Genomic DNA, 226510 nt, shown 5'->3' with positions numbered 1-226510 from the left:
GGGTTTGTGAAGGTCAACTGCAACCGCACTGCTCACTTCCCGCTCGATGCGCTGATCTGCTCCGGAGCCAGCCCGCCTGACGCTGCTTCTCGCGCCAGGTCGTCTGTGACTCCGTCCACTCTCACCTGAATCTACAAAATCAGGTGTCTCGCTCACCAGACCGATGACGGCCTCGCGAGCGCTCGTGGCTGCCTGCCGTCCCGTCAAGGACACCAAGCACGTCACTGCGACTACCGAGTGCGTCTGTCACCTCTGGAACCACCTCACTTTCATCTGGAATCACAAATTGCAGGCCGTTGTCAGTACGTCCCAGGCCGGATCGGCGACGCGGTTGAGGACACCTTCTCATCGTGGACACGAGCCTCGACGTCCTGCGTCCGCCCGCAGTCGGGACAGCGGTACACTGTCTCGTTCACCTTGATGGTGAACGAACAGCTCCCGGTGCAGGGATGACTGCTGGTACTCGAAGTCGGCGATGCCTCTGCGTGCTGCTGGTGCGAGCTCATTCGTCGAAACACCTCACCTCATTCTGGGTTTATAAATAGGGGACGACGCTCACGGACACAGCGAGGCGCGTACACACCAGACACCAGGGAGTGGCCCTCCGGCGCACGCCGAGGAGCGCAGCATCGCGAGCACCGCAGGAGGGGAGGAGGGGCGGGTGGCGGCAGCCATCCCGTCCCTCCGGGCGTCGGGGGAGGGCCGCAACACATGAATCACCCACCCGGCGGGCGGCGTCACCACCCGCGGCGGCGTCACCGCCACGGCAAGAGCCGTGCGAGGAGACGCCGCGAGTTGCGGGATTCGTCTGTGGTGCCGGGCGACGACGTATCAGTGTCGCACCCTTCGGGGTAGCCGCGATCGGGCCGAGGATGTAGGTAGTGTTGGGAGCATTCGCGGCAGTACCACACTCCCGGTGCAGTGGTCTCGAACACCGCCTGATAGTTGTCGTCCTGCGACCAGCAGCCGTCGTGCTCGTGAGACTCATGGCTCTCGACCGGGTACTCAGCCCACGACTCTGGGCCGCTTACAGCGGAGTGAAAGTCGGCTCGTTCCCGGGCGGTCCAATAGCGGAGTCCAACTGGCATAGTGGGGGAGGCACTGACGTGGTGTGGGTCCGAGGCTACTCTTCGACGGCTTCTGTCTCGAGGTACGGGATGTGTCGGCCGGTGATGGTGAGGTCATCAGCGGCGATGTCGTCGCCAGCGACAGCGGCCGCCCTGACCCGTGCCGGACTCACGCTCGTCGCGAGTGCCGTGTAGATGCCGCCGTCGGACGTCCTGAACGTGAACAGCTCCGGGGCCGCCATCTCCAGCTGTGCCACCAGTGCTGCGCCTGCTGGACTGTCGTTCGTGATCGGGACGCCATCTGGCGGTGACTCCAGGTTCGTGGGGATGGGTGACCACGCACCGATGGTGAGTTCGCCCGCTGGGATGACCGTCTCGTCTGTCTGGCGGCCAGCCACCAACTCTGTGTGGACCGCTGCGACCACCTCCTTGAGACGCCCCCGAGTGAGCGGCTCCGTTGTCAACATCGCGAGGAGATCCGGATACTCGTCAAGCGAGAGCGACACTGTCGTCTCTCCACCATCGAGTGAGAACCCCTCGACGGTCACGACGAGTTCCTCTGCCGAGATCGGTACGTCCGCGGTTTCGACTACACGCTTCAGACGCCCGCCAGCCAGGACATCACCGTACGAGTAGGTGGCCTGCTGGGTGTCGTGTGAGGCCGCCTGCGGCTGGGGTGGCGTCTGCGTCGATGCACCTGTCGTGGAAAGCTCCGTCTCGTCACTGGACATAGTCCACCCGCCTCTGCCGGTACAAATTGGGGTGCGACATCTGGTGAGACAAGACGGGATGCGTCTCGTCTCACGGCTGTGATCAGTGGCGACGGGTTGACGCAGAAATCACCAAGATACCGGTGACTACGAACACTCCGAATCCGATTGCGAGGGTTGCGAGGTGGTACTGAGGAGACAGGAGCGCGAGTTTGGCATCACTGGTCCCTGCCATAGCGGCTCTCGTCATGACCCCTCCGAGCCAGAGCGCAGCGATGAGTTTGGCGAGGTCTCGGGTGACGAACTGTGCCAGGCTTCCCTGGATGTTACCTGTCAGCTTCATCTATGTTGAACTGAGTACTGCGGTGTTCTTTATACTAACGGGGTTGCGCTCTAGGATGGTGAAAACTGGATCACACGGGCGAGAGTGGGTCCCGTCGCGCAGAGAGTGCGAGGGCCGCACAGAGGGCAGTCGTCCCGAGCCCGGTTGCGATCGCTTGGGCGTGAAGCCTGATGGAGAGGATGTTGATCACATCAGCTGCCGCGAACTGCAGCAACATCCCGAGAGCCCACCAGAACACGGTGAGTGCGATGATGATGGCGATGCGCCCAGATGTCACTCGTGGAAGGATGCGTTGTGTCATGGTACTGTCAGTGTGAGAGTGTCACCACTCTCGAATGGTGGTCACGCCGCCCTGTGCAGTAATCTCTAGAGTTTCTCCAGCCCGTACCCGAGACCGCCCAGCACTACGAGTGTCACTGCTCCGGTCACGACACCCACCAGGTGTGTGACCGGGTCAGTGAACGGGACCGGGATCACGAACGACAGCAACGTTACGCCTACCGCCCAGAGGACAAGGACCCAGCTGAGCCCGTTCAGCACGTCAGTCCGGGTCACGTCATGCGGGTCCAGTTGAAGCACAGTTGCACCTCTGTCCGGCAGTGGGTATCAGTGCTGGGTCTACAACCCAGACGGTCTAGCCGTCCGAGAGATCCGGGCCGAACTCCTCACGGTATCTCTCACCGAGCTCTCGCTCAGAGAGATGATCCGGCTGCTCTGCTGCCCACGACCAGAAATCAGGCGTGAACCCTGCCGGATCTTCATTCGGACTGAACACCTCGGACCACTCACAGGGCTCACTGCCATCTTGCTCGCACATAGCTCACTCTCCCCTGCTAGAAAAAACGGGGGACGACTCGCGCCGCCACAGATCACGGCCCGCTGTCACTCGGAAAAGGGTGGGGCGGCCTCTGGATCAATGACTGCCTCGTCATGGTCGTACCGGACAACGTGGACATCGACATCGGGTGCCTGCTGACACCGCTCGATCATATCTTGTGTGCCTGCGGAAGAGCCGTCCCAGAAGGCGAGGAGGACATCTGCAGCCGCCGCCATCTCGGCGTTCCGCTTCGGACCAGCCGCTTTCCCGTGTGCGTCCCAGTCGGGTTCAAACCGGTTACCGGGCACGTCATGTGCGACCGCCCACACCCGTCCACAGCGGTCGCCGCCGGCCGCGCCACCATCAAGGACGCAGGCCACGTCAGAAGCGTTGATCCCTTCCTCGGCGAGTGCAGCGTCGACGGTTGTCACACGGTTCGTGTCGGTGAATGGTCCTTCGAGAAACGACCGGGTTCCGGCGACGCACAAGTTCACTGGCATAGGGCTACTGTCCCCTGTCCGTAGAGAGGGGGAAGCGAAGAAGGCCTCGGACCCTACGCCGGTGGAAGGTATTGCTCCAGGAGGTCGCTGTAGTCATCCGAGCGGATCGATACCGCGTCAGGATGGTCTGCCGTTGGCCCAGGGCCGACGGTGTGGTCGAGGAGATTGACCGTCCGCTCATCGCTTTCGATGTACTCGATAATCTCCTCGTGACTGCGCTCGTACGGGTATTTGACGCTGTTACAGTCATATCCAAAGCGAGACCCTTCTTCCTCGTCGTACAGGACAGTGAACCGTTTGACCACTGGGTTCATCCTCCGCAGTGACAGGCCACCGTTCGTGAGGTCCACAAGCCTGACGAAGGTGTGGGGGTCGAGTTTGCTTGGCGCGACATCACCCTGGAGGACCCCTCGGAGTTGCCGAAATGGCGTCTCCAACTCATGCGACGTATCCGTGAATTCGAGGAAGAACAGGGCCTCCCACTGTGACATGTCGACACCTGCTTCCTCTTCAAGTCGGGCAAGTCGCTCGTCGAGTTGGTCCTCGTCGATGTCGATGTCGATGTCGTCAGACATGGGTCACTGTCTTCTGCGCGTCTAAATTGGTGTGGCCTCGCCAGGGATAAGAGATGTGCCGGTCATGCCACGATCGTGTTGCCCGCCATCATCTGGTACTCGAACCACTCATCATCCGGCACCCGGTCCTCGTTCCCGTGGATGTCCCGTGCGATGGCACGCAACCGATCAACCGAGACGATACACGTGTCCTGGCGGTCTCCCCAGTGCTCAACAGCTACCTCCAGATCCCGTGCGTACCCGCCGACGATCGGGTACCCATCACCCGACACACCGCTGATCTCCATGTAGCCGTCTGCGCGGTACAGGTACGCTGGGAGGTCGGTCACAGCCGACCAGCCCCCTCCGGAGTCCGTGTCCAACCACGTTGCCAACTCTGCCGGGAACTCATCATCGTCGAGGCGCTCGAGCTGCTGCGTCCGTCCGTATGCAGACATGGTTCACCCTCCCCTGTCGATAGAAATGGCGTCGCAAACGCTCACCCCCACACAGAGACTCCACCCTCCGGCGCACGCCGAGGAGCGCAGCGCTAGCGAGCACCGCAGGAGGGGGAGGCCACGCCAGTGGCCTCCGGCTTCGGCGGGAGGCAGATCACCCCACGCTGTGCGGTGCGGTCGCCGAAGGCCGTCGCCCACGGGGACGGTCACTGCCTCACTCCGCGAACCGCTCTGGATCAACGTCCGCCCACCACTCGACATCGAGATCGCCTGCGAGATACGCGAGGACCACGTGTCCGTGACAGAGCTTCGGCACACACCAACACGCCAGCGTCTCCTCCGCAAGCTGGTCCACTGCGCCGCGGAAGATCTCATCCACCTGGAGTCGGTGGGCGAAATTCGCTGCGTACGCCTTCACACACCCCTCCCGTGTGTACGCGCCGCCGTCGGTCTCCATCGTGAACGGGTTGCCAAACTGCGTCGACCGGTCAATCTTCGTCACGCCCTCACCGCTGTGTGAGCGGAGACTCACCAGCCTCGTGCTGGCATACTCGTGGACATCCGCCTGCTCTTGGGCGGCAAGGACGTCCACGATCGTCGCGAAGTGGTCGTCGACGGTCATGCTACCTATCTCTGCACGAAGAAACTAGCGCTGTGGCCGGCCGGTGTAGTCTCACTCTTCCGTCTGTGGGCTCTTCGAGATGGCAGTGTCCTCAGCCGGTGGGCAGCGGATCTCCGCGAGCTTGCTCGCGGAGATGGACCGCGCCGCGAACGCGGCGCAGCGCCCCGCCGCCGACGAGCGGTCTCCCACTGTCCACACTGTGCCCCGCCACTATCTACCGGTGCGCCTCTCACGCCATCCCTGCTGGAGCGTTCGCGAGCGGCGACCCCCCGCGTATTCGCTGTCACACCTCGGGAGACTGGTCCCTGCCCATAAAAAAGACCCCCACCGCCCTGACGCTGTCTGCGAGCGCCAGGACGGTGGGGTGATGACCTGCCCCACGTGGGGCGTTAGTCTGCGCCTCCCGTCGGCTGCCCCGGCTCGGTGTCCAGCGCGTTCACCCACGCGTGGGTGTCGGCGTCACGACTGTGCGGGGGCTCCTCCACCGGGTGCGCGACACCCGGGCACGGGTCGTACTTCACCTCACCGTCTCCCTGCTCCACGACGATAATGTCCGTGTCGCCCGTGATAGCGAGCGACAGGCCGCCCTCGTAGGAATTCGCGACGGCGCCCTCGAGGCGCACCGTCATCCCCTCCACCAGCGGCCGCATATGCTGCAGGGTGGCCTCCTCGCGTCCCACGGCTTTCCGCGAGGAGTGCCAGAAGACCACCTTGGCACGCCCGGTGTCGTCTTCGACGTATCCGGCTTGGTACTGGTTCCGCGCGGGGTCCTCGAAGAGGTGCGTGACCTTGACCTTCACCGTCACGCGGTGGTCGTAGTACGGGTCAACGTGCGTGAGCTTTTCGCGGACCCCCGGAATGTTTCCGAGATCGTCCCGGATTTGCTCTTGCGCCGCGAGGGGGCGTGCCCCATCTGCGAGTTTCGCCGCAGCCTGCGTGGTGAGTTGCTCCTCGTCGAGGGCAGTGTCCGAACCGAAGTAGGCGGCCAGGCTGGCGCCGATTTTCTCGGCGACCGCCACGTCGTCCTCATCGAGCAGGTCACGGGGGTCGTCTGCCGAGTGCCCCGTGTGCGCGGACGTGTCAGGAGCCGAGCCGTCGTCGAGATGCTCGTCATCCCACGCGCAGTCGTATGCCGGCGGGGCCTCGGGTGCGCTGTCGTCGCGCTCGGCGCTGCCGACGATGTCCTCCTTGCAGGCCTGCTCGCGATTGATAGTCGCACGCTGCGGCTCGTCGTCGTCCTGACTGTCATCGTCGTCGTCGATGGCTGCACGGAACTCCTCTTCGTACGCGCCAGCGTACGGCGTATCGACGATGTCGGCGAGGCGCCGAGCTTCTTCGAGGTTGTCCGGCAGGTCACGGTCCGAGTACAGCGTGTCTTCGTCGGCGGTTGACATCGCTTTCCTCCGCTGCCGCTCGCGCTCGGCACGCTCGCCTTCGACCTTCTCTTGCGTCACGAGGGTCTTCCGCTCCTCGATGTTGTCGATGGAGGTCCGAGCACGGCGCCGGTTGGGGGTCTGCTCTGCGAGCTGGCGCGGGATGTCGGTCCCGAAGAACGGTTCGTCCAACTGCTCTGCGCGAACGTCGGACAGGATAGCGCCCGCGTCCACCTTCGCTCCCAGGGGGACGGAGTCGCCCCGGTTCGGCGTCCGGTACAGCCCGCTGTCCTTTGCAGCCTGCGACTCTTCGGTGGTCATCTCCTGTGCGCCCGTCTGCTCTGGGTGAATTCCAGACATACGTTGTCTCCGCCTCCCACGACGGCGCCGGAACGACCGTTGCACCGCCCGGCCGAACCGACCCGTGTGGGGGCACCCTACGATATGATTTCAGACCCCGGCAGCCGCTGGAAGGATTCCGTGACGAGCGGCTGGCAGGCGGCCGATTCGCGGCGATGGGACCCGCACGCGAGCACGCTACGGCGCGCAGCCTGCGGGTGAATCGCCGTCGAATCGAGGTCCGACTGCCAGTCACAACCGGAAGGGATCGGGCGGGCTGGCCCGGACGAAACCCGCCGCCAGCGGCCGGAAGGGACCCGCCAACGGCGGGTAGGGTCCGGGCGGTGGCGGTGGGTGCCGGGCCAGCGCGGCCGATCATACCGGGCAACTGTGTCCGCTCGGGACGGAATTCTCCGGCAAGTGTCGGGGCCGGTTCCCGGATAAGCGGCCGGTCTGGCCAGTCCGAGGACGGCTGAGGCCGGCGAGAATCGACGGAGGGGACCCGCTCGAAGAGCGGGGAGGTATCCGTCGAATTCTCGGTGGGCTCAGTCGCCACAGGAGGCCAGACCAGCGGGCGGAGGGGCTGAAGCCCCCCGGAGCCCGCTGGGTCCCTCCGGCGGGCGACGGCGGTGGTGTCGCCCGCCGGTGGCAACTCGCAGCCGCTTATCCGGGAAGAAATTGGTGGCGGCTCCGCCGCGCCGGGGGGCTCTGCCCCCACCCCACGGCCACGGGCCCGGCTGGTGCTGGTGGCCGACTCGCTCAGTCGTCTCCGCACCCCGCTGACGGCGGGCAATCCACAACGCGAGCCCGCGCCGCAGGGTCGATGCCGGTGGAAGGGACCCGCCTTCGGCGGGTAGGGTCCGCCGGGATCGGCGCTGCGGGGTGGGTCGAGCGCAGATGGATTGGCCGTCCAAAAGCGGGGTGACCAAGCGCGCCGTCGCGTGGCAATCCGCGCGGGGCCGGGGTGTCCAGCGGTGCTGAGGCGGCCGATTCGCGCTGGCGCGAATCGTGGCCCGGCTCAGTGCCGCTGGCCCCCGGCGCCGGGTGGAGCGACCGACGACGGCGAGTGCGCGGCGCCGTGGCGGTCGATTTCGGGAGAAGGGACCCGCGAACAGCGTGAGCGGGTAGTGTCTGCCGAAATCGGGACCCGGCCCGGCACGGCGCCGCGGACGACGCGCCGGGAGCCGAGCGGAGCGAGGAACGGAGACGACAAGCGAGACGGCCGTCCAGCGCCAGCCCGGACCGTGCTTCGACCCGGCGGGAGGCCCGGTGAGCCGCCCGCAGCCGCGAGAAGGGACCCGTCCCGGAGGGGACGGGTAGTGTCTGGTGGCTGCGGGTGTGGTCACCGGTGCCCTCGCGGCGGGTGCGCGGCGTGGCGCGGATGCGCCGCGCCAGCGCAAGAAGGCGACGGAGGTGAGGAAACCTCGTCGGAACCCGACCCGTATCACCCCCAAGGCCCTCGATCTCGGCCGGCGAGAGGTGTGGCGAGGCGCCGACAGCCGCGTGGGAGGGCCCCGCGCTTGCGCGGGAGGGACCCGCGTGGCTGTCGGTGCGTCGGCACCTCGGAGCGGCCGGGATCGTGAGGGGTGCCGCGGGGTGATCGGCCTCCAGCACGCAGGTGCTGAGGCGGTCGATAGCGCGGAAAGCTACGCGATTCCGCGCTATCGTGATCCGGCTCAGTGCCTGCGTGGTGTGTGGGAGGTCCCGGAAATCGGCCGACGTAACGATGTGCGGGGGGCTTCCCGGCGGCGGTCCGCACACCGTGCTATCGCCTGCGATGGCTGCTGGCCCGGGCCACCGCTCGCTCTCTGTCTGAGGCGGCGGGGGCAGTGCGTGCCATCACCACCGCTGTGGGCTCTTCGGTGAGATGACAGGGGAGGTGGGGAGCCGGTGAGACCGACATCCTCGTGTCTGGTGGGAGCGCGTGTAACGATGCGCCGGTTGGAGACCCCACCGGCGAGCCACACCGGACTTCCGGAGTTCAGCAGGAGGGTGGGGGCCACCTCCCGGCGCACGCCGACGCAACCACGTCCGTCGGAGGGGGAGGGCTCATCTCCGATGTGCCCTCCGGCTTCGGCGGGAGGGGTGGTGTGGGGCAGTGCGGTTCGCCGCCGCCCGAGCGGGGGCGTCGCCGCTCGTCTCGGCGACCCCTCTCCGGCGCAACCACGTCCGGCGGAGATGTCGCCGAGCGACGGCGAGGCACCCGTCTCGGACGGCAAGTGTTCTCGGTGTCGCTGTCGAGTGAGCCGATCTGACTAGAAATTCCAGGAGTGGCACTGGAAGCCACGCGGGTGGAGGTGTGTCGACTTGCTCGCACCTGGTTCGATGTCGTGGTGTCGTGGCCGGTGGCGTGGCTTCCAATCGGTGTACCGGGGCTCACCAGTATAATTCTACCGACCCCGATGGCCCTCCGGCGCATGCCGACGCAACTACGTCCGTCGGAGGGGCGGAGGGGCGGGTGGCGGCAGCCACCCCGTCCCTCCGGGCGCCGGGGGAGGGCCTGCTGTGCGGTGAGTCTCCACCAGACAGTGGAGTTACTCGATGCAGGGCGAGACAGGGGCGTTGCACTTGACGCAGCGTCGGTCGGGCTCGCATCCATCGCCAATAGTGTACGAGCTGTTCAAGTGGCGGTTGGAACATTCCCACATCATTCTCGGAGTCCAGTCTCCTCTGTGAGAAGAAACTGAGTGGGCTGGCTAGGCCACTGGTGATGGTGGCAACGACAGCTCACCAGTGAATGGAGTCGCCACCCTGGGAGTCACCTCCCGGCGCACGCCGAGGAGCGCAGCTTCGCGAGCACCGCAGGAGGGGGAGGTCACGTGAGTGACCTCCGGCTTCGGCGGGAGGGGCGGCCCGCGGTGCGGAGAACGCTCCCTGCCGCGCGTGACCCCGACGCGCGCGGCGGGTAGGTTCGCGGGGCGGTGCGGGAACACCCGTCGAGCGGGAGCGTCGCCGTTCGCCTCGGCGACCCCTCTCCGGCGCAACGACGTCCGGCGGAGATGTCGCCGAGCGGCGGCGAGGCGAGCGCTCGCTCGGGCGGTGCTGGCACCCACGAGAGCCGGCGAGAGCGGTGTCTGGAAGGAGAGTCCCGTCGCACTCGATGTGAGGGGGAGAGAATGTGCCGGTGGGTGGCCGGCACAGGGAGACACGACACGGGAACTGGGATGGCGTACCAGGGAATCGACGGTGTCTACCGACCGACGAGGTGTGTCGTGTCTGCTAGTCCATCACGCTGAGACAGACAAAAGGCCCTCGATTCGCGCTGTCGGCCCCACCCACTGGCCGAGCCCTCCGGCGCACGCCGACGCAACCACGTCCGTCGGAGGGGCGGAGGGGCGGGTGGCGGCAGCCACCCCGTCCCTCCGGGCGTCGGGGGAGGGCTTGACACCAAGTGGGGCGGGGACCGCGATGCGCGATGCCGCCGTGATCTCGACAGCGACGGCGAGGAGAGCGGGCGAGAGTGCGAGGGTGGGCGGTGGTGTTAGGCGGTGATGTCGTCGAGTTTGGTGTCGTCGTCCCACCCGAGGGTGATGGCGGTGCCGTCGCGATCGGCCCACTCGGGGCGGTCACACTCCCGCGAGTGGAGTGCGACGTTCGGCTCCGGGGAGTCCATCATCTTGGTGGGACTCGGGCCGTCGCCACGCTCCTGGACGGTGATGGTGCTCTCGGGGAGGATGGCGAAACTGAGGTCACCCTTGAAGATGTCCACGCCGACGTTCTCAAGGCGAACGGTGTCGCCTTCGCGGAGGGCGGGCATCGGGTCGTTGGTGACGCCGCGGCCGGAGAGGCGGGACTTCTGCCAGAAGGCGAAGCGGGCGAAGCCGCCGTCGGTGCCTTCGAGGAACCCGGCTTGGAAAGCGTTGCCTGCCGGGAGGTCGTGAAGGTGGGTAACTTCCACCTCGACAGTCTGGCGCCACTCACCGTAGGGGTTGATGTCGGAGATGTCGGTGACGGTGAAGCCCTCCCGCGACTGGATCGTGTTGATGACGGACTCCATCGCAGTGAGGAGGGTGGAGCCGGTGGCGACTTCGCGGGCGAGGGCGGTGTTGATCCACGACCGGGAGAGAGCGTCGGAGCGGCCACCGAAGCGGTCGTGGAGGTCGGTGGTGAGGTCATTGACCTTCGCGAGGGTGTCGGGGGCGAGGTCACGCTGGGGGTCGGTGTCCGCGTAGGGGTCGTGACGTGCCTCGCGGGGGCTACACTCGGGGTCGTGTTCGGGGAGGGTGTGGCCGTCGGGACCGTGGTCGTAGTCGGGGTGGGCGGGCGTGGTGCCGGCGTCGTCGGAGCCGGCGAGGGCGGCCCGCGAGCGCCGAGCGCGGCGGATTGGGGCGGTGTCGGTGTCGGTGTCGCCCGAGCTGTCGGTGTCGTCGGAGGTGTAGGGGGTGGTGGCGTCGGGGTCGGTGGCGGCGCCGTCCCACGCGCCCGCGAACGGAGAGTCGGCGTCGGGCGTGGTGTCGGTGTCGTCGTCTGCCTCGTCGTGCAGGGAGTCGGTGGCGAGGCGATTGAGGAGCCGGATGGCGGCGGCTGTCCGGGTGTGCCGGCGTTGCTCGGCGATCTCGCCGAAGATCTCGTCAACCGTCTCGCCCGTCTGCTTGGAGAAGTCCCGCGTGCCGGGCGTAGTGCGCCGGATGACGTGGGGTTCGCCGTTCTCCGAGCGGCGGTGATGGCCGACGGCCCGCTGACGGCGGAACAGGTCTTCAACGGCACCGGCGGGGTCGGCGGCGACTTCGGCGTCGGTACGGACGAGTGCCTCACCGGGGCCGTGGTGGCGACCGGCGTCGTCGGGGAGAGTGGCGGCCCGCTCGTCGTACGTGTGGGTGCCGTCGCCCGTGATGGTGGGGGTGTCGTGGTGGGCTTCGCGGTTGGCGTCGGCATCGGCCTTCCAGTGAGAGAGGTCGTCCCCGTCTGCCTGGGCTTGTTCGATCAGGGCGTCGGGGTTGCCGACGGCATCCGCGACGGTGGCGACGGCGAGACCGTCGTCGGGGGACCGCATCGTGAGGTCGTGCCCCTGGTCGTTGGGGCCGGAGCGACCGGCGGCTTCGGTGGCGTGGTCGTTGCTCGGTGCGTCGCCGTGGGCGGAGTCACCGTCCATCATGGCGTGTCTCTTCCTAACGGTGCCACGCACTTAACACCTTTGGACTAGTCCAAACCCGTATAGGGAATGGGGTTCTAGGTGTCTCGTTTATACCAGACAAGAGGGGGTACGTGGGCTTCGACTGCTGGAGAGAAAGCCCGCCCGGCAGTGCCCGGCAGGAACTTGGAGGTGGGCGGGGCACCCGCGGGAGCGATAGCGACCGCGCGGTGCTTCTGGAGGGTTAGGGAGGATGGTATGCGGAGCCGGAGGCTCGACGGAGGCTCCGTCACGACCTGCGGGGCGGTGGCTGCTACGCAATCCCCACGACCGCCCAGAACCCGGGTGGTGTGTGCGGTGCCACGGACCACCGGGGCGGTCCAACGCGGCGAGCGGGAGGGTCGGTGTGGCCCGGCCCCCGCAAGCACCGACTGGAGCGCAGCGGCGGGCCTGGCCACCCGAGCCGACCGCCTCGCCGCGGAGGCGGTCCCTGCTACGCAATCCCCACGCATTGCCACACCCTTATCACCTGCACGCTGGTACCTACGAGTATGCCCATCACCACTGACGATGTCCTCGCAACATTCACGCCTGGTGTCCCACAGATGGCCGGCGAAATCGCCGATGAACTTGGCGTGACTCACGAAACTGTCCGCAAGCGCCTCCACGAACTCGCTGAGAACGACCGCGTCGTCGCCCACGACCACGGCCGGCCAACATCCTACCGCATCCCGCTGCCGGGCGACCCCGAAGCCGGCGACGTCCCCACCCAGACCCCCGACGGCGACGAGCCTGACACCCCCACCGCTGAGTAACACCCTGCTTCTTCCGTCGCGAGCATTCCCGCCACAGACGCACTGCCCTCCGGCGCACGCCGAGGAGCGCAGCGAAGCGAGCACCGCAGGAGGGGCGGAGGGGCGGGTGGCGGAGCCATCCCGTCCCCTCCGGGCGCCGGGGGAGGGCAGTTGTCCAGATCACCGCACTCGCTGCTGTGCGGTGGAGCCACGAGACGCCGCGTGCACACGTGCTGGCGACGCTGTCGCCACACCGGTGACGGAAGGTGCGTGCCCTCTGCCCACACACCGATCAACCCCCCCGAGCGTGATCAGGTGTGGTGGAGTGTGCACGGCCCCGGGCCGTGCGAGAGGCCACGCTGTGCCAGCAGTGTGTGGGCGGCGGAGGTGGGACGACTCTGGTCTTTCGGGACAGAGGCGCTCCCCAGCTCTGTGCTGGTCCATGCCACCGGACACCACCTCTGTGGCACCGGTCCCACGCCACTGTGTACGCGGTAGCGAGCAAAAGCCGCTCGGTTCGTTACGGTGTGAGCGGGCGATCGTGAATCACCGGGGCGTCCTCCGGGAGGCCCGGCGTGTCCCACGCGGCGGCGACCGCGGCCGCGATCTCGCGGGTGTCCAGCCGGCGGCGTGACTCGACGAGTGTCTCCCACTCGCCAGAGCCGCCCTGCCGGACTTCGACCACCCACACGCGGTAGCCAGGGCTGTCTGGGGTCTCGTCGCGAACGCGAACGCCCGTCCGGATCTCCCGGGCGGGCTCTGCGATGTCGTGCTCGATGCGGTGCTTGACCATAGCACCGTCACTCGGGTAGAACCGGACTGTCCAGTCTGTCGGGAACGCGTCGTCGTCGACGATCATCGCTCACTCTCTCCTGTCGGTTCAAATGGGGGACGACATCGAGGCGAGGTGAGGTGCCGCGGCCGGCGTCACGATGGTCAACGGGTGTCGAACGTCACCTCGCCGTTTGAGCTGAAGATCTCCACCCGGTGTGGACGGAAGGGGATGTCGCTGTCGTCGGCGGTGGCGAGTTCGCGACACTCGGCGGCGAGTGCGTCGATGCTGGAGTAGCCGGTGCCGAGGATGCTGGTGTGGGTGCGGGAGCCGCGGGGTCTGTCCTGTTGGAAGACGGCGATGTAGCACTCGCCGTCGACGATCTCCGCGGCGGCGTCGTGCGTGTCTGCAGCGGTGACGGTGAGTTCAGTGTCGGTGGTCTGCGACATTGTCCACCCACGCCTGCCGGGAGAAACCGGGTGCGACACACCGGACGACTTGCAGTGCCCCGGCTCACTCGATCAAGGCGAGGGGAGCGGTGACCTCCTCGCCGTGGGCGACCGTGTGCCAGTGGCGGATGATGAACGTGATCAGCTCCGCCGGGTTGAACCACTCCTCGCGAACAGCGACGGGCCGCCACTCGCTGTCGGTGCCGGTGCGGAGTTCGAAGCGGTACTCGGTGTCTGTGGCGTCGGTCGACTCGACGTTACCCTCCGGGTAGCACGCGGCCGTGGTGCCGTACCGGAGTTCGCGGGGCGGGTCGACGGCGGTGTTCTCCAACCGGAACAGGTCACTGTCACCCTCGTAGTACGCCTCGACGACATCCCACCCACCGACAGCCGGGCAGAGCGTTTCGAGACTGTCAGTAGTGCGGACGGAGTTCGTGTCGGACATAGTTCACTCTCTCCTGTCGGGAGAAACTGGGAAGCATCACTCGTCGGAGGTGTCCGAGACGAGTGTGCGGGGCTGATCAGGGACTTCGGCGCTGTCCCAGTTCTCGGTGATGGCGGTGACGGCGCGTGTCGTCGCACTGTGGGAGGAGAGGCCGGTGGCGACGGTGTGCCAGGCGCCGGTGGTGCCGGTGCGGATGGAGACGGTGGTCTTGCTGACCGGGCGCTTCCGACAATCGCCGGGGACAATCGTCTCGACGATCACGCTGATCTGGCGGGGTGTGTCGAGCGCGGTGTTGGTGAAGATGTGCCGTGTGTTGGGGTGGGTTGGGACGTCGGGGACGGTGATGTCCCAGGCGTCGTCGAGCGCAGAGAGGGTGACGGCATTCGGGGAGCCGGGACCAGCTGGGTGTGCGGCGCTGGCGACGCGGCCGGGGACCGCGCTCGGCGGGCCGTCACTGTCCCAGTGCCGGGCGACGTACTCGACAGCGGCGTCGAAGTCGATGTCGGCGGTGGTTTCGAGGAGGGTGTTCCAGTCGTTCCGGTGGCCGCCTGAGCGGACGTCGACGGTGCGGCGACGGCTGACCGCGAGCGGGTCTGCCGGGTCCTCGATGTCGGTGAACACGCAGGTGCGGATCTCGCGATCGGGGCCGGGGTGTCGGTCGAAGAGGTAGTGGTCCACGACCGGGTTCTCCGGATCGATCTGACCGAGGCGGTTCTTCCAGCCGGTGAGTGCAACGGTGTCAGCGTCGTCGGACATGACTCACCCTCCTCTGTCGGGAGAAACTGGAAAGCGCCCACCGAGGGGTGGCTACTGCGTGGCGGCGTGGAACTCGTCTTCCCAGTTGGTGGCGAGCCGGGTGATGTGCTCACCGATGTCGAACGGAGTGGCAGAGACGGTGACGGCCTCCCAGTAGTTCCCGTCACCGCCCTCGCGAGCCTCCACGTAGTACTCGGTGTGGAAGTGTCCCTCACCCCGCTCTGGCGTGCCCCGGAGGCGGACCCCGTACCGGATCTCCCGGCGGGTACCGTCGACCTCAGACACGTACCGCTGATCCGTCGGTGTGTCTGGGTCCTGAACCGGAGGGACTCCGTTCCAGTCATCGAGATGCTCGATGCTGTCCATCTGTTCCAGCCCCCCTGTGTCCGGTCGACCGAGGGCGTTCCAGACCCTGTCCCAGGTTGCCGGGTTCGGGAGGTGGCCGTCACTGAGTCGGTGGGCGGTGAGTGCCGCTGCACCACGGGTGTCGAACCAGCTCTGGCTCCGAAGCAAGATCTCCCACTCATCGTCGGTGTACACGTGGACGAGGAACATCGGAGCCTCGTTGACTGGTTCCCACCCTGCAGCCACCTTTGCGTCGTGATCGTCTCGGGTGTCGGCCCACACGTCGTACTGCGTCGACGAGAGTGCGCCGTCCTCGACGCGTTCCCAGGTGTCGGGGAACGTCGGGTCGATTTCCTCGAAGTCGCTGTAGGCGTCTGCCTGTGCCTCGGTGCTCATCTCGGCGTCGTTGTCACGGGACATGACTCACTCTCCTCTGTCGGTAGAAATTGGGGAGCGTCACTCGGCGGGGCTGTCCGAGACGAGCGTCTCTGGGTGATCTGGGACCTCGTCGCTGGTCCAGTTTTCGATGAGAGTGGTGACGGTGTCGGTGATGGTCTCGTCGGGATCTGAGTCGACTTCGAAGGACGCCGCTGTGTCCCACTGTCCGGTCGTCCCTGTCCGGATGCGGACGCTGGCCCCTGTTCGCGCGCCCGTCTGGTGGATGCCCGGCAGGAGTGTTTCCGCTGAGACCGTGATCTGACGCGGGGCGTCAGAGCTCGTGTCGGTGAGGATGTGCGTGACGCAGGGGTCGGGGCCGTCGTCGGTTTCGATGTCCCACGTGTCGGGGACGGCCTCGAGGTCGAACGCTTCAGGCATGGGCCACCTCCGTCGCCGTCCCGGTGATGTCGGCGGGGATCTCACTCGGCGGGCCCGCACTGTCCCAGTGGCGGGCGACGTAGGCGGCGGCCGCGTGGAGGTCGACGTCGTCGGTGGTCTCGAAGATGGGTTCCCACTCGCCGCCGACCCAGCTCGTGCAGACTTCGATGGTGCGGCGGGGAGCGGTGGTGTCGGTGGACGCGCAGATGCGGAGTCGGCGACAGGGGCCGTCGTGGGGGTGGGTACGGTACTCGTCGACGACGTGGGTGTCGGGGTCGTCCTGATCGATACGAGTGGTCCAGCCGTCGACTGCAGCGGGATCGTCGGTGTCGAACATTACTCACTCACCTCTGCGGGGAGAAATGGGGCTGTGACGTGCCGGCCGGGTTAGGCGGACGGGATCTGGCTGAGTGGCGTCGGGCCAGCGGGACGGACATCAGCAGGGAGGTCTGCGTCGGTCCAGTCGGTGGTGAGCGCGTCGAGGATGTCCGAGACGTCGAGTGCGGGTGAGCGGAGACGCGAGCCCAGATCAACGGTGGTGTCGGCGCGAGCGACAGTGAGTGGGGGTGTGTTCGGGTCGGGGGTGATGGCAACGCGAGTCGTAGCTGTCGGAGTTGCCTCACCTGCCGGATCAACCACGACGGTCTTGCTGACGACGATCCTGCGGTGTGGGTCATCAGCGCGTGAGAGGACGTGTGTGGTGGCGTCCAGTGGATTGTGGTTGGGCTGGAGTGTCCAGTCTTCGGTGATCACTGCTGGGTCAACACGGACTGAGCCGAGGTCCGCGGTGTTGTCTACTGTAGCATCCGGGATGGTGCTCGGCAGGGTCTCGTCCCAGCGGGTGAGTGCTGCAACGACAGCACGACGGGGTGCGATGTGGGTCGGCGAGCCGGCGTAGACATCCGTCCAGCCGAAGCGGCTGTAGCGCTGTTGTGGTGTCAGACTGTCATCGCCACCGCCGTGAGCGGCGTCGCGAGTAGCTGGTGTGGCGATCTCGACGGCGTACGACGGGCCACTGGCGTTCGGGTCCATGTGGTCACCATCCGCCCAATAGTCGCCGAGATCCGGCCGCCGGACACGGACACTGCCAGTAGTGCTGTTCGAGGGGAGACTCGAGTAGTACACCGGTGTGGACCGTGTCCTGTCGTCTGTGCTCTGGCTGGTTCGATGCCAGCCGGTGATCCTGAGGAGTCCGAGTGCGTCACGCATAGCTCACTGACGCCTGCGAGTACAAACACAGAGTATCAAAAAAGACTCGGCGTCACCGCCGAATGGCGAGGACCTCCCGGAGGGGCTCGTCGTGCGGCGGGTGTTCCTGCGGGTCACTGTCGTCCTCGTCGACGTCGGCGTCCGCGCCGTCGCGACCGGCGTCGGTGTCGGACATGGCTCACTCACCGCTGGCGGGAGAAACGCCCTGCGGCGGTGGCCGTGCTCTCCCTCTCACCTGTGGGGTCTTCGCGAAGAGCGGGACCGACTGCGGGCCAGCCACCACGGCGGGAGCGTCGCTGTTCGTCTCGGCGACCCCTCTCCGGCGCAACCACGTCCGGCGGAGATGTCGCCGAGCGGCGGCGAGGCGACCGCCCTGGTGGCAGGTGGCTGTGTGGATGTGGGTCTAGTCGGCAAGGGAATCAGATGATGCGTAAAAGTTCAGTGAGGCGTCACCCGCCATGTCATCGTGCTCCGCGATCAGAGTGCTGTACGCTGGGCGAAGCCCGAGGAAACACGACTGGAAGTGCTTGTCCTGGGGCGTGATGTCGTCCGGCAGACTGTACGGGTTGTCTAGGCGAAAGATGTCCTCCCAGTCGCTTGCGACCCGTCTGATCAGGGCCGGGGGATCAATCACGACACGCGAGGCGAACCGCCATCGTGGACTGAGATCGTAGTGCTGGCGTGCGAGGACGAAGTACCCCGTCGTCTTGCTGCGTCCCTCGGAGTTGTCCTCGTCCTTGTCCACCTGGGCACTCCCGAACTCGATCTCTCGGGTGCCGGCGTCGACTTCCTGCGTGAGTGTGACCGCGGTTGCCGGGTGGTCCGGTGTCGGTGTCACCGTCCACTCCTCTGTCGGAAGGTCGGCTGAGGAAAACGTCAGGGCGGCCCCGTGGTCTGCCTGTTTGACAGCCCGAAGTTCAGTGGCATCACTGGATGTGGTGGGCATCGGCCTGTCTTCTGTGTGTGTGCTGAAAGGAGTACTGGCCCGTCTCGGCGATGTCGGTGACTGCCTCGGACTTGCTCGCCCGGCAGCACACGTACTGGGCTGGTGTGGTGCACCCAGCGGCGTGTGCGGCCGAGTCGAGGTCCGGCTGGTGGTCCGACTCGTTCCAGGGTGACGAGTCCTGCTGTCGGTGTCGCGGCCGACAGTCCTCCGATGTCGTCACCACCAGCGTGTGCCGAATTCCACGGCGACGTGATGACTACGAGTATGTGTATGAGTGTGAGCCGTCGTGTGGTGCGGACGTGCCCGGTGTGTGCCGGGCAGTGATCCGCGAGTGTGTCAGGTCGTGGTGATCGGGTGTCTGTAGCGCACGTCTGAGGGAACGTATGTCTGGAAAGCTACTATGGCGGAGTGGGAGCCGACGTCCCCGTGATGGGGACTGTCGGGTGTCCGATCCCGAGGATCCGTGACGCGTGGCGTCCGTCCCCGTTGGCCCCTAGTTCCAATGCTGACGGACGCCACTCACTCCTGTCCGAACAAACCGACGCCCGTGTGTGGGATCGTCGGTGTCGGAGGAGTGGTGACTGTCCGAACAGGCCGACGCCCGTGTATGGGATCGTCGGCGCCGGACAAGCACGGAAGGGTGTCGACGCGGTGTGTGGTGTCGAGACGGGCGTGGGCCACGCCGCTGTGTCCCCCCAGCGACGTGACCGTGTCCGCGGCCGTCGGCTCCGCCACTCGGGCAAGCCACCGAACCGCGGCATCCACCCCTGCGTGTACAAACTCCTGAGCGTGGGTGTGCTCGTCTCTGAGTGCGTGGTGATCTGACTAGGAGCGTCGGCGTCGCGACGAGCGTGTGGTGAGCTGGTGCGCTCGTCGACGACGCCAGTCGTGATCGACCGTAGTCTCCTCAGACGACCGCGTCGTGAGCGACGGGGCTTCGTCGGAGGCGATCTCGTCGGAGGTGGACCCACTGTGGTGAGCGACGTCTTCGTCGACGACGCCAGTCGTGATTATCCGGTTCCCCTCGTCGGAGGGTGTCCCGCTAGGGTGGCGTCGCGATCAGCGTGTGTCGACGGTGAGTGGGCCACCGTGGTGAGCGCTCCCCTCGTCGGAGGTGTCCTCGTGGAAGACCGTCTGGTCAGTGTGGCGTCGCGATCAGCGTGCGTCGGTGGTCAGTGTCGGCTGTGGTGAGCAGTGCTCCCTCGTCGGAGAGTGGTCCACTGTGGTGAGCAGCGTCCTCGTCGGAGGCTGTCTCGTCAGAGGTGGGCCTCTGTGGTGAGCGTCGTTCGCCTCTCGTGGTGTGTGGTGAGCGGTGGCTTCGTCGGTGGTGTGCTGGCCCCGGTGTGGTGTGCCTCGTCGGAGGTGGTCTCGCCTCGCTCTGATGTGCCTCGCCGGAGGCGCCAGTCCCACCCGCTCCTCGATCCACTATCAGCTCCGCTACATGTCTGTGGGGGCCCGGTTGCCCCCCGTTACGCAGATTCAGAATACCATATACCAGACGACCACCCCGAAATCCAGGGGTGAAGCGAACCCCTGCAAGAAAGTAGAAAATTCGAGTGTTTATATCAGAGTGTATTTCTCGGTTTCTCAGGGAATAGAGACTCTACATCGGTTATCGGGTTAGCCACCAGGGGTGCAACATTCGGGGTGCAACATAGGGTGCAACATAGGGTGCAACACGCCTTTGTCTGGTTATTTTCGGCTCCATCAGAAAAACTATCAGGGGGCTTAGACTTTAGGGCGTAATAAACATGGATGTATGTCCAAGGGTGCAACACAGTTAGGTGCCAGAGAACCGCTATACCAAGAAATTACAAAGAAAGTGGAGAGCATTCAACCAGGGTGCAACATAGGGTGCAACATAGGGTGCAACACGCCTCTGTCTGGTAATTTTCAGGTTTCAAATTCACCCCCCGTTAACATTGGGTCGAGGGTAGTTGCCGCAGGGTGCAGCCGACTGTGAATCTCTGAAATGGACTGAGACACCCAAGTTTATTCCATAGTTATATAGGCAGCACCAGGCCCTTTCCACATTTAGCTAGGCCAAAATGAGAGTTAGGTTGCAGGGTTGTTACGAAGTTTCCACAACCTGAGCTGGGGATATGCCTTTTGCAGTGGTGTCACCAAAGCGGAAATCAGACTTTTCTACATAGTCTGGCACTATAGACATAAGGTATGAATTGGTTGCGAATTTACTTCTAGAAAGAGTCTCATATCCGTTTTCTTCAGCCCACTCGTTGTACATCTCTCGGAGTTCACTGCTTCTTATCCGCCACTCAGAGGCGTTATGATCTGGGTTCTCTGGGTCACCAAACTCTACGAATTTATCCAGGAACAGTTCGAGACTTTTGTAGGTTGAGAGATCTCCTGATGCTGAATCAGCCTCTCCATCCTCTGAGAAAGACTCTGGTGTAGCGTGTTCGCTAGTAGAATCAGCATCTGACTTAGCATTGGACTGCCCTTCGTCGCTAGCCATTTTCCCTTCAAATTGGCCGTTAGTGTTGTCGTCTTGGTAGTCGCTGCGGGGAGTCAACACCGGATCGATCGACTGGTTCTCGCGGAAGTGTGTGATCGCTCGGTTGTACGCTTCATCTGAGAGGCCGACGAAGGTGCTTGTCTCTCCGTCCTCACGCTGGTACTCCTTCTCTTTGAGATCGCTCGGGCCGTCGATGATCCCGTGGCGCTTGGCGTAGGCGGTGAGCGCTCGCGTGGGAATCTTCCCGTTCTCCCCGTCGTCTGGGATGAGCCCTTTGTCTTTCGCGTACGCCCAGATCTGCAGGATTTCATCGTCACTGGTGTCCGTGTCCAAGGTGCTGGACGATGGTCGGCGAGCGCCGGACGCGACCAGCAGCGCGGTCAACCAGTTGTACCCCGTCTTCGACTTGTGGTCGTAGCCACCGACTGTGCCTTCGTGACGCAGTACCACGAAGTAGTCTGAGGAGTCGCCGTAGTCGCCCCACGGGTTCGGCCCACGGTACCCGACGGACTTCCGGCACACGTCCCTGAACGTGAGGTCGTAGAGGTCGCTTTGCTGGCTCACTCCCGAGAGGTCTGCCGTGTCTGTCAGCTGATCAGGCACACTGACGCCGGGGACTGCTGCGACGTCTGGCGACGCGGCGGGGTGATACTTCGCGTCGATCGCCGGCACCATCCCGAACCAGTCTGCGACCGGAAGGGTTCTGGGAACCTCATCGGTTGGATCACGAGTTGGCGTCCAGGTGCCGGCTTCCTCCCCCGGCGAGAGGACATCAAAGTGTTTCTCCATCCACTCGCGTTCTCGACCCTTCGTAGCGGGATCGTCGTTGTCGTAGCCGATCCGGCTATAGGGATCGTCGCGAGCGGCGTGATTCGACCCCGCCGAGGCGGGGATGTGCGGCTTGTCGATCCACCTGATTGCCGGCGGGAGGTCTTCCCGGCTGTCGATAGAACCGTCTGTCGGCACCTCCGGTGTGGGATCTTCGAACGGGGGGTGGTCCCTGTCTGGCGTGCTCGAGGCTTCCCGTCTGTTCTGTGGCATGGCCGCGGCGGTCTGTCCGACGTCGTTGGCGCGAGAGCTGATCTGCATGTCCCCGTTGCACGCGAGGTGTGTGATCCACGAGTCGTCAGGATCGGGGTCGTACTGGGTGATGTCGGCGGTCCCGACTTCGCTGTAGACGTGGAACACCCACGGGAGAGGCGGGATGAGTTCGAGCCAGCCGCCTTGGAGGTAGTCGTCGAGGTCGACACCCTCGGGGCCGAACGCTGGGAGGTGCAGCATCCGGATGTCAACATCGGAGCCTCTCTCTAGCTTCTCGACGAGTGTCACCGCGCTCTTTACTCCTGCACCAGAGTGTTTGACGGTGAGCCTGTCACCGATGGGGCCTCGTTGGCCGAGACTGATGTTTCGACCTGCGTTGTGGAGTGACAGTGCTCCGTCGATCTCTTCGCTCCCTGATCCGGTCGGGACGGGATAGTTAAGCTTCACCCGGTGAGACCCGGAGACGAGTGCTGACGGGACAGCGATGTCTGTGGTCGGCTGGCCTCCTTGGTGAGTCTCCGCCTCGTCAACAGATAGTAGCTGGTCGGCAAATTCGGGATCGGGGTTTGACCCCGTCTCTTCGATGGTCAGGTTCTCTTGTGTGAGTGGGCGGGCTGCGATTCGCTGTGCCTGCTCGTTCCGCTTGTAGTCGGTGTCCGTTTCTGGGACAGTTTGTCCAAGGCCTGTTGCGTCCTGGAGGTTACTGGGATCGGTCCTGAGCGTGACTTTCTCGGTGTCGTCTGCCTCGGCGGCCACAGTGGCAGTGGGGATGTCGGTATCGTTGATGATGTAGACGGTCGGAATATCGTATTCATCAATAAGCCGGTTCACCGGATCGACGTGTTTGTCCTTGAATTGGGTCGTCACCGGTGAGATTGCTGGAATACCGAAGTCGTGGCAGGTGATCGCGTCTGCCATTCCCTCCGTGATCACGAGCGGGTCGCCTTCGTTGATCGACGGAATCCCGTAGATCGGTTCCTCGACGAACGTGTGGTCTGCGCTCTGTGAGAGTTTCTGGTATTTCGGCCCGTTGTCTGAGTGCGGTGGCCGCCGTGTAATGAAGTAGACCGGGTCGTTTTGGCTGTTAAAGTACGGGAAGACGAAGCGGTCTTTGAGCGTCTGGGGGAGCTTCAGATCGTAGTACTCGGCCAGGGAGCCATCGTGATCGTCAGGATTGTCATCGACCGGGTACGCAGATTCCTCTTCTGTTGTGGGGATTGAGGATGGGTCTGACGGGATGTAGCCGAGTTCTTGTGCCTTCTCGGGCGCTCCAAGTTCGGTGAGGTCGGCGCGAGGCCTGAAGAGGGAGGCAGCGAGCATCTGTTCGCGAGTAATTCCTTTCTGTAGCAGGCGGTCGAGCAGTGCCTCTGAGTCGTTGGGGGCATAGCCGAGGTACTTTTCGTCGGCGATGTCCTCGCTCCACCCGCGAGAGGTGACAGCGTACAGCCGCCCTTTGAGGTCGTGCTTGCGGCTGTCTGGGAGTCTGTCTGGGGCGTGGCGAGTGAGACTGACGGTCCCGTTGTCGACTGTCAGCTCGTAGAGCGCGTCGGTGAAGTAGTCCTCCGGGTGGATCGGTGGGAGACTCCCTTCGTCGGTCGGGGGACTGAGGGCGGCGATCTCCTCGACTGTCCAGTCGCCGGGGAGCGTGTCTGGATCGTACGGGAGGGTTTGTTCCCACCGGTGGGCCCCCTCCTCGTAGCCGTGTTCACCATTGTGGCGTCGAGCCGCTTCGAGAACCTTCCAGTGAGGGAGTTCTCCGTCGTTCTCGTCAACGATTGATTGGACATCATCGAGCCACGTCTCCACGCTGTGCGTCGTTGCGGTGAGGAATGGACTCAAGATTTTCGCCTGTTCCAGTGTCTGCGGGGCGAGCGCAGCCGCGCGGAAGGCCTCTGCCGCAGCGGTGAGTGCCTCCTGGACCGGGGGGGCTGGTTTGCTGTCCGCCTCTCCAAGGTCGGGTGTGTTGATGTCGGGATCGGCCATGATTGATTCGAGTTTGTCGCTGGTGGGAGTCTCGTCTTCAGTGTCAGTACTGTCGGGAGCAGTCTCTTGCTCCTCGTCAAGCCCGTGTAGCACCTCTGTGCCAGCATCTGCCCCGTTGGTGTCTGCTTCGGTCGTGGAGCTGTCAGGGGTGTTCGTCTGTTCGTCATCGGTGCCAGCGATGTCCGTCATGGACGTCTCGGCACTGTGGTCACTGCTGCTCCCGGTGCTAGTGGGAGGACCATCACTTGGTGGGTTGCCTACAGGGCCGTGGTCGTCGTTATCATCATCGTCGTCGTGCTCTGAGTGCGTGCCTGTGTGGCCTGGTTCGGTCCCGTTGCCGATCGGGACGGCTCTGTACTGGCCATTGGTTTCCTCGATTGCCCCCGCGTCGACGAGGCGGTTGACCTCTGCTTTTGCTTGTTCAAAGCCAGCAGACGATGTTTGCATGGCGCTATCGAGGAGCACGTCCCACGGGAGCGTGTCTTCCCCGATTGTGGATCGGCTGTATTCCCAGATGTCAACGACACGCTGATCGTATCGTGTTCTGATGCGCTCGTACAGGTGCTGATCAGTGTTGTCCTCCGTATCGCTTGCTGGACGGGTTTCGACGTGTTGGATGTGAGTATTGATCACCCCAAGCTGGATGAGAGATTTTGTGACGACTTCTGTCGGGAGCCCCCTAGTGACGTTCTCATCCTTTCGGTTGAGTGTGACTCTGATGACTTGCGTGAGTGCACGTTCTTCTCTCGCCGCTTGTGAGTCTCCTGCGCCTTCGAAGATGTCTTCCCAATCAGCTGCTGTGAACCGGTGTTCTGGTGGGATGAGTTCTCCGGGGCGAGTTTTTGGTGTAACTATCGCGAATAACTGCGTGTCTGCCTCAACGTTGGGGAGTTGTTTGATCCCGCTTTCCCACGCGTCGCCACCAATCTGGCGCAAGTAGTCCTCAGCTGTCGTTGTGATGAGCCAGCCGGCTTCAACCCCGATCTCTATTGCGTCGTCCGCAGGGCCGTCGACGGCGATACTCGTGTTTTGAATGATCATCCCACGGAGTTGGTCTCGCGTAACCACCTCACCGTCTGCGAGTTTGGTTTCCGGGACGGTCTGGTCAACCAGTATGTCTTCGGGTCCTGTGAGGTCTGGGTCAACCAGTTCCAGCCAGAAGTCGTAGGTACTGGCCTGTTCGGCAGTTCTTGCTGCGTCGTGGACGACATCGGCCTCTGTAGGATCGAAGCGAGTGTAGGTGCTTCTCTCTGTGGGTGTGTATCGATCGAGGTTTCTCATGGGTCGAGAGGGAGTGTCGTCAGCGGTGGTTGCTGATTCCTCAGATCCGGCGTTCCCACCGAATTGTTCTCCGTCTCGTTCGGCGGGTTGGTCATGTGGGTGATACGTGACCGGCTCGAGTGCTGTGTCCGGACTCGTAAGCGTTTCTGTCCGGTGGACACCTTCACGGTACTCTGCTAGCAGATTGATGTGCTGCTTGCTTGCCTCTGGATTCCCAGTGATGTCGTCGACGATCTGCTTGTCGTCCCACTCGTCAGGGGAGAAGAGCCACTCGTAATCACCGTCATTGTACACCAGCGGGAGCTTGGATGCCCGAACCCATACCTCGTCGGTGGGGCCTGCATCCACGGGATATTGTGGTGGTGTATAGTGTGTGAGTGGGCCACCGTAACCCGCCTCTTCCTCCTCCCCCTCCTCCTCTGTGGGGTCTTCGTCAGTACTGGAGTCATTCGGTGCGCTTGAAGCGGCACCGTCTGACCCCGTTACTGCAGGGGCTCTGTGGAGGACTTGGTAGTCGAACTGGGTCGGATCGTCAATGTTGAATTCGACTCGCGGAACGAGCGGTTGCGGGACGATCAAGTACTCGGCTTCGAGCGCAGTCTTATTATCTACGGTCTTCTCTTTGTTGGCATAGTGAACCGTGTAGCTTCCATCAGCCTTCTCGACCGCATAGGCTTTGAAATCAGTCGGGTCAGCGTCGAAGACTGTTTCGGGTCTGAGACTGGCCCACTCTGTGGCATCATCACCTCTCCCGTCGTATAGTCGGATCATTGGGTCGTCTGGGCGTGACACCCACCATGCTTGGTCACGGCCACTCCCTGAGCGCTCAATCAGCGGGTACAGGGTGGTGTCAGTCTGGACATCGAGTGGGACTGGGTTCCGCTTGTTGTAGAGGATGTAGGCTTCCTCTTTGAGAGGGTCTGCTTCGGATGTCTTGGGAGGGGTGAGTGTACTTTCTTTCCGAAGTGGAGGGTCAGTGAAGGCGTCCGCGAGCGCGCTTGGCGCGTATCCTCTGTCCCGATCTCTGTCATCGTCAAGGTCGTCTACGTGTGGTGTGACGTACAGGGGGACTTGCCCATCGTCGTCTGCCCGCGACGCTTTCGCGAGCGTCATAGCTGGCTTTTTGAATGTGTTCGATTCAGACTCGATCCGGAGTGGTCGGCCACCTGAGAGCCGAGAGACGACCTCGTTGTTTTCGATGAACTCGTTCACCCGCTCGGTAAGCACTGAGAGCGGGGCGTCGTCCGTGTCAATCGGGATGTCCCCTTCGCCGTCAGGTGCTTTCTCTTGTGCTCGTTGCTGCTTGACTGTTGGGACGTATCCCGTTTTGGCGAGTGTCACGAACGTCTCTCTGAGACCATGCCGGTGGGAGGCCTTCTGACGATCTGTCAAGTCACCACTATCCAGCACGTGCTGTTTCCCTGTTTCGGTGATACTCACCTCAATCGATGGGTGGGCGAGGTGCTCGAGTGTGACCTCTCCGCCTTCGTGCTGTTCTGTCGCTGGTTCCGTGGCCCGTTCTGCGTCTTGTGGGTACTCACAGTCGACATACGACGTCGGGATGTAGACGCCGTCTGTGAGGTCCTCGAAGTCGGTGCTGTACCGCTGGTTGAACTGTGGAATCACCTCCTTGAGTGGGAGCCGTCCCGTCCCGGTATCACTCCGGATTTCGCTTTCCCAGATTGCTTCGAGCATACAGTGCCGGGCGAGGTCGTCCCGTTCGGCACGATCGAGGATGAGCTCGAGTTCTGAGAGAGCATTTTCGTTTGGCTCTTTTCCGGTTTCGTCTAGTCGTTTTCGGAGGCGTTCGGTCACTTCGTTGTGTGTCCAGCGCGGCGGTGTCGGCGGGAGTGATTTTACCGTCGTAGCCTTTCCGGGGACGATCCCAGCGTCAAGGTCGTCGTCGATCAGTGGCTTGTGCTTGAACTGATACTGTGGCAGGCCACTGAGGTCCCCCCCTTCGACCGTCTCGTCGAACTGTTTGGCGACCCGTTCGGCGTCTTCGTCGTTTTCCAGCTGGAACGCTGCTTGGTACTTTGTGTTCCCGAAGATCTGTTTGATGATGTCTTCCTCGATCTGTTCGGGATTCTGTGAGGCGACGTACAACCCGAGGTTGGCTGACCGCGCCAAAGCGAGGATCTCAGGCAGCCGGAAATTCTCGTTGATGATCTCGTGTAGTTCGTCGATGAACGCGAAGAATGGTGGGAGGTCCTTCCCCTCCTCTTGCCGTGATCGCACTGCAGACCAGATCCGGCGAATCACTGCTACCGCGATGAGCCGCTTCGAGGATTTCTTCTGGACAGACGGCGAGACGACGATGATTTTCCCCTCATCAACGGCTTGGTCGAAGTCAACTGTCGACTCGCGGTTGGCGATGATACTCCGTGTGATGGGGTTTTCAGCCCAATCCTTGATCCGGCGAATCAATGGCTCGATCAGATCGTGGTCCATCTGCCGGATTGTCTCGGCGAATTCAGCCTCCATCTCGAGACCCTCGTCTTTCACCGAGTCGACGAACGTATCCAGTGCCTCGGGGTCATTGAGAATCTTGAACATATCCACGAGGGTGTAGTTACGCCGGGAGCGGATCATCGCGTTCGCCATCGTTTGCGCGATGCCGTCCATCCGCTTTCCGAACACGTCGTCTCCTTTCAGCGCCCCGATGAGGTCTTCAATCTGCGATTCAATGGCGGTGTTCTTCTCGATATCAGACGGCTTTGTCGGCTCTTCGAGGAAGTTGAGAGCAACCGATTTAGAGAACCGTTTGTCTGCTGGGTCGACGTAAATCACGTCCTCCCAGCGATCTTCGGGAATACGGCGCAGTACGTCGGTGGCGAAGTCGCCCTTCGGATCGATCAAGAGCGTCCCGTGACCTTTCTCGATCACCTGATGCGCTTTGTTGACGAACGATGTCGTCTTCCCGGCTCCGGAGGACCCGAACTCCCAGCCGTGAATGTTCCATGCCGCCTCGGGAATCCCGACTTCGCGAACGCCGGCATTTCGCCCCTGGGCAAGTCCCATGAAGATGGGCTGATCTGGATGTTCGCTTTGGCTCTGAATGAGTAGTTCGTCGAGATCTCGACCGAGGAGCGGACCCTCTTCTTCGGTATGAACGACGGTCTCGATTTCGCCTCGCCAGCCGGACTTTGGTGACGTATACAATTCGCGTTCGGTATCTGTGATAGTGAGGTCAAGCGGTGTATCGTAGGATGCTCCACTGGGGGCTTCAACAGGACCCGGATCAGAGGGTCTGAGTTCGACATCGTCTTCACTGCTGTCGGTGCTAGTCGTATCGGTTGAGCCTGGGGCCGAGTCGTCAGCGGTAGACGCCGGTTCGGGGAGGTTCTCTGACTGGCTTGCTGCAGATGTAGTTGTGGTGGTGTCAGTGGGACTGCTGGGTGTCGGTTCAGTAGTTGACTCTGTCTGCGTCTCTGTGGGTTGCGTGTCCTCAGTTGCTGGTTTGCCGCCATCCGCTGATCGACGAGCGGATACGTTGGCGTTCGGCGTGGAGTTGTCGGGTGAGGGTGCGTGTTGCTGGGTTTGGTCGGCAGGCGACGCCTTGGCTTCCTCGGACACCGTCTCTCCCGCTGCTGTGGGCTCTTCAGTATCTATGTCTCCTTCGGCCGCTGGTTGCGCGCTGGCAGAGTCCTCTGCGTGGGCTGTGACGAGACAGCCCGGGCGTCTCCCTTCATCGTATAGTGCGGTATCAAGATCGTCGGGTTTTTCAATCTCGTTTCGAATCGCCCACGTGACCTTGTCTCCGTGATTCGTGTACACGCTTGCGATCGCGTCGATGCTGAGTCCAGCGTTGTGGTATTTCTCGTAGTGCGTGTCGTATCCGCTTGTTGTGAGGATGTTCCGAAGCAGCTCTACTTCGTCGTCATCAAGTTGGCGCATCGAGTCGAAGTCCGACGGATCATCGAATCCGTGAGTATCGTGGAGGATTTCCCCGTCACCCGCTCCTGTAGCCTCCGACGACAGGTGTGTTTGCGCGACCCCGCTGGCGGACTGGGCGAGGCGGGTGACACTTTTGAGTGGCTGCGTGATCAAAGCCTTCGTCTGAGCGATTGGGTGACGGTTCCACGTCTGTTTGTAACGGTGGTAGCGCCAGCGGAGACTCCGGTTGTCTTCATCTGGCTTGACGTGTCTGCCCTGGAATTCATCTGGGATTGGTGGGGCCGTGGTGGTGATCGAGGTGTCGATGGTGATTTTCTCAGTGATGTCGGTCTCGCCGGTGGCTTCAGTGAACGATTCTTCGCCAGCGTGATCGCCTTCTGTACGACCGATCCCACCACCACCGCTGTTCGTCCAAGAGATAGCTGGTGAGACAGCAGTTTTGTTTGGCGGGTGGACGATCCCAGCGAGTTCTGAGGCGGTGAGCGTGACCTCACGGTCGACGAGATCACGGCGCCCGGTTCGGGTGAGCGCCTCTTCCATATTCACCGCGTGGATGGGAAGTGCTTTGAAGCGCTGTTTGTACTCGGGCGTCTGGAACCGTCGTTCAAACGTCTGGCCGATGTCGCTGGCTGTTCTTGAAGCCGACTGTGCGCGTGGGGAGAAGACAAAGTATCGGATGTTGACGTCGAAGGCCGTTTGCTCATCTAGCCCCTTCAGGTAGTTAGAGTAGTCCTGTTCCCACTCTTTTGGATCGCGGTTGCGGTAGGAGAATGGACCGGTCTTCTCAAACTGTTGCATGTCATAGTATTTTCCGATGGTTTCGGCCGGCTCCTCGTAGAATCGGCCTTCGGTCCAATTGTCTGCGGCAGGCCGCATCACGACTTGGACAAGAACTTTCTCGTCTGTTCGGGCGGCCATTGAGCCTGTGAGCGACTTCAGTGGATCAGGGTCGCGGTCCGGTTCGTAGTTTTCCTCTTCGTCGATCTCGTATGTCTCGATCGGGCGGTATCGGGGATGCTTGAGCTCGAGCGTGCCACCACTGACATAGTAGTGGCCGTCGATACGGGGCCAAGCGCGCTCCTGTGTCGTGAGTTCTGCGTCTGGATAGTAGTCAAGAACGTGTTCGTTCAACACTCCGTAGTACTGGTCGTCGGGGACGACATAGTTCAGATTGAGGTAGTCGCCATCCCACCAGAATTCATATGAGAGAGGCTGTGGAGCGTCTTGCACTCGCCCTCTAATAAGGTGCTGGAGAGCAGAGTAGTCCCACATATGCGTGTGGAGTTCAGAGACGAACTCCTCGCCGACAAGGAGGCCATCACCTTCGCGATAGGGACGAAGGCGCAGAACAGCCGAGTCTGTGTGGGCTCTCAGTGCCGATTGGAGGGACTCGCGAAGCCCTGACGTAAGGTGGACTGGCTCGTATGGGACGGTAAGTTTGTACCGCTGAATGACGCTATCAATCGCATCTTTGATTGTACCGGTGATACCTGCTTGTTCGGTGGAGTCTGGGTTGCTCATGTGTATGACCGTGTTACCAAAAGCCGCTACATTGACTGAGCTGCTGTCCGACGAGACTTCCGAATAGCAGCCAGAATGCTATACTACTAACCCCGAAAGCGACCGCCATATATGTGCTATACTTCCGAGCGAATGTGATCCGGCGTACCCACTTTGGGCTCCGGATCAACGCCTGTGCTGGCGTGGCTCCGATGGCAAAAGAGCCGAGAACAGTCGCGCCAAGCAGCGCAAGTGTCACGATCCATTTCGGATATACTAGATACCCTGGTGTGCATGGCATTGGCTACTCACGGACATCTCGTCCGGTGTGACTTTGAGAACGTCCCCAGCCCTGAAAAACTCTGGTGTCTGTCCCGGTGAAGCCCCCGGCACACGTTTAAGTAAAGTACGGCGGTAGGTGTCTGTGTATGACGTACAGAGAGTTTTCCTTCGGCCGGATCAACGACAGTTCGTCGCGAATCCATAGTTGTCCGGTTGAAGTGGGGAGTACGCCTGGAAACCTCCCCCACCTGAAGAAGACTGTCGCAGTGAGAGGCGGCCGCATGTGTCTGCGATGTGGTGCGACGGTTGCCGAGCGTGGTATCTACGTCGTTCCCCTCCCGCACGTACGGGAACTAGAATACGCAACGAAACGCGACTTCACTCTCCGGTGTTCTGCGTGTGCCCCACGACATACTTCTGAGGTGTGGCGGATCAAACGGAATGGCAGTAGCACGGTGGGCACACAACCGCACGGCAGTAGACACAATCGTGAAGTCCACACCTACTCGGTCACTGCGATCGCGTCTGCTGATCCGTGGGCTGTAGGTCCACTGCGGCCACCAGCTGACGAGGTTCTCCCTCCACAGCAACTCACACTCGCGACCTTGCCACACCAACCTATGCTCCATATCCCTGAAAGTACGAGTCGAGAGGAGCTTGAAACGTGGGAAGTTGAGTTGGGACAGAGTTCGACGGCCGGTGGGCTCTACGGGCTACCAAGTCAGGACGAGGAGGTTGATGGTGTGATGGAAACAGGGAACGAACCACCCGGGACGCCTCCAGAGAGCGTCGAGTTAGATATACTCGTGTCCGAGGGGGTGGGCTTCGCTGAGCAGTTGTCAGACCCGACTGATGCAACCACGACGCAGGCTGTCTCCCAGATGAAAGATGTCGTTGCAGCGAGCTATAATCACAAGTGTTCGCACTGTCGGGGCCGAAGTGAGGAGACTGAGTTGTACCTTCGCATAATCCCAAATGGTGATCCCGGGCGGCTCACTACGAGCGATGCGTTAGTGCTGTGCAGCGAGTGTGACCCTAGTGACGAAGATCTGCCTGAGTCGTTGGAGATTGCGCCACCGACGCCACAGGCAGAGGCTCGTCGCACGGTCACAGATTTCGATCCAACGTTGCTCACAGACTTCGAGTCGCTGCCCCCGATCCAAGTCCAGCCAGACAATACGTATGAAGGCCCCAGCCCAGTCCCAAACAGCCGGGATGTCGTGCGCGTGGCTACAGGTGGCTCCGTTCCAGACCATCTGCGCGATGACCCGCCGTTCTTCGGAGGAGATAATGTGAAGGCAGGACGGAAACACCTTCTCCGTCGATCAGCGCCGCCTATCCGACCGGAGGCTGTCGGTGCCTTTGCATATCCACTCGGGGGCATAGCGGCGATCCGTGACCAGCCAGCCACGTATGGCCGTCCCTACGAGCGGTGGGATACCACCTCCGTGTATAGCGGAAACGAAATCCCCCGCTTGTTTCCGGACAAATTTGAGGATGTCTTGCCATACCAGTTCCCGAAGCGACCGCCGCACTCCTACGCTGAGAAGGCGAAGCAGGAGCATCAGGCCGCGGTTGAGACTGTCCGGCAAAAGCGCGAGAGTGGGGATTCCGTTCACCATCCAGATGAGAAGCCGGACGACATCACACTCGAGCTCAAGGTGGCCGACGGGAGTCTGTGGCCCGCTGATGGGCTGGTGCATGAGGAGTTCGAGACAGATCCGTCAATGAGCCCAGCTGAGGTACTCGCGGTGACGATTGAGACGGCAGAAAACGCTGATTTGGATTCGGTATCAGGGCCTCGGCCATCACTTGATGTCCGCGACAAGATTGATCACCCGATCTGACTCCTCTCGCTGTGGGGTCTTCTTCAGAGGGTGTGTCACTCGGCTGATTGTGCTTTATCTTTCCGTGAGTTGATCGCGTTAGCTGCCTTTTGTGGGTTGCGTAGGATTCCGGTCACAACCTCGGGTCCCTTGTCGCCTGACGTTGAGATTTTCACTTTCCCGAGGTTCAGGAGCCTGAGTCCAATCCGTTCTCCGTGTTCGACGTTTCTGATGTCGCTGAAGCCGGTAGTGAATGGTGAGGGATTAATATAGCCCTTAGTGTAGATCACTTTCTTATCAGTGACGACGAGCCACTGATACCGTCGGTTGATGAAGTCGATGATTGCGAGAAGACCTGTGAACACGAGGATGAGCGCTGGGACCGCAGCGAAAATGTTCGGGACTTCTGCCCACATTGTGTTAGTTTGTGCCACAAGAGGTGTATTTGTCCCAGCAACGACCAGCCTGATAAAGTTGGCGCAGAGAGGGATCACGAATGCAGCGGCGACGTAGAAGTACAACGAGTTCACAACGCTTGGATAGCCCGCGTATACGATGTCGCTATCGATCTGGCCTGCTGGCCAGCCAAGGGATTCGATTGGTCCTCTGGCTGAGTTTTTCGACTCTGTAGACGAGTCCTCCGGTGTCCCTGAGTCGGATGATGAATCGAACTCAGTGGGTGACGCGACAGCAAAGTCGCTTCCACCCTGTGTTGTACCGTCTGACGTCTCACCGAAGTCAACAGTGTCTGTTCCATCAGTCTCGTCAAAGCCACGATCGCCGTCTGGGATGCGCTCTCCTGATCGTGAGTACCCAGTGTCTTCTGTTGGATCGCGCCCTTCGGTGAACTCCGGAGAGTCACCGGTGTCGTCAGGGACGGCAGATTCTGGCTGATCAGCGGTGCCTTGATCTGGAATCCGAGGGGAGTCGCGTTCGTCACTCATCGTTGGCTTGCGCTTTGAGGATTTCAATAACCATCTCTTCTTTCGTCTCGATGCTGTTGCCTGTCGCAGTTCCTCCTTCACCACTGAGCATGGTTTTCAGTGTCTGCTTGTTCTGGTCAAGCAGGTACTCAATATCGTCGCGTGAGAACTCCTCGGCAACCGGATGGTCGTACGGTGATTGTGGTGTGGTCGATCGGTCGGTGTTAACTTGCGGGTCAGCGTCGTCCGCTTCGGCTGGGGCCTGTGTGTCCTCAATCGCTTCTGCCGTGTCTGACTCGGGTGCGGTGGACTCCTCATCGTCTTGTAGTTCCTTTGAGATGAGATTTCTAATTGCCATTGTACCTGTCTCAGTGTCTTCAGTGTCGGATGACTGATCAACTGGTTTCGATGACGCGGCACGAACCTCCTCGACCTGTTGCTTGAGGGCAGCCGCAACGGATGTCGACCGCGACGGAGAATTGTCCGAGCCCGGTTGATCGTCACTGGGGGGTGTGGGTGATCGATCGGACGCACCGTTTGTCGCGACCGCTTCTGCTGACGGCGTGTCAACTGCTGCGGTGGGCGGTGACTGCGAGTTGTCAGTGCTCTCCTGGTCGGAGTCAGGGAGAGCATCAACCAAGTCACCGACTGTGATATCCTCAAGCAATTCGAGGAGAACATCGGGATCAGCCTCTGCGAGGACACTCGCCTCGTTCCGTGCGCGGGAGACGATCTGGTCTCGGAGCTGGTCGTCAAGCTCGTCGAAGTCCTCCACCTGCGGCGCCGTCGACTGATTGTACTGATCAAGAAGACGACGGATTCGGATGGACTCCGGTTCTGTCACATCGTCTTCGGTCCAGTCTGTCCCTTGGTTCCAATCAAGCACCGCCAGTTCGTCTTTCGTCGGGGTGTGCCGTATCCGGTGGACACCTTTGTCTTGTACCTGGAGGAGGTACTCAGCGTAGTTTGTCGCCGACTCTCCACGTTCGAGTTGACGGATGACCTCGACTTGTTCGCTGGTGAGGTTGAAGTGTTCGCGAGCGACGTCCTCGTCAGGGTTGTCCATCGGATGGAAACACTTCACCCCACATTGCTTCTGGATCACCTCGGGTGCCGACATCTCGTCTGCACTGGAGTCGTACTGGATGAACTCCTCGAACGTCTGCGTGATGAACTGCAGAGAGATGTCGAAGTGCCGCCCGTGCCGTGTGAGTTCTTCGAAGAACGCGGCCGCTTCGACGTTGTCGAACAGCTTGTGCACTTCGTCGACGGTGATTCGGACCCAGTTGTTGGTGGCTTTTGCCTCCTCGTAGATCTGTGACAGCGTCAGGTGCAACATCAGTCCCATCTCTGTTGAGCCGGCCTCTAGGTGTCGGAGATCAAGATACACTCCTTCTGAGAGATCTACTTCCATCTCCGACCGCCCGTACAGGTTCTTGTACCGGGACTCAAACGGCATCATCGCGACGCTGAGGTCTCGTGCGAGTTCTCGTACCTTATCCACCTCGACATCAATAGCTGTCTCGGCGTAGTCCTCCGGGTTTTCGATGATATCTTGGATGACCTCTTCCCGGTGGAACTGTACGGTCGGGCTCTCGTTTCCGTGGGTCCGGGGGTCTTTTGTGATCCCTTTTCGGTTGTAGGCTTCTCGGACAGTGTAGGTCAAGAGCCCGTAGTGGAGTTCGTTGAGCGTTGTCTCGGAGCCGCCGATGAGCTGGAACGCACGCTTGTAGAAAGTAACAACGTCGGTGAGCTTCTTCTCGAATGGGGCGATGACATCCTCGGTTGCCTCGATGATGTGATCGGGGAGTTTGGTGATACGGAAGGGATTGAATTTCTCATCGCCCATGATTGTGATGTGCTCGCCACCGAGTGCGGCGTTCACGCCGTCAAACTCGCCGAGTGGATCGATCACTGCGATGTCGAAATTGTCGTAGTTGATGGCAGTCCGGAGATCGAGGACGCCTGCGCCGACGGACTTCCCTGCGCCGATGTCGCCTGCTCGAAGGATGTGGCCCCCCTTATTCCGATTTTGTATGTCAAGGAAGATCGGTGTGTCGTACGTTGCGTTGGTGCCCATCAACACTCCTTCCTCTTCGAAGATGGAATCATTCATGAACGGGAACAGCGACGCAGCGGCGTTCGATCCCATCGGTTGCGTCCGCTGGTTCGTCCGGTGAATTGTTTCTTCAAACCCCAGTGGAGCAGAGTCGCGTAGGCCTGCCAGTTGCGTGCCTGGTGGCCCCTCAAGTGTCATCCCTGCCTGATCTTCAAGATGAGTTCGGAGGCGGTCTTCAGCGGTATCGAGTTCGCTGTGAGAGTCGGCGTACAGTGTGATGACGATCGCGACGTCGTACAGAGTCTGTGTGCCGCCGTGTCCCACTTGTTGCTTGAGATGTTGGATGGCTTCTTGTTCGCGACGGTCTGCCTCGGGATTGTCGTTGGCACCCGACAAAGCGCCATTCACTCTGTCGTCGAACTGTGATTCCTTTCGAGCTAGGTAGGTTTCGGCATCGGATGTGCTGTACGGACGGAGTTTGATCGTCGCGTCAAAATCGAGACTGGAATCAGTGATTGCCCCGTTCAGTGAGAATTTTGGCGGATTCCGCTGGTAGCCGGTTACGATGAGAGTTCTGGTGACGGTGTCATCAGCGATCTCGACTGTCTTGGTTCCGGGGGCGAGACTATCTGGCGCGAGGAAGGCATCACCAGCTGTTTGACCTGTGAAATCGTAGCCAGCGCTGTCAGTGAGCGATCCGTCTCCCCCTCGCCAGTGGTTCCATTTCTCACGGAGCCCTGCAAACCCACTGGAGAAATCTGGTCGTTGGTACCTGTCGGCGGACGGGTCCTCTCCAAGTGGTGGCGCACTTTCCGAGTTGGTAGATTGATCCGTCGAGTCCCGAGAGAACCGGGAGCGGAGGCGAGACAGAAGCGACGATGACTCATCATCGGAAGTGGTGTCGGAAGCAGTGTCAGCGGGTTTGGGCTCACCCGCAGGTGGCGGTGAGTCTGCAGGTTGGTCTGACTCGACTGTGGAAGGTGTTGAATCGGAACTGGTCTCACCGGATGTGGGCTCTTGTTCGGGGTGTTCTTGTTGAGACATTGGATCAGTTGGTCGTGTCCTCACCGGTCGGCTCCTGGTCCAACACGCCGGTGCTCACAGCGTTGCCGTCTGGTACGGTGACGGTTGTGTTCGTCCTAGTTGCGTCTCGCCGGAGGTGTCGACGGATGACAGTTGCGAATTCGTCTTCTGAAATCGCACGTGCTTCGATGTCGTTCACGCGCGTGGCTTTCGCTACCACCGACTTGATTTGTGTATTGAGTTCTGTCATCGCGTCAGAGAATGTCTGTTCTTCTGTTTTTCTGCGCGCGTCCTTCCCGATGATCCGGCCAATCGTGGAGTCGGGATCAATCGAGCTAAACATTCCTGTCTGGTCAACCTCTTCATTTCCGATCTCCTCGAGATCGACCCATGCAACGACGTAGAATCGCCGGTCAATGAAGCCGTCCTCGCCAAACTTCTCGGAGATGTGTGATTTCAGACCGGCTGTGAGTTCTTGGAGGATCGGCCGGTTTGCGATGTCTGTATCTGATTCTCTTTCACTAAGTCGGGAGATTTGATCTTGTGGGTTGAACTTCTCCCCTGTCACCAGGATGTCGAAGTCGTCGTCGTTCGTTGCGAGAGCGCGAGCGAACTGTTTCAACACGAGGTTCTTGTCTGAGGAAATTGCACTGTCTCGCCCAGTCACGCGAACGTATCCAACAAGTCGATTGTCGTCAGTGATAGCGACTTTCTTTTTTGGGAAGAGCCGCTTGACTCCTGTGAGTTCAGGTGTCGTTTGCTGGTCTCGGTACGGGAGCACATCGAAGACTCCACTGTCCGTTGTTGTGCCGCCGTCCGGCCGGAGGTCAGCATCTCGATCGGCCTTCCGAACCTCTCCGATTGGTCGGTCCGGTGATTCAGTATCGGCGTCGCTTTTCGGGATGTAGTTCGGTGTGCGGATGAGTTTGAGAAGCTCGACTGCTCGAGCTACGAAGTTTGCTCCCCGCGGGACACGCCAGAAGATGAGTCCATCGATAAGGAGGATACTCACCCATAGTCCGAGCATCTCGAAAAGGCCGAATACTCCGAATATAGCAAGAAACGATACTCCAAGCATTGGGATGAGCAGGAATACGACGATCTCTTCAAGTGTTCGGCCGAGCACGATATACTCAGCCCGATCAATACGTGTGAGTATCTGGGTCCTGCGGCTCTCTGCCTCCGCCATTACTACGTTGACGGAAACAGGCTGTGTAGTTCAATGTTTGGGGTTCGAGAAGACTTGTTGGTCTGAGTGACCTGCTCACGAGAGGTCGTCTAGTTACCTAGGGTGAGGTGCTAGGGGGATCAGACTTCGTCGGCCAGTTTAATGTCGTCAACAATGTCTGAGTGGTCATTGAGCCGCTCTAGGGCGATGTCATCAATGACGAGGTCAGATACGAACTCTGTATCGGTGTCAATATCGAGATCGGTGTCGTTGTCGGTGTACTGTTTGGCTGCTTCCCCGGGATGTGCAGCTAACAGTGTTGGGTCTACATCATCAGGAAGCTGCTCGAGATTGACATTGTAAGAAATTTTATCGGTATCTGTATGGGCCCGGGATAACCCACTAATATTGGTCTTGTTGAGGATCTCGCCGTACACACTAACAGCCTGTTTCGACTGAGGTGTTATTTGCACTGTACCCTCCTCGCTGTTTGGCATCGTGTGGACCGTATTTGTCTTTGACGGGTGGGTTGTTGTGTCGGACGTGTAGTCAGTCGGATTCGTGAGCCTGTTTCCAGACACGTCTAGAGCCATTCCTACTGCGTCGTTTGACACGTACGTCCTCTCGTTAACAACTTCTTCTCCGTCTGTCCCTGTGATCGAGACAAATCCTGACACCCCTGATGGGACGTCCATTTCGACCTGCCCGTTGTCCGAAGCCTTACGGAGGTCTTTCCAGCTGCTGATCTGCCCTCCCGCGATGTCGCTCTGGAATTCTGCAACTGCCTCATACGGGAGCGTGTGCTTGTCGGGGTCTATCGTCCACTTCTTACCTCCCCCAGATCCTTCCACCTCTCCGTACGCAGAAGGATATGTGTTCTGGCTGACTCGTACCCATCTGTCATTCGTCACGTCATGAACGCCGATATCAGTGTCTCTGAAGACAACTTCATCTGGATTCCCGCCAATGGCCTCGATGTGGTCTTTGTACTGTTGGCGCAGTTCACCCGTATTGGCCTCTGTGTTGCCGGCATAGTTCATCGAGATCCGTTCGTAGTCCTTTGGGTCTGCGTGAACGCGTTCCCCGTCTTTATTGACTCGTAGCTTTCCTTGAGACCAAGTGGATGCGTCATCAGCGGCAAGGATAACGCCATTTTGTCCAAGGATCACTTCTGTCCCATCATCAGTCGTTGTTTCGATGGTGCCCCTCCCATCGTGACCCTGACTGGCAAAGTGCTGAGCCATCTCCTTGTCAGCATCAGTTTCGACCTGGTCAAGTGGGAGATTTTGCTCCATATGCCCGAATGTGGCTTCAGGATCGGGTTTATCTGCCATTGTTGTGTATCCCCCCTGAGTCGTGTCCTTACCGTCGCCGATGTTGTCATCTACTGCGGTGGGTGTTGGTCTGTCTCCCACGCTAGTTGTGTGCTGGTCAGGTCTCGTACGGTCTTGACCTGTGCCTTTTTCGTCACCCACTGGGGGCTCCTCCTCTTGCTCGGGTTCCCTTGCTCCTGTCTTTTTCTGTCGGGGTTCTCTCTGTAGTGAATCATCTTGCGGCTGTTCTCCCTGGGGAGGATCCTCGGGTGTATGCTCACGACCTCCTAATCCCCACCCGATCATTCCTTTATCAATACCGTCTTTATAATCCGGATCGTTCAGTAGTTCATGGGGGTCTTCGTCCTCTGGAGGGTCCGGATAGGCTGGGTGTTTTTGCATCTTTTTTCTGAGTTCATCATCGTCTAACCCCGCTGCGGAGATCGGCTCTTCTGGATCGATTTCAACGCCACTCCCACCAGTGATGTCAGAGAGCGTGTCTCGAATCGAATCGACAATGCTTCTCGAGTCGTCTTCAGGACGACCAGGTGAGCGGTCCGTATCCGTTGTCCGTGGGTCGATTTGGTCTTCAGGGGTATCCTCTTCGAAGTCACTGGTCAGTCCGTTGAGGTCGTTGAAGTCGCCTGTGAGATCGTCGTCGCGGTCTGCTGCTTCATCTGTGGGGTCTTCATCACCCGGGAGACCTTCATCTTCATCGGTCAGTAGCCCTGCCATATCGTTCGCAGTTTCCGGCTCATTATCGTCTTCTTGGAATACTCCTTCATCGTCTTCGAACAGTGCTCCTGCGAGACCCTCCCTCTGTCTCCGACCCTCGTCAGCGCCAGCTAAAACGCCAGCTGTAGATCCATATCGGGAGCCCATTGAAAGGCCCCGGACGGCCCCTCCTGCCCCACCGAGCGCGAATCCTGCCCCGGCGGTCAGTGCGACAGTGCCGGCTGCCTTCATGCCTTTGAGTACGATCTTGCCTGCCATGCTGGCTTTGAGACCAGCGTACGTTCCTGCACAGAGGGCGATCGTGCCGACGATGTCGGCGAGGGCGGGTTTGATCACCCCAGTGTTAAACACCCCTCCACCCACGCTCACTTGAAGCGATATGGTAAAGCCGACTGCGAGAGCTGGGAATAGCGGGTAGTACAGGAACGGGACGAGACGTTCTGTTCCGCTCAAGAACGAGTCTACCACTGGGATGTTACCCGGTGCTATCCACTTGACGATGAGGAGCGGCCAGAGGTAGTATAGGAAGATCATTCCAACGAATCGAATGACATTCGCTAGGAAAGCGAAGAACAGCAAAATGAGCAGGACAGACTTCAATATGAATATTGGAAGGAACGCGGCGTTGATGAGAGGGTTCAGTGAGGATACACCGATGACGCTTCCGAGTTGATTCACTTGAGAGCCCGTCGACGGGAGGAAGGCGCCTACGAGAGAACTGACCAGCCCGACAGCGAGGTCCCACGTGATGTCGGGGTTTTTAACAAAGATCATCGCGAGGCCTGTTTTGATCGCAACCAGTGGGAGTTCTGATGCGGCTCCGCGGATCCACAGGCGGGTGATCTCAAACATCGAGTAGATCGATACTAGCGATAAGCCCAGAATGATGAATAGTTGGTGTGCGCCTAAGTCGACACCACCGAAGTTGACTAGTGTGCTGCAGTAGGGGTTTGAGGGAAGTTCCGAGGTAAATGGCTGAGTATCGGCGTAATTCGGGGTGGTGAGCCCGACACACACTAGTGCTGTGTACAATTGATTTTTGAGTGTTGCACCTCCACTCGTAACAAGCCCGAGGATACCGGCCTGAAAGCCCTGTGCGAGATTGATGCTGACTTTTGGTTGGTTATCGAGAAACTTTCCGAGGCCGGATAAGAACCCACCTCCTGTCGAATTTTGGGTAGTATTCGTTGCGGTGCCTGTGGGAGTTGGTGTGTCTCGTTGGTTTGGCCGTGTCTCTTCCCAACCACTGGCTGCTCCAGGGTCCGGAGCAAGTGAGTGTTGACCGGTGGTGCTTGTGATCCCTGGTGCTGGTTGGACGGCCGCGGCGTGCGCTGGGGCCAGAGCAAGGAGGATGACGATGATTCCGGTGAAGGTGGTTTGGGTGGAGAGACGTGTCTCTCTCGGCATGGCGTATTGCTACCCCGTTGTCAGTGTACCATCATATGATTTTCCCCTTTCGCTAGCAGTCGTTCCACGGCCAGTAACCCGGCCGCTAACGTCTTACCAATCAGTTTGAAGCCGCCGCCGTGTGTGATTGGTAAGACGCTCGTCGAGTCCTCTACTGCCTAATCAGCCAGTCCAGACGTTCTAAGTGCTTGTTCTAGGACCATATCGGCCAGTATAGAGGGCTGCAACCGATAGGGGTAGAATCACAGAGAACTCAGGACAGGCGTCGGACAAGGATCAGTTCACGATGTCAAGTATTGCGGTCACGACGGTTGTGAACGGGTTGAGTGGTGTCATAAGTTCAATGAGGACGAGCATGAAGCCTGCTGTTGCTGCTGCTGGGCCAAATCCTGACCAAATGAGCTCGGCGAGTGTCAGGACGCGGGCGGTGAAGACTCCCCACGTCTGAGTTGCTGGCACGAAGACCTGTTTAGTTGTAGTGGTGTAGCGGACTCCTTCGTGTCCGAACCGACTCGGTGCTGCGAGTGCTTGCGGTGATGGGACCCCGTCTCCGTCAAGCTTGACTGTCATCGGTTCGCCGCCGTATCGGGACTGGTTGACGTAGAACGTGAACGGCTCGCCACCTCGAGTGTTCCCGGTGGTGTACGTTGTCCCGTTGATACGAACCTCAATCTCAAGGATTCGGTCGTAGGTGGTGATCAGATCTCCTCCCTGTGTCCGAGGATAGACGGTGAACTTCACCTGATCTGAGTTCTGTTGTTCGGTTGTGTTGACGCTGACGACGGGATCTCTCACCTGCCCGGCTCGGTCGACGGAGGTGTTGATCAGGCCGAACGGTGTCCTGTACTGCAAGCCCTGCGTCAGTATGATCTCTGTGATTCCTGGGGGGATTCGGACGACATACGAGTCTGCAGTTGTCGGCTCGGAGTAGGGCGCCCACTGCGGAAAGTACCCCCGTGCGGGCGAGAGTGTCTCTTCATCACCGGTGCCAATCACTTGTGGAGAGACGACGCCGCTTTGGGAGACTCCGGTTTTCAATGTCAAGATTGCTTCATCCTGTTTCGGATACAGGTGACGGTCAACTGGAGTCGGTGGCTCCTGTGGATTCCGAATTTCCCCGCTGGGGGTATGAAGAACGGTTCGCGCGTTGATAGCGTCCCGTGTTCGAACGACCCCATACGGGAGATCGAGAATCCGCTGGTCTGCCGTTTCGATCGCAGTTGCGCCGTCTGGTGGGTCTACGAGGAGGTATGCCTGCGGTTGGTTCTGATAGCTGATGATTGCTGCGCGAGGGCGTTCTGGACTGTACGACCTGAAGGTCAGAGTATCAGATGTGTCCTGAGTAAAGCTGAACTTGGAGGAGTTCGTTGTCTCCCAGCCATACTCGATACACCTCGGCGGTCCAGATGGCTCATCTACTGTTTCTGTCGGGGCGGGTGACGCTGTTGAGTCCGGGGTCGGAGTGGCAGTGCTACTGCTGTTTTCACTAGTTCCGTTTGATGGGGTACCTGGCTGTGGATCAGGCTCTGGATCGGCCCGTTGTACGCAGGTGTACTGTTGGGTAGTAACGGTAACTGTAGCCGAGATATTATGTATGAATCGAACAGTGTTATCGCTTCCAAACGCAGTCACAGGGACGCTGAAAGTTGGATCTGGGTTTACGCGTGTATCTATCGTGTTCCCGTTGAGCCTGATTTCAGTTCTTGCCGTCACCTCGGTGACATCCTCGATAGTACGTTCAGCCCCTGGAGTCGGGTTTTCAGGAGTGTCGGTCGTGGGTTCTTCAACCCGATAGTCGGCCATCACACGAACCTGTGGGTTCTTGCGGACATCGACAACACGTTTGACTCCGCTCTCTGTGTGGTATAGAACCCCTGAATCAAATCCGTCGATCCAAGCGTATTGTCGCTTAATGTAGACCCCATTTATATACTCTGCTCCAAGTGGCCTTACGCTCGTGGATCTTGACGTGTTCTCTGTGTTGGCGTATGTGTAACTATTGTATGCCGCTGATCCCTGTCCAATCGGGCTGAAGAAGGGGAGAAAGTCAAGCGTTTGAGAGTTTCCACCGGTTGTCGTGAGTTGCGGCCCGTAGGGGAGTAGCTGAGGATCTGCTACCGCAGTGAGCCCCCAGAGCAGTTGATACACTGTTCGGTCGATGGGAAGCTCCGTGAGATCTGCCCGTGGTGGTTGGAACTGATCGTCTACCGGTGTATCAGCAGGAGCGATTGTCGCGGTCGTCGTCGCGGTAAGGAGAAGGACGACAATTACTACTCCACAGAGGGCGAGCCGTCGTGGAACCACTGCCCTAGAGGAACGTGGTGACGACCGTGATCAGTTCCTCGTTGACCGGCATGATCGCGCCGCTAGCGTTGTTCAACGCGACCGATTGCTCGATCCGGTCGGAGATGGTCGGCCACTTTGAAATCACCGCGGCGAGAAGAATGCCGAAGGTGAGTTTCCCCATTGCCTGGATGGGGTCTTGCCCGCCCTCAGACGAGAGCATAATCGACACGAGGTCTTTGCCGCCACTCACGAGTGAGCCGAACGTCAACAGACTGGCCAGGAGGATAGAGGCCCACGACTCCCAGGTGTTGAGGGTTTGTCGAAGGTTCTCGATGAATCCTGCAGCTGCGAGTGCCGGGTCAATCGCGATGAGCACGCCGGCTGCGATCACTAGGGTTTGAGCCCACGTTGTGACAGCACGTGGGGAGACTGCGTGTTTCATCCTGCGGACGATGGGGTGTGTATCGTGTGACATGGGTGTCTCTCGGGGTGGGGGTCCCCCGTCTTGTAGGTGTCTCATCACCCACGTTATTCTCTGTGAAAAAGAAACTTCTGGTGTCAGTCCATACACCCGGGTAGGATGCTTGGAATTGGCCATCAGTCGCTGTCGACAGGGATTGGTATCTTGATCGCGTCAGTTATGATCGTCGCTGGAGTGCCATTACTCGGATTGGCTGCAGGATTCGTCATCGTGAGCGCGGCCCGGATTCCAGACGCTGATCGGAATCTCCCGTTCGCGACGCATCGCGGCCGACTGCACTCGCTCGGCGGCGCTGTTGCGTTTGGCCTCTGCTATGGGGTGTTCTACAGTGTCGTTGGACTGCTCTTGAGTGACATCATTCCTGCCACGTGGAATCCTGTCGGGGAGTTCTTCATCCCGGTTCTCGCGATTACTGGGTTTCTGGCGGGGACCGTTGGTGTGGCGATCCACCTCGCCGCCGATGTCGTCTCAAAACAGGGGATTCCGGTCTTGTGGCCGCTTCGGAGTGAGACGTATGCACTTGAGTGGACGACGGCAGCGAGTAATCGCCTGAACACGCTTGGGATGCTGATTGGTGGGGCTGCTGGCCTTAGCGGTGTCGGGCTTGTGCTGATGACGCTGTGAGGTGGTGTTCTCAGATCAGTGCGTTTGCCAGAACGACGCGACCTGATCATCAACTGCGTCAGGCGAAACAGGGACTCCGTTCTCGCAGACCGACTGGGGGATATAGGCCTGATACGTCGGGTCGGAATACCGGCTGTCGATGAAGGCCCTGATCCCGACATCGTCGTCTTTCCGGATGACACGTCCGATCGCTTGTCGGGCCATCCGCACCGCTGGTGGGATGAACGCAAGGTTGAATCCAGCGTCGAACTCCTCCTCATACACCGCTTGGATAGCTTTGTTCAGTTCATCGGACGGATTGTCGACGGGTATCCCAATCACGGCCGCCGCTGCGAGCTTGTCGCCTTCGTAGTTGACGCCCGTCGTGAGTGTGCCTCGCATCGATGTGGTCAGTACTTTCGGGCCGCCGGTGAAGAACCGCTCTTTGAGTTGTTCTGTTTCGGCTTGGGATGATGACTCGTCAACGAGGACTGGCTTGGTGATGGCTCCACTCCGCTCGAGGTACGTTCCGAGCCAGTCAGCTTCCCCGTACGACGGCAGGGCTAGGAGGACGTTCCCTGGGGTATTGGAGACAAGGCCACGGGCTGCCTCGACGACATCAGCTCGCGCTTGTGGTAGTGTCGTCGATGGATGTGGGTCGTACTCGGTGTGGCTGCCTCGATTCTCGTACGTGAACGCTTCCGAGCCGACGAACAGTGTGGACCGGTTTTCAGGTGGGAACGGCAGCGTGTACTGTGAGGTTTCGATCGGGCGGTCGATGATTGACTTCCCGATCTCGCTTTCGAAGACCCAGAATGGAGAGAGGGTTGCCGACATCAGCACACCGCCGCCGAACTCTTCGAGTTGGGAGAGGACGCGAGAGCGTGGGAGCGTGTTGTTGATCTCGAGTGCGGCCCGGTGCGTTCGCTGCCATTCAAACGATGGATTCTGTGGCGGATTCGATCGCGGCGTGAGAGTCACTGTTCGGTGGTAGTTCATGTTCCCGCCGTTGGCCCACAGCTCGAATAGCTGGCCGACCTCTGATGTGGCGAACGGTGGGTTAATATCAGCGTATTCCGTGAGGAAGCGGTCGATTGTCTCGCCATAGTATCGTCCGTCGCCCCACGCGACCGTATCCATCTGGTTTTCCGCTAGCCACTCAGATACAAGATCCGTCTCCGCTTCTGTGGGGTCTTGAAGAGAGAGTGTTCTGTGTTCATTAGGCGTTAGTTCATCTTCCTCGGGGTGGTTCAGTCTCGACTGAACCCAGTCTCCTAACTCACTTGGGAGAAGCGTACCTGATTTTGCGAAAGTCCTGAAGCCGCCTGGATGTGCTCGGCTTCTTCCAAGGCTGTTTAATAGGGGGTCTCCGAAAGTGCCGTTCACCCTGGTTTCTATTTCGTTGACCAGTGCGTCGGTCTGTTCTCCGGCCTTTCTGAGTTTCCAGAACGGAACTTTCCGGCTTGCCATATCCCTGAGCGAGGGGATGAGCTCGTGTGCTTCGTCGACGATCAGAAGCGTTGTTGACTCGATGACCTTGTCAGTCAACCCATTTATGACGTCGGGGTTGAACGCATGAGCGTAGTTTCCGATCACGATGTCGTTGCCTCGGACGCTCTGTTTCAGTCCCTCATGTGGGCACGTTCCTTGCTCGACCGACTCGTTCACGATGTCTTGAGGTCTCGTGACCGGACGACTCGACCCGCCGGGTGGCGGGCTCTCTCCTGATTTGTAGCCGGCGTAGTAGGCACAGTACTTCGTATCGTCGTGTTCATCTGGCATTCCCCCGAACCGCATTGCCTCCCTGGTTGCAGCGTGGTCGTCTGGCCGGTCAGCTGGCCATGAGGGCGTGTCTTCAGAGATGGCGTCCTCTTGAAGTTTGGTTGCGACCATCTGCCGTTCGACGCCACTGTAGGCCTCACTGATGAGTTGGTTCGTGTTCGCCTGGAGGGTTGAACAGTCGTCGTAGATCGATTGCGGTGACGACGCCCCACTCGCAACGAGGGGACAGAGATCTGCTTTTCCGACGGCTGTAATACTCTGCACTGGCCGGAGTTGTTTCTCGTGCGCTGGAAGTGGGGATGTATCGCGGGCATCTGCCAGACTGTCGTTGATCGCTTCGATATCGGATTCGAACGCTCTGATCTGCTGTTTCATGTTGGTGACCACGAGCGTTCGTTGGATCGGGGTCTGCTTCGACCGCATCAGTGCGACCGCAGCTGTCAGTGCGAGGAGTGTCTTCCCGGTGCCACATGCACCTTCGATCAAATGGTAGCCCCTGTCTCCCACCACGTCGAGTGTTGTCGAGATTCCCGACTGTTGTGCCGGATACGGATTGGCATATGGAAACGCGAGAGAGACGAGTTCGGACTGAGAGGCCCACGGCTGTGATTGTGAGGAGTTCGGGCTCGCCATGTGCTACGTCTGGGTAACCGGAGTAGGATGAAAACCGTTGCCCATCGCGGAGAGGTGTGCTGGACCGCTTGCGACGTGGTGGCTGCCGGACGAGGGGGAGTCTGCTACTCGGGGGATACAGGAACTGACTCGATAGTGGTGTCCGGGGCTGCTGGTTGGAATGCGAGATACGTTCCAGCGACGCCATCGAGCGACCGGTTGATCACGACAGGGTTCGCTGTGATCACTTCTTGACGAGCTGAGGTGACTGGCCGGATATTGAACGTCTCGTCTTCGTGCGAGACGACGGAATCAGCACCCTCTAACCAGTCTTTGAACCGGCGGACAGTGGCATCGATGTCGTTGTTCTCTGGAGAGAGGAAGTCTCGCAGTGGTGCAGGAGTGAGCATCAAGTCGCGGTGTGGGCGGTACTTGGTGCGGTCAACCTCGTTTGCAGTTGGTGGTCCATCATCGTCAGCCTGCGGCTCGGTTGGACTTGGATGGGTGGATTCGTCAACTGATCTGATCCCAGAATCGAACGTCCCCGAGGCGCTGTCCCGTGCATTCACGGCTGGGTGGGGGCGGTCTTCCGGAACTTCTGGCAGATAGATTCGAGAGACATCAGGGTCCTCGGTGTGGACAACAGCTGGCAGGTAGGCGCGAGATGTCGGGGCCCCGTAGATCCCGTTCGGGAGTTGGTTCCGTGGAGGTTGAGCTTCTGTTGCTTCCTCACGGCCCGGCGGGGTCGTGCGTTCCCAAGCCTGTTCGAACACTCGCCGTGGGTCGGGTTGCGTCGAGAGGACGATCCCCAGCGTCGGGAGCCTGATCAAGTGTGCGTCGTGGAGGAAGAAGGTTCCATCTCCGCGTGGGCCAAAGAGCGGGCCTTGCCACTCAGGGTCGCCATCAAGCAACTCTGAGGGGGTTGGTGTTTCGACACCAAATTCCCAGTTGAAGATATCAGACCAGTGTGAGCCGCGAATTTCGGCTGGCTGGAGATTGTAGAGGTCGGCGAACGTTTCTCGGACCGCTTTGAACGAATTGTCGCTGTCAAGGATCGCGAGTGAGCGCGACAGTTGATCGAGAACTGCCTCCGTGTGGATCGAGGACTCAATCACTTGTGCGTCCTTTAGGACTCCTGTGAGCGCAGCCACCACGCGGTTCTGTGTTGATGGTTGAAGCGGGGTCTCCTGGATCACTGTCGTGTTCGGACGAGCTCGGATCTCGTCGACGGCTGCCGGCTCTAGATCTGGAGCGCAGACAATCACCCCCATCGTAGCGTCACGGTCTCGCAGATTCTCGATGAACGTGGCAGCGTCCGCTTGTGACAGCGTGTGTGTGGTTATCAGCGCCTGTGGGCTGTTTTTGACCACATACGAATCGACAGACGATAGATCAGTGAGTGTCCTCGTTGAGACGCCTGGATGTGCATCGCGAACTGCGTCTGACAGTTGACTCGCCACGCGTAAGTCACTTCCAGCAATCACCACTTCCGCATCCGACGCCCGAACAAACGGGAGCCAGCTTGTTTCCCCCCTCCGCCTGTCTGACATATATCCAACCATTCGTCACAGCAGTATAAATGCCGTGTTTTCGGTTATCGTGGTTGATAGCTCCACATGGGGAGTTGGTGTCGGGTCAGGGATGGCCTGTACTAATAGTCCAGAAGGGCGGTTTGTCTGGGCCTTTGGGCGGTCCTATTGGACAATGAGGTCGTACTCGTTGATATGGACGTAGGTTCCGTCTCCAGTTGTGATACTGATACGGGCGACCTGTTGATCTGGGAAGACGAGGATGTTCGCGTTCGGCGCTGACGCGCGGAAGTATTCGGCCCACTCCGCATAGAATGGTGATTGGATCGAGAGGGAGAAGAACGTGTTTGCGTAGACGCTGTCTGTCTCGTCTGGCGGACTCGTTCGCCGGACTGTCACTGTCCCGCCAATCGGCCCCTGTGTCTCAAGAGTATAGAGTGGGACGGTGACTGACGGTCGGTTGTTCGTTGTGTTCACAAACGCCATCCGCGGGGGATCAACCATCTCAACTGAGCCGTCAGGTGTCCTCGCGAACACGGCGCCCATCTCGTAGACGACGACGCCCCCGTTCGGGCTCTCGCCGATCACCCGTCCGGTCGTGGTGTTGAACGCGACGTTACCGTCGATCGTTACAGAGGCTGCTGAGACCTGTTGGATGGTGAACGCTCCCTGCCCTGCCTCTGCCCCACGTGCGATCTCGACTCGGCTCCCGCCGGCTTCAGACGCTGCTGCTTCGTGAACTGCTCCCTCAAACTGTTCCATATCGTTTTCCATCGTCTCAGTGCTGACAGCGGCGGTGTCCTTGTTGAACTCTGTAACGGCCGATCCGCCTGCTGCGACGAGGAACGTTGTGATAAGAAGGAGGATGAGCGCTGCGACGACGTTCGACACAGCCCGATCTGTTTGAGAGAGGTGAGAAACCGGGTTCATTGGGTCGTGGTATGCGTGTGGCCGTGTTATGTTCTTCGTCTACCTGCCGAGAGCCGCCACATGGGCGCTCTCGGGGGTTGGAATCTGGCGAGGAACTCTCCCGGTGAACTAACCTGTGCGGTGGTCACAGCCGTGCATCGAGTTCGACTCCGATTTGCGCGAAGCGGATGAACAGCCGCGTTGATTCGAAGTGCGCGCGGACTTCCGGTGTCCCATCGCCGTCCCAGTCTTCGACGTATTCAGCGGTTGTATCGGCATCTGGCCCGTCTTTGGCTGTGAACTGGGGGCTCGATTTGAAGTAGCGGACCCAGGCGTTCTGTCGCGGCGTCTCGTCGACAGTGATGTTCCCGCTCATCACCGTTGTCGAGCCGTCATCTGTCGTCGCGAGCTGGCTCACAGTTCCCGCGTTCCGGCGGGAGAGCGTGATTGGGACCTGAGAGACCTGTGTGAAGCCGATGGACGCAGACGCGTCGGTGATACGACGGTACTGGGGGAGGATCAAAACGGTGCGTCTGTTTCCAGTCTGCATGACAGGTTGCGTCTGGACGAGCGCGTTCTCGCTGTTCTCGAACTGTTTGGTCCGGAGCCCGAACCCAGTCCGGTAGATGGCTTCGTCGGCTTGTTGCGGGTCGAACCGGTACTCGACGAGTCGGGTGGTGAAATTGGCGGTAGCTGCCTGTGTGATGTTCACATCGCCACCCGATGCGCGCACTTCGAGTTCCTCGGTGCCTCCAAACCGGAGTTCGCCGTCGACGCCCTCGAAGTTCACACGGCGGTAGGGAGCGCCCTGGACGATGTCGATCCCGTCGCCCCGTACGAGGTTGATGTTGGTCTCGATCTTCGTGGTCTTCGTCTGGCGCTCACCAGCTGTCAGTTGCTCGGCTGTGGCGACGAGACCGAGACTCGATCCACCGAGAACAATCAAGATCAGGAGACTGTAGCCGACGATGTTCTGGACACCGCGCTCGTCAGTGTGGAGGCGTGTCAGCCGTGATGGGAGGTCTAGCATTGGTGAATCACCCGTTGGTGAGCTCAATCGGTTGGCTGGCATCCGCGGGCCGTGTGATGATGATATCTCCGCCGGTCAGTGTTGTTGTCTGGACGTCAGTTCCTGGTGCGACTTGGTAGTAGGTCTTGATTTTGACATCGGTCGACGCTTCCGTGCCCTGATAGACAATGATACAGCCGACTGTCGATGCTGTCGCGGCCCCTTCACACCGAGAGTCAGATGTCGCGTCGCTCGGCGAGAGGACTTCGATCGTATAGCCGTTGTCTCCGACCCGATCTGGTGTGACGACACGCTGCCGGATCACACCAGTGTTCGCGCTCTCGCGAGCGAGCCGGTCGACGAACTGAATCTGCGACGAGATGTCCTGTCCGACTTCTTGCAGTGTGTTCTCTTTTTGAACCTCTGTTTGGAAATTCGCACCAGCTCCGGCAGCAGTCACAAACCCACCAAGGAGAAACACGATCAGCGAGAGTTGGATCGCGTAACTCGAAATCTCGCTCACCGCCCGATCTGTGTCGGAGAACCACGTTGACGGGCGAGTCGGCTGTCTGGCTGCCGGGTTCTCCTCCCTCTTCTCCTCCCGTGAGGTCTTCGCGGTGCTCTTTGTCATGTTTCCCAAATCGTGATCTGGACCCGAATCGCGTTGTAGACGGAGGAATTCGGGCTTGCATCTGGTGCATAGAACGCTTTATCGGTGCAGCCGTTCGTGCCAGTGCCGGTGCTTCCTCCCATCTCGCCGAGTGTGCAGGCGTCGCCATCGCTCGAGGTTCCACCGAGCGTCGGAGTCACGTCGTCGGACAGTAGGATGTTGCGCGATTCCCGGACTGCGTTCTGGCCGGGTGGGCCTTGATACAGGACTCGGGTGCGATTCAGCGTTCCGTCACCTGTCTGGTACCGGACGTGGATGTTGACTCCGACGGCCTCTGGTCCGAGCGTCTTCTGCAGCACAGGACGGAGGGGATTATTGGGGGAATTTTCAAGCGTCGTGTAGTAGTCGTCTCCCGGATCATCGATATGGCTATTGATGAACCTGATTTCGCGTGCGTTCCAGTACAGGACGAAGCCGGGGGAGCCGCCTTCTGTCGCTAACCGGTTCGTGGCGTCAAGAATGGTAATGATGTCTTCGGCTTGGCGACTCAACTTCTCTTGCTCTAGTTCCTCGGCTTGGGACGACCGCTGTGTGATCTCCCCGCTCGCGACGAGGAAGACTGCCCCAATGATGATCCCCGCTGCGAGAATTGCACGTGGAATCCATAACGCGCCGCGGTCTTCCCGAGTGAGCCACCACGACTGTCTATCGTCACTCATTGTCCGTAGTCCCTCCAGACAGTAACGTGGATCTCGACGACGTCGGGATCATCTTGTGGAAGCACATCGTCGCCGAACACGGTTTTTCGAACGCCGATCGAGACACGGTCTGGACGTGCGGGTTCAGGTCCAAGCGCAAACCGTGTGGGCGTCCCGTCGTCGTCCAGGTCAGTTTCGACGACTGAGCCATCAGCCCGCAGCGTTACGTTTGCGTTGTACTGTGGCGCTACGCCGAGTGTACTCCGGACGAAGTCGTGTGGTGAGCTGTCGAGCGCTTGGTCGAAGCCACATCGGCCTGCTTGCCCAGTATCTGTCTCGCTGCTGAAGTACGCGTCGGCACACTCGTGATCGATGCCTGGCTCGTTTGCTGTCGGCACGAGGAGGTCGTCACTGAGAGCGTCAGCACCTCGAAAGCCTATTTGCTGTGGGGCGGTATCGTCGTTGGCTGTGGAAGCGCCGTTTGTAGCGAGGACAGTCACCGCGAGCAACATCGCTCCTGAGAGGATAACGACGGCCATCGCAAACTCGAGCATTGAGGCGATCCCCCTCTCTTCGGAAGGGTGCTCTCTTCGGTCGAAAAGTGAGTTGCCGCGAGTCATTCAGATCACCTGGTACACCCCTGCCCAGAGGAGGACGGTGATGATCAGATAGGCGATCGTGTAGGGTGTTCCCTCCTTCAGCGATTCGTACCTTAGCCAGCCGCACAGCGCCCCGGTTCCTACCGCGTTCGAGACCGAGCCAGCGTAGAACCAGAACGCGTACAGCTTGATGTCTGTCGGCCCCTGCGAGAAGCCCGAGACTCCAAACGAGAACGCCCCCAGAATCTGTGGGAGGAAGAACATCGTCGTGAACGCAAGAATCGCAGTCACGACAACAGTGACGATTGAGATCACGATCACTTGCGACTGCAGTTTCGACACCCGCTGGTTTCGGAGCCGGTCCTGTGTCTCAGACACAGACGCGAGTGTGTTCAGGACATCTGTGATGCGGTCGCTCGCGTCCATAGCTTCTCGCATCAGTTCGATCCGGCGCGCGATTGAGGCATCGTCGTATTTGTTCGCGAACTCAATGAGCGCCCGGCCAAGCGTCCGGTTGAACCGGCTCTTGTTGTACACTTCTTGCAGGTCCTTCGCGAACTGGCCGGTCCCCTGTTGGGCCGTGTGTTTGATTGCCTCCGGTACAGACTGGCCAGCGTCGTTGAACGTCGCTATCATCCGGAGGTGCTCGGTCATGTTCGTTTTCACGTCGTACTCTTTCCGCTTCTTGAGTTTCGTGAACACGAGCAGCGGGGCCGTGAGAACGATGTAGGGGACAACCAGAAGGCCCGTGACCCATGCGAAGCCGTTCCCCGACGGAACACCGATATTGAACAGGCCGATGCTGTTCCCGGTGATGAAGTACGGGATAAGGAGCGCGAGCATCGGGATGACTGAGAGCGTCGGATAGTCGGTGAAGAAGGCTTTCGGCTCACGGAGGACTCGCGTTACTCTGTAGCGGCGTTCAGACTTCTCGATCCGCGAGAACAGGTCGTCGATTGTCCCAGACGCGTCACTGTAGGACCCGACGATCCCGGTCGTCTGGACGTCCCCCGGAGCATCACCACGGGGCGTCACCCCGTCGATGTCAGTCTCCTTCAGCGAGTCAGGAATCTCGATCTGACTGTTCGCGTTCGCATCGGGCCGGATCACGTCGATGATCAAGATGAAGAACACCGAGACGATCAGCGGGAGCATGAAGATCACAAAGAACACCGGCACAGGGAGTGTTCCGGTGCTGATCAACAGTCCGATCATCACGGCACCGATCCCCGGTGCGATTGAGGCGGCCGAGAACGCCACGCCGATCTGCTCAATCTGTTCAAGTTGCTGTTCCTGCTGTTGAGCTGTCCGCTCCAGCATCTTGTCCTTCTGCTGTTCCAGGAAGTTCTCGATCGAGCCACCACTGTTGATCCGCGTGAGGAAGTCGGACAGGAACTGTCCGAACCGGGGGTGCGGTGTTTGTTTGGAAATTGTCTTCAGGCCCTCAGTATACGGCTCGTTCATGTACTCTGCGTCGGCGAGGATACGCTGGAACTCGACAGCGATCTCGCCGAAGATGTCCTCAGATGTCGCCATCGACCTGAACAGACGGACGGTGTCTTCCCCTTGAACCGAGAGCGAATACATATACGCGACCGCGTACGGCATCAGGCGGTCAATCTCCTGTTCGCGAGTCTCAGCAACAGACGCCGGATGACGGTACGCGTACAACAGACCGAGGACGCCTCCGGTGAGGCCACCGAACAGAGCAACGAGGAGTACCACAACTGCCCCCTTCGCGACGAGGATCGCAGAGAGGATGCCGCCTGATGACCCTGCCGTCACTGTGGGAAGCCACGTCCAGCCAGTTGCTGAGACACTCAGTCCGCCGCTCGTTGCCATGAACACTGCTGACCCGAGGCCACTGAGTAGTCCAAGGACGATCCCGATGATCGCTCCCGTCCCGAGGTTGCGGGAAATGTACAACTCGACTGGTTCAGAAATGTTGGCCTGTTGAAGACCGGTTCGACAGCTCTCGATCTGTTGTTGCTGGAATGGCTCGAGAAGCGTGTAGAGCGGATAAAACACGCGGCCAGTGAAGTCGAGGAAGGCACTCGCGACGCCAGTCGTACCGGCTGTCCGCGCCTCGTCTTTCGAGACTGGCTGGAGTTCTGCACCGACGGTGTTTGAGTCATCAGTTGCCATTGGGATCAGGTCTATCAGCGTCAGCGTTCTCAGTTGCCTCCTCGCTGTTCGCCTCAACGATTTCTTCTGTATCAGCCGTCGTGTCCGACTCGTGCCCGTTGTTAGCCGCGCTCGATGACTGTGCCCCGTTGGTACCCGCGCCGGCCACTGCCTCGGTGGCGCCGTTGGTATCGGACGAGGTGTCAGCCGATGCATGACCATTTTCGCGCTGGGTGGCGGTCGTTGCCTCGTCGTCGGCTTCCGCTACTATTTGATCATCAAGCCGGCCTGTTGGTTCTGGGCGGTGGTCGGCTTCGAGCTGGCCGGGATCGTCGGCCGGCTGTGTCCCCCCATCATCGCTCTCCGCTGTGGGCTCTTCTTGATGTGGTGTCTTTCTGGTGGCGTGGCGAGCGCGAAGGTCCTCGCGCATCCGACCAGTGACCTCGTCGACGACAGGATCGAACCCGTCGCCGGCTACACTGGCAGCTGCGGACAGCATCTCTTCGTTCTCGTTGAGGACAGTCTTCGCAGTTTGTTTGATCTCGTCGTCTTCTGGCCGCTCTGTCTTCGCTTCTTTGCTCTCCGGGATGTCAATATCGATATACTGCAAGTTGTGGAGCATGTCGACCGAGTCAGCGAATGTCCCAGCGCCGATCTCCCCGAGCAAGCTCTCTTGTGCGAATGTGTAGCCTTGGAGTGCCGCGGCCACGTCCTGATACGAGCGAATGTCGTTGTCGATCAGGTACGCGAGGACTGCCTTTCTGGTTTCGAGTTCTTTCTCCAGCCCCTCTTGCGTCCAGCCTCGATGTTCGCGGACCTCTGCCATCAGGTCTGTGTCAAGGTCGTTGGGAACGTGCCCCTCAGTTGGAGTCCAGTAGAACGGCTCATCGCCTTTGAGCGTTTTCTGATCGCCTTCAGTCGACACCTGAGACACCTCTTGAATGCGCTCTGCGCGCCGAACGCTCTGCCCGTCCATCGTCACCTCAGACTGGATGATAAGGAGGTCGAGCGTCGGCACCTGCGAGGGGGCGACGTTGTAATTGTCGATAAATCGGTTGACCAGTGTCTGGGCACTGTCAGCGTGGAACGTCGTCAACCCTCGGTGGCCAGTACTCATTGCTTCGAATAGGTGGTCCGTCGCCTCCTCGTCACGCACTTCGCCGAGGATGATGTTGTTTGGGCGTTCGCGGAGTGCGCCTTTGACGAGATCGCCGTGGCCGATTGTGTCTGTGCTTGCGCTCGCACTCCCTTCGCGAGTGACGTACTTTGTCCAGTGGACGTGTGGAATCTCGATCTCCCGCGTGTCTTCGATTGAGAGCACCTTTTCGCGAGCGTCGACGAACAGCGACAGTGCGTTGAGCGTCGTCGTCTTCCCACTGGCAGTTCCCCCAGCGACGATGATGTTCGCGCCCTGTTCGACCATGAGCCAGAGATACGCCATCTCGTCAAGCGAGAAGGTGTCCCAACAGACGAGGTCCACCGGCGTGTGGGGGACTTCCGAGAACTTCCGGATCGTGAAGTTTGAGCCACCGTCGGTGATCTCCTCGCCCAAGGTCAGTTTCACGCGAGAGCCATCAGAGAGTTCCGCGTCAACTGTGGGGTCTTGACGTGAGATTCCCTTTCCTGCTGCCTCGGCGTTCGTTTGAATCCACGAGTCGAGATCTGCCTGCCCGAATTCCACGTTTGTGATCACGTCGCCCTCGTATTGGCGGCCAAGCGACACGAGTACATTCGAGTTATAGCCGGACACGTGGATGTCTTCAACTAGCTCGTCTTGGAAGATCGCTTCAAGCTTGCCGAATCCGATGTTGTCCCGAATCAGGTAGTGCATGATCCGAGACACATCTGTCCGGTTGAACTGGACGACTGAGCCGTCGTCGTGTGTCGGGTACGCAACGTCGTCGATGTCGCTTGATGGACCGATCGCTGACGAGGCTTGCCGTTCGAGTGTATGGATGAGTGCTTCTTTCGTGGTCTGAGACAGTGTCGGGTTGCCGCCGTCAAGGAGGTGCCCCGCGATAGTCTGGAGCCGTGTTGAGAAGCTCGCCGAGTCATCACGATAAATCTGGAGGAGGTCCTCGAAGTCCTGCACCCCGGAACTCTTGTTCCAGTTAGCCCGGTCAATCATCTGATACCGGCGCAGTAGCTGGAGGACCTGCGTGCGGAGCGCGCGGGCACGCTCCTTCGGCGAGGCGTCCATATCGAGTTCGTCAGTCTCGAGTGCCGACCGCGCTTTCGATGAGAGGAAGTCTTTTGCTTGGCGCTGGGTCTCGGTCAGCGCCGGTTCAATGACGAAGTACCGGAATTCTTCTGTGATCCGGTCCTCACAGATCACGACGAAAGCGTAGGGTTTGTTCACCCAGTACCGCTCCCGCTCTCTGAGTCGAGGTTTATCCTCGTCAGGAATCGCGTGTTCGAGGTCTTCTTGGGTGGTGAGTGTTTGTTCGCCGATATCGAAGTTTTCGAACTGGTCTGCTTCATCGGCGGTGATTGTAAAGAAGTGATCACTGACATCTTCGGGGATTCCGTATATCACTCCATTGTAGTGAATCCCGTGTGCCGTCCCGTGGACTGCCCGCTGTTCCTGTCGAGACGTGTCTCGTCGCTGGGTGGCGTTGCCTCTCGAATCCGATGACATCTTGCTTCCGTATGTGTGCTAGGAGCGTATAAATCGGCTGGTTGGTGTCTGTGACTTCAGTCTCCGTCTGATCGTGTGATCCGCAGTAGCGGTGCCGCAGATGTGAGTTCCTGAGGGGAGTAACGGTCTCAGAGATTCGCGATGTCTCGGTTGGTAGTGAGCCGATAGGCCTCTTCATCGATCTCGAAGGCTGTGATGCTGTCTCCTTGGATCGCATACTGCGGGCCGTATCCTTGAATCAGGAGTTCAGCCGGGGCTTGTGAGTCGTGGTGTGGGATCACGCGCAACGTGAGCGACGCCTGGCCGTCGAGTACCTTCTTCGCAACCCCACTATCGTCCAGTTCGTGCATTAGCACGACCGAGCCTGTAGCCTCAGCGACGCGGTGAAGTCGCTGGGCGAGTCGTGCGATGTTCTGTTTTGACAGATCGAGAAGATCAAGCGGTGAGATTGCGATGACACTCTCGGACGTCACTGTCTGTTCTGCGATGCTGGAGATGGTCTCGACTGGATCAGCTTCTTCAAGGACTGAGTGGACCGACAGGGACGTCAGTGAGTCGACGATTGCACTGTGCCGTGTCGTCACTTGATGTTCGGTGGCGCCGGCAGAGAAGTACAGCATCGACCCGTCTTCAGGGACAAACCTGTGTAGGAGGTCTCCCGCTGGGTCATCACCAGAGATGAACACAATCGACCCCGGCTCTAGCCCGCCCCGTTTGAACGTGTTGTTGAGTTGGTTGAGGCTCGTCTGAAAGGCGTCTTGTGTTGGCTCCTCGGCAGGCCGCATCGCGGTTGTCGTGTCACCACTAGGCTGCGCCAGTTCTGGCTCCCGCGTGGCATCGTCAACCTCCAGCTCCCCTCCACCGTCTGTTGTTGTAGGTAGCGTCTCCGAGACATTGAACGACGGGGGCAGATGCTGTTCTGCCTCGTGCTTCAAAACGGACTCCCGCTGTTGGCTGGGTCCTGTGCTGCTTTCTGTCGGTGCAGGCGGGCTGGCTGGACCTTCGGTATCTGTTGTATCGATGACCGTCTGATCACGGTCAGATGTCCGCGCAGGCGCCTGTGTCGGTGTCTCCTGTGCTGCGGGATTCGTTTCGTCGTCCTGTGGGACTGGTAGGTTGTCCGGGGTAACTTCGGGGAGATCGGCGAAAACCTGGACTGGCAAGAGCGATGGTGACTGTGGATGTGGATCTACGGACATTTCTCTGGATGCTACTGGATCTGTCGTAGTGAGTCGTTGTGTATCAGGGTGGAAACGTCTTGCGGGCCCGCAGTGGGAATTCCGTGATTTACCTGTGGGTGCACAGAAAGCGCTCTGCCTAGTTCCGCCATCTGTCACCAGTAGTGTGCCAGTTGGTGTCACCACGTGTGACGGACGGCCTGGTGTCGCTGTAACGGCTGGTGTGTCCATGTCACTGGGGATCACTAGAGCTTTGCTCTGCCCCGAGGGGCCTGTGGACCGAGCTGGTGGTGAGTCAGAGACAAGATACCGCGAGTGATCGCCCTGGTGTGAAGCAGCAACGTGGCTTGAGGTCTGTGTCGACGACTTCGGCTGAGTCGCAGCGCTTGTCACGGTGGCTGACGTGAGCGACCGCCACGGCTTATCGGTGAGGTCTGGTGAAAACCGGTCTGGCTCTGACGCAGATTCGCCGTCGGCCGGGACAACGAATGGACTGACGTGTGTCCCAGCGCCGCCTTGGATGAGACTTGTCGATTGATTATCCCCTGCCATCCTGACCACTTAGTTAACCAGAGTCACTGCGTCGTGCCACATAAAAAGTCCGGAATCGATACTAGCGAGACGAGAGGCCGCCCAAATGTGTCCCCTTGGATCAGGGCTCTTCTTTGAGTTGATCGAGGACTGCGTTGAGAACACTCGCTTCTGCCTTTCCAACATCCTGCAGGCGCTCATCACTCATCCCTTGCTTGTCCTCCGCCATCGTCAGGAGGCGCTCAGCTGTCTCGATTGCATCCTGAAGCCGGTCGTCGCCCGATCTGACGGGGTCTTCCTTCGTCTGGGCGGCACTGTCTTGCTGGCCTGTCGCCGATGTCTCTGTGTTGGTGGTTGATTCGGTCGACTGGGCGTGTCCCGCAGCGGTTGCAGTGGGTTGCGTATCAGAGTCCGTGTCAACCACGGTCTGGGCTGCCGCACCGCCTGCCGCCTCCGTTGTCTCTGACTCCTTTCGGTTGACATCGCGGATCTCTCCAAGTTTGTGTTTGAGGGAGTCGAACGAGTCAATCCCATCCGGGAGTGACTCCATCGGGGGCGCAGTTGATTCGATCGGTGAGCTGTTGGCGGTCACATCTGCGATCTCTTCCCGCAGGTCCGCCACCAACTCTGGATCGAAGTGATCGTCGAGTGCATCACCCGTGAGCTCTTGATGTTTCGTCTCGACGAACACCTCTGGGAGATCGGCGGCCTCAGCGGCAGTCGCCAGTGTGGGTGCGTTCGGACCGGTGAACCCGTCGTGTACCATCAGGCTGTCGCGAGCGAGTAGCGCGTTTGCCGCGACGTGTTCATCTGTTCGGTCAGGCTCTCCCGTGGTGCTGCCGGGCGCATCCGTAGCATGTGCGCCCTCTGTCCCGTCAGTTGACTCCGCGACGTCGTCGAGTGTCTCTTGCCCGCCCTCATCTGTGGGGTCTTCGTCGGGAGTGGTTTCTTCGCTGTCTGGGTCGGGAGTGGTGTCATCTCGACGTGAGAGTGTGATGAACTCGGTGCGGGGATGCCTGTCGACGGTGTCGCGGCCTGGATAGGGGGTCGCAGACGGCGCGATTTCGGCATCTGTATTGATCTCTGCCGTGATGGTGTCGGCGTCCCACCTGAGTACTGGCCGCGCCCCTGCCTCTGCTCGGAACGGGTTTGGCAGCGCCGCACCCCCAAGTCCGTCCTCATCACTATACCCTTGCAGTGTGCGAACGTGGGGGTTGACATCGTGATCGCCGGATCGCATGATGTGCGTGATCAGCGGATGGTACTCTCGTCGGTCACCACAGGTCGGACACTCAAACGTCTGTTCCGAATCCTGTGTGGTTGTGAACTCACCGTTCTCATATGCCTTGTACTGCGGTGGCGCCGTGAGAGCGCTCCCTTCTGGGTGAGCTTCCGGTGGGTGAGCCTCCCAATTGAAGTCGCCGCGGCCGAGATCGGCCATATCGGCTGGCTCTTGGAGTGGGTTTGCTAGCGTGACGAGGACCTGGAGACTACCGTCTGCGTCGTAGCCTGTAAACGCCGCTTCGGGGGTATTCGGGAGTGTTACTCGGTGGACTCCGCCGAACACTTCTTCGGAGAACTCAAGCTCTCCAGAGGTGGCTGTGACATCAGTGTGGTCACGTCGGAGCGCCTTCTTGAGATGGCGGCCAAGTGAGACTGGATCTGCCGTCACGGACTGCTCGCAGAACGGGCACAACAGGGTCTCACACTCGTACCCCCAGTGGTTCAACTCGTCTGTGTCGGCGCTGGTATTAGTCTCATCTGCGGGTGTCTCGCCGGTGGTGTTGTCGGTCGATGAATCGGACATGTCTGGGTCCTCTGCCTCTTGTGAGGATGAAGTGGATTCGGTTGCCATGTGTTGAGATGCTGCTGCGTCACCTGCGCCTGCCTCGGGAGCGGCGTCTGTGTTGTCCGCACTAGTGTCTGGACCGGGTCCTGTGTCCGTAGTATCAGTGAGCGTCCCTGCGGTCGCCTCGGTCTCTGTTCCTTTCTCGGATTCAATCGCAGGAATCGCGTCCTTGTCTATGTCGGCGTACTCGCGAAGTGGCTGATCATTCTCAAGGCGATTCCGACCGGCGTCAAGGAGGTCAGCAAGTGTGCGAGCTGTGTCTGTACTCGGTGAGAGTTGTGTCGCTGTCAGGAGCGCACTCATCCCCTCAAGTGCGTCATCCAACTTTGCTGCGACATGTGTCTCGATGTAGTCAGCCTGCGCTGGGACCGCTGCAGAGAACGGGTTCGTCTCAGTCGGCGGGAACGGGGATAGCGTCCGGTGGAGGAACTCCCCATACAGAACGACCGGGTCGTCTCGGTCCTTATGATTGACTGCTGGGAGGAGGACCGGCGTCGGCAGACGGTCAGGTGGGACGAGGACGGCCACGACGACGTCATCCTTGAGCCCCCTCAGTGGAGCGTTGAACATCGCTTCAGACTCATGGGGGTGATCGTCGTCGTTAGCGGCGAAATGGCCGAGAATATCGTCGACTGAGGATGCCGTCTCTCCACACGCCGGACATGACCACACGTTGATGCCGAGTGCCTCCGCTTGGTCTGTCGGAGTGCTGTACGTCAACGCCGCCTGGACGCTCTCGCCGAGAGGGTATTCGCTATCGGTGAGCGCGGCGACGACGGCAGCGAGTTTATCCACTGCCGATGCTGGAGTGGCCGATGAATCTTGAGAAGTCACGGACTGAGGCTGATCGCTATCGCTATCGCAGTTGTCCTCGGGATCTGAGTGGCGTGGACTCTTTGCCATGTGTTAGGGCTTGGAAAGGCCTCACTGGGGGGAACAGTGGGCTTTGCATGGTGTCTGATGTGTGCGTATATACGAATGACGGTGATGTCTGATAGTTCTTGTGGGTGGGTGGCAGATGTGTGATAACCAGGCGGAGAATCTAGTGGTTGGGAGGGGTCGATCAAAACCATACAGATCGTTTGCAGTTCGTGCCGGCAGTAGAACGGGACTGCGTGACTGAGGGTGAGTGAACCCTCACAGTTTCAGTTGTCAACGAGGTTTTGAGCATCCGATGTGATCTCTCACGACGCGATTGAGTGGGCTAGGACTCGACGGTACGGGCCGCAGTGAGCACTACAGCAACGAGGAGAGTGCTGAGAACACTCACGATCGCCCCAGTCGTGAGCGGGCCAGTCATACCGACCAGAGACCGGGCAATCCGCGGTGAAGGCTGGATACCAGTCCAGACCGGCGCAATCACATAACTCGCAACCACGGCAACAGCAGCTGCCCCAGACGCAAGAAAGCCCTCAGTGATCCACGGATAGCGAATCACTCGGAGTGGTGTTGGGCCCCCGACTGGATCGACCGGGGAGTACTGTTGCCACACCTGCATCGCTGGATAGTGTATCGTCAGGACTCCAGCCGGCACTGCCAAGAGCGTGAGCAGTGCCCCGCCAAAGTTGAGCGCCGCTGTCACACTGGGCATCCCGAGTGTCCCCTGGGTGAGGAACGGCGTACCGACGTTTTGACTCGGCGCGACCAATTCCATCACTGCCCATGTCCACGGATGTGCCCGAACTGTCACCAGCGGTAGGAGATTTGCGAGGCCGACACCACCGACCGCAAACAGCCCGAGTTGTGGCTGCGAGACAAGTCGGTCGCTATCCGTCGCTGTCCAGTGGAGTTCGATTACTGATCGATCCTGCAACCGACGATAGCGGAGGGCGAATACCACCGCGCCAAAAACGAGGAGAACCCCAGTGACCGCTGTCGTCGGGAGGATACGGATGGCCTCGAGAATCGACAAGACTGCACCGAGTAGTGCACCGCCCCCGGCTGAGTAGATGAGGCGGCGACGGATTAGTTTCGCAAGTGAGAGGCCAGAGACGCCCTGTGCCGTCGGATCAATCTCGGACGGAGTTTGGTAGATCGCGCCATTTGTCAGTTGCTCTTGATCATCGTCGATCGCTCGTTCGTCCTCCTTCGGCGAGAGCAACGGCTTACGTGATGTCGTCACTGGCGTTCCGAATGGATGGGCTGTACTGGCCGCTTGGCGGGCTGCCGCCTGAGCTGTCACGCTCCCTGGGTTTGGTGAGGCGCTTCCCTGTGGTGTCCCGACTGAATCTCGTCGTGTGGTTGATGACTGCCCCTGGGAGGTAGTTGTGGACCGACCAGCGCCCGTTGCAGCCGTCCCGTGTGGTGTGCGCTGAACCGACGACGTATCGTCCTGTTGCGACTCAGGTGGTGCCTCTCGTCCACCAAGCGTCTGGGCTGGCGACGATCTCGTGTCCGGTCCAGTATCATCAGATGCCGATACTCGGGACGATTCCCCACCAGTATCCGACCGAGACCGAGACTGTTGTGTGTCTCCCTCCGCCTCGCGCATCGCCGCGTGCTGGACAGTTGACGGGTCCGTGTCGTCCGAAGGACTGGCACTGCCGTCACCCTGAGACGGAGATGGAGTTTCCTCGTCGGGTGTGGAACCGCCGGAATCAGGTTCTTGAGTTTCACCGGGCTCTGCTTGTCTCTGTGCGGTCGTGTCTGCTGGTGAGGACTGAGTTGCGGTCGACTGTGTGTCCGCCTGTCCACTGGGCTGCGGCGTGTCGTCAGCCCGCTGTTCACTCTCTGCTGTGGGGTATTCAGTAGACTCTGTGCCGTCCTTCACCTCCTGAGCTCCTTCTAGCAATGGGTGTGATGCGAGAGTCCGCGACGTATCAACTGGTGTATACTCGACATCATACCCGATCTCGATGTTGATCGACGATTCAAGCAAATACCGATAGTGTCCGAGTGTGTCGTATGCCTCACGTGACGAGGTCCCTTGCGGGGGATCTACTTCGTCTGTCAGAATGTCGCGCCCTGTCTGTAACTGATCGAAGATGTCCCGAGCGTACTCGAAGTCCGATCTCCGTGGGTGGAAGATTAAAACCGCTTCCCGAAACGCTGTATTGATCTCGTCAGCAGTGGCTGACGGGGCAACCCCGAGGAGGTCATAGTAGTCGCGAAAGCCGTACTCCGTGATATCACGGGGGTTATCGATCACGTCCGGGAGAGACGAATACACGATATCTCGGCCTCGGTCAGTAAGAGTATCGCCATCAACCAGTTGCTGATGCTCTGCCATACTCGTACATGTCCATCAGAGTCCAGTCTCAAAACAGTGTCTATACTGTGGTCGGCTCAACGTGTGTGTTTCTGCCTGCGTGCCTTCGATAGTAAATGTGAAGGGTTTAACAGCGGTGTAGTGTGTGGGACTAATATGCGCTGGAGCATCATCACAGTCGCAGCTATCGTCCTCCTCGCCGGGTGCGGAGCTGGCGGACCTGCACCGGGACCGTCGTCGCCATCTTCAACACCTACAACAGATTCACCTTCACAGACATCTTCACTAGCAAGTGAGACTGCTCTTTCATCATCGACTGAGACACGAGAATCCACTGATATCCCTGAGCCGGGTAATCGACAAACACCGACGATGACGGCGCTTCCTGATGTTGGTGTAGCTCAGTCTACTCTGGTCCGTCAAAATAAGCGTGCACTACATTCCCGCAAAACGTTCAAAATGCAGGTGGGTCTTCAGGCTGCTGTTGGTGATGACCCGTACTCTCGGTCATACATATCTAACGTCAACCTTTCTAACAATACTATTCGTGGAGTCTACCGGTCTTCATCGCTTCGCGATGAAGGTGGTGTAGAGTCGATCCACTCGTGGGTTGTTGGAAATCGTGGTGTTTCTGCTGTGTACCAATCAGATGGGTCTCGACAGGTTGGCGAAGTGTCCCCAGTCGCGATGCCTGGCTACACTACTCCGCAATCTGTGGTTGAGGGACCGATGAAATATCTACGGGGGGCAACCTTTGCTCAGCAGGGAACGTCTTCCGTTGGTGGGGTCAGTGTGACAGTGTATGGTCTTCAGGAGCCATCATTAAAGAGCGCATATCGGCCTAGCCACCCATTGGCTTCGCTTCTTGATCAGGACATCGGGTTCACTAGAAACGCGACTACTGACCTTGCTGCGGCAGAAGCTACGGTCTCTGTCGACTCCAGAGGTGTCATCCGTAAATTAGAGATATCGATCACCGCTGTTCGGGGTGACCAAGTCGCAGAAGTCAGGATAACGCAGATGATCTCTGAATTGGGGACAGTGACTGTCACTCCGCCAAGATGGGCTCGCTAGTGTCGTCTATGGATTAGTATCATAACGACAACTGCTGCAGCTCCTGTGACCATTGTGAAGCCGGGCCCTCGTGTTGCTGTTTGTTCTGTGTCTGTCACTGTCGGTTGTTTTTCGTACCCTTCTCCGAGGCCGTCTGGGGTCCCATCATCATCTGAGTCCTTCTCTAGTGGGTCTGTGTTGCTGGTCACTTCCTTCCCGTCTGGAATCCCATCTCCGTCTGTATCTTTTAGCGTTGGGTCGGTTCCATACTTATCTACCTCTTCACCGTCGGTAAGACCATCATTGTCGGTGTCAACAGCAGTTGGGTTTGTTCCCAGTTTCACCTCGCGTCCGTCTTCAAGACCATCATCATCTGTATCCGGAAGTGTGGCGTTTGTTGAGAGATTCAATTCTCGGGGGTCACTAAGCCCATCGCCATCGGTGTCGGTTTTGTTAGGGAGGAGGCCGAGCTCGATCTCGCGGGTGTCGTTGATCCCATCGTTGTCTAGATCGTAGCCAGCTGGGTCACGTCCGGCTTTGATCTCCGCCAGATCGTTCATTCCGTCATTGTCCGTATCAACCGCTGTTGGGTCCGTCCGGACGCCAGTGATTGGTGTGAGACCATCACCCTCGGTCTCGCGTCCATCCTTGATACCGTCACCGTCGGAATCAGGATCTTTCGGGTCCGTACTGAGGGTGATTTCCTTCCCGTCTTCAAGAGAGTCACTGTCCGAGTCGGGGTTGGTTGGCGACGTGTTGTACTGTTTTACTTCTTCCCCGTCTGTGAGTCCATCACTGTCACTGTCAGGGATGATGGGTGAAACTCCGCCTGATTCGTTGAGCCGCAGCTCTTTGCCGTCGCTCAACCCGTCATTATCGGTGTCGTTTGAGGCCGGATCAAGTGTGAATCCGTGCTTTTGCTCCATCCCGATGGCTTCGAATCGATCGTCAAGACCGTCGCCATCAGTGTCGGCCTGGGTAAGCGAGGTGTTGTACTTTCGGAGTTCGTCGTCGTCGTCGAGACCGTCATTGTCGGTGTCCTCTCTTGTCCAGTCCGAGCCGAGTTCGTGCTCAGTTCGGAACGGGACCCCGTCGCCGTCAATGTCGAATTTGTTTGTATAGAATGCCTTGGGGAGAGCGTACGTAGTAGTATTCCCTTTCGGGTCCGGCATTCCTTGACCGTTCATCCACCGTCTGAACTGAGCCCCGAGTACAACACCTGTCTCAGCCTTTATCGCCTTCTTTAATGACTGGTAGTTCACTCTCCGCTTCGTGTTCAGTCGTCTGAATACGTCAGTGATGCCTTTTTTGCCGTTTGTCTTTTTGTGAATTCGGTAGTGGATGTGTCCCAGAAGCACCCGTCCTTTGGTATAGTCAGCAAACCTCGACCGAGATTGACTAGTGAGATCGGCTGACTCGTAGTAGTGTGTATTATCATCCAAAGAATCGGGGTTATAGTGGTAACTGCCATTATCGGAAGCGTAGTAGCCGTCGATTATGTTTCTGTAATACCCGTCCCAAGCTTCAGTGAGCCATCTGACCTTCGGGGTATAGTAGTGGTCTGTAGCTATGTGTGTGTTCTCTGCTATGATTGAATTAAACTGACCATTCTCTCCAGTGAAAATGAATGATGACTTTTTTCTATCCAGTCTTCGGTTGACCACCGAGGTTTTAAATCCTCTGTTTGGAACTACGAATATATCTATTTCGGTGACATTCGACATGTACCATGCAAATGCAGCGCCGAGTCCTCTCATCCGTTTAGTTCCATAGTTGAGAGATTCATTTTCTGCCTTTGAACTTTTTACTACCGTGATATTAACACCCCCTTCGTTGAATGACTTAGTTTCATAATTTCCGATAAACGCTGAGCCAGAGCTCATGTAGTAGTTGTCCACTCCAGAGAGGCTATACTCTTCTGTTACAGTTAGGTTGCTTCGGTCCTTGAGAGGTTCAACGACCGGGGTTGGCACTACCTTTGGTTCAGAGTCTATATTGTTTCCACTCGAGAAAACCTTCACCGGGACTACCGCTGTATGGTTAGTTGTTTTACCCTTCTTTCCATCTATGGATATAACCGTACTTAGTGGTCCCCGTGTGACGGTCTTGATGTTCTCTCCGGGCGTCTTTATTGGGTCTTCCCAATTAGCGACTCGCAGATTAATTTCTCCCTGGCCCTTGGGCACGGTTATTGTTAACCTATACACTATCTCATTCTCACTTCCTGTAGTCGATCCTGTTCCGGAGACAGTGACATTCACTTCGCTGGATGTTCCGGGAGGGGCTGCCTGTGCAACCTGGCCAAGTGAAGCGATCAGGAAGATGCACAGTCCAATTCCTATGGCTACGTTTGTGAGTCGAACCATGTTACTGCCAGTTGTATCTGCAGGTACAAACTCCTCCTACATATACAGTTTCCTTTTTATTGCTGTAGGCGGAACGGCTACCTATGAGTCGGCTGCAAGCCGTACTAGTCGCATCACTTATTGTTTTGAGTGCCGGGTGTGGGGGTCTAGTCGGCGACGACAGTTCTACGCCAGGGACTGTCACAACTGAATCGGGAACATCGGAAACTCCGGGGGAGACTGAAGCGGAAAGATCTGCTAAGCAGCCCGAGACGCAAACACCGGTGTCAAGTTCAACTGAAGCTACGGCTACTGCTGACCTTTCGTTTGTATTCCCGGTTGGCGCTTCCGCTGATGGTGTCGATAGCCGTGTAGGCGCGTCGACGATCAACCACCTGATGTCTGGTAATTACACGTACCGGTTCATTTCTGACGGGAAGCCAGTGACGTCGCGCAGTATTACTGCATCAGTCGGAGAGGGTGGCCTTTCTGCTCGATCCCAATCTCCTGCCGGTCTTCTTCAGTACCGACTTTCAAACGGGCAGGGTATTGCTCAGTTCGCTCCGTCTTCGCAGTCGAGTGACCGGCTTTGGCGTCACTCAGCTGATCAGCGTGAGTTTGTTCGATTGGTCCTTCGGTCTGAGGTGTTTGTTGACGCTAGCCGACTGGGTGGATGGGAGTTTAGTAGGGTCGGCCTTCGTGATGGGGAACGCGTTGCAGTGTATCGTCTACAGGACTTTCAAGTAGCACCGGGCGATCTCCGTGTGGGACTCCAGAGTAGCACCGATGTGAATGGAACACTTGTAATCAACCAAGAAGGAGTGATTCGGCAGGTATCACTCACAGGGACTGTTGACGGGTCAACATTCGCTGTCTCATCTGGTGTACGACAGGCTGTTGAGGGAGCTGTTCGTACTGGTCCCCTTACTGGCGATCCTGTCACTGTATCCTATCGAGTTGCCGACAGAGGCGGGGGAATGGCTGTTTCCATTTCAGGGAGGGCTCCCCAGGGGAGCCAGCTTGCGATCATCAATCAGACTCAATTCACGTCTGTACGTGGAGAGTTCTCTAACGAAACTGTTTTTGTAGGAATCGTAGATGGAGAGGTGCGGATCAGCAGTTCACCGCTGTCAACTGAGGCCCGAGTTCCTGCAGGGGAGATCCGAGTTGTTGGAACAGCTCGAGGGGCACTCTGGTTCCGGGATCAAGTGAATACGAGTGTGGTTCTAGATCAGTGACCAAAGCTACTTTTTGAGTGCCTGAAGCACTACGTAGCCGCCGTCTTTGTGGAGATTGTCGTTTCCAGTGCGACAATGAGGATGATGGATACAGGTCGGACACCCAGTCGTACACGAACAGGTCTCGATGCGTGTGAGACTCTGATCAAGAATTGCTTTGATATCCTCAAACGCCTGGTCACAGAGGCCGGCTCCACCCGGATGCGTGTCGTGGATGAACAGTGTTGCAGTTCCTGTGTCCGGATGGTGATGACTCGTGATCCCACTGATGTCACGTCGGTCACACAGGTAGTTGACCGGGAACTGGCTGGTCAGTGTATGTTGGGCTGCGTGGAGCCCGGCACCGAGGAGGTCCGGATCGCCCAGCTTCTCTTCGATGGATGCAGTCGCTTTCTCGGAGAGAGACAGTGAGAGAGCCGTCGTATTATACGTGTATGAGGGGATGTGTGTTTCTAGATCGTCAATACCTATACGGTCAGGGTCAGGGTCGTTTTGGTACGCGTACTCGAGATACCCGTTGAACTCACGGGCGACGGAGACATCGGCGAGTGTGATCTCTGTGTCGAACACCCCGCCGATGTGGATGGTCTCGCGAGTTGCCTGGATGGAGATGGAGTGTTCTGTCAAGCTGGCTGTGTAGGACTCTGTGTCGTCGAGTGGGACGGCGAGTACCTGTTCATTATCATAGTCGGCGTCGGTGATGCGGTACTTCTGGCCGTTTGAGTAGTAAATCGCACCGGGGTGGGTGTCGCGGATTGCCTCGTTCCGACTTATTGTGGTGATGACTCCGTCGCTATCAGCGTCAAGTTCGGTGTCGGGGTCGTCAATCTGTGTCCTGTCCGCGACGATAATGTTGTCATCTGCGATTGACCTGATAGAGAAGTCGTAGTGTGGTGTCGTATCTACTTCATCTGGCCACCGGTAGTCAGTTCGTGTTTTGGTATCAACACGAGTGAGTGGCGAGGTATCTGTGAGTTCATCAAGCTGGCCAGCAAGGGAGTCACCGAACCACGTAGCGTCACTCTCTGTCAGGGGGACCTCGGCAGCAGCAGACTGGAGGTGATCGGGCTGGATGGCACTGTTCTCGTTGTTGACGGCCGCCTTTTCGGCATCCCCTTGGAAGAGGCTCGTCGGGTTCTCCATGATGTACTCGTCGAGCGGGTCGTCAGAGCCGACTAGGACCACAGCGCTGTCATCTGTCCCGCGGCCTGCCCGCCCCCCACGCTGAAATGTCTCCATCTTGGTTCCTGGATACCCGTCGAGGATGACGATGTCGAGCGATCCAATGTCAACACCGACTTCGAGGGCGCTGGTTGTCCACGCGCCGACGACTTCCCCGTTTCGAAGTTGGTGTTCGATTGTTGTCCGAGTCTCGTCTGGGAGGTGGGAGTGATAACTGGCGATTGCGTCCTCTGCCGGGAGTCCCGGTGCATTGGCAGCGCGTTGACGGGCTTGATCGACGTACTGCTCTGCTGTCTGCCGGGCATTCGTGAACACGAGTGTCTGATAACCTCGGCCGAGAAACTCTAGGAAGAGGTCGAGTGATGCTTGATGATTTGAGACGCGGGTGTTCGTGTCGGTAGCGTCATCACCGCGGTCTTTCAACGGTGGCTGCCACAACACCCAGTCTTGGCGACCTGATTCACTCGTATCGGTGTTGATGAGCGTAAACTCGTCCGGACAGCACCCCGTGACGGCGCTCGCATGTTCGACTGGATTCCCGATCGTCGCTGAGGCACAGATGAACTGTGGATCGGTGTCCAGAGTGCCTGTGTCACACAGGCGCTGTAGCCGGCGGAAGATGTTGGAAACGTGTGATCCGAACACGCCACGGAATTGGTGGACTTCGTCGACGACAACATAGGCGAGGTCTGCTAGCAGGTCACTCCACGGGCCGTCAATCGAGTACGGTAGAAGTGAGTTGTGTAGCATATCCGGCGTCGTGAGGAGGATATCCGGCGGCGACTGTCGGATCTCTCGACGCCGGTCCGTCGGTGTCGATCCAGTGTACTCACCCACAGTGATTGTTCGATTGGGATCGAGATCCTCGGCGTAGTTGCGGAAGGTAGCTGCCTGGTCGTTGATGAGGGCGCGCGTGGGCGCGATGTACAGCGTTGAACTGTCGTGTTCAAGCGCCGCTTCGAGCGCTGGGATCACATACGTGAGGCTCTTCCCAGAGGCTGTCGGCGTCGCGACGACAGTGCTCGTCCCGTCCCTGATGGCTCGGATGGCATCTGCCTGGTGCTGATACAGGCCGGAGAACCCACGTTCGTCGAGTCGCTGTGCGATGAGGGGGTGGAGTCTGATGGATGTGAGGGTGGCGGATGTCTCCGGGAAGACTTCGTGATGAACGATCTGGTCAGTCGTGTTCTTCCACGATGGGAGCCAGCTGACGGTCGGGGGGAGGTTTGCACTCATATGTCTGGGTGAGAGCGTGTGTCAGTGTATTTCTGGTGGGGATTTAGCTTTCCTGCTTGGTCAGTGCGGTAGCATCTTCGAGGACGGTTTCGACGTGTTCACGGCCGTACGTTGTGAGGCAGTGCTCGACAAGCTGGCCCTGCTGAAACTCGCCCCGTGCGAGGTCGAGTCTCGCGATCAACAGCGTGCAGACGAGACACACGGAGCGTGTACTGATGCTCGTGATGGTGCGTGCACATCCGGTGCACGGTGTCTCGTGGGGCTGCGTGTCGGTTGACGTGGTCGGTACAGAGTCCGACGGCTGGATGCGATCATCATGAACTCGTTCGGGTGCGTCACTGTGTGAGGTGAATGATTCGTCGAGTCGGAGTTGTGTACGTGGTGAGTCGGTCATCGGTCGTGAAGGATGGGAAGTGGTGGTGACGAACTAGGTATGGGAATCACAGACTGGCGAACTCTGATGCCAGTCCCGGTGTCTTGAGCGCGAACGCGGTTGCGATCACTGCCTGACAGAGCGCTGTGATTGGGAAGATCAGCGTCCCAATGAATCCGATCACTGGAATGTAGCCAACTGCGTTCAGGCCGAACACCGCCAGCTGGAGCGGTGCAGCGGCGACCCACGTCAGGAAGTACGATCGGCTCCGGATCGCTGTGAGCGTGTCGCGTCCAACTGCCTCTGCCATCGACCCGGTTCTGATTTGGCGAACGAGGATCGCTGGTGTGACGTAGGCAGTGACGAGCACGGCCCCGCCGAATACAACGAAGCCCCCGAGCGTGGACACGGTACCAACCAGTCCGGCGGCGACGAAGCCGATGAACCCGGCGACGATGAGCCAGCCAGCAGTCTTCATGAGGAATGAAGCGCCGGCTTTGAGCATCACGAAAGGGCTATCGAGGGGACTCGCTGGTCGGCGGCGGACAGCAGCACCCTTGATGCTGAGTGCGAGGAAGCCCCAGTACAGGACGCGTGGAAGCATGAGAAACGACGTCGCAAGTGACGCCGCAAGGATGACGAGTATTTTGAGGATTCGCGCGCGGCTGGCAACGACACTGACCAGATCAGCCACCGATAACCCAGCTGCCCATCCTGGGACAGCCACAGGAGACTCTGGTGACGAGTTCGAAGCCGGGTCCGTGCTGGTTGAGGCCGTTGACGAGGCGGTGCCAGCCGAGAGAGCACCCTCATACGACTCCCGCCCCCTCCGGCTCTGCTGTGAGTTCTTCTGATCAGCAACTCGGTCGAGCGTCTCTGGGGCGGTGTCGACGAGCGTGCGCGTATCATACTCAAACTCGTCGTCGGTCCGCTGCATATACTCTCTATCGGGGAGGCCTGTCATTTTGCACCCCTCGTACTTGCGCTCCGCACTTAAACTTCCGCGTGGCTGACCCACACACCACCATCATGTGAGAGAACACTGCAGTTGCGACGGTAAGTCGCTAGGCTTTTGAGGAATCGGATAGCACACGTATGTAACCCGGAGAATCCCTCACAGGGGAGCGCCTCGGTGCCACGGCTGGCACCGTTATCCCCATGTGTGGAACCGAAGGATTGTCCAATCAATCCTTCGATGTCTCCGGGATTCACAGAGAGCTATGAGCGTTCGCACACACCTCCACGACCGGTGGACCGAGCTTACAAGTTGTATCGATACCGACAGGGCTGTCTCGAACGTTGTCGGTGTGATCGTGTTCATCATCATCGTTGTTGCTGCCGGCGGCACGATCGGTGCCTTCGTGTTCGGCCTTGGCGGTGGCATCACGTCGAGTGCTCCACAAGCATCGTTGGCTGTCGCGGATGGGCCCGATGGTCAGACAGGTGACAGCGGTCAGAGCCTGATCCAGATCGACCACACCGGCGGTGCCGATCTCGCAATGGACGAGGTCATCATCGAGATCCGCCGACCCGAGTCCAACGCACTTGTGGCACAGTTCTCCGGACAGAGCGGTGACATCGACACGAACACCGGAGAAGGCAGTGCCTTCAGTTCAGGCGGTTTATCCATCGTCCTGAATGGACAGTCTTACGACACCCAGGCGCAGTTCACGTCTGGTGATCGAATGATGATCCAGGAGGGCAGTTCCGACGCCAGCTCGACAATGGCTAGTGGGTCACAATTCCGTGTGACGATTAAGCACATCGAGTCAGGTGAGGTCATCGGGGAACAGACTATCACTGTCCAGTAACGGTACTGCTATTCGTCGGGATTGCTGATGTGGCTTTCGAGGCTAGACTTCTTTGGTAGGCTGGGGGTCAGAGTGTGTGTGTGCGTTTGTCTAGATGGAAGCTTTGATATTGGTCCCCGTTATAGGCGGGTTTAATGATGTCAGAGCGACGCGGCAACGCGACAGCGGCTGGCGTGGTGTTGGTTGCGTTGCTCGTGGTTGCCTCCGCAACTGTGATTCCACATGCGGGGCTATCCTCGCCAACCCAACGCGTCAGCCCAAGTGGTTCAAGCGATCAAATCAAGTCGTCGCTTAAGGAGTCGATCGAAGGGTCAGAGGCACTTTCTGAGACTACTGGATCTTCCGAGCCCGTTGATGGTGAACTCGAGGAGGATGCCAGGGAGAGGCAAAACGCGCGAGGTGCGCGGCTCTTTGCCGGCCGCGGGCTTGCGGATGAGGTATCCGGCCTTCGTGAGTTCTTGAACGAAGGGGAAGCGACCGGTGACAGAGAAGGGCGTCGGTTCGGGCCAAACGGTGTCGGTAACCGCTCGGCTGTGCGAAAGCTGTTAAAACGTGCTGACGGCGAATCAGCTGCGCCTCTTCGAAAGAGTGAGACATTCAATTCTCTGGACAACGAGACTCGACGTGAGGTTCTCGCTGTTATCGAATCTATCTCTGAGCAGCAGGACCGCGCTGGGCAGGCGACGAGCGTCGTGCCAGTTACTGAGGACACGTCACCTGCAACCGTAGTGAGTCTCACCGGCGATAAAGACGATTATAACACACTCAATCTTACCCAAAAGAAGACAGTAGAAGTAACCGTGGAGAAGACAAGAAAGGTTGAGGAAACGTATGATGCCACCGTCAACTACACTACAACAGAGTGGCAGACGTGGCAAGAGCAGAAGCAGGTTCGGGAGGTGACTAAGACCGATAAATATCTTGGTTGGCAAACTCGGAAGTATAGTTACGACTATCCCGCTGGCTGGAATAACTGGAAGGGGCCATCTATCGATGAACGGGACGCGAGGAACCTTCGCGATTGGGCTGGCCTATCAAAGGATTTGCGAGTTGGGTACCCATATGGTTGGTTCAGCATATCCGACCTCACTACAACGTGGGATGAAGGCAACTCGAATAGAAAAACTGAGGTGAACTATTACAGAAGAGACTGCGATGAGTGGCAGACTATCCTCCACAATGACTGTGAGGAGCAAAGCCGGAGTGTTGAAATTCTGAAATATCAGGAGGAGTACGTCACAAAGACTGTCAATAAGTCCGGCTACAGAGAGGTCACTAAGACGAAGGTGGTTCAAAAAACCCGGATGGTCAATGAGACGTACACCGAGAAGGTGGATCGAGTACGGACGTTCAACAACAACCTGACTACAACTGCGGCTGACATGCCGACTGGCGGGAGTGATAGTGCTATCACTCTGACGAAGCGAGGGGAGCTCTCAGAGTTTGTCTTGACTGTGGGGACTCACTCGCTCCCCTTGGCAAAGAACGACCGACCTCTGCGTATTGTCTTTGACACTCGCAGCGGGCCTGAGTGGATCTCTCTTGAGGAGGACAAAACCCAGGGGTCGATCGTCATTCGAGATGATGAGGGGAACAGCGTCACCCGGCCTGTCGAACAGGGGCTGAAGTTCAACTTTGTTGAAGGAACAATCGTTGGCAAAGACAGTCCACTTGATGTTGGACTGGGGACTGGAGAGGGGAAGGTTGTCCTTGAGAACACTGAAGGCGTCGTCGGGTCGTTCGTTGTAGTCACAAACGGGACCGATATGGCTTCAGCTGAAGCGAGGTCTACAGACGCAATCAACACCAGCGGTGGTGTTGCATCTGCGAAATTCAAGGTTACCTATCAGTCTTCTGGGACCACCGTCTCGGAAACCATCACCGCGAATCCAAGTTACGGTGATATCGTCGACGATGAGTATGAGGGGGTTGAAAATCTAGCTCCCGTCCCCCGTGTGAGTGTGCGGAAGACGGTGGTACTCGGTCCGGATGGAACCGCGTCGACGACAGCAGTCGCCACGGGTTCGAATGATCCTGACGGATCCGTGAGTTCCTATCAGTGGCAGCTGATCAGCGGGCCGAGTTCAGCGACGATCGCCACTCCGAATGAAGGCGTTACTCCCCTGATCTTCTCTGATCCAGGTGAGTACACCTTCAAGTTGATAGTCACTGACAATGAGGGGAAGGCCGCATCGAAGACAGTGACGATCAAAGTTGTCGAGTCGACGAACCAGGTTCCGACAGTGTCAATTACGGGTGATACCCGGACACCTGAGTTGGACAGTGGGAGTGTGTCAACCACACTGACAGCCCAAGCCAGCGACCCTGATGGTTCAATCGTTGATTACAGCTGGTCGGTGGTTAGCGGCGACGCGTCGGCTGTCAGCATTGCGTCTCCTGGGTCTCCGCAAACGAGTATTGAGTTCACCTCGCCGGGGACTTACAAGTTCAGAGTGACTGTCAAGGACAGTGGGAACCCGCAGAAGAGTGCGTCTGCAACTACGGTCGTGTCGGTACCCGATGGTTCGGGGACGGTTCCTGATCCCGGTGATGGTCCTGGTGACGGTGGCGGTGACGGCCCTGGTGGCGGGACAGGAGGTGGCAGTATAGCAGCACAACTGAGGGGGCCTAGCACCGTACTGGCGTCTGCGACCACCCCGCCACAGTTCACTGTGGTGAATACGAACCTTGCGCTGGACTATACAGACGATATCGTCGACTGGAGCTACGAACGTGAGGGTGGTGGCTTCTACTCTGTTGGAGGGAGCACAGCTCCAACGCAGACACTGCCAATGCCGACTCCTGGAACGTGGACTGTCAGTGTCACTATTGATGGACCGGATGGTCGAACGACGTTAGAAAAGGACGTAGAAGTCCTAGCCCGGCCCTCTGCGTCAGTATCGTTCTCTGATGATCCAGCAAGTGCGTACGTCACAACGCAGGTACGGATCAGCGGCGATTCCTCGGAGTGGGGTAGCGTTGAGTTCCAAAACGTGGCCCGGCAGACAGGAAACACGGGGATCATCGACCCTGATCCGAGTTCGGTCTCTGCGCGGCCCCGAACGGTGACCGCGACACTTACTGATGTCAAGAACACGGGTGATGCGATGATCATCCGTGGACAGGTGGACATCTCGAAAGACCTTGACATCGACAATGACGGACTCAAAGACGTACGCGAGTATAATGGCCCGACGGAAGTCGACGTCGCAGACACTGACGGAGACGGGCTACTGGACGGTCGAGAGGTGGAGCTCATGCCGACGTCTGCTACTGATCCGGACACAGACGATGACGGTGTAAACGATCAGGCAGACGTGGCCCCGGTCACTCCTGAAGACGAAGACTCGTTCGAGCCCAACCCCGTTTCCCCCGACGGGAAGCCAGAGACGGACTGGGACAGTGACGGGATCCCCGATAGAGACGACAAGTGTCCGACACAGGCAGAGACAGATAACGGGTTCAACGATCTGGACGGGTGTCCTGACGAGGTGAAGAAGAAGCAGGTTGATGATCCGTATGACGGGATCTCTGACGGGATCGATGGTGGGGATGGAGGCGTTGACGACACGACGGACTACAGTGGTCCAGACGGTGGGAAGGATGTCGCTGACCTGGCAGACGTGATCGACCAGGTCACGTCACCGCTGTCGGATGGGTCAGACGGAACAGGGTCCGGTGACGGGGCGTCTGACACCACGTCAGGGTCTGATGATGGGTCAGACATGGGGCCGCCGACTGCGCCAGGGATTCCGACTGGTGCCCAACCGTTCTAGGCTTGGGGGCCTCACCGTTCATTCGGAAATCCATCAACCAGCCTGAACTGGACTGCTGCGGGTAGTAACTGGTTGTTTCTGTATTCCCGGAAACCCGGAAAGACCCCGATCAGGACTTTCTGATGTCGGGTCGAACCTCTGCTTATGCCAGAGGGGAAGCCGGAGGTCGAACGGAAATGCTGACTGCCGACTGGAGTCGAGATGGTCCTGTAGCATGGGCTGTGGACGGAGACAAATATACTGGCGGTGCTTCAGCAACTGTTCGAGAGAACTGTGACCCTGTGGTGTATGCGGTGAGCCGTAGGGGGGTAGAGCAAAGGAATCCAGACATGTCGGCGGTCGTTGGTGATCTTCACGACCTTTCACAGGCAGCAGAAGCCCATCCAGCTGTGAGAGAATCAACTATTGTTTGGCGCCAGCCGGGGTATCGCTGTGTTGACCAGCCAGTACTGCGATTGGCAGTAGATTGTGAGCATCGTACAGAGGGGGTTGGGGAGTGGATTGAGTCCCACGGACCACCAGGGCAGCGGCCGTACCGGCCGTTCAATATCGACTTGAGCCCGCAGTTCCGCGTGGCACTCGAGACAGAGGTATCCGTGACGCCGTCGCGACCGCTTCGCGTTGTCGCGCTCGGCGTCGACGAGACAGCACTTGGTGATCGCGAGACGGGGATCACGCTCAGTATGTCGCCTGCCGTGACGGGGAGTGATGCAATCGCGACGGCGTGTGCTCGACAGACGACTATCTCGGGGAGCGTCGAGGAAGTGCTTGGCCGCGTGGCATCGATCCTTCGCGACGGCGACCCGGACGTGCTAGTCGTGGACGGTGGGGCGGTGTTGCGGGAGCTTGAGGCGGTGGCAGCAGAGGCCGGTGTGACGCTCCCTCTGGGGCGTCAGGATGGCGTGCCGACGGATGGTGACGGCGTACGAGAGGTTGCTGCGGCGTCGACGTATTCGTCGTACGGGCAGCGCGAGTACAGTCCAGCGCGGTTCACAGTCCCCGGCCGTGTCGTCATTGATCGGTCGAACTCGTTCCTGCTAGAGGAGACGAACCTCGCGGGGTGTCTCGATCTCGTTGAGCGAACGGGGAAACCGCTGGAGGAACTCGCGTGGGCGTCGGCGGGCGCGGTGTTCACAGCCTTGCAGATCCGGGAGGCGGTGGAGCGTGATGTCCTTGTGCAGTGGCGTGCGTGGCGGCCAGAGGGGTTCAAATCGGCGCGGACGCTCCAGGCGGCCGACCGCGGCGGGCTCACATTGTCGCCGTCTGTGGGGGTCCACGAGGACGTCCACGAGCTCGACTTCGGGTCGATGTTCCCGAATCTGATTGTCCGGGAGAACCTCTCGCCAGAAACGGTGCGATGTCAGTGCCACGGTGGCCGTGATGTGCCTGAGCTGGGGTACACTTTGTGTCCAGACGATGGCGTCCTGCCCGATGTGCTCGAACCGCTGATCGACGAACGCGACCAGCTGAAGGACCGGCTTGATAGTGAGGAGGTGTCGGCAGGCGAGCGATCGCGGCTTGAGGGACGCGCGAGTGCGCTGAAGTGGGTCTTGGTGACGGCGTACGGGTACCAGGCGTTCTCTCACGCGAAGTTCGGCCGGATTGAGGTCCACGAAGCGATCAACGCCTACGCTCGCGACGTACTTCTGGAGGCGAAGACGGCGCTTGAGGATGGTGGGTGGCGCGTGCTCCACGGGATCATCGACTCGATCTGGGTGACGCCGCGGCCTGACACTGAACAGCGGCCGCTGCCGGAGATCGCCCAGGAGGTGTCGATCGCGACTGAGATCCCGCTGGAGTACGAGGGCGGATTCGACTGGGTGGCGTTCTGCACGACGCGAGACGGAGAGGCTGGGGCGCTGACTCGGTACTACGGGAAGCGAGCTGGGGAAGACGAGTACAAGATCCGGGGGGTAGAGTGTCGGCAGCGCTCAACGTGTGCGTGGATTGATGAGGTGCAACGTGAGTGTATCGGGATGATGGAGGCGGACGCGGCCGTCGACGAGGTGCTCCGGCGGGTCGCGACGGCGCTAGAGCGGCTCGAGGCCGGCGACGTGCCGGCCGAGGAGCTGGTGATCACTGAGCGGGTATCGAAGCCGTTCGAAGCGTACTCACATGCCACGCCGACGGTGCTGGCGCTCCAGCGCGCTCACGACCGCGGGCGCGATGTCCACCCAGGGCAGGACATCGCGTACGTGATCAGCGACCACGAGAGGCAGACTGTCGACGCGGTTAGACTGCTGGGTGAGCTGGGTGGATCGGCCCCGATTGATCGCGACGAGTACCGACGGCGGCTGGTGCGTGCTGTAGCGAGCGTTCTGTCAGCGGTCGGGATCACCGTAGAGGACATTGAAGATCGGCTAGCAGACGGGCATGATGTGCAACTGGCGAGCTACTGAGGCCCCGCACACGAACTTGTGGACCGGAGGGCTCGACGTTCGCACTTCACCGCAGGCGGGACGCCCGGTTAGCAGGATGTTCACCCCTGCTGCGGCGTCTTAGCGATGGGGTGTCAATCTGCGAGCGTATGCACACACACCTTTTTCGAAATGAAAATGAGACTGACGTGGTGCGGGGGACCCACACACCTTTTTCGAAATGAAATTGGTGGAGTACGAGTGTGAAACACTCGAGAAGTGGTCATCCTGTCTTCAAAATGGCTTCTCTCCCGGTGGACGGGGCCGAGTGCCTTGGGGACGGACCACAAGCCGGTCACCCGTACCCTGGAGCTTCGTTCTCAACGTATCGGCAGGCGAGGCAGACGCAGTCGTCAGTATGGTCACGCGCTGTCTCAACGATCTCTGTAAAGCTGAACGACGCTAAGGCGTTCGCCGGGTCGGGAGTATGCAAGATAGCCCAGCGATCACACCCTGTACACGTGATCTGTGCTGTGGCTGATTGGAACTCGATGTCTGCACCGCACCGCGGGCAGGAGGCTCGTTCAGCGGGGAGTGTCGTCCGCGTCATCGTCTGTGGGCTCTTAGTGGTGGGAGCGTCAAATGTAGTCGGGCGTCTCCTAGTGACGGACGTGCCTACCACCGTTTCGAGTGTTTCGAGTGTTTCGAGTGTTGCCGGTTTCCGGGATTAGTTAAAAACACCCCCACACCCCACTTTGCGAGTGTTAGTCTCGTCGAAGAGGGGTGGGGGGTTGACCCTGCCACCTGTATATCGGGGTGAAAGACGATAATGGCGTGTAGAAGACCTGTACCAGTTGCTGGTGTGGATGAAGTATCATCGCGAAGGGGGAGGGAACTGCTGTAGTTACCGCCCTTCTACAACACGTTATTATAAATGTTGTTATTGTTGTTGTTGTTGCCGGTAGTGGCACTGCTGTATCCACAGTAGAGTGCTCCTTATCCGTAATCTGATGTTTCACGGTTGGGGTTCATCCTGTCTTTATCTACTATGTGTTGCGGTGGGTTCCCCCCACCCCACCGTTCTCACCGCTAACACTCGCAAAGTGGGGTGTGGGGGTGTTTATAAAGAAACCGTGATTACGGGAACACTCGAAACACACGAAATGGGGTGGGTTTTCGAAAGGCGTGTCGGTAGAGTTAACCCGCTCTAGATATTCGGTGCTGGCATGGAGCCCTTCAGCCGGGATAGCGATATCTTTCGGTCCGAGCACGTCCTCCGCGACTCTTATACCCCAGACGAGCTCATGGAGCGTGAGGAGGAACGACAAGATTACATCCAGGCGCTTCAGCCGATCGCAAATGCGTCGGTTCCTCAGAATATCTTCGTGTATGGCGATACGGGGGTTGGCAAAACTGACGCGACCCAGATCGTCTTGGGAGAATTAAAAGACGCTACCGAGGAGTATGATGATGTTGATCTCGAGACCATTTGGGTGAACTGCCGTGACCGGTCGTCGTATGACGTTGTCACACAGCTTGTCAACACGTTCCGGTCATCGTCTGAGGAGATCTCGTCGACTGGGCATTCGACGAGCCGAGTATATGAGTTCCTATGGGAAGAAATCGAGAGTTGTGAGGCAACGCACGTGGTGGTTGTGCTGGACGAAATCGACTCGTTGGGCGAAGATGATTCGCTGCTGTATCAGATCCCGCGGGCGGAGTCAATTGGGAATCTGGAGGAAACACACGTGGGGTTGATCGGGATCTGTAACGACTTCAGGTATCGCGACGGCCTGTCCCCTCGTGTGACGTCGACACTGTGTGAGTTCGAGATTCGGTTCGGGCCATACGATGCGGACGAGCTAGGAGCAATCTTGGAACAACGTGCAGACGAGGCGTTCTACCCGGGAGCGATTGATGATGGAGTGATTGAGTTGGCAGGCGCGCTTGCGGGTCAAGACACTGGGTCTGCGCGCCACGCGATCGATATCCTACATAAGGCAGGGACGCTAGCCCGTCGACAGGGAGCGTCTGAGGTGACTGACGACCATGTGAGAGAAGCACAGCGGTTGGTTGAGGAGTCTGTGATCGAGCAGGAACTTCGTGATCTCCCGACACAGAGCCACATTGTGTTATATGCAGTTACTGCTCTGGAAAAGGCTGACCGAGCACCAGCACGCCGGCAGGAGATTTACGGGATTTATGAAAAAGTGTGCGGGCAGGTGGATGCGACGGTCAAGTCAGAGCGGACTGTTCTCAACCGACTGAACAAGCTGGCGATGAAGAGCTTTATCGAAACAACCGATGATAATCAGGGGAAGGCAGGTGGCCGCCGGTATGAATATAGCCTGAACATCGATATTGATTTGGTGGTCAATGCGTTGCGGGCCGACGATCGCCTCCGCGATGCCACTGCTGGGCCATCACTTGCTGAAGAGTAGCCGATTGTCCCTGTTTGGATTTCTGGCTCTCATCCTTCACAGGTGGATCGGACTGTGTGTCCCCGAGTTCGGATTAATCGCTGTACTGCGGAGGCCTAACACTCGCAAAGTGGTGTGTGGGGGGCGCACTGGGGTCGTCTGATGGGAGAGATAGTTCGCGTCAGAACACTGGCTATGCGGTGGGTGGGCGAAACACTGGCCACGGGGGTGGTAGGTGATTGTACTGGTGCTCAAATCACTACGAGCAAGAACACTGGCCACGAGGGGTGTGTTCAGAACACCGGGCACGGGGTAGACCACCCAGTTGGTGAGTGGTGTCACCGGGGGCGGGGTGAGTGTGGGCAGCGGTAGCAGACGTAGGAGTCTTCCTTTTCGGAACGTGAAGACGGGTATGGCTGCTCCAACAGAAGCGACTGCAGCAGACCTCGTGTCGGGTTCTGAGGCAGATGGAATGGATTGGCGGCGCTCGTTCGAGCTGCTTGTGTCACAGTTTCCTGAGCCTGCGTTCGTCGTTGATGGCTCAGGTATCATCACACTCTGGAACGACGCTGCGAGTGACCTGATGGGAGTGCCGGGTGAGAAGGCCGAAGGGATGGGTGCATACGAGTTGTTCGGCACCGAGGGGGAAGACGAGACGCTCGTTGAGACCGTGCTACGGACTGGGGAGCCGATCCGAGAGGAAACAGTTCGGTCGGCAGAGACGCCTAAGGGGACGACTGAGCACGCTCGTGCATTGGCGGTTCCGATCACGGCTCCGGATGGAACGGTTGTCGGGGGAGTGGAGGTGCTTAACCAGGTGACATCGTTCGTTGAGCAACGTCAGGAAATCGAGACGCTCCAAGAGCGGATGGCTGAGGACGTGGAAGGGTCCGTTGAAGCTTTCCGGACTGCCGCGTCGACGGCAGCTGAACAATCAGAGACAGCCGCTGAGACGGCCGCTGTTCAGTCCGAGAGCATCCAGGATGTCCAACAGGAAGTCGCGACATTCTCAGCGACTGTCGAAGAGATCGCCTCAACGGCTGATGCTGTCTCGAGTCAGGCTGAGACGGCCGAACAATTGACCGCGGAGAGCGCGCAGTCAGCACGTGAGACGGCAGAGTCGGTTGAAGATGTCGCGGTACAGGCTGAGGATGTGGCTGCCGATACTCGCCGGCTTGGTGAACGCGTCGACGAGATCAGCGAGGTGGTGACAGTGATCGACGACATCGCAGATCAGACGAACATGCTGGCGTTGAACGCGAACATCGAAGCGGCACGTGTGGATCGGGGTGGTGACGGGTTCGCTGTTGTCGCAGACGAGGTGAAGAACCTCGCTGAAGAGAGCAAGGAGCGGGCCGAAGAGATCGAAGACATCGTCGAGGAGGTTCGCGAAACGGCTGTGACAACTGTGGATCGCGTCGAGGCCTCGAACGAAGCAGTGAGTGAGATTGCGAGTGAGATTGAGGATGTGGAGAGTAACCAAGCAGAAATCGAAGCCGCCATCACTGAGGTGAGCGACGGGCTTTCAGAGATCGCGAACGCGACTGGCGACCAAGCTGCCAGCGCCGAAGAGGTCGCCAGCATGGTTGATACTGTTGCTGAACAAAGTGATGACCTCGTGGCAGCCGTTGAGCAGACGGCTACGGCGACTGACAAACAGCGGGAGATGGCAGATGAGATCAGCGAGACTGTCAGGGCGCTCGAAGAAGACATGGCAGATGTCTCTGATCAAACGTCCTAGCCCATCGGTGATCTGACCTGGCCACACCGGCCTGCAAGTGTTCTCACGGGTGTGAGCGGTCAACTGCCGTCGAGACATCTACCCAGTTCGGGACCAACTCATTGACGCGCTCGAAGTCCTCGGCCATTTGCTGGATGACGGCCTCCCGCGTAGGCTGTGGGTATTTCGTGCAGTGTTCGTAGGCCCACTCGCGGATAGCTCGTCGTTCACTGCCGTACATCACGTTGCAGGTGATAGTCTCATTCTCGACGACAGCAGCTGCCCACACGCGCTTGTGGCCGTCGAGGAGCTCGAACCGTGGGGGATCAGTGCTTTGCGGGAAGAGAAGCGGTGGCTTGTTGGGATCTCCACCAGGCTCGATGCTGTCGATCAGGTCCTTTTGATCGGAAACGGAGTATTGCTGCCTGTGATAGCGGTTCGGCAGGATTGTGGACGTCGGGATCGGTACCGGCCGCAACACACCGACCCGTTTGAGCCGAGAGACTGGAACAGCGGAGAAGCGCGGCAGGAGACTGCTCGCGTCAGTCGGTGTGATGTAGGTGCTGCCAGTGTAGTATGGAATCGTCTCTATGAACGTGGTCTCGTCGACGACGAGTGCGATGTCCTCGTCCGGGTCGTACGATGGATGTCTGGACGCGACTGAGTGATCGTCTTGAGCAAGTGTCCACTCGGCGATCGAGAATTGTGGCGGCGTCGAAATGCAGATCCAGCGCTTCGATAGGGACGATTCAGTGTCGACAACAACGGTTCCGTGTGAGATGAGCTTGCCGTCTGCTCCTCGGGTGCCAGTCATGAGTTGATCGGGAGGCCGTCAGATATTCATCGTCCACGGGTGGTTAAACATCTATCTGACTCGCTTGGATTGGGGAGCGATTCGGAGTGACGCGATTGAGTGAGCTAACCAACACTCTCTGTTTCGTGGGGGGGTGCGTTGGTTAGCTCGGCGCAGCCAGGAGATGACTGTTAAGTGTGTTTGAGAGGAAACGACGGTATGGAGCGCGCGACCAGTCAACCGAACAGACTATCGCGACGGCAGGTACTCGCGACTACTGGGACAGTTGTTGGAGGATTGAGTGCGAGCGCCGGATGTCTCGGCCAAGGAGGGAGTTCCTACGACTGCGAGAGCGCTCCTGAGTCGAGTGTATCGTCGGCTCCGACACCGGCACTCGGGCCCTCGCAGACAGACGCGAACGTCGTGATCCAGGTGTGGGAGGACTTTTCGTGTCCCCACTGTGCGACGTTTTCACTCGAGGTGTTGCCCCGGATCATCGACGAGTACCTTCCTCTGGGGACCATCCGGTATGAACACCATGACTTCCCGATCCCTGTCCGAGACTGGGCGTGGAAGGCAGCCAGTGCTGGCCGTTCAGTGGCGACAACGGGCGGAGGGAAGGCGTTCTTCCTGTACGCTGACAAGGTGTATCAGAACCAGGAGAGCTTTTCGCTGGACACGGTAGGAGCTGGAGCCGAACAAGCCGACACCGAGCCGTGCGAGGCGATCCAGGCCGCAAAAGGAGACGTGTATCGTCCAGTGGTTAGACGCGATAAAGAGGCTGGCCAGCAAGCTGGCGTCGACGGCACTCCAGCGATCTTTGTGAACGGAAGCCGTGTCACAGGCAGAAGTTTCGACGCTGTGTCATCAGCGATCGACCGATTCCGGTAACCTACTGTGGGCTATTCAGAGTGATCGGGCTTCCTGTTGCTATCTGCTAGCGTACTCGGGTTGGCGGTACTCTAGTCCATGCCTTTTAGTCCGATAAACAGATAATATGATTTACCGATCTAGAACATTTGATATCAGAGATATCTGTCAATGAGGTTGGGGCACACGACAGTTGTAAGTACCGTAACCACTGTAGATGTTCGTGTATGCCAGAAGAAGTAACAGCCGAAAGTAGAGACGATCTGTTGAGAACCATGTTCGATCAGGTCAGTGGGGAGACCTACCTCACTAATCCGTCCCCTGAACTTCTGGAGTCCTTATCCACACTCGACGCTGGGGAACTCCCTGAGACACTGCATGTTGTGGCCACTGATGAGAGTCTGAAGGAAGTTCGGAGCAACTTCCTTCCCTCGTCGTACCTGGCTGAGCACGTGGAGGCCGGGATAGTCTCACTGTACGTTGCTGACCCCACAGTCCGGACTGCAGGAGTGGTTAGTGATGATGCCCTTTTCGGGGTCGTAGATGAGACAGGTGGACCGTTCGCTGCACTTCCTGCCTCCGACTCTGAGATTGTCCAAACATTTGCTGATACGTGCAGTGATTCCTTCGGCGTGCGTGACGAGTTTTCTCTTCGAACTCCAGCACTGAGTCGGGCTCTTGCTGGTATCGAAGAGCAAGTCGGTGAGGAGGTCCGTTCAGACTTTGAAACCGTGCTGGGCCACATGGATGTCGTCGGTGACGACACTGTCACCGAGGTCGAGCTGTTGCTGTTGCTCACTGCACGTAACGAGGGACTTCTGTACGACATCTCAAAAGCCGGTGAGGATGTTGGTATCTCGTCGAAAGCAACCTTCTCGCGGTCGAAGACGAATCTTGAGGATCTCGGATTCATCGGGACCGACAAGGTTCCGATTGACGTCGGACGGCCTCGGCTTCGGCTGCTCCTCGAGGATGACGAGCTAGCCACAGTGGATATCGAGGAGTTCGGGGCCGTTGCTCAAGAGCGGTTGGCTGATCGGTAGGGCAACAGGCAGACTCCCCTCGTGAGTTCTTCTCGTGGTGATGTAACCGGTTCAGGTACCTGGGATGGTCAACACTGACCTTTTCCTTTCTGTCTTCGTTAGGCTAGGGGGCTGTCCTTAACGGCCATCTCGAATAGGATTTGTCTGAGGTAAGACTGGTAGGCCTCAGGGTTGTGTTTTCTGCTCCCATTTTCTATTGAGCTTATATAGCCTGACGCAGTATCACGTGAGATAGTGCGTCTCTGGGGCCTGTGTTCATTGTTTTCATACCTTTCCTTGAACCCATTTAAGAATGCTTCTCGATCTGGCTGTACTTTTTCTCTTACTGACTTGAGGTGGTTGTCAATTACACCAGCCTGACCCCTTTCGAAGGTTCTACTGCTACAGTGTTCTTTAGTTGCCTGTGAAGAAACGGCGTTCACTAAGTAGATCAGGCTGCCGACTGGTAGCCCCTCTCCGAAGTTCTCTTGTTCTTCTTGTGCCGGTTCATACTCGTACCCGAGGCACTCTGGGTCGGCGTCCCAAAGTCCATCAGCATACGGGTTCATCGACAGAAGCTTGTCCACATCTGCTCCTGACAGCCGACTTGATGGTGTCGTCTCGACTGTGTACTTGGACAGCTCTACCTCAGCATCGGTGAACAAGATACTGAGATCCCCTGGGAATAGATTTCTACTGTTCGTAACTGTTGGGAGATCCAGAGTGTGCGGAATGTCAGACATTGGGGTTGGGTAGACGAATCTACTCTTACTCCCCTCTCGGGCCTGGATGAGCCCCGCTTCTACTAGATCATCAAGGGCGTTTTTGACACCCCCTTTTGATCGGTCCAACAATCGGGAGAGTTCGTTTGCTGTTGTCGCAGACGGGAGACGATGGATAGCTGTCAGAATCGCATCAGCGTCGATGACGTTGTGCCTGATCTCGGATTTATCGATTTCCTCAGGAGTGTCTCCGACGCGATCTGGAGTAGTCGGTAATTCATACGGGAGGTCACTGACCGCTGGGAGATCGGTAAGGGAGTTAACTGCCGTTTCGCCGTACTCACAGGCAGGCGTACCTTCCCAGAATCGAGGTACACGATCAAGCATCACACCCTTGTGCTTTTCCTCTGCCTCCCCTTCGAGATTATCCAGTTGATTCTGGATCTCGGTTACCATCTGCTCGAACGGGGTATCGAAGAGGTCAGTGCGCCCGAGGAATTCGGCTAGGAGTTCAAGATGGTACCTGCTAGGTGCGTCGCTTGGTGTTGCCGCTGTTACCCACTGTCTGATGTCTCTGTCGAGCTTTTTCAGCCCTTTAGCTAGGTCTCCCCCTTGCGTCAGGAAAACCTCACTCTCGGGTGAGAGGAGGGGGTCGTGTCCCTCATACTGCTGGTTAGCATACTTGAGAGCTGGGTCATACCAGATAGTCGACGATCGGGCCATCTCCCGTTTCGCGACTGCCCCTACTTCTGTGAGTCTGTTCAGTGCCCGACCCACTACGCGTCTGCTGAAGTCGAAGTACCTACTCGCTATTCTTGCCGTCACCCCTTCTGGGTGTCGTTGGACGATCTTCATCAGCCTCTTGTGGCTGAGGTCTCCACTGTAGTCTACTTCTGAGGCAGTTCCTCTCTTACTGCCTACGGTGGACCCATTTACCGTGTACAGTTCACTCTCGGTCCACGCCTCCGATTGACCAAGTGCTGATCGGAGCTCAGCTGCCCGCGTCCACCGCATCGGTGCGAGCTTGGACTTCAACTGCTTCCGGTAATCTCGTGGGAGCGTACTGTATGCCTCCGGATAAGCAGGCCCTAGGGCCACTGCTGAGGGGGTTCTATCCTCAGGTGTTTGTTCCTCTAGCCTGTTAAGGAAACCCTCTCCAACAGCACCGAGGGGTGACGCCTTCGGGTCATTCTTGAACATCTTTGTGATGTTGGTGTCCTCCTTCCCTGATAACCCAACAAGCGTGATGTCTGGTAGTGGGTCCGATGTATATTCTGATGTGTCGTAAGCCACAACTAGGTTAGACCAAGACCCGGTCCCTCGGCGTCTAGTCGATTCTCCATCGCCTCCATCGTTCTTATCTGAAAGCGTCATGTGTAGGTCCCGGTTGCGTGTATCTCGGTTCATTTTTCAAGCGTAGCTTCCGCGGCCCGGATGTTGTCACTCACTGTCGGTTGGGAAACCCGCCGTTCATCAGCCCACTCTGCTTGCGTGACGTCGTGGGGACTGTCCGATCTGGCTATGAGATAGTCAACAGCTTCGCTCGGGCTACATCCAGCTTGAATCAGCGATCGAATCCGATAGTCGTCCGGGAGTCCTTCACTGATGATGGACGGACGGACCTCTGGATAGACTGACACCACATCCTCTTTGATGAGGATCTCTTGAACGGCTTTGCGGGTCTCTCTCGTGCCATCTAGGACCTCTAGCAGAACTTCCTCGAGTGACTCTGTCCACCCTACCCTCCAGTTGTCGAACGTCCATCCATCCATCATTCTCCCTGGTCCGAGGCAGTCAAAGAGCCCCTCCTTTGCATGGGGAGTTACAGCGGCGTCGTACTCTTGCTCAACGCGATAGCTCAGTTTCTTGAGTTGCTCTATGCTGTCGACGACCGGGCTGTGGGCTCCGTGTATCTCGCGAGCGGTCTCAACGGCTGCTTTTGTGTTCTCCCAGTGCCAGGAACCGACCCACTCAACCTTCAACTCGCCGACCGTCTTGACCTGAACCCACGCGTCGGCCGGATGGACGTTGTCGGTCTTCAGGATCTTCACATCAACGCCCGACTTGGGGATGTGGTAGAGGTCCCACGCTCTGCTGTCAGCGCCCCGGATCGTAAGCTGGTGCTCCCAGTTGTCCGGGATGGTCCACATTTTCTCACCTGGGAAGACGTGGGTTCGCTGGGCGGGGTAGGCCCGTGTCCAGTCTTGTCCCGGCTCGGTGCCCATGAGTCGAACGACGTGCTGATCATCTTCACGCCACGCACACACGAACTCCCCTGGTGCGGCGCGGTAGATCCTCACAGCGTCCTCAGTACCGTTGAGGTCGCCTGGGGTTCCCTTTTCGAACTGGTCAGCAGGTTCGGTACAGTCATCGGCTCGATACTTGTCGGTTTCGTCTGACTCACTGGTGTTCTTCGCCATCTTATTGACCTAGGTATCGATTATACCTATATCCACTTATAGCCTGTGTCTATAACTGGTGGCAGGGTGATCAAGAGTCTACGTTCTTGATCAGTTGTCTACTCAACACTGGTTCTCTACGTGTTGGGGGAACGAACTGGTGGTCTTGGAAGGTCGAGGAGGGCTTCAGGACGCGGTGCCTCGGGGATCGTCAGTACTTGAGTATCGACGTGATGTCCCCCGGGGCCCTCTGCTGTGATCTCGCCGGCAACGCTCGTTTCGGCGTCGATCTTTTCGGGTTCAATTGGGCCGTAGTACACCCGTCGGTCGGCGGTGGTAGAGCCTTCTGTTGACACGAGTTCCTCAACGAAGTCGTCAGAGGCGACCCGCCAGTACACGTTGTCGTCGTCGACGTCCCTGTCGATGCGGACTGGCGAGACACCACCCTTTGAGTTCAGGTCGGTAACAGCTGATACACATTCGGCCAGGCAGACCTTGTGTACGCTAGGGGCATCGCGTGTGTCAACCCAGATGTCCCCATCACGAGCGTAACGGGGCCACACCGTATCTATGATTGCTGTCGCGGCATACTCGGAGTCGATGGGGTTCTGATTTGTCGCAAGGCAGGCTTCACTGAGCTGTGTCAGGTACATCGCGATCCGGGTTTCTCTTGGCGTCGGAACAGTGTCCCAAGCGATTGCGTCTGCTGGCCTTGACCCTCGCGATGTCACTCTGAGCCCTCTTCTGTAGGTCGTGTACTCTGCGCTCGGATGGCCCTCTATGCGGTCAGCCACGTCGACGTGATTCGTATCGTACAGCACTGGGGCGCATCCTGTGTCGTCCACTCCGTCGTGTGGACTTGGAGTTCCAGTTGAGTAGGTGCGGATTTCCTTCCCGATTCGGCTGGTGATCGGCTTATCGGATGTACCGACGACGCCCATACTGGTGAGGACAGCGTCACGGTACTCATTAGCCAGTGCTCTGATCTCGGTCTGACCAAGCTGTCCCGAGTCGGTGACGGTAACACCACCGTCGGTTGCGATCGGTGCAGGTGAGTCGGCCGGTTGTCGTGCAGGTGTATCCATAGTCCACCCAGACCCTGCTGGTATAAATAGTTTGAGGCATGGAAAGATGGCGTCAGGATCTCTGGAGACCAGACACGGACTGGGATCCGATCACTGGGACTCAGGGGGAAAACCGATTACGTCCTCCCAGTTGCTGTAACGGTGTCGGTGGATGGGGTCCATCCTACGTTGTCGATGGTCCCAACGACGAGACGCTCTTAGAGCGGTGGAATATACAGCGTCTCTAAACTCTCGATTTGACCTGCGTATTTTGAGTGTCGTAGTACCCGACAGCGAGGGTGTGCGAGTCAAAGGCGATTCCGTCTAAATCATTAGCTATGATGTGGGTGATTGAAAGTCAAAGATATGGGTTGCACCCTAGCCGCCGAGGCCGTTTTCCCGCTGGCGTACTGACCTGAGCATGTGCCTAACCCAGACCCCGAGGTACTCCGGGAGGTTGAACGGTTCGTTGAGGCTCACCCTGCTGACCCGAGTGACGTAGAACCGAGCGGGTTGGGTCGATCGTGGGGGCACCACGAGAGGAGATTGCGGCCGCGCTCGACGAGCTGGCTGCGCGTCAGAACGGAGCAGGTCTGTAGACCTTGACGTTTCGTCGGAGCCTGAAACCAGCTCCGTGATATCCTCTCTACTTCTGGTGGTGTTGTAGGTTCGGTGCTGTCCGCTACTGCGGGGCTTTGGTATCGATATCTGCCGGTTTGAGGTCATCGTTCTCGATCATCTCCTCAAGCCTAGCCGCTGAGATAATAAACTCCCCTACGCCGCCGGTCAACGGGGTGATCGTACGAATCAGGTAGCCAGGAGCGCCTCCGTCGCGGTGGTGCCCCCGTTGTTCGATGATCCACACGAGTTCATCTGGTCCGGTTGTCTGCTTCCAAGGGCCAGGGTCGGTTGTGGCGAGGTCGTCTCCGAGCTGATGACGCACCGTATCATCAATAGTGTGGACGCTTGGTCGGTAGTCAGAGGCACGGATGCTGTCGACGGTCTCCCGCTCGTCTTCCGATCTGACCGGGGCTGTCCGCTTACTCCGGCAATCTGAGCAGGTTGGGGATTCTGCGTCGCCTGAGTACCCCCAGATGTTTCCACATTCCGCACACTCAAATAGTGGAACGATTTTGCTGACGAGTCGGGCGTTGCACTCGCGGCAGAGCTCTGGCTTGGCGTCAGCGGCGTCTGTTTCGTCTGATTCTGAGCGAACGTGACCGTTCGCGCACTTGTAGGCGATCATTGTGGGCCCACCCTCTACTAGTAGAGAAAGACATATAAAGGCCGGTGCTAGTAGAAAGGCTACCAACGGCGTGTTCTCTACGTCGAGAATCTGCTGTCCCCAAGGGCGGCGACCCGGCGGTGAGCACTGTGTCTTTTCAAAAAAACCCATAGTGTTACTGCGTGTCTCTGAGGTGCCGATTTCCCCCGATTCAGATGGTCAGTGGGTGTTTCTGGCAACTGCTAAACTCTATTCTGCTATATCAAATCCTGCACCCCACTCTCCTCTTCGTGAGTTCTTCAAACGGCAGGAATTCGGCTGTACCGGCTGATTATCTACATCTGACTACTCTAGGTTGGAGTGTCAGGCGCTCTTGCCCCATCGAGAACTGACCACTGCCGGCATTGAGGGTGATGCCAAGTCAGAGCGAGACAGAGACGGAACTACTAGACGTCTCACTTGGGCTCGGAGTGAGAGTGGGTTCTCGCTGGTCGTCTGGTGCTCATTGCACACGGGGCCCAGGTGCCGATCGTTGTGATACCGCGACTGGAAGTGTAGGTGAGGCATGATGAACGGAGGCTTCGTCGGAGTTGTGAGGTGGTGAGTGGTCGGGTTCTTTGGCGTGAGAGTCAATCAGAGGTCGATGACGTCTTGTTGCGACGATCTGCCGACAGGCCGTCTCACGTCCACCTATGATAACCCGTTGACGCTGGCACGCCGCCGGCTCAAGTACCGATATTGGACCACATCTGACTACTTACGCTGAGTTGGAGTACCTCCTACAGCATCGGCGGAGAACTTCTCTTCACACCTATCGTCGGCGGGACCGTTCACAGTCTCCGCTTTTCCGTTGCTTCCCTCGAGTTCGCCGAGCGATCCCTCGCGGATGGTGGCACTCTCGTGCTTGTCGCGTCGCGCGACGTACTCTTCCGGTGAGGCTTCGCCGCACTGGGTACATTCGTAGGTCTGGCCGTATGACCTCGTTGAGAGGACGAAACTGAAGAGAACGAGATCCTCGGCGTAGCAGTGAACCTTGCCGTCGTTGCTGTCGTCGTCTAGTCCACAGTGGACACAGCGTGCGTTGTCATCTACGCGATCGTCCTCGGTCCAGGTTCGTCGTCCGACACCAACCTTTTTGAAGGGATACTCATGCTTGTCAGCAAGACCCCTAACAACGGCTGTGAGTAGAGTGGCAACGAGGACGATACTGAGAAGCCCCAACAGAGCACCAATAGCGGCTGTCATCGCATCCCACGCCACCTGAAGAGTACTCTGAAGGGTGATATCAGGCGGCCCTTGTTGCCAGACTCGGTAGCTAAACAGGAGGCTAAGCGAATATACTACCATCCTGACAATAAACCTATTCCAGGCTTTCAACATTTCCCAGTCCATTACTAGTCACCTCTGTCGGTCTTGATTATAGTCTCGTCGCATTAGTCGTTTCGGGTCTATATCACCGAGGACATTTGACGGATTAGCGACTCTGCAATCTCGTCGCTCAGGCTGTCGCGCAGGGTTGAGCAGGACATCACACGTGCGTATGATGTCTCTGGGTGAGCCCGGCGACGCTGGGACGTCGACGGGCCGTCTACCTCACCGCATGAAGAGAGAGTACGCGCCCCGGTTTAAGATAACCGGTGGCACGAGCGACAGCTGTATCGTCGAACCGCCCGTGACGGCGGACACTCTCGGGGGGATCGCCCGTGCGTGAGCGGTCCCCGGGTGGCGCACCCCCACCGGAGGCACGCCAGGTGCTCGCCGACGGCTTCGAGATCGAGGACGGCATCCCTCTGCCGTTCATCCAAAGGCACTGGAGTAGCCGACGTGACGCCTCTACTGCTCGGGGTGACATCCGGCAGTACGCCCGTCTCGGTCGGGTCGGTAGCCAGCCGTACGTAGCGGAGGTGGCCACCGTCACTCGCGACCACGACCGATTCGGCGGCGCCACGACGCACTCGCCCGCGACGACGGCACTGGGAACTGTCATCGCCGGAGTACCGGGGAGAGAGACATATGATTCGGCCGCGATAATGTCGGGTGGTGGGAATCGGGGGCTCGTGCTCATGACCTGTCCTGTCTGCGAGGAAGACCTCGGGGGACACAAATGGAAAGCCGAACACATCGCCAGCCACTCAGCGGCCGACTTCAGCCTCCCCTGCGAGAGGATCGACCTCTCGCTGCCCGGTGACGGCGTGTTCTCCTCCTCCGGCGACTAACGAGGGTGTGCCCGTTACCGACACTGGCCCGACCGGTCTTGACGGGTTCGAACCACACGGGTCTTCGGGGGACCCTCTCGCGAAGTGGGACGAATCCGCGAGGAGAAGAAACGACTCCACGTTGAACTGTTACGAGGGAGGAGGATGTAGCCGACGCGAGTGAGACCAGGGACGACCTGTACTGCGGGACCACGGGCTTGAGTAGCCGGTGGATGGCGGCGAGCCCGACACCGAGTAGCGAGATTCGACGAGTCTCCTGCAGCCGGAGACGAGGCTTGGGCGACTCCTGCGCCTCTCCGGTGGTCGGCTAATCTCGCGGACACGAGCCGTCGGTTGTCGGTACGTGAATGATACAGGCATACTCAAGCCCAGTTGATAACCAAATATTCTTTAAACTAGCTGCGTACTGAAGTGTGCCTCCAACATTACACACTCAGGCATAACTGGGCGGGGTGTTAGGGCTTCCCACAGCCCCCTTTTGCTTATTTACTCAGGGAGGAATCTCTGATGTATGGCGTTAGATCAGTACCCAGTTGATCATCCGGCTGTCGTGACGTGTGGGCTCCCGTATGCGAACGGCCCCCTTCATATCGGTCACCTTCGGACCTACGTCGGTGGAGATGTGTTGAGTCGTTCTTTGCGTTCAGTTGGGCAACAAACTGCGTTCATATGTGGGTCTGACATGCACGGTGCTGCGGTTGTCTCTGAGGCGTACTCTCAGGGGGAGGCTCCTGAGACATTTGCTACTCGCCATCACCAGGACTTCCGATCCACATTCCAGGAGTTTGGTGTCCGGTTCGACAACTACGGATCGACAGATGATGCGATCAACCATACCACCACACGAGCGTTCGTCCGTGAGCTCGAGGAGCAAGGGTTGATCTATCGACGTGAGGTGCCTGTCGCGTACGACCCTCAGGCGGATCAGTCCATCCCAGATCGGTTCGTTGAGGGGAGCTGTCCGTACTGTGGTGAGGACGCACGTGGTGATGAGTGTGATGAGGGGTGCGGCCGGCATCTTGAACCCGGAGAAGTCCAAAACCCTGTTTCGACTGTTACTGGGACACAGGCAGAGTATCGCGATGAGGTACATCGGTTTTTCCGGGTGACGGAATTCCAAGAGTACCTGTCGGCGTTCCTCGATCGTCTGGAAGGGACAGACAACGCCCAGAACCAGCCTCGTGAGTGGGTCGAAGGGGAACTTCGCGACTGGTGTATCACACGGAATCTGGACTGGGGTGTTGACTATCCTGCGGACGACGGCGAGGCGGACGATCTGGTTCTGTACGTCTGGGTCGACGCACCGATCGAGTACGTCTCGTCGACGCGCCAGTACACGGAGCGCGTTGGAGCTGACACGTTTGACTGGGCTGAGGCATGGGGCGCTCCAAGCGACGGATCTGTTGTCAGCGGTGAGAACCGTGCTGGCGATCCCACCGACAACATCAGTGTTCCCAACCGGGGTGGCGAGGTTATTCACGTGATCGGTCGCGACATCATCCAACACCACACGGTGTTCTGGCCGGCTCTTCTACGTGCTGTCGGGTACACAGAGCCGCGAGCAATCCTTGCTAGCGGATTCCTCACTCTGGATGGGAAAGCCTTCTCGACGTCGCGTGACCACGCAGTGTGGGCCAGCGAGTACCTCGAAGAGGGGTTCCACCCGGACCTGTTACGCTACTACCTCGCGACGAACGGGGCGTTCCAGCGCGACGTGGACTTCTCGTGGGAGAAGTTCCGCGAGCGCGTGAACACGGAGTTGGTAGGCACGGTCGGCAACTTCCTCTACCGCTCGCTGTTGTTCGCCCACCGGAATTTCGAGACGGCTCCGGAGGTCGAGCCGTCCGACGAGGTCCGCGAGGCGATCGCGGACGCGATCGAGGCGTTCGAGGGCGGGGTGAACGACTACAGTATCCGCGCCGTCGGGGAGGCGACGACCGACCTCGCGCGGTTCGGCAACGAGTACATCCAGCGCGAGGAGCCGTGGAACCTCGTCGACGACGACGAGACCCGCGCCCGGCAGGTGATCGGCGACTGCGTCCAGCTCGCGAAGGCGATCGCGGTGCTGTTCGAGCCGGTGTGTCCGGACAAGAGCGAGACGCTGTGGAGCCAACTCGGCGAGGCGGGATCCGTCCACGACGTCGAGACCGACGCCGCCCTAGAGCCACCGGCCGGCGACCTCGCGGAGCCGACGGAGCTGTTCGAGAAGATCGAGGCAGAGCGCGTTGAGAACCTTAGCGGATGACAGGCGGTAATTGAGGTGGAAAACCTGGGCTATCTCCCGGAGTGTGGGCTCTTGGTGGAGGTTTCTGTGACTGATTGAGCGGATGTCCGGCAGCGGTGCAACGCCACCGGACTGTCTATCTCACTCCATGAGACCCTGGCGACGTAGTAGCGTCGACAGGCCGTCTCGCTTACACCCATGATAACCCGTTGACGCTGGCACGTCGCCGGGTCAACTACCGATATTGGACCACACAGTAAAAGTCTGGTTGATATATGCCCCGCGAGACGAGCCTGTCACGAGAGCTGACCTACGGCGTGCCTCACGCGGTGGAACCCTTGCAGGATGCGGAATGAAACTGCTTAGGCCTGTCTCGGTGCTGTCAGCGCTTCTTTAGTGCAGCCTTCGCGCCGTCTGGCCACTCACAGTCTGAACAGAGTCGCTTCCCGTCACCCGGGACAGTGTGGAGGTCTGTGCGGACGTCGGTCGGCGCTGACGAGCAGGGATCAGCCTCGTTGTGAACGACGCCGCTGCCCTCGGGCCAGATGCGCTGGCTCATGGTTACACCGTGGGCAAGTGGGAGGCTGTCTGTCTGATCGCTGTCGGCTGAGTGAGTCATGCTCGGTGCTCCTCTGGGACGTGTCCACACTCTGAGCAACTGGCGGTGTCATCGAGACCCAGGATGTCACCACAGCCCGGACACTGATTCTTTCCGAATGGTGCTGAGTCTGGGATCAGTCCGTCGTGCTTGTCGACGTAGTGCAGTGCTGCGTCTACCTTCGCAGCTTGCTCTCCGGAAAACTTGGAGTACCATTGACTGGTCCACCCGCAGTCTGGACAGTTGATTCGGTAGGATTCGGAGTCAGGTGACTCGGTTACGCTCATGCTGGTTCACCCTCTTTACGCTTGTCTATCTCCTCCTGTGCTTCTTCGGCGTGTTGTCCAACCCCCAGTAGCGCTTTACCGAGCTTCTTCGCCTCAAAGGGGCGGAGTGTCCGTTCAGTTGTTCCCTTGTCGGTTTCTAGCCGAAGCTTCACTGCTGTCCCTCCGCTTGCTGCTACTCCGTCTTTGATAGCCGTCTGTGGTGGCATCTCGTCAACTGGATCGGTAATGTCGAGGACAACTAGGGTTGTCTCGGAGAGGGCGCTGGTGAGTAACTCTTTATCTTCCACTTCACCATCGGTCAGAACTGGCTCGAACTTCTCTTCCCCTCTGTCTGCGTAGAGGTCAGGGACTGACTGACTGTCTGTCATGGTAAGCTCTACTCACTCCTTTTTTCACACTTTTTAATAAAGTCTTCTGCTTCTCCGATGGCTTCACTGAGTCCTTCGACGTTTTTGATGATCGGATGCTCCTTGACACCCTCACAGGCAGTGACGATGGCTACCAGTTGTTCACTAAGCCGTCTGCTGCCCCTAACGTCAGAGAGGACTGCTGTTGCTCCCTCTACGCGGAAGGAGACAGTTTCAGTCACTTTGTCAGCATACCCTTTACTCGGATAGTACTCGATTTCTACTTCGATGCTACGGGGAGTGTCGAACCCAGAGCTCTCTGTCTCAACGGTTTTGACCTCGGGGGAGGGGGGGTAGTTCATCCTTGGGGGTTCTTCTTCACTGGCTGTCTCGGTATCGCTGTCGTTTGAGCTAGACATTGTCTGGTTCTGGTGTCTGTGATGTGTCTGTGTGACGGGCCGGCTGACCTTTCTCTAGATGCAGTATGTGAACTCACTGGTTGCGTACCACCGCTGTATACCACCTCAGCCGTCCCCCTGGGCGTATAAACTCATTGAGCGGGTCTACTCTGAGACGAACTCTGTGAGTTTTCGGCTGAGTTCCCCTCGACTCGGTGTCTGATCCCGATTCTCGTTTTCGCGAGCTGTTTTCTCGCTGTGGCACTCGGAGCAGAGAGTCTGTAGGTTTCCGGGATCGTACGGGTGACCGCCGTCGGCGATCGGAGTGATGTGATCAACGTGGAGTGTGCGACTCTGTTCATCCGGATCACCGTACCGGGTGATGGCGTTTTCTCGACGGTCTCGCCAGGCCTGCATCTTCTTGCTGTGTGTATTCCAGTCGAAGTTCTCGTGATCGCCGTCAAGATCAGGAGATTCGGGTCGTGGGCCGGCTGCTTCGTCAATCAGAGTGCGGATGTGGTCACGCGCTGTCTGCTCTCTCCGCCGGTCCCAGCCGCACCCTTGGCAGGTTGCGTCGTCGCGGTCGATCATCCGTCGTCTGATCGACGACCAGTTGAGCATCCCCATCACCGCGGTCAACAGGTTGTCGCAGAAATCTGAACACGTCTTCCGCCGTCCGTCGTCGACGTCGCGACCGCAGATCCGGCACTCTGTTCCCGGTTCGACGTCGCCGAAGACCTGCTTGCGGGTTGTTGTGAGGTTTCGGTTCGTCATGGATCAGTTCGGTCTGCGGTCATTGCAGTGAGGGTTCAGTCTCGTGTGATGTCACTGTGGACATCGGCTTCTACGCCGTTGGGGGTTCGTTCGACCGTGATGCTCTGTCGGCGCTCTCCTGGCTCGAAGTACCGGAGTTGCACCTCGTGTAGATCCCGCTGCTGCATGATCGACTCTGCGAGGGCTGTGATCGACTGGGTGCTGTGACTGCACGGCTTGACAGGGTCGGTCGGTGATGTCATTACCTCTTCGAGCGTGTGCGCGCGGAGGTGCCGAATCGGCGTGTCTGCCCAACTCGGAGCTGATGGCTCGCTCTGGTGGAGCCGTGGACAGTGCTTATCGGCGTGAAACACGGTGCTGTCGTCGTTAATCGAGAAGACGGTTGTCACGTCGCCGTGATCACACCCGTGCGTGGCCATGACCTCGACTCTGGTACCGTCGTGAGTGAATCCTGCTGGCTTATACCAGTCTGGCTGGTTGCTCATGGGTTTCTCGTGATGACAGCCACTGCTGGCGCTCCATCGGGACTGCCTCATCTCCAAGTCAGTAAGGGAGAGAAATAGTCCTTGGGGCGGGATCTGTCTCAGTTGGATGTGATCTTCTCCGAGAGAGCACTAACCACCCCTGACTCGTCTTCTTTCTCTTCGATCCCCAGGAGTTCCCAGGTTGTCCAGTCGTCAAGGCTGGCGGCAGCGGTTTCAGCTGCAAGACGAAGGGCAACTCCTGCGGCCACTTCTTGGGGAAGCACCGCCTCTGCATCGACTGTAGACTGAGCGTTCCCCCACTCTCCATTTCCGCTGACATCATGATCCAGGGAGATCGCCGCTACGCTGTCTTTGCTCTCGGGGTGCTCGATATTGAGGGTCATTTCTCCGTCGGTAATAAATGAATCAGGGTTGGACGTGACGCCTGGAATATCAAGACCGACCTCGAGACTGTACAGCTCCGACGGGGGTGCCTCTTCAACGCTGTCGGAAGACTCTGTGTCTGCATTTTCCAGAAGCGATTCAACCAGAGAGGCTACCGACTTTGTACTACTATCGGCTGGCCGGGGTTCTGAAGCGAGCGCAGCAAGGCCTTCTGCAACAGTCGCAGCCCCTTTCTCCGTAAACGAAACGCGGAGAGATACTGTTTCTCCCTCATCCCGTGCCCACTCTCGATTAGGGTTGAAACTCAGCCAAAGCTGTGCGATCCCAGAGGCGGAGGTTGTACTATCGGTTATGCCCAGGACCGCATCTGACTGTGGGGTCTTTAGTTCTGGTATTGAGAGAATGCCATTCGCAGTGGACAGTTTCATTGAGGCGTCCATACCAGTCTGGGCTGATCCGTCATGCCAGTTGTCTGGTCCCTGACTTGTTGTCCACGAGGATATGGAGTGATAAAACGATGGGTCGGTCGCATTCGGGAGTACTTTTCTGATGTCAACAGATGGCTGGCCAGTTGCCATATAGTCGGATTGTCAGCCAAGGCAAAAAGAGTGGTTGAATGTTAGTAAATATGTATACTGCAATCTTGATGGTAGATGGTTATGGTCTGTTTCGGTGTAGAGGAGCGAATAAACCGGTCTAAACCCTCAGAGATGGCAGTTCTCAGAAGATGGGATTGTTGGCGTTTCCGGCTGGGGCGGTGTTCGCTGCAGCGAACTCTGACTTCGCTGCAGTGAATATCTGATTCGGTGGAGCGAAATTCTCGGGCCGACGTGCAGTGTTCACATTGATAGCGTTGTATAGTAAAACAGCCTGAACAGTAGATACCATCTTTGTGCATTCCGGCCGTGGGGATCAGTGATGTCACGTGATGTGACTTATCGCGAGACAGCACAGGTTCCCGACCTCGAAGTGGTGAACACGTTGATGTCGGAAGCCCCGATGGGGATGACGCCTCATCAGGTGGCTTCTACGTGTGGGACGGTTGATTCAGAGCAGGAAGCGTACCAGCGGCTTGAAGAATTAGCGAAGCTGAACGACAGCATTTCGACGAACCCTGCCTTCGAGGACGAGGAGATTGAGGTCTTCGTGTACGCGGGGGAGCGGTCGTCGCCGTATCCATCTCTTGAGAGTGGAGCGGATACCACCTTAGGAGGGGAACACGGTGATTGGTGGACTGGGGGCACTCTGAGCTTGTGGGGCCGGGTCTGCATTCTCGGGTCGCTAGTTACTCTCCTCTATAGTGACCAGTTTGGTGTCGGCACTCGAGTACCTGTAGCGATCGCCGTGGCGCTCGGGGGTCGGTGGGGTCCTTGCGATCGCCATGTCGGCCTGGCGGCAGCAGAGCGCCCTCCCGGCAGGTTCTTATTGTTTGAACATCTTCACTCACACAGGGATGGCCAATCCGACGATAAGTCGACTGGATAATGCGATCGCTCGAATCCTCATCATTGGTGGAATTTCTGTTGTTTCTATCTCTATTGTTCAGTATCTGTTCTCCTCTACGAACTTGATAATCGGGCCAGAGTTCAGTGCCCTGGTTGGTGCCATTTGGGTTGGCCTGGGCCTCTATCACCGGTTTACTCCCGGACTTCACTCGCGATGTGAGCAAGAAAGCACTACCAACCGCGTGACAACACTTCGACGATACTCACAGGGGGGAGTATTGTTCCTCACCGGATGTGGGCTCTTCTTCCCGGCTCTGTACTACTTCAGTTGGGGGTCTGGGTCGTTTCTTTTGCCACCTAGTAGAGGCCTCTTCCTCGGTGGAGTCTTCATAGCCCTCGGGACGTGGGATATCTGGATGACGCGGCGGATTCATACTCAGTACAGAGAGAGTATCAAACAGATTCGTGAGCTGGAAATTGCTTCCCAGGTGGCAGAGGATGAGCGGTCTGAGTATAGAGACTAGGTCTCTTCCTCGACGACTCGGTCTGGTTTGACGGTTGTACCGCCTGTGTTGTAGGGGATCTCGTTGGTATTGGCTCGGAGACTGTACTCTACGTCGTCTGCGGCGGCGCACTTGTCACACTCGACGATTCGTCCTTCCTCGAGAGTCAGTAGAGGGAAGCCTGCTACTACAAGCTCTTTGCTGTAGCGGTGCTCAACTCCTGAAACGTAATCACCTGATGCGTTGCAGTTAATACACCAGTCCTCTGGGGGGAGGCGGTCAAAGTCGTTAGTTGTTGTTCGAGTGGCTTGCCCAAACTTGGTTGCCGGATATCGGTGCGCGTTCGCGAGGAGCCTGAGGGTAAGCGCCAGCCCGCCAAGCGGTCTGCGGCCAGGTACTCTGAGTAATAGACCGCCAATCATGGCGCCAACCACAAGCCCAGCAGCACTGGTTAGAAAAAGCCTAAACTCACTCTGAGAGATGGACGCAAAGATAGAAAATACGCCCTTTAAAAGTCTGGACAGGAGTAAAGAAGCATATGCCATGAAGGGCAGTACGAACATGACAGCGATCTGGGCACCCTCCGAGTCATCGGTGGTGTTTGTTGTCACTGGTTCCAGCCACCTCCCCCGAAGTTGTTGCTTGGGGTGATGTAGAACATGGCCAAGATCAGGAGCAGCGGAGGTGTGAACAGTGCTAACCACTTAAAAAAGATGGTTATGTCCCCACCCACGAACGCTCCAATAGCGAACAATGCTAAACAGAAAAATACTGTAGTCAGGATCAGTTCTATATGAAAAGAATCCACGTCTTCTAGATTGAGTTCTATCATTCTTGTTGTAGTTAGTGTTAGTCTGTAGTGCTGTTACTGCCTTGAGTGTGCGCTGCCTTTTCGGCTTCTTCGGATGTCCACTCGATCACGAGGCCGTCTTCAGTATTCTCGATCACGTACCCGACAACTCCAGGCGACACTGCCTCTTCATCAAATTTGCCGATCAGGTTCCCGAGATCAGCGTGGGCTTCCCGTTCGCGGTCGGTCATGGATCGCATTCCCTTGTCTGCGTCGATGTCGGCGTATGCGAGGAGATGGCCCTTTCTGGTGTCCTTTATTTCGAGACGAATCTCTGCGTTTTCTGGTGGTGAATCGTCGGGTGACATATCTTCTCCTGGGTACGCGGCAGGTACCCGCTGCGTGTACAAATTTTCTGTGCTGTTGGGCAACGATTTGAAGTGAGGGCTGTCCCCCTTGTGTGGATTCGGTGCAACCTGGGACACAGCAAAGTAACCGGGTTGCACGCACTCGGTGATTTTATGGGTGTGAGGCGTTCACACGGCGGTTTCATACCATTACTACTATACTCGTGAGGAGATTGATACTGTCTGAGTATGGTTGTTCGCACCGCGATCAAGACACTCAGGCAAAGCTATGCTCTGAAACTCGGGCTCGCGTTCGTGCTCGTGATCGGTGTTGTGAGCGGGTATGCAGTCATCTCGACAGCTGAGACGACGGATGCTGTCCGGGAGTCTGCCACCGACACGCTCCGGACGGACGCGACACAGACTGGCGAGGCAGTTGGCACGTGGTTTAGCAAGGTAGAGGCACAAACGCGGAGCGTGGCTGCCTCAACGGCTGCATCCTCCGGAAGTGCAAGTGAAGTTCGGCAACGACTACGCGAGTTGGAGGCAGGCGGGCTTGGCGATGGAGTTGTCGCTGTTCAGTACGTCCGATTGAGTGACACACCCGAATCCGTTGCTGCTGTTGGTGCCGGTCAGACGGTCGGAGACGCTGGACCTGCGATTCAACAGACTGCAGGAGCCACGCCGACTGGCGAGGTTGGTCACTCGGAGCTCGTGGGTGTTCCGTTTGTGGACCGTGACGTTCTGGCTCTCGTTGCACCAGTGGATGGCGCAGACGCCGCAGTTGTGACGTATGTACGTCCTTCGAAGTTCATTGGCGACCTCACCGGGAGTTCGACCGATGGGAACATCGTTCTCGTGGATTCGTCGCGAGAGATCGTTGGTGCGTCAATGACCGACCGGGTTGGCTCGACCCACGGGAAAATGGGCGGTACGATCCCGGCCGTCGCGAGCGGTGAGCAATCGGGTGGTGTGATGACGATGACGATGTCCCACCACGGGGAGCAAGAGGAGATGTTCATGGCGTTCGCGACGGTTCCCGACGCTGAGTACACTGTGATGGTGCACGAGCCGCGAGCGGCTGCACTTGGCATCGCCCAGAACGTCCAGGCGACGATCCTCGGTGGTATCCTGCTCGGCCTGACTGGCCTCGCGATTGTCGGTGGCACTGTGGGTTCCTCGACGGTCATCCGACTCCGCCAGTTGCGCGCACAGGCTGAAGAGATGGCTGGTGGTAACCTGGACGTGGATCTCTCCAGCCGTCGGACAGACGAGTTTGGTGACCTGTACGCGTCGCTGGATACGATGCGGACGAGCCTCCAAGATCGAATCAGCGAGGTGGAGACGGCTCGTGCAGAGGCTGAAGAGGCACAACAGGAGGCCGAGGAACTGACGACAGACCTCCGACAGACAGCTGCCGAGTACGCAATCGTTCTTGATGATGTCAGTGAAGGCAACCTGACTCGTCGACTCGAGACGGAGGGCCGTCGGAAGGTGATGCAAGATGTCGCGACAGAGGTAAATGAGGTCCTCACCGAATTCGAAGAGTCCATCCAAGCGCTTGACGAGTTCGCAGCGAACGTCTCGGAGAGTGCAGAGGTCGTCACGACGGAGGCTGCGGAGGCGTCTGAGGCCGCTGAAAGTGTCTCGACCGCGATTGCGGAGATCTCCGATGACGTCGACGAGCAAACCACCCAGCTCCAAGACCTCGGGGCAGAAATCGAGAGCCTGTCTGCGACGGCCGAAGAGATCGCCGCCTCCAGTAACGACGTGTCGGCGACGTCGTCAGAGGCAGCCTCGGCGGCCGCGGCCGGCGCGGAGTCAGCCGGCGAGGCGATCGAGCAGATCGACCGCGTCGTTGAGGTGATCTCCGAGACAGCTGAGACGATTGAGCAACTTGACGAGGATATGGAGGAGATTGGAGAAGTGGCGGACCTGATCGGGGACATCGCAGATGAGACGAACCTGTTGGCGCTGAATGCCTCCATCGAGGCAGCCCGTGCTGGTGGCGACGGCGGTGCCGGGGATGCCGGTCAGGGCTTTGCTGTCGTCGCAGACGAGGTGAAAGACCTCGCCGAGGAGACGAAGCAGTCTGCTGACGAAATCGAGGCGCAGATCGATGCTGTGCAAGCTCAGACGGACGCTGCAGTCACAGAGGTCCTCGACGCCCAAGACGAGGTGACGGCGGCGTCTGCGACCGTTGAGGACACGCTCTCGGAACTCGAGACGATCGCCACTCGGATCGAAGAGACGGACCAGAGTGTAACGGAGATCAGTAGTGCGACAGAGGATCAGGCTCAGTCAACACAGACGGCGTCCGCGACTGTCGACGAAGTCCGAACACTCGGAGAAGCAACTGCGGAAGAAGCAGAGAGTGTTACGTCCGCGACGGTCCAACAGTCTGAAGCTGTGTCGTCGGTCACCGAACGCGCTCGGCAGCTCCGAGATGAGGCACAGACACTGCAAGACTCGCTCGCTCAGTTCTCCGTGCGTGGCGACGACCGTGGGGCGGGGGACGCCCATACACTCGCAGACAACCAGGTGGCGGCCACAGACGACGACTGACAGAGGTGATCAGACATGAGTATCCTTGGACTCACGCTAACGCGACCGCTGGTGTACGGGCTGGGAACAGTACTGATGACGCTCGGGCTGGCGACAACCCTCGTTGGGTGGCGATTCGGGCGTGGCGATGACGCGCCGTTCGACGCCCGTGGGTACGGGATGTTGGCGGGGCTCGTCGGTGTCGCGGCTGTCGCCTACTTCGTGATGACACTCGGGGTCGGTGACTTCACCCAGAACGGTACCTACGTCGAGTCGATCCGGTACCTCGACTGGGCGCTGTCGACACCGTTGATCATCGGGTTCATTGCGTACGCTGGCGGGGCGTCTCAGCGAGAGGTTGTCGGCGCAATCCTCGCGGATCTGCTGATGATCCTGATCGGGTTTGGAGCGCTGCTGGTGACGGGCATCTTCGTGTGGGTCGGGTTCGTGCTGTCGACGGCCGCGTATCTCGGGTTGGTGTACTACCTGTTCGGCCCACTGACGGAGTCTGCCAAGAGCCGCACGCGCGACCAGTACGCGCTGTTCGCGAAACTGCGGAACCTGATCGGTGTGTTGTGGTTCGTGTATCCGATCGTCTGGGCGGTGAGTCCGGCTGCGCTCGGATTGACGGACATCGTCACGACAGCTGTGATCATCACATACCTTGACGTCACTGCGAAGGTCGGAATGATCGCCATCGTGGTGAACACGGCTGGTGTCGTAGACCGGTTCGTAGCGAGTGACGGAGACGCATCTGCTACGCAGTGACGCTCTCCGGATGGGGTCCCATCACCTGAGACTTCCGTCTTTCACTCTCTTCGAGTGATCAACCGGTTTGTACACGACTGAGGCAGTACAGGAACACTCGTTGGTACATTCGGGGCACTCTGGACGATCGTCGTAGAATTCTGACACGGTTGCTACGGTATCGAACCCGGCCTGCTTACACAGCGATCGTGCATCGCGGCCGGGGTGGTGCCAGAGGGTCGCAGCAATGCCGGTTGCTCCGGCCGATTCCGCTACGTTGATGGCGTGAGCCAGGAGGCGACGGCCAATCCCCTGTCGTTCGGACTGTTCCGCAACAGCCAGCATATGGACGGTGAGGTACGTATCGGCCTCCGTAAGCGACAGGTGATTGCTACAGTAGTCTTCGGTCCACGTACCGTCCGTCAGGTCAAGACAGATGAAGCCCTCCACTCCTGTAGATGGACTCCGTCCGACAAAGATGCCGGCAGTGTTGTTGGGATCGACGGCAGCAGAGAGCCACGTGGGGGATGTCTCTGGATCGAACCCGAATCGGTCGTCCCAGAGTTGTTGAACGGCGTCCCGATCGCTTGGCCGCATCCTCGTGATCACTGTCTCAATCGCAGGTGACAGGTCACCTGCTGCCGGGCTTTGTTGGTGGTGGCCTCCATCAGTTGCGACTGTCTGTGGCGAGACTGCTTGCGGACTCAAGCCTGTCGGAGCCTGATCGTGGTTCACACGATCAAAAATGGATCTGATGCTGATAACCATTTTGCCGGGGGAGAGTGTGCTTGTGAGAATCTCTCTGGTGTGGGTTTCTTTGTTGGCGTGCTTCAGGGGGTATCCCCCATTGAATATGCCTGCGAGTCATATGAGGCATCAACACCCATCTTCTATATTCCGCTACACAAACTAGAATATATTACTTGATGGCTTTCCCATCCCAGTTTGAGGTGTTATATGAGTGGATGTTCTACGGTGTGGTATGGGCCAGTTCCAATCTGGATTCGAGGTCGAAGAAGGTGGAGTCGTCGTGCGCGAAGATCCTCGTGCCGTCGTTGACCTACCCACGGATGGTGATATTGAGGCCATAGACCCTCTCAAAGACACTCCGGCTTCAGCAGTAATCACTCACACTCAGTCAGAGGGGGCGGTGTTCTCAGAGTTCTTCCCACCTGAAGCAGCAGACAAACAGGAGTGTCTGGTTGCTTGGCGGGACGCAATCGTTGTTGGCCACGGCTGGAGACGAACTCAGAGCTCTTCAAGCCCGCTCGATGGATGGCGCGTTATTACCCTCTCACAACCCGTCCAGGGGACAGGCTGTGAAGATCTGATACTCGGGGACGATCTGACGACGGATCGAGGTAGGGCTCCGGTTGTCGTCTACTCGCGAGATCAGGTGGAACCCAACAAGCATTCGATCACATCGTTCTCGGATCTGGTGTCGGTGCTCGTCGAGCCTCCAATCACGGCTTCCGACAACTGGATCGGTAGTCAGCGTGATGTTCGCCGTACGATCGGTTCCGAGAGTTGGATAGAGCACCTACGCGAGGGTGGGGAAACGGACCAGTCTATCGACGATCTCGTTATCGGTGGGAAACCCCGCGTCCAAGGCACTCGTATCCCAGTCGCGCAGGCAATCGGGTACGTGTACCCGTTTCTTGGAGTACCTGCTTCTGAGCACAATCGTGTTGGCATCGATGGGGGGTCGTTGAGCCAGGCCGCTAGCAGACTCCCTGGGCTCACCGAGAGTGCAGTTCTGGCGAGTATCTGCTGGGGAATTGCGAATCTAGAGGTCTGTACCGCTCTACGTGGTTTCGATCTTACACCGCGGAAGTGAAGTTGGTGGGCTTCCTACGGGTGAGGCTGTTGGTACCGGGCCAGGGCAAACTCCCGTGAGCAGCTGGACCGGGTTCCCGCTAACCAACAACCCCCTCCTCGCCTGCGATGTGTTGGTTAGTAGTGAGGGTCGGTGGGGAACGATTTTCCGACCAGAAACGTAGCCTCGAATATGATCCGACGTGTACGTGCGGTGGCCCTCTATGGCGGTGTATTGGGAGTCGGGTCCACCAGTCTTGTTGTGTTTCTGCCTGGTCGGCTCCAGCTGTTTGGGTTGCTCAACCTCGTGGTCGGAGGCATCGCATCACTCGGGTATGGGGTTTATTCGGCGAAGGCGACGGAAGATGATCGCAGCAGTGGGAATCCGCTGCTCATCGGCAATGTATCTCGTGAACAAGCTGCTATCCTGTACGGATCTGGGCTGTTGATCGCATCGCTCTGCGGGCTAGGTGTTCTGGGACTGGGAGTTGTCGCCTGATTCGGGTGGTGGTCACGCTTTGAGACACGTGGGCTCCTATGCAGAAGGACCAAGACGGAGCCCACCAGACCTTGAAACATGATGGATCTTGAAGACGACTCTGACTCGCCTGCGATTGAATCACGAACCCAAGACGACGAAGATACTGTCCAGATCGACTCAATGTCAGTTAGTGACGGGACTGAGGCTGTGTCAGCATCGCTTGAGGGACGCGAAGCCGATGCCGACGATTACCCGACGCCGCACCAGACTGAGGAGGGGATCGCGGTGACAACGCTTGAATTGCGAAGCCTGATCCGAGCCGCGAAACGGGCACTCGGACTTAATAACAAGAAGTGAAAGACGGTCTCCACACGATCTCTCCAGCGGTGGCTGGCACGGCGACATCGAGTCCTAGTCTGTATCGTGCTACAGCGGCTACTCTTCTTGTGAGGGGGCCGGATTGAGTCGGAGCTGGTCCACCGCGTACTCGAAGGATGTTATGCCTTCTTTTTCGGCGGCTTCGGCCCAGACATCAGGGACATTCAGATCGGAACTGTCGTCTCGCATCAGTCCCCGACAGGGAGTCGATACAGATAGCAGTTCTGATCAGGTCTGGTGGTATGTCTCGTTGTTCACCGTTCATACGACGTGCGATACCCAGTAGACGGTCGGGATCAGTTTTCGGCGATGAACGTGTCGCCTGCTCGTCGCGTGAGTTCTTCGAGCGTGGAAATGTCGATCTCATCAGATTCGGCGTAGGCTTCTCTTCCTTGGTGGAAAGCTTCAAGACCGCTCTCATGGTCCGGATCTGCCCACCCTGCTGTGATGTCGTCTACCTCAACGGCTTGTCCCCCATGATCGTGTTCGCGGTCGGCGTACAGCTCGTTTGGTTGCCCGTACATGCTAATATAGTGCAGAATCAGGGTACCAGCGAGTTCCCATTCATTCCCAGTTGCACTGATCAGCAGGACTCCGGGCTGTCTTGTCGTCTGTTCTCCGATTGACCTCTCACTAATCCGGACAGAGCCCTGAGTTCGCTCAATCGCGCCGCCAATCTGTGTGGTATCGGCCTCAGAGTACACAGCGTTATTTCGGAACTGAGCAAGTATGTCGGCCACATCAGTTGGTGGTTTATATTCTGTTGTGTCAAAGTCGAGGGGGTCGTCGTCCATGCCCAGGTCAACGGGAGCGTCGACAGTAATGCTTTGGTTCGGTTGTTGTCAGGCGACTTTGAATACTGAAACCGGGGCGTTTCTATGGTGAAACAGCGGGTTTCAGTCGTGAAAGCTTTAAGTGGGTGTGGAACTGCCTTTGGAGTATGGCTGAAGTTGATGACGAGGTCGCTTCCCTCGTCCTGTCGCGAGCATCAGAGTGCGGGCAGTGTGGTGCTTCTCCCGTCACTGACGATTTCGAGGTGATGAACGATCCCAGCGCCGATGGGGGGCTAAAACCTATAGCTGTATGTGGTTCATGCTACGCGCAGGCGGGGCGGACGATCAGTGAGACTGACCTTCTGCAGCGGCTTGAGGCAGTCCCACGCCCCTACCTGACTGTCAAAGGTGTGGCAGACTATTTTGATGTTTCACGCCCGACTGCCCGCGAGGCACTTAATGAGTGCGACGAGTTAGCCCGTGATCAGCCCGGCAATCTGAATTTGTATTTCCCGAGTGACTACCGTGCTCAGTCGGAGGTCGCAACAGCACTCTCGAACCATCTTGAGTTATCGTCGTTTGACCAGGAGGATGTTGAGGGATTCGCCTCGAAGCCGTACTATTTCGCGCCGCCTCAGAGCCCTGACGGGGACTACCGTCTGATCGTCCCACGGTTTCTGGACCTTGCAGTCGGGCACCTCCACCACAAGGGGCCAGCTTATCGCGAGTACCGTGTCGACGAGTTGATCGGACTGTTCGACGATCTCCCGCAGGAACTCCGCGAGCGGATTGACTTACAACCCGACTACGAGGATGTCCGTATTGATGGGGACCTGCTTCAGTTCCAATCTGAGGCTGATGCTGATCGCGCGCAGTCATCGTTTGAGGATGAAGCTGAAGAGCGGGTCGACGAGACGACAATTCGTGTCTCTGATGACTCCACGTTCGATGTCATCGCGGAGTTGATCGACGGCGGAAACCTTCCGTTCTCGCCTGAGCAAATCGATCCCGAGGACATCAGAGGGGCATCGGGTGGGGTTGACCTCCGGCCCTACCAGCAAGAGGCCTGGGATCAGTGGCAGGAGTGGGGCCAGGTGACGCTTCCCTGGCCGATGGGCGCTGGGAAGACGTTCACTGGCTTGGTCATGGGCGATCGCATCATCGGCGAGAAGTTGGTGGTCGTCCCGAATCGGACACTGAAACAACAGTGGGAGACGGACATTGAAGAGATGGTTACCGACCCCGAGGAGTGGACCGTCGAGACCTATCAATATCTCTGCCGGAGTGATAACATCTCTGAGTTCCGCGGTGACGACGCTCCAAAGGTGGTCATCTTCGACGAAGCTCACCACATCGCGGCGGACAAGTTCAGCGAACTGGCGTTGCTTGATACGGACTATCGGCTCGGCTTGACGGCCTCGCCGTGTCGGGAGGATGGCCGTGAGAGCTACATCTTCGCGCTCACAGGCGTCCCCGTGTCGGTGGACTGGCTGGAACTCGTCGAGGAGGGCTGGATCACGATGCCAGATATTCTAGTCTATCGGTACCGGACCCAGAAGCAGAAGTTCGACGATGTGGTCCGTCTGGCAGACCGGAAGCCGGGGAAAGGGATCGTCTTCGCCGAGACCTTGGAGGATGGCCAGCGACTCGCTGATCGGCTCGATGTCCCGTTCGTGAGTGGGGAGACGCCGGACGACGAGCGGAGCGAGTTGATCGAAAACAATCCAGTTGCCGTCGTGTCTCGCGTTGCCGACGAAGGACTGTCGATTCCTGATCTCGACTGGGCTATCGAAGCTCAGTGTCAGGGGTCGTCACGGCGCCAAGAGACCCAGCGTGTTGGCCGGCTGATGCACGGGACCGGGACCGACGCCTTTGATACCGACTCTGGGACTCACATCCTGTGCCTGACCGACGACGAAGCTGCCGATTTCTCTGATCGACTGATCGAGATCCGCGACAACGGCTTTGAGATTCAGTACGAACGCCGGGACAGTTCTGCTTCGGCCGGAGGTGCGATAGCAGACTGAGGCGGCGAGCCGGTTCAGATAGGTGCCGTTAACTGCCCACGCTAGCGCACCACGGTGCAATTCCGTGGGTGGGTGTCCCGAGAGGGAGTGCTGGCAATGAGACGGAACGCAAGCCCAAGCGAGAGCGGAGACACAGGATCAAACGACTCTGCCGACAGCCGGGACATTTGTCCTGAGTGCGGCTGTATCGGGGAGTTCGTCGGCGAGTACAGGTTTGGTGGGCCTAGTGTCGGAGTTGGAGCTCCCACTTACGTTGAACAGTACCGGTGCCGTGCTGAAACCTGCGATAATGAGTGGACAGCATGACTAACAAGTCCCCTGACCTAGGTTCGATTTCCACCCGGCTTGGTGAGTCCTCTGCCCCTACTGCAGGCGGGGACGAAGCCCAAAACTTCCCCCTGTCTGTCGATGGGCATTCTGTGTATCGAGTGACTCATCACCAGTTATTACCTCTGGAACTTCACAGGTTCGGCGGGGGTCCTCCTCAGGCCACATATGGATTCATCTGCGTTCACTGTAGGCATTCGTTTAGAGCACTCGAGAACGATGTCCCCGATGTAGAGTTTGCTACGAACGTCTTCAGCTGTATCCGGTGTGTGAATCGTGTCAACCCACGATAGCGCACTGTGGTGCAACTCCACGGGTGGGCTTCCCCGAGAGGGGAGTGATCAGTGATGCCAGAGTACGTCACAGAGGACGGCGCACAGTTGACCCGTGATGAGCTAGAAATAATCGCGCGAGCGGTCGAGACCGAGGACCCCGATGCAGTGAAGCAGGCGAAGCAGATCGCGAACGCTGCGCTCGCCGGGTAGGTTCCGGACTAGCGCAGCTGGGTCTTCGTAGAGTTGGCTGCAACAGACGCGAGCCGTGAGTCTGCGATCTCGCCGACGGCATCGAGCACGTCCATCGCGTCGTCTTTTGCGTGCGCGGTCCCGTGAACGCCGGCTTCAGTCTTCGCGGTCGACACGAGTTCGCTCGCTTTGTCCTCGCCGAGTGACCCGGCAAGGCCCTCGACGAGGTCGTCGTCGGTGATCTGTGTTGTTTCGGGCATGGTTAGGGGAGCAGTAGGACGGACGTCGTCGCGTTGTGGTATCCTGACGTGTCGTCTCTGTTCATCGAGACCTCGCCGTAGGTTTCGAGCCCGGCGAGGGGGACACCTGCTTCCTGGCTGACGGCATCGACTGCGTCGACGAAGTCGTCGCCAAGCATGAGTTGTCGGCAGAAGCACTCGAACACGAGTGCGCCACCGGGATCTGTCTCAAGTGTGTCTGCCGCCGCTGCGGTGGCCTCACGTGCAGCCGGGACTTGTTCGTCGAGCGGGCTGTAGCACACACGCACGGTGGTACCCTCTGGAATACTTGTCGCGAACTGGATGCTTCCGTCGGGAGTCTCGGTCAGCCCCGGCCAGCGGATCTTCAGGTCACCGTCAGTCGTCGGGACGCCGAATTCGAACCGAGTCAACAGGTCGTTGAACTCCTCGGAGCCTGCGGTCAGGTCGTTGACGTTGATCTCGTGCCAATCCATCGCGAGATCCTGCACCTCCTCGCGATACACGTCGAAGGCCGGTTCGCCGTTGAGTTCATGTACAGTGTTCCCGTCGGCGCTCGTGACCTCGAGTTCGTCGGAGATCGGCTCGTGACCGTGGTTACTCGCCACACCGAACGGCTGTGGGCTATTCAGAAGGGCGACGGCGAGTCCGGTTGACGAGACCGTGTCTCCGGTGAAGACGGTTGTTTCACTCAACTGAAGGCCATCGCCAGCGCTTCCGCCGGCCATCGGCACGTTGCCGAGTTGTTGTGAGAGGGCGAGGGTGATCTGCTCCCCAGCACCCGACAGGCCGTCGTGCAGGTTGATGGCGACTGTGTGCTCGTGCGGGAGGTCTTCAGCTGCCGGGAGTTCATCGGCGATCGCGGCTGTTGTCCCGATCACATCGTCTCCGACATCTTCGATCAACGCTGTCGCGACCTCAAGATCGTCCGAGTGAATGAGTGCGACAACTATGCCACCCTCTTCGACAGTGCCATCGATGAACTCTCCAGCGGTCGTCGCGCCGATGAGTGGCGTCACGGCAGGGAGGTTCTCTGTGAGCGTCTTCTGGACGACACTGACATCGTAGCCGGCGTCGACAAATGCTAGTGCTAGCGTTGGTGGAGCGTCTGGTGCGCCGTCTGTAGCCGCTGTGAGTGCGGCTTCGGTGGTGGTCTGTGCGTCTTCGTCACTTGCGAGTCCGCGAGCTAACTGAGTCGTTGTCATTGCTTTTTTGCCGCCCCTATTGCGGCTGTGTGCGGGGTCGGTACAGAGAATGACACTTCGTTCCACCGGTTAAAACCACCGATATTGGGGCGGTAATCCCTAGTGAGTGCCATTGAACAGGGTTTACAGCGATGGCGTGGGGCCTCAGCGCCAAATCGGCTCAAAACTCCGTGAGAGATGTGGATCGATGGGGAGAGGTAGGAAGAGCAGGTGGCTCAGTGTCGGGTGATGGCCGGTCAGCAAAGTCTTCTGGCGATTGTCGGGCCTTCCACGTGGCGAGCCACTCCTGCGTGTTACCGTCGTCGAGATACGACAGAAGTTGATCGTCGGGCCATAGGTGCACATCAATATCAAGTTCTGCTGCTAGTGACTGGACCGCTCGGAAGTGGTCAACCGCGTACTCGACCCATTGACTCCGATCCTCCAACTGCTTCAGTTCTGACGCGAGGGTCTCCAGGCCGGCGTCAGCAGCTGCCTGGACAGTAAGGTCGAAATTTCCGGCTCGTGGATTAATTGGTTCGTGGAAGACGACGTCTGGGTCCACGGTCTGAATTGCCTCCAAGACCTCTCTGAGGTCGGCTTTCGTGTGGGTTGGGTATGTCGGTGACATCGAAACGAACGTGGTCACCCCGAGATCGTTCCACTTCTGGAGGCCTCGGAGACGCTGCTGCGGGGCTGGCGCGCTGGGCTCAATGGCCTGTGAGAGTTCAGCGTCTAGGGTTGGAATCGACGAGCCGATCGTCACGTATTCCTCTGCGTCGACGATCACGTCTTGATCTTGTAGTGCGAGGATCGGGTTTCGCGTGAGAATTCGGGTGTACAGCCCCCGGCTGGTGAGTGCTTCAACGACGTTTCGAGTGATCTTGCCAGCTCTCCCGTCCATGTAGCAATCAGTGCTGAAGCTGACCCCGACGATTCCTTGCCCACCAGTTGTTTCTCTCCAGGTTCGCTTCCGGTCCAGATGGTCGGCAAGTCTCTCTCCGAGGCCGTCGCGATATAGGACGTACTCTCCCCACTCGCCTTGAGGGTTCTCGACGCCTGCTTTCTCTGACAGCATCTCTGGCCGGGCTCGGATGTTCGGAGTTGCTGGTACGTAGCAGAACTTACAGCCGTGACGACAACCCGTAGCGACGTTCACCACGTAGTCACACAGGTCCTTGTCGTTGAGACTCGACTCACTGAGAAGTGTCTTCGTTGGATCTGTTCCTGTCGTGGGGGCGGTTGGGTCGGACATGGGTGTCGTGGACTGGGCTATCAGTCACCTGATCCTGCTGGGACAAACGTTCTGGCGAACTACCCTTCGTGCGCGGCAAGATCCGGGGCACACGTCTTACACCAGTTGTAGTCTGTGTCGTCGAGATCAGTCTCGTGGAGGGGCCGTGTCTCTGTCTCGTGAGCCATTGACACACTTGAGCAATTGGCGTCGATATGACGGGTAGAGCCGTTCACAACGACGTGTGAACGCTTGTGTGTCGGGCCTGGACGCTCGGGGAGATCCCACGGGCCTTCTGTGTTTGATTCAGTTCCGGTTCGCTTGCTGCTCATGACTATATACTCGGTTCAGAGTTGGCCGTAGGTTGATTTGAACGAGCGACAACACCCTCCGCAGAACTGGTCATCGAGATTGTCAACCTCTGGAGGGTTGGTCAACGGATGGAGTGATCCTGGTTGCGGGGGACCACACATTGTCATCGCTGTTCCCGCTCGTGATGTCCCATCTGGCCCGTGTTCCGGCGCATAGGTGAACGACCGCATATACACTATATGGAGCGTGTTGCGGTTCGCGTGGTCAATCAGTGCGAGGTCGTGACAGTCGACTGGAATCCTCACGGGGAGGGGCGTGCTAGGAGTCTGATCGCGAGAGAAACCCCTTTCTTTGGTGTCTTGCTTACTCACGTCTGGAAGCGTGTTTCCCCGTCCAAATATGGGTTTTGGACGGGGTGAGTGATGGGTTCCTCTTGGCTATGCCCTGTCCGTGATGGCCACCTGACGTCTTTCACGGCGTCGTGGTCACGACTGGTGGCGAGTGCGGTCACTCGGTGTGTGCCTCCACCGGAATTAAACCCGTGGACCGGTGACTACGTACTGTGAACCTAGCTTGTCAGTATCTGGTGTTCGATGGTCTGCTGTCAGCTGTTGGCACCGCTATCCGGACACCCATTTTCATTGATCTGGCGAGGAGGCACGGATGAATGGATATTGAGTTCCAACCTCTCAACCCTGGCGAGGGGAATCAATCGTTCCGGCTTTGCATCAGTGTGCTTGATGAGGAGACGGAGTTCCTCGTTGACCCAGGGTTCGGATTCGAGACAGAGCGCGTCCCCCAGCGGTCGGTTGACGGCATCCTGCTCACCCACGCTCACGCCGATCACTACTATAGCATCGGTGATGTTGCTGGTCCCGACACTCGGGTGTTTACGAGTCCGACTACTGCTGATCTGCTCCCGATCGCGTATGATCGCTCGAGTCACGGCGAGTTGCGATCCGAGTGGATTGTTGGACTCCGCGACTGGGTGCACTTCGGGAATCACGTTGCGATTGCACCTGTGCCGAGTGGTCACGCTCCTGGTGCAGTTGGGTTCTTGATCCGGGTCACTGGCGTCCAAGACGCGACGACGATCTTGGTTGTTGGCGACTGGACACCGACGCCACTCGGTGGGCAACCACCACTGCCAGTATCCGAACTGGAGAAGTTGGAGATCGATATTCTGTTCGCGAGCGTCGCGACGGGTGACTGTGATATCCAGCGGTCGGCTGGGAGCACGGTCGGACAGATGCTGGCGGCAGCCGCAGACGGGAATCGCGTTGTCGTCCCGGTTCCCGGGCCGTTGGGGGCACAAGTGGGGTCGCAGATCGCGCGCGTGTCTGAGGAGCTTGCGATAGATGTCTCGACGACGGCCGTCGGCCGCGTCGGGAAGTTACTCGGCGCGACAGAGAGAATCGGCGCGGGTGTTGAAACGGTTCCTGTGTTCGGTGACCCCGAGGACGTTGTTGATGAGGGCCAGATCACCCTTGCGGCGCCTGCGGACGGTCGGGGCGGCTCTGCAAATGCTGTGTTGAACTACGTCGACACGCCGGACAGGCGTGACGGTAGTGTCGTCTATCAGTTCCCCGACTACAGTTCGCGCGTAGCAGATGTCGTGGGGACGCCAGTTACCGATGCCCGGATTGCGACGCATCCGACGACGGAGGCGATTGGCGAGCTAATCGATACCCTGCAACCAGTCCATACTGTCGGGACACACCTCCGGCGCGGTGGGAGTGAGTTCGAACGGTTCGACTCGATCTTCTGGAGCGCTCACGATGCAGAGGTCTATACACTCGTCGAGAACGGGCAGTGGCAGTACCCGCGGTGGATGGGAAAAGGGCTGCACTCGCGCACACACGACACTGACACGACAGTCGACCCGACTGACCGCGTGGCTCCCGAAGACTGGCGGGATCGAGATGTCTCCGTGTGGGACGAGATCAGCGAGCGCGAGACGCGACGTGTCCTTCCCGTCGGGGAAGCGCAGCGTGACCAGACACATACAGAGTTCGCGACAGACCAGCCGATGACTACTGATGAGCAAAACAACCGCGACGGAGAACAGCCCAGAAACGTGAGCCGGTTGGATGTCGGTATCCAAGCCGACTCTGACGATGTTGACCCGTACATCCGCAAACTGGCAGCTGGGACTGATCGCAGTATCGACGAGTTGGTCGACCAAATCGAGGCTGCTCGCGACCAGCTCAGTGAGGACGACCAGTCGGTGAGTGACGAGCCATCCGCAGATCCCGAAGCCGAGTCTCCAGCAGCGAGCGGTGGGGAAGCCGAAGCTGCCAGCGACGGTGGGACAGCGGTCACAGACGATGCGGGCGGCGATCCGGCACCTGAGGTTGATACACCAAGCGAGCCTGCTGAAGGGTCCTCAGCGGCCGCGACGGACTCCGCGTCGACGGTAGGGAGCGGGGAACCTGCCGACACCGACAAGCATCCAAATCCACCTACACATTCAGACGAGGGAGATGCACCACCCGAATTAACTTCACAGTTGGATCTCGTCGGGCCGTTGTTCCTCGCCAGGCGTGAGCCCTCATCTGTGGCTGATGCGTGCGAGGAGGCTCTGCGGGAGTACCTTGGTGGTGTGGTCCGTGGAACGGTCGATCCCGAGGCTCGCGAGACTCCTGTCGAGGTGACGGTCTCACCACCCTTGGCATCTGCCTTGGCCAATCTCGGCGGAGAGACAGACGATATTGCTGTCCTTGCCCCTCTCATCCGGAGCGTTGTCGATGATCAGGTGATCAGGCAGTGGACGGAGTTCACAGATCGGGAGGACGCAAACGTGCTTGAGTATCCACAGTTCGAGCCGTACGCTACGCAGGTAGCGGGGATCGTCGAGCGGAGTGACGAGACACCGACTGATGCTGAAGCGGTGTTGGTGGACGCTCTTCTGTGGGTTCTTACCGAAAACGAATGTTCACTGTAGCCACGAACATCCTCGATCTCCTCTGCTCTTGTTATCGAAGGTTTTCTGGGCGCTATGAGGACGATTGAAACGGTCCCCCAGTATAAAACCCCTCCCGCTAGCCACATATAAAGAGAACACGAGGGTTCGACCGAGAAATCCAATAATTCCGTCTTTCAGGCAGTTAGAACGCCTAATCCGATTCTCCCGCTAAGCTGACTTGTTACGTGTAATCATTGACTCTAATCACCGTGGTACACTGTTTAGCCGGTCTACAGCAACGGGGTATTCTAGCAGGTGAATAATATTGTTAGTCTTGAGGAACCAGTGGGTGTAAGCCGCGTACTAGTTGCACTACTTACAGTGTTGAGGTCTACAACTGTCTCCAGTCTTTGATGTACTTCTGTCTGATCAGGGAGTTGATTAGTGTCTTACGAGGGTTTAAGATGGTGGTTCACGTCGGCCAAACCAGGATGGGAACAGCCAAGATGTGGCCGTATCACACAGCAGTGTGTGATAGTGCCGGACTTCTTGGGTGTTCCTACCTGAGGTGAACCAATGCTGACATACTCCATCCCGACGGAGGCTGGCGGTACTGGCAAAACAACAACTGCTATCAATCTGGCTCGTGCTCACGCCGATGCTGGCCATGATGTACTTCTTGTCGATCTGGACTCACAGAATGTGAGTGCTACCTGGTTCCTTGGGGACGTTGAGTGGGCCAAGGACCAACAGCATCCATGTCTCTCGAAGATCATTATGGGACTGGGCTCTGATGCCTCTCTCACTGATATCGTCGTAGCGCAGGAAGAGGAGGGATTCGACCTCCTCCCTCGGCACGTGAATGATAGCAATTTTGAAAGCTACTATCGAAAGGCCGAAAGTATGGCGCAGATGGAGGGAAGGGAGTTTGAACCTTGTGTGCAGCTCCGCGATCAGATTGCACGGGAGAGGCTTCACACCGAGTATGATGTGATCATCTACGACGTTGATGGCTCAGCTAACCTGAAGCTCAACCAGGCTCTTGCTGCTTCTCAGAACGTTGTAGTCCCATTTACCGTGTCTGAGAAGGGACAGTCCTCCGTTGGAGGGATTCGCGAGAGCCTGAACGGCATTGAGTCCGACTTGGGGATCTCTATGACTGTGTCTGCACTTGTCCCAAATATGGTCGACTATTCTTCGGTTCAAGAGTGTAAGATTGCGGCTCGGATCATCGACAGTGACGAGTACACGACCCCCATCGCTATTGGTGACCGGGCGACTCTTGAGAAGATGGCTAACGGGGGCGGGTCCCTTCGAAGTGTGATCGCCGATGGCCACGGTGGTGAGAAGCACGAACGGACTGCAGACCGGTATGACATCCTCGCTGCGTACCTCGAGCGCAAGGCCAACCTGTCTGACCGTGAGGTAGACACTGAGACTCCACCTTACTATGATCGGATTCAAAAATACCTGGGATCTGAGGTGGTCGCATGAGTGGTAATGACCAGGAAGCGCAGGGGACTGATGATGATGATGAGAGCCCATCCGACCCCTTCGCTCCGATGGAGCCTGATGGCGAGAAGCCGTCTAGTCCCTCTACGGTGAGTTCTGGCGGTGAGGAGGCACCGTCTCCCAGAGAACCAGACGTGGCGTCCGGGACTGGCACTGGGAGTCAATCTCCTGCGAGTAGCACTGATGGGGCTGCTGAGTTCGGTGAGTCGGTAGATGAGCAGTTTGATAGCCTAGATGTCGCCCCATCAGATCTGGCTCAGGAGGCCGTTCCCAGCGCGGTTGATGATGAGGATGGTGAGCTCTCCTACTTTCTCGCACGGAAGGGAGTCCAACAGGGGCGGTCCGGAAAGACGATCAGCACTTCAGACAATCTCGACGAGCTGCTTGACCGTGGGCAGCGACACTTTGAGTCTCGTGTAGGCAAGAGTGTCTCCCCGTCTGACTGGTACGCTGCTCTTCTTATCGCTGGCCTCGCGAATCTGGACGATGTCAATCAGGTGTTCCAAACCTGGGACCTCAGTAGATACTAACTGACGCTGGCGGGAGTTAATCGTGACAGCGTTGGTTTCCTATTTCAACGCCCGTCTGAGGTGAACAGTACTTCAAGTGGCGGGTGATCTGGAACGCTGTTCTCGCTAACTGCACGCTGGAACGGACTGGTTGCTGTTCCACGCCAATCGTCGGCGGGACCAGTACGGTGTACGGCCACCGCGGGATTCGTGCCGCGTCGACGCCACGTGATACCGTGATCGTGATACAGACGAAGACGCTCGCAGCCGTAGCCACGACGTTCCACGCGAGAACGTGTGGGGCCTGTCGGACGAGTCCTACGCACGCCGCTCGCGCTGAGACGGTCGCTGACGGATCACATACAGCGGTGACGTACGTGTCGCTCGCGATCTGCGTCGTCACGCGTGTGGAAAACGCTCATTGGTAGAGTATTTTGGTGGCGTCATAGCGCAGGGTCGAGGATGGTTTTGAGCGGTTCTTCGCCGGGTTTGCGCCGGACGCGCTTGCGTAGCTGGAGCGCTCTGAGGTAGGGTGTGAGTCTGTCTTAGGAGACGCCTCAATGTGGCAAGAGCCACTGGTCGCTGGCGTGACGGTGGTTCTCCCGGGTGTTGATGTACAGGTATCCATCAGCGTATTCACCCCGCTACGGAAGAGCGAAAATCTTATATTGGCCTCACATCTATCGGATATTATGGGAGTCCCACTATGCGGCGGATGTAGGTCGCGGCTTATGCAAGCGGATCCGAGCGTGAGTGAATCAGATTTCAAAAGTCATGAGGGCGATAAAGACTGTATGGGTGCCGCCTACAATGGTCGCTGGCCCGACGAAGGGCATGACACGGCAGAGTTTATTTATAAGGGTTGACGTGTCGCTGGTGTGACGGTGGCTCTCGTCGCATCAGGGGTGTCTCCAAAGGTAGGCTCACACCCTACTTCAGGGAGTTTCAGCTTGGGCAACGTGTCTGCCGGAAATCCGGCAAAAAAGAAGCGCTCAAATCATCCTTGAAACCACTCTATGACTTCACCCGACAATTACTCACCTAACAGTGTATGGGAAAGTTGGTGGGCGGCACGGGACTTTCAACCTCATTCTCATCGTGATAAGCCTCGTTGTTTCAGGGGTGTGAAGTTCGACCGGGGGTCTTATCCGGGCGAGGCAATAAACAACACTGTATGGAGATATACAAACTTATGCTGTTGTCTGCGTCTTCGGGGGCTGTCAGTAGTTGGGTGCTGGGGGTATTGTTCAACCTTGAGACATCGGCCACTGTGTTGTTGGGCGCAGCCGTCGGGGGGGCTGTAGTCATGGGGATATCTCTCGTTTGGACTGAGGTGCTCGGTACCTTCCAAAAGATTGGTAGGAAAAGTCCGAAAGATGACTGAGATCTAACCGATGATCAGGTGTATCTCATGGCGGAGCAAGGCGGAAACCTCCCTTTCAGGGGTGGGCTAGTCTACTCTAGGGCGACGAAGTAGGGGTCTGCAGGGTCGGGGATATCTTCGAGGCGCGATGTGACGTAGTTGCGGGCACCAGGGTGCTGGTTGTAGACGGCTTCAATGATGGAGGTCCACTGTTCGTCTGAGACAGTGGCGAGTGAGTCAATGGCGTTGCCTGTCTTCCCGCTGAGGACGTCACAAAGCTGGTCAAGTGTATCCCATACTTCTCCATCTGTTGCTTCTTCTAAGAGCCGGAGTTCGATGCCTTCGGCGAGGCCCTTGAGGAGCCTGCCTTGCGCTCGCACCAGTATGTCGGTGTAGGTTTCGATCGTTCCTGGGAAGTCGTTAGCGATCTCGAGGATTGCTACGATTGTTTCTGCGGGGATGGGGTTGTCGGCGCTAATCGTCTCGAGGTCGGTCAGGAGTGACCCGGTATCAGAGGTATTGGTGACCGTGTACCCCTCGGCCTCAAGCGTCGCTTCGACCTCCAGCGGAAGGACTGTTAGGTCGTCTGGTGGCTGGTAGTGAAGGTGGGTACGTCTGGTCTTGGTGTCCGGTGACGTGATGCTGAACCAGTAATTTTCACCGTTCCCGTTTTGCCGGTGGTGCGAGACGACAAGTTCGCTGTCGAACCGCTTGAGGACGAGATGCGGCCCCTCTGTGTCGAGATGATCAACGATCTGATCAGCGATCTCAACCACACGGGTCTCTTGGGGTCTTTTCATATGAATTCAGTGTAGTGTTTGTCCTCGTTCATGACGTGGGCGAGGATTCCGATATCGTCTCGATTCACCATCTCTATGATCGTGTCTTCCGGTACTGGGTCGTGGTTATAATCAGTTGTAGCGAGTGCACTATCGGGGGTGTCAGCGTTGGTGTGGATGTATGCTAGCAACCCAGCTGCGTACACGTTGGGTGCGAGTGACCGTAGTCCAGACCAGCCGTCCGGGTGTTCGTCAGCAAGTCGCTGCTGGAACGCAGTGTTGATCGTATCGATATCTCCAGTACAACTCCACTCGATGGCGTGGAGTATCTCAGCGGTGGTGCGTGCGCTGTCGAACACGATTTCTGCCCGGTCGATATGACGGGAGTCTACATCGGTGATGTGACTCATCGCGAGGCTCAGTTGTGTCAAGGCTACACGCCTGTGATGCGCGCGCCCTGTGATCCCTGAGAAATCGCTTGCTTCGTACGTGTAGCCTGCGACCGAGAGTGCGTCAGTAACACAGTCTGGGATACCTTCTGGGTCGGTGGTTGGGTTCACGGTGGCCGTCTCGGGATCGGCAACTGCGAACGTCCAGCTGTGTCTATCGTCGATTGATTCGGCTGAGATCGTTGCAGTGACCCGACTCGTCCCCGAGTCGTACTCGTGTGATTTGATCGTGAGGTCACACCCGTGGTGGGGGCACGATTCTGAACAGGTCTGATCGAACGGCGGGAGTGAAATCGTTGTGGTTGACATGTGTCGGCTGGTCGTGACCAGATGTCTCTGGAAGGTGGCCTACTCAGCGGAGAGCAGGTCGTCAATGGATGTGTCTTCCTGCTCGCTGAGGAGTTCCTCGAATTTTTCGACCGCAGCTTCTTCGCCGGGGCGGATGTCGTCGCCTAGTTCATCACGCATTTGGCCGGCTGTTGCTGCGAGAGCGAGAAAGAGCTCACGACCGGCATACTCTGCTTGCGTTTCGCCGACATCAGTGAACTTCGGAATGGTATCCTCTGGGACGGTCACTGTTGTCTCCGTATTGTCTGGCGCTTCGATTCTGAAGTCGACGGTATCAAGCTCCGTCATACCGGGGTATACCGCGGCTCTCCTGATAAGCCACGGGGTCTGGTGTTCTGGTGAAAGATGGGGGGTGCGTGAGGTATTCGTTGGTGTTTTAATCCATGCGTCACTGTATATCAGTGTCAGAGAGCTATGCCAGAGCGTGATGCCCCCTCTAGCCCGATTGATACACCGATTGAGGTGATGGGTGTGCCTCCTGATCGCGCTCGCAGCCCGGAAATCCCAGTAGCACTTGAGTTCGAACTTCTCAATAACGCTGCGGAGGGGCCGCCTGAGCCTGTGGTGTTGTGGGCTATTCGATGGGAGCGATTCATCGATAATAGTCTTGAACTGCCGTCTCTCCCGCCGGAGTATGAGGGGCCAGATGAGCCTCTCAGTGGCATAACCAATGCTAGGGTGATTGAGTCGCAGCGTGGGATCTGTCTACCTGTTGCGATCGATTCACCGATCGGAGAAATCCAGCGGGTGGAGTTGCCAGAGATTCTGTTCGATCGGTCTCCCTCGCTCTTCGAGGCACACGCCCGCCACGCGTTTCAGACGTGGCACCCACTGATCGCTGAGTAGCCAGTCAGGTACCTGCTAGCGGTATGTTTAACAGTTGACGGGGGTTTATGGTGGGTATGAGCACGACTGTTGGCGTAGATCTGGGTACGACAAACACCTTGCTGGCGGTGTATGATTCATCGCAGCAGGCAGATATCGTCCGCAATCGTGAAGGGGAGGAACAGACTCCCTCTGTCGTTCATTACGCCGGTGAGGATGTCACGGTCGGTAATGCAGCTCTTTCGCAGCAGAACAGCGATCCCGAGAACACTGTCGCTGAGATTAAGCGGCAGATGGGTGACGACATCCGTGTTGAGGCAGGCGGGAACGAGTTGCGGCCTGAACAGGTGTCTGCTGACATCTTGAAGACGGTGATGAGTGAGTGTGGTGAGACCCACAACGAAGAGTTTGAGCAGGCAGTGATCACGGTCCCAGCGTACTGGAGCGACAATCAAAAGAAGGCAACCAAGGACGCTGCCGAAATCGCCGGGATTGACGTCCAGCGGCTGCTGCCCGAGCCGACCGCTGCGGCTCTTAGTTACGGGTATGACCGTGACTCGAACGAATCGAAGAATCTGCTTGTGTTCGACCTTGGTGGGGGGACGTTTGACCTCTCGATGGTGAAGGCTGGCGGTGGTGTCTTCGAGGTTACGGCGACAACGGGGAACAAGGATCTTGGTGGCGAAGACTGGACTGACGAGTTCAAAAAGTACATCAGAGAGAGGATCGAGGAAAAGTACGGTGATCCGCCGAGGGACAGACAATATCTTAGGGAACACGATCTCCTCAAAGAGAGCGATGACGATGCTGGGCTCGGGACTGAACAGCAACTCCGCAAAGCAGTGAAAGAGACGAAGCATCAACTCGCGTCAAATAAGAAGGCGACAGTATCAGTTCCATTCATTAGGTTGGCGGGTGAGGAGAATAATGTCAAGACTGTCGAGATTGATGTCACCCGTGAAGAATTCCAGACCGTCACCTCGCATCTCCTTGAGGAAACCCGTGACCCGATCCAGAAAGCGATTCGAACCGGTGTAAACGGTAACACCGACGATGTCGATGATGTCTTGCTCGTCGGAGGGGCGTCGCGGATGCCGCAAGTACAGGACCTGATCGAAGATGTCATCGGGACCGAGCCACAGCTTGAGGACCCAGAACGCGCTGTTGCCAAAGGTGCCGCTATCCACGGCGGAACGTTGGACGACAAGACTGAAGATATCGTACTTGTCGACAACCTCGCGCTCAGTATCGGTGTTGCCGAGGAAGGCGGTGTGTTCAAACCGATCATTGAATCTGGGAAGTCATATCCTACTGAGCGGACGCGAGTGTTCACGACGGCTTCGGACAACCAGACAAGTGTCTCGATTCAGGTGTATCAGGGCGAAGCTGAAATGGTCGACAACAACGAGTTGCTCGCCCAGTTCCGGCTCACCGGGATTGAACCACAGCCTGCGGGTGACCCCAGAATCGAGGTCACGATGCGGATCGATCACGACGGCCTGTTGAACGTCACTGCTACTGACCGTGCGACGAGCAACAGCTCCTCTGTCGACGTTGAGGGTCGGACGGGGCTGTCACAGGAGAAGATCGAGGAATTGAAGCGACAGGCAGAGATCCACGCTGAGGAGGACGCGCGCGAGAAGCGGTTGATCAAGCTGCGTGGGGAGGCTCGTGACTTGATCGCTGATGCTGAGGAGTCTCTGTCTGAGTACTCCGACGAGGTCGCAGACCAGACACTTGAGACAGTCAAGCAGGAGATGGACGCACTGAAATCACTCCTCTCAGAGAGCGATCCTGAGCCAGAGAGGCTGGAGGACAACGTCGAGAGTCTCCGTGACGCGGTGTCGTCTGTTGGTGAGGACGTATACTCGTCGTCGTCGACTGGGAGTCTCGGCGAGTCTTAAGTTGTTCGACGCCGAAACTGTCAGGGGCTGTTCTGCTGTTTCGGGGCGTATACGCCTCTTATTCCGACGAACACGTGAGGTGGTATCCACACGTTTTTGTGCGGTACCGCGGTATCGATGTGTGTCCATGCGAACCACTGTTCAAGCTCTTGCGCTCGCGGCCTGTGTCCTTCTGGCAGGCTGTGGGCTCGGTGGCCCTGCAGGTGGGCCGGCCGAGACCAGTACGAGTACTGCCCCGGCACAATCACAGACTCCTGCTAGTACAGCAGCGTCAGCTACGACCACGTCATCGTCGTCATCGAGCACCGGGAGTGCCGGTGGAACGGCCACGGCTACTTCGACGTCAACAGCGACGCCGTCAAGTGCAGACACGAGTAGCGGTCCATTCGCCGATGTGTCGTTCCCGGCCGGCGCGAGTAAAGACGGCGTGACGCGGAATCTCTTCGCGACACACAACCAGCGTATTCAGAACGCAGACAACTTCACGCGACATGCCACGCGGGAGGACATCACTGGAGACGGGCCGTACGAGTACAATTTCACCCACCAGGTCGCACTGGAGGAAGGTGAGGTCGTGGTCGACGGCGAAAAGCAGTTGCTCGGTGACGCTGATTTCCGGGGCTACGCGCCGAACCGCCGGACAGTTGGTGTCCGCGATGTCTTGAATGATGGATCGCTCACCGAAGAGTGGGCGTACCCGTATAGAGTCGTCTACCCGCATGAGGCCTACCCCCGGGCTGAGGAGATGTATGCGCTTGCCCAGCATGTGGATCTGACGGCCCAGACTACACGGACGTTCGACGGTGAGACTGTGATCGTGTACAGTGGCGTCGCGAACAGGAGCCTCCCGAAGCTGAGTGGAGAGTTGACCGGCGTTGATCGACTCAATCTCTCGCAGTTGGTGATCGAGATGTACGTGACCGAAGACGGCGTCATCAAGCAGTTCGAATACGCTGCCGGGTTCGCAAACGTGGCAGGGGAGACCATCTATCAGCAGAAGGGGGTAACGACCTTCCGCGATATCAACGAGACGACGGTCTCTGAGCCCAACTGGTACGAGAGTGCCGAGGCTCGGAGTTCGAGCTTCGAGACGCAACTCCGGAACGGCCAGATCGAAGCGACGCTCCGTGGGAACAACACTATCCCGGCAGGCGCCGAGATCACGTTCGCTGTCGAGAGTATCCAGAAGACGGTGACGATTGACCAAGCGATCGAACCCGGTGAGCGCATCTACATCGCAGTCACTGATGAGGAGCTCAACCCACGCTTGTCCGTGGGGAGTCCCGTGACTGGTGATCTGTTCGTGATCCAGACCTTGTCGGTCGAGATCCGGGTCTCCATCGACGACAAAGTGGTGCTGGTGACGGACCAGATCAACTAGCGACGACGCTTTTCTATTAATCCACGGGTAGCCACGGGCCACCGCGCCCGTGGTAGTTCACTGGCTGTCCTGGGGACCGACGACTGGTGAGAACCGGGCGTCGAAGGCACGCTGGAGTTCGTTGAGGAACTCCTGCGTGAGCACTTCTGTGACGGAAAACAGGAACTCGGAGCCGGTGCCGAGTTCGTGCCCACTGAGGACGGTCACGGCCCGGTCCCGGAGTTGTTCGCGAGCAACTGCAGCCACTTCAGGGAGCATCGGTACCGAGGCCAGCTCAAGGAAGGCCTGTTCGAAGGCAACAGGCGCTGCCTGGATGATCTCGACTGACAGCCGCGTGGGGTCCGAGAGCCGCGTGGCGAGTTCCTCGGCGACCCGTGCTGCCAGCGCCCGCGCGGTAGGAATCTCCCACTGTGCGAGGAGGTCGTCTCGAAAGAACTGGTCGAAATCCGCCTGTGCAGGAACCGAGACAGACTCTGCAGCCGGCGATCGCTGTGTCGAAGAGCTTGGAGGGACCATATCTATCTCCACCAGCAACTACTGGTGTGGCCCACTTAAACGACAGGGAGGTGAGGGCGGTGGCTTTATCCCGTGGGCGATGAATTCCTCTGGTGCCGGCAACCCGACATCACTCAGCTGAGGTACGCCGCGAGAGGGCTCGTCTCCAGCAGGGGGAACTGGTGGACACCGCCCTCCTCGTCGGTCGTATTGGCACCGCACTCCTCCATCGTGGGCTCTTCGATCAAAGAGACTGTCGTTCAGTCGTCCGCGTAGAGGTTCTGAATGTACACGTTACCAGCGTCTTTGTCGATACAGAGCCTGCATTGGCCGCACTCAACTTCACCGTCAGATAGGTCTTCGGGGCATCGAATTCCATCCTCCGGGATGGATTCGACGTCGTCGACGACGACGAACCGACGGTCTGCGCTGTCGATGTTCGGATTGGAAGCGTTCACAGTTAGCGTGTCTGTCTCGTCGAATGGGAGCCAGCTGGAAGCTGTGTAGGTGTACACGTCGTACTGTGGAGCGAGGATGTTGGCGATCGCTTCCGCCTTCAGCACATCGTGTCTGTTCCGGAAGTCGCCGGACTGCGAGAGCCGCAAGATGGATACGTCTGTCCGCTTTCGGCGTGCTACACGGTCGAAGGCGTCAGCGAACGTGGCCGGGTCAAGATGATCCCACACGATTTCTTGTCGGCGACGGTACGATAGCGCGTTAGGAAACCGCTCGTTGTTCTTCGCGTAACAGTCCCCTTCTGAGACTTGGCAGCGGTCGGTCCCGAGATTCAGACAGTCTGTCGCCGAGTTGAAGTTGAAGACACCGATTTGGTCCGAGAGCTTGCCGTTGTTGCCGAAATTCAGGTGGTCATTGAGGATTTCCGTCCACTCAGTGAGGGGATTTACTGCTGCTTCTGCGTCGCGGATGCGAGCACGAAGTTCGTGGATGCCATTGACTTCCTCCACAGGCCACGGATACAGCCAGTCTGGAGCGATCGTCTTCGACAGTTCACTGTCATCAGGCGGATCGTATTCGTGTCCAGACGAGGGCAGTGTCCCGTCTTGAGAGAATTGGGTAAACGATGTCTGGGAGCTAGGCTCTGCAGGCATGACTACTCACCCTCAACTGTGAGTACAAACCCCTCTACACACTCTGTGGGATCTTCGTGCATGGAACCGTGCACACAAGCACGAACCCTACTTCTTCCTCTGATAGACGGTAGTGGTCTTGTGATACCAGTATGTATTCTTCAGTGATACCTATCGTCTCGAAGTTCCCAATGGATTGGCCTACTTGTCGGGTGTCTAGGTCTAATTCGTCCTTTTTGATAGTCGACTCTCTCTGACGTGATGGGGGAGAGTGGATCTGGGCTCTACTCAACCAAGACCTGTTCTTCGGTTTCTCCCAGCTTAAGCCGCGTCAACGTCCCGTCTGGCGACAAGGTGAGCACCTCGGCTCCTGGTTTCCAGCGGAATTTGGTGTGTGCCACAGTCCTGATCTTGAGAGGCGTATTGATGTGGGGTGTCACCTTCTCGGTGAACTCCTTCCAGTCTGGATCTGCGTACGGGTCTCTGTGCTCAGCCTCGGTAGTCGGGTGATGGACTGGTCGAAGATACCCATTTCCGGCCACGTGCAGTTTCCCACGCTTCACTTGGATGTTGGTGTCTGAGGCATGTGGGCCGACGAGCAGTGTGAACTCGTCGAGGGCCGTCTCTAGCTCATCTGGATTCGATACTTCTGGCGTGTTGCCTGCCGTGGCAATGTGTTCAGTGGTCATATTTGTAATGTCGATTAACTTGCTCGATACCTATCCAGGGGTGCGGCCACCCCAACCATTCTCTGGGAAAACAAACACTTTGACGTGGTCTAGATCTTCTTTGTGTAGATATCACCTGCATCGGAGTCGAGACAGAGTTGACACTGCCCACACCAGATGTCGTCGGTCAGGTCTTTCGGACACTGAATGCCGTTCTGGGGGATGTCTTCGGTGTCCTCGACGACGATGAATCGTCGATCGGCGCCGGCTGCATGTTCGTTTGAAGCGTTGACCGTGAGTGCATCGGCTTCGCTCAGGTCCAGCCACGTCGACGCGGTGTAGGTGTACACTTTGTACTGCGGTTGCAGAATCCGCGCGATTTCTTCGGCTTTCAGTAGGTCGTGCTGGTGGCGAAAGTCGCCGCTCTGGGGGATTCGTAGGGCATCAACCCGGTTTCGCTTCCGCCGGACGATCCGTTTGAACGCAGTGGCGAACGTGCTTGCGTCGATGTGGTCCCATATGATCTCTTGGCGTCGGCGGTAGTGGATCGGATGCACCTGACGGTGTTCGGCACGAACGGCGTAGCACTCATCGGGTCCCACCTGGCAGTAGTCGGTGCCTCGATTGACGCAGTCGTGTGCAGTATTCAGATTGTAAATACCGACGGTCTTGCCGACCTTTCCAGAATTGCCGAACGTGATGTGGTCTTTGATCAGTTCGGTCCAGGCTTTGAGCCCATTCAGCGCTTCTTCGGCGTCGCGAATCCGGCGTCTGAGTTCGTGAATCCCCTCGATGTCGTTGACGTCGTACGGGTACATCCAGTCGGGGGCGATAACGTGTTCGAGTTCGTCGTCGTCCGGCGACTCGAACGTGTTGCCGGTTGTAGGCGTTCGGTTGCCTTTGTAGCTGGTTAGTGGCGCCTGCGCTTGGTTTGGCGTCGCTTCTGACATCTCACAAAAACCTGGAGGTACAAACGCTGCTGGCGTATGTGCCCTCCTTCTGTGAGCTCTTGTTGGAAACTGTATATTGCTATACTGGATCTGGGGTCCGACTTTCGGAAGGGAGTGTCAGCTGACTTGAGTCTGTGGGGAAGCGCCCCAATCAAACGTTTAAACCACTATTTGGGACACTCTGAGTCCACTTTTGCAGCAATGTAAAATGGGGAGATGAGTAAAGATGCCAGTGAGAACAGTGAAATGCCAGAGCTGAGAAGTGGCGATTGTACTACTCCGAAGGAGACTGCCCACAGCAGGTAGACGTTGATAATACCGATTACTCCAACTGCGATACCTCCTACCAAGCGGATTCTTGTGGTTGGGGTCATTCGTCAGTTGTGGTTCGTTTCTTGATCGGTGTTTTTAGACTTGTCTGGAGTTACTTCTTGATCAGGGTTGTCAGTTGGGGGTCTCACCTGGTCCTGATTCCACGGCTCGTTGCTATCAGCTCGGGAAATATACGTTGCGAGATCTGCTTCATGACACTTTTGGCATTCAGTTGTCCATCCAGAAGCATCTGAGTCTCGCCAGATTGGCACCCCGCTGATCACAAATTCCCGTGCGTAGTGGTTCTCAACGCCGTGGTATGTATAATTTCCACAATTGAGACATTTGTCATGGTAGTTCTTCCCACTACCACTTTTGTCAATGGTCCATGTTCGCTTCTGGAACCCGAAGGCAGTCGGCGGGTACTCTCGTTCAATCCACCCCGATGAAGAGTTGTTAGCCTCTTTGTCTGGCAGGGGAGTTGGAAGAGATGGAAGCCACCAACCAAGATTACTAGTTGCCGCAGATTCGACTGCAGAGGGGACTCTTTCTAGGAATCTCCTTGTGAGTGGATTCGTAATCAAAAAGATCCCGAACAGGAGAACGGGCATGATTCTGGTCATAATGCGGGCAGCCCCTGCTATTAGAATAACTGGAAAAGTGAAACCGGGTGCTGTATTGATGATGTAGGTAAGCTCTGGCAGAATCACTGATCTAGCATAGACCATAAAAAGAACACTAGAAATCAGAAAGATCAATGACACGCCGAAGTTTACTGTTGTGTTGGAATCTTGAGTCGGATCAGAGTTAGTCATTGCTGGATGTCCCGGAATTGGTTTGCCGGTAGAGGTCCACTACCTTGATTGTTAGGCGAGTCTAGCATTTGTATGCCACCTTTTATATCTGGTCTTCAGCAGAACCTCTTGAAGCTTACTTGTTCGGATTGGATTGACTCATCTTTGGCATGTTCGTTCGCTGCAGCGACCGCAGTCCGAAGTGCGTTGATCGGCTCTGGGATCACGTACGGTGGCCGGTTGTAAATCGGTTGTTCTGCGTCGTTCTGTTTCACTTCGTCAGGGAGTGTGTGGACCGTTGAGCGTGCAGTGCGTGCTATGAGCTCTGCATGGCTTTCGGTGGGGACGACGTCGCACTGATTGATGTCTGGGTGGGTTGGGTTTGGCGCTGTCAGATACTGTGGTTCAGTGTCTGTGTCCGGCTGCGCTGCGAGAACGCGTTGGCCGAGAAACAGCGGGTCTTCCCAGCCCGCTGGCCGGTGGTCGTACGGGTCAACTCTAATGAATGCATCTGTGTCGGGGTTGGTGACGGTCGTTGCTACCAGCGGCGCAGGAAAGTTCGCGAGTGGGCGCCGATCGCGTTCGATATGTGAGTTGTCTCGAAATTCGATTTCGCCGACTTCCCACGGATCGGCGAGCGCGGCGATCAGTTGTGAATGCACTACGTCTGGATCTTCGGTTTTCAACGCCTTTGGCAGCGTCTTGAACGTGTGGTGAGGCTGGGAAGCCATACAAATGTCCTGCCCGGAATCGAACCGAGCCATACCGGCCACGAGGACCAGAATTGAATTCGCGTACAGACGAGTTCGTCAGTCGTTTTCACCGATGCTCGCGCGGTTCCAGATCTACTCCTGTCGGATCAAGTTCAGCCTCCCTCACCTTGGTGAAGCATTCGGGATGTGCTTCGCCACTGCCTACTGCGTCTGCGATGTCCCGGATCAGTTGAGTTTCCTCGGGGCGCCTGACTTCGTCTGCTCCGGTGAGGTTTTTCGGCTCGATTTTCTGTGTGCGGCGTTCGTCTGCCAGCCCACCGCACAAGACGCACGTGACGCTGTGAGTTTGCTTCCACTCTGTTGACATTGTGAATCAATAAGTAGGTGTGCGGGGAGCGTCAGGCGTCGTCCGGATCGATTCGCGGTGCTACCATGTAGAGAGCGTTGATGGCGTCCGTGTCCACGGAGATCTTGGTCGGGAAGTCGTCGCCCGTCCGAATGGTCAGGTCGCCGCTCGGGAGGCCACTCTCGACTTCCTTGAGGTACTCCAGCGCGAACAGCGCTTCCGTCTCGTCGAGGTCCAGCGCTTCGGCGCGATCTGCGTCGATTTCGAACCGCATGTCGTCGGTGTCGCCAGACGCGGAGACCACGAACGTGTTCTCGTCAGGGTCGCCGGCCAGCGAGACGTAGTCGCTGGTGAGGTCTGCGGCGCTCAGTCCACGGCTGAACACGCTCTTGTCCACGGTAGCGGTTGTCGGCAACTCCAGCTCCGGGATCTCAGGAATCTCTTGAAGCGACTCCGGCTGGATGGTCCCCATCGAGAAGTGCATCCCACCGGCGTTGATCTCCAGCTTCCGCGTGTCGCTGTCGTAGTGAAGATCGACGAGGTCGTTGCTGTCTGCAGTCTTCAGGTAGCTCTGGAGTCGATCGAGGTCGACTGCGATCGTTCCGACGGACGGCGAGAAGTTCTCAAGGCTGGACCGCCGGAGTGTGGCGTCTGCCATTGCGACGCTCGCGGGATCGACGAGTTTGATGTGGATGCCGTCCTCTCGGACGAGGAGGCGTGTTTCGTCGTCGATTGCCGACGCGACACCCAGGAAGTCGCGAAGAAGCGATGCGTCGGCCACGACATGCACGTCGTCGGACGGGACGGCGTTCGTGTCGATCCCATCCTCCTCGTCATCCTCAGTGTCGCCACCGGCGTTCTCCGCGGCCTCACTTCCTTCCTCGGCGTCTGCTGCGTCGGCGACGTCCTCGGTACCGGCATCACTGTCGGCGCCACTGGCCTCGACATCGGAGCTGGCACTCGTGTCGGCATCGACATCTGCGGCGTCTGCGTCCGCATCTGCCGCTTCGTCGACTGCTTCGTTGGCCTCCGCATTGGCGCTGGATTCGGCATCGGCACCATCGGAAGCGGCTTCGTTGGCTTCGGTCTGGTTCTCAGCGTCGTCACTACTCTCACCGTGGATCGTCATCGTCGGGCCACCGCTGTCGGCGTCGGTGTCGGCATTGTTGGTCTCGGCGTCGGTGCTGTCGGAGTTGGCGTTTGCGGACATGGAAAATCGAACATCGCCTGTGAGCCTGCACAGGCACAGTGGTTTTCGGGGTTGCCCCGACGGTCGGTCCATCCACCTCTGCACGCACAAACTCGTGTGAGCGCTAGAGGGACATCGGCTTGGAGCGCGGGGTGTGGTGCGGCGGCGGCATGCCTGTCAGTCTGTCCATCGGCTCACCTTCATCTGGTCGTACAAACGTTCCGGTGCTAGGGAGTATCATCTTCTGGGGGGTCGCTCGTGTCGAGTTCAGACGCGCGAGCAGGGAACTCGCAACCTGTGCACACGTACAGTGAGTGGCTGGCCGATGCCTGATAAAGATACGAGCGCATACCCCCGTCTTCAGGCGGGGGTCAAGCGGACACCTGGCTCGTTTGTCAATGGGTTTATGACTGTGGCCCCGTTAATTCGGTTGCTACGGACTCGGTGAGAGGCCGTCCCCGAACCACAAGGGGTGGCGAACCGGCGGTGGTTCGCACGGCGATGACACGGAGTCCGATGGGGCCTCATTGGCCGGGCCACAGCCCTACGAGGGAGACAAACGAGAGTTCCTCCGGTGTGTCGCCGGTTCCCTCCGAGTGCGGGTTGGAACCTCGAACGCCTCACTTGGCGGAAATCTGAAGGTCGGATTCCACGTCCTGAAGGACGTGGAGGAGGTCAAGGCCTGTTGGTCCTCTTCCGAGGCGTAGGTCGGTCTCACCACACTGTGGACAGGCGGTGGTGTCGTCGACGAGTGGCGTGAGCCGGACTGCTTCGGGAGAGATATTGCCACGCACGTGCAGATCGGTAGCGAGGTTGATCGCGGCCCGATCGCGAAAGTCCTCGATGTCCGGACAGTGTTCAACGCCAGGGGAGAGGACCGTCCCAGCCGCGACGGCCTCGGCGTGAGAGGCGTGGACTGTCGCGACCGCGGCGAAGCTTGCGGACGGTGTGCCGTGTTGATGCCGGTCGGTATCTGCACGAAGGAACACCTCGTCGATCGTCACGCAGCGATGCGTCGGCAGGAACCACGCGTTCAACATGAGCGTTCCACCGGGCTTGGTGACTCGGACGAGCTCGTCGACGAGCGCCTGCTCCTCTTCCGCTGTGAGGTCTTTCCACGGCGGATCGGCGACGGTCCCTGAAAATGCGTCATCGGCGAGTGGGAGGGCCGGCTTGAAGATATCTGCGCGGATGGTCGGTGCCGTGTCGAGCGCTTCCTTGGCCCCGCAGTCGTGTGGCGTCTCTGCGTCCAGAAGCTGTCTGACCGGATCGGTCAGCGGTGCGTCGGGCGCGATCACGTCGGCTGCGACCTCGCGAACATCGTGGTCGGTGACGCGGTCGTCGTCATCGAGCGAGTTGATGATCTCGGCTGGTGTCTGCAGGTCAACACGAACGTCGCCCACCGGCGAGAGGCCTGCGGCGACGTTGAGCGTTTTCCCCTCTGGGAGATTCTCTCGAACCCATGTTTCGAAGCTTGTCGGCCATCGCCATGAGTTGGTGAACGCGTGGGAGGCAGCGGAGTGGTGCTGTGTTGCCATACGAGCTTCAGCCGTCGGTGGCAGCAGAAAACTCAGCAAGCGTGGTAGAGCCTTCCTGTGCAGAGGTGTCTAGAGTCGCCACTCGGTATCGTGTGCGGACGTAGCGGTCCTCGGACTCGTAGCCTGCGACCACCTGATCGACGGGTGTGGCAGCTTTCGATTCAGGGGTGAAGTTGGGCGCAGAGTGGATCACGGTCCCGCCGTCACGTGTCGCCTCTGTCGCCCGATACAGCGGTTGGTGGCGCTGGAAGACCCCGCGTTTCTCGAGCAAGAGGACCGTCGTCGCGACTGGCTCAGTGCTTGACTGGTTGAGGTACTCGTTGATACACCAGGTTGTGATCTCTGGTGCGACCGAGTCTGGGAATGGCCGCACTGCTGCGAGGCGATCTGGAGTACTGACCACTGCGATTGGTGCGTCTAGGTCGGTCCACCAGTCGGCGTCGGCCTGTTCCACGGTGTCGGCAGCGAGAGAGGCTTCGCGGAGCATCGTCAGAGGCCGGTCAGACTGGCCGCAAATCGGTCGAGCGTGTCGACGAGGTTGTCCCCCGATGGAAGGCACGTGTGTTCGACGAACGCCTCTGCAAGGCGGTCATCGGCTGCTTCGGCACCAATGCGGATGCCGGCGACCGGGAGCCGTGCGGATTTGATGACATCGATGCAGTCGCTGTTGCTTGCTGGCGCTCCGTCGGTCACGGAGACGACGAGTGGTTCTTTCTGCTGGCTTCGTGTGTGCGCGACTGCGAGTTCGAGCGCGTCCGAGAGCGGCGTTCCACCACTTGTCTCGTCGGTGAGAAGGCGGTCGTGAACGTACTCGAGATCGGTCGCGACAGGCTTGATGAGCCGGGCCTCCTCGTCGTAGAAGTCGATGATCGCGACGTCCATCGCGAGTTCCTCTGCGGCGGCTGCGAAGAGCCCGACAGCGCGCACTGCCGTGCCGATCAGGCTGTTGGTTCTGCCCCCCATTGAGCCACTGCGGTCAAGAACCAGCGTGAGGACGTACTCTTTGTCCTCGCCCGGCATATCTCTCGCGAAGATGCCGGTTTGTCCGGTGCCGACTTTGTGGACTGCCGTCGTGTCGAGTGTTCCTGTCGATACGCCGCGACGAGTGTCGTCTGGTTGTGAGAGTCGGAGCGCGTTGGCGAGCCGGTCGGCGACGCGATCCTTCTCTTGCTGGATCTCGTCCCAGGAGGGGACTGTGCCAGTGGTACGCGGTGGCTCCGGGAGGACTGAAATCTCCTCAATGTCGCCGTAGCCGCCTTGCCCGTTCGAGAGGTCGGCGTGTTCGTCGCGGTCCAGTTCAGCGTCGAGCCGGCTGATCTCGTCTTCCACGCGGCTCAGTGCCGGTGCCGCTCGATCCTGTTCGCGGTCGACAGCGTCGGCGTCGTGTGAGAGGTCCACGTCGCTCGGCGTCGCGTCGTGTGCTGGAGTCGTGTCTTGAGCCGACTCGGAGTCCGCTGCGCTCGACTCGTTGGGCGCTTTCTCGTCGGACGTGTGGTCGTCGTCACCTGCGTCGGGGGCTTCACTTGTCGCCTCTGTGTCGGGCTGTGGTGACGACTCTCTTGCCTGATCCGCGGACGCCGACCCAGACTCATCGCTGTCGGCGTCGCCATCTTGGTGATCAGGTGTGTCAGACTGGCTGTCCGACTCACTGCCTGCTTCACTGGTGGACGCACTGTCAGCACTCTCCTGGTTGTCGCGGGTGTCGGCATCGGAGTCACTGGCGTCAGCGTTGAACGCCGTGAGCGACGCCTGCTGGCTTCCAGACTCACTTTGGGAGTCCTGGTCGGGTGACGCGTCGGTCGGGTCTGTGCCGCTATCAGCAGGTGTCTGTGCCGTTTCGCTCTTGCTGTCGCCGCGGTCGGCCTCCTGTTCACTCGACCGGTCGCCACTGGGGTCGCTACCGTCGCCTTCTGTGGTGTCGCGTGCCTGTGCTGCACCGTCGCTACCTGCCGCAGACTGGTCGGACTGGTCGGACGCGATGGACGCGCTCGCGTCGCCGTCGCGACCGCTCTCTGCCGCAGACGTGTCGGTCGCCACGTCTTCCGAATCAGCACTCTCCTGATCATCGGCGTCGCTTTCGTCAGTCTCGGCGGTGTCGGATGTGTCCGGCTCGATCACGGTCGGCCGGTCGGTTGCCTGCTGTGTCACCGACTCGTGCGCGTCCTGGTGTGACTGTGGCGATTGTGTCTGTTGTTGGTGACTTTCTGAGTCAGTGGTGTCGCTGAGGTCTTCGAGCCGTGGCTTGATGGTGCCTTGGAAGAAGTCGATCACGGCCTGTGCGCGGTCAATCGACGCCGTCTTGTCGTGGTCGTGGACGCCGTCCCCGACGGACCGGTAGGTACGGACCTCTCGTGCGAAGCTGGCGAGTTCCTTCGAGATGGCGAGAAACGCCGTTCGAACGTCCGCGTTCTGGAACTGAACGCGGTCGTCGCTCGGGTTCATCAGTGCCCGGAATTTCCCCCTATTGAACAGGAGCATATCGAGGAGTGCCTCGTCGATGGCGCGACGGAACCCGAGCGTGATCGGATCATCTGGATTGACAGTGTCGACAGACTCCCGGAGAATCGACTGTGTAAGCGTAAGGCGATTGCCGGCGGTTTCGGTGAAGTCGTCGATCTCGCGGGCTTCGTATTCGATGGCGCTGTCCTCGATCAGGTTTAGCAGGCGGTTGACGTATGGTTGGTGCTGGTCGGCTACCTGATCGTCGACGAGTTCGGCTTGGCGGCCGCTCGCGGTTTTGAGGATGTGGAGGACTTCGTGGAGTGCAGCGCCGAACTGGAACGCACGGTCGACGGTGGCCTGATCGTCGAAAGGCGTATTCTCGAGTGGAATCTCACGAGCGGTGATGATGATCTTGAAATCGGCGTCGGTGTCCGTGTCGAGTTGGCGGGCGGCCTCCTCTGGGAGCCCGTTTTCAGCATGGGTGACGGCGTCGTCGCTCGTTGGGACGACCGCGGCCGTCGGGATTTGCTCGTGGAGTTCAACGTCGACGTTGGCCCTCACGTCGGCCGGGAGCAGTCCCTCAACGTAGGTCTGCAGCTTGCGGCGACGCTCGCTGCCTGACCGGAGCTCCGTCGGGGACGGCTGGAGTTTCTCCGTCGCTCGCGACGGCTGGAGGTTGGTACTCATCTCGGTCACCTCTGGAGGTACAAACATTCAGACGACGGAGTGGGGTGGCTCTCGCTCTGTGGACTCTTCGGGAAAAGAAAGCCTACTGCTCAGAAACTCGCGAGACCGGTTTGCTCGCTGGACTCAGTCTCACTACCACCATCGCCGTCGCCGCAGGCGTCAGCGGATGTTGCGCTGGCTTCTGTTGTCCCGGAGTCCCCACTCGACTGGACGGCTTGTTGGAGTTCGTCGTCGAGATCCGTGATGAACGGGCCTACCTCAATGCCGAGGTCATCACAGAGATCGGCGAGCGGGCCGCGAACGAGTGTTGCTGTCCGGATGTCCATCAGTAGTTCAGCAAGCGCAACGGCTGTCTGTGCGGTCTCTTCGAATGTCGGACAGTCCATCTCGCTCGGTGAGATGCGATGCCCCCCGGTTCCCCTGAGATTTGTGAGCGCAGTCTCGATGGAGATCGGTTTGACCTCTGGCGGGAGGGTGGGTGTCCCATCGTTGCGCGTTGGAATTGACCGTGGTTCACCGTTGACGTCTCCGAGGTAGCCCCAGTTGACTTCCGAGTCTGAAGGCTCGTGAGGCCGAGTGGTGGCTGCTTCCGGCGAGAGCTTCGCGCTGCGGCCGATCATGTCTGTCAGTTCCGGTGTCAGCGGTGCATCTATCGTGAGGAGACTCCGGCTGAGGAGGGAAACTGTGGCCTGTGAAACGATTGGAGCAGTTGTCAGTGTGGCTGTCGAGAGCGTGTATACCAGCTCGGTGAGTGTGACACGGCTCGGAAGCGGTTCGTGCCACTTCTCTTGTGGCTTCGTTGCGCGGCTGGTCCGCGCTTCGAGGATCGGCTTGATCTTGATCGTCCCGCTGACCTTGTCTGGGTCTGGGGGAGCAACATCTCCTTGCGGTGGGAGGCTAGTCACGATGGGATCGACACATCGTGCTTCGCGCAACTGGGCGAGTTCGTCGGATGTGAGTTCAGACTCGAGGTAGTCGTGGAGGCCGTGAGACTCGTGGGATGACAGTTGTCCATCAACACCTGTGAGTGTTGCCTGCGACATGCCAATCACTTCTGGTGGTACAAACCCTCTCAGGCCCAGTGAGCAAGAGAAGGGCTAGGGGAAGTCCCTGTATCTGGGGTGAACGATGTTAATAGCACATCTGAGCGTTGGGCTGAAGATCCAGAAGTATTCTCAGTCTGGCCGAGAGAGAACCGGGTCCATTTATTTTCCAACTGTGGCGTGTCCCGATCAAGTGTTAGGAGGATGTCCACGTTAGTTCGTGTAGCGAGTGCATCGAGTTTCGAAAAGAGTGTGGTGTGGTCGATGTCAGAGGCTGTGCGGCCGTCAGCGGTCTGGATCGTGTAGTGGTCGGCTGTGCCTCGATACGGTGGATCGACAAACACCACGGTGTGGCCCTCGTCTGGGACCGCAGCCAGCGTCGCTCGCCAGTCTTGAGCCCGTAGCGTCGTGTTCTGGAGGCGGGCACTGATCGGGTGGAGTCGATCGAGCGAGTTCCAGTACTGCCGGGCTGCGTTCCGGCGGCCGTCTGCAGTGGCACGGAAGCCAGCATCTTCCCCGTCAGCTCCGGCGAAGGCAGCGCGCCGGTGGAAGTAGTACAGGGCAGCGCGGTCTATCCCACGGCTGGATGGTGTCGTCTCGAAGATCACTTCCTGAGCGCGCCGATACGTCTCGCGAGCGTACGGATACTGCTTGAGACGGCTGATCAGTTCGTCGGGATGATCCCGGATGGTCTTGAGACAGTGAATCAAGTCTGCGTCCGCGTCGGCAAGATAGGTGATGCCTGGAGGGCGCGGAAGTGCCAGCGGGACTCCCCCTGCCCCGACGAATGGATCGACGAAGTGTGTATGTTGTGGAACCTTCTCGACGATCTCGTCGGTGTAGGCCGACTTGGAGCCTGGATACGGGAATGGTGGCGGTGTCTCAGGCATGGGAGGACAGGGATTGTTGGCTGGACGTTTGTTGCTCTCGGAAGTTCGTCGTGAGGATGAGTCCGTGTTCGTTCAGGTGTTCTTGGTGGTGGAAATCGAGCGCGTCGTTCTCAAACGGTGTGAGCATCGCCAAAGACGGATCGGCTTCGTCACCGTTGAACCAGAAGCACACGTTGTCCCAGAACCCGGTGTCGTACTCGTCTGGAAGCGGATGTCCGAACGAGGGGCCGTGGAACGGTGGGACGAGGAAAAACAGCGATTCTGAGCCAGCGTATCGGTTGAACAGAGCGGTCGTCGAACACGACTCGACGATGATCGAATCAGAGTGAATCTGCCGTGTGAGGTCCGTGACTGCTCTGTCGGCCATTTTCTTGGTGATGGTGTCGGCGGTCCAGAGCGCTGGGGAGACGAGATACGTGAAGGCTGCTGCTCTGTCGGTTTGATCGGCCGGACGACGGCGTTGCTGGTAGGCAGACCAGAGGCGACGATAGGAGAGTTTGGAAAACTCCGTGAGTGCCGCTATGACCCCGTCCCGGTTGGCACGGATGGCCCGAAACAGCTGGGGGATGTCGCCTTGAATGTCGTTCACGACCGTGTTGCGTGCGGGTTCTTTCGCGAACGCGAGCGTCCCGAATTCGAAGAACGGCTCGACGTACGTCTCGTGGTCGGGGAGCCGCTGGCGCACCGCGTGGCTATACTGCCGAGGGGGGATGTCGATGGGGACCGACGCTGATCGGTCGTCTACCTGTGTCGCGTGCTCGCTCGCTCTTGGGAGTCTGAAGCCGTCGAGTGCCATCTGTGGTGCGTGGTGGCTAGACCGTACTCTCGACGGCCTCGAAGTGCTCCTCGGGGTTCTGGCGGGGACCAGCGACAGCCCGCAACTGGTTCTTCACCGCGGCCTGCGGTGTCACCCCGTCGATCACGTTTTCGAGGAGAACCGTCAGCGACCGCGTTGAGAGCGTTGGCATTCGGTCGTTCGTCCGCGTTCGGTGGGCGAACTCGACGATGTTCTCGATCGTGTCGCGGTCCACGCGCCGCGCGCCGACTGGCAACTGTCGTTCGAGCACGTCTGCCTCGCGCTGTACGTCCTGCAGGTAAGGGACGTGCGCGGTTGCGAACCGGTCTCGCGTTGCTGCGTTCATCTCTTCGGACCCCTGGTACTCCCGCGTCGGCGGGTTCATCGTGATGGCGATTCGTGCTTCTCTGTGCGGCTCCACCAGGTCACCGTGCGACTTGATCAGCAGTTGGCCTTCGTTCAGGAGCCGGTGGAGCGCGATTGCAGCACCACTCTGCATCACGGGGAACTCGTTGATGACGACGAGGTCGCCGTTCAGGAGGCCTCGCTTCACTGGGCCGTCGCGAGAGACAACGACACCGTCTTCGTCGAGTGATCGCGGGCCGAACAGGTCGTCCGGCACCGTGGCTTTGTCGACGTCGATACTTCGATAGCCACGATTCGTCTGGAAGGCGATCCACTTCAGCAGGTAGTTCTTCCCCGCTCCGTGTGGGCCGACTAGGCGGATAGGCGTGTCGCGGCCGAGTTTGTTCGCGACGAACTCGTCCACCGGCACACCGAGTTCCGGATCGGTCGGGACCGCCGGTGGAACCGGGTCGCCGTCGTCGTCAACGGGAATCTCCGGCTGGCCGCGACTGGCCTTCGGCGCTGGCGCCGGAATGCGGTCGTAGTCTTTGTCCTCGAGTACAGTGAGGTTCGTTCGACGTTCCCCTTCGGTCCGGTCTGTGCCGACGGTGGTGTACACGGCCTCGGGCATGTCCGCACGCACCGAGGTGTCTGTGGAGGCCTTCGGAAGGCCGACTGAACTGCTCTCTTCCTCGATGTCGGTGACTGTGGCGGCGGCCCTTCTGTGCGGGTCGTCTGCGTTGTCGAGTGGTTCGATTGTGTCGGCAACAACATCCGGGACTGACGGCCGTCGTTTCTCGGCGGCTTGCTTCAGGTCGGCTACGTGGGACATGTCGAACTGTGCGTCCGTGTCGATACTGTTCTGGAGTTTCTTTGCTTTCGACGTGGTCAGCGTCGGCGACAGGTCGGCGATGTCCGCGTGGTCGGTATGGACGACGCGAAGTGCAGAGTCGAATTCGTCTGCCTCTTCAAGGTCTTCCTGTTCTGCTTCGGTGAGGAAGTCGAAGTCGTAGGAGGGATCGCTGGCGAGGTCGTCGACGCGGCTGAGAATCGTCTCGAATAGGACGGCATCCGACTCCTGTGCGATCTCCTCGTACGAGTTGAAACTGTCGAGCGTGCCGGCCGGAAGCTGTGCATCGTCGGGGATCAGCTGCTCGGTGTCGAGGGTGTTGACACTCTCGCCGAGGTACTCACGGACGATTTGAGGCGTCTGGCCCACCACGGAAACGGAGATGATGTTGCCGTCTCGCACGGTGATGCGATTGTCCTTCTCGATGAGCTTGCGGATGTTTTCCGGCGAGCGTTCAATCACGGCCACTGCATCGGCCGTCACTTCACCAAGTGGCAAGGCTCCTTCAGCCTGCTGCAGACGGATCTTGGCGAAGTGTTCGATCACACGGCTCAGAGTCGGCTCAATGCCGCTGCTGGCGGTTGTACTCGACATGGGTCACGCTCTCCTGCTGGTACAAATTCTGCGCGAGGGAGTGACACTCTCTCTGTGGGATCTTCGGTGAGAAGATGGCCGGTCTTCTCAGGCAGAGTCACCGTTGCCGAATGCCGCGAGTTCCTCCTGGACGTTCTGCTCGACGGCGCCTGCGGTCGTGAGATCGATGTCGACCTCGGTGAGGTCGTTGAGGTCCGTCGTATCGACTCCTGCATCGGTCTGCTGATCAGGGGCGGCGGTGTCCTCCGTCGCGTAGTTGTGCTCTTCAGCGATAAGCTTGAACTGCGAGGCCGGGTTTCGGAGCATCTTCCCGGCGACCTGTTGATATCGCTTGAACGCCTGCCCACTCCGGTTGCCGGAGAACTCCTTGAGGAGCGCGACCTTCAGGCTCACCTGCAGGGTCCACAGGGATGGCTTGGATTCTGGCTCGGCAGTGCCACGAGCTGTGGTTGTCGCCCGTTCGATCACCTTCTCCGAGGAAATGCCCGCGTACCGGTAGAAGTCTCGGATCTGGAAGGGGAGTTCAGTGAAGTCCAAGGTCAAGAGACGAGCGCGGACGATCTCGCCGTTGATAGTGCCGGTGAGGCTCTCCAGTCGATCCAAGATGGACTCGTGCCACTCCAGTGGCGACTTCCGGTCGTTCGACCGCTCGTGGTCTCTGTCCATGAAGTTCCCCTGGTGACGACGCGAGAAGGATGGCTGTGGCAGGGGGATGGTAGTCCCCGTGGCAGGCACGTAAATGATCGGCTGGGCGTTGATCGTCTGTGCTCCGCGATAGTCATGCGTCATCACGTCGCCGTACAGGACACTGATTTCATCGTCGTCGCCGACATCTGCGATGGACAGAGCGCGACTGAATGCCCCCTTCTCCTGTGGCGTCGCGGCGGGGGCGACGGCTGAGGGATTGATGTCTTGCTCTCCGATCGTGATAGAGAACTGCAGCGACGGGTAGACAGTCGTCATCGAAACTGCCCCTCCCCAGTCATGGTAGTCGATCCGTCCCCACGCATCGTTGAAGCCACGACCCTGGAGCGCGCGGAGCTTCCGGAGATAGAAGCGCTCCATGTCGCCGGGTTCGTAGCTATCGGAGGCGATCTGCCAGCGGAACTTGACGTCTGCTCCGAGGGCGGCGAGAAGTTGGCGACGGGGGTCGACAACGTCGGCGTGGCCGTCGACTTCTGGCCACGCGGCAGCGTCTTCTCCGGCGGCGGCCTGTGCAACGGTCGTCCCGAGGACGTCCTCGAGTGCGTCGACGTCGAGACCCGCCATCTCCTCAGCGACCTTCCGAGACGGCTCCTGGGGCGCGTCGGCGTCCGCGTAGGGATTGTGTGCGCGCAGATCAGACTTCTCGGCGCGTGGCAAGAGGCTGACAGCCTCTTTGAATGAACGGATCTCATCATCGGCTGGCGGCTGGTCGCTCGCCATCCGTTCCTTCGCCGGGCCTGGAATGGTCGTCTTCGCCTGTGAGAGACCAGAGAAGAAGATCTCTCCTGCTTCACTCAGTAGATGCTCCAACTCAGTGGTAGTGGCTGGAGAGGCTGTGCGTGGAGTCTCGGTCGTGTCGTTGTCTGCTTGCATGGGTGTTCACCGCGTTGCTCCATCCGTCACTGAGGATACAAACGGCTCTTTGGGCTGGGTGGAGTGCGTTCAGCGAGGGCGTACAACAGGATCTGACTAAGAGGTTTGGGTCACGCCCGCTCACGCTGCTTCGTTCGGTTTGATATCCTCGTGGTACAGGTCGCGAAGCTTCCTGCGGAGCATCACGTTTCGACTGGTCCGATCGATCGCATCTTCAATCGGCTCTGTGTCGATGTCCGTGTCGCCGAAGAGCAGGTATGCCAGTTCGTGAGCCGACGAGAGGGAGTAGTCCTCGTAGCGTGGCGCTTCTCGAACGATTGTCCGCATGGTGTTTTCGCCAATACCGTCCAGATCGGTGAGGCTCTGTGTCCGGAACTTCGATGGGAGCGGCGACTCTTCACGGTCGGTATCTACTGGGACGTAGGTGGGATACTCATCACCAGTCGTGACAGCAACGGGGTCGAAGTCTGCGAAGGTGTGGTCTGCGGTGAATGGGGAGTTCGGAGCTGGCTTCGTATTTTGTGACCGCGAGAGGTAGCACGTTGGATGGGTGTACGGCCCTGGACGGCGCCAGCCAAACTGGTAGTAGCCACCGCGAGGGTTTGTCACGGTCACAGTTGTTACCCGGTGAACCCGCTCTCCTCGTGCGGTTGTGACTCTGATGTCGGTCTGCGTCGTGTCTGAGATGACGATGAGGTCGGTTTCGTATGCGTCTGTGGACAGCCTGTCACCTGGCGATAGGTCGGATAGAGTTGCTTCGTACTTGTCGCCACCGCGCATCGCCCGGACGTCGTTTGCTGTCAGGGTGGGGATGCGCTCTGATTGAAGATCGCGGATCGCACGGCTGAGACACGCGGCGTCCCACAGTGTTGTCGGGATGAACAACTTGTAGGAGCCGAGCTTGCGGGTTTTGTCTTCGATGCTGTCTAGGCCGGGTGTGCTGCTACTGTGTTTGACTTGTGTGAAACTGATCTGTAGACGGTTGTCGGTGATGGAGGCATCAGAGAGGACACCGACACGCAGGTCGTCGTCCATTCGACTGAGCTGCCCACCGCCTTCGATGATCACCGGGATGCCCTTGAGGCGCGAGAGGAGTGGGTGGAGGGCCTCGGGATCTTGCTCGATGTCACGTACACCGAATCCGCCCTGTCCGGCAACTTTCCGGATGGTGATGTCTGTGAATCCGGTCGGGGTTGGGAGTGGCACGTCGACGATAACCGGGTCTGAATCGTCGAGGAGTGCGTTGAGCGCGGTGCCAGGTGATGTTCCATCGTCCCCGAAGTAGGTACAGACCTGGTCGTCTCTCGTGACATTCCGATACGGGTCCCTGTCCGGTGATGGGTTATTCTCCGTATCGTCACTGTTCTGTTCTGGCGTCGGGTCTGTGGGGTCTGTCGTATAGGAGTTGAGCTTTGATTGTCGTTTCGACATGCTTCACCCGTGGCTGGCGGCAAAAACACTTGATCTCGGAAGGCGGACCCCCGTTAGACGAACTGCTGGAGAGCGAGCGTGTAATAGTACGCGGCCTGGTTGCCGTCTGTGTCGGTCGCGACGCGGGTGAGGTTGTGATTGTCGACGATTTCAACGATCTCTGGGGTCGGTCCGTGGAGGTCTGATGACTGGATGCGGACGAGGTGGTCGACTGGATGGTACTTCGCGGCAGTGACTCCTTCACACAGTGAAAGCAGATCCTTGCAGTAGTGGAGTGCTGCGACGCTGTTGAGGCCGTCAGCCGGGATGTAGATGCCGACATCGGTCAGGTCAGACAGGGTGAGGACCAGCCGGTGATCGCGCCCTGCTTCGCTGGTGTGTGTGAGCCGGAGTTGCGCGTCGTCCGTGTAGTTCACTTGATCGGGCCGCCAGACGGCAGTGGTGGTGTGTTTGGCGGTCGTCTGTTCGGCAGGGGTGGGCTTGTCTGGGAGTTGGTCGATGTCGACACCACGTGTGACGACGACCGGCGTGTCGGGGCAGTCGTCCTCGAGTGCGTGCCCGTGAGCGAGTTGTTCGGCACGTGATGGTGAGTCGGTGCCTGGCGTCATCGTTGCTCGGGGTTCAGGTTCAGCGCTCATGTGTCGTGTGGTATCGTGCGGTCTCGGATGTGGGGTAATTGCCCTCTTCGACGAGATCACGGTCGCAATTTTCGCATCGGTACGTCTTGTCGGAGATGGCGCCACAGCTTGAGCAGCCGCAGACGTGAGACGGGTTTACGCGGTCGACAGCCGCGAAAGTGGTTGTGAGTGTGTGACCGTCTGGCTGCGAGACGATCAGGTACACGCGGTCTGAGTCTTCAAGCTGATTGCCGTGGATGCGGGCCTCGGTGACTTTTCCGCCCTGCTTGGCTGGCCCCTCGGTAACAACTGTGGCTCCGACAGGCCAGTCGTCGGTGACTATGTAGTCTGGGTCGGCCTGGTTGTTGGTGGCCACCTCGTAGGCGGTAATGGGTCCGGTATCACCGCTCGGCGACTTTCTCAGTGGAAGGTCCTTGTCGATCGGTGTGGGCTGTGTCGTCTCGTGCGATTGGGCTGGCTGTGTGTTGGAGTGCGTGGACATGATGACTGGTGTAGCGGGTGGGTTTCAGTGGTGCTACACGACGGGCTGTGAGGTCCTGTCGTTCACTCACACACAGGGGGCCCACTCACTTAGCTTTGTGCATATTTCGGGTTTGTGAGGTGTCTCACGTCGGTATCTGGGTATGGGGTGAGAGACGAGCCTGTATGCGGTGTGGCACCGTGATCAGAAGGAATCATCTGGGGTGGCGGATGACTGGTGCTACTCAGACGGCGAACTAATCCCGAGACGGTCCTGATCCTCGGGGAAGACCACTTCATCGGGATCGGTGTCTAGGTCGTCGAGAAGGACCAGCGCCTCTTCGATTACGTCCCTCGGGTCGGTGTGTAACTCGTCGGGGGCGTATCCGAGGGTGCGGTCACGTTCTAGCGCGACTAACTCGGACACGACGGTGATGACGGCTTCGCGGTCGATACTATCGGTGGAGTCGGAGGTGTCGGTCATGATGCGCTCCAGATGTACCTGGCAGTAGAAACTACCATTCGGTGGGGAGAGGCGTGTTGCTGTGGGTGTTAGCTAAGCCGCGAGAGGTGCCCACGGACTCGTTGAGCCGCGACTGCGGCTGGTGTGTCGGTGTCTGCTTTACCAAGCTCGTCTTCAAGGGCTGCTACAAGGGACTCGACGTTGTCGTCCGGGCATTCGACAGTGACGAAGTCGTCGGCGTTCTCGGGCCGTGACGCTGAGGCTCCGTCGACGGTGGCGACAGCGTTAGTCACGAGCGTCAGCGGTCGGTCGTCGATCCGGGCGTGTGTTACTCGGGTAGGCGGTTGGTGTGTGGACATCGGTGTGTCGGACGGTGGTTTCTGTGTGTGTAGTCACTCAACGAACTGTGCGTTGGTCTCTGGGTGTACAAACGCTTGGAGCTAGACGGGGGATTCAGCGGAGACTGTCGCCCAGCGGTCTGGTGAGAGGTGGTTGACGTCGGGGACTGTCTCGCCGAGGTCTTCTGTCTCTGGTGTGCCGGTGATGAATGCGTAAGTGGCGTGGTCTGCGAGGTAGTCGGCGAGCGCGTGCAGATGGTGTCCGGAGAGTTCGCCGACGTCGTCGACGACGATCACGTCAGCGTAGTCTGCAACGTCGTAGGCACGGCGGCCGGCGAGACAGACCATGATGGCGAGGAGTGTGCGTTCGCTCTCAGAGAGGTCAGTTGGCGAGAGTGTCGTCCCGTTGCGGGTGACAACGAGGTTGAGGCCAGTGATTTCGGCGTCTTGATCGCCATCTGCGTGCTGGGTGTGGAACTGTGCGTTCTCGAAGTTGGGCTCGAAGATGGTCTGGAGCTCGGTGATCGCGTCGCTGAACTCTTCACAGAAGCTGTTGATGATCTGTGTTCGCCTGTTCTGGAGCTGCTGGAGACGCGTTTGGGCGTTGTCGAGGTCAGCTTCGAGCGTCTCGAGTTGACTGACTTTGTCGTCGACATCTTGTTTCTCTTCTTCAAGATCGGCAAGTGTCGATTCGAGCTTGGTGATCTTCGCTGCGGTATCTGCGATGTCTGAGTCGCTGTGACTGGCGACCTTGTCTTCGAGTTCTTCGATTTCCGCGTTGAGATCAGCGAGGTCGTCTTCTGCTTCAGTGAGGGCCCCCTGATCCTGTTCAAGTTCTCGTTCGGATTCTTCGATGCTGGCCGTGAGAGTGCTGTGTCGCTCTTGTGCGTTTTCGTAGGCCTCTTGGGCAGTCTTGTAGTCATCAAGTGCCGTTTCAAGATCAGCGATCTGGTCGTCAAGTGCATTGACCGCCGTGGACAGGCCAGTCGTGTCGGGCAACAGTGGTGCGTCATCATCTCCACACAAGAGGCAGCCTGAGTGGCTGTCGGGGAGGTGTTCAGCAAGCTCATTATCGGCGTCAGACCGCAGGCCGGTGATAGCCTCTTGAACCCCCGTGAGGTCTTCGCGTTTGGCTCGAAGACTATCAATCGTGGTCTGGATGGCGTCGGGATCGAACTCTGGATCTGGTTCGTCTGGAACAGTATGGTCGGCCAACTTGTCTCGGAGGTCAGCGAGTTTCTGTTCCCGTTGGTCGATTCGTGCTTCGATTTCAGCAATGCGTGATTCCTTTGTGTCGCGCCGGTCGGTGAGACGTGATAGTTCCTGCTTGATATCAGCGATGTTCAGGTCTGTCTGCTGGTCTTGCTGGTCACGGAGTGCCTCTAGTTCGGACTTGGTTGCGGCAATCTCGGATTCGAGTGGAGCGAGTCGTTCGTTTGCTTCGCGGGCTTCAGCGACTTGTTGTTCAAGTGTTTCGATCCGGTCTTCGGTGGTAGCGATCTGTTCGTCAAGGTCCTGGATGTCGAGCGGATTCAGCAAGTATTCGAGGAGGTCAGTGTCTCCAGCAGCGACAGCAGCACGGAGGGGATTATCCCGAGAGATCATCGCGAACAGTCGGATCATCTCTTGGCCAGCCTCATCGGACACCCGGTGGTTGCCGACTCCGTCAACTGTCCCGTCTCGCTGATAGAGTTTGACCGCCGCGTCGCCGAATTGGACTGTCCCCTCTGCCTTCCCGTTTGTGAGAAACGACGATAGCTCGTCAGGCTCGTAGCCGCCGTAGATGACGCGGAGAGCTTTCACGAATGATGATTTCCCTGACCAGTTTGGGGCTTGGAGTGCATTCAGCCCAGGTGTGACGCCAGTAGACGCAGACTCGATCCCGGCGATATTTTGCACTTGTAACTGCTCAGTGGGCATACTGGTTCGGTACGCGCTAGGCCAATCAAAAGGTTGCGGTCTGCGATGTGGGAAACCGGCACCGTTACATCTGTCGGTCGGGATGCGCCTACTGTGAAGATCAGTAACGCCACTGCTGGTTGCTGCAAAGTCGACCGTGTGGTGTCAGCGGTCGAGGGTCTCCCATCTCTGGAGGCTGTTAATCGAGATCTGCAGCAGCGATTCACCGGGGTTCATCCCGATCGCGATGATGGGATGGGGGTTCGGCGTATCGCTGAGTATCTGAATAAGTGGACGCTGAAGACCCTGGTGGGTAGTACTGGGGGAGACGTACACCAACCTGATATTGAGACACTGTACACGGATCTCACCACGCAGAGGGAGCCGGTTTCTCCAGAGTCTGCTGGGCTCCTCAACCGAGCTGGACTCTCGGCGGAACGAGCCAGAGAATACCTCGTATCACATACGACTGTGCACAAGCATCTTCGAGACCATATTGAGGTTGACACGCGGTCTGCGAACCGGGCGGCGCCTCGTGAACGCACGAACGAGTTGAAAGACGAGATGGCACAGAAGATTGCCTATCATATCAATGGCGGCACCGATCTCGGACCGCCTGACGAGGAAATTGAGGTGAACGTTTCCGTGAGCCTCGAGTGTCCCGCCTGTGGCACATCAACGAACGCAGATCGCGTGTTTGCCCGTGGATCGTTGTGCGACTGTGAGGAGTGACTCTCTCGTGGGTTCTTCGTGTCGGGAAGGCGCCGCCCCCCGGGCAGACTGACTACCCAAGCGTGACTTGGTGGTGGTCTGGTGAGTGATCAAGAGCGTCTGCCACAGGGAGCGTCTGATCTCCTGCCTCTAGAGCGGCGTTCAGGTAGCTCATCTGGTCCCCGATGCCTTCGAAGCTCCCGTGTCTGAACGGTGTTACCAGTTTGATTTCCCCAGGTCCGGTGTCGGCCCGGGCGAGCGCATCTATCAGAGCAGTCAGGTAGTCCTCTCCAGTGAGTACTATAAGTCGGGTTGGGTCTCTGTCGTCGTCTGTGAGGGACGCCATGTCGTCTGCGACTGTGCTGAGAAATGCCTGCCGGTCAAAGTCGTTGCCACCGACGCGAGTGTCGTACGGCTCAATCTCGGTGGCTGGATCAACGACGCCGTGTTCCGCCGAGAGAATCCAATACTGCGGAACAAGCTTCTCGGCAAACGCGCGCTTCTTTTGGAAATACTGAGACGTGTATAGTTCAGCTGCTGGCCGTGCTTCGTCAGCTTTTGCGTCACCGCAGCCGACAAGACAGCCGTGGATGGTACTACTCTCTGGAACGAGCCCTGGGGGTGTCGCGACCGTCACTATGCCAGCACCTCGGCTTGGGATGCGTCTGTCCCCGTGTACTCCTCATCAACGTAGGCGATAGCGTGTCGGATCGTCATCTCGCCGTAGGTACAACCGTTCCGGTAGTGGACTTCGTCCCACTTGCGACGCATCAACCCGGAATTCCGGAAGAGCCGGTCCATCTGTGCTGCGTCACCACCTGTATAGAAGGCGAGGATGTTCGCGAGCGCGATGTCGGCTTCGCTCTGCGAGGGATACGACTTTCCTGGCACACTTCGCCAATCACCCGCCCAGAGCGCTCGGAACACGTCACCGTTGGAGGCGTTCAACGCCTGGTTTCGAATGCTCTTGTCGGCTGGAGTCATCTCGGTGGAAGGATTATCGCTGAGCGTCACCTTCGGGAGGAGCCGGTCAGCAGTTTCCTGAAGGGTCAGTTGGCCACTGACACCGGAGGTGTCGATCCGGAGGTTTGCCGACCCTGCCGAGTCCACGGTTGGACTGTCCGAGGTTGTAGTGCCGATGTGTTCCTCGTGGACCGCCTCGAGTGCTTGCTGCCGCTGGGCGACTGGCGCTGCGAAGTCGACCGGCTCACCATCGAGATTGACAGTCTCTCCAGTCACGGTGAAGTACCGGTCACGCGAGTAGATCTCGAGGCCGTCATTCCGGTTGTCCCACGTGTCGGGGAGTTCGCCTTTGATCAACACGTGGAGGCCGGTCCCACTCGGACTCACTTCTGTGTACGAGCGGAGATCGTTGATCACTGCGAGGGCCCACTCGTCGATCTCGCCAGTTTCGGGATCACGGCACTTGTCGAGGTCGACACCGGTGAACGGATCATCATCAGTGAAGACGAATCCGAGTCCACTCAGGTCTGAGTCAGTGTTGAGTGCGGTGAGGATGCCGTCGTAGGTGCTGTGGGACTCAGGATCACTGACAGAGGCGAAGCTTCCATCAGGCTGAGCAGGGACCTTCTGGCGGTGCTTCGTCTCGCCACCCTTCGTCCATTCAACTTCCTCGTACCATGCGACCCACTGGTCGAAGTCTGTGAGTTCGGAGGGAATCGTGTCTGTTCGCGGCATAGTTCTGAGAAGTGCTTCAGCCCCGGCTGGTTATATAAACACTCGCACTCACAAGTGCAGGTGAGTATGGGTGTGTGACACCCATGACCGGCCTGCACGCGGTGAGATGACATTGGAAGTGGACCGATGATCCGCTGCTGCCAGTCACTAAGGCAGCACCAGAAACGAAGACGGGGTGCTTCAAAAAGCCACTGATCGATCTGGTGGTGCGGTGGCCGAACCACGCGCCTGCGGCACCGGGACACCTGATCGGTGAGTGAGTCTCAACGGGCGACCTCTCCCGCACCGTTAAGAGGGACGCGACTGTACTGTCGGATGAGGATATCAATGGCTACGTCTGAGTCCCTCCCCGATCACGACCTTGAGACAGATCTCCCGGAGCCGACAGAGTTGCGTCCAGCTGACCGCGTCTTTGGGCCGGGGCACCGTGATGCGTTCGACGAGTTGTTGATTCGTGCGGTCACTGCAGATGACAATGTTGGTGAATGCCGCGCGTCGCACGTGTTCGAGGCCCGACGGACACCAGGTGTCGTCGAGACGATCGGCATCCGTGGGTACCCGGGGCAGCTCGGGTCCTACATGCTTGAGCTGGAAGTTGAGCATCTTGAGACTGGGATCTGCGAAGTGGCTGTCCCGGTTGGTCACGAGTGTGACGATCACCTAACATCGTCACACCCGGATGCCGTGATGTCGCTCCACGCCTACACGGCTGACCAGGATACACACATGATCCGTGAGGAGAGCGGGCGGCCTGATGAAGAGGTTGTCAGCGTCTACGACGGGCTCGTTCGCGATATCTTCGATCGAACGATGACGCTGCTCGATGTCCCGGAAGACGGGAGCAAGGCCGGGATGATCCGGAACCAGTCATTCACCGTGGAGGAGTGCGTTTCCGGGACGATGGTGTTTCGATTTAAGGAGCTCCCGAGTAGTCGGCTCCGACAGCTCGGGCGACGGGTTGAGGAGGGCCCGCTCACGGAGCAACTCCGGAACGTCTGCCCGTACTGAGGGGTGATCAGAAGGCGGACAACGTTGATTGCGTGGTTGTTTCGGGATTTGGCTGTGACTGAGTGTCGGGAGCAGAATCGTCTTCGGTAGGTGAAAGAGACGTGTCTGGCTGAGGAGACTCGGCATCGGTGTGCAGGTCCGGGACGACCGAGTCGTGTGGAAACTCAACGGTCCGTTCGTCAACGGTGATGACCTCGGCGGCTTCCCGGATGCCGGCTTCCACTGATGGGATCATCGATACCTCTGGCTGATCTGCGGCGTACGAGAGGGCACACTCGAACTCCGCAAACGCTGATTTCGATGGTGCAGTCCAGATTTCGACAGTGAAGAACGACCCCCCGTGGGCGGCCTTGTGCTTACGGACGATGATGAAGCCGTAGTCACGCCGATGGCGGAACGAGGCGACGACGAGGTCTTCTTGGCCGATACCTGGGATGATATCGGTTTCTTTGAAGTACGGCGGAGGCGAGTACTCAGACATAGGTCGGTGGATGGTATGCTACACTGCTCAGTTACCCCTGGCAGCACAAACACCTTCGGGTGGGTGAAGAGAGCGGTAGGTGCCCAATACAACGGCTTTAACTGGGTGATCAGTGTAAGTGAGAGGTAGAGATGCGACGGGAGCAACTATCCCGCGCTAGTATCATCACCGTCGCTGTGCTCACACTGACCGCTGCAGTCCTCGGCGGGAGTGGGGTGGTCGGTGCTGATGCTAGTAGCTCGGGTGGAGACAGTGGAATTGGGGCGCAACCACAGATTTCTGACCACCGGCCACACATCCCGTACAACCTCACCCGTGTGACGGAGGGCAACGTCGCGAATATCACGGTTGATCTTGGCGACTCAGATAACGCAACCGTGGAGATCGGGCGGCCGAAGAAGTCACTGCACGCGTACGTCTCGGTTGCTGATGGAGCTGACAACGACTCAACGGTCACGCTCCAAGTCAACACCTACGCGACGAATGAGCGAGACGAGGCGATCTCAGTGGTCCAGAATACGTCACGACCAGTTGACGAGCGTGATCGGATTGTCGGTCCGTCGTTCGGGGATATGGAAGTCGAGGCCGGCTCTCTGGGCATCCTTGACCGGAGTGGCTACCGGATCCAGTTGCGTGAAGGTGTTGGCCAAGACGGTACCATACTTGACGACGCTTCGCTTGTCGTCCGCCACCGATCGTACAGTGGCCTGCGTGTGTATCAGGCACCATCATCTCTTGTGGACGATGATCGAGTCCCGATGCAACGATATGTTCGTCAAGGGCGGGTCCGAGCTGGTGGGCCAATTTCATCTGGCAGTCTAGCCGCCATTCGGATGGAAGCGACAGGGATGGTCGGTCTCGTTCAACACGAAGGGAACGGCGGAAATCAAACTGACCGCTTCCTGTCGCTGCTTCAGGGAGGAAACTCTGAGTTTAGATGGGAAACGCGGCGGCCCGGTGCGGGAGAGTTCGGGTTTGCAGAGATTCGCACATCAGCCCGTTCCTCGTCAGCAACTGATGTCGTGTACGATCCGGTGTCTGACCACTATTGGTTGCTCGTAGAGCCAAATGCGTTTAACCCTAACCTGTCTGCGAACCCGAATGGGACGGTTACGGAGGTGAAAATCGATGAGAACGCCGGGGCGCTTCATGAGGACTTCCCTACGGGAGGTGAGGGGAGTATCGAGTTCCGGATCGTGCCCCAGCGGTTGTCGGTGACACCGCGGGTCTCAGAGGCCTCAGTGGGGTACACTGTTGAGTCCAACTATGCCCCGACTGAGACGCTCTCTGTTGAGCTGCAACAGGGGAACGAGACACTCGTCAAAGAACAGGTCCAAGTCAACCAGACCGGGGGAGTCAGTGGAACGCTCTCATCATCTCTCCCTCCTGGTGAGTACTTACTCGTCGTTCGTGGGGGCGTGGATAATCAATCTGCCACCAGGTCAGTGACAGTTGAATCTCTCGAAACATCGACACCGACACCGACACCGACACCAACTGAGGCCGATCCGTTCACTCCGACACCGACTGCAACACCTGAGCCGAATGCGACGGCTTCGGAAACGGCGAGGGACACTCAGACGGCAACAAACACCCTGTCACCGGTCTCACCCAATCAGACTGAGACTCCTGCACCGTCAGTGACGGCGAGCACACCCTCCTCCACTGTGGGCTCTTCGTCAAGTGGAAACGGACTTCCACTGGCCGCAATTGGTGGTACTCTCGGTGGTCTCTGTGTTCTGCTGTTCGCAGTAGGGTTCATCTACTCGCGGACGGGTCTTCTGGGCGGTGGTTCAATTGACCAGGAACGGCTTGAGACGGCTCAAGAGCTTGCCGCTGAGGGATTCCAGGCACTCGAACGTGGGGACCGTGAGGCTGGCCGCCAGCAGCTCCAGCAAGCCGCAGCGCACTACAAGCAACTCCGTGATGATATGTCGAAAGAACACGACCAGTGGAACGCAGTCAACAAATCACTCGCGAACATCAGGGATGCTCTCAAGCAGTTGTAGCACTCCCGACGCTGTAGATGACGGTTGGCGGTTCCCTATATGTCGGTGGGGATAGGCGCTGGGTCTGAGAATAACCGATTGAGACCAGTTGCTTGCGTGACCACTGTTGCGGGTGCAGCATCTTGGTCGTACCACTCATCGTGGAGTGCTCTTGTGCTCGCGTCCTCCCACGGTGTGAGATTCAGGTTGAGGTAGGTGGGATCGATAAGCCGGAGTTTTCGGGGATGGAGGCCGCCAGGATTTGGGAGTATTCCGTTCTCGCCTGCTTTGAGTGCTGCGACGACCTCGTGCTTGCAGATTACGGATGCTGGACTCTGCGCCTTCCGTGGGCAGCCACAGGTGAGCCCGCCGGAGACAGGAATCAGCGGGTAATGTGTTTTGGTGCCGTCAGACGTGTAGGAGAACGTGGCCACGTCAAGTGGGAGTTCGTATCCGTACTCTCTCGGGTCTTGCCACTCGGCATGATCATATCGCCCTGGAGTGTCGATGCAGACCCCTGTGACCGACGACGAGGCTGTTGTGATAGTGGCGGTACTGATCTCACCGTCTTGAAGCGGGTAGATCTTGTCTTCAGCGAACTCAACTGAGAGTGTTCCTGCAAGTTGCTGGCCATACCACTCAAGCCGTCGCGTAATGATGTCGCGGCGTTCTCCGGTATCTTTTGCTCGCCTTGCACCGGGGAACTCTTCAAGTGGATCGTCGGGCATGAGCCGATATACCTCTCGTTCGAGGAACTGGGACGTTGGGATCTCGGTTGGCCTCGTCGTCGGAAAAGCAAACGCGAACGCGTCGCGAGCGGCGAAGAAGCTCAACAGTGAGTCCAGAGCTGGATGCGTGTCTTCCGGTACTCCAGTGCTGGCTCGTGGAGTTCCGAATCTGCCGATGTATGCTTTCAATGTGTGTTCGACTGGCTCGATTGCTGGCGGATGGTCTTCGACTGAGTGATCGTGGAGGGCGCTGGTTTGACTGTGGGCTGGCTCGGGAAACCCGGTTGCGGTCTCTGTCTGCGCGAAGGAATTGCTGGTCATGGGTGTGTCTTTGGAGTGCAGGCGTTGATGTCTGCCGGCAGAAACGCTCAGGCGTACGAGGCGAGTGTGGTCCGCTCGGATGACCCAGGTGTCTCGCCGGTATCGGTGTCGGTGAACTCGTCCTCCCACTCGATGTCGTGGCGCGACCGGACATCGGTGTCTGTGACCATCTCCTGAACGGTCTTGAGGTCGCTCTCCTCGTAGTCCTGTTCGAGTGTCTCAGTGTTCACATCTGGGCCGACGAGGTAGTTGAGCATCAGGAGAATTGAGCTGGCGAACTGGCCACGGATGGCAGAGACTCCGTCACCGTTCGGGAGATCGAACGGCTGTTGCTTGCCACGCCGGTCGACGACGCCACCGTTGAACACAGCCTTCTCGGCGGTGGCACAGTCCAGGGAGTCTACGAAGGGATCTCGGTTCCGAATCGCCCGAATCAGCTTGAGTGAGGTGCCGACACCGAACGCGTGCAGGTGTTTGTGTGGGCCGATGACATCACGGACATCGTTGATAATGGCGACCTGCTCTTCTGGCGTGAACCCGTGAAGCCCCCCGAGTGCAAGATGGGAGAACTGGTCGTAGAAGCCCTTGTGGGCCTTCAGGTGACGAGCGTGGTCCGGCTGGATCACCGGCACGACCTTCCCGTGCACATCGGTGTGTGACTCGTATTGGCTCAAGAAGTTCTCTAGCGACGCAAGCGTTTCCTCTGGCTTGCCGGCGTAGTCCTTCGGGAAGATGTAGTCAGCGTGGTATTTGGCGGCGTCGGCGAGGATGTCGTCGTTCGTCACACTGGGATCGCTCACGTCGCTGTCGATCATTAGTTCGTAGCACGACTCTCGCAGCTTCGGGAACACCTTTCCGACGTGGGCGAGGCGGTAGGGATACCCGTAGTGGCTCCATGAGGAGACACTGAAGATGGTGACGCGAGTGTTTTTCGCGATGACCTTCTGCTTCTCGAGGGCGTCGCGCTCGAACATCAGACGGTCACCTCCGTTGGTTCGGTAGTGGTGCGACGAAGGTCGTTGATCACCGTCGACTTGTCTAGTGCCCACATCTGATCGTGAGGGGTGAGTTGGCTGGTATCGGCCCCTGCGCTCGTCAGAACTCCAGCGTGCCACAGAATCGACTTCAGGTGTGAGACAGTCTGCGACTGATACACATCGACGTCCAGCAGGCGCGTGTCGGTCCCCGCGGCGTCGAGGTCGGTGGGAGCTACTGCGATCTCTGTGAGGTCGGTAGCGGCTGATCGGTCGTCAGCGAGGAGACAGGCATCGACGAGTGCAGGCGCGGTGGCTGCAAGCACCTGCGTCAGTCGGGGCAGAGAAAGAGGCGTGTCACAGTGTGGGAGGACTGTCAGGAGTTCACCGACGAGCGGATGCGTTGCGAGCGCTCGCTGGAGTGGAGCCGTCCACGGTTGTGCGACGTCGACGAACCGCTTGCGAGACCCCTGCAGGGTACTCAGTTCCTCAAGTGCTGCGTCGACGCTGCCGTAGGCTGCCTCCCCCGCAGCGGTCACTTGGACTGCCTCAGGAGTCAGGTCACGATCGGGGGTGAGGAGGCCGAGACTGATCGCAGAGAGCTTGGCTTTTCCGGCTGCTCGAACGAGATGTGCCTGGATCAGTGGACCTGTCGCCCCATCTGCGAGCATCGCGAGCGGCACTCCCACCATGTTCTTCGGGTGCGACAGCGTCGGCTGGAAGTTCGCCACCTCGGAGATTGGCCGTGTGTACTGGGTCGACGGTGGCTGGCGAGGCTGTGCTGCTTGCGTCTGTGTGTTCTGAACTGCTGCCATCTCAGTCCAAGCTGGATGTACAAACTCCTTGCGTGGACTGGCTACGCTGGGATCACGGAGTGTGAGAGGGCCTCCTCAACAGCGTCGTCCGCGACTAGCGACCCACTCAGGAAGGCCACATCGGCTGCGAGTTGTGTCGCAGGCGAGGAGTCGGTTGCGAGCGCACTGTCGTACTCCTCAGCCACGGTCTGCGCTGTCGCTGGAGCCCTCACGTCCGCCTGTGGGTTCGGTGGGAGGATGATCCCGTCAACGAGACTCGGCGGCTCTCGAAGCCGTCTGACGAGTTCTGTGGTGATTGTGGGGAACCGGAGGATGATGTTCGTCGCAACAGGGAGTTGTTCGGCGACCGTGAGTACATCGTCCCAGACTTCTGTCCCTGACTGGTGGGCGTCTGGATCGAACTGGATCGTGATGACCGCGGGACGGGACCGTTCACCGATCGGCTCTGCCTGCGTATTGGCGCCGAGTTGGTTCGCAGCCGTCGCCGCGACGTACTCCACTGGTTGTGGGATGGGAAGCGCGAGACGCGGCGCTGACGGCTGTGTGAAGGCGTCTACCATGTCGACCGGATAGGCCGCGGCGTCGCGACCGCCAGAGAATCTCCCGTTGGGGACTGTCAGTGACGGCTTGTAGGTTTGTGCTGTCTCCAAGAGTTCGTCAGGGAGACTATACCCTGGTGGGCGCGTGTCGACGAGGAACCACCGGAGCGATTGCTTGGCTGTCCGGGTAACCGTCTGTGGGTGATCGATGGCGGTGCGGAGCGACAACGCTCGGTACGGCCACCAGTCGCCGGTACGCTCGAACTGGTACGTGGTGTCTGGACCGCTCGACACGGCCACCGTGAGTTGCGACCGGGAGGCGATCATCCGCCGGTTCGCGACCGACTTCGTTGGAAGCGGGTTCGCACTCGCGGTGTCGCCTGGCGTATCCGGGGAAATCTCTGGTGAGAGGTTAGTTTGTGTGCTCATCTGTCTGCCCTCTCCTGCAGGCACAAACCACCTGATGTAGTGGTCAAAATGAACTGAGTTGCTCTGCTGATGGGTGGTCAGTCCCGTCGTCCGGCCTGGTGATTGCAGGCGGCGGCGATGTGGTGTCTGCTTCGCCGGTGATGGTGTGAGTGTCGTCGTCTGCTGTCGCGTTGATCGGCTCGTTCAGATTCCGGGGGTCAGTGAGCGACGGGGCGAGAGCCCGTGCGATCCCCACGAGTTCTGCCGTTCCAACTGCACCAATCTCGATTGAAGACGCGGTGTTCTGCGGTTGGCCAAAGTTGACTTGATCACGGACTGAGCCGGCGAATTTCCCGTTGCGAGCGTTCTGTTGTGGCGTTGAAATGTCGACAGAGTCGAGCAGCCGCGGCGTCGTTCGCAGCGCGTCGACCACTTCGCGTCCAGCGCCGAAGCCAAGCCCGTGGAGATACGCCTCGTAGCCGACCAGCTCACGCAGGCGCTGCACTGCCGTGATCTGCGCTTCGGGTGCAGCCCCCTTCAGCCCGCCGACACAGAAGTGCGTGTGCTGAGCCTGCCGCGGGAAGTGCGAACAGAGGTATCGGTAGTGGTGATCGTGGGGCGGCTGCAACGGGATCAGAATCGTCCCGTCAAAATCCCGGCGCGCGGCTTCATCGAGGAACCGAGCAGTCTCGTCAGCTGTCGTGTGGATCGCGTCTTTGTCAAGATCCTTCTCCCGGTCGGCAAGTTGGTCGTCCGGGATCACGTAGTCAGCGTCGCGGCGCTCCGCTTCGTCGAGAATCTCTGCCGGGGCAGTCCCGTGGCCCATGCCCGAGTCGAGGATATACTCTACTGCCGTCTGGCGAGTTGATTCTCGGGCCTCCTCGACGGTTTCGAGTCGGTAAGGCCACTCTATCCGGGCATTCGAGGCTGAGACGTAGACATCCACGACTGCCTTCTGAGCCACGTGGAATCGGTACTCGTCATGTCCAGGCATCTCGTGTCCTCCCTGGAAGTACAAACACCTGATCCCCGGTTGTGGGTTCTTCGCGAAACGCGGTGAGTGTGTCCTCAGACTGAGTACGGCGACATCTCATCGAATTCGTACGTCACTTCGACAGTCCGCTCGCACCACTGGCACTCGCCGACGATGGTGATCTGATCCTTCGGCTCGTGGTGAAGCACATCTTCAACTGCCGGTTCGCACACCCAGAATTCACTCGTGTCCATGTCTTCGACGGCCTCCCAGTGTTCGATTGCGAGGACCGGGCACGCAGGTGCCTCGTTCGGATCGTCAACCGGGGCGTACCGTGCGTAGGCGGTTGCCTCGCAGTAGTGGTGTTGGCGCCGTTCGTAGTCGCACCGCCAGACTTCGTGGAGGCGCTGTTCTTCGACCTCCACTTCTTCAGGAACAGGATGGCCGTAGTCGCTGTGATAGTGAGATGGTTCCGGCGGGTTGGTCGGCGGCGTCGGCGTTCCGCGTCTCACCGGACATCACTCCCAGCACAGGGCGGGATTGCGAACAGCGCGTAGCCGACGAGGAGCGCAGCCAGTGCGGCGCTCGCGATGGTTGCGGTCTCCAGTGATGCGCCTGCTAGTAGTGGGAGGCCTGCGATCCCACCGATCAGCGTTCCTGGGACTGCCGTCAAGACGGCGTCGTACTGATTAACCATGCTCACCCGCCTCTGGCAGTACAAACACTGCTGGAGGGCCCTAGGGGACCAGTGTGAGGAAGAGGTCGAACGTTCGATCCTTGACCACGATGGTGTCCGGGCCTGCCGCGACGGGGGCGAGGTCGTACTCGATGTTGACGTTCGCGAGCGCGTCGATGAGTTCTGCGGTTCCCTCGGACACTGTTTGGAGATACGGCGACTCCTTCACGAGTGTCTTCACGTTGTCAGCGGCGTGGAGATCCTGCTCACTCAGTTGCCAGTCTGCTTCGCTGAACAGCGCCAGCTTCCCATCAGCGGTCTCGACTGCGTCGACGACATCACAGATGTCGGCGTCGCGAAGCGTGACCAAGGGATCAAGGTACTGTTGGTCTGTTCCAACCGTCGGAGATGGGGTGTCGTCGTCCGTGCGTGCCTCGACGACTCGTGAATGGATGTCTGCGAGGACCTGTGGATCGTCTTTCGAGACAATCCAACTGATCTCGTCATCGTCTTCGGCGTTGTGCACGACGAGGCTCGCATCGTCGGTGTCCGGATTCGGCTCGAGGTACGCACCACGCGTGTAGCCGAGCGGCTCGGCGAACCGATTTCGGAGCGTGTCTCGGTGAACCGAGGCGTAGAAGCGGAGGCCCAAGTCCTGCATGTCGTCGACATCGCGCTTGCGGCGCAGTGCGCCCCGAAGCTGCCGGATGGCAGTTCGACGGTAGGAACTACTGACATCGCTGAAGTCGGCGAGGAAGGAGTCTGGGAGATCGCCGATGTTCAGCAACTCTTGGTCCTGTTGTCCGACAATTCTGTCAGGGGCGTCACTCGGGTCGTGAGCCTCAACGGCCTCTCGGTACTCGTCTGACCACTCTTCTCGTGGAACCTCTTCGACATCGATCACTTCGGACTCACGCATCTCGTCGAGCGAGAGCGTCGAGTTGTGGATCGGTCCCGCGTAGCCAGACATCGTGTGGGCAGTTGCCGTCCCGACACCAGTCAGTTCGGTCACGTCCTGCATCGGGTGTGGGGCGTCGACGACACCGAGCGTGTCCGGGCTGAAGTCATCGCCCGGAAGCAGATCCGTCGCTGCAGTTGGTGCTGACTTGTGAGGGAGCAGGCGGTCGTCGTCGGTGAGCGATTGGATGTCGTCAAGGTCGAAGCCAAGCCACTCCCACGGGACACGGAGCGAGGGAATCGCGTGCTGCGTTGGATACAGCCCATCATCGCCCACGACCCACTCGCCGTGTGAGATCCCGGTGTCGTCGGCGACAACGGTGTCGGGATTCGAGCCGACACCGCTTCCGAAGTACCGCGAATCAGCGACTGCTGACTTCGTAGGGTCCCAGTCAACTGGCAGAAAGCCGTTGGGGCGTGGATTTCGCCGCGTGGATACGTCTGTCGGCTCTAGGCGGGCGCCGTCGAGTTGATAGTCCGTCAAGAGCACCGTCCAGGCGGTTTGCGTGACGCCGACGGAATCGAAGTGATCAGACTTGAGGACGAGACTGTTGTGGGCGGCTGTGATTTGTCCCTCGTCAATTGGGGACGGGGCTGCCCCACGCTCGACATCGAAACTCGTGATTGTTACTCCTCGGCCACGATACCCGTCCTGGTCGACATCGTCGATGTACGAGCTGATGTCTGTGGGGTTGCGCTTGAGTTCTATGTGATCGGGGCCTGCAATCGGAGTGTCGACCTGAACCGGTGTGCCGTTAAGGACGCTGTCGTCGGTGTCGTCTGCGACAACGGTCCCACGGATGGTGCCGTTGATGACGACGGTGTCGCCCGGCAGCAAGTAGCCCGGTTGGTCGAAGTCCTGCTCTGCCGTCCCCAACGGCGTATCCGCATCGCCGACGAACCCGGTTGCTTCGGAGACAGCGTCCGAGGTCGTGTCTGGAGCGCTGGCCTCGCTGTGTGGTTGATCTGAGGCGGGACTCTGCGCTGTCGAATCTGTGTTCGTCGTTGACATGATTTCCGTGGACACCGAAGTCCACTGTCACCTGCCAGCACAAACGCTGTTCGCGCCTACTCCGTGTCGCCGATCTCAGTATGTCGGAACAGAAGTCCTCCACAGCGGAGACTGATGTCGACGGCGATCGCGACGAGGAGGAGTGGAGCGAGAACGAGAGCGATGAGATAGAACGGCTCTGTCGGGAGGTTGAGCCACACGGAGGTATACCACACGCCGATGAGGAGAGCAGTCCCACCGAACAGGAGTTTCACTGGAGTTGGAGTGCGGAGTGGCGAACTCGTTTTGAGATAGTAGTGCTCAGCAAGGTCAGGTGGGGATTCACCCGGGAGACCGCGTGCAACGCCAGTGAGGAGTGTCGATTGTGTTGCCACCTGCTGTTGATCAACGGTGTCGCTGCCGGTGTCTGTTCCACCGGCGGTGTCTTGCTTCCCCCCCGCTTCTGTGAGCTCTTCTGAAACGGCGGCCCTCATCTTCTCCACGACGGACTGGGAGCGGTCAGGCATACACCTGAATGGTCGTCTGTTCTCTGTCTAGTTTTGCCTGTCGTCCTGTGCTGGCCAGAAGCTTCCGGTACCAGTTCCGAACCGTCGTGGCGGAGCAATCCATGCTGGTGGCGACTTCCCTCTGAGTGAGTGTTTCTGTCGGTGATGCAAGACGGCTGGCGAGGTACACTGCTCCGGCCACGATAGATCGCGGGGAGCCTGTCATTTTTGCAGCGGGAAACTCTGCGATGAGCGACTCTGCGTACTGTCGAGTCTCGATCCCGAACCCGACCATCTCCTGCGCCTGGCCGAGTAGTTGCTGTGGGTTGACTGGGGGGATTCCGACTGAGAGCGTTTCTGAGAGATCCCGATACGCTCGCATCCAGCGTTGTTCTGAGATTCGGGCGACGCGGTTGAGCCGCGACTTCACAAGCGGTTCGTCGTGAATGCGTGTTGCGGCCCATACCGTTGCAGTTGCGAAGGCTTCGATGGATCGTCCTTTGAGGTTACTCTGGTCTCGAAATTGGCTGAAAAGCTTGGCTGCCGTCTCGGTGACGACATCAGACGACCCGACTGCCGTGCTGATACGAATGATCTCGCCGTTCCCAAACTTCTCTTCTGTCTCGTTCTCCTTGTTGAGCCGTTTGAACAACTGCTCGTGGCCGGATGGCCGGTCGCCGCCGATCTTTTCACTATCACCACCGATCTTCGTTGAGAATCCGTTGTCGTGGTACGTATGCGTGACTGGCGGGCCGGTTCGTGATCGGGACTGGCCTTTTTCGTAGGAAAACGCCCTCCATTCAGGACCGTGGTCGATCTGCGTGTCGGTTATAAGGAGGCCACACTCCTCACACAGGAGGTCGCCGTCCTGTTGCACGATGGTGCCGCCACACTCGTCGCACGTGTCTGCTTGGGCTGCGTCGAGCCCTGCGGCCGGTGAGTCCTGTCGGGAGAGACTGTGCATCGGGGGGAGTGGTCACTCAGAGATGTCGAGGGAGTTTCGATAGTCGTCTTCTTGCTTTGCGACTGGCCCACTGACGGCAATTACTTTGACGCCAGTCACGACGTACTCAGCTCCGGCTTCGGCGCCGACTTCCATCTGCGCGTCGAGTGCTTCGTGGACCCGATGAAGCGCTTGCGCCTGCGAGCGGGCGACAGTCTGTTTGGTCAGTTCTACCTGTGGAGTCGACGACTCGTCAACGTCGACTTCCCAGTTAGGCAATTCTTCGTGCATTGCTTCTAGGGCGGTTTCAGCGGCAGCCACGGCGAGCGTGACCCTGAAGATCGATTCTCGACAGTTCAGTGCGGTCGGGCGGGAGCCGGTTAGCGTACTCATGGGTGGTGGATCGGAGTGTTTGGATGGCTCAGTATGCTGCTAGCTGGACACTCTGTCCTACTGGGTCGGGTTGGTTGCTGTCACGATGTGTGAGTTGCCAGTTTCGACTTCGGCGTCAAGAACCGATACATCGATCCAGTCGAAGCCAGGTGCGTCCGCTAGGTGGTCCAGTACGCTTTCTGGATCACCTGCAGAGTGGGGAGCGTTGGCTGCGAGGTTTACGATGATGTGTGCCTGTTCACTTGGGGGATGGGATTCTTCTGGAAGTGAGACGGCAAGTCCCTCGTCGGTTTCTTCAGCCGTGAAGCCGAGTGCGTCTAGCGTCTGGCGCAGGGTGGCGGCTGTCTCACGTCCGTCGGGACTGTCGGTACACTCGATGGTTGCTACTGGATTGCCTTCAGTCATTCCACTCTCATCTGCAGATACAAACACTGAGAGAGTGTGTGGGAGTCAGAACTCACTGGGGTGGTCTCGGAGGTACCGGACGAGACCTCGGACCGTCTCTTGTGCCGGGATGTGGCAGTCGGCTGGGACTTCACTGAGCGGGCTGTCGGCAGACGCGGCGACGTCTTGGTTCACGATGACGAGGCGATCATGCTCTGCGGCAAGGATTGCGAAGACCTCCTCATCACGATACACCCCGCGATATGCGACCGTGACTGCTGGGTCCTCGGTGTTGTACCACTCCCATCCTTCGACTTCTTTTGGTGGGTCCTGTCTGAGGCGGTCTCGTTCGATGTCAGCTTTCGCTTCAGCAACTGCTTTCTCCCACCGGTCTCGCATCGCCTCAAACTGGTTTTGTTCGGTCTCTTTGAGGACAGTCTGTTCGATACTTTCGGCAGCCCATGCGAGGACCGTTTCGGCCTTCGCGATGATGTCGTCGAGATCTCCCTTCAACGTCGCTATCCGGATTTCAGCTGGCCGGAAAGCGGTTTCAGGAGATTCGAGCCAGGAGGGAGCCGATGGTAGGAACGTGCCGTTGTCGTCATGATACCAGTTACAGATTGAGCGGGTGACGCTGGTGTGGTGGCTGTAACCGGTTACAGCTCCGCCACGACCGAGGATTCGCTCTGCGAGATCAATGCGGCGCGCTTGGAGCGGATCGCACGGGAGCGTGGTGCCGATCGCATCGTCTGGCGGTGTCACCTCGATGCCGGTGGACAGTCCGACATCAGTCTTGAGCCTCTCGAGTTCGTTTGAAGCGAACGGGACTTCGTTGGCGTAAATAGGACTGATCTGTGTCGGCGCTGTAAAAAGCGGCCCTGTCTCCTCGTCGTTTTGAGTCGTCTCTTCTGGGCTGGGTGTGGTTGTGAGAGCGGTCTTGACCGCGTGGGGGTCGAGTTCCGTTGGCGGGCGGGTCACTCGATCAGTCGCTCCAGTGTGAATCCCGCAGACGCCGTTGAGGCCAGCGCCATTCGGGCATCGTTCACCGTCTGTCTGACGAGCGGCACACTGGACGGCACTAGTTCGCCGAAGGAGGAAGTTGACGAGCGAGAGCCCCTCGTCGTTGATCGTGTGCTCTGGGTTGTCGTGTTCGTGGCAGGTCTCAGTTCCCGTTGGTGCATCGTTCTTGCATCGCCTGAGCGACTGGCTATCGATGCGTACGGCGATACACCGAGTCTGGTCTGAGATGATTTCGTCGGCCTCGCTGGTTGAGTCGGTGAAGGCTGCGAGTGGTGCTTGTCCAGACATCTCACTCTCCACTGTGGGTACAAACGCTGCAGTTCATCAGCCCATCCCCGGGTACTTGATGGTGGACAGGGAACTCGGGTCCGTGACTGGGTGGGGGTCGTTGAACGAGACCGAGGCGACTTCCAGCTTGAACGGGTTTGTTGTTCGGATATTCAGTTCGGGGCGGCTTCCTCTGGTGGATACGTACCACGAGACGTGAGCGTACCGGACGGTTGCTTCGACCCACGTTGGCGGGTCTGTGTCCCGAGTCGTCTGGCGATCCACGTTGATTTTGTATCCGACGTTGAATCTCGGTTCCCCGTTGCGCGCATCGTGGTCAGGGATGTCGATGGGTCGCTCCAGCGTGTCAGGAGCGACCGAATAGGTTAGTTCTGGGCAGCCCCGGTGCTTTGGGATCGTCTGTTCACCGACAAGAGCCTCGGGGTCGGTCTCGGCTGCTTCGATGTCGCTGAGGTCATACGCCGTCACCACAAGTGGTTCCTCGTACCGGTCGGTGTGGAGCTGGAGATCGTTCTCTACTCGGGTGACCCTGTCAGTTTGGATACCGAACGCGTCTCGGAGCCCACCGATCACCTGTGCGAGCCCTGTAAGCGTGTCTTCGTGAGTTTCGTCCTCGACGGATGTGTCTTCGACCGTTGTCGTCGTCACCGGCGTGGTGTCTGCTGGTTCACTGAGTCCTTCTGGAGCACAGACGAGCGTTGTCCCGTGGTACGACGCGAACAGACCGAATTCGTCGTTATACCATAACGATAGATCGGCCGGTCGGTACTGCTTGTTGTCAGGGACGAGGGTTTTGACGAGTTCTCGCTGGAGTGTCGGGCTGTAGCCATAGGCGTACGGACCCCTCCGATTCCGCCCTGCCGACACTTCGTGGTAGACAGTGTTGAGTGAGCCTGCGTCTGTGAGCGACGAAGGGGGAAGGAGGCTGGTGTCACACGTGATCTCTTTGAGTTCGCGGGGAGTCGCGGTTGAAACCACGTAGCCGATTCCTGGCGGGTGGAGTGTGTCTCCTGAGAAGTCCTCGCTGTCGGTTGAGCAACCGTGTAGAACGCCGAAGGTGTCAGTAAGCTGGTCCGGGCCCCAGCGCCACGTCACCCCACGAATGTTGGGCGGTGTGATCTCGTCTTCCGGTGGGATTTGGGCCTCGTCACTCGGATCAGGCTCGTGTTTGTCATCGCTCTGTGCTGTATCCTCGCCGATGAAGTCGTCGAGTGTCGCGCTCATCCACTCTCCTCTGATGGCACAAATCCCTTCTCTGCTAGGTTGAGAGTTCGTCACCTGGCTCCACATCAGTTCCTCCGAGTCGGGACTCTGGGTGTCTCCGGTGGTGACCGAGGCCGTCTTCTGAGAACTCTGTGAGTGGGCGCTGTTTGAGCGGGGGGACCGGGAACGGAACGGAGGGACAATGGCCGAGGAGCCACCCGACAAACTCCTGAGGGACAGCTTCGCGGACGGATTGCTTTCCCCACGACTGCGGGACGCCTTTTGCTTCGGCGAGGTTACTGATCGATTGATCGTCTCGCGTGTCGATCGTGACGGAAGCAGAGCCGTCCACGTACGCATCGGGAACCTCAAACGTCGTCTCGAAGTGGCGCTCAAGGTCATAGGGTTCCCCGAAGAACAGGCCATTACAGCGGCAGTTCGCATCTAGGTCGCCGTGCCGTGTGGCACCGGGAACGTTCTCGATCACGTAGTGAGCGGCGTGGTCCAGCAACCACTCACGAAAAGCATCAGTGATCCGTGGGTTCTCTTCGAGTGCGGCTTCAGCACTCCCGTAGTGTGTCGCGGACAACGATGAGTAGGCCGTGCAGGGCCACGACACCCAGATCAGATCTGCGACGACTCCATCGAACGGTGGACTACCGTCTGCGAGCAAGTCAGCCTGGATGAACTGGCCTGGATATTCGTCGCCATACGGTTCGATGTCCACCCCGAAATACTGATTCCGTGGAAACCACTGGCTTAACGTCTGACCGACGCCGCCACGGCCACAGAAGAAGTCGGCAACCTGTGGTCGCCACTTCTCTGTCCACGTTTGTGGCCAGTGCGACCTGTCGAACCGGGGCGAGGTCCGAATCTGCGTCATGAAACCCCCGCTGAAGAATCGAACTTCAGACTAGCGCCAGCTTCGAGGGTCAACCGCCTGGGACCGCTGTTACTTTGTGTGGGCGTGATTGGGTACGTAGGAGATACCCGGTTTGGGGGAGTTACCGGTATCGGTCAGGCGGTAGCCGATGTGCTGGTTGCCGTCGCGAGGAGTGGGAGAACAGCCATTTGTGAGACGATGCCGGCTGGCCCTTGAGTGCGTGCGATCGTCGGGCCGTCCGGAGACCCGATAGCAGCGTCGGGGTTGAACGCCTCACTAGACAGGGCTGTCGGTAGGAGCTGTTCTTCGTGTTCCTCGAACCTGTCAAGAAGAATCCCCATCTGCGGGAGTGAGCCGGCTTCACCGGTACACCGGAGTGTTGGGTTGTCCGTGACAGGTGCATACTTCTCGTCACCCCGTCGATACTCGAGGATGTGCTGGTAGACGGCGTAGAAGTCATCAACAGCGACATCGTCTCTGAAAGCGAGTGTTCCGAGTTCGAGGATGGTTTCTTCGATCTCTCCGTCACTGGGGGCGACCGAACCGTGGACCGATAGGACCTCACCGTACCGGGTGGTGAGTTCAGCGTGGGCGTTGGTGAGGTACTGTGAGTCCCCTTCTCGTGCGTCCGCGAGTGCTTCGTAGCAGGTGACAGTCAGCACTTGAGTAGCGAGTCTGTCAGTGAGATCATCCAGCGATTGCGGTGCTGTGATCTCATCGAATTCGTGGAGATTGTACTTCCCCGGCGTGAAGTCGCTGAACACAGCCACAGCGAACAGCCGCTGGGCGTGGTTCCACTTGTTGATGGAGCGGTCGTCCACGACTCGGTGTGCTTTCTCGATCAGGTCAGGACTCTTGTTTGCCTGCTTGACGTCGTCCATCGCCTTTTTGGTGGTCGTGATGAACTGGTGGCACTCGCTGAGGAAGGCGTCGTCACTGATCTTGTCGGTAGTGGTCGTGTTGAGTGTCATCGTCGGAAGTAGGCCCCGGCTCGGCTGTCGGTCAGTACGTATCCGGTTGCGGATTCGAAGTAGCGGACGAGTTCTCGCTCCGCTTCTCGGGGAATGGGCCCGTCCTCGGCGTGGATGTCAACGCCTGTGATTCGGAGCGGTTGGTCCGCGGTGGTCGCGAAGCATCCACTGATCGTGACGGTGAGGTCTGCATCGTCGTAGTCCCGCTTGATGTCGAGCGCGAAGTTGCGGATGACCAGTGGTGAGAAGGTGTCCAGTGCTGGGGTCTCTCCAGGAATGATGCCTTGTTCGATTAGTGAGTCGAGTGCGACGGCGTTCGCGCCTTTGCTCTCTGGTTGGCCGAACTGGAGTTCGGGCCGTTCGAGGAGTTCGTTTTTCCAGTCGTCGCCAAGAAGGATCTGTGCGATTTCTCTGCCGTGCTCGCTGAGGAGGTCGGTTTCGTGTTGTGGCATGTGAGTGTGTGGCCGGTGAGTCACTGATTCAGGCGCTACTTTGATCGGAATCTTCCTCGGTTGCGGAGGTCTGAGGTGCCTGCAGTGCGTTGCCGAGTGGTAGCTCGTCCTGGTGGTGGGGGAACGTGAGCAGTTCCCCGCGACCGCCGTCGGCGTCACTGCCGACGAGCGTGCGGTCGAACTCTGAGTCGCTGAGGACCTCTGCAACGTGGACATCCTCCGTCACCCCGACCAGTGTTTCTCCGACGGTGGAGCGTCGATGGGAGGCGATACGCGATGCGGTGCCGGGCCGATGAGGCCCTGCGCGACTCCACATCGACAGGCCGTCGCTTGCACCGAGTTCGGTGTAGTCGATGTCGCCGGCCGGAGTGATCCTCACCTGCGTGGTGAGCATCGGGTTGTGGCCGTCCAGACCGGACACGGACTGGATCTTGATGTCGCTCTGGAGGTGTTCGGCCAGCGTTGTTGCGAAGTCTTCGAGCTGGGCATCGTCGTCTCTGTCTTCAGGCCCCTCGTCGGTTCGGATCGGATCGAACACGTCTGGGGCAGCGAAGTACAGTTCTGGCCGGTCACCGTCGGTGATGAGAACGGCTGCATCGGCCAAGTTGAAGCCAGATGCAGTCAGTTCCCAGGTTTTGAGCTTGTTGAACAGCGTGTCGTGAGTACCATCCGTGACCGTTGCGACACTGCTGCGAAATTGCTTGACGTCCTGTACATCGAACGGCAGGTCAGTCTTGTCGGGCATGTAGTGGTGGGGCTGTAGTGTGGGTGGGCGTTTGCCCACGTCGTCCAGTGGTTCTACTGTTCGAGAACAGCGGACATCGTGGGGTGTTGTGGTCTACTCAGTGAGTGCCGAGGCCCCGTGGAACGTGATGGTTCCATCGACTTCGTTGATGGTCACTCCATCAATGGGGGCGTCGTCGGTGAGCTCGTAGTACCGTCCGTTGTTGTCGTGACCGGTGAAGTCGATCGGGTGCGTGCTCATTTCTGTGTACCTCCACCCACCTCTGTGCGTACAAATACTGGTTTCAGAGGGTGTCTGCCGGTGGTGTGGTCACGAAGTGTTGTCCGGCTGTAAGTCTTGTTCGAACGTTACCTCAACCGTCTCGTACTCGTACTCTTCGCCGTCGAAGATGGAGGTTTTCGTTACTTGGGAGGCTCCGAGGACAGTCGTGGTGTCGTAGTGGGCGTCGGTACAGGCCATAGCAGCGAGGAGATGTCGCTTGACGAGCAGTTCTCTCGTAGGGGTTTGGTCAGCGATGTTGACGAGCGCGCCGCCTAGCGACTGTTGAAGTGCCATCGATGGATTGTCTTCGGGGGTCTCCTCAAGGACCTCGTCGGCGCTGTAGCGGTCTGCTAGCCGTTCGACCGTTGGAGCGATGAGATCGTTGAGCTCTCCAAGGGGGTTGTAGTTGCCGGGGGCTGGCTTCTCGATCCCGTGTTGTTCCAGTGAACGTGACTCGTCACCTTCGAGTTCCCGGTCAACTATCTGGAGGGCAGCGAGTAGATGCTTGTACAGATACCACTGCGCGTTATCGTCGAAAATGTCGGTGCCGGTGACCTTCAGGATCTGGAGGACGTGATGTTGCAGTTCGTGGAGGTCAGTCTCGAAGTCGTCAGGTCGTACTTGATCAGTGCTGTACTCGTGGGCCAGTACGTTGACGGTTTGTTTGTCGCCGGTCTTGAGGTTCTGGATGATGTCCATGTTGGGAAGTGGGTTAGGTATCGGAGTTCAGTTCGCCAGTGTGGAGACTGGGAATCGACTCTGGCAGGGCCTGTGGTGTCGGTTGAAGTGGAGCTGAGGGTACACCTCAATCGATTCTGCGGGTACAAACACCTCGCTCACGACGTTCCTGTCCAGGGGGAAAGAGCGGTATGGAACGGATCAGGAGGTTCTCCCGCAGATACTGCAGACGTAACACTGTGGGGCGTCTCCCCAGTGCTGGATGGAGTGGCTGCAGAGTGAGTGGACCGCTTGAGCGATCCGCTCCCCTCGGAAGTCACAGTCACGCGTTCGGCAGATGTGGGTGAGGCCTGCATCTTCACAGTCGCCTGTCGGGTACACACGGTCACATTGCTTTCCGCAGCTCGGACAGGAGATGGTCACGCGCTCGTCGGTTGCTGGATCGTTGATCTCTTCGAAGTCCGACGGGGCCGGCGATGTTGGCGTCGGTAGGGACTCTCTCGTCGGATCGTAGCCGTTTGAGATAGCACTGGGTGCAGCAACCTTGCAGTTCGCCCGATCGCGACGGACACGCGGACCGTCGCCGACGACGAAGTCTAGGTCATGCACAGCAACCTGCCGTTGTGATCCGGTGAGGTGGTCCCAGGCGTCGGCATCTGGACGGAAGGTGAACCACGCTGCCAGTGTGCCACTGAGCCGGTCTGAGCGGATGCTCGTACACTCAGCACGAAGACGTCGATCAACGTTCGTTGGCTTCACCCAGTAGGCCTCGCCGACGGTGACCTCAGTGCCGAGATCTGTTGTGTACGTTTCTCTGGGTTCAGGATCAACGCCGGGTGCGTACTCGGTCACTCGAGATCACCCGTCACTGGAGTTGGCAGGTCACAGTCTGCGAGTTCGGCAGCGGCTCTGACGAGTGCCTGTCGAACCCCTTCCGGCGTAACGGGATCGTCTGCGGTGAGGGAGTTGGAGCGATGGCACTTGGTACTGATCTGGCTGATGACATCGCTTCCGTCCAGTGGATGGCGGAACAGCGCGTGCATCACTTTGGGCGTCTGGAGGAAGTCGGGACGGACGAGTGGGGCCGTAGCGTTACCGGTGGACACCTCGTTATCGGTGAAGGTTGCCACTTCGTTGATGGCCTCGATCCAGTCACCGTAGTCAGTTCGGAGGCGAGGATTGGCCTCAGATGGGTCGTGGTCGTATGTCGTGAGAGCGTCTCGAAGCGCCCATACAGCAGCGTCGAGTCCGGCACATGGATTGCGGTCCTCGGTGATGGTGACGCTGTCTACGCCGACCACGGGGCTGTCGCGAGCCGCCTCTGGCGTCTGCCCCTGTGCGAGTGCGACGTACCTGTCTTCGTCGATCGCCCCATCATTCTGGGTGTAGTCGCTGTCGAGTTCGAGAAAGCCGCGGTACGCCGTCGTCTCGATGTCGTACAGATGGTGTGATGCGCGACCGTCTGTCGGGCTACCGAGGACGTACGGGCCTGTCCCGTTGATCGTGAGAACGGTCTCCCAACTGGAGCAGGTGGCCACCCGGTCTGCGAGAGGTTCCGACGTGGGAGCTGAGAGGTCGGTTGCGCGTGAGGGTTGGTACTCGTCGAGGGAGGTTGAGTTGCTACCCATGTCCACTGTACTCTGCAGGTACAAACCCGATGTCACACCGGCTAGAGTGCACTCTCGACTGCGAGTGCGACTTGAAGGAGTGTGAGCCCAAGCCCGAGCCCGACAGCGGTGAGTACAGATGCAGTCACGAAGATGACCACGACGGCACCGGGGATGAGATCGAACACAGTAGCGACACCAAGAGCGAGAGAGAGGACGGTGAGGACTCCGAGTGTTGATGAAATGATCGGATACTCCGGGAACGGAGAGGAATCGGCAAACGGGGGACTACCGATGGATGGCATGTATGGGTGAGTGTCCGGGCAGGCGAACTCAAGAGCGTTGTGTTTCGCCTAGGAGTGATCAGAGAGGCACGCGCCACGGAGATGATAGCTGATCCCGTCGACGAGTCGGGAAGTGTGGACGCGGGCCGGTGTGGTGAACCCACTGCACCGCGTGTCGTGGGCAGCGCCGCACGTACTGCAGGGGGCCGATAGCGCCGGATGGACTGGAACGCCGACACCACAGCGAGGACAGCGCCAGCCGGTGTGGAACGACTGTGAGCCAGCTTGCTCTCGTGAGTGCGTGTGGATTGGTCGCGACGCGAGGCCGGGCGCTGTCGGCCCGAGGTTGTAGCCCGCTGTCGAGATTCCCCGATGGTTTGTTTTGTCGGAGGTGATGAACTGCGCTTGGCGATCGGGAGCAGCGAGGAGAGAGACCTGCTGTCGGACGTAGGGGTACCGGTGAGAGTTCATGACGGTTGCTGTTTGGCTGATCTCCGTCACGCGGCCTCCCGGGCGGATGCTATCGGCGATGTGGTCTTTGATCAGCGCGTGAACGTGGGTCTTGGTCGAATCCGTCGGGGAGTCCACCGGGACTGTTCGCTGATGAGCGCTCGCTGGCAGGTCGAGGATTGCCTGATCGAACACGCTGTCGCCGAGATAGTCGCTGAGACGCCACACCGGAAGTGTCACGCGAGCAGCGACTCCGTCAGTCGGCTGGATCTGGACAGCCGCGTAGTCTTCAGCATTGACGGTTGCCACTGTGTCCGGCGGTGAGTTGGTGCTGACTGGTGCATCTTGAGACAGCCGAACATCGATTTCGAACATGTCCGCACTGAGAGCGGCGGGCCGGACGTGTTCGAACCCGTCGAGGGTGACGAGCGCTGCCGCGTTCGTCGTCTCAGTGGCTTGTGACGTGAGATGATCGTTGACGAGCTGTGTGACTGCGTGGTTCCACTTTTGACCTCCCTCGTCCGCAAGGAGCTGGTACGTGATGTCGATGGCAGTTCCGTTGTTTCCCCCGACAGAGGGGGAGCCTCCTGTACTGGGAGGAGCGAACGGATTTGGTTCACACGATCCCGACAGCCGGCGTCGGGTGGCCGTGTCTGTCGGTGCATCGTACGTTGCCGTGACTCCGAGGTAGTCGTTTTGCGCCCCCAGCTTGTTGAACACCGCTACATCTGTCGGGGTGTAGTTCGGATGGCCAGCAGTGTGCGGTTCGTAGCCAAACTGGATCAGACGGCCGCCACTAGTCAGAACGCGAGCGAACTCGTCGTAGATGTGTCGGTCGAAGTAGTCGAATTCTGCGTCGGTCAGATCAAGGTCGTACTTCTGACGGGCTTGGTGCGGTGTGTAGGGCGGATCATAGACGATCACGTCGTAGGTGTCTGCTGGGAGTGTAGGGACGATCTCGCGGAAGTCTCCCTGGTAGTCGATTGATGGGAGGTCTTTCACATCAATCCGGTCAACTGGTGCAGCCGTACGAAGCTCAGTCGGGCCGGCACACGGATTAAGGACGCGGTCGTCCGCATCGATCTGGAGCGTGACCCAGTGGTGGAGTTGCTCAGAGCCGAACGTGGTCGCTTCCTGATCGCCGGTCCAGTACGTGACTGTTGGTGTGTCCGAAGCGACTGCCGAAGCAAGTGGGCAGTCCTTATGTGGCAGTGATGACCGTGCGGAGGCAGTCTGGTGGAGTGTCTGTCGATTCTCTGGCATCTCGCTCAACTCTGCCAGAAGAAATCCCTGCCACACTCCGTTGTGGGTTCTTCACGCTGGAGATGTACCTCGTAGGATTCTCAAAAACTTGCTGCGACTGACCGCCTCTAGGGGTTTTCAAGACCTCTGTGAGGTGGGGGAATCCAGCCTCACGTAACAATCGCTGTAGAATTGAATGACTACTGGGCTACTCTCCCCAAGCGGCTCTCACTATCTCTCTGTTGGTGATGATCCTGTACTGATCGTACAGGAAGCCGATGATTTTCAGGATCTCAACGTACGTTTTCAGCAGAGTGTAGATCCACGTTATTAATGTGATCACAGTGATGAGTGCGAAATTGCCTGTGGAACTGCGGCCTGTGACTGGTTCTACTTCAGTGGCGTAGCCCAGTGTGTCCATCAGCCACAAGAACGGCGACGTGCGAACTGACTCAACTGTGAACGCTGGGCCTCCAAGGAAGAGAATTCCGATACCGACCATGAACGTGCCGAACACTGCGGCTCTCAACATTAGGATGCTCACCACTCTCGGTATACTGGTGGTTTCACCACTGCTGAGGTTTGGCATCATACAGACGCCAATGGGTGAGCGTTCAAAAGAAGATTACGGATGGTGAGGCGACTACGAGGGATGAAGAGAGAATCAGTTTGACTTGCTGGTGGTGTTTTCTTCGTCTGTGTCGTCGTCTTCACCGTCGTCGCCGTCAGTGTTGGATGGGAGCCAGCCGACTGCAGCAGCGCGATCAGCGCTATCCCAGGTTCCCGTTGGTGTGAAGGCCCGATCGGTGGTGTTTTCGCTACTCATGTGTCTCCTGAGAGCGTGTGCGATACCGGTAGATGTCGATGCCTCGTTGGATGTGCCCAGCTGCTCGGACCCAGTGATTGATGCCGCTGCCCGCTAGGTTGTCAGGAAGAGGTGAGGTATTGATTACTGCCTCTGGGGCGTAGCGGTCGAGAACGTACGGTTCCCCGTTATACCGAATGGCATCACCCGGGATGTTTTCCGCTGGTGCCTTAACAGCGATGCGAGCGATGTGCTTCGGGGGGGAGTCGTCACGTTCGCGGGCTGCTGCGGACAGGTGGGCGATGACCTGCCAAAACCCATCGTTGAACCGGGGCTCTTCGCCGAGCGGGGCAGGCTTGATGTCCCGTGCGTCTTCGGGGATGTCGAACTCAGTCATCCTTACTCAGGGGTCTCGACATTGGTGATGCCCACGCCGGGGCCTTCGAACGTCTGTGTGCTGTCGTCGAGATATGTTACAGTGACCGTGTTCTCCGACCCGTAGTCCGTATCAACGTCTTTCACGCCAGTTTCAGTGTGCTCTTCGTCCCTGGCCGGGTCAAGAATGGTCACTTTGAGTCCAGCGTTCATCTCGAACGAAGAGTCCCTGTCTGCTAGGTCTTGCGGGGCCCTTGGAACGCCGACAGTTGTTCCAGTGTGTTCGAGGTCTTCAGTGACGACTGTGCCATCAGGCATGATACGGACCTGTCCAGCGCTCGGTCGGTGTCGAAGCTTCTCGTATACGACGGTACGGACCACGAGCGGTTCAACGAGGTACGGAGCGATGGCCTCTGCGAACTGGGGGAGATCTGGGACACATGCCTCCCCAGAATCGGGTCCCGATGGTGTGGTCGGTCGAAAGTCTGCGTACCCGAAGATACGCAACTGAGGCGGTGATTCGAGAATCTCGAAAGATGTCGTGTCAGCCGGTCCAGTTCCGAGGTCCCACTCCGCTAGGAGTGAACGGAGTTCGTCAAGGTCTGCCGATTGATCGAGTTGTGCGTCGTTCGACACGGTGGCGAGGTTGACTGTAGCCATGCCACTCAGCCCTGCGAGTACAAACTGTCAGAGGAACCAAGTGGTCTTCGGCTCAGTCATGGAGAGACTCCGTTGCGAGGTTGTTGATCACCTCGATGTCGTCGCTGTCGTACTCGTCGAACTCTGCCACAGGCTTGCCTGTGAGTCCACGTGTGACAGTCGAAACAGGTGTGGACTGGAATTCGTCTGCGTCTGGGTCGTAGGTGACGGCGGTAGCACTGTTGTCAGTCTGGGTGGCGAAAATCAACTTGTCGGTGCCGGTGACCCTGAACAGCGTGACATCGGTGAGACGACTGGCAGGGAGGTGACTGAGTGCTCGTGTGATTGGGATCGACGGTGCTGTTGCGGGCGTCTTGTCTTCTGCGTGCGTGTCTGGCATAGTGGGTGGTGTGCGGTGGTTAGGCGTTCTGGTGGCGGTCATGCAGGTCGAACGTGATACGGCCGCGAGGGACTGTGATGGTTCGGGTGTCGTGTTCGTCGTGATCGAAGGTGATCTGTGTCTTCGTCGGGACGAACACGGTATCGAGTCCGGTTCTCGGCGTGGCGAGGCGCCGTGAGGTGACGCCATTCCCGATTACCACGAGGTGGTTGTCGATCTGGCGATACATCGTCCCCGCCTCCGCAAGCTCGGATTCGACTTGAGTCCGTGCCTGCTCTCTGAATGGGTCAGTATCGACGTCGTCAGTGTGTGATTTGACTTCCTGTTTCATCAGGCGTTTCAGGATACCCTCTCGCCGGTTTGCGGTGAGGCGGTCCCAGTCGTCTTTCATCGCATCTCGGACTTCCTCTTCGGTGAAGCCGAGTTCTTCCTGGAGGTTCTTCAGTGAGTCAGTGTCAGTCGGGCGGATGCGGAGCTTGAGACGGCTGAAGCCACGATTGACCTTGATGCCATCGACGTCGCCGTACAACGACTTTGCGACGTCTGCGCGCTGATTCCGTTGTGCCTCTCGCTTGTCCTGCGTGGTGGCCGAGGAGACGTAATCGGTGATGAGCGGGTCTAGCTCATCAACTTGGATGACGATGTCTCCGACGACGTGATATCGGATGCCGTACTCAACAGACTCATCAGGGGCGAGATACGCGTCGAAGCCGAGATGGGATTGGACTCGGTCACGTGTCCACGGCTCGTCGCTCTCGAAGGAGCTGTCCCATTCAAACCGATGGACCCAGAACCGCTGATCGGGGATGTCAGTGGCTTCGCCAACGACCCAGACGGCCGTGTACCAGCCGTCATCATCTTCGTCTCCGGTGTCAGCCTTCCGCGCGGAGTACATCTTAGACTCAACGACGATCAAGTCGCTTGGAGCGGAGCTGCCGTCGATGTAGGTCACCGTCGGGGGAGTCGTTTCTGAGTCACCGCCCGGTTTGAGGGCGCGGTACCACTTGTCGATGGTTTCCTCGATGTCCTCTCCCCCGCCGAACGCTGTGATGAGCGTCGCTTCGTGGCCACGGGTGATGGCCTTGTGGAGTTCTGAGAGCCCATCAGGGATGGCGTCGGGGTCGTGGGTGGTGACACGGACATCGTCTGACGGACCTGTCCGACCGAGTTGGCTATTGAGCGCGGCACGACTGTCGAGAACCGGGCTCGTCTTTTCGAGGAACGCAGTCACTAGATCCTCAGTCATCGTCTTCTCCGGCTATCTCAGTGATCTGATCAAGGAGGTCAAGATCAGATGCAGTCTCTTCTCGGTTCTTGATGACGCGGACGGCCTTCTGAATGAACGCGGCGATGTCCTTCTGGTTGGCAACGACGGTGTCTAGTCCTGGATCGTGATCCCCGTACAGGTAGGTTCCACCTCTCCCACCATACCGGAGGTAGCTGGGGGCCCCGTTCTCGATGGAGAGCTCCCAGAGTGTCTCATCATCCCCGATCTTCAGTTTGAGCGACGGGTAGCGATCGTCGCTAATCTGTTGCCATGCTTCAGCGATGGGGGTGAGTGCGCTCTCTAGGGTATCGACGTAGTCGTCGCGAGCAGCGAGTGCGCGCTCGGAGGCCTCTTCGAGACTGGTGGTGTCGATCTCGGCGAGAGTTTCGCGCGCCGTCTCAGCCGTCTCGGCTTTGGCGGTGAGGAGGTCTTCGACGGCCGTCAAGAACTCTTCCCAGTCATCGACGGCGCGGGCAACCTTTCGAGGGTCTTCCTCAGGTCCATCACGGGACGAGATCAGGTAAATGTCGTCCTCGTCACCGGGTTCGAACCGGAGCCACTGTGGGTCCCCGGACTCGGCTTTGATGGTGTATTTTCCAGTCGGGGTCTGGACTGTCCGCGTGAAGTACTTACCGCTGTGGACAGTGGCGAGTGCTGTCGCGAGTGGGTCGGCCTGGTCGGCTACTGCTTCAAGGACGGCCTCGCGGTGTGTTTCGAGGGGGTCTGATGGTTCGGATTCTGCCATTGTGGGCTCCTGTGTGGGGTGTGTGGGTGGGCTGTATTCAGAATGCTGGCCGTGACGGGCCTGTTCCAACTACGTCAGACTCAGGCGTCCGATGTTCGTGGGATCGAGAACGTGAAGGCGCTCCCGTCTCGATCCCGCAAGTCTTCGATTTCAGCGTCAGTGACCCATGTTTCATTGACAACGGCGTTGTCACTGTCGTACACACTTACGGAGATGCCCTCATCAACGATACGTCCGTCAACAGTGTACTCTTCGCCGTCGTACAGCGGACGGGATCTGCCTTCGCGCTCAGGGTGGAGTTCGACGACGGTGTGGAGTGAGTTGTCTCGGAGGTGGACATATTCAGCGTCTCTGGCATCGAGTGTCTGGATGACCACTTGAGTGAGCCCGACTTCGCGGACGTACTCGTTGATGTCCTCTTCAGTCAGATCAGCGATGGAATCCGGAGACCGGTCTGACAATTCGGTTGCCATCTTGAGTATCATTTCCTGATCGTCTTCGGGGGCAGCTGACGCGATCTCCTGATGATCGACATCGAGGTGGTTCATGAACTCATCGGTGCGTTCGAATCTGTAGCGGTCGCCAAGGCGGACTGTCATAGTGTGTGGGTGAGTGGTGTGTGATGGTCGTCAGCCGGTGCTGTCGGCGCGGGTGGTCTGTGCTACCTTGAGTCCACTGTCCCCTGTGGGGACAAACGTACTGACGTGAGGGATAGCGGCTATCTGAGCCTATTCAGGTTCGGGATCATGGTTGAGTGTTCCAGCGATCACTGATAGAGCGATTACGGTGACTCCTGTGGTTCGCAGTCCGGTGATGATCGTAGGTGGGATGCCTATGATGGCGCCGATAGGGTCACCGGTGAGAAAGTGTGGTGAGGGGATTGTTGGGGCGACTATCAACAGTCCGATGGCGAAGCCGGCAGTAGCGATGTTCTGGAGTCGGTTACTCATTCGTCTGTGCGTGTTAACTGTACAGAGATTGTTTAGCTTGTGGTTTGACGGGAGTAGGATTCTACTGGGCGGTTACAGTGGTAGCAAGGAGAAAGCCCACCCCTTTAGGGGTGGGAGGATGTCAAGGAGACTCCCTCCAGTGTACTACCAGTGCACTCTTGAGTGCCCAAGACACAGTAGGGTACCGAAGACCAACGTCGGGTCTTTTGTCGTCTACCATCGTCTTGATCTTCCGTTCCATGAACTTCGGAGGGGTATCGAATTCCAGTGGATCAACAGCTGCTATCAGTTCGTTCGAGGTGAGGTCTTCGTCATGGGCGTACTGGATCAGGGCTCTGTTTGTTTCTAGGGTGTTTGCCCAATCTCTCCAGTCGGTTGCTGTATAGCCTGCGAACTTCTCGACAGGGGGGCTATCTCCAGACAGACTGAATACAGTGGTACAGTCGGCACGAGAGAGGTCATCACGGGGGTCACCACTCAAATCAGGAAGATCGGTGAGTGGAGCTCGCTCTGCTTTGCGACTCTGGACCTCAGTGGCAAGCTGAAGTAGCGTAGTAATGAAGCTCTCTGATAGGGTCTGGCTAAACGGGACAGCGAACATCTCGTCGACCAGTGTATCGGCGACCATACTGGCGCGAGTCCCTACGGGGAGTGGACCGCTCGGTTCATTTATCGCCCTGTCTAACTGCGGGGTGACTATCTCTGCTGTACCTTCTTCTACAGAAGTGGGGTAGAAGAGAGTCGCTTTTGGTCCTTCTGACCTACACTGGAGAAGCCCAAGCTCAACGAGGTGATTCAGCGCCTTGTTGGCGTCCCGTCTGGGGACAGAAAGCCGGGTCTCCACATGTGGGGCAGTGAGAGCGTGGGGCTCTAGATGGGCCAGTTCTAGTATCTCACGGAGCTGCGCCTGGGTTGATAGGGAAGCAGAGAGAGATGAGCCGCTGATCTGTGGGATTTCAGGAATCTGGTATGGGAGGTCTTCCTTGTCCGGGAGTGGAGGTGTGTCTCCTGTCTCTCGATGCACTGTGTACTCACACGCTGATAGAGACCACCAGTACTGAAACTCAGATGGAATACGGGCTGTCCATGATGGATTCTCTGAGAAGAACCCGTGCTCTAGAGCAAACCTTCGATAGAACTCCATGAGAGCACTGGCGTAGGCATCGGTTGGTGAGGCTTCGTGTGGGTCAACGTCTTCTTCAGTCACGTAATTCTCTTCAGGTGGACGTTCGAACTTGTTTTCAACTCTAGATGATGTGGACACCGGTGAAGGGTCTGGAGTTGATCTCGGTTCGACCTCGTTGAGGATCTTGTCTGTTGCGACAGGGCCAGGGATAGAGGGCGATTCTCCGTTTTCCAAGAACAACTCTGTTATCTGGTCTTCGGAGAGACCGAGCCAGAGCCGGATCTGTTGAAGCTGAAGTCTTGTTACTGAGGATGAGGAAGAAGTTGATAGAGCACTGAGTGGTGTGTCTCGTTCTGATGCCTGTTGTTCTAGTTGACTGGCGAGCGTCCTCACTGACACGCTAAATGGGTCTTCTACACCTGCGCGAGCAGCCAAGAGTTCTAAATCAAGACGTGACGGAAGTTCGCTCACCTTCATCTCCCAGAAATCCTCCAGTAGTGGTATCTCGGTGATGTTGTTGAGAATTACCGATGGGGGGTTGTCCGCTTCTCCGGTCAACAGATACTGCCGCTCAGATTGTGAAAGGATAGAAGTCCCCCCAATGTACTCTTGGTCAGCGTACTTCCCCGCGGGATCGTAGTACAGAGTGACCATGTGACTTAGTTTCGTTTTCGCGATCACACCTTGACTCACTAGTCGATCGAGAGCGTCTCGTGCTGTACTCTTCGCTATGTCGAGTTGCTCAGCGAGTACTGTTGATCGGATACCTTCGGGATTCTGACGGACGTACCCCAGGATACGGTTATGATCGACACTGTATGATGACGGGTCTTCTATTGAGAGAGCTGGTCTGGCTGGGAGCGATGGGTTCTCGGATCTATTCTTCTTGGTGCTGTGTCGTCTGTCAGCGTTTTGGGACATAGTGTAGTGCTTCCACTCGGAGTGTTGGCCTCTGGGGTGGTAAAGGGGGTAGTAGATGGCCTTACGCGCCGAAACGAGTAAGCGCACTGAGGAGCAAGTTGCACTGCTCAAGTGCTGGCAGCGGTTTGTCAGATGCTAGGTTGTTCGTCATGTGCTTGCAGTATCTATTGGGTGGATCACGCAGAGATCCGGTTTTAAAACTGTGTCAGGTCAAGTTGCGGCGTATGTGTGGTGAGTGTGTCGCGCGCTGAGGCGGCCGTCTCTGCGTTCAGTTCAATGCCACTCCAGTCCACCTGTTGTTTGTTTGCGGCGAGCCCTGTGGTCCCACTGCCGATGAACGGGTCGAACACCAGGCCTGGCTGCGTTCTCCACGTCTGGCAGTCACATGTCCGAGAGGTGTGAGCATGGTTCTTCAGTGGGGCGGTGAATTCACGGGCATAGCTACCGAGTGTCTCCCGTGCCGTAGCGGCCCGTTGTTCTGTCTCGGTCGCGTTTTGTCCGGCACCATCTTGGACGCGACTGCCTTGCCCGGTTGCTGAGAGGCCGACCGCACGGAGAGCGCGGAGGTCGGCGTCGCTCAAGTCTTCCTCATCAGCGATCTCGAGTGCGCGACGGGCTTGTGGGCGTGACGTGTCGAGGTCGCGGATGTCGGTCACTGCGTACTCGGGCTGCAGTGGCGCTCCACACTCACCACACACGCGGTCGGGAACGGACCACTTGATCAGTCGTTCCGGGAGTTCGACTGGGAAGACCGCGTCGTGGTCGCGGCCGGACTGGCCAGGTGTCGCGTCAAACGTGTCGTCGGTGGTGTCGGCACACTCCTTCGTGAAGTACCGCTCGGCAGGTTGTATATCACTATCCGCGATACCGATGACGGTCTCGTGCGTGTGAGATGGCCGGTTTGGAGCGGGATCGGGCATTGTTGATTCTTTCACCCACGGGCCGCTGGCGAAGATGTCGTACCCCAGTCGTGTGAGTTCGACTTGGAGCCGCTGGGGGATCGTCTTCCGAGCCCCGTTGGTGAACGTGTCGTCGATGACGAGCCACCCCATCCCCGTCGGCTTGGTGACCCGCATCAACTGCTGGATCACGGAGAGGAGTTCGGTGAGATAGTCCTCTGCTGTGTCCTCTCGGCCCAGTTGATCTCGGTGGTCGTAGTCACGCTGGTCGTAGTACGGCGGCGACGTGACCCAGGCGTCGACGCTGTTCGTTGCGATCTGTGGAAGGACATCGCGGACGTCACCGGTGATGATCTCGTTGCGAAGGTCGTCGGCTTCGTACGCCGGGGTGTCAGGGACTGGTGGATCGGGCGTTAGATCACTGCGTGTCTGGCGGTCGGACTTGGTCGTGACCGAGTCTTTACCGTCCCGCTTGTACCGATACATCTCGTTGAACGACGGCCACGTGATCCCAGTTGTCGGCGTGACGGCCTCTTCGTGGACGATGAGGGTATGCTCGCCAGTCGTCAACAGGGGGGCGTTGATCTCGAGCGAGTGGGCGTCAGAGGCGTGACCCCGGTGTGCCGAAAGATCGAGGGTGCGAAAGTCGTTGAGCCGGTTGGAGAACGTGAGAAGGAGCCCGTCTGTCTCGGCGACAGTGCCGAGCCGAACCCCATCAGGGGCTGGAAGAACCGACTGGACGAGCAACAGTTCTTTGCGGTGGTCAGCGATGTACTCGAGAACATCACCAGGCCGGACAGTGATTTCCCCGGCGTCAGGGCCCGCTGAAACACTCACTGAGTGAAGATCGCGTTGGCGCTGCGAAACCGGAACCGGCCACACGGTTTCAGCAACGAGGTCCGGTGATGGATCGCGGACGAGCTCCTGTGGGACGCCACGGTCTGGTTTTGGCTCGTACGCTGGGTGATCTGTGTCGGCCGCGGACGTGGGCCGGGCAGGATTATCGGCGGATTGATCTGGCATTACGGGTCACCCCATCATGCGAGTATAAAGGCCCTGGGCGAGAACGAAGCGTGATCAGTCTGTCTTGATGATAGACTTTGGTGACGCCGACAGGAGGGTGCGGGCTGCTTCTGTGGCTGCTGCTGGTGTTGGGAATCGGTATTCCCCCTCGGATACGGTCGTGCAGATGTCATCCAGGGGATCAGGAAGAGCAGTGACCGACTGATATGAGCGGCTGATGACATCGGTTGCCGGTGAGTGGGTGAAGAGCGTCAGTGTGTCGTCTCTCAAAATCAGACGGAGCTGGTCCCCTGGAATGGACTCGGGAGCAGCAGCGCTCCACCAGCCCGTATTTGCTGTGAGTCTGGCGCAGGTCCAGTTGTCGGGATCTTGTGGGAGGCTCTGGCTGAGTGCGCCCGGATGGTGATGAAGATACAGGATGAATGCTGTCATCGGATTCGCGTCTTCTGGTTCGAAGGGTTCAGCGGCGTGAGTCACCGAGAAGTCGCCAGGATTCTCTTTGGGATCGTGACCGCGGACTGTTCCAGAGAGAGGGCCTGAGACGGTCTGGTTGCGAACAGTGTCTGGGTTTTCGAAGCCGACGATACAGGTGGTCCGTCGGTGGTACTCGTCACCCTGCCGGTACAATTTGATTGTGAGAATACTCCCTCCGTGGCCGTTGTCAGGTTCGTACGCCGGGCCGGTAGTCTGGTATTGGAGGTGGTCCTCACTGTGCGTCGCAAGGGTGAATGGGCCAACGGTGGATGGTGCGACTGAGACACAGTCTGGCACAGCGTTCGTTCGCCCTGTCTGAGTCGTGGGTGCTAGCGACGTCACGTCGGGGAGGTCAGCGAGACTACTCGGGAGCTGTGACTCAGCGAGCGAGGCGACATCGTTGTACAGTCCCGAGAGTTCGTCTGCGAGAGGACTGGAAGACGATGCCAGTGCATCCGTGGACGATGAGGTGGAACTGGTGGGCGTCGACGATGCTGGTTGTGCTGAGTCGAATCCCGAGAGATTCGTCTGGGAACTTGTGTCGTCTGTCATTCGTGAGTTCTTGGTGGACAGAGAATCAACTGCCGGTTCTTTGACCCGGGTTTCTGCTCTGTTGGCTTCTCAGGCGAGCGACCATTGCACTAGTCCTGTGAAGTGCTGTCACTGTCTTCGCGAGCTGCATCCCAGCCGTCTCGGAATGCGACTACATGTTCTGGCGGCCCTTCGAATTCACCTGGAGTGAACTGCCAGAACCCGGGCAACACGTCGCCATTGCGTCTGACTGCGAAGTTCACTCTCGAGTCTCCGGTGAACACTTCGGCTTTCGTCTCGTCAAGGGTTTCGTACCACCCTTCGCGTCTCTGCTTGAGGGCTTGAATTCGCTCGATAGCAGCATCGGACTTGACCCAGCCTTCTGCACTCTTGAAGAGCCACCCGTTTTCGAATACTAGGAGTCCGACATCTTCGACGTAGGCACCTTCTGCAAGTGTTCCATCTTCTATTTGCCAGCCGTGAGTGCCTGTTGTCTGATTGAACACGATCTTCCACTCCTCTCGTTTTGCGGTGTCGAATCGTCCCCCGTCGGGGGTGATCGGGTGGACCTCGTGAGTCTCGAAGGCGATATGGGCACGTTCGATCATCTGGCCGGTAATCTCGTTGATCGTGCGCTCGGCCATCCGTGTGTTCAATTCTGGCACACTAGGATCGCTGAGGGTGTCTCCAACTGGCTTTTCGGAGTTGCCTGCGTCGGGCATGGGCTTATCCGTCTCGTCTGTGTGTGAGCTATCGTCTGACATCCTTGTGAGTTCTTCTTTCTGGGAGAGGTGATTAAAGGTCGGGGCTGGTGATGGTTGCTGTCTCTGAGGGCTATCCACGTTTCCTGCAAAGGCTGTGCAGGGATGTCTGGCTCGTGTGTCCTACTCGTCTCCAAAGGTGGTGGCTTCGATCTCGAGGTCCTCCAAGAGACGGCCTTTCAGTTCTTCTGGTGGGATGTCTTCGATGGCGTTGGCCAGTACTTCAACCTCTTCTTCTCGTCCTGGGTACGCACTGGGATTATCCGTCTGTGGAGAACTTTCTTCGTCGACGGGAACGGTGGTCGTCGTGGACCGACTACAGACACAGAGCCCCATCCTGAGATTGTCACCTCCACCTCGGTCGTCTCTTTGTGTTGCTCGCTACTCATTGGAGTCCCCCCACACGACTTCGCCGTCTTCGATGAATACTTCGGCGCACTCGGCGCACTCTAGGGCGATGAAGCCGACGGTTTCACTGGTACCAGTTGTCTCGGCGTACTCTAGCCGATCCCCTGTTGCAGTGAAGTGGTCCTGAGCGAGGTTGCTGGTAGACGCTTTGAACGCGGTAGAGTCGCACTCTGGGCAGCCTTCGTTGAGCTCTGTTGGGGGAGCCGTACTGACGAGAGATTCCTGATCAGAACCGATGTGGAGGAATCGGCCGTCCTCGCTGACCTCGACTGTGGCGTCAGGGAATTGGTCTGCTAACTGGGCACGGACTGCGGATTCGGTGAGCCCCGATTCTGGGAGCTCAAGTCGTACTTCTGGCATGGATCAGTCTTCGGTGGCAGTTGGAATTCGATACTGGTGCGGGAAACACCGCAAGGTGTCCACTCTCACCTGCACGTACAAATGCTCTACCCGGTGTGAGCTAGACCGTTGCCGGGATGGGAGTAGTCTCCTCCGAAGGACTGTCGGCTGTGTCTGTTGTGTGGGGAATGCTCGCTTGCTTTGCTGCCTCGTGAGTGATCGATGACTGGGAGGTGAGTCGACGCGGTGAGTCGTCTGGATCGATCGCTGGGGCGCTGAGTGTCGGCTGTGCCTCTGGTGCGCCAAGGAGTTGCGCCCAGTCTCTGATCCGCGCGAAGAGCCACGAGCCGAGGTTTGCAGCGTGGTCAACACTCGGATGGGTGACGAGCCCGTCGATCGTCACACGACGGTCACAGCGCCAGAGTGGGCGAGTGACCGGCGCCAGTGCGATGGGCGTCCCGGTAGGCGCGTGGACAGCGCCGAAGAGAGCGTGATGGTCGGCGGGGTTCTCGGTGCCACTTGCTGACTCGACTGTCTTCTGGATCTCCTCTGTGTGGGATGTGTTCGGTGGTGTCTTGGCGGCGTCGATAGCTGTGTCTAGGAGATCTGAGACAGCGTCAGGTGCACGATCGTATCGTGCCAACGCCCACGTTGATGCCGGCGCTCCATCAGTGATGTCTGGGGTGAAATCGGCGAGTGTGGTCTCAGGGGAGTAGGTTTCTGTAGGACGTACTGGCTGACGGCCGTTGACAGTCGGCTCGTACGTCCACCGCTGGCGCTCGAAATTGTCGACGACGGTGCGTCCGTCTCGGTTTCCCCAGTCAGTTGAGCGCTCCGTGATTGGACCCGGTTCGAACTCGGCGGCCTTGTAGATCGTTCCGTCGTTCGCACCGACGCCGGAGTGTGTGACAAGCTTTCGAAAGCCTGCGAGCGCTGCCCACTGCTTGACCACCCCGAGGAGCCGTGATGCAGTGTTCTTCGGCGTCGTCGGAAGGACAGCGAGGCGACTCAACTGAGCGCTGGTGCCGTCGTCGGCAGCGGGATTCGTCCGGTTCTCGACGGTCGCGAGCGCGACGATGTCGCCGTTGATCCCACCATCGCGCAACACCAGATACGCGATCGCACAGTGCTGAGATCCCAGCGGGTGGCCGACATACGGCGATGCGAGGAACTCGTTGGCGACGGTCTGTGATCGAATTCGATCGGCGACGAAGTGATCGACTGGCCCGTAAGTGGACAGTGGCGGACGGTCTTCTGGAGCCGTTTCTGTTTCGTGCGCGACAGCAGCTGCCTGCTGTTCAGAGTTGATGTTACGGGCGACGATTGCTGCACGGCCCCGTTCGACGAGGACGTCGAGTGTTTGGATGTCAGGGCGGCGAGAACACTCTGGCGCCTGAACGATGATGACGCCGGCTGATGATTGCAGCCAGATGAAACGCGAGGTGTGGGGATTGGGCCTCCATCGAACGAGATCGCCGCCCCGGAGGTGTACTGGGTCAGCCGATGAGTCGCGCTGGTTGGTGGTTGCCGGATCAGAGACGGCGCGGCCTGCTCTCATCCCGGCGGCCGGAGAAATCGTTGGCAGGTGAGAAAGCTCGTCTCTGTCTGCGGACATGGTTACTGATCTGCGGTTTCCCACGTGTCTGGCCACCGGACATCATCAGCGTTCAAATCGTGCGCTCGCACTCTCTGAGTTCGAATGTCTTCGAGTGTGTCGTCGAAGTCACCGTCTGCGAGACGAGCGAAGACCTCGTCAACGAATTCATCGGTGATATCGTTCTTCACGAGCCGGCGGTGTTGCTCGTCGGTGAGGACGGCAACCTGCTCAGGTGTGAGGATGTGGATTGGTTCGTCAGAGACACGACGTGCGATGCCGACCGGCAGTAGGGACTCACACTGCTCGGTGAGCGATCTCCCTTGGATTGTCTGGGCTGGTGAGGGGACGCCATCTGGGAGCCGTTCCACGAACATCTGCACTTCCATGTCCACGTTGGCGGTTGCTGCTGCGTGAGTGATCGCTGAACACTCGGCGTCCCACATAACGTCATCGTAGTAGTTGCAGAGGGCCACATCGATCGCTTGGTCCACCAGATGGTCGGCCAACTCTCGTGTGTCAGACTGTGAGAGTGTGCTGTCAGTGAGTGCGTCCTCGTACCACTCGTCGAGATTGAGTCGCTGCTGTGGTGCGTTACTCATCGTTATCGTCCACTTTCCACTGCGAATAGAAACTGGTCCAGGATGGAGAGTGGCCAGTACTCTAGTTTATCTGGTGAGCTGACTAAGGTGGTATGGGCTCAACTGGATGATTAGAACTGTGACGGAAAGTACCGCCAGAACAGAAGCGTGGCAGCAAGGAGTAGTACGAAGACTCCTACGTCAGCACGCGCTGCTCCGACAGTAACGGCTGTAATCAGCAAGGTAGCGACATCTGTGAGCAAAGCTCCCATTGCAGCGAGGACCACGCCTCCTTTACCCAGGGTCTTCCACCCGATGGAGACCGATGCGACGAATCCCCCAACTGTGAGGACCTGCGATAGGGCTGTGGTCAGAGCCTCAAACAGTGCAAGGGCCGTGCCAGCATCCATCTCAACGCCACTGTCAGCACCTGCAGTTGAGTTACCCCACACCTCAGCGGCATCACCAAGGACCTCAACTGAGGGTGTGACCAAGAGGATAACCCCTAGTGCTAGCAAACTTGGTAGACCGACACCTTGAACGAACACGAAGACTTGTCGTTGCATTGCATTGGAAAGTAGGTGATAGTAGATAATAAAGGCTCTGATTATTCTTAGTGAGGTAATCAGTGCAGGTGGGATATTGTCTCTACTCTTCTTTTACAGGGGCAGGGATGTCCCCCGTGGCAACGGTGAACTCGTAGGTTGCGCCAACTGGAGTCGTGACCAGAAGTAGGTCTCGGTCGTTCCCACTGCGTGATATGCTCTCAACTTCTACTGGTTCCCACTCGTCTTCACCTACAGTGTAGCCAGCTCGGTCGTCAGTGAGTGTCGTCAGAAGCTGGTCTGCGGTTTGCTGGGGGGCCGGCGTGATCTTGAACTCCGTCCCATCAGGATCAGACTGCTGGCGGAGTCGGAATTTTAGCGTTTCCTCGCGGTACAGTACTTTTAGTTCCCACTCATCCGTGTGAGAGTCAGGTGCAGGAGGCTTCCCCGCTCGGAGGGCGTTCTTGACTGCCGCTTTACGATCTGGCTCTGGGCTGTCCCGTTCGTCTACGAGCGTATCGAGCACGTGGAGTGCCCGAAGGAGTGCACGACCGTGTCCGTTGACGATCTGCTCGTCGAAGACTTTCCCCTCGTCTCCTTCGTAGCTTCCGGCGACGATGTAGTCACCAGAGGCGTGTCCGTGTGCGTCAGCTGGCTCAACGGTGACCCTGTCACGACCGGATCTGAACTCCGTGATGTCGTTGCTTACTTCGACAGAGGCATTGTCGTACCCGTTGAGGGAGAGTTCTTCGGCTGATCCATCGAGAAGCAGGCTTACGACTCGAACGTCGGTGAACGTGGCGTCTTCCTCGAAGGCGATCTTCCCGATCTTGGGGGCGTACATCGCTTGGACGCCGCCGGTATCGGGAGTTTCAGCGGCAAAGACATCGTCAGCGGAAACCTCGGGTGAGCCGGTAATCGCGTCGTGAATGCGTTCAACTGAGGGAACGGTGCGAGTCGAGTCGGTGCTTACATCGTGTACCATCATGGTTTGTCGTAGTGGGACTGTAGGATGTCCACTGATCACTGCGAGCACAAACAACCGCGTGTGAAGCAGCGACGCTACCTCAGGCGAACAGAGCCAGTGACGATCTGTTCTTTCGGCTCAGCCTTTTCAAGCGCTGGGCGTGCCTTGAGGTCCGCCGGAGGACTTCTTCGCGTTTCACTGAGGCCGCAGTTGGTGAACTCTCTTCTGCCGTCGAATGCGTTTTCTTTTACAGTGTCCGATTTGATGCCGATCATGTGCCCCCAGGTCGGATAGTCGTGGGACACCTGGAGCCCGCGACGCGTTCGGGTCTTTCCCTTGGCGTTCATATGCGGTTTAGTAGCGGTGTAGTCGCGTGCTACGGGGCGCGAATCGAGTTGATCAGTGTACGCGTACTGGACGAGCCGGTAGAAGTAGGCAGTGATCTGTGGGAAGTCGGCCGGAGAGAACATGTCCACCTTGCCGACCTCGTGTTGAGTGTCTGTATGGACGAGGTCCGTATGGTCAACTAGAACCTCAGTGAACGAGCCTTCGGACACGTACAGCGCAGTCCCGATTGTCACCTCACCACCACAGTCCGCCCGGGCGCGAACAGCGTAGCTGTTGGATTCCTCCCGACGTGCGTCATCGATAACGGTAACGTCCCACCAGCCGGGAACGGCGTCGAGAATCCTCTTCAGTAACGTCCCTTTCACTGGGAAGATACCTTCTGCCTCTGAGTCATGCAGTTCGACGTCTCCGTTCCCAGGCTTGAATACTGGATGCTCTTTCACGTCGAAGGTTTCTGACACTGGTGTTGCACCTTTCGAGAACCCGTACAGGTCTGTGAGGTACCTTTGTAGTCCCTTGGTGGCCCGGTCGAAAACGACAGGGTCGAAGTTCAAGTCGTTGGTGTCTGCCGGTTCGCCGTATCCGGTTATGTGGTCGTAGACGAGTTTGTCGGTCATGGTGGAAGTGTCGGGGTGACTCGTGTTAAATCTACTCGGTCGGGTGATGCTGGTCAGCTACTCAGCCTCTGCTTCGGAAGACTCGAAGGACAGTTCGTAGTTCCAGACGAAGGGAAGCACTCGAGCAGCCTGGCGCGCAGCTTCGGTTTCCGCTGAAACGGTTCGGAACGATCCGCTTCGAGATGGAGATGTTCGGATGCGGTACCGCCACCCATCTGTCTCTGCATGTTCCGGAGTGAATCGAGTCCACTCAAGCTGGAGGGCGACCCGTGCCTCATCGCCAGTGGAGAAGCTCTCTCCGTTGGTGCTTGCTGGTGCCGCAGCTTCAGCGATCTGTTTTGCGGCTTCCTCGTCGACGAGAACACTCTTGGTGTCGGTATCGCCAACAGGGTCGATGTTTACCACCCACCCCTGGGTAGTATCCCACTCGACAGATACATCGGCTGAGACCGTTTCTGATCGAGCGACCACGAGATATGGAACGTCTCGTGGTCCGTTCTCTGGGAGTTTCTTTGCGTCAAGTTGATGTCTCTGTTGTTCGCGATTTGTGGCTTGAGACATGGGCCGTCTGTATCTGCCGGTACAAATTGTGGTGGTCAGTGGTCGGTGACGTGCGCGATTGATCGCTAGACTCAGAGCCCCCAGTTGAGGACAGTGATGTCGACGCCTGGTTCTGCATCGAACGTCCGCTGGAGAAGCGCGCGCTCTGCGTCGTCTGCACGAACACACAGTTCGTCGACGTCCTCGAGCGGGACGGAGAGCTGGGCCGCAAGACGACTCGCGAGCGTCGGCGCCGTGTCAGTTCGACCCGGGCCGGTCACGGAGACATCGTCGAAGAAGTCTCTGGGGAGCGTCGCTGCGACCGAATGTGCGTCGATGGACGGCTTCCGTGAGGCTGGCTGAGTGCTAGGCTGTGCTCCAGGCTCGGTGTGAGTTCTTCGAGAGCTCATGGGTGTTTGGGGCTCGGAACCCCTCACCTACTTCTGTGGATACAAACCGCTCTGAGGTGGTGGGTTAGTGTCTTCTCGCAGCCTGCGTTCGTGGTCAGTCTGAGACTTCTGCGAGGACTTCGTCGTACGCGGGGACAGCAACCTCATCGGGATCATGATCCGGTATCCCACCACCGTACGACCGGAGGTTGGGTGCCGACTCCGTGAGTGCGTGCCTGAGAAGTGCCTTCGCAAGAGGAACTGGAACCGCGTTCCCGATCTGCGTCGTCTGCTCAGACTTCGTGCCTTGAATTGGGTACTCGCTTGGGAAGCCCTGCGCTTGTTTCAGTTCAGCCGGTTGGAGCATCCGGTATTTGATGTCGAGGCCGTAGCGGTGGAGGCTTGGGACGACGAGTGAGTGTGTCTCTGTTGTCGTCTGCGTGTGCAGTGGCTCGCGGATGCCGCTCGGTGCAGCTTGTGCGTCGTCGATGAACGGAGTGAGGACGGGCGAGGCGAGCATCGACGGCGCCGGCTTCGAGGCCGTGACCGTCATCAGCGGGCGATCGATACTCCGCGTCCGTGGCGGCTGGTCCCCGGTGCTGTTGTAGAGGGGGCACAGGTACGTCGGCAGACGATCACCGTCGGACGTAGAGGGGCTGTCGTGCTCACGACTGGTGGCAGCGTCGGTCACAGAGGCGGGGAGCATCAGCGACAGCGAGGTGCTGTCGGAATCCTCTGAGTTGACGGAGGCAGTGTCGACGAGGAATGGCTCGTCTCGGCGGTGCACAGCGGCCGGGTTCTCGGAGAGGGGAACGATGTCTTCTCGTAGCGTTTTGATCCGGTCTCGATCAAGGCCGGCGAGCGCGTCAGCGAACGGCGTGAGTGCTGGTGGGCCGAACTCACGTAGCCCCTGAGCGATCCGATCCATCGTTGAGTCAGCCGGCGGCGAATGCACTCGGGATTCTGTGAGGTCTCGCGTCCAGATGGATGTGCCGAGGTCCGACCAGTCGATGATGTCAGCGGCCGTCCGATAGCTAGTATCGTCCGAACTGTCAGGACCGTGTGTCGGGCTGGGGAACGTTGGTCGGCCGTCGCGACGTGCGTGCAGGAAGAACCGACTCCGCCTCTGTGGAGCCCCGTAGTCGGCTGCGTTCAACTCCGCGACATCCAGCGCGTACCCGTAGGACGCGAACGCATCAGTCCAAATCTCGAAGAGGTCACCGTTACGGGTCGGTTCGCCGTCGACGACAGGCCCCCACGTCTGGATCTCTGGTGTGTTCTCGATCAAGATGGTGTCGGGCGCGAGTGCGCCGACCCACTCCAAGACGTGCCACGCCGGCATTCGCTTCTGTTCGCGAACAGGTTTGCCGCCGCGAGCACGTGAGAAGTGCGTGCACTCGGGCCCCGCGATGAGGAGATCCACCGACACGTCGGCCTGATGAACATCGTCGACGGGTTCCTCGACGAGGTCGTCAATCACATTCGGCGGATGCAGTTGTTGTGCCTTCGAGTGGTACTGGACTGCCTCGGGATGGGCCTGCTCGTGCGTTGCGATGGCGGTTTCATCGTGGTTGATCGCAGCGAGCTGGAGGTCGTAGCCGAGGTCGCTACAGACCTGCGTGAGCGCTTCGGAGAACCCGCCAGCCCCAGCAAAGAGGTCGACGGCTACCACGCGGTCAGAGTGATCGTCAGTCATGGTTGCGTCTCCGTGTCCGCGTTCGTGTTCTGGGGCGTGTGTGAGGTGATTGCGGCCGCCAAGTTCTCCACCCATTCAGGCCCACTGTACCGACACTCCTCCCAGCCAACGGTGTCGTCAATTTCCTCTACAAATTCGAGCGTGCGGTCCCGCTGGGAGTGTGGATCGGACTTGACCGCTTCCATATCGACAATCTCGCCGTCCGGGCCGGTGAGCTTCCAGATTACCGCGACGCCGTCTGGCCCGAGGTGCGGCGATAGGTGATAGACTGCGCCGTCAAGCGTGCGCCCGAGGTAGGTGTAGTCTGTTGTCTTCGCTCTGAGTTCGCTACGACTCAGTTCAATCCGTGTCTGGTTGTCCGAGTCGCCAGGCGCGTCGTGTGGCATCTCACCCTGCCCTGGACGTACAAACAGTCCGGGCGAATCGACAGACCCGCGTGAGGTCACTCGGCAGCTTGGTCACGGAGGTAGGCGAGCGCGCCGTCGATGCGTTGGCGGCCGCGCTCCGTGTACACCCGGTTGTTCCGGCACTGCTCAAGCACGTCGTCGACGACTGGCACGAGGTCTGCCGGGAGTTCAGGAGGATCAGAGTTTCCTGGGTCGAGAGCCGTCATCGCTTGCTGAATGGCTGTCTTTTCGCTCGTGAGGGCAGTCGTCTCACGAGCTTTCGCGAGGCATTGGACAACCACGCGCAGGTCTTCGCTGTCTGGCTGAAACGCTACACTGCCGAGGTCGGTGGGGGTGTCGTCTGACATAGTGAGGAGAACGGATTGGGGTAGTTAGTCTTCTGCGGTGACGCTCGTAGTAGCCTCAACGAGCGGAGTCGTCAGTTGGCGAGCGAGGGGGATGGGAACCGCATTCCCGATCAGGGTCTCTGTGTCCCCCTTCGTACTCGGGGTGAAGACGTACTCCTCAGGGAAGCCCTGGGCTGCGGCTGCTTCACGGGGTTGTAGAAGCCGGTAGCGGACTTCGAGGCCGACGTCGGTAGTCGGGGTGGTGAGAACGCCGGTCGTCTCGCCTGCTGGCGGGAGGTACGGGTCTGAATCGGGATTGGCCAGTGGGAAGAGCCGCGTTCCTGCGGGCGTCGACGCGATCTCGTAGAGGTTCATGAACGCGACGTGGACCGCTCCGGACGCGGTCACTGTCGGGACCGGGTCAGTCACCGGATGGGGGATTCCGCCGCTGCCACCGGCCATCGTGAGCGGTGGGAGGTCGCGGCCTGTGGCATCAGGAGCCTGTGTCGGTGCTACCGTTCCGTAGGCGACGCGGAGGTCGCCACCATCGGGGACGGCTTCACCACAGTCGAACGTGTCCAGTGAGCGGTGCGTGAGCTGTCTGTGCGTCCCTGGAGTGACGGCGTCGAGCGCGTCCGCGAGCGGACGGCAGGCTGCGTGGTCGCCATACTCACGCGGGTACCGTGCAAGTCGGGACGTCGTTCCGGCCGCGAGCGGATCGCGTTCCCACAGACAGGTGCCGATGTTGCTCTTGTCGAGGATCGTCGCCGCGGCCGGGTGGCTGGTCGGCGTCGACGGCTCGGGCCACCTGGGCTCGCCGTCGCGACGGCCTTGGAGGAAGAACCGTTTGCGAGTCTGGGGGACGCCGTACGTCTCCGCGTTGATCACTGCCGTATCGAGGTCATACCCGAGAAGTTCGAACGACCGTTCCCAGTGGCGGAACATCTCACCCGTGTCGGTGTCGTCGATCTCGGCGCCCCACCGCTGGATGCCCTCGACGTTTTCCAGTAGGAACGCATCAGGCTGGAGGTGCGACACCCAGTCAGTGACGGCACGTGGGGAGGCGCGGAGTTGATCGCTCGCGTTGCCGTCCTGTTGGTGCGACCACGGAACGCACGACGGGCCGCCAATGAGGATGTCGACATCAACATCGCCGACAGCACTCGGTGGATGTAGTGACTGGACACGCGAGTTGTGGATCGTCCCGTACTCGCCGTGGTTAGCACGAAGCGTCGCGACGGCGTCCGAGTCGTGGTTGACTGCGACGTAGCTCAGGTGTTCTGCGAGCCAGTCTTCGACTGCGGGATGCGTCCACTGAACAGTTGGCTCTGGGATGTCCTGAGCTGCCGCGATCTGTGACCGGTGTGTCTGGACGAGACTCTGGATCAGGCCGGTGGAGAACCCCCCGCCACCCGCGAACAGGTCCACGATTGCGATGTCTGGGGGGACGGAGTCCTCGCTGTGTGAGTTCTTCGCCATAGGTCTCGCCCCTCTCTGGAAGTACAAACGCTAGTGCCGGGTGAGAGGTCAGACCTTGGTCGTCATGATCGGGAGGATCGCTGTCTGGGTTTGAAGCTCCGGGGTAAGCACACAGATTTCGAGCCCAAAGCCGACTGCATATGTCGTATTCCGAGCGACTCTTTCAGATGACCGCCAGATGGTGTCGTAGCCGACGACGACCCCTCTAAGCGGAAATGGGTTTGCAGTGAACGGGGATGAGACGTTATCGAACTCGTCGGCTGTTCGATTGGGATCTAGAGCAACCCATTCCCCGATACGTGCTGGAGGTGCTGTAACTGGGACTCTCTCGAAGAACTTGTCAGAACTACCGTTGATATAGAAGGTCTCGCTGTAGCTTCCCGCAGTGACACGGTGTTTCGACTGCCAGTCGCCCCCGAGACGCGCGAGTGTGCCGCCGGTCACACTGAGCGTGTCATTTGTTCCTTCTGCCTCGAATCTGTGGGTGCCCTCCTGAACCCACGACGGGAGGGTTGAACAGTCAGTCGGCGATTCAGCCTCGCACCTAGTTAGCGTTGGGAGCCGGTCGCTCCGCCAACAGAGTGTCAGAAGGACCTGGACCCCATTGCGACGGGTGGGATCGATCTCGGGGACAGCGATCCCAGTTGGACCAGTTACCTCGGAGACAGGCGAGTGCTGGAGCTCTTCGTAGTGGCCGGTATCTGAGGTAAGCGGGTCTGCGTAGGGCGTCGAATAGATGGGGTCGATGAGCCACGCGCCACGCTCTCCAACTGCGACAACGTCGCCCTGATCGGTGAGTACGAGTGCCACTGTATCTGTGTCGATCCGACCACTGCCGTTTGCGAGTCGGACGATTCGCTCAAGGTAGTCCGGCGAAATCACCCCACCGCCAGTCGAGAGGTGAGCGACCCGCTGGTACTCGTCGAACCGAGAGTAGTAGCGCGGAAAATCGATGACGTGGATGCCGCGGTGTCGAACGAACTCTCGCGTTCCTTCAGTGATCAGCGACGCACTCCCAGGGATACGCTCAGGATCAGGGTCATCCCGAGTAGCTATGCGGGAGGGAGCTGTATTCTGCCATAGGTCGACAAGAGTCGCTTCTCCGCGTGTGTGGGGGTTGTGGTAGCTGAAGCCGTCGATGTCGGGATATTTGCTGTGAGTACCGGTCAGGGCGTTCGGGTACCTCAGGTCGGTGATGTCGAGTGTCGTGTGGTCGGAGATGTCGATCCAGTCCTTTTCGCAGGTTTCACCGCTGTGGTTGTGACTAAGCGTGCTTTGGTAGCTCATCGGTGTGCGAGGAACGGCTGGTAAATAACGAGTGACGGTTTTAGAAGTGATCTGCAGCTGACTCCGGGAGTTTTTCACGCCGTTCTTCGAGACGATCTTTGATGTCTGCCTCAACTAGTTCTCTGGTTGCTTCACCGACGATGACGGGCCACTCTGTCCGCCCCCCTACTTGCAGTTGGGGGACATCGTTTCGTGATGCCAGAAGGGCTACGTACTCCATGTCTCCGTATCCAGCATCGGCCCACCGTGCTGCCTCGAGGATCTCTTCGTCGATGTCTCGAGCAGGATTGTCACTCAGTTGCTCGATGATGCCGTCGACAGCTTTGTCGATTTTCTCTCTGTACTCTCGGACATCGTCTTCAGTCACCGTTTCCGTCTGCTGGACGGGGGCAGATGGATCAACCATAGGTCCAACCACATCTGTGGGTATAAATAACAGTTGTGGTCCTATTGACGTATTAAAATAGAGAAGGAGTGAGCTGATTAGTGGTGGTGTGACAGAGCTTCGTCTTCCTTGAGTTTGGACACAGCGGCCAGTCGGGAATGACCGCTCTTTACAGCCACTGTGTGCAGTGTCTTCGAAGAGTGATTCAACCCGAGGGTTTCGACTTTTTCCGGCGAACTCCCTTGGAACCGGGCGTCACAATCCTCACAGGCAGTGATAACGAAGTCAGAGTCGCCTTTTGACTTGTTAGGAGCGCTCATTTGTTTGTATTGTTCGGTTGATTCTAGAGCGTATTACTAGTTGTGGCTGCTACTCTGCAGGACAGCGGTCGGGCTCGAAGCCTGGTTGGCACATCCCTGCCCAACCGCAGATCGGGCAGTCGAGATACTTTTCCATCTGTCCATCTCCACAGCGAGGGCACCTATATACCGGATCATCGCTGTAGTCGCTTGTTCCAAGGCGGGTGAGTTCACTTTCCTCTACCACCTCGTCGTCTCTGATGTAGTTGTCGTCAACCCACTTCAGTTCGTCAGCGGGGACATCGCCTGGGGTGAGATCTTCGTAGTCTCCCTCAGACACGTATCCGACCCAGCCCCACTCGCGTGATCCGAATGTCGGATCGGCTGGAGTCTGTTTGTACACTGCTTCGACATACTTGTCCTTGTTCACGATCGCTGCGGCACGCAGAGTTCCGTTCCGAACGAAGACCATCTGAGTGTACCACTCTTGAGGGAGGTGGCCGTGTTCAGCATGGAGTACGTCGGAATCGAATGTTGCCGGTACGTCGATCCCTTCCGGCTGCTCAGGACTGGTGAATCGGCCGATACTACCTTCGCTTTCGAACGCGTGTACCGTCATTGGTGACGCCTACCCCTTGCGGGGATGCCCATCCACGGAATCGAACCGTGGTATACCATATGGGTGAATTTGTGATCTGACGTTCCTCTAAGGCGAACGTGGGATCGGCTTGCGCTCGTAGATTATGAAGTCCCCGCACTTCTCATCAGTGCACTGAAAACCGGAGCCTGAACAGCCCGATCCAGGTGTGTTCTGTGGGCCCTTCGCAGGTTGGACACGACGCTCCTCTGAGGGTGTGCTGACACTCAGAGTTGCTACACTGAAGCACGCTGATACTCCCTAGACTCTCCAGTAGATCCATGTCGGACCCACAGTGGGGGCAGCTGGTGTTGGTTCTGTCAGTTGGTGCACTCGTGGGGTTCATCTCCGACTTCCTCGTATGGGGTGAGTTCGTCGCCACAGTCGGGGCAGGTGGCGATGCAGTTAGTTCCATCTCTCCGAGGCGGTACGTCCTTGAAGTTCATCTGTCGCTGGGGTGGGGTTCGTCCGTACATAAGTGATCGGAGCCCCTGGAGGAAGCGGTTCCCCCTCCAGGGAAGACCTGCCGCCGGAGTCGAACCGGCGTCTGAACCAAAACAGGTACTGGTGACCGTAGAGTGTGCCTTACACCTCGATCACGGCCACCTTATAAGCCCCCGACGGCATCAGGTCCTCAGTGACGGTGATGACAGGGGCATCGTTCACTTCGTCTTGATAGGTCGCTTCTGCTTTCTCTTTTGCTTGTCCGGCACTCTCGACGTTGTCGACTCGGACTACGGCAGCGGCATCGGTCTGACGCTTGACTGACGATCGTGGGGAGGGAGACTCTGTGTCTGACATGGGTGAAATTCAGTAGTAGTCGGGTGTTCCAACTGCGATTCGTTTATGCTCGGTACCGTTCCAGTCGTAGGGAACATCGTGCTCCTCGCAGGCCTCCTGGAGCGCGTCAACAGCCGTTGAGTCGGTGTGCCCGACCAAGATCGGGACCGTGTTGGGGCTTTGACAGGTGAAGTACACTCCAGTGGTTTCCCCTAGTGACGACACGGCACAGCTACTACAGCAGGTTGCGACAACATCCACATCAGTGTGCTCCTGAATGTACTCCAGTACACTGGCGATGGGTGCGGGAATCTTGTAATCACTATGCTTGTCTGGCGTCTTCTCGGTCTGGAACGGGGTGCTGGTGACCCACCTGGATTCGGTGACTTCCAATTCGGTTAGCATCGTGCTATCACATTCCCTTGCGGGATACCCACCACTGGAGTCGAACCAGTGTCGTACCACTGTGGGTAGGCACAGCATAGAGAAGATGTCAGCCAGTTTCCTTCAGTCGTGACACTCTGGGGCGAGAGCGACCGGCTCAGTGTCGATCTCAGTGTAATGAGTCCGGGGGTGGAGAAGGTTTGTCCCGGCATTACAGTTCGGGCACGAAGGCTTGGCGTGCCTGCTTTTTCCTTCGAAGTGGGGTCCACGATGCCAGTCGCCGCAGCCGGTGCAGACGGTGACATTGTCGGTCCACGCACCCCCACACTCGGGGCACACTGGATCGTCCGAATCACCAAGCCAGTGATCGGCTGGTCCGGTGTACTGGCAGGAGGGTGCGATGCAGTTGAGCTGTACCGGGTAGTCTTCGCTTGTCCACGTATCTTGATGGACCTCCACCGTCGGGGCGATGTCTTCGATCCGTTCGTATTTCGGGAGGCGAGAAAGAGTGTCACTCCAATCCATGACGGTGTGGAAGTGGCGTCCAGTCCGACGGTGGAATCTGTCCAGCATCGTTGTGTCGTCTGGGACTGGATGCGAACCGTCACCGTCACCGGCATCACAGAGAGCGTGAAGATCGGTCAGATGGAGACGGTCCTGCTCGGTCAGAAGCCAGTCTGAGGTGTCGGAGAGGCCGACAAAGTAGTCGTCGAGCGGGGAGTCACTTGGACTGTCTGCCGCTTCCCAAGTGTCATCGCTGAATCCGTATGGCTCGGCGTAGTCACCGGAGTCCGTGTGGACGATGAATCCGTCTTCGTCGACGTCGAGACCGTTATCCAGGAGGTAGCTCCTCACTGCGGGGAGGTGAACCTTGGTCAGTGTCTCTTCGGAGTACACTGCACCGATCCCGAGTTTCAGAAGGAATCGTTCGATCAGCGGTTCGGCTGGGGGGATTGACGGAGTGTCGGGGATGAGTGATGTGTCGACCATGTGGAGTAGGTGTGTTCGTCAGTGTGAGGTGGCTGTGCGAAAACTCGGAGTGTGATGTGGTCTTACTTACCTTTCGTCGTCCGACTTACGATTTCTTCGGCGGTGTGGTCTACGTGGACCAGGGTGATGCGAGTGTCTTCTTGACCGAGTATGTTGTCCAGCACGAGTTTCGCTTCTTCATCAGTCTCCGTGGATCCCATAGATACCAATTCGAAGCCATTCCTTCCTGCGACTGCGTACATCGGGAAATCCCTGTGGTCGCGCTCGATCTGCGCTGCTACAGCGCCTCCCACCTCCATGATCCCCTTGGCCCACTCTTCGCCGTCTAGGTCGTCAGGGGTCCGCGAGCCGTTCGTTCCGATTGCGAGCGCGAGCGCCGACTTCGGGGCTTTCTGTAGGAGGTGAACGACTGCGTGTCGGTGCGCTGGGTCTTCCCGGTCGCCTTCTTTGAACATGATCCACTCTCACCTGTCGGCAAAAACTCGTGTGAGGTGTTTAGCTTCTACGGTGGGACGAACTGGTGACGGCCGTGTTGCTGTGACACCGTGGCGGGCAGCAGTGGATCTCTGGAAGTGGGTACTAGTCGAACCAAGCGGGAGGATCGTGAGCTACCGGATGCGAGTCACTGGAACAGCGTTGTTGACTGGATCAGCTGCTGTACGTATCGGTCCAGCTCGATGCTGTCCGTGTGGCCGTTGCAGTGAGGTGGCCAACACGTGTACCCATCGGGTGGGTGTTCCTCGTGTGGAACGTTCTTATGCTGGTAGTTCCCGTGGTGGGTCCGGGCCTCCTCGGAAAACTCGTGGGGAGACCGGACGTGATCCGTATGGGTAAGGGTCCGCTGGAGAACTTGTGATTCGATGGTTTCGTTGAACGGCGTCCCGCACTCTCTGGCCCCTTCACCGTCTTGCTTGAGCTCAGCCAGCCAGCGAATTTCGTTGACGTCCCACCCGTCTAGCACGTTGTCAGGGGCCTCGTCGAGGAAGTCGTTGAAGTTGAGCGGTGGATACTCGTGAGTCTCGAGGATGTACAGGCCGAGAAGGCACGCTCGAACGGTGTAGAGGTTCTTGTCTACTGTTGGTCGGTCGCTATCTGCTAGGTACTCGTAGTAGTGCGTCTTCGCGAAACTCCGATAGTGGTCGTACAGCGAGATTACCTCGAAGTGGTCATTAACGTACGCTCTGATGTCGTCGAGAATCGGGTGTGTTGAGTACGAGATCGGGGAATTGAGCGCTTCCATCGCAGTCGCGTTTGAGTCCGCGAGGAGTTCGAGGAACCGCTTGATGTCCCACCCTTCGAAGTCGATGTCTTCCTGTGCAACCCTGCGTGTTGAGTCGAATGAATCGAGCTCGGTGCCGTCCCCCTGGAGAGAAGCGGTGTAGTTGGACATCGTTTGGTAGTGGCTCAGCGGCTGTGCGTAGATGAAGGCGATATCATGGTCGCTGTCGGGGTGACTGAGGCCCCACGCTCGGCTCCCAGTGTTCCAGGCGCCGATGATCTGCAAGTCGTGTTCGTGTTCGATAGCACCGAGGGCTTGATTCATTTCGGAGTTGAAGATAGCCATCGGTGGTGATGTTACTCGTCGGACAGGTAGCTGGCGATCTGTTCTTGACCGGGGCCGGGTTCCGTGTCCAGAGAGGCGCTGGATGACACCTGTACTTCGACTGTCGATGCTTCCGGCGGAGCCTCCGTTACCGCATCAGGGACGCTTGAGGCGACAACAAGGTCAGCCTCGAGATACGCATCGGATAGCCGGAGTGTCCCAGCTGGCGTCGTCGAGATCTCGGTGGCTGCACGCGGTGGATCGTCGATCAGTGCCTTCAGCGCCGATGTTGCGTGGACCGTCTGAAGGAGTTCTGCCCCCCTGTACACATACGCGAGGGTTGTCCGATCGTCAGAGTAGGCCTCTCCACGGGGGCTGTCATCGTCGACGGTCTCACGAATCCGAACTGTGACGGTTCCTTGTTCACCGTCGGAGCCTGTGAGTGAACTCATCTCACTCTCCTCTGGCGGCACAAACACACAAGTGTCTGGTGACCACGTCCTCCTCCGAAGCGGTCTGTGTCAGCTATTATTACCGTATGTGGGTTCTTCGTGAAAAAAAGAGATTCTCTATTGAAGTGCGGCTTTGAGATCGTCGAGGTAGTCTTTGAAGTCGGCTTCGCTCGTGATCTCTGTTTCCTCGGGTGGGAGCAGACGCAGTCGTGGCCGCCCTACATCGGTTGGGACCTTCTCGGTGGTGATGAGTCCGTTGTCCTCAAGATCGCCCTTCGTCCGCGAGACTGTTGCACGTGAGCCTAGTTGCGTGTTTTCTGCGGCTTTTCCTACCGTGAACAGCTGCTCGTTGGCTGCCACCCCGGCAGCAATGAGCAAGACTATCTCGTTCATCTTGCTCCCCCTTCCTGATGGGACTGTATCGAGATACTTGAGGGCTGCATCAAAGTACTTTGCAGTCTCATCTGCAGCCTCGGACTGTAGGTCGTCGATGAGCTCAGCATGTCCAGCAGTTCGAAGGGAGAATTCTTCACTGTCTTGAGCGATTGTGTCTGTGATCTCTCTGACGTGGTCGGCAGTGGTTTCGTCGGCTCGCGTAACAACTGTGGTGCTGGCAGTGGGGATGAGTGTCCAGATGTGAGTGTCGTCCACGAGGTAGTTGCTGAGGTCTCCTTCTGCAGCACGGAGAGTCACACCACTATCAGCGAGTTTCCCTGCGATGATATAGTCATCTCTGACGTCTTTGAGGGCTGACGGGATACTGATGACGGTGAGGTTTTCTCCGTCGTGACGGGGACTCGCGAGTCCATCTGCAAGCCCTGCCAACACGTCTGTTGATGTGGTGACGAGCGTTGCTTCTGCTGAAGTTTCCTGAAGAATGCTGTCTAATGCGTCTGCTGGAGTGTCTGCTGTTGTCGTGTTTACCATATATTGGTCAATCGAGGCCGGGTGCGTTTAGGTAAAACGTTTCTCCGGTTGTCGGTGTCTGGCTTTTTCGGTGGGTCGGTACGGCTAGGTGGAGCCTCCAGTTATTGCTGGGAGTACAAATGACTCTCTGAACGGACCACCCGTCAGCCGACCATCGCCGAGGGATCTGGGTTTTCTGCGATGTACTCTCGTGCCTTCTCTTGGATTTCGGAAAGTGTATCCGCTGTTTGGACAACTGAGTTTCCGCCTGTGAGCACCCAGCGTGAGTGGCCGACGCGGCGCTGAACGTACAGAATCTTATCTGAGTCGTCGGTCTGGCGCCACGCGAACGGGCCATCATCTGGAGTCACGTGATCTGGGAACGACTCGGGTAGTTCGTCTGCGCTGAGTGGTTCCCAGGTGTTAGGGAGTGAACTGTCGGGCACTGGGTTGAGATTTCAAACGGTTGGAGGGTTCTGTTCGTGGTCGTTTCCACAGACAGGGCACGTGCCGGTTGTTGCCCAACCCGTTCTCACGTCATCATCATCGCTTCCAGGAAGAGAAGCGTCTCTCTTTTCGAGTTCGATCTCCTGTACGACACCGCACTCGTTGTGGGAGTTTCTCTTTTGACATGGATTGTGAGCTGTCGGAGCGTTTAGTCGGGTATTGGTTGAGAGGGAATGGGATGTGGCTACAGGGTGGCCCCTGCAGCCGATAGTTCCGCTCGGATTCGAACCGAGGTCTCGGGCTTACCTCGGGATGACCACTTGCTGGGTATCCAACAAGCGGTCAGCCCCACCAAAGGCCCGAAGGATTGGCCACTACCCCACGGAACTGTACAGTTGGGACTACGGGGAGACTGGGATTCGAACCCAGGAGGCCGAACGGCCACCTGCTCTCAAAGCAGGCGCAATAGTCCACTCTGCCATCTCCCCTTGAGCGTGTGTTTTTTGCCGTACCCCTCACTCATATCTGTGCGTACAAATATTGATCGGTCAATCGTGTGTGGGGGTGACTGTCGTGTGACTACTCTGCGGACGTAGAGGTGGTGTCTGCGTTTCCGCTAGGATCTCCGTTGATGAAGGCTACGTTGCGTTTTGGAGCTACGTATATCTCCCGGGTCACCTTGTGGCGCGGGGTGTCACTCTTGGCGAGGGCACTCTCAGTTGGCCACGGATCGTGCTCTGCTGCCGTCACGATCGTGATCTCGGTCGGGAGATCCAAGCCGAGAATGGTACTGTGAACAGCTTGCCGCTGGACGTACGGGACAGTGACCTTGAGGTAGGGACTGCCGGTTGGAATCCGAGCGATGTTGATCGCTTCTGCCGTGATCTCGGCTTCGACACCGATCTCTGCTAACCTGTCTCGGATTGTTGCGAGTGTTTGACGCACGGAGTTTGTGCTGTCTCGTGCGTCCGTCTCCTGACGAGCCATAGCCACTCATCTCTGCTGGCATAAATTGTGGATTGGTAAGAGAAACGTCCGCTGTACTCACAGTACTTGGTGTCGATCCGTTGCGAGAGTGCTTACTCCTCAGTGTCGGAAGAGTGCACTTTGAAATCGCCGGCCTCGTATGCTTCTTGGATCTCGCGGCCGTCGGCAACGAACATGTCGACATCCGCATCTGGATCGGTCTGCCGTTTGAAGATCGCCTCTCCGTCAAGAATACCGTACAAGCGCACAGTGCTAGGGTTGTTGAACTCTGGATGGCCATCCCAGGTGACGACTGGGTTCGACTCAACCTCTACGTCGAGTATCCATAGGTCATCGGGGTTCCCGATGAGTACCTCCAGGCGGCCCTGATCATACAGTCGCTCTGCTTTCTCTAGATCAACAGTAACAGTCGTATTGTAGGCTGAATTTGCGGCGAGTGTGCCGTCCTCGATCCCAGCGATGATGAGATACTCGGCGACGTTTGATGCGCCGTCAACGTGGATCCAGTCTCCTGGTTGAACGATGTCGGCTAGGTCTGGTGACGTGATTGACATAGCTGTGTTTGTGTCAACAGTCCGAACAGTTGGCGAGGTGGTAGTCATGCTGAGGTGGCTTCGTGCCTACACGTATATTATTTGTGACGGGACTTAGCTCTTACCATCTCCTTTCGATTCACCTGTGCTGGGTGAATAGGAGGAATGCTTAAGTTTCTTGACTTAGATTCAGCGAGATTGCTCTGTGGTTTTACGGTGTAGGTGTAAAACGTCAAAGATAGTATATGTTTGTCAGGTGACGGGTTGAGAAGGCGGTGGGAAGGAGCGGGTTCAGAAGTGTCCTAAGAGTGATAGTTAGGGGGTGACAGTGACATCATCGGCAGGTGAGATTGTGACTGTACGTGGGGTCCACCCTGGCGGTGCGCCGGTGAGGTTTGGCGTTGCCATCCACTGTGTCTGGTTGTTGATTCCAGCGATCCATTCCCATGCGATGTGGTCGGCCGGGGTTTGTACTAGTCCGGTTGCTTCCGGGGGATCACCGAGGACTGACTGAGCAGCGCCTTCGTGAATCCAGTTCCGGACCGTGAGGTCGTGGGCCGCGAACTCGAGAAGGGTGTCGAGAATGGACGCTAGTAGATCGTGCTCTGGGAGTGGGTCGTGATGGCCGTTGCCGGTTGCAGTTGGGAACACGGAGTGCGGCCACGGGAGGAGCCCAGCTTGGAGGAGTGCTGCAACATCACGAGCGGTTGTCGTGGTGATGAGCTCGGACCCGGACGCTGGAACTTCGGAGGTTGCCCGACTTGCCAAGTAGTCCCAGATCTCGCTGACCAACGCAACGCGGTCGGGAAGTGTTGTCGTCAGCCGATCAGTGGTGAAGAGCGTGGTCGGATCAGCTTCCTGTAATTCAGGGACGACAGCGTGGGCTGCCCAGCCTCCATCGGGGAGAAGGCGAGTGTCTGGACGGGTTGCGAGGTCAGCACTGAGCGCGATTGCGACGTCGTTGGAGACAGTCGCCGCGCCTGCATCATCCGTTTGTGTCGATCGCCAGATTAGAAGGTATTCTGTCGGTGCTGTCGACGGGTATTCTGCGACGGTGAGTTGGTACTCGCCGAGTTGGAATCGGTCGAGTGTGTCGTAGGCCGTTCGCTGTGGCAACGTGGGTTCGACGATTCCGTGTTCGCTGATGATTTCTTTGAGTTGGACGACAGGATCGCCGTCCGTGTCGGTTAGCTTGTCGGTGCCAGCGGGAATCGTGAGTCCGGTTGTTTCGTGGTCGGTCGTTTCACCGCGGTAGATGAGTCTGTGCGACTGTCGTGTCGGTGAGGAGGATCGAGTCAGAGTAGCCATGAGTTGTGAGAGCCGCTCACTGGAGACTGGCCGTACAAATCCTTGGAAAGGGCGAGCCCGTTGGGTTTGACACGGTGGGATCGCGGTGACTCGAGGTCAAGCCGAGCCACCCGTCTGGCGGTGGGATGCCTCAGCAGCTGTCGTCGCGAGACGATCGGCTGTGGTGTTGCGACATCTGGGGACTGGTCGGTGCGTGACTGTGGAGAACGTCTCTAGGAGAGGGAGGACTCGCTCGACGAGTGGCCCGTAGGTTCCATCCGTGTTGCTATCGTTGAGACGCTCAAATACTGCATGGCAGTCGCCAACGATGGTGACGGCGTCGGGATTGTATTGGGAAACAGCGTGGAGGCCGCAGATGAGCGCCTCGAATTCTGCTCGGAGCGCGGTCGTCTTGCCGAGTGGGCGGGTATCTTCGGTGAGTGTGACGCCTGACGGCTGATCGATGATCACCCAGCCTGCGCCTGACGGTCCTGGATTCCCGTGTGACGCTCCGTCGAAGGCAACGGTTAGATCCGTATACGTGTACTCTGGTGCTTTGACGACTAACTCTGGAATGGTGACGGGATCAGTGGCTGTATGTGCTGTGAGATCGCTAACGAGAGTTGCTACTGTGCTCGGAGTTACCGGGACAGTCAGACGTTGTCCAGATTGATCAGTGAGTGTGAGGAGTGATGGCTGTGCGACTGTTGCGGTGATCACGTGGTCAGTCGGCTGAATCGTGATCTCGATATCGGGGCTATCGGTCGGCGGCGGTGTGTTCTCGGGGGAGGTGGCGTTGCTGAATGCGACTTCGAGTGCCCGCCCGAGCGTGGTGCTGTCCTGATTCCTGACTGCAGCTGAGACTTGCGTCGTGAAAGACGAGTGCTCATCGTGGGGGTTCCGCAGCTGGCGGTGCGAGGAGTGTGAAGCAGTGGAGGACATGCCACTGCCCCCTGGAAGAACAAAGATGCCGTACGATGGGTGCTACTCTAGTCGATCCGCCAGCCACTCGTTCGTCGACATCACTGCTGCAGACTCGGTATCGAGTAGATGCGTGAAAATCGCGTGAGCGGTATCCGGTTCGATGATTGCGCCGGCTTTCTGATTGGGTGTTTTGACGCCGAAAAAGACACCATCAGCCGATTCGGTGCCGACGATGAACGTAGCGTTGTCGTAGGCTACTGTCCCTGTATCGACAGTCTCGACGGTGTAGGAGAAGACGGGTTCAGGGAGTGTACTCCGCTCTGAGTGGAGCCACCGGATCATTGCTGTTGCCCCTTCTGAACTGATGCGACTGTGGAGCGTGTGGTGAAGGAGGCCATCCGGAGTGGAGATCGAGTCTGGGGGTGTTGCATCTGTGGTCTCAAGATCATCACCGCTTAGCGGTGGAATGTCTGGACTGCGCGAGTCGGGGACGTCAGGGTGATCTGATGGTGGTCTAGTGTCGGCTGATGAGGTAGACTCGTCGCGATCAGGGTCAGTGGATTTGTCGTCTCCCATGTGGGTCATCGCTGGTCCCCCGGGTCACTATTGGTGAGTGGATCGAGCGTGGGTGTATCTATATACTCGGCATCCTGAGCCTCATCTCCAGGACTGTCGTAGTCAACTGCGCGGGGTGTGTGCGCTGGATCACTATCGTCTCCGCTGTGAGTCATAGCAGGGTCAGTGTCGGGTTCAACGTGGCCACCCGGACCGTGAGGCGGCTCTGTTGCCCAGTCTGGAATAGGCCGATCCTCTGCAGTGTCTTCTGGGTGGTCATGGTCGCGGCTAGGAGTATCAGATGGCATACGATGTACTCAGAGAAGCAGATACTAATGTTCTCCGGTAGCTGAGGGGTGGTGAATCAATTTTAAAGCTTGTCTCCGGCTACTACTCGCCCTCGCAGGGGATGTAGGAGAAGTTGTTCTTTGCCCACTCCACTGGCGGGGTCGATTTATTGGCTGGAGGTGTGACGACTTCACCGCACTTGAGACAGACGTACTCTTGGTCTGCTGCGTTTCCGGACACTGCGCTGGGTGTCGGACGGGCGGCGAGTTGGTGGTCGTTGACCTGAATCGGGAGCTTCGAGGAGTCTACGTGGGCAGTGGGTTTCGTTGACATAGGAATTTTCATCTCGCACACGGGGGCTACAGTTGGCGGGCGTTCGCGATCAGCTGGGAGACAGCCGTCACCAGCGGGAGTGTGTCGCCGACGAGTGAGAACGGGGTCGCACCTGGGGCGGTGGTGGCAGTGACTCGATAGGTAGCCCCGTCATCCACTGGTGTCAGTGTGAGTGTGTGAGTGGTCGCGGTCTCTGCGTCTTCGGTGGTCAGTCGGATTGTCTCTGGCCGATCGGGGCGGTCGCGAAGAACACGCAGTGTCCAGTCTGTGGTCGCGACCCAGTTCCGCAACCGCTTCAGCGCTGCTGATCGGTCGCGAGAGTCGGGTCGGTGTAGTGAAGTCGAGGTGGTCGCGGGGTGGGACTGACTCATCTCACCCCAATCTGGTCGTATAAACAACGCGACGCGCCAACGGGCTTACTACGGCGGCCTGAGTAGCGATCTCAAGCCACCGTAGGCCCGGCTGACAGACGGGACAGAGTGTGAGTCATCAGAGGTGTGTCGTGGATCGGAGTCGTGTTGCGGGTCTCCATCCCAGTCTATCAGCGTGCGTCCATGCCGCAGTTGGCGATGCCGCGCGCCTTTGTCCAGAGAGGGCTCTCCGTGACAGGCGAGTCACCCTCCAGCACTTTGCATGGGATGAGATCACTTAATCGTTCAGGAGACACCCCACTGCTTCATGTGTTCTGTTGAGCCGTTTGTGGCTTCTCGATGAAGTCAGCTAGTGATGGGACTGGATGGTCTGCGTCTGGTGAGTCGCCGGGACTGTCTGTGTCCGTAGTCCCAGGCTGGTCGTGTTCGCTCCAGCGAGTTGTTGGGACTGCGCTGTACTCTGGGACTACCGGGGTTGCTCCGGTGCCGAGCCGATACGCGCCGCAGGTGTTACACACTGCGAGGGAATCGGTGTCAGGGTGAATCCGTTCGTCGTCGGAGAGGGGGTTCCACTCGTGTTGGGTTTCGGTCGGACAGTAGGCAGCGGTTGTCGGGTCGGGCTCTGTGATCCAGATCCCTCGGTACTGCGATTCGAGGTGATCGATCTCGCGAATGTCCCGCCAGGTCCGAGCGTTGCCGTACAATCCTGCTGGCGGCGAGGGGCACTCGTCGCGGTGTTCTACCGGATCGTCGACGAGCGTCTGGCAGTGCGAACAGTAGGCCTGGAGGTGATCGCCACACTCGTTGGACGCATCACTTGTGAGTTCCTCGTGTAACCGGTCTTCAGCGTGGGTCAGGGTCGGGCCTTCAGTCGTGTGGGAGCTGTCCGCGCGGTTGGAACACGCTGAACAAAGGTTAAGACCTGCCTGCTGGTGGTCAACGCCAGTATCGTACCCGTCCTGGTCTTGACCGTGTGCCCAGAGTGCGAATCGTGGGTCGACGCGACCCTGAAGAGCGCTGTCGACGACATGCCCCTCAAGGGTCGATAGGTAGTCGTACACTGCTGGGTAAAACAGCTCAAGCTCGCGGAGTTCATCGCGTCTTCCAAATGCTCCACAAAGACAGTCACCACTTGTGTGAAGCTTCTCGGTGACGGGGTTGAACCCTCGGTCATCATCGTGCTCGCGGTACGCTGGGACTTCGAGGTCTGCTGCGTTCGCCTCGCGATAGTCAGCAATCTCGCTGTCGGTGAAGTCGATCAGCGGTGAGACGTAGACTGCTTGATTGGTCGTACTGATGCCGGAGTCCGGTGCAATCTCAGCTCGGCGGTCAGACTCATGCTTCCGGATGCCGGTGATTAGGACCGGTGGATCATCAGTTTCGGCTGCGATGAAGCCCCGCAGTGGTTTGTCTTTCAGATTAATCCACATCTTCTCGTGTGACGGCGGTCCTGGGAACCCGAAATTCGCGACGAGGTTGTGATACTCGTCGATCGGCCGGCGGTACTCCGCTCCGACAGATCTGAAGGGAACGTCGTGGGTCTGTGCCCACGCTCGGACCCAGCGTTTCGCTTCAGGGACACCGATGCCAGTGTCGATGTAGAGGATTGCGTCAACAGTAACGTGCGGCGAGTTGATCGCTGCGAGTGCAGCTGCCGTGGAGTCGTGACCGCCGCTCACGAGGGCGAACGTCTGCCGGTCTGGATACTTGTCCGCGACAGATTCCAGGATAGTGTCGGGATCTTTGGCTGTCGAGACCAACGCTGGCTCAGGAGTGTGTTCTGGCATGGTGGTGATCACTGACTGGTGTTCCAGTCGTCGACGAAGGCCTGTGCCGCATGGGATGGCACTGAGTTGGCTTCATCCAGGTCGGTATGCTGTGCGGAGTCGGCTTGTGGCTCTTCAGCGTCTTCGTGAGAACGAGACGGTACCATCAGCAGGCTGTCTTCCGGGTGGCTCGTAAGGATATAGCCCCCACACTGCTCGTCGTGATAGACGTTGAAGACACTCTGATACTCACAGGTAAGTGCATTCCCGTGGATGACCTGCCCGTCAAGATTCCACAGTGCGAGGTTGATCGCAGCGAGTTTCGCGCAGATGCGGTCCTTGTCGATGCCACAGAAGATCCCGGCCGGGGTTTCGAAGGCCTTCGGGAGGAGGAGCCGTCCAGAGCCACAGCCCCCGAGATCGCCGATCCACGGGCGTGACTCGATGGCGTCAGCAGACATGTCACCACGGTCGTAGTCAGTGCTTTCCGTGGGCTCAGTGCTGGACTCGTCAGTGAGCTCACTCATCAGATCGGTGACTCCTGAGGGTGTGAAGTACTGCCCGAGATGCTCTTGCTTCCCCCGGTGTTGCGCGGCGAGCTCGTACACTTCTCCGATCACATCACGTCCGGTCTCATGGCTTGCTGTGACGACATCAAGTGCGGCCTCGGTGAGCAGTTCGTCAACGGCCTCACGAGACCGGGAGTCTGTAGTGTACTTGTCGACAGTGTCTGCGTGTTCAACGATGACGTCGTCCAGCCGGAGGAGTGTGAATAGATACTCGATGAAATCGGTCGTTACCTCGTCGAGCCGGTAGGCGCCAGTCAGCGTGTTGAGGTTATCGACAACGTGTTTCGCTGTGTGCGTGACCATACCGACCGGAGAGTCGGTGAGGGCACCACTGTCCGCCTGGTTACTCAGTGGGGTATCTGGGATTGTACTTGGACGGAGCGTATCTGCGATTCCTCCCCGGAGTGTGACTGCACGTGGATCGACGATGTCAGTGGCAGTGCCGTCACTCGTAGGTGGTCGTACTGGGAACATCTCACCTCAATTCTGGATGCACAAACCTGCCTCGCGGATGGTGAGCCAGTGTCCTCCCTTTTGACGACCACAGCCGGTCCAACCGGACTCTCAGTTGTCAGAGTCCATCAGGTCCATGCCTCTCTCGGCAACGTCAGCCATCCCGTCAGGGGTCATTGAGTCTCTGGTGTGACGTCTGTGACGGTCGCTGTCTCGTGAACACTGAGGCCACTGACTGTTGGGACGGGAGGTGCGTCGTCTCCCTGGTAGGTATCGGCGGCAGCGCGCAGTGCAGCAACGTACTGCTCCGTGGAAGCAGTCTCCAACCACGAGACGAGGGCATGGAAGTCAGCGGCAGCAGCCGCGAGCTGGACGCCTCCTTGGTCATACATGTTCAATTCGGATGTGCGCCGGATGGCCTCAATCTGCTTGAGGGCGTCTTCTGGCGGGTCGTTGTCAGCGGCGTCTGAAGCGTGATCGGGTGTCATGTGGTGTGTCTGGGTTGGTGCGGTGGGGTTGTGAATTTACTGGGCGGTGGCCGGTGAGTGGTGGTGCGGAAAGTTGATATCACCAAGCATATACCGGTCGATACCACGTTTACGACTGCAAGCGTTCCCGCGCTTGCGGTGGATGCAGCTCGGGAGACGTACGACCGAGGCCCCTGATCACCACCCCTGCAGCTGGGTCGGCGTCTCTTGTCTCTGAGCGTGCGAGACGACGAGACGCTGCTCTTACTCTGGGACCTCAGTCTGGCGAATCTCGATCACTCTCCACGTATCTGTGTCAAGTCTGATGGTGGATCGCGTATCGCCGGGACCGGGGTCAGAGTAGTGGTCAATCACATGCTCGTTGGTTTCGTCGTCTCGCGTGAGGGTGACCACGTGTTCGATAGTCCGAGTCGGACCAGTGTTGGTACGGCCCAGTACGACAGTGATGTTGCCGTCGGCGGGTCCCTGCATTGGTCTGAGAGGGGATGTCGGTCCTAGGCTTTTGCGGATCTGTACGATGTTACGCCGCTGTCACGGCGATTGCGAGGATCGTCATGGCAACGACGAGTCCCGTGGCGATGAGTGCCCCTGCAAGCGTGCAGGTCGCGGTCTGGCGACTGGTGTGACGGGGGACTGGCCACTGACCTCCAGTCATCGGGCTCCCTCCGGGAGGAGTGAAGTGGTCGTCGTGACTGCTCTGGTCGGTCGCGGCGGCTGGCACCGGGTGGTGTCCAAGTCGAGCATCTCACTCCCCTCTGGAGATACAAACATAGGGTTTCGGAGTCCTACTCCTCCGTTGGAACACCCGGACAGACAGCCCGCGTGTGGTCGTAGAGTTCAGGCCAGCCGTTCCCGGTTTCCCCGCAGGCTGTACACTTGACTGCGGGACCTGTCTGGTAGCCCTCTGGATAGTATGTGAACCGTTCCTTCCAGTCAGCGGGCATCTTCTCGGGATACCGTGGGATGCCCTCGATGTGCGAGCCAGTGCGGTCCGCTGGACTAACACGGCCGTAGGTCTCCCAGGGGACGTCTGGACCCCCAGTGGAAGTCCGTGACCGCTGGTGGCGTATCGCACTAGCCACAGCGATCGTCACCCCGGCGAGAAGCCCGAGGACGAGGATCACAACGAGCGGGAGTAGCATCAGTTGCTCGAAGGTGGGCTGTCGGCTTCGTCGTTGCTGCACTTCTCACAGAGTTCTCGGTTGTCTTGGCAGGTCACAGCTGGCTCTCTGCCGCACTCGTCACACGGCGGTGCGACTCCTGTGAGTTCTTGGATCGACGCATCTGCTGGGTCACCAGTCTGTGCTGCTTCTCCTTGGTGGATACCGGTAAATGGCATTTCTCTGATCAGGGTGTGATGTCATTCGAGTTGACTGGTAAACCAGTCGCGATCAACCTCAACCTCTTGATGTGGTTCGTCACCTGAGTTCGCTTTCCCGCTGATGTGACCTGTAAGCCGGTGGTACTCCTCGAATGGGCCCGCGATACAGTCGGACACTGGGCACCGGACGCCGGGCGGTGGTGTGTGGACTTCGTCACCAGTCTGTGCCGGGTCGGGCACGCTCCCGAGTCCAGGAATTTCGATCGTGTCGATTCCGTCAGTCATGTCCATTCTCTCCTGCTGGAACAAATCACTGTGGAAGTGATGGGGTGACCAGCAGGACCCACACGGTGATCACCAAGAGTGCGGTGAGGTACAATCCGGCAAGCCACAGCTGCCACCTTGTTAGCCCGGGAGTGGAGTGGGCAGACGTACTATCAGACTGGTCTGCTGGTACTGGATGGATGTGTCGTGGCATAAAGGTCGCTTAGTGAGTTGAACACACTGCGTGTGTAGCGCCGCCAGAGACGGTATCGCCCACACGCAGCGTGAACCCCCGTGTGTGGGGTGGTTAGCTACTCTACAGGTTCGTGTCGGCTACGGCGAGGATGTCTTCTGTGATGCCCCAGGAAACGACGATCCCGAGTAGTGCCAGGGTGGCCCCCACCAGTGGTGAGCCTCCCTGTGCGAGGAGCCACTCGGACCCGCCGAGGAGCATCCACATACAGACGACCCCTGCGACCCACCAGTCCGCTTGCACCGCTGATCGAAGCGTGGTGAGCGGACTATCAGGTGGGCGTGACGTGTGGGTTGCCATACGGGTGTACCATATCATACCGGCTAGAGCGTGATAATAGTTGGTGACGATGCCTCTGAGAGGACTGTTACGCGAACAGCTCGATATACAGTGCGAGGAGAAACCCGCCTGCCGTCGCGAGCTTCGCGAGGAGGGTCGCCCATTCCTTTGCCCACTCCGGGGGCGGACGCGGCTTGAGGCTTGACAACATTTGAATCACCTCACCGCATCCTGGGGATACAAACGAGGTAGCGACGCTCCCGTACGGGCGGCGGTCACTACAGCGAGAGAGACGACAACTCGTCGACGGGAATACCGGCGTCGATGTCTACCCCGTTGCGGCTAGCCCGGGCGAGCCCTGTCAATGAAGACTTCCAGATCGGAAGGGGCTCAGACGGCAGATGCCGGAACAGGAGTTCGAGCGTGTCCGTTGTGAACTCATCAAGGTCCCAGATCGGGTCATGCCCGTACCTGGTCCGGGCGACCAAGCGATCCTGAATTAATGCGAGATCCCACTGTTCAGTTGGGTCTGGGTCTTTGAGAGGAAGCACCGACTCCCAGTCGGGAGTCTCCTCGGGATACCGAAGCGACTTCACCCGGAGTGTGACGTACCCGTCCATCCGCTGGAGGAAGCCAACGATTGCTTCTGCAGTCAGTGGGATCGCTGGCCACTCGGCGACGGTGTAGTCGTCAGTCACTTCTGTACCACATGAACAGGTCTCTTCGACGGTTTCCATGAACAGCTCGTGAGTGTCCACGGGATCAACGTTGATCATCACCTCCCGTTGGTGCGTGTGTTGACGGGCTCCTGCTGGGGCTCGCGTCGCAGTGGGGTGGTCTGCACAGTCGGCGGAGTGGTAAATGACGGTATCGGGGCGGCGTTCTGTGTCTTTTTGGCGGTGAATCAGGGGCATTGCTCCTAGTACATCTTTTCGCCGACGACAGTGAGTTCTGGGACTGCGCTGATCCCACCGGCGATGGTATCTTCGTTTGCTGCACGGGCGAGGTTGTTCGGGTGGTCAACGTCAGGGAAGTCGTTGGTTGGCTGTGACCGGTATGTCATATCGACGTCGACCCCGAGTGCGTAGTACGGATTCTGAGGCGCGGTGAAGACGGTCGCGACTTCGCCAGCAGCTTCCTCTGCGACCTCTGTGTCGATGTAGCGGTGAAGGCGAGAGAACCAGTCAGGATCGCGCCACTCCATGTTCGTGCTCGTGTTCAGTCCTGTTACCGGGTGTGGCCCGCTACCATCGAGATCTGGGTGCGACCAGTTACTGACGATGAGGTCGCCCTCCTTGTACTCGAGGGTGGCCGTTGTGTCTGGGAGGTCGATGATACCGATGAATGACTCTCCGAGGCGGTCCGTGTCAGGATGCACACGGTTCTCGTCCCCCGGTAGTTCGTAGTCACCCGCTATATCAACTACCTCGCCTTTGAGACGGACAGCAGTGTCGACGTCGACGGCGACGAAGCTGCCGTCGTCGATGGCCGCAACAGCCTGTTCGACTGAGCCACGTCCAGTGAACGTGCAGTCGAGTTGGTCGCGGTCGTATCTGATGGAGTGTGTCCTTGCGATGGCCGAGCCGACAGTGTACTCTCGCTCGATGATCCTGGCTTCGGATGGATGGTAGGGTGGTTTTGTCTTTTCGGCAGTGTTCTGGTAAATGTTGTCTCGGGTGCCCATCCCACGGTTAGTCGCCTCCCAGGTACCGCCATTTCGAGTCTGTCGCAGGTACTGCGTCACTGTGTCACCGAATTGCGGGAGCTTGAGGTTTGGGAACTGGCGGTGGCCCTCCTCAGTAGGGCTCAGGTCCCAGGACCGGTCCGTCAGATGGGAAACGAGAGTCATCGTGTAATCGTTCGTTTTGACGGCCTCGTCCCAGGTGTCGGCGTCATCACCGAGCGTGAGGTCTTCGATATAGCAGAAGTCTGCCGGTTCAACAGGGGTACCGCCAGTTTGGAACACTGCCGATTTGAGCTGCTCGCGGCTGTAGTCCTCTAACCGGAACATGAACCACCCTCCTCTGTTTGTACAAACAGTGTTGTGATAGGTCCTGTGTTCTCGCGAGTGTCGGTGGTGAGTTGGTATACCGTTAGAGATGGATCACAACGGGTGGTGCATCACTACGAGGGCGAATTACGTGAGCGGTGAACATCGGGCTTTCCTCAGTAGGGTCGGCAATCCGAACAGCCCGACCATCGAAGCTCGGACCGTATGCGATCTCTGTTACCGTCGGCTTCTCGTGGGGGACGTCATCATCAACTGGAATCTCGGTTCGCCACCGGCAGGTTTCCCACTGCTTCGTGTAGGTGAGGTCGTCTGGAATGTATGTCTTGAGATCAGCGTCAACACCCATCGGCGGATCGTGCCTCACGTATGATGTGTCTCCTTCGGGTGGATACCCGAGTTCCCAGACTTCGTAGTAGGTTCCCTGCCAGTCATCGTTGTCGACCGCCTCGGGTGGAGTTACAGGGCCAGTGGGCGGGTTCTTTGGGAATTCAGTAGGGGCAGACCCTGATCGGAAGATGCGGCCATCTACGCGGGTAGTTGCCAACAACGCTGCGTTCCACTGAATCCTGGCAGTGAGGACATCGGGGAGGATAGTGAGCGTGTCAGCGAGAAACCTGATGATCGCGAGGCGACGGCCGGGTGCCAGCCAGTTTCCTCGAAGGCTGCGCATCGTCATCCCAAGAAGAATCGCTTGTTCTTGGTGGGAAAGGGCGGCGAGATCCTCCTTCCACTCTGTGGGGAGTTCAGATGCTGGGTCGGACAGAACCGTTCTAACGGCTTCGGGGGTCCGTGGGACGACATCTTCGATCGAACCCAGCTCAGTCTCATCGGGGAGGGAATCCGAGTTGGTTACCAGTTCCACGACGTCTGGGTGGTCAGAAGAGGTGTGTGTCATAGTAAGTGGTTCATCACTCTGCGATAGCCACGATCTTTACGTTGCCGAGCATCGCATCTTCTTCGAGTTTTCGAGCGGTGATGTCAGCGACATCTACTCCGGTCTTGTCTGCGTGTTCGCGCTTTGCGGCAGCGATAGCCTGTTGGGGTGAATCTGCGCTTGTCACACGGTACACGTCTGCTGTCGCGCCTGTGTCCTCGACTTCTATCTCCATATGTGATCACGGCCTGAGGGCCGAAGTCCACCGTCGGAGTCGAACCGATGTACGCCACGTGGATGGTCTGATGTGGTCTACCTGATGCTGTGCGTGTATAATTTCTGGGTGTGTGGGGTTCCGTCTACTCTGCGTGAGTCGCCTGTGGTGTGAACTCAACGGGTGTCTCGGACGGGTCTTGATGGTGGTCTACTGGGGTATCAGCGTACGGAAGCTTGTTGTACGTAACTCTCACCTGGTCGGGGGTGTGGTGGAGATCCTGCACTAATGCGGTGCGTGCGTGGTCTACTGAGGTGGTGAGGTACGTCCGGCGATGATGGCTCCCAGGGGTGGCGACACTGATGACCCGGGCTGGTGTCACCGTCGCGGTCCCGATCGTGATCTGGTCGCCCGCGAGCGATGCTTCGTTGTTCCGATCATGTCCCCACCCGGTCCCATCTGACACGTGGTCGCTTGAGATGGCGACTGCTGCATCGCCAGCTGGGACGAAGGTCGCAGGGACATCGGGGAGACGAGTGGTGGCCAGTTTGTCGCGAGCGACGTCGACGATGGTTCGTGCCCGGCCGGCTGATCCGCCGTACTCGGGTTGCAGCGCCTCTACTTCGTCGGGAGTGTCGCCGAGCGAAACCGTGACAGTCACCTTCTCGTCGGTAGTTGTGTAGCCTTCCAGCGAGACGGTCGCGGTTTCGACGAGCGACTGGACACCGCCAAACCAGGAGTCCCCTCTGACAGTGCCTGAGGTGACAACTGCTTCGTACGTGAGAGACCGTTCCGGCGAGTGTGGAAGAGGAACCCCTGGTCGCGGTCCCGGGGGTGAGTTCTTCGGGTCTGCTGGTGAGTCCAACGACATCTCACTTCTCCCTGGGAGTACAAATTGCTCTAGAGGAACGGGTGCCTGCGTGGGAGTCACCGCTTCAGTGGTGAAGACTGTGGGTGTTGGGTTCTATTCCGTCGTTGGCCGGAACACCGACTGGACGGATTTGACTCCCATCTGCTGGTAGTTGGCGTCGGTTTTGAGCTTCCGAGCGGCGTGAAGGAGTGCCCGGGTCTGCCTGGTCGCGAGGGTGATCAGCGACTCGCCACTGTCCGGCGCCTGTATGTGCCAGGCTCGAGGATGTCGTACAGCTGCATCGCCGACAACTGGCAGCGTCTCGCCGGTCGCGTGTCGATACACCGTTTCCGTGGTACTGACTGCCTCCGAACTGGGCGTCAGGGCCGCGAACTGCACTTCGCCGCTTGGGACGAAGGTTGCAGGCGCCCCGAGGCTGCCGGTCGCGATCTGTTTGCGGACGACGTTGAACAGCGATTCAGCGCGGCCCTGCGGAGACAGCGTCTTCCACGGCTCTTTCGGCGTGTGATCGTCTGGGACAGTGATCACGCCTTTGATTGTATCTGCGTCGTCGTCACGAGTGTATCCCTCCACTGCGACGTAGAAGGAGTCCCCAACCGGATGGTCTGGCCTCCCCCAGAACGCGCCATCCTTGGCAGCGACGGTCCCGAGGATGTCCTGATACGCGAACTTGATGTCAGTATCGAAATCGGGCGTGAAGACGGCTTCACTCTCGGTAGGAGGCGCCTCGCGCGCACCTACCTCTGGTGGAGCCGTGGCTTGCCTCGACATACGCACCACACACACGGCGTAGGTCTTAAAACTCACTGTTGGTCAGTGGTGTGGCTGGATGAGTAGCCATAAACGGTATTGGTGACCGTGTGCTACATCCGGGTGCATCAGGGCCGACACACAGAGACGGACCTGATGTCACGCATCCCGCATCGGTGCCCGCTCGCAGAGACGGACCCTGATGCTGCGTGAGCCCGCATATGGCACGTAGTGGTTTCCGAGGGCCTGACCAGCCCGCCGGGGCCTCCGGCCTCGGTTTCCGACACAGAACGTGATCAGAGAGTGGTCGCGGGTTGATGCGTATCTTCAACTACACTCGTAGGGCTCTGTGTGCCGAGTCAGAAGATGGTCGCGTCAACAAGCACGATCAGCCCGAGATACACGAACCCGACAAGGTAGGTAAGCTAACCCACCCCTAAAGGGGTGGGCTTTCAGCGTGGACGCCCGTTCTGGCCGACACGTCGGCAGGTGATTCATACTCACCGTTCACGTTCAGCGTCCCGCTGTTCAAGCGCACGCCTACGGGTGCGCCTCCGTCGCTCTCAGTTTGAGTGCCACGGAGATACCGCAAACCGATGTTTTTTGCTGCGTTGTAGTCAGCGTCGTTCTGATACTCGCACTTCAGACACTCGAAGTCCGTACCGTTCCGGTTGTCGGGGTGGGTGAACCCACACTCAGAACAGCGCCGTGACGTGTTCTTCGGGTTCACTTGGTGGACATCTAGCCCGTACGCTTCGGCCTTGTACTCGACGTACTCGTACAGGCGGTCGAACGCCCACTTGTGGCCCCACGATGCACCAGTCCGTTCTCGAATATCGGCCAAGTCCTCGAAGGCAATCACCGTACACCCGTTCTCACGAGCCTCTGCGATCAGCTCGTTGCTGATACGATGGAGCGTCTGTTTGAATCGACCTTCTTCTTTCCGTCCGACTGACTGGATGTTCTCGTGTGCCCACCGCGTCCCGTGTTCTTGCAGGTCACCCCGGCGTTTCTCGTATTCTCGTCGCCAGTGGTCGAACTCGTCACCACTCCAGAACTGGCCCGTACTGGTGACGGCAAGCTGGTTCACGCCGAGGTCAACCCCGAGAACCGTTCCGTTCTCGGTGGCTGTCTGCGCCGACGTGTCGATCTCCACGTCTGCTGTGCAACAGATGTGAAGTTGCCACTCACCGTGCTTCCGGTGGAGTTCCGCGCTGGTAATCTCGTAGTCGTCGTTGAAGAGGTACTTCTGGTGGGGCGTGTTCTCCGGGTTCTCGGGAAGTACGTAGTCGGCTTTGATTCGCCCGTCGACGGTAGCGAGGCTCACGTAGTCGTCGTGGAACGTGGCTGTTCGAGACTCGTACACGAGGTGTGGGCTGGTGAACTGTGGCTTCGAGGCCTTCTTGCCCTGTTTCCAGCGTTCGACGACGCCTTTGCACGCTTCGGCAGCTTTGTTGCGGGCTGATTGAACGTGGTTCGAGTGGAGGTCGGTGGCCTCCCGAACATCGTCGTAGGTTTCGTCGTTGAGGGTAGTCTTGCTGGTGGTGACGTACTCACCTTGGAAGGCGTGGTCGGTGACGTACTGCGCTGCCCAGAGGAACTGGTCAATGGTCTCTTCGAGAAGTGCAGCGTCAGGACTGTCCACGTCAAGCGTGACTGGGACGGTCCGGCGCACTTCCATGTCTCATATGTATAGTTACTTACTCATATGTGTTGGGGAGTCAGCCTGTTGCCGGACGGTGGTTAGTCACCCGCTCGTGTCGGCTTCCTCCCACCCCTGAAGGGGTGGGTTTCCGCCTTGCTCTGCTATGAGAATCGTCCCGGTCGCGTCGCCGACGCTGCCGATGGCGGTCGCGGCTCTGTGCAGCACTGACTGGTGCTTCTCCATCGATACTACTGTTTCGTGGGTGGTCGCGGTTTGCTGTTGCGGTTTGCGCCGGTCGTCACTGGGCGAGTGCATCTCACCCGCCACTGGAGGGAGAAACCAGTGGTCGCAGTCGTTGTGGCCTCTTGGGCGGCGTCAGGAGTGTGGTCGCCCGTTGAGTCGGCTGGTCCTGATGTCCGGCATCTCTGACCCGATCTGTTGCTGCACCCCCCGTTGTCGAAGTGTAGTTGTGGTCGCGACTGTTGGGTGCCGGTTCGTTGTGGTCGCAGGTGTCAGTTGTCGCCGGTCAGTCGTGGCTGCCAGTCAGCGATCGCGATGCCGTTGTGGGGCTAGCCGCAGGTAGTTGCGGTTGGTCGTCGCTTCGATGGGCGTCGTGGCCTGATCAGGGGCGAGACCGCTGAGTGGTGCAGGTCCCATCTTGATCGGTACTGGTTCGTTCACGGACGCGTCCCGGGTCCTCTGAGCAGTGATCTGTAGGATGCTGACCTCTGAGGAGAGGCAGGTTTCGGCAGATCACTCCCGGTCACAGAGGAGCGATTAAGCTGAGACCGGATTCTCTGGACTGGAGATGTCCGAGTTCAAAAAGGACGCACCTCAGAGGGGTAGGTTGTCCAGCTTAGAACGAACAGCATCACCTGAGAGTTGAGTTCCAGCCGAGCACTGATGTGCCCGGAAAACGACTCAGGCCTGTTCGGGCAGCCGTCACCTCTCTCGGCTGGATAGAACACCCAGTTGATCCTGTCTGCGTGGCCATCAGTACCTGCACGAAGAAAGACACCGTGTGAGTGGATGACTCCACAGAGCTTGCTGAGAACGGGAGCTGGTTCAACCAGCGGGTCGCCATGCAGACCTACGAATCGGCAGTCGTCGGACGACCGCCCTCCGGCGCACGCCGAGGCAAGGGGAGGGGGATCGTTCCCCCGGACCGCCGCCGAGGAGGGGGGAGGGGCGGGTGGCGGTAGCCACCGCCCCTCCGGGCGCCGGGGGAGGGCGATCGATACGGGGGATGTCCCGCCGTGGCTTCGATGGGTCGCACCACGCCCACGTACCGCCTGCCTGCGAGGATTAGAGTGCGGTCAGACCATAGAAGAGAGCACTGCCCGCCAGCGACAGTAGGACGGGTATCGCTTTCATCGGTGGGAGTACCACCAGCGTCGTCACCACCAGACTCCCCACGCCTGTCCACAGCAGTGCCCGCAGGCAGAGTTCTCGACGAGAGTGCGACCCATTGCTCACGTGACTCGACATCAGAAACGCGGTAAGGTAGAGGAGACCGAACATCGACGAGTGGCCACGAGACGCAGGGGAGTGATGGTGCGCCCGAAGAGGAACGTGGTCTGAGGGCCGGCGCAAGCCGGGGGTGGCCGACCGCAGGGAGGCCACCCCGCGCCTTCACCCCCTGCGTCTCGTAACGAGGAGCCTGTTCGGTCTCCGGGTGAAGCGGCGAGCCCGTCGCCGGCCGCGGGCCGCGGCACCGCCCCGCTGTCGGTGCCGCCACCGCGGACGGCGGCTGGGTCGCCAGCGCCTCCAGGAAGTGGTTCGCACGATGGCCACAACCCTCCCCTCCGGCGCACGCCGAAGCGCGCAGCGCAGCGAGCACTGCAGGAGGGGGAGGCCGCGCCAGCGGCCTCCGGCTTCGGCGGGAGGCTCGGTACGATACACCGGACATCCGGGAGCGGTCCACCCGCTTGAGCGTCACGTCCGGATGCTGTCCGGTTCTTCGTGACGCATGTCTTCGGGCGTCGGGATGTCCCGTCGGCAGTACCGACAGGTGTACTCACCACCGACCGCGTCTGTGGCGGCCGCTGGCACCTCACGCACCCGGTCACACGACTGGCACGTCACGCTGGCTTGGTGTGGCTGTCTCATGTGTATCACCTCCGTTCGAGACGCTGATGTCGGTCATGTCACACTACTCTAGCTCCCTGCCTGACGACACTCACCCACACCGAGTCCCGTCACTCTGCCTGGGTGAGCGCGTCCCGCAGGGTGTCCGCCTCGAAGTGTCGCCGAACAGTCTGTTGTGCCCGCTTGACCGCTGCCACCACCGGCTCCTCAACCGGGCTGTGCGTACTGGTCACCGCGCGGTCCACCTTCGGGGTCGTCGCCGCATCCTTGCTGAGAGACATCTCAGTCTCCTCTGGATGGACCAATGGCGTCGCGAACGCTTACCGCCACAAAGAAGCTGATCCCTCCGGCGCACGCCGAGGAGCGCAGCCTCGCGAGCACCGCAGGAGGGGGAGGCCACGCCAGTGGCCTCCGGCCTCGGCGGGAGGCAGATCAGCGGAGCGGTGCGGTGCGGTGCGGTGCGGGACGGGACGGTGCGGGGAGGCGCTGCCTCCCCCACAAAGCACTCACTGTGGGGTCTTCGCTTCGAGCGACAGGTCAGCTCTCGCGAAGACGGGAATGCTCTCCGCTCGGAGTCGAACCGAGCGTCAGCCTCTGGAGAGTGAAGAAGCCCATCTGCAACTTGCACTTTCGTGGTGAACTGGGGTGAGCTCCCCGGTGCCACCGGGGCCCAGCGACTCACGGTCCCGGCAGATGGGTGGGTGCAACGGAGGTGTATCGGCCGTGGTTCGCCGCTTTCTCAGCGGGTGTGTGGCGGGGAGTGTCCGCCACGCTCCCTGCAGGAGTCGAACCTTGCTCGCACAGAGCCGTTTGGATACCGTTCTCCGATAAGTGATTAATGTGGAGATCCGTATCGTACTGAGCCTGCTCACCCTCGGAGGGAGCACGCCTGGCGCTGGAATCGAACCACTACACTGCCGTTTTCAGACACTCGCGAGGTCCTCAGGTGTAATTGGGCACGGACCGCGGAGCGAACTACTCACCAGCAGCGCGACCACAACCAGGCACAGAAGTCCGCGTCTGAGATCCGGGCGAGAAGCCGGTGTATCGCCGTAGTGAGAGCGTGCGAACAGCGCCACCATGAACCTTCGGGGTGAGAGGCGAGCGGCGCAGCGCAGCGCTCAGGCGGGTGGAGGGAGCAGTCAGCAGGAGACCGCAGCAACCCGAGCGATCTGTGCGCCGCGAGACGGCGCGCAATCGCGCGGTGAGCGGAGGGAGTGAGCGGTGAGGGGAAGACCACTCGTGCCCTGGAGGCGGCCCTAGTCTGCGGCCGCCTCCGCCGCCCCGCTCGCCTCGGGATCGGGGCCGCCGACATCGAACTCGTCTTCGAGCAGCTTCGCGATGGAGTCCCGGAAGTCGGGCATGGCCAGATCGCCAGCCTCCGCACCGACCATCAGGTCCATCTCCTCGCCATCCTTCTCAAGGATGAGCTGGGCACCCGCTTCGCGACGCTCGATCCGATCGAGCGTCTGCTCTGCCGTCCGCGCCACCCAACTCTTGTAGCGCTGCTGATCGACCTCGGCGAACGACTCGACATCGAGCGAGACATCGAACTCGTCAACATCGTCTTCCTCGGGGTTCCGCACGTTCAGGTTCCCGACCACGGACACCCACGAGGGCACGTCAGCGTTGGTGATCTGCGACCGCACGCCGTCGGCGCGCTGCCCGACGAGCAGCGTGACCTTCCCGCTGTGCTGGTCCGTGTTCACCTCCGCGATGATCGTGTTCGCGTCGTTGTCGAGTTCATCGACGCGGGTGAGCGCGCCGACGATGTGGACACGCCCGGCAGCAGCACCGCTCGGGAGCAGGTGGAACTTCCGATCGTACTCACCGTCCCCCGGCACTTCGACAGAGCCGCGAACGGCGTTGATCTCCTCGCCGAACGCCTTGCGAGCGACAGTGCGATTGGTCAGGTTCAACTCCTCCTCGGCGTCGATGACGTTGTTGTTGTCAGTCATTGGAATCACCAGTATCGGAACCGCAACCGCAACCGCAACCGCACCACGACCGTGAACCGCGAGTGGCTTCGTCTCGATGCCTCTCATCCACATCTGGACTCACAAATAGCCAGATGCGCGCCGGCCCCGGATGGCCGGGTCAGGCTTCGACTTCGACCTGGGCGCGGTCGTGCAGCGCCTCAGGGTCGGCCGGAAGCTCCTCGGGCGTGACGATTGCGTCGTCTGCGTCGTCAGGGAGGAACAGCGCGTTGGCAGGATCGTCGTCGTTGAGCCGGTCACCACTGACCTGGAGTCGCTCGCCGACGAGCTGATCAGCCACTTCGGCCTCAACCACCGACCGGTCGAGCGCGTCCTGCGCCATCTGCTTGGCGTCGTCGAGGTCGATCCCGGTGAGGTCGGTGACCATCTCGGCGTTGAGGATCACCGTCTCGACGCTCTCACCAGTGTCGAGGACGGCCTTCGCACGGAGGTCGAACTCGCCGGTGACCTCGCCGTGCTCGGTGCAGCGTCCGTCGTCGCCCACCGTGTAGGTGCAGTCGTCGTGCGAACAGCGCTTGATCAGGCCCGAGCCACTCTGGATGTCGTGGACCGTGCCATCGAGGGTGACCGTTCCCTCGACAGCGTCCTCGTCCAGCACTTCGACCTCGGTCGTGTTGACGATCTTGACCGACGTGGAGTGCTCACCGTTGTCCTTGACGTAGTCCTCGACGACCGCTCCGTCGATCTTGAAGCACATCCCCTCCTCGATGTCGATCTCGGAGAAGACGTTGTTGTCGTCGAAGTCCACGAACAACGCCGAATTCCCGTGCTCATCCCGGAACACGCCCTTGGCCGCGATTGCCGAGTGAAGCCCGTCGAACAACTGCGCGACTGTGACGATGCAGTCCAGCCACATCTCGTCGTTCTCCGGCGTGACGACCGAGAGCGGCTGCGGATCGAACTCCGAAGTGTCCATCCGCTGAGCGGTGACACCGTACTCGCTTTCCATCGCCGAGATCACCTCCGACTTCATCTGGTCTCCAGCGAACCCGAAGTTCTCGAACTCGGTGAACTTCGAGCCGATGTCGTCCACGAGTTGCTCGCGGCGCTCGTCGTCGTCCTCGATGTGCTCGAGGGCGTCGGTCGTTTCGAACATCTCAACAACTTCCTGAACGGACTCGATTGCGTCGGACAT

198 protein-coding genes, 2 tRNA genes and 4 pseudogenes are annotated in these 226510 nt (G+C 58.8%); 28 read left to right on the top strand and 176 right to left on the bottom strand.

What is annotated here, in order from left to right:
• Window positions 1-1123 precede the first annotated feature (1123 nt).
• From RYH80_RS18860 to RYH80_RS18815, 10 genes are all read right to left on the bottom strand, one after another.
• The gene (locus RYH80_RS18860; protein WP_370905644.1) at window positions 1124-1798 is read right to left on the bottom strand and encodes a hypothetical protein; all 675 of its coding nucleotides are present in this window, start codon (window positions 1796-1798) and stop codon (window positions 1124-1126) included.
• Between the two features lie 82 nt (window positions 1799-1880).
• Window positions 1881-2120, bottom strand: a complete 240-nt coding sequence (locus RYH80_RS18855; protein WP_370905643.1) for a hypothetical protein — start codon at window positions 2118-2120, stop codon at window positions 1881-1883.
• A gap of 70 nt (window positions 2121-2190) precedes the next feature.
• Complete coding sequence (locus RYH80_RS18850) at window positions 2191-2397, bottom strand: hypothetical protein (protein ID WP_370905642.1); 207 nt, start codon at window positions 2395-2397, stop codon at window positions 2191-2193.
• Between the two features lie 89 nt (window positions 2398-2486).
• On the bottom strand, window positions 2487-2699 hold the full coding sequence (locus tag RYH80_RS18845; RefSeq protein WP_370905641.1) for a hypothetical protein: 213 nt from the start codon (window positions 2697-2699) through the stop codon (window positions 2487-2489).
• A 303-nt stretch (window positions 2700-3002) separates the two neighbouring features.
• The gene (locus tag RYH80_RS18840; protein ID WP_370905640.1) at window positions 3003-3437 is read right to left on the bottom strand and encodes a hypothetical protein; all 435 of its coding nucleotides are present in this window, start codon (window positions 3435-3437) and stop codon (window positions 3003-3005) included.
• Between the two features lie 53 nt (window positions 3438-3490).
• Window positions 3491-4012, bottom strand: a complete 522-nt coding sequence (locus tag RYH80_RS18835; protein WP_370905639.1) for a hypothetical protein — start codon at window positions 4010-4012, stop codon at window positions 3491-3493.
• Window positions 4013-4074: 62 nt separating this feature from the next.
• Complete coding sequence (locus tag RYH80_RS18830) at window positions 4075-4449, bottom strand: hypothetical protein (protein ID WP_370905638.1); 375 nt, start codon at window positions 4447-4449, stop codon at window positions 4075-4077.
• Between the two features lie 214 nt (window positions 4450-4663).
• Entirely contained in the window at window positions 4664-5071 is a 408-nt protein-coding gene (locus RYH80_RS18825) for a DUF4326 domain-containing protein (RefSeq protein WP_370905637.1), read from the bottom strand.
• A gap of 389 nt (window positions 5072-5460) precedes the next feature.
• Complete coding sequence (locus tag RYH80_RS18820) at window positions 5461-6765, bottom strand: SOSS complex subunit B family protein (protein WP_370905636.1); 1305 nt, start codon at window positions 6763-6765, stop codon at window positions 5461-5463.
• Window positions 6766-10264: 3499 nt separating this feature from the next.
• Entirely contained in the window at window positions 10265-11878 is a 1614-nt protein-coding gene (locus RYH80_RS18815; protein ID WP_370905635.1) for a hypothetical protein, read from the bottom strand.
• A 527-nt stretch (window positions 11879-12405) separates the two neighbouring features.
• Here RYH80_RS18815 and RYH80_RS18810 point away from each other — a divergent pair.
• On the top strand, window positions 12406-12669 hold the full coding sequence (locus tag RYH80_RS18810; protein ID WP_370905634.1) for a winged helix-turn-helix domain-containing protein: 264 nt from the start codon (window positions 12406-12408) through the stop codon (window positions 12667-12669).
• A gap of 499 nt (window positions 12670-13168) precedes the next feature.
• Here the strand turns inward: RYH80_RS18810 and RYH80_RS18805 are convergent, their stop codons facing one another.
• The 11 genes from RYH80_RS18805 to RYH80_RS18755 form a co-directional block, all read right to left on the bottom strand.
• Window positions 13169-13507 (bottom strand): hypothetical protein, encoded by a 339-nt coding sequence (locus RYH80_RS18805; protein WP_370905633.1) that lies wholly within the window; start codon window positions 13505-13507, stop codon window positions 13169-13171.
• Window positions 13508-13584: 77 nt separating this feature from the next.
• A complete protein-coding gene (locus tag RYH80_RS18800; protein ID WP_370905632.1) occupies window positions 13585-13869 on the bottom strand; it encodes a hypothetical protein in 285 nt (94 codons plus the stop codon).
• Between the two features lie 64 nt (window positions 13870-13933).
• Window positions 13934-14314: a hypothetical protein gene (locus RYH80_RS18795; protein ID WP_370905631.1), complete on the bottom strand. Its 381-nt coding sequence runs from the start codon at window positions 14312-14314 to the stop codon at window positions 13934-13936.
• Between the two features lie 36 nt (window positions 14315-14350).
• Window positions 14351-15070, bottom strand: coding sequence for a hypothetical protein (locus RYH80_RS18790; protein WP_370905630.1), 720 nt, complete (start codon window positions 15068-15070; stop codon window positions 14351-14353).
• 51 nt (window positions 15071-15121) lie between these two features.
• On the bottom strand, window positions 15122-15835 hold the full coding sequence (locus tag RYH80_RS18785; protein WP_370905629.1) for a hypothetical protein: 714 nt from the start codon (window positions 15833-15835) through the stop codon (window positions 15122-15124).
• Between the two features lie 36 nt (window positions 15836-15871).
• The gene (locus RYH80_RS18780) at window positions 15872-16231 is read right to left on the bottom strand and encodes a hypothetical protein (protein WP_370905628.1); all 360 of its coding nucleotides are present in this window, start codon (window positions 16229-16231) and stop codon (window positions 15872-15874) included.
• Window positions 16224-16568, bottom strand: a complete 345-nt coding sequence (locus tag RYH80_RS18775; RefSeq protein WP_370905627.1) for a hypothetical protein — start codon at window positions 16566-16568, stop codon at window positions 16224-16226. Before RYH80_RS18775 ends, RYH80_RS18780 begins: the two co-directional genes overlap by 8 nt.
• Before the next feature lie 50 nt (window positions 16569-16618).
• Window positions 16619-17263 carry a hypothetical protein gene (locus tag RYH80_RS18770; RefSeq protein ID WP_370905626.1) on the bottom strand — a complete coding sequence of 215 codons (645 nt, stop codon included), beginning with the start codon at window positions 17261-17263 and terminating at the stop codon, window positions 16619-16621.
• A 229-nt stretch (window positions 17264-17492) separates the two neighbouring features.
• Entirely contained in the window at window positions 17493-17615 is a 123-nt protein-coding gene (locus RYH80_RS18765) for a hypothetical protein (protein ID WP_370905625.1), read from the bottom strand.
• 228 nt (window positions 17616-17843) lie between these two features.
• A complete protein-coding gene (locus tag RYH80_RS18760) occupies window positions 17844-18386 on the bottom strand; it encodes a hypothetical protein (RefSeq protein WP_370905624.1) in 543 nt (180 codons plus the stop codon).
• A 2071-nt stretch (window positions 18387-20457) separates the two neighbouring features.
• Window positions 20458-30585, bottom strand: coding sequence for a DUF8128 domain-containing protein (locus tag RYH80_RS18755; protein ID WP_370905623.1), 10128 nt, complete (start codon window positions 30583-30585; stop codon window positions 20458-20460).
• A gap of 1004 nt (window positions 30586-31589) precedes the next feature.
• Here RYH80_RS18755 and RYH80_RS18750 point away from each other — a divergent pair.
• A complete protein-coding gene (locus tag RYH80_RS18750; RefSeq protein WP_370905622.1) occupies window positions 31590-32693 on the top strand; it encodes a hypothetical protein in 1104 nt (367 codons plus the stop codon).
• Window positions 32694-32728: 35 nt separating this feature from the next.
• On the opposite strand, the gene RYH80_RS18745 is transcribed toward RYH80_RS18750, so the two are convergent.
• From RYH80_RS18745 to RYH80_RS18720, 6 genes are all read right to left on the bottom strand, one after another.
• Window positions 32729-33616: a PH domain-containing protein gene (locus RYH80_RS18745; protein ID WP_370905621.1), complete on the bottom strand. Its 888-nt coding sequence runs from the start codon at window positions 33614-33616 to the stop codon at window positions 32729-32731.
• Window positions 33609-36698 (bottom strand): hypothetical protein, encoded by a 3090-nt coding sequence (locus tag RYH80_RS18740; protein ID WP_370905620.1) that lies wholly within the window; start codon window positions 36696-36698, stop codon window positions 33609-33611. The genes RYH80_RS18745 and RYH80_RS18740 overlap by 8 nt, the downstream gene beginning before the upstream one ends.
• 4 nt (window positions 36699-36702) lie before the next feature.
• Window positions 36703-37866: a TraC-like domain-containing protein gene (locus RYH80_RS18735; RefSeq protein WP_370905619.1), complete on the bottom strand. Its 1164-nt coding sequence runs from the start codon at window positions 37864-37866 to the stop codon at window positions 36703-36705.
• Window positions 37867-37985: 119 nt separating this feature from the next.
• Entirely contained in the window at window positions 37986-41300 is a 3315-nt protein-coding gene (locus RYH80_RS18730; protein ID WP_370905618.1) for a TrbL/VirB6 family protein, read from the bottom strand.
• Window positions 41301-41576: 276 nt separating this feature from the next.
• Window positions 41577-43604: a DUF8186 domain-containing protein gene (locus RYH80_RS18725; protein ID WP_370905617.1), complete on the bottom strand. Its 2028-nt coding sequence runs from the start codon at window positions 43602-43604 to the stop codon at window positions 41577-41579.
• 4 nt (window positions 43605-43608) lie between these two features.
• On the bottom strand, window positions 43609-44061 hold the full coding sequence (locus RYH80_RS18720) for a hypothetical protein (protein ID WP_370905616.1): 453 nt from the start codon (window positions 44059-44061) through the stop codon (window positions 43609-43611).
• Between the two features lie 105 nt (window positions 44062-44166).
• Here RYH80_RS18720 and RYH80_RS18715 point away from each other — a divergent pair, with 105 nt between their 5' ends.
• The gene (locus RYH80_RS18715; RefSeq protein ID WP_370905615.1) at window positions 44167-44691 is read left to right on the top strand and encodes a metal-dependent hydrolase; all 525 of its coding nucleotides are present in this window, start codon (window positions 44167-44169) and stop codon (window positions 44689-44691) included.
• A gap of 15 nt (window positions 44692-44706) precedes the next feature.
• Here the strand turns inward: RYH80_RS18715 and RYH80_RS18710 are convergent, their stop codons facing one another.
• From RYH80_RS18710 to RYH80_RS18635, 16 genes and pseudogenes are all read right to left on the bottom strand, one after another.
• Complete coding sequence (locus tag RYH80_RS18710) at window positions 44707-47085, bottom strand: ATP-dependent DNA helicase (protein WP_370905614.1); 2379 nt, start codon at window positions 47083-47085, stop codon at window positions 44707-44709.
• Between the two features lie 104 nt (window positions 47086-47189).
• The gene (locus RYH80_RS18705; protein ID WP_370905613.1) at window positions 47190-48434 is read right to left on the bottom strand and encodes a hypothetical protein; all 1245 of its coding nucleotides are present in this window, start codon (window positions 48432-48434) and stop codon (window positions 47190-47192) included.
• Between the two features lie 324 nt (window positions 48435-48758).
• Window positions 48759-49484: a DUF7289 family protein gene (locus RYH80_RS18700; RefSeq protein ID WP_370905612.1), complete on the bottom strand. Its 726-nt coding sequence runs from the start codon at window positions 49482-49484 to the stop codon at window positions 48759-48761.
• 163 nt (window positions 49485-49647) lie between these two features.
• The gene (locus tag RYH80_RS18695; protein ID WP_370905611.1) at window positions 49648-50532 is read right to left on the bottom strand and encodes a DUF7289 family protein; all 885 of its coding nucleotides are present in this window, start codon (window positions 50530-50532) and stop codon (window positions 49648-49650) included.
• A 7-nt stretch (window positions 50533-50539) separates the two neighbouring features.
• Window positions 50540-51142 carry a DUF7266 family protein gene (locus RYH80_RS18690; protein ID WP_370905610.1) on the bottom strand — a complete coding sequence of 201 codons (603 nt, stop codon included), beginning with the start codon at window positions 51140-51142 and terminating at the stop codon, window positions 50540-50542.
• Complete coding sequence (locus RYH80_RS18685) at window positions 51139-51840, bottom strand: DUF7288 family protein (protein ID WP_370905609.1); 702 nt, start codon at window positions 51838-51840, stop codon at window positions 51139-51141. Before RYH80_RS18685 ends, RYH80_RS18690 begins: the two co-directional genes overlap by 4 nt.
• Window positions 51837-52439 (bottom strand): DUF7287 family protein, encoded by a 603-nt coding sequence (locus RYH80_RS18680; RefSeq protein ID WP_370905608.1) that lies wholly within the window; start codon window positions 52437-52439, stop codon window positions 51837-51839. The genes RYH80_RS18685 and RYH80_RS18680 overlap by 4 nt, the downstream gene beginning before the upstream one ends.
• Window positions 52440-54563: a type II secretion system F family protein gene (locus RYH80_RS18675; RefSeq protein ID WP_370905607.1), complete on the bottom strand. Its 2124-nt coding sequence runs from the start codon at window positions 54561-54563 to the stop codon at window positions 52440-52442.
• A complete protein-coding gene (locus RYH80_RS18670; RefSeq protein WP_370905606.1) occupies window positions 54553-57180 on the bottom strand; it encodes an ATPase, T2SS/T4P/T4SS family in 2628 nt (875 codons plus the stop codon). Before RYH80_RS18670 ends, RYH80_RS18675 begins: the two co-directional genes overlap by 11 nt.
• Before the next feature lie 128 nt (window positions 57181-57308).
• Window positions 57309-58379, bottom strand: a complete 1071-nt coding sequence (locus tag RYH80_RS18665; RefSeq protein WP_370905605.1) for a DUF7125 family protein — start codon at window positions 58377-58379, stop codon at window positions 57309-57311.
• A 631-nt stretch (window positions 58380-59010) separates the two neighbouring features.
• Window positions 59011-61533, bottom strand: coding sequence for a hypothetical protein (locus RYH80_RS18660; protein ID WP_370905604.1), 2523 nt, complete (start codon window positions 61531-61533; stop codon window positions 59011-59013).
• 409 nt (window positions 61534-61942) lie between these two features.
• Entirely contained in the window at window positions 61943-62860 is a 918-nt protein-coding gene (locus tag RYH80_RS18655; RefSeq protein WP_370905646.1) for a hypothetical protein, read from the bottom strand.
• A gap of 828 nt (window positions 62861-63688) precedes the next feature.
• Window positions 63689-63967: pseudogene (locus tag RYH80_RS18650) on the bottom strand (J domain-containing protein); the annotation flags it as partial.
• Window positions 63968-65016: 1049 nt separating this feature from the next.
• Complete coding sequence (locus RYH80_RS18645; RefSeq protein WP_370905603.1) at window positions 65017-67365, bottom strand: hypothetical protein; 2349 nt, start codon at window positions 67363-67365, stop codon at window positions 65017-65019.
• 1223 nt (window positions 67366-68588) lie between these two features.
• On the bottom strand, window positions 68589-71000 hold the full coding sequence (locus RYH80_RS18640; RefSeq protein WP_370905602.1) for a DEAD/DEAH box helicase: 2412 nt from the start codon (window positions 70998-71000) through the stop codon (window positions 68589-68591).
• A 440-nt stretch (window positions 71001-71440) separates the two neighbouring features.
• Complete coding sequence (locus tag RYH80_RS18635; RefSeq protein WP_370905601.1) at window positions 71441-72337, bottom strand: hypothetical protein; 897 nt, start codon at window positions 72335-72337, stop codon at window positions 71441-71443.
• 256 nt (window positions 72338-72593) lie between these two features.
• On the opposite strand from RYH80_RS18635, the gene RYH80_RS18630 reads away from it, so the two are divergent.
• The 5 genes from RYH80_RS18630 (at window position 72594) to RYH80_RS18610 (ending at window position 83478) form a co-directional block, all read left to right on the top strand.
• Window positions 72594-73184 (top strand): archaellin/type IV pilin N-terminal domain-containing protein, encoded by a 591-nt coding sequence (locus RYH80_RS18630; RefSeq protein ID WP_370905600.1) that lies wholly within the window; start codon window positions 72594-72596, stop codon window positions 73182-73184.
• Between the two features lie 137 nt (window positions 73185-73321).
• The gene (locus tag RYH80_RS18625; RefSeq protein ID WP_370905599.1) at window positions 73322-76960 is read left to right on the top strand and encodes a PKD domain-containing protein; all 3639 of its coding nucleotides are present in this window, start codon (window positions 73322-73324) and stop codon (window positions 76958-76960) included.
• A gap of 122 nt (window positions 76961-77082) precedes the next feature.
• A complete protein-coding gene (locus RYH80_RS18620; protein ID WP_370905598.1) occupies window positions 77083-79359 on the top strand; it encodes a type B DNA-directed DNA polymerase in 2277 nt (758 codons plus the stop codon).
• A 1184-nt stretch (window positions 79360-80543) separates the two neighbouring features.
• The gene (locus tag RYH80_RS18615) at window positions 80544-81758 is read left to right on the top strand and encodes a Cdc6/Cdc18 family protein (RefSeq protein WP_370905597.1); all 1215 of its coding nucleotides are present in this window, start codon (window positions 80544-80546) and stop codon (window positions 81756-81758) included.
• 391 nt (window positions 81759-82149) lie between these two features.
• A complete protein-coding gene (locus RYH80_RS18610) occupies window positions 82150-83478 on the top strand; it encodes a methyl-accepting chemotaxis protein (protein WP_370905596.1) in 1329 nt (442 codons plus the stop codon).
• Between the two features lie 43 nt (window positions 83479-83521).
• On the opposite strand, the gene RYH80_RS18605 is transcribed toward RYH80_RS18610, so the two are convergent.
• Complete coding sequence (locus RYH80_RS18605; protein WP_370905595.1) at window positions 83522-84271, bottom strand: ParB N-terminal domain-containing protein; 750 nt, start codon at window positions 84269-84271, stop codon at window positions 83522-83524.
• A gap of 198 nt (window positions 84272-84469) precedes the next feature.
• Between RYH80_RS18605 and RYH80_RS18600 the strand changes: the two genes are divergently transcribed.
• Together RYH80_RS18600 and RYH80_RS18595 are read left to right on the top strand one after the other, a co-directional pair.
• Window positions 84470-85141 carry a DsbA family protein gene (locus RYH80_RS18600; RefSeq protein WP_370905594.1) on the top strand — a complete coding sequence of 224 codons (672 nt, stop codon included), beginning with the start codon at window positions 84470-84472 and terminating at the stop codon, window positions 85139-85141.
• A 206-nt stretch (window positions 85142-85347) separates the two neighbouring features.
• Complete coding sequence (locus tag RYH80_RS18595; RefSeq protein ID WP_370905593.1) at window positions 85348-86163, top strand: transcriptional regulator TbsP domain-containing protein; 816 nt, start codon at window positions 85348-85350, stop codon at window positions 86161-86163.
• Between the two features lie 98 nt (window positions 86164-86261).
• Here RYH80_RS18595 and RYH80_RS18590 read toward each other — a convergent pair whose 3' ends face one another.
• The 5 genes from RYH80_RS18590 to RYH80_RS18570 all read right to left on the bottom strand — a co-directional run bounded on the left by RYH80_RS18590 (window position 86262) and on the right by RYH80_RS18570 (window position 92944).
• The gene (locus tag RYH80_RS18590) at window positions 86262-88238 is read right to left on the bottom strand and encodes a winged helix-turn-helix domain-containing protein (RefSeq protein ID WP_370905592.1); all 1977 of its coding nucleotides are present in this window, start codon (window positions 88236-88238) and stop codon (window positions 86262-86264) included.
• 29 nt (window positions 88239-88267) lie between these two features.
• Window positions 88268-89284 carry a hypothetical protein gene (locus RYH80_RS18585; RefSeq protein ID WP_370905591.1) on the bottom strand — a complete coding sequence of 339 codons (1017 nt, stop codon included), beginning with the start codon at window positions 89282-89284 and terminating at the stop codon, window positions 88268-88270.
• Between the two features lie 116 nt (window positions 89285-89400).
• On the bottom strand, window positions 89401-90348 hold the full coding sequence (locus RYH80_RS18580) for a hypothetical protein (RefSeq protein WP_370905590.1): 948 nt from the start codon (window positions 90346-90348) through the stop codon (window positions 89401-89403).
• A 661-nt stretch (window positions 90349-91009) separates the two neighbouring features.
• Window positions 91010-91573, bottom strand: coding sequence for a hypothetical protein (locus RYH80_RS18575; RefSeq protein WP_370905589.1), 564 nt, complete (start codon window positions 91571-91573; stop codon window positions 91010-91012).
• 732 nt (window positions 91574-92305) lie between these two features.
• On the bottom strand, window positions 92306-92944 hold the full coding sequence (locus RYH80_RS18570; RefSeq protein WP_370905588.1) for a DUF8108 domain-containing protein: 639 nt from the start codon (window positions 92942-92944) through the stop codon (window positions 92306-92308).
• Between the two features lie 359 nt (window positions 92945-93303).
• Between RYH80_RS18570 and RYH80_RS18565 the strand changes: the two genes are divergently transcribed.
• Both RYH80_RS18565 and metG read left to right on the top strand, forming a co-directional pair.
• Entirely contained in the window at window positions 93304-93768 is a 465-nt protein-coding gene (locus tag RYH80_RS18565; RefSeq protein ID WP_370905587.1) for a hypothetical protein, read from the top strand.
• A gap of 511 nt (window positions 93769-94279) precedes the next feature.
• Window positions 94280-96007: pseudogene (gene metG / locus RYH80_RS18560) on the top strand (methionine--tRNA ligase); the annotation flags it as partial.
• Between the two features lie 367 nt (window positions 96008-96374).
• Here the strand turns inward: metG and RYH80_RS18555 are convergent.
• The 9 genes from RYH80_RS18555 to RYH80_RS18515 form a co-directional block, all read right to left on the bottom strand.
• The gene (locus RYH80_RS18555) at window positions 96375-96551 is read right to left on the bottom strand and encodes a hypothetical protein (RefSeq protein WP_370905586.1); all 177 of its coding nucleotides are present in this window, start codon (window positions 96549-96551) and stop codon (window positions 96375-96377) included.
• Between the two features lie 322 nt (window positions 96552-96873).
• A complete protein-coding gene (locus RYH80_RS18550) occupies window positions 96874-97245 on the bottom strand; it encodes a hypothetical protein (protein WP_370905585.1) in 372 nt (123 codons plus the stop codon).
• An 8-nt stretch (window positions 97246-97253) separates the two neighbouring features.
• Complete coding sequence (locus RYH80_RS18545; protein WP_370905584.1) at window positions 97254-97643, bottom strand: hypothetical protein; 390 nt, start codon at window positions 97641-97643, stop codon at window positions 97254-97256.
• Window positions 97644-97787: 144 nt separating this feature from the next.
• Window positions 97788-98396, bottom strand: coding sequence for an HNH endonuclease signature motif containing protein (locus RYH80_RS18540; RefSeq protein ID WP_370905583.1), 609 nt, complete (start codon window positions 98394-98396; stop codon window positions 97788-97790).
• A gap of 35 nt (window positions 98397-98431) precedes the next feature.
• Window positions 98432-98881: a hypothetical protein gene (locus RYH80_RS18535; protein WP_370905582.1), complete on the bottom strand. Its 450-nt coding sequence runs from the start codon at window positions 98879-98881 to the stop codon at window positions 98432-98434.
• Window positions 98882-98979: 98 nt separating this feature from the next.
• Window positions 98980-99843: a hypothetical protein gene (locus tag RYH80_RS18530; RefSeq protein WP_370905581.1), complete on the bottom strand. Its 864-nt coding sequence runs from the start codon at window positions 99841-99843 to the stop codon at window positions 98980-98982.
• A gap of 1387 nt (window positions 99844-101230) precedes the next feature.
• Window positions 101231-101824 carry a DUF8108 domain-containing protein gene (locus RYH80_RS18525; RefSeq protein WP_370905580.1) on the bottom strand — a complete coding sequence of 198 codons (594 nt, stop codon included), beginning with the start codon at window positions 101822-101824 and terminating at the stop codon, window positions 101231-101233.
• On the bottom strand, window positions 101821-102045 hold the full coding sequence (locus tag RYH80_RS18520) for a hypothetical protein (protein WP_370905579.1): 225 nt from the start codon (window positions 102043-102045) through the stop codon (window positions 101821-101823). The genes RYH80_RS18525 and RYH80_RS18520 overlap by 4 nt, the downstream gene beginning before the upstream one ends.
• A gap of 17 nt (window positions 102046-102062) precedes the next feature.
• The gene (locus RYH80_RS18515) at window positions 102063-102371 is read right to left on the bottom strand and encodes a hypothetical protein (protein ID WP_370905578.1); all 309 of its coding nucleotides are present in this window, start codon (window positions 102369-102371) and stop codon (window positions 102063-102065) included.
• A gap of 228 nt (window positions 102372-102599) precedes the next feature.
• Between RYH80_RS18515 and RYH80_RS18510 the strand changes: the two genes are divergently transcribed.
• Window positions 102600-104915 carry a methyl-accepting chemotaxis protein gene (locus tag RYH80_RS18510; protein WP_370905577.1) on the top strand — a complete coding sequence of 772 codons (2316 nt, stop codon included), beginning with the start codon at window positions 102600-102602 and terminating at the stop codon, window positions 104913-104915.
• A gap of 15 nt (window positions 104916-104930) precedes the next feature.
• Window positions 104931-105662 (top strand): bacteriorhodopsin, encoded by a 732-nt coding sequence (locus tag RYH80_RS18505; protein WP_370905576.1) that lies wholly within the window; start codon window positions 104931-104933, stop codon window positions 105660-105662.
• Between the two features lie 21 nt (window positions 105663-105683).
• On the opposite strand, the gene RYH80_RS18500 is transcribed toward RYH80_RS18505, so the two are convergent.
• Complete coding sequence (locus RYH80_RS18500; RefSeq protein WP_370905575.1) at window positions 105684-106376, bottom strand: GNAT family N-acetyltransferase; 693 nt, start codon at window positions 106374-106376, stop codon at window positions 105684-105686.
• 247 nt (window positions 106377-106623) lie between these two features.
• Between RYH80_RS18500 and RYH80_RS18495 the strand changes: the two genes are divergently transcribed.
• The 3 genes from RYH80_RS18495 (at window position 106624) to RYH80_RS18485 (ending at window position 108294) form a co-directional block, all read left to right on the top strand.
• On the top strand, window positions 106624-107478 hold the full coding sequence (locus RYH80_RS18495) for a DUF433 domain-containing protein (protein WP_370905574.1): 855 nt from the start codon (window positions 106624-106626) through the stop codon (window positions 107476-107478).
• Window positions 107479-107649: 171 nt separating this feature from the next.
• Window positions 107650-107955, top strand: coding sequence for a hypothetical protein (locus tag RYH80_RS18490; RefSeq protein ID WP_370905573.1), 306 nt, complete (start codon window positions 107650-107652; stop codon window positions 107953-107955).
• A gap of 78 nt (window positions 107956-108033) precedes the next feature.
• On the top strand, window positions 108034-108294 hold the full coding sequence (locus tag RYH80_RS18485; protein ID WP_370905572.1) for a hypothetical protein: 261 nt from the start codon (window positions 108034-108036) through the stop codon (window positions 108292-108294).
• A 78-nt stretch (window positions 108295-108372) separates the two neighbouring features.
• Here RYH80_RS18485 and RYH80_RS18480 read toward each other — a convergent pair whose 3' ends face one another.
• Both RYH80_RS18480 and RYH80_RS18475 read right to left on the bottom strand, forming a co-directional pair.
• Window positions 108373-108504, bottom strand: coding sequence for a hypothetical protein (locus RYH80_RS18480; protein ID WP_370905571.1), 132 nt, complete (start codon window positions 108502-108504; stop codon window positions 108373-108375).
• Window positions 108505-108611: 107 nt separating this feature from the next.
• Entirely contained in the window at window positions 108612-109109 is a 498-nt protein-coding gene (locus tag RYH80_RS18475) for a hypothetical protein (RefSeq protein ID WP_370905570.1), read from the bottom strand.
• Between the two features lie 146 nt (window positions 109110-109255).
• On the opposite strand from RYH80_RS18475, the gene RYH80_RS18470 reads away from it, so the two are divergent.
• Together RYH80_RS18470 and RYH80_RS18465 are read left to right on the top strand one after the other, a co-directional pair.
• Window positions 109256-111115 (top strand): DEAD/DEAH box helicase, encoded by a 1860-nt coding sequence (locus RYH80_RS18470; protein WP_370905569.1) that lies wholly within the window; start codon window positions 109256-109258, stop codon window positions 111113-111115.
• Between the two features lie 674 nt (window positions 111116-111789).
• Window positions 111790-111927, top strand: coding sequence for a hypothetical protein (locus RYH80_RS18465; RefSeq protein WP_370905568.1), 138 nt, complete (start codon window positions 111790-111792; stop codon window positions 111925-111927).
• 8 nt (window positions 111928-111935) lie between these two features.
• Here RYH80_RS18465 and RYH80_RS18460 read toward each other — a convergent pair whose 3' ends face one another.
• The 3 genes from RYH80_RS18460 to RYH80_RS18450 all read right to left on the bottom strand — a co-directional run bounded on the left by RYH80_RS18460 (window position 111936) and on the right by RYH80_RS18450 (window position 114602).
• Complete coding sequence (locus tag RYH80_RS18460) at window positions 111936-112166, bottom strand: hypothetical protein (protein WP_370905567.1); 231 nt, start codon at window positions 112164-112166, stop codon at window positions 111936-111938.
• A gap of 2 nt (window positions 112167-112168) precedes the next feature.
• Entirely contained in the window at window positions 112169-113434 is a 1266-nt protein-coding gene (locus RYH80_RS18455) for an FIST signal transduction protein (protein WP_370905566.1), read from the bottom strand.
• Between the two features lie 94 nt (window positions 113435-113528).
• Window positions 113529-114602: an SPL family radical SAM protein gene (locus RYH80_RS18450; RefSeq protein WP_370905565.1), complete on the bottom strand. Its 1074-nt coding sequence runs from the start codon at window positions 114600-114602 to the stop codon at window positions 113529-113531.
• A gap of 958 nt (window positions 114603-115560) precedes the next feature.
• Here RYH80_RS18450 and RYH80_RS18445 point away from each other — a divergent pair.
• From RYH80_RS18445 to RYH80_RS18435, 3 genes are all read left to right on the top strand, one after another.
• Complete coding sequence (locus tag RYH80_RS18445; RefSeq protein WP_370905564.1) at window positions 115561-117837, top strand: MBL fold metallo-hydrolase; 2277 nt, start codon at window positions 115561-115563, stop codon at window positions 117835-117837.
• Between the two features lie 537 nt (window positions 117838-118374).
• Entirely contained in the window at window positions 118375-119292 is a 918-nt protein-coding gene (locus RYH80_RS18440; protein WP_370905563.1) for a ParA family protein, read from the top strand.
• A complete protein-coding gene (locus RYH80_RS18435; protein WP_370905562.1) occupies window positions 119289-119840 on the top strand; it encodes a DUF7970 domain-containing protein in 552 nt (183 codons plus the stop codon). The genes RYH80_RS18440 and RYH80_RS18435 overlap by 4 nt, the downstream gene beginning before the upstream one ends.
• A 422-nt stretch (window positions 119841-120262) precedes the next feature.
• Here RYH80_RS18435 and RYH80_RS18430 read toward each other — a convergent pair.
• From RYH80_RS18430 to RYH80_RS18415, 4 genes and pseudogenes are all read right to left on the bottom strand, one after another.
• A pseudogene (locus RYH80_RS18430) lies at window positions 120263-120460 on the bottom strand (IS1595 family transposase); the annotation flags it as partial.
• Between the two features lie 814 nt (window positions 120461-121274).
• Window positions 121275-121958 (bottom strand): hypothetical protein, encoded by a 684-nt coding sequence (locus tag RYH80_RS18425; RefSeq protein WP_370905561.1) that lies wholly within the window; start codon window positions 121956-121958, stop codon window positions 121275-121277.
• Between the two features lie 20 nt (window positions 121959-121978).
• Window positions 121979-122719 carry a hypothetical protein gene (locus RYH80_RS18420; protein ID WP_370905560.1) on the bottom strand — a complete coding sequence of 247 codons (741 nt, stop codon included), beginning with the start codon at window positions 122717-122719 and terminating at the stop codon, window positions 121979-121981.
• A gap of 39 nt (window positions 122720-122758) precedes the next feature.
• Entirely contained in the window at window positions 122759-123046 is a 288-nt protein-coding gene (locus RYH80_RS18415; protein ID WP_370905559.1) for a DUF7545 family protein, read from the bottom strand.
• Window positions 123047-123172: 126 nt separating this feature from the next.
• On the opposite strand from RYH80_RS18415, the gene RYH80_RS18410 reads away from it, so the two are divergent.
• The 3 genes from RYH80_RS18410 (at window position 123173) to RYH80_RS18400 (ending at window position 126868) form a co-directional block, all read left to right on the top strand.
• Entirely contained in the window at window positions 123173-123604 is a 432-nt protein-coding gene (locus RYH80_RS18410; protein WP_370905558.1) for a hypothetical protein, read from the top strand.
• Between the two features lie 56 nt (window positions 123605-123660).
• The gene (locus tag RYH80_RS18405; RefSeq protein WP_370905557.1) at window positions 123661-125487 is read left to right on the top strand and encodes an Hsp70 family protein; all 1827 of its coding nucleotides are present in this window, start codon (window positions 123661-123663) and stop codon (window positions 125485-125487) included.
• Between the two features lie 427 nt (window positions 125488-125914).
• Entirely contained in the window at window positions 125915-126868 is a 954-nt protein-coding gene (locus tag RYH80_RS18400; protein ID WP_370905556.1) for a DUF7537 family lipoprotein, read from the top strand.
• Window positions 126869-126925: 57 nt separating this feature from the next.
• Here RYH80_RS18400 and RYH80_RS18395 read toward each other — a convergent pair whose 3' ends face one another.
• From RYH80_RS18395 to RYH80_RS18300, 20 genes are all read right to left on the bottom strand, one after another.
• Window positions 126926-127384 carry a hypothetical protein gene (locus tag RYH80_RS18395; protein WP_370905555.1) on the bottom strand — a complete coding sequence of 153 codons (459 nt, stop codon included), beginning with the start codon at window positions 127382-127384 and terminating at the stop codon, window positions 126926-126928.
• A gap of 239 nt (window positions 127385-127623) precedes the next feature.
• Window positions 127624-128328 carry a hypothetical protein gene (locus tag RYH80_RS18390; protein ID WP_370905554.1) on the bottom strand — a complete coding sequence of 235 codons (705 nt, stop codon included), beginning with the start codon at window positions 128326-128328 and terminating at the stop codon, window positions 127624-127626.
• A gap of 407 nt (window positions 128329-128735) precedes the next feature.
• Window positions 128736-129140: a hypothetical protein gene (locus RYH80_RS18385; RefSeq protein ID WP_370905553.1), complete on the bottom strand. Its 405-nt coding sequence runs from the start codon at window positions 129138-129140 to the stop codon at window positions 128736-128738.
• An 89-nt stretch (window positions 129141-129229) separates the two neighbouring features.
• Entirely contained in the window at window positions 129230-130069 is an 840-nt protein-coding gene (locus tag RYH80_RS18380) for a GP88 family protein (RefSeq protein ID WP_370905552.1), read from the bottom strand.
• A gap of 377 nt (window positions 130070-130446) precedes the next feature.
• Window positions 130447-131196, bottom strand: a complete 750-nt coding sequence (locus RYH80_RS18375; protein WP_370905551.1) for a DUF8108 domain-containing protein — start codon at window positions 131194-131196, stop codon at window positions 130447-130449.
• A gap of 95 nt (window positions 131197-131291) precedes the next feature.
• The gene (locus RYH80_RS18370; RefSeq protein ID WP_370905550.1) at window positions 131292-131939 is read right to left on the bottom strand and encodes a hypothetical protein; all 648 of its coding nucleotides are present in this window, start codon (window positions 131937-131939) and stop codon (window positions 131292-131294) included.
• A gap of 347 nt (window positions 131940-132286) precedes the next feature.
• On the bottom strand, window positions 132287-133516 hold the full coding sequence (locus tag RYH80_RS18365) for a hypothetical protein (protein WP_370905549.1): 1230 nt from the start codon (window positions 133514-133516) through the stop codon (window positions 132287-132289).
• A gap of 527 nt (window positions 133517-134043) precedes the next feature.
• Window positions 134044-134961 carry a hypothetical protein gene (locus RYH80_RS18360; protein ID WP_370905548.1) on the bottom strand — a complete coding sequence of 306 codons (918 nt, stop codon included), beginning with the start codon at window positions 134959-134961 and terminating at the stop codon, window positions 134044-134046.
• A gap of 7 nt (window positions 134962-134968) precedes the next feature.
• A complete protein-coding gene (locus RYH80_RS18355; protein ID WP_370905547.1) occupies window positions 134969-135448 on the bottom strand; it encodes a hypothetical protein in 480 nt (159 codons plus the stop codon).
• Window positions 135449-135450: 2 nt separating this feature from the next.
• The gene (locus tag RYH80_RS18350) at window positions 135451-138090 is read right to left on the bottom strand and encodes a VWA domain-containing protein (protein ID WP_370905546.1); all 2640 of its coding nucleotides are present in this window, start codon (window positions 138088-138090) and stop codon (window positions 135451-135453) included.
• A gap of 89 nt (window positions 138091-138179) precedes the next feature.
• On the bottom strand, window positions 138180-139133 hold the full coding sequence (locus tag RYH80_RS18345; protein WP_370905545.1) for a hypothetical protein: 954 nt from the start codon (window positions 139131-139133) through the stop codon (window positions 138180-138182).
• 29 nt (window positions 139134-139162) lie between these two features.
• Window positions 139163-140023 (bottom strand): DNA adenine methylase, encoded by an 861-nt coding sequence (locus RYH80_RS18340; protein WP_370905544.1) that lies wholly within the window; start codon window positions 140021-140023, stop codon window positions 139163-139165.
• Window positions 140016-140819 carry a DNA adenine methylase gene (locus RYH80_RS18335; RefSeq protein WP_370905543.1) on the bottom strand — a complete coding sequence of 268 codons (804 nt, stop codon included), beginning with the start codon at window positions 140817-140819 and terminating at the stop codon, window positions 140016-140018. The genes RYH80_RS18340 and RYH80_RS18335 overlap by 8 nt, the downstream gene beginning before the upstream one ends.
• A gap of 16 nt (window positions 140820-140835) precedes the next feature.
• On the bottom strand, window positions 140836-142608 hold the full coding sequence (locus RYH80_RS18330) for an AAA family ATPase (protein ID WP_370905542.1): 1773 nt from the start codon (window positions 142606-142608) through the stop codon (window positions 140836-140838).
• An 87-nt stretch (window positions 142609-142695) separates the two neighbouring features.
• Entirely contained in the window at window positions 142696-144186 is a 1491-nt protein-coding gene (locus tag RYH80_RS18325) for a hypothetical protein (protein ID WP_370905541.1), read from the bottom strand.
• 120 nt (window positions 144187-144306) lie between these two features.
• Window positions 144307-145617 carry a hypothetical protein gene (locus tag RYH80_RS18320; protein ID WP_370905540.1) on the bottom strand — a complete coding sequence of 437 codons (1311 nt, stop codon included), beginning with the start codon at window positions 145615-145617 and terminating at the stop codon, window positions 144307-144309.
• A 53-nt stretch (window positions 145618-145670) separates the two neighbouring features.
• The gene (locus RYH80_RS18315; protein ID WP_370905539.1) at window positions 145671-146225 is read right to left on the bottom strand and encodes a hypothetical protein; all 555 of its coding nucleotides are present in this window, start codon (window positions 146223-146225) and stop codon (window positions 145671-145673) included.
• 19 nt (window positions 146226-146244) lie between these two features.
• Entirely contained in the window at window positions 146245-146610 is a 366-nt protein-coding gene (locus RYH80_RS18310; protein ID WP_370905538.1) for a hypothetical protein, read from the bottom strand.
• A 345-nt stretch (window positions 146611-146955) separates the two neighbouring features.
• Entirely contained in the window at window positions 146956-147198 is a 243-nt protein-coding gene (locus tag RYH80_RS18305; protein ID WP_370905537.1) for a hypothetical protein, read from the bottom strand.
• Window positions 147199-147617: 419 nt separating this feature from the next.
• The gene (locus tag RYH80_RS18300; RefSeq protein WP_370905536.1) at window positions 147618-149435 is read right to left on the bottom strand and encodes a hypothetical protein; all 1818 of its coding nucleotides are present in this window, start codon (window positions 149433-149435) and stop codon (window positions 147618-147620) included.
• A gap of 93 nt (window positions 149436-149528) precedes the next feature.
• On the opposite strand from RYH80_RS18300, the gene rdfA reads away from it, so the two are divergent.
• Window positions 149529-150146 (top strand): rod-determining factor RdfA, encoded by a 618-nt coding sequence (rdfA, locus tag RYH80_RS18295; protein ID WP_370905535.1) that lies wholly within the window; start codon window positions 149529-149531, stop codon window positions 150144-150146.
• A gap of 52 nt (window positions 150147-150198) precedes the next feature.
• Here rdfA and RYH80_RS18290 read toward each other — a convergent pair whose 3' ends face one another.
• Window positions 150199-150762 (bottom strand): DUF6884 domain-containing protein, encoded by a 564-nt coding sequence (locus RYH80_RS18290; protein WP_370905534.1) that lies wholly within the window; start codon window positions 150760-150762, stop codon window positions 150199-150201.
• Complete coding sequence (locus RYH80_RS18285; protein WP_370905533.1) at window positions 150762-151823, bottom strand: phage NrS-1 polymerase family protein; 1062 nt, start codon at window positions 151821-151823, stop codon at window positions 150762-150764. The genes RYH80_RS18290 and RYH80_RS18285 overlap by 1 nt, the downstream gene beginning before the upstream one ends.
• Before the next feature lie 315 nt (window positions 151824-152138).
• Here RYH80_RS18285 and RYH80_RS18280 point away from each other — a divergent pair, with 315 nt between their 5' ends.
• The gene (locus RYH80_RS18280) at window positions 152139-152831 is read left to right on the top strand and encodes a hypothetical protein (protein WP_370905532.1); all 693 of its coding nucleotides are present in this window, start codon (window positions 152139-152141) and stop codon (window positions 152829-152831) included.
• Between the two features lie 7 nt (window positions 152832-152838).
• Here RYH80_RS18280 and RYH80_RS18275 read toward each other — a convergent pair whose 3' ends face one another.
• Complete coding sequence (locus RYH80_RS18275) at window positions 152839-153312, bottom strand: hypothetical protein (protein ID WP_370905531.1); 474 nt, start codon at window positions 153310-153312, stop codon at window positions 152839-152841.
• 176 nt (window positions 153313-153488) lie between these two features.
• On the opposite strand from RYH80_RS18275, the gene RYH80_RS18270 reads away from it, so the two are divergent.
• The gene (locus RYH80_RS18270; protein WP_370905530.1) at window positions 153489-155321 is read left to right on the top strand and encodes a DUF7827 domain-containing protein; all 1833 of its coding nucleotides are present in this window, start codon (window positions 153489-153491) and stop codon (window positions 155319-155321) included.
• Window positions 155322-155356: 35 nt separating this feature from the next.
• Here RYH80_RS18270 and RYH80_RS18265 read toward each other — a convergent pair whose 3' ends face one another.
• The 85 genes and pseudogenes from RYH80_RS18265 to RYH80_RS17845 form a co-directional block, all read right to left on the bottom strand.
• Complete coding sequence (locus RYH80_RS18265; protein ID WP_370905529.1) at window positions 155357-156349, bottom strand: hypothetical protein; 993 nt, start codon at window positions 156347-156349, stop codon at window positions 155357-155359.
• A 47-nt stretch (window positions 156350-156396) separates the two neighbouring features.
• Window positions 156397-157323 (bottom strand): hypothetical protein, encoded by a 927-nt coding sequence (locus tag RYH80_RS18260; protein WP_370905528.1) that lies wholly within the window; start codon window positions 157321-157323, stop codon window positions 156397-156399.
• The gene (locus tag RYH80_RS18255) at window positions 157323-158054 is read right to left on the bottom strand and encodes a hypothetical protein (RefSeq protein ID WP_370905527.1); all 732 of its coding nucleotides are present in this window, start codon (window positions 158052-158054) and stop codon (window positions 157323-157325) included. Before RYH80_RS18255 ends, RYH80_RS18260 begins: the two co-directional genes overlap by 1 nt.
• Before the next feature lie 125 nt (window positions 158055-158179).
• Window positions 158180-159106 carry a hypothetical protein gene (locus tag RYH80_RS18250; protein ID WP_370905526.1) on the bottom strand — a complete coding sequence of 309 codons (927 nt, stop codon included), beginning with the start codon at window positions 159104-159106 and terminating at the stop codon, window positions 158180-158182.
• Between the two features lie 43 nt (window positions 159107-159149).
• Window positions 159150-160079 (bottom strand): hypothetical protein, encoded by a 930-nt coding sequence (locus RYH80_RS18245; protein ID WP_370905525.1) that lies wholly within the window; start codon window positions 160077-160079, stop codon window positions 159150-159152.
• 74 nt (window positions 160080-160153) lie between these two features.
• A complete protein-coding gene (locus RYH80_RS18240) occupies window positions 160154-160570 on the bottom strand; it encodes a hypothetical protein (RefSeq protein ID WP_370905524.1) in 417 nt (138 codons plus the stop codon).
• Window positions 160567-160755, bottom strand: coding sequence for a DUF8015 family protein (locus RYH80_RS18235; protein ID WP_370905523.1), 189 nt, complete (start codon window positions 160753-160755; stop codon window positions 160567-160569). Before RYH80_RS18235 ends, RYH80_RS18240 begins: the two co-directional genes overlap by 4 nt.
• Before the next feature lie 40 nt (window positions 160756-160795).
• Window positions 160796-162718 (bottom strand): hypothetical protein, encoded by a 1923-nt coding sequence (locus RYH80_RS18230; protein ID WP_370905522.1) that lies wholly within the window; start codon window positions 162716-162718, stop codon window positions 160796-160798.
• A gap of 41 nt (window positions 162719-162759) precedes the next feature.
• On the bottom strand, window positions 162760-163209 hold the full coding sequence (locus tag RYH80_RS18225) for a hypothetical protein (RefSeq protein WP_370905521.1): 450 nt from the start codon (window positions 163207-163209) through the stop codon (window positions 162760-162762).
• A complete protein-coding gene (locus RYH80_RS18220; protein ID WP_370905520.1) occupies window positions 163202-164152 on the bottom strand; it encodes a transcription initiation factor IIB in 951 nt (316 codons plus the stop codon). Before RYH80_RS18220 ends, RYH80_RS18225 begins: the two co-directional genes overlap by 8 nt.
• A gap of 12 nt (window positions 164153-164164) precedes the next feature.
• Entirely contained in the window at window positions 164165-164524 is a 360-nt protein-coding gene (locus tag RYH80_RS18215; RefSeq protein ID WP_370905519.1) for a hypothetical protein, read from the bottom strand.
• Between the two features lie 57 nt (window positions 164525-164581).
• Window positions 164582-164929, bottom strand: a complete 348-nt coding sequence (locus RYH80_RS18210; RefSeq protein WP_370905518.1) for a hypothetical protein — start codon at window positions 164927-164929, stop codon at window positions 164582-164584.
• Between the two features lie 45 nt (window positions 164930-164974).
• The gene (locus tag RYH80_RS18205) at window positions 164975-166216 is read right to left on the bottom strand and encodes a type 2 periplasmic-binding domain-containing protein (protein WP_370905517.1); all 1242 of its coding nucleotides are present in this window, start codon (window positions 166214-166216) and stop codon (window positions 164975-164977) included.
• A gap of 36 nt (window positions 166217-166252) precedes the next feature.
• Window positions 166253-167440 (bottom strand): hypothetical protein, encoded by a 1188-nt coding sequence (locus RYH80_RS18200; protein WP_370905516.1) that lies wholly within the window; start codon window positions 167438-167440, stop codon window positions 166253-166255.
• 34 nt (window positions 167441-167474) lie between these two features.
• Window positions 167475-168146 (bottom strand): hypothetical protein, encoded by a 672-nt coding sequence (locus tag RYH80_RS18195; RefSeq protein ID WP_370905515.1) that lies wholly within the window; start codon window positions 168144-168146, stop codon window positions 167475-167477.
• A gap of 290 nt (window positions 168147-168436) precedes the next feature.
• Window positions 168437-169273 carry a hypothetical protein gene (locus RYH80_RS18190; RefSeq protein ID WP_370905514.1) on the bottom strand — a complete coding sequence of 279 codons (837 nt, stop codon included), beginning with the start codon at window positions 169271-169273 and terminating at the stop codon, window positions 168437-168439.
• Window positions 169270-169725, bottom strand: a complete 456-nt coding sequence (locus RYH80_RS18185; protein ID WP_370905513.1) for a hypothetical protein — start codon at window positions 169723-169725, stop codon at window positions 169270-169272. Before RYH80_RS18185 ends, RYH80_RS18190 begins: the two co-directional genes overlap by 4 nt.
• Before the next feature lie 28 nt (window positions 169726-169753).
• Window positions 169754-170509 (bottom strand): hypothetical protein, encoded by a 756-nt coding sequence (locus tag RYH80_RS18180; protein WP_370905512.1) that lies wholly within the window; start codon window positions 170507-170509, stop codon window positions 169754-169756.
• Window positions 170510-170563: 54 nt separating this feature from the next.
• The gene (locus RYH80_RS18175; protein ID WP_370905511.1) at window positions 170564-170710 is read right to left on the bottom strand and encodes a hypothetical protein; all 147 of its coding nucleotides are present in this window, start codon (window positions 170708-170710) and stop codon (window positions 170564-170566) included.
• A gap of 69 nt (window positions 170711-170779) precedes the next feature.
• On the bottom strand, window positions 170780-171430 hold the full coding sequence (locus tag RYH80_RS18170) for a hypothetical protein (protein WP_370905510.1): 651 nt from the start codon (window positions 171428-171430) through the stop codon (window positions 170780-170782).
• Between the two features lie 180 nt (window positions 171431-171610).
• A complete protein-coding gene (locus RYH80_RS18165) occupies window positions 171611-172261 on the bottom strand; it encodes a hypothetical protein (protein ID WP_370905509.1) in 651 nt (216 codons plus the stop codon).
• Complete coding sequence (locus tag RYH80_RS18160; protein ID WP_370905508.1) at window positions 172258-173043, bottom strand: hypothetical protein; 786 nt, start codon at window positions 173041-173043, stop codon at window positions 172258-172260. Before RYH80_RS18160 ends, RYH80_RS18165 begins: the two co-directional genes overlap by 4 nt.
• Window positions 173044-173078: 35 nt before the next feature.
• Window positions 173079-173321: a hypothetical protein gene (locus tag RYH80_RS18155; RefSeq protein ID WP_370905507.1), complete on the bottom strand. Its 243-nt coding sequence runs from the start codon at window positions 173319-173321 to the stop codon at window positions 173079-173081.
• Between the two features lie 48 nt (window positions 173322-173369).
• Window positions 173370-175013 carry a hypothetical protein gene (locus RYH80_RS18150; protein WP_370905506.1) on the bottom strand — a complete coding sequence of 548 codons (1644 nt, stop codon included), beginning with the start codon at window positions 175011-175013 and terminating at the stop codon, window positions 173370-173372.
• A 187-nt stretch (window positions 175014-175200) separates the two neighbouring features.
• Window positions 175201-175584 (bottom strand): hypothetical protein, encoded by a 384-nt coding sequence (locus RYH80_RS18145; RefSeq protein WP_370905505.1) that lies wholly within the window; start codon window positions 175582-175584, stop codon window positions 175201-175203.
• A gap of 226 nt (window positions 175585-175810) precedes the next feature.
• Entirely contained in the window at window positions 175811-176194 is a 384-nt protein-coding gene (locus RYH80_RS18140) for a hypothetical protein (protein ID WP_370905504.1), read from the bottom strand.
• A gap of 2 nt (window positions 176195-176196) precedes the next feature.
• Window positions 176197-176832 carry a hypothetical protein gene (locus tag RYH80_RS18135; RefSeq protein ID WP_370905503.1) on the bottom strand — a complete coding sequence of 212 codons (636 nt, stop codon included), beginning with the start codon at window positions 176830-176832 and terminating at the stop codon, window positions 176197-176199.
• A gap of 52 nt (window positions 176833-176884) precedes the next feature.
• Window positions 176885-177211, bottom strand: a complete 327-nt coding sequence (locus tag RYH80_RS18130) for a hypothetical protein (RefSeq protein ID WP_370905502.1) — start codon at window positions 177209-177211, stop codon at window positions 176885-176887.
• A gap of 19 nt (window positions 177212-177230) precedes the next feature.
• Entirely contained in the window at window positions 177231-178457 is a 1227-nt protein-coding gene (locus tag RYH80_RS18125) for a hypothetical protein (protein WP_370905501.1), read from the bottom strand.
• Window positions 178450-179223 (bottom strand): profilin-fold protein, encoded by a 774-nt coding sequence (locus RYH80_RS18120; RefSeq protein ID WP_370905500.1) that lies wholly within the window; start codon window positions 179221-179223, stop codon window positions 178450-178452. Before RYH80_RS18120 ends, RYH80_RS18125 begins: the two co-directional genes overlap by 8 nt.
• An 80-nt stretch (window positions 179224-179303) precedes the next feature.
• Window positions 179304-179822 carry a hypothetical protein gene (locus RYH80_RS18115; protein WP_370905499.1) on the bottom strand — a complete coding sequence of 173 codons (519 nt, stop codon included), beginning with the start codon at window positions 179820-179822 and terminating at the stop codon, window positions 179304-179306.
• A gap of 472 nt (window positions 179823-180294) precedes the next feature.
• Window positions 180295-181953, bottom strand: a complete 1659-nt coding sequence (locus RYH80_RS18110; RefSeq protein ID WP_370905645.1) for a hypothetical protein — start codon at window positions 181951-181953, stop codon at window positions 180295-180297.
• A gap of 33 nt (window positions 181954-181986) precedes the next feature.
• Window positions 181987-182220 (bottom strand): annotated as a pseudogene (locus RYH80_RS18105) (hypothetical protein); the annotation flags it as partial.
• Window positions 182221-182414: 194 nt separating this feature from the next.
• A complete protein-coding gene (locus RYH80_RS18100; protein ID WP_370905498.1) occupies window positions 182415-184142 on the bottom strand; it encodes a DNA-methyltransferase in 1728 nt (575 codons plus the stop codon).
• A 54-nt stretch (window positions 184143-184196) separates the two neighbouring features.
• Window positions 184197-185168, bottom strand: a complete 972-nt coding sequence (locus RYH80_RS18095) for a hypothetical protein (protein WP_370905497.1) — start codon at window positions 185166-185168, stop codon at window positions 184197-184199.
• A gap of 89 nt (window positions 185169-185257) precedes the next feature.
• Window positions 185258-185911 carry a hypothetical protein gene (locus RYH80_RS18090; protein WP_370905496.1) on the bottom strand — a complete coding sequence of 218 codons (654 nt, stop codon included), beginning with the start codon at window positions 185909-185911 and terminating at the stop codon, window positions 185258-185260.
• 120 nt (window positions 185912-186031) lie between these two features.
• Window positions 186032-186244: a hypothetical protein gene (locus tag RYH80_RS18085; protein WP_370905495.1), complete on the bottom strand. Its 213-nt coding sequence runs from the start codon at window positions 186242-186244 to the stop codon at window positions 186032-186034.
• A gap of 45 nt (window positions 186245-186289) precedes the next feature.
• Window positions 186290-186676, bottom strand: coding sequence for a hypothetical protein (locus RYH80_RS18080; RefSeq protein WP_370905494.1), 387 nt, complete (start codon window positions 186674-186676; stop codon window positions 186290-186292).
• A gap of 100 nt (window positions 186677-186776) precedes the next feature.
• Window positions 186777-188270, bottom strand: coding sequence for a hypothetical protein (locus RYH80_RS18075; RefSeq protein WP_370905493.1), 1494 nt, complete (start codon window positions 188268-188270; stop codon window positions 186777-186779).
• Window positions 188271-188272: 2 nt separating this feature from the next.
• The gene (locus tag RYH80_RS18070; RefSeq protein WP_370905492.1) at window positions 188273-188851 is read right to left on the bottom strand and encodes a hypothetical protein; all 579 of its coding nucleotides are present in this window, start codon (window positions 188849-188851) and stop codon (window positions 188273-188275) included.
• A gap of 110 nt (window positions 188852-188961) precedes the next feature.
• The gene (locus tag RYH80_RS18065) at window positions 188962-189396 is read right to left on the bottom strand and encodes a hypothetical protein (protein WP_370905491.1); all 435 of its coding nucleotides are present in this window, start codon (window positions 189394-189396) and stop codon (window positions 188962-188964) included.
• Between the two features lie 82 nt (window positions 189397-189478).
• Window positions 189479-190363: a hypothetical protein gene (locus RYH80_RS18060; RefSeq protein WP_370905490.1), complete on the bottom strand. Its 885-nt coding sequence runs from the start codon at window positions 190361-190363 to the stop codon at window positions 189479-189481.
• A 74-nt stretch (window positions 190364-190437) separates the two neighbouring features.
• Window positions 190438-191307, bottom strand: a complete 870-nt coding sequence (locus tag RYH80_RS18055; protein WP_370905489.1) for a hypothetical protein — start codon at window positions 191305-191307, stop codon at window positions 190438-190440.
• Window positions 191308-191364: 57 nt separating this feature from the next.
• On the bottom strand, window positions 191365-191868 hold the full coding sequence (locus RYH80_RS18050) for a hypothetical protein (RefSeq protein WP_370905488.1): 504 nt from the start codon (window positions 191866-191868) through the stop codon (window positions 191365-191367).
• 71 nt (window positions 191869-191939) lie between these two features.
• Complete coding sequence (locus tag RYH80_RS18045) at window positions 191940-192128, bottom strand: hypothetical protein (protein ID WP_370905487.1); 189 nt, start codon at window positions 192126-192128, stop codon at window positions 191940-191942.
• Window positions 192129-192351: 223 nt separating this feature from the next.
• On the bottom strand, window positions 192352-193932 hold the full coding sequence (locus RYH80_RS18040) for a DNA cytosine methyltransferase (protein ID WP_370905486.1): 1581 nt from the start codon (window positions 193930-193932) through the stop codon (window positions 192352-192354).
• Entirely contained in the window at window positions 193929-194318 is a 390-nt protein-coding gene (locus RYH80_RS18035) for a hypothetical protein (RefSeq protein WP_370905485.1), read from the bottom strand. The genes RYH80_RS18040 and RYH80_RS18035 overlap by 4 nt, the downstream gene beginning before the upstream one ends.
• A 56-nt stretch (window positions 194319-194374) precedes the next feature.
• Window positions 194375-194686: a hypothetical protein gene (locus RYH80_RS18030; RefSeq protein ID WP_370905484.1), complete on the bottom strand. Its 312-nt coding sequence runs from the start codon at window positions 194684-194686 to the stop codon at window positions 194375-194377.
• Window positions 194687-194710: 24 nt separating this feature from the next.
• Window positions 194711-196144: a DNA cytosine methyltransferase gene (locus tag RYH80_RS18025; RefSeq protein WP_370905483.1), complete on the bottom strand. Its 1434-nt coding sequence runs from the start codon at window positions 196142-196144 to the stop codon at window positions 194711-194713.
• A gap of 48 nt (window positions 196145-196192) precedes the next feature.
• Window positions 196193-197431, bottom strand: a complete 1239-nt coding sequence (locus RYH80_RS18020; protein WP_370905482.1) for a hypothetical protein — start codon at window positions 197429-197431, stop codon at window positions 196193-196195.
• 40 nt (window positions 197432-197471) lie between these two features.
• Window positions 197472-197837, bottom strand: a complete 366-nt coding sequence (locus tag RYH80_RS18015) for a hypothetical protein (protein WP_370905481.1) — start codon at window positions 197835-197837, stop codon at window positions 197472-197474.
• Between the two features lie 348 nt (window positions 197838-198185).
• On the bottom strand, window positions 198186-198734 hold the full coding sequence (locus RYH80_RS18010; RefSeq protein WP_370905480.1) for a hypothetical protein: 549 nt from the start codon (window positions 198732-198734) through the stop codon (window positions 198186-198188).
• A 338-nt stretch (window positions 198735-199072) separates the two neighbouring features.
• The gene (locus tag RYH80_RS18005; RefSeq protein WP_370905479.1) at window positions 199073-199198 is read right to left on the bottom strand and encodes a hypothetical protein; all 126 of its coding nucleotides are present in this window, start codon (window positions 199196-199198) and stop codon (window positions 199073-199075) included.
• A gap of 364 nt (window positions 199199-199562) precedes the next feature.
• Window positions 199563-199937: a hypothetical protein gene (locus RYH80_RS18000; RefSeq protein ID WP_370905478.1), complete on the bottom strand. Its 375-nt coding sequence runs from the start codon at window positions 199935-199937 to the stop codon at window positions 199563-199565.
• A gap of 102 nt (window positions 199938-200039) precedes the next feature.
• Entirely contained in the window at window positions 200040-200906 is an 867-nt protein-coding gene (locus RYH80_RS17995) for a hypothetical protein (RefSeq protein WP_370905477.1), read from the bottom strand.
• A 62-nt stretch (window positions 200907-200968) separates the two neighbouring features.
• Window positions 200969-201361 carry a hypothetical protein gene (locus tag RYH80_RS17990; protein WP_370905476.1) on the bottom strand — a complete coding sequence of 131 codons (393 nt, stop codon included), beginning with the start codon at window positions 201359-201361 and terminating at the stop codon, window positions 200969-200971.
• Window positions 201362-201528: 167 nt separating this feature from the next.
• A complete protein-coding gene (locus RYH80_RS17985) occupies window positions 201529-202470 on the bottom strand; it encodes a nucleotidyltransferase domain-containing protein (RefSeq protein WP_370905475.1) in 942 nt (313 codons plus the stop codon).
• Between the two features lie 11 nt (window positions 202471-202481).
• Window positions 202482-202901, bottom strand: coding sequence for a hypothetical protein (locus tag RYH80_RS17980; protein ID WP_370905474.1), 420 nt, complete (start codon window positions 202899-202901; stop codon window positions 202482-202484).
• Window positions 202902-203018: 117 nt separating this feature from the next.
• Window positions 203019-203828, bottom strand: a complete 810-nt coding sequence (locus RYH80_RS17975; RefSeq protein ID WP_370905473.1) for a transcriptional regulator TbsP domain-containing protein — start codon at window positions 203826-203828, stop codon at window positions 203019-203021.
• Between the two features lie 694 nt (window positions 203829-204522).
• Window positions 204523-204643, bottom strand: a tRNA-Gln gene (locus RYH80_RS17970).
• A gap of 15 nt (window positions 204644-204658) precedes the next feature.
• Window positions 204659-204742 (bottom strand) — tRNA-Ser (locus RYH80_RS17965).
• A 91-nt stretch (window positions 204743-204833) separates the two neighbouring features.
• Complete coding sequence (locus RYH80_RS17960) at window positions 204834-205241, bottom strand: hypothetical protein (protein WP_370905472.1); 408 nt, start codon at window positions 205239-205241, stop codon at window positions 204834-204836.
• A 92-nt stretch (window positions 205242-205333) separates the two neighbouring features.
• On the bottom strand, window positions 205334-205843 hold the full coding sequence (locus tag RYH80_RS17955) for a hypothetical protein (protein WP_370905471.1): 510 nt from the start codon (window positions 205841-205843) through the stop codon (window positions 205334-205336).
• Window positions 205844-206089: 246 nt separating this feature from the next.
• Window positions 206090-207082, bottom strand: coding sequence for a hypothetical protein (locus RYH80_RS17950; protein WP_370905470.1), 993 nt, complete (start codon window positions 207080-207082; stop codon window positions 206090-206092).
• 96 nt (window positions 207083-207178) lie between these two features.
• On the bottom strand, window positions 207179-208003 hold the full coding sequence (locus RYH80_RS17945) for a reverse transcriptase-like protein (RefSeq protein ID WP_370905469.1): 825 nt from the start codon (window positions 208001-208003) through the stop codon (window positions 207179-207181).
• 42 nt (window positions 208004-208045) lie between these two features.
• On the bottom strand, window positions 208046-208561 hold the full coding sequence (locus RYH80_RS17940) for a hypothetical protein (RefSeq protein ID WP_370905468.1): 516 nt from the start codon (window positions 208559-208561) through the stop codon (window positions 208046-208048).
• Between the two features lie 369 nt (window positions 208562-208930).
• The gene (locus RYH80_RS17935) at window positions 208931-209161 is read right to left on the bottom strand and encodes a hypothetical protein (RefSeq protein ID WP_370905467.1); all 231 of its coding nucleotides are present in this window, start codon (window positions 209159-209161) and stop codon (window positions 208931-208933) included.
• A gap of 676 nt (window positions 209162-209837) precedes the next feature.
• Window positions 209838-211319 (bottom strand): phosphoadenosine phosphosulfate reductase domain-containing protein, encoded by a 1482-nt coding sequence (locus RYH80_RS17930; RefSeq protein ID WP_370905466.1) that lies wholly within the window; start codon window positions 211317-211319, stop codon window positions 209838-209840.
• A gap of 8 nt (window positions 211320-211327) precedes the next feature.
• Window positions 211328-212170: an N-6 DNA methylase gene (locus RYH80_RS17925; RefSeq protein ID WP_370905465.1), complete on the bottom strand. Its 843-nt coding sequence runs from the start codon at window positions 212168-212170 to the stop codon at window positions 211328-211330.
• A gap of 323 nt (window positions 212171-212493) precedes the next feature.
• Window positions 212494-212808: a DUF5049 domain-containing protein gene (locus RYH80_RS17920; protein WP_370905464.1), complete on the bottom strand. Its 315-nt coding sequence runs from the start codon at window positions 212806-212808 to the stop codon at window positions 212494-212496.
• A gap of 785 nt (window positions 212809-213593) precedes the next feature.
• The gene (locus tag RYH80_RS17915) at window positions 213594-213950 is read right to left on the bottom strand and encodes a hypothetical protein (protein ID WP_370905463.1); all 357 of its coding nucleotides are present in this window, start codon (window positions 213948-213950) and stop codon (window positions 213594-213596) included.
• A 218-nt stretch (window positions 213951-214168) separates the two neighbouring features.
• Window positions 214169-214414, bottom strand: coding sequence for a hypothetical protein (locus RYH80_RS17910; RefSeq protein WP_370905462.1), 246 nt, complete (start codon window positions 214412-214414; stop codon window positions 214169-214171).
• A 295-nt stretch (window positions 214415-214709) separates the two neighbouring features.
• Window positions 214710-214946, bottom strand: a complete 237-nt coding sequence (locus RYH80_RS17905) for a hypothetical protein (RefSeq protein ID WP_370905461.1) — start codon at window positions 214944-214946, stop codon at window positions 214710-214712.
• A 257-nt stretch (window positions 214947-215203) separates the two neighbouring features.
• Window positions 215204-215701 (bottom strand): hypothetical protein, encoded by a 498-nt coding sequence (locus RYH80_RS17900; protein WP_370905460.1) that lies wholly within the window; start codon window positions 215699-215701, stop codon window positions 215204-215206.
• A 143-nt stretch (window positions 215702-215844) separates the two neighbouring features.
• Window positions 215845-216936, bottom strand: a complete 1092-nt coding sequence (locus RYH80_RS17895; RefSeq protein WP_370905459.1) for a hypothetical protein — start codon at window positions 216934-216936, stop codon at window positions 215845-215847.
• A gap of 82 nt (window positions 216937-217018) precedes the next feature.
• Entirely contained in the window at window positions 217019-217798 is a 780-nt protein-coding gene (locus RYH80_RS17890) for a hypothetical protein (protein ID WP_370905458.1), read from the bottom strand.
• Window positions 217799-217844: 46 nt separating this feature from the next.
• Window positions 217845-218045, bottom strand: a complete 201-nt coding sequence (locus RYH80_RS17885; RefSeq protein WP_370905457.1) for a hypothetical protein — start codon at window positions 218043-218045, stop codon at window positions 217845-217847.
• 124 nt (window positions 218046-218169) lie between these two features.
• The gene (locus RYH80_RS17880) at window positions 218170-218895 is read right to left on the bottom strand and encodes a hypothetical protein (protein ID WP_370905456.1); all 726 of its coding nucleotides are present in this window, start codon (window positions 218893-218895) and stop codon (window positions 218170-218172) included.
• 93 nt (window positions 218896-218988) lie between these two features.
• Window positions 218989-219666, bottom strand: coding sequence for a hypothetical protein (locus RYH80_RS17875; protein ID WP_370905455.1), 678 nt, complete (start codon window positions 219664-219666; stop codon window positions 218989-218991).
• A 415-nt stretch (window positions 219667-220081) separates the two neighbouring features.
• Entirely contained in the window at window positions 220082-221326 is a 1245-nt protein-coding gene (locus tag RYH80_RS17870) for an RNA-guided endonuclease InsQ/TnpB family protein (protein WP_370905454.1), read from the bottom strand.
• Window positions 221327-221392: 66 nt separating this feature from the next.
• Window positions 221393-221533: a hypothetical protein gene (locus RYH80_RS17865; RefSeq protein ID WP_370905453.1), complete on the bottom strand. Its 141-nt coding sequence runs from the start codon at window positions 221531-221533 to the stop codon at window positions 221393-221395.
• 1692 nt (window positions 221534-223225) lie between these two features.
• Window positions 223226-223399, bottom strand: a complete 174-nt coding sequence (locus RYH80_RS17860; protein WP_370905452.1) for a hypothetical protein — start codon at window positions 223397-223399, stop codon at window positions 223226-223228.
• A gap of 89 nt (window positions 223400-223488) precedes the next feature.
• On the bottom strand, window positions 223489-223659 hold the full coding sequence (locus tag RYH80_RS17855; protein WP_370905451.1) for a hypothetical protein: 171 nt from the start codon (window positions 223657-223659) through the stop codon (window positions 223489-223491).
• 978 nt (window positions 223660-224637) lie between these two features.
• Window positions 224638-225336: a hypothetical protein gene (locus RYH80_RS17850; protein ID WP_370905450.1), complete on the bottom strand. Its 699-nt coding sequence runs from the start codon at window positions 225334-225336 to the stop codon at window positions 224638-224640.
• Window positions 225337-225475: 139 nt separating this feature from the next.
• On the bottom strand, window positions 225476-226510 hold a 1035-nt coding region (locus tag RYH80_RS17845), incomplete at its 5' end, for a hypothetical protein (protein WP_370905449.1).

The sequence above is a fragment of the Halobaculum sp. MBLA0147 genome, from assembly GCF_041361345.1.
Taxonomy (GTDB): domain Archaea; phylum Halobacteriota; class Halobacteria; order Halobacteriales; family Haloferacaceae; genus JAHENP01.
The sequence above is the reverse complement of the archived record's forward strand: the minus strand, read 5'-3'. Positions and strand labels throughout refer to the sequence as shown.

Coding starts and splice junctions, on each gene's coding strand:
- RYH80_RS18860 (WP_370905644.1), bottom strand. CDS start 1,798: ATGTCCAGTGACGAGACGGAGCTTTCCACGACAGGTGCATCGACGCAG.
- RYH80_RS18855 (WP_370905643.1), bottom strand. CDS start 2,120: ATGAAGCTGACAGGTAACATCCAGGGAAGCCTGGCACAGTTCGTCACC.
- RYH80_RS18840 (WP_370905640.1), bottom strand. CDS start 3,437: ATGCCAGTGAACTTGTGCGTCGCCGGAACCCGGTCGTTTCTCGAAGGA.
- RYH80_RS18835 (WP_370905639.1), bottom strand. CDS start 4,012: ATGTCTGACGACATCGACATCGACATCGACGAGGACCAACTCGACGAG.
- RYH80_RS18830 (WP_370905638.1), bottom strand. CDS start 4,449: ATGTCTGCATACGGACGGACGCAGCAGCTCGAGCGCCTCGACGATGAT.
- RYH80_RS18825 (WP_370905637.1), bottom strand. CDS start 5,071: ATGACCGTCGACGACCACTTCGCGACGATCGTGGACGTCCTTGCCGCC.
- RYH80_RS18820 (WP_370905636.1), bottom strand. CDS start 6,765: ATGACCACCGAAGAGTCGCAGGCTGCAAAGGACAGCGGGCTGTACCGG.
- RYH80_RS18815 (WP_370905635.1), bottom strand. CDS start 11,878: ATGATGGACGGTGACTCCGCCCACGGCGACGCACCGAGCAACGACCAC.
- RYH80_RS18810 (WP_370905634.1), top strand. CDS start 12,406: ATGCCCATCACCACTGACGATGTCCTCGCAACATTCACGCCTGGTGTC.
- RYH80_RS18805 (WP_370905633.1), bottom strand. CDS start 13,507: ATGATCGTCGACGACGACGCGTTCCCGACAGACTGGACAGTCCGGTTC.
- RYH80_RS18800 (WP_370905632.1), bottom strand. CDS start 13,869: ATGTCGCAGACCACCGACACTGAACTCACCGTCACCGCTGCAGACACG.
- RYH80_RS18795 (WP_370905631.1), bottom strand. CDS start 14,314: ATGTCCGACACGAACTCCGTCCGCACTACTGACAGTCTCGAAACGCTC.
- RYH80_RS18790 (WP_370905630.1), bottom strand. CDS start 15,070: ATGTCCGACGACGCTGACACCGTTGCACTCACCGGCTGGAAGAACCGC.
- RYH80_RS18785 (WP_370905629.1), bottom strand. CDS start 15,835: ATGTCCCGTGACAACGACGCCGAGATGAGCACCGAGGCACAGGCAGAC.
- RYH80_RS18780 (WP_370905628.1), bottom strand. CDS start 16,231: ATGCCTGAAGCGTTCGACCTCGAGGCCGTCCCCGACACGTGGGACATC.
- RYH80_RS18775 (WP_370905627.1), bottom strand. CDS start 16,568: ATGTTCGACACCGACGATCCCGCTGCAGTCGACGGCTGGACCACTCGT.
- RYH80_RS18770 (WP_370905626.1), bottom strand. CDS start 17,263: ATGGACCCGAACGCCAGTGGCCCGTCGTACGCCGTCGAGATCGCCACA.
- RYH80_RS18765 (WP_370905625.1), bottom strand. CDS start 17,615: ATGTCCGACACCGACGCCGGTCGCGACGGCGCGGACGCCGACGTCGAC.
- RYH80_RS18760 (WP_370905624.1), bottom strand. CDS start 18,386: ATGCCCACCACATCCAGTGATGCCACTGAACTTCGGGCTGTCAAACAG.
- RYH80_RS18755 (WP_370905623.1), bottom strand. CDS start 30,585: ATGAGCAACCCAGACTCCACCGAACAAGCAGGTATCACCGGTACAATC.
- RYH80_RS18745 (WP_370905621.1), bottom strand. CDS start 33,616: ATGAGTGACGAACGCGACTCCCCTCGGATTCCAGATCAAGGCACCGCT.
- RYH80_RS18740 (WP_370905620.1), bottom strand. CDS start 36,698: ATGTCTCAACAAGAACACCCCGAACAAGAGCCCACATCCGGTGAGACC.
- RYH80_RS18735 (WP_370905619.1), bottom strand. CDS start 37,866: ATGGCGGAGGCAGAGAGCCGCAGGACCCAGATACTCACACGTATTGAT.
- RYH80_RS18730 (WP_370905618.1), bottom strand. CDS start 41,300: ATGCCGAGAGAGACACGTCTCTCCACCCAAACCACCTTCACCGGAATC.
- RYH80_RS18720 (WP_370905616.1), bottom strand. CDS start 44,061: ATGTCACACGATACACACCCCATCGTCCGCAGGATGAAACACGCAGTC.
- RYH80_RS18715 (WP_370905615.1), top strand. CDS start 44,167: ATGCTTGGAATTGGCCATCAGTCGCTGTCGACAGGGATTGGTATCTTG.
- RYH80_RS18710 (WP_370905614.1), bottom strand. CDS start 47,085: ATGGCGAGCCCGAACTCCTCACAATCACAGCCGTGGGCCTCTCAGTCC.
- RYH80_RS18695 (WP_370905611.1), bottom strand. CDS start 50,532: ATGCTAGACCTCCCATCACGGCTGACACGCCTCCACACTGACGAGCGC.
- RYH80_RS18690 (WP_370905610.1), bottom strand. CDS start 51,142: ATGACAAAGAGCACCGCGAAGACCTCACGGGAGGAGAAGAGGGAGGAG.
- RYH80_RS18685 (WP_370905609.1), bottom strand. CDS start 51,840: ATGAGTGACGATAGACAGTCGTGGTGGCTCACTCGGGAAGACCGCGGC.
- RYH80_RS18680 (WP_370905608.1), bottom strand. CDS start 52,439: ATGACTCGCGGCAACTCACTTTTCGACCGAAGAGAGCACCCTTCCGAA.
- RYH80_RS18675 (WP_370905607.1), bottom strand. CDS start 54,563: ATGGCAACTGATGACTCAAACACCGTCGGTGCAGAACTCCAGCCAGTC.
- RYH80_RS18670 (WP_370905606.1), bottom strand. CDS start 57,180: ATGTCATCGGATTCGAGAGGCAACGCCACCCAGCGACGAGACACGTCT.
- RYH80_RS18665 (WP_370905605.1), bottom strand. CDS start 58,379: ATGTCCGTAGATCCACATCCACAGTCACCATCGCTCTTGCCAGTCCAG.
- RYH80_RS18645 (WP_370905603.1), bottom strand. CDS start 67,365: ATGGTTCGACTCACAAACGTAGCCATAGGAATTGGACTGTGCATCTTC.
- RYH80_RS18640 (WP_370905602.1), bottom strand. CDS start 71,000: ATGAGTGCAAACCTCCCCCCGACCGTCAGCTGGCTCCCATCGTGGAAG.
- RYH80_RS18635 (WP_370905601.1), bottom strand. CDS start 72,337: ATGACAGGCCTCCCCGATAGAGAGTATATGCAGCGGACCGACGACGAG.
- RYH80_RS18630 (WP_370905600.1), top strand. CDS start 72,594: ATGAGCGTTCGCACACACCTCCACGACCGGTGGACCGAGCTTACAAGT.
- RYH80_RS18625 (WP_370905599.1), top strand. CDS start 73,322: ATGTCAGAGCGACGCGGCAACGCGACAGCGGCTGGCGTGGTGTTGGTT.
- RYH80_RS18620 (WP_370905598.1), top strand. CDS start 77,083: ATGTCGGGTCGAACCTCTGCTTATGCCAGAGGGGAAGCCGGAGGTCGA.
- RYH80_RS18615 (WP_370905597.1), top strand. CDS start 80,544: ATGGAGCCCTTCAGCCGGGATAGCGATATCTTTCGGTCCGAGCACGTC.
- RYH80_RS18610 (WP_370905596.1), top strand. CDS start 82,150: ATGGCTGCTCCAACAGAAGCGACTGCAGCAGACCTCGTGTCGGGTTCT.
- RYH80_RS18605 (WP_370905595.1), bottom strand. CDS start 84,271: ATGACTGGCACCCGAGGAGCAGACGGCAAGCTCATCTCACACGGAACC.
- RYH80_RS18600 (WP_370905594.1), top strand. CDS start 84,470: ATGGAGCGCGCGACCAGTCAACCGAACAGACTATCGCGACGGCAGGTA.
- RYH80_RS18595 (WP_370905593.1), top strand. CDS start 85,348: ATGCCAGAAGAAGTAACAGCCGAAAGTAGAGACGATCTGTTGAGAACC.
- RYH80_RS18590 (WP_370905592.1), bottom strand. CDS start 88,238: ATGACGCTTTCAGATAAGAACGATGGAGGCGATGGAGAATCGACTAGA.
- RYH80_RS18585 (WP_370905591.1), bottom strand. CDS start 89,284: ATGGCGAAGAACACCAGTGAGTCAGACGAAACCGACAAGTATCGAGCC.
- RYH80_RS18580 (WP_370905590.1), bottom strand. CDS start 90,348: ATGGATACACCTGCACGACAACCGGCCGACTCACCTGCACCGATCGCA.
- RYH80_RS18575 (WP_370905589.1), bottom strand. CDS start 91,573: ATGATCGCCTACAAGTGCGCGAACGGTCACGTTCGCTCAGAATCAGAC.
- RYH80_RS18570 (WP_370905588.1), bottom strand. CDS start 92,944: ATGGACTGGGAAATGTTGAAAGCCTGGAATAGGTTTATTGTCAGGATG.
- RYH80_RS18555 (WP_370905586.1), bottom strand. CDS start 96,551: ATGAGCCAGCGCATCTGGCCCGAGGGCAGCGGCGTCGTTCACAACGAG.
- RYH80_RS18550 (WP_370905585.1), bottom strand. CDS start 97,245: ATGACAGACAGTCAGTCAGTCCCTGACCTCTACGCAGACAGAGGGGAA.
- RYH80_RS18545 (WP_370905584.1), bottom strand. CDS start 97,643: ATGTCTAGCTCAAACGACAGCGATACCGAGACAGCCAGTGAAGAAGAA.
- RYH80_RS18540 (WP_370905583.1), bottom strand. CDS start 98,396: ATGACGAACCGAAACCTCACAACAACCCGCAAGCAGGTCTTCGGCGAC.
- RYH80_RS18535 (WP_370905582.1), bottom strand. CDS start 98,881: ATGAGCAACCAGCCAGACTGGTATAAGCCAGCAGGATTCACTCACGAC.
- RYH80_RS18530 (WP_370905581.1), bottom strand. CDS start 99,843: ATGGCAACTGGCCAGCCATCTGTTGACATCAGAAAAGTACTCCCGAAT.
- RYH80_RS18520 (WP_370905579.1), bottom strand. CDS start 102,045: ATGATAGAACTCAATCTAGAAGACGTGGATTCTTTTCATATAGAACTG.
- RYH80_RS18515 (WP_370905578.1), bottom strand. CDS start 102,371: ATGTCACCCGACGATTCACCACCAGAAAACGCAGAGATTCGTCTCGAA.
- RYH80_RS18510 (WP_370905577.1), top strand. CDS start 102,600: ATGGTTGTTCGCACCGCGATCAAGACACTCAGGCAAAGCTATGCTCTG.
- RYH80_RS18505 (WP_370905576.1), top strand. CDS start 104,931: ATGAGTATCCTTGGACTCACGCTAACGCGACCGCTGGTGTACGGGCTG.
- RYH80_RS18495 (WP_370905574.1), top strand. CDS start 106,624: ATGGGCCAGTTCCAATCTGGATTCGAGGTCGAAGAAGGTGGAGTCGTC.
- RYH80_RS18490 (WP_370905573.1), top strand. CDS start 107,650: ATGATCCGACGTGTACGTGCGGTGGCCCTCTATGGCGGTGTATTGGGA.
- RYH80_RS18485 (WP_370905572.1), top strand. CDS start 108,034: ATGATGGATCTTGAAGACGACTCTGACTCGCCTGCGATTGAATCACGA.
- RYH80_RS18480 (WP_370905571.1), bottom strand. CDS start 108,504: ATGCGAGACGACAGTTCCGATCTGAATGTCCCTGATGTCTGGGCCGAA.
- RYH80_RS18475 (WP_370905570.1), bottom strand. CDS start 109,109: ATGGACGACGACCCCCTCGACTTTGACACAACAGAATATAAACCACCA.
- RYH80_RS18470 (WP_370905569.1), top strand. CDS start 109,256: ATGGCTGAAGTTGATGACGAGGTCGCTTCCCTCGTCCTGTCGCGAGCA.
- RYH80_RS18465 (WP_370905568.1), top strand. CDS start 111,790: ATGCCAGAGTACGTCACAGAGGACGGCGCACAGTTGACCCGTGATGAG.
- RYH80_RS18460 (WP_370905567.1), bottom strand. CDS start 112,166: ATGCCCGAAACAACACAGATCACCGACGACGACCTCGTCGAGGGCCTT.
- RYH80_RS18450 (WP_370905565.1), bottom strand. CDS start 114,602: ATGTCCGACCCAACCGCCCCCACGACAGGAACAGATCCAACGAAGACA.
- RYH80_RS18445 (WP_370905564.1), top strand. CDS start 115,561: ATGGATATTGAGTTCCAACCTCTCAACCCTGGCGAGGGGAATCAATCG.
- RYH80_RS18440 (WP_370905563.1), top strand. CDS start 118,375: ATGCTGACATACTCCATCCCGACGGAGGCTGGCGGTACTGGCAAAACA.
- RYH80_RS18435 (WP_370905562.1), top strand. CDS start 119,289: ATGAGTGGTAATGACCAGGAAGCGCAGGGGACTGATGATGATGATGAG.
- RYH80_RS18420 (WP_370905560.1), bottom strand. CDS start 122,719: ATGTCAACCACAACGATTTCACTCCCGCCGTTCGATCAGACCTGTTCA.
- RYH80_RS18415 (WP_370905559.1), bottom strand. CDS start 123,046: ATGACGGAGCTTGATACCGTCGACTTCAGAATCGAAGCGCCAGACAAT.
- RYH80_RS18410 (WP_370905558.1), top strand. CDS start 123,173: ATGCCAGAGCGTGATGCCCCCTCTAGCCCGATTGATACACCGATTGAG.
- RYH80_RS18405 (WP_370905557.1), top strand. CDS start 123,661: ATGAGCACGACTGTTGGCGTAGATCTGGGTACGACAAACACCTTGCTG.
- RYH80_RS18395 (WP_370905555.1), bottom strand. CDS start 127,384: ATGGTCCCTCCAAGCTCTTCGACACAGCGATCGCCGGCTGCAGAGTCT.
- RYH80_RS18385 (WP_370905553.1), bottom strand. CDS start 129,140: ATGACCACTGAACACATTGCCACGGCAGGCAACACGCCAGAAGTATCG.
- RYH80_RS18380 (WP_370905552.1), bottom strand. CDS start 130,069: ATGTCAGAAGCGACGCCAAACCAAGCGCAGGCGCCACTAACCAGCTAC.
- RYH80_RS18375 (WP_370905551.1), bottom strand. CDS start 131,196: ATGACTAACTCTGATCCGACTCAAGATTCCAACACAACAGTAAACTTC.
- RYH80_RS18370 (WP_370905550.1), bottom strand. CDS start 131,939: ATGGCTCGGTTCGATTCCGGGCAGGACATTTGTATGGCTTCCCAGCCT.
- RYH80_RS18365 (WP_370905549.1), bottom strand. CDS start 133,516: ATGGACCGACCGTCGGGGCAACCCCGAAAACCACTGTGCCTGTGCAGG.
- RYH80_RS18360 (WP_370905548.1), bottom strand. CDS start 134,961: ATGGCAACACAGCACCACTCCGCTGCCTCCCACGCGTTCACCAACTCA.
- RYH80_RS18355 (WP_370905547.1), bottom strand. CDS start 135,448: ATGCTCCGCGAAGCCTCTCTCGCTGCCGACACCGTGGAACAGGCCGAC.
- RYH80_RS18350 (WP_370905546.1), bottom strand. CDS start 138,090: ATGAGTACCAACCTCCAGCCGTCGCGAGCGACGGAGAAACTCCAGCCG.
- RYH80_RS18345 (WP_370905545.1), bottom strand. CDS start 139,133: ATGTCGCAGGCAACACTCACAGGTGTTGATGGACAACTGTCATCCCAC.
- RYH80_RS18340 (WP_370905544.1), bottom strand. CDS start 140,023: ATGCCTGAGACACCGCCACCATTCCCGTATCCAGGCTCCAAGTCGGCC.
- RYH80_RS18335 (WP_370905543.1), bottom strand. CDS start 140,819: ATGGCACTCGACGGCTTCAGACTCCCAAGAGCGAGCGAGCACGCGACA.
- RYH80_RS18330 (WP_370905542.1), bottom strand. CDS start 142,608: ATGTCGAGTACAACCGCCAGCAGCGGCATTGAGCCGACTCTGAGCCGT.
- RYH80_RS18325 (WP_370905541.1), bottom strand. CDS start 144,186: ATGCAAGCAGACAACGACACGACCGAGACTCCACGCACAGCCTCTCCA.
- RYH80_RS18320 (WP_370905540.1), bottom strand. CDS start 145,617: ATGTCGAAACGACAATCAAAGCTCAACTCCTATACGACAGACCCCACA.
- RYH80_RS18315 (WP_370905539.1), bottom strand. CDS start 146,225: ATGACGCCAGGCACCGACTCACCATCACGTGCCGAACAACTCGCTCAC.
- RYH80_RS18305 (WP_370905537.1), bottom strand. CDS start 147,198: ATGACCGACACCTCCGACTCCACCGATAGTATCGACCGCGAAGCCGTC.
- RYH80_RS18300 (WP_370905536.1), bottom strand. CDS start 149,435: ATGCCCACTGAGCAGTTACAAGTGCAAAATATCGCCGGGATCGAGTCT.
- RYH80_RS18285 (WP_370905533.1), bottom strand. CDS start 151,823: ATGCCGCGAACAGACACGATTCCCTCCGAACTCACAGACTTCGACCAG.
- RYH80_RS18280 (WP_370905532.1), top strand. CDS start 152,139: ATGAGGATATCAATGGCTACGTCTGAGTCCCTCCCCGATCACGACCTT.
- RYH80_RS18275 (WP_370905531.1), bottom strand. CDS start 153,312: ATGTCTGAGTACTCGCCTCCGCCGTACTTCAAAGAAACCGATATCATC.
- RYH80_RS18265 (WP_370905529.1), bottom strand. CDS start 156,349: ATGACCAGCAATTCCTTCGCGCAGACAGAGACCGCAACCGGGTTTCCC.
- RYH80_RS18260 (WP_370905528.1), bottom strand. CDS start 157,323: ATGTTCGAGCGCGACGCCCTCGAGAAGCAGAAGGTCATCGCGAAAAAC.
- RYH80_RS18250 (WP_370905526.1), bottom strand. CDS start 159,106: ATGAGCACACAAACTAACCTCTCACCAGAGATTTCCCCGGATACGCCA.
- RYH80_RS18245 (WP_370905525.1), bottom strand. CDS start 160,079: ATGCCTGGACATGACGAGTACCGATTCCACGTGGCTCAGAAGGCAGTC.
- RYH80_RS18235 (WP_370905523.1), bottom strand. CDS start 160,755: ATGGTTAATCAGTACGACGCCGTCTTGACGGCAGTCCCAGGAACGCTG.
- RYH80_RS18225 (WP_370905521.1), bottom strand. CDS start 163,209: ATGCCTGACCGCTCCCAGTCCGTCGTGGAGAAGATGAGGGCCGCCGTT.
- RYH80_RS18220 (WP_370905520.1), bottom strand. CDS start 164,152: ATGCACAGTCTCTCCCGACAGGACTCACCGGCCGCAGGGCTCGACGCA.
- RYH80_RS18215 (WP_370905519.1), bottom strand. CDS start 164,524: ATGAGTACGCTAACCGGCTCCCGCCCGACCGCACTGAACTGTCGAGAA.
- RYH80_RS18210 (WP_370905518.1), bottom strand. CDS start 164,929: ATGACTGAAGGCAATCCAGTAGCAACCATCGAGTGTACCGACAGTCCC.
- RYH80_RS18205 (WP_370905517.1), bottom strand. CDS start 166,216: ATGTCTGGACAAGCACCACTCGCAGCCTTCACCGACTCAACCAGCGAG.
- RYH80_RS18200 (WP_370905516.1), bottom strand. CDS start 167,440: ATGAGCGCGACACTCGACGACTTCATCGGCGAGGATACAGCACAGAGC.
- RYH80_RS18190 (WP_370905514.1), bottom strand. CDS start 169,273: ATGACACTCAACACGACCACTACCGACAAGATCAGTGACGACGCCTTC.
- RYH80_RS18185 (WP_370905513.1), bottom strand. CDS start 169,725: ATGCCACAACACGAAACCGACCTCCTCAGCGAGCACGGCAGAGAAATC.
- RYH80_RS18175 (WP_370905511.1), bottom strand. CDS start 170,710: ATGAGCACGCACCCGATCGACTTCACCGGTCACGACAACAACGGACGG.
- RYH80_RS18170 (WP_370905510.1), bottom strand. CDS start 171,430: ATGGACATCATCCAGAACCTCAAGACCGGCGACAAACAAACCGTCAAC.
- RYH80_RS18155 (WP_370905507.1), bottom strand. CDS start 173,321: ATGCCATCCATCGGTAGTCCCCCGTTTGCCGATTCCTCTCCGTTCCCG.
- RYH80_RS18150 (WP_370905506.1), bottom strand. CDS start 175,013: ATGCCAGAGAATCGACAGACACTCCACCAGACTGCCTCCGCACGGTCA.
- RYH80_RS18145 (WP_370905505.1), bottom strand. CDS start 175,584: ATGATGCCAAACCTCAGCAGTGGTGAAACCACCAGTATACCGAGAGTG.
- RYH80_RS18140 (WP_370905504.1), bottom strand. CDS start 176,194: ATGACTGAGTTCGACATCCCCGAAGACGCACGGGACATCAAGCCTGCC.
- RYH80_RS18135 (WP_370905503.1), bottom strand. CDS start 176,832: ATGGCTACAGTCAACCTCGCCACCGTGTCGAACGACGCACAACTCGAT.
- RYH80_RS18130 (WP_370905502.1), bottom strand. CDS start 177,211: ATGCCAGACACGCACGCAGAAGACAAGACGCCCGCAACAGCACCGTCG.
- RYH80_RS18125 (WP_370905501.1), bottom strand. CDS start 178,457: ATGACTGAGGATCTAGTGACTGCGTTCCTCGAAAAGACGAGCCCGGTT.
- RYH80_RS18120 (WP_370905500.1), bottom strand. CDS start 179,223: ATGGCAGAATCCGAACCATCAGACCCCCTCGAAACACACCGCGAGGCC.
- RYH80_RS18115 (WP_370905499.1), bottom strand. CDS start 179,822: ATGACAGTCCGCCTTGGCGACCGCTACAGATTCGAACGCACCGATGAG.
- RYH80_RS18110 (WP_370905645.1), bottom strand. CDS start 181,953: ATGGTCACTCTGTACTACGATCCCGCGGGGAAGTACGCTGACCAAGAG.
- RYH80_RS18100 (WP_370905498.1), bottom strand. CDS start 184,142: ATGCCAGATCAATCCGCCGATAATCCTGCCCGGCCCACGTCCGCGGCC.
- RYH80_RS18095 (WP_370905497.1), bottom strand. CDS start 185,168: ATGACAGACGACACAAGTTCCCAGACGAATCTCTCGGGATTCGACTCA.
- RYH80_RS18090 (WP_370905496.1), bottom strand. CDS start 185,911: ATGTCAGACGATAGCTCACACACAGACGAGACGGATAAGCCCATGCCC.
- RYH80_RS18085 (WP_370905495.1), bottom strand. CDS start 186,244: ATGGGGCTCTGTGTCTGTAGTCGGTCCACGACGACCACCGTTCCCGTC.
- RYH80_RS18080 (WP_370905494.1), bottom strand. CDS start 186,676: ATGCCAGAAGTACGACTTGAGCTCCCAGAATCGGGGCTCACCGAATCC.
- RYH80_RS18075 (WP_370905493.1), bottom strand. CDS start 188,270: ATGTCCGCAGACAGAGACGAGCTTTCTCACCTGCCAACGATTTCTCCG.
- RYH80_RS18070 (WP_370905492.1), bottom strand. CDS start 188,851: ATGAGTAACGCACCACAGCAGCGACTCAATCTCGACGAGTGGTACGAG.
- RYH80_RS18065 (WP_370905491.1), bottom strand. CDS start 189,396: ATGCAACGACAAGTCTTCGTGTTCGTTCAAGGTGTCGGTCTACCAAGT.
- RYH80_RS18060 (WP_370905490.1), bottom strand. CDS start 190,363: ATGATGGTACACGATGTAAGCACCGACTCGACTCGCACCGTTCCCTCA.
- RYH80_RS18055 (WP_370905489.1), bottom strand. CDS start 191,307: ATGACCGACAAACTCGTCTACGACCACATAACCGGATACGGCGAACCG.
- RYH80_RS18050 (WP_370905488.1), bottom strand. CDS start 191,868: ATGTCTCAAGCCACAAATCGCGAACAACAGAGACATCAACTTGACGCA.
- RYH80_RS18040 (WP_370905486.1), bottom strand. CDS start 193,932: ATGACTGACGATCACTCTGACCGCGTGGTAGCCGTCGACCTCTTTGCT.
- RYH80_RS18035 (WP_370905485.1), bottom strand. CDS start 194,318: ATGCCACACGACGCGCCTGGCGACTCGGACAACCAGACACGGATTGAA.
- RYH80_RS18030 (WP_370905484.1), bottom strand. CDS start 194,686: ATGTCAGACGACACCCCCACCGACCTCGGCAGTGTAGCGTTTCAGCCA.
- RYH80_RS18025 (WP_370905483.1), bottom strand. CDS start 196,144: ATGGCGAAGAACTCACACAGCGAGGACTCCGTCCCCCCAGACATCGCA.
- RYH80_RS18020 (WP_370905482.1), bottom strand. CDS start 197,431: ATGAGCTACCAAAGCACGCTTAGTCACAACCACAGCGGTGAAACCTGC.
- RYH80_RS18015 (WP_370905481.1), bottom strand. CDS start 197,837: ATGGTTGATCCATCTGCCCCCGTCCAGCAGACGGAAACGGTGACTGAA.
- RYH80_RS18010 (WP_370905480.1), bottom strand. CDS start 198,734: ATGACGGTACACGCGTTCGAAAGCGAAGGTAGTATCGGCCGATTCACC.
- RYH80_RS18005 (WP_370905479.1), bottom strand. CDS start 199,198: ATGAACTTCAAGGACGTACCGCCTCGGAGAGATGGAACTAACTGCATC.
- RYH80_RS18000 (WP_370905478.1), bottom strand. CDS start 199,937: ATGCTAACCGAATTGGAAGTCACCGAATCCAGGTGGGTCACCAGCACC.
- RYH80_RS17995 (WP_370905477.1), bottom strand. CDS start 200,906: ATGGTCGACACATCACTCATCCCCGACACTCCGTCAATCCCCCCAGCC.
- RYH80_RS17990 (WP_370905476.1), bottom strand. CDS start 201,361: ATGTTCAAAGAAGGCGACCGGGAAGACCCAGCGCACCGACACGCAGTC.
- RYH80_RS17985 (WP_370905475.1), bottom strand. CDS start 202,470: ATGGCTATCTTCAACTCCGAAATGAATCAAGCCCTCGGTGCTATCGAA.
- RYH80_RS17980 (WP_370905474.1), bottom strand. CDS start 202,901: ATGAGTTCACTCACAGGCTCCGACGGTGAACAAGGAACCGTCACAGTT.
- RYH80_RS17975 (WP_370905473.1), bottom strand. CDS start 203,828: ATGGTAAACACGACAACAGCAGACACTCCAGCAGACGCATTAGACAGC.
- RYH80_RS17960 (WP_370905472.1), bottom strand. CDS start 205,241: ATGGCTCGTCAGGAGACGGACGCACGAGACAGCACAAACTCCGTGCGT.
- RYH80_RS17955 (WP_370905471.1), bottom strand. CDS start 205,843: ATGACTACCACCTCGCCAACTGTTCGGACTGTTGACACAAACACAGCT.
- RYH80_RS17950 (WP_370905470.1), bottom strand. CDS start 207,082: ATGGCTACTCTGACTCGATCCTCCTCACCGACACGACAGTCGCACAGA.
- RYH80_RS17945 (WP_370905469.1), bottom strand. CDS start 208,003: ATGTCCTCCACTGCTTCACACTCCTCGCACCGCCAGCTGCGGAACCCC.
- RYH80_RS17940 (WP_370905468.1), bottom strand. CDS start 208,561: ATGGGAGACGACAAATCCACTGACCCTGATCGCGACGAGTCTACCTCA.
- RYH80_RS17935 (WP_370905467.1), bottom strand. CDS start 209,161: ATGTCAACGAAACCCACTGCCCACGTAGACTCCTCGAAGCTCCCGATT.
- RYH80_RS17930 (WP_370905466.1), bottom strand. CDS start 211,319: ATGCCAGAACACACTCCTGAGCCAGCGTTGGTCTCGACAGCCAAAGAT.
- RYH80_RS17925 (WP_370905465.1), bottom strand. CDS start 212,170: ATGGTCACGCACACAGCGAAACACGTTGTCGATAACCTCAACACGCTG.
- RYH80_RS17920 (WP_370905464.1), bottom strand. CDS start 212,808: ATGACACCCGATCACGCTTCAGACGCCGCTGACAACGACCCGCCAGAA.
- RYH80_RS17915 (WP_370905463.1), bottom strand. CDS start 213,950: ATGCTACTCCCGCTCGTTGTGATCCTCGTCCTCGGGCTTCTCGCCGGG.
- RYH80_RS17910 (WP_370905462.1), bottom strand. CDS start 214,414: ATGACTGACGGAATCGACACGATCGAAATTCCTGGACTCGGGAGCGTG.
- RYH80_RS17905 (WP_370905461.1), bottom strand. CDS start 214,946: ATGGCAACCCACACGTCACGCCCACCTGATAGTCCGCTCACCACGCTT.
- RYH80_RS17900 (WP_370905460.1), bottom strand. CDS start 215,701: ATGATCAACGTTGATCCCGTGGACACTCACGAGCTGTTCATGGAAACC.
- RYH80_RS17895 (WP_370905459.1), bottom strand. CDS start 216,936: ATGTTCCGGTTAGAGGACTACAGCCGCGAGCAGCTCAAATCGGCAGTG.
- RYH80_RS17885 (WP_370905457.1), bottom strand. CDS start 218,045: ATGGAGATAGAAGTCGAGGACACAGGCGCGACAGCAGACGTGTACCGT.
- RYH80_RS17880 (WP_370905456.1), bottom strand. CDS start 218,895: ATGTCGTTGGACTCACCAGCAGACCCGAAGAACTCACCCCCGGGACCG.
- RYH80_RS17875 (WP_370905455.1), bottom strand. CDS start 219,666: ATGTCGAGGCAAGCCACGGCTCCACCAGAGGTAGGTGCGCGCGAGGCG.
- RYH80_RS17870 (WP_370905454.1), bottom strand. CDS start 221,326: ATGGAAGTGCGCCGGACCGTCCCAGTCACGCTTGACGTGGACAGTCCT.
- RYH80_RS17865 (WP_370905453.1), bottom strand. CDS start 221,533: ATGGAGAAGCACCAGTCAGTGCTGCACAGAGCCGCGACCGCCATCGGC.
- RYH80_RS17860 (WP_370905452.1), bottom strand. CDS start 223,399: ATGAGACAGCCACACCAAGCCAGCGTGACGTGCCAGTCGTGTGACCGG.
- RYH80_RS17855 (WP_370905451.1), bottom strand. CDS start 223,659: ATGTCTCTCAGCAAGGATGCGGCGACGACCCCGAAGGTGGACCGCGCG.
- RYH80_RS17850 (WP_370905450.1), bottom strand. CDS start 225,336: ATGACTGACAACAACAACGTCATCGACGCCGAGGAGGAGTTGAACCTG.